The organism is Streptomyces sp. GLSS-08, assembly GCF_056387915.1.
This window is the reverse complement of sequence record NZ_JBWJAQ010000013.1, coordinates 57,300-233,561: the sequence shown is the minus strand read 5'-3', so window position 1 is coordinate 233,561 and position 176,262 is coordinate 57,300. Positions and strand designations below refer to the sequence as shown.

Here is a 176,262-nt window from a genome sequence, read left to right as displayed (position 1 = left end):
GCGGGTCCCGGCGCGCCGGGCGGCCGGGCCGCCGCGCGGCGCGGCGCCGAGGGCGGCAGCGGCGGGGGCGGGCGCAGCCGCACCGGCTCGCGCGTGCCGGTGATCGTCGCCGTCGGCGTCGGCATCGCCGTCCTCGGCATCGGGGCCGGCGCCCTGCTCAGCACCGGTTCGGGCAGCGACGAGAAGAGCGGAGGCGAGCCCGTCTCGGCGGCGGCGTCCACCGGGACACAGCCGCCGTCCGCCTCCGCCGACCCGGCGAAGGCGCAGGCGGTCGCGCTGGACAAGCTCCTGGCGGACAGCAATGGCAGCCGGGACTCCGTGATCAAGGCCGTCGGCAACGTACGGGCGTGCAACAACCTCGGCCAGGCGGCCACCGACCTGCGTGCCGCGGCCGGTCAGCGCAACAACCTCGTCACCCGGCTCGCCCGCCTCAAGGTCGACAAGCTGCCGAACCACGCGGACCTGACCACCGCGCTCACCAACGCGTGGAAGGCGTCCGCGTCGGCGGACAACCACTACGCGGCGTGGGCCGACCAGGTCGCCGGCAAGCACGGCTGCCACAAGCACCGCGCCCGCACCACCGCACAGTCCCAGGCGGGCGACCGGGCGAGCGGCACCGCAAGCGCGCAGAAGAACAAGGCCGCGGGGCTGTGGAACTCCATCGCGTCCACGTACGGACTGACCCAGCGTCAGTCGACCCAGCTCTGAGGCCCGTTGCCGCCGGGGGAGGCCGGCGGCCGCGCGCTCACAGGGAGTTCGAGGCCGCGCTCTCCAGCGTCTTCGACACGTTGACGAACCCGCGCCTGGCGGAGACCAGCCGGCCCTGGCGTACGACCTGGACGGTCACGTCCGCGTTGATCAGACGCGGGAAGTCGACCGCCGCCAGCAGGTCCCCGAAGCGCCAGCTGAGCGTGGGCGTGAGCCGGCCCGTGGTGACCTTGAGGCCGTCGTCGAGCTTGCGCCGGACGGTGCGGGCGCTCACCTCGCCGTCGCCGAGGGCCTCCAGGGCCCGGTGCAGGACGTTGTAGGCGATCCAGGTGGTCTGCACCCCGGCGTCCGAGGGGTCGATCCGGTTGTCGTCGAAGGCCTGCTCGCGGATCACCGCCTTCATGGCGTTCCAGCGCGCGTCGCTCGACGCCGGGTACCAGCTGGTGACGTAGGCGTTCTCGTACGGGCCCGAGGGCCCGCCGGTGGCGTCGATCACCGTCTGGTCGACGCTGCCCAGCACGGACGCGGTGCGCACCTTCGGGTAGTCGTCCCGGTGGTGGCGGAAGGAGTCCATGAAGGCGGCCGTGCGGTCACCGAGCGCGGACACCACGCAGCCGCGCTTGGCGGGGTCTGAGGTCGCCCGGCCGAGGGCCTGGGAGACCTGCGCCGAGTACTCGGTGGAGTCCTCCGCCGCCCGTATGTCCACGGCCGGCGCGTGCCGCTTCCGCTCCAGGCCCGCGCCGATGAGCACCGGGAGTTCGTCACCGGCGATGGTGTCCGGGCGGACGAGCACGACGGGCCCGCAGGTCTCGCCGAGCTCCTCGCCCAGGCCGGCCAGCAGCGCGGGCTGCCCGCCGTTGACGGGGTAGGAGAGCGGGCTCTTGAACTCGTCGTCGGTGAGGCCGTATCCGCCGATGTACGGGATGCCGGCGCCCTGCAGCGGGGAGAGGAAGGAACTGCCGTGCTGGCTGTAGGAGCCGACGACGGCGACGACGTCCTCCCTGGCCGCGCGCCGGGCGCACTTCGCGGCGTCCACGGAGTCGTTGTGGTCGTTGCAGGTGAGCACTCTGAGCTCGCGGCCGTTGATGCCGCCGCGGGAGTTGACCCAGCGGGCGTACGCCTGCGCCATGGCGGGCATGCCGGGCTTGTTCGTCGCGGCGGTCTCCTCGGGCGCCCAGGTCATGACGGTGATGGAGTCGCCCCCGGAACCCCCTGTGACACCGGGGACGACTCCACAGCCGACGGCGATCGACGCACACACCGCCAGAGCGCCCGCCGCCAGCAGCGTGGCCTTGAGGGGGCGGGACGGTCGGGAGGGGGAGGAACTGCGGGTGCGTCGCCTGCCGGTCATGCCCATGCACGATTCCGTCACATCACCAACCCGGGAGTGACCATTGGTCAACGCAAGGTGACATGCGGGTGAACAACGGGGTGCGGTGAGCGCCCGCGTGAAGGGAACGTACGATCGACGACCGTGCAAGGTTCGGAGAAGTCTTCCCGTCGCGGGTACCGCTCATCCACCATGGGCGGCATGCCACTGAACGACATGCCGTGGTGGCGCTGGCGCAGCAATGTGCGCTCCGCGCTGCACATGCTCTCCGACCCCGGGTTCCAGCGGGACGTCTGGCTCGCGGGCGTCGAGGGGTACGGGGACGTCACCGACGCCGTGTACCGCCTGGTCGAGGACACCTGGCTGGACAGCTGGTCCGCCGAGAAGTACGTCGGCACGATCCTCCGCGACTCGCAGGAGGCGGCCCTCGTCGACACCGCCGTGCTGCGCGTCCTGCGGATCATGCACCAGGTCGGCCCCGACGCGCCGGTCTCCGCCTATCTCGACCACCACGCGTGGCCGGAGGCGGTCCGCGCCGCCCGCGAGGCGCACGTGCGCCTCGCGACGAGCGACGGGGACGACCCCGACGTGCCGCCCCGAACGCTGGAGGTGCTCCGGATCCTGACCCGGTCCGCCTAGCGATACACCCGCCCGGCGCGGCTGCCGGGTATGGGACCCTGGCGTGCATGAGTGAGCAGTCCGTTCCCGCCCCCGCGCCCGCCGAGCAGTACGTCCTCATCCTCTCGTGCCCCGACAAGCAGGGCATCGTGCACGCCGTGTCGAGCTATCTCTTCATGACCGGCTGCAACATCGAGGACAGCCAGCAGTTCGGCGACCACGACACGGGCCTGTTCTTCATGCGGGTCCACTTCTCGGCCGAGGCACCGGTGACGGTGGACAAGCTCCGCGCGAGCTTCTCCGCGATCGGCGACGCCTTCCACATGGACTGGCAGATCCACCGGGCCGAGGACCGCATGCGGGTCGTCCTGATGGTCAGCAAGTTCGGCCACTGCCTGAACGACCTGCTCTTCCGCGCCCGGATCGGCGCGCTGCCCGTCGACGTCGCCGCCGTGGTCTCCAACCACACCGACTTCGCCGAACTCGTGGCGTCGTACGGCGTCCCCTTCCACCACATCGCCGTGACGAGGGACACCAAGGCGGAGGCCGAGGCGCAGCTCCTGGAGCTGGTGCGCGCCGAGGACGTGGAGCTGGTCGTCCTGGCCCGCTACATGCAGGTCCTCTCGGACGACCTGTGCAAGCAGCTGAGCGGGCGCATTATCAACATCCACCACTCCTTCCTGCCGAGCTTCAAGGGCGCCAAGCCGTACCACCAGGCGCACGCCCGCGGTGTGAAGCTCATCGGTGCCACCGCGCACTACGTGACGGCCGATCTCGACGAGGGCCCGATCATCGAGCAGGAGGTCGAGCGTGTCGGCCACGACGTGACCCCGGACCAGCTCGTCGCCATCGGCCGCGACGTGGAGTGCCAGGCCCTGGCCCGCGCGGTGAAGTGGCACGCGGAACGCCGCATCCTGCTCAACGGCCGCCGCACGGTGGTCTTCGCGTAGCAGCGGCCTCCGGGCGGGCACACCCCGGGCGGCACCCCGCCTCCGCCCGTGTCCGCATGTCTGCGCCTGCCTCCGGCTGCATCCGGCTGCGTCCGGCTACATCCGGCTCAAGGACGCCACGGCGCTGAGCACGTCCTTGATCGCCTCCCGGTCCCCGTCCTGCCCGGCGGCGGCCTCCTCGGGCGGCACGTGCCCCGCGGCCAGCCGGCAGAACTCCACCCCGTCCAGCGCGACGTGCGCGACCTCCCGCTCGGCGGAGGCGACCGCGCCGGGCGAGTCGAGCGGGACGAGCCACTCCCCGCCGCCCGCCCCCTCGATCTCCAGCCGCAGGCTGCGGCCGGGCGTGCCGGCGGCGACGAGATGCCGGGCCGGCGGGGACGACAGACCCGCGCGGCGCCGCTCGGCCAGCGACTCGGGCAGCATGCGGGCCGCCAGGTCGATCATCCGGTGCAGATGGCGGGGTGCGGGCGGCTCGTACGGGTAGTCCACCGCTTCGGCTATGTCGCCCGCGTGCACCCAGCACTCGAACGCCCGGTCCAGCATGGAGTCGCGCAGCGGCAGCTCGAAGCCGCCGTACGGCACGGGAAGGAGCCCGGAGCCGCCGCCCGCGAAGGACACCGTCCGGACCAGGTTGTGGCTCTGCTCCCGCCAGGGGCCGCGCAGCGCACGGGTGGGCGGGAAGTGCGACGCGGCCCAGTACGCCTCGGTCCGCCCGGCGGGCGACCCCTCGTCCGCGCGGGTCTCGCCCAGCGGATCGTCCAGACCCAGCGCGACGGCGACCATGCCGTCGACGCTGAGCAGGTGGGCGATCACTCCGGCGACGGTCGTACGGCGGCTCACGGGACCTTCGCCGTCGAACCAGCGCAGCCGCACGGGCGCGTGCCACTCGGCGCCGCCGATGTCCTGCAGCAGCGCGTCGAGCCGTGCGGTCTCCGCGTCGTACGGGGTCGCCCAGTCGGGCACCGGGATGCGCGGCGGACGCCGGCCGAGGCAGCCCTCCAGGACGCTGGTGCGCAGCGTCGGGTCGAGGTCGAGGATCTCGGCCGGGTGCAGCAGTCCGACCGCCTCGCGGAGCCGGCGGGCCTCGTCCGCGCAGGCGCCGCACTCGCCGAGGTGTTCCTCGACGGTCAGCGTCTCCTCCGGGGAGCAGGCGGCGAGCGCCCAGGCGCCGAGGAGCGATTTCAGGACACGGTGCTCCAGGAGCAGCGGCGCGGGGGAGCGGATTGCCGCGGCCGGGTCCAGCTCGGGAAGCGGAAGTCCGGTGTCCTCGACGGAGGCGCGCGGCAGCGGGATGAGCGCCGGCCGGCCGGGACCTTCCCCGGGACCGGTCTCCCCGGGACCGCCGGGCCCCTCCCCGGGACCGCCGGGCCCTTCCCCGGGACCGGCCTCCGCGCCGCCGGGTTCACCATGTCCCCCGTGCGCGCCCTCCGGGCCGGGGCCGTCGAACCGCTCGGCGTCCCCGCTCACCGCGTGCTCCCCGGTTCGGGCGGGGTCCCGGACCGGCCGGCGTCGTGCGCCGTCGACAGCAGCTGGAGTCCGAGGCGCAGCCGGCGGCGGGCCTCGTCCTCGGTGATGCCCAGGTCCGCGGCGGTCTGGCGGTAGTCGCGGCGCTGGAAGTAGGCCCGCTCCAGGGCGGCCCGCAGCGGGGTGGGCATCGAGGTGACGATGTAGTCCGCGCGGGCGGCCACCGAGGCGCGGCGCACCCGGCGTTCCAGCTCCTCCGCGCTGCCCGGGCCGCCGGCGAGCGCGGCGGTCTCGGTGACGCGCAGGCGCTGCACGGCGAGCCGGTGGGTCAGCGTGGCGACCCAGGAACGAAGCGGGCCCTGCTTGGGGTCGTAGGCGTCCGGGTTCTCCCAGACGTGGGTGAAGACCTCGCGGGTGATGCCGTCGGCCGCGTGCTCGTCCCCGAGGACGCGGTGGGCGAGTCCGTGCACGAGCGAGGCGAACCGGTCGTACAGCTCGCCGAGCGCCGCCGCCTCCCCGCGGGCGAGCCGCTGCTGCATCCTGCGGTCCCAGCGGGGCGGTGCGTCCTTCGCCATACGGCCCCTCACCCCTGCTTGTCGTGGTGCCCGTCCTGGGTCCAGCCTGTGCGCATCGCTGTCTTGAATGTAGTCGGCACGTCCGACGACGCACGCCCCTTTACGGCAATGTGCGCCCCTTGACGAGCGGCGTTTGATAGTGGACTCCCGTCGGCGCGGCGCCTACCCGTCCCCGCCCCGATCAGGCCTGACCGGGGCAGATCGACCAGGAACGGATTGGCTCGACCGGGGCGGGTTTTCGATCACCGGCGGGTGTTTCATGGAAAAGGCTGCCGGGCAGCCGCGCAGGAGAAGCGAGGGAGCGCATTCCGCTTCCGGCGAGCGACGAGAGGCGTGGCGGGTGACGCTCAAGGTGACCGACGGGGAGCAAGGCGACTGGGCCGTGCTCCAGGTGACGGGCGAGATGGACCTGGTGACGTCACCGGTGGTCCGCCAGCGGGTGCACGACGTGGTGGCCGACGGCCGCCACAGTCTCGTCCTCGACCTGTCCGAGGTCTTCTTCTGCGACTCCAGCGGGGTGGGCGTGCTCATCGCGACCCGTCGGCTCATCCGTTCCTGCCAGGGGCGGCTGCGGCTGATCCTGCCCGCGCAGGGCGCGGAGGACGGTTCGCACGTCAACCGGGTGCTCGCCGCCCTCGGGGTGCGCCGTCTGTTCGACGTCTTCCCCGACCTCGTCACCGCCCTCGACGAGGAGTCGCGCCCCATGTCCGCGTGAGAACCGGGTCACCTCGCTGTGGCGCGGTGCCACACAGTTGTCCCGGAATTCCCGCGGTCTTGGTACAAGCGCCGGTTTCCCGCTCCCGGGAGGGTGCCGGCGTCGTACGCTCCCTGCCAGATGAACGCGCAGTCCGGCTCAAAGTCCGGCTCTGATGTAAGGCGGTCCGAACACCATGGTCAGCACCGAGTACGAGCGCAGGATCGCCGCCCGGTTCGCCACCTTCGACCAGGACGGCAACGGCTACATCGACCGCGAGGATTTCAACGCGGCGGCCAAGTCCGTCCTCGCCCAGTTCGACACGGCGGCCCGGTCGGACAAGGGCCAGGCCCTGTACAGCGGCGCCGAGGCGTTCTGGCAGGGCATGGCGGGCATCGCGGACCGGGACGGCGACCAGCGGATCACGCGCGCGGAGTTCGTGAACGGCGCGGCGAAGCGGCTGCGCGACAACCCCGACCGCTTCGCCGAGATCGCCCGCCCCTTCCTGCACGCGGCGCTCGCCGTGGCGGACACCGACGGGGACGGCGCCGCCACTCTCGAGGAGACGGCGCGGGTCCTCCAGGCCCTGGGCGCCCCGGAGGACGTCGCCGCCGCCGCGGCCGGCAGCCTCGACACGGACGCCGACGGACGTATCGGTGAGACGGAGGTCGTCACCGCCTTCGCCCGTTACTTCACGGTGCCCGAGTGAGGGCCGCGGCGCGCTCGGCCCTCACGCGGAGAAGCGCTCCCTGAGCCGGTACTTGAGCACCTTGCGCAGGGTCTCGTTGCGCGGAAGGGCGTCCACCACCTCCAGTTGCTCCGGCAGCTTGTGCACGGACAGCCCTTCCCCGCGCAGATACGCCGTCACGGCCGGCAGGGTCAACGCGGGTGCCCCGGGCGGCTGTTCGACCACCGCGCAGACCCGCTCGCCGCGTTCGGCGTCGGGCAGGCCGATCACGGCGGCGTCGCCGACGGCCGGATGCCGGTGCAGCAGGTCCTCGATCTCCCTGGCCGAGATGTTCTCGCCCTTGCGGATGATCACGTCCTTGAGGCGGCCGGTCAGCACCAGATGACCGCTGTCGGTCAGCCGGCCGAGGTCACCGGTGCGCAGGAAGCCCTCCTCGTCGAAGGCCTGCGCCGTCTGCGCCGGGTCCAGGTACCCCTGGCAGACGGCTTCGCCGCGCAGCCGCACCTCCCCGTCCACGATCCGGATCCGCATGCCCTCGGGGGGCCGTCCCTCCGTCGTCGCCAGGTTCTCGGCCGTGTCGTCCGGCGAGCCCATCGTGATCATCGGGGCCTCGGTCATCCCGTATCCGTGGGTGAGCTGGACGCCCATCTCGCGTACCACGCGGTGGTAGAGCCCGGGTGGTTTCGGCGCCCCGCCGCCCGCCAGCAGCCGCAGTGTCGGGATCACCTTCGTGCCGGGCTGCCTGCGCTGCTCGGCGAGGAACATCGAGTAGAACGCGGTGGAGCCGCCGGCCACCGTCACCCCGTGCCGGCGGTACTCGTCCAGGGCGGCGGGCAGCGCGAAGTGCTCGAACAGCACCGCGGGGAAGCCGCACAGCAGCAGCATCACCGTGTAGTCGGGCCCGGCGATGTGCGCGTACGGGAAGGCCATCGAGCCCACGTCGTCGGCCGACAGGCGCAGCGCGTGCGCCAGGCAGGAGCCGCCCGCGATCAGTGAACGGTCGGTGTGCAGCACGCCCTTGGGGTCGGAGGTGGTGCCCGAGGTCCAGTAGACCCAGCGCACGGTGGTGCCGTCGGCGGGCGGGGCGGGCAGCACGGACGGATCGCCGTCCGGCAGGTCGCCGTACGCCTCGAAGACGCCCTTCGCGCCGAGCGCGCCCGCCATCTCCGTGTGGTCGAAGCCGCGCCACACGCCCGGTACGGCGAAGAACTCGGCCCTGGACGCCCGCAGGGCGAAGCCGACCTCGCGGTCCCGGTAGAAGGGGATCACCGGTGACTGCACGGCGCCGAGCCTGGCCAGTGCGAAGGACAGCAGCGCGGTCTCGATCCGGGTGGGCAGCTGCCAGGCGACCACCGTGCCCGGGCGTACGCCCATGCCGTGCAGGCCCGCCGCCACCCGCTCGGCGCGCCCGCGCAGCTCGCCGAAGGTCAGCCGGCGGTCGCCCTGGAGCAGGACGGGCCGGTCGGGGGTCAGCTCGGCGCGACGGCAGACCAGTTCCCAGAGCGTGTGCGACGCGGCGAGTGCGTGTGCGGTGTCGGTCACGGCGATCCCCTCACTGCCGGTGCCCTGCGGCCCGTCACTGCCGGTCCCCTGCGACCATGAACTGACGAGGCGTCAGATAATGGGCAGAGCGTAGGGCGCACCGCCTTGTCGGTCCAGGGGTGCGGGGCTAGCCTCGTTTCTGACGGGTCATCAGATACGTCACCGGACATGCACCCCACGGTGGAGGGGACCCATGACGGAACTGCCGCGGATCGTCAGCGTCGACGACCATGTGATCGAGCCCGCGCACCTCTTCGAGACCTGGCTGCCGCAGAAGTACCGGGACCGCGGCCCCAGACCGCTCACCGCGGGCATCGGCGAACTCGCCTACGTCGCCGGCAAGTACCGGATCACGATGGACCCCGAAGGGCCGCCCACCGACTGGTGGATCTACGAGGACCTCAAGTTCCCGTACAAGCGCAACATCGCCGCCGTCGGCTTCGACCGCGACGAGATGACGCTGGAGGGCATCACCCGCGCGGAGATGCGGCGCGGCTGCTGGGATCCCGCCGAGCGCCTCAAGGACATGGACCTCAACCACGTGGAGGCCAGTCTCTGCTTCCCCACCTTCCCCCGCTTCTGCGGGCAGACCTTCGCCGAGGCGCACGACAAGGAGGTCGCCCTGGCCTGCGTCCGCGCGTACAACGACTGGATGGTCGAGGAGTGGTGCGGCGACAGCGGCGGCCGGCTGATCCCGCTGTGCCTGATCCCGCTGTGGGACATCGGCCTGGCGGTCGCCGAGATCGAGCACAACGCCGCCCGCGGGGTGAAGGCCGTGACCTTCTCGGAGATCCCCACCCACCTCGGGCTGCCCTCGATCCACTCCGGCTACTGGGACCCCTTCTTCGCGGTCTGCCAGGAGACCGGCACCGTCGTGAACATGCACATCGGGTCCAGCTCGCAGATGCCCGCGGCGTCCCCGGACGCACCGCCCGCCGTGCAGGCATCGCTGAGCTTCAACAACGCCATGGCCTCGATGATGGACTTCCTCTTCTCCGGCGTGCTCGTGAAATTCCCCCGCCTCAAACTCGCCTACTCCGAGGGGCAGATGGGATGGATCCCGTACGCCCTGGAGCGCGCCGACGACGTCTGGGAGGAGCACCGCGCCTGGGGCGGGGTCAAGGACCTGATCCCGGAGCCGCCGTCGACGTACTACTACCGGCAGATCTTCTGCTGCTTCTTCCGCGACAAGCACGGCATCGCGTCCCTGGACGTCGTCGGCCGCGACAACGCCACCTTCGAGACGGACTACCCGCACGTCGACTCGACCTTCCCGCACACCAGGGAGGTCGCCCTCGACCACGTGCGGGGCCTCGACGACGAGACCGTCCACAAGCTGATGCGCGGCAACGCGATCCGCATGCTGGACCTGGACCTCGACACGTAATGGACCTCGCGTACACGCAGGAGGAGCAGGACTTCCGCGCCCGGCTGCGCGCCTGGCTCCGCGAGGTGCTTCCCGGGCTGCCCCCCAGACCGTCGCCCGACGACTGGCCCGGACGGCGCGCCTACGACCTCGGCTGGCAGCGGATGCTGTACGAAGCCGGGTACGCGGGGCTGCACTGGCCCGTCGACGCGGGCGGCCGGGGCGCCACCCCGACCCAGCACCTGATCTTCCTGGAGGAGACCGAGAAGGCGGGCGCGCCCTACGTGGGCGCCAACTTCGTCGGGCTGCTGCACGCCGGGCCCACGATCGCCGCCGAGGGGAGCGCCGGGCAGCGGGCGCGCTGGCTGCCGCCCGTGCTGCGCGGCGACGAGGTGTGGTGCCAGGGGTTCTCCGAGCCGGACGCGGGCTCGGACCTCGCGGCGCTGCGCACGCGCGCCCGGCGGGACGGCGACGACTACGTGGTGAGCGGAGCCAAGATCTGGACCTCGCACGCGGAGGTGGCCGACTGGTGCGAGCTGCTGGTGCGCACGGATCCCGGGGCCCCGAAGCACCGCGGGATCTCGTGGCTCGCCCTGCCCATGGACGCGCCGGGCGTCACGGTCCGCCCGCTGCGCACGCTCGCCGGCTCCACCGAGTTCGCCGAGGTGTTCCTCGACGAGGTGCGCGTCCCGGTGGCCAACCGGGTCGGCGCCGAGAACGACGGCTGGCGCGTGACCATGGTGACGCTGTCCTTCGAGCGCGGCACGGCGTTCGTCGGCGAAGTCGTCGCCTGCCGGAGGGTGCTGGGCGAGCTGGCCCGCAAGGCCCGCGGGAACGGCCGCTGGGACGACGCCGTGCTGCGCCGCCGCCTCGGCCGGCTGGACGCCGAGTTCCGCGCGCTGTGGCGGCTGACGCAGTGGAACGTGAGCGAGGCGCAGCGGACCGGCGGGATGCCGGGCGTCGGCGGGTCCGTCTTCAAGCTGCGGTACTCGCACGCCCGGCAGGAGCTGTACGACGCGGCGGCCGAGGTGCTCGGCCCCGGCGCGCTGGACGTACGGCACGCGTGGACCCTCGACCGGCTGTCGTCGCTGTCGTACACCATCGCGGCCGGCACCTCGCAGATCCAGCGGAACATCGTGGCCGAACGCATCCTGGGCCTGCCGAAGGGACGGTGACGGCTCCCCGTGCACTTCCAACTCACCGACGACCACATGGCGTTGCGGGCGGGGGTGCGCGCGCTGCTCGAAGGCCGTTTCGGCGCCGGGGAGCTACGGGCGGCGGTGGCCCGCGGCGGTCTCGACCGCGCGCTGTGGCGCGAGCTAGGCGCGGCGGGCTTCTTCGCGCTGCGCCTGCCGGAGGCGGACGGCGGCGTCGGCCTCGGCCTGCCGGAGGCCGTACTGGCCTTCGAGGAGGCCGGGCGCGTGCTGCTGCCCGGACCGCTGGTGGCCACGCACCTCGCCGCCGGGACGGTACCCGGGGCCGCCACCGGGGAGACGGTGGTGACGGCCGCGTACGGCGGCCTCGTGGAGTGGCTCCAGGAGGCGGACGTCGTACGGGGCCCGGCGCAGGCGGACTCCGCCGGTGCGGTCGCCGGGGGGACCCTGCTCCCGCCGGTACGGGGAGCCGTACCGCTGACGTCCGTGGATCCGCTGACGCCCCTGCACCGGGTGCCCGTCCGCGTACCGCCCGATCCCGTCGTCGTCCTGCTCACCGCCGCCGAACAGCTGGGCGGTGCGGCCCGCACCTGCGAGCTGGCGGTGCAACACGCCCGGGCGCGCGAGCAGTTCGGGCAGCCGATCGGGGCCTTCCAGGCGGTCAAGCATCTGTGCGCCGAGCTGCTGGTCCGGGTGGAGACCGCACGCGCGGCGGTCTACGCGGCCGCCGTGACCGCCGACCCGCTGGACATCGCCGCCGCCCGGCTGCTCGCCGACGAGGCGGCCGTGCGCGGTGCCCGGGACTGCCTCCAGGTGCACGGCGGCATGGGCTTCACCTGGGAGTCCGACGTGCATCTGTACCTGAAGCGGGCCTGGGTCCGCACACAGCGCGCGGGTCCCGTTACGGAGAGTGAGGAGATGTTGGCCGAAAATCTGCTGTCCGAATCCTCCCGATGAGGCTCTGTGCAGGGGAGTGCGTACAGGCCGCCCGGCGGGATGTCGCGGATCGTGGCAGCCCGCAATCACGGAGCGTCGAGACCGGGTTGTGTCCTAGGCGTGACTCGTCACCGCCTGGAGTCGGCGCCGTGCTCCGGTACCTTGTGTGGGATGCGAGTGGTTGTGAGACCGGACCGTACCGGTGCTGCCCCAGAGGCGGCCCCGGATCCGGCGATGTGCGCCGCTCGCAGGGCGGGACGGACCGTCGTCCCCGCCTGTTCGACTCCCCGTCACGAGCGTCGCACAGTATGCCGTACGCGTACTCCTTCGCGCTGGAATATGCCCGAAGCGCTTGTTGGGGTGACTGTACGTCAACCATGCTGTCTCTCAAGGGAATCACGTTCCGTGACCCTGGTTCTGGCCATGCAGGTGAAGGCCACGATCGTGGCCCTGGTGAGGCGCGAGGCGATGTGTCCGCCGGTTCGGATGGTGTGAACGGTGCAGGTGCTTCAAGTGCAGCTGGAGATCAGGCCCGACCCCGCAGAGGTGGGTCGCGCCCGTCGCTGGGCCCGTGCGCGGCTCGCGGTGTCAGGGATAGAGGCCGACGAGCCGCTGGCCGAGACGCTGATCCTGCTCGTCTCGGAGCTGGTCACCAACGCGGTGGTGCACACCGGCTGCCCGGCCGTGCTGCGCCTCCAGCTGGGGGCGCGTGACGAGCCCCCCGGTGTGCCCGCGGGCACCGTCCGCCTGGAGGTGGCCGACGCCAGTGACTGCCCCCCGGCCCCGCGGCACGCGCACGGTGACGACACCAACGGCCGCGGCCTGGAGCTGGTCGACGGTCTCGCCGACCGCTGGGGCTGGAGCCGGGAGGGTGCCGGCAAGCGCATCTGGTGCGAGGTGGACCGCTGCGCCCCGGGTGTCACGCGGGCGGTCGCGTACCCGTCGTACGAGGGATACGCGTACGAGGCCGTGTAGCGCGCCGCCGTCCTGACGGTGCGGCCCGCCGCGCGGGGTGCAGACAGGCATGGCGAGGTGCATCCATGCACGGAATCGGCTTCCGCGGCGGGGTCCGCGGTTGGATGCGCCGGGCTGTGCCTCCGTGCGCGCCACCGCGGAACGGCGCGCGGGTGATGAATCCCCTTGCGGGTGTTGACGTACCGTGTCCGTTTGATCACGCTTGTGGTCAGCGATGCGCCGCGAGGGGACGCCGAGGGTTTCGGTGACGGAAACCCTCGGCGAGTGCGGATCGCGATTCGGCGTCGGTTCCCCGAGGGCCACGGGGGAGCAGGGGAGCGGGGCGGTACGCCGGAGCCGGATGGCGGCGCGCGGTGCCGTGCTCGGGGCGGGCAGCGACGCGCCGCCAGCCGCTGTCCGCCGCCCGGCGCCTGTCCCTCCGGTCGCCTCCCGTCTCTAGAGCACGGCTACCGGTGCGACCGGAGACCCCGTGGCGCCGACGAACGGTTCAGGGGTGGCCGACAGCAGGAAGCTGTAGCGGTTTTCTTGTCCACAGGCTGTGGACAACTCTTCGAGGTTCCAGTTCTGGCCCTGCAGCATCCCCATCTCGACCAGATCGAGCGCGTGTACAGGGAGCCAGAGACCCTCTATTTCCGGAGGAAATATCTCAAAAGTAAGGGTGTCGTTCGCGACCGCGGCGACATCGCGGGCGTGGAACCACTCCGGGGTGCGCACCGACAGCCCCGGCGACGGATAGCCGTACGCCTGCTTGTCGCCCGTCAGGCAGACCTGGATCTGGCCGGTGCGCACGAGGACGATGTCCCCGGAGCGCACCCGCGTGCCCGCCAGCTCCTCGGCGGCGTCGAGATCCTCGGGGGTCACGGCGTGCCCCCCGTCGAGCCGGTCCTCGCCGCGGGCGCGGGCGACATCGAGCAGCACGCCGCGCGAGACGATGTGCCGCGGCTTGTCGATCCCGCCGAACGCGGCGCCGCCGTGCGGGGTGATCGAGTCGGCCGGCCGGCCGTTGTAGAGCCTGCCCGAGTGCGACACGTGGGGGAGCGCGTCCCAGTGGGTGGCGGCCTGGAGCCCCATGGTCACGACGTCGTCGCTGCACGCGACGGTGCCCGGGCCGAACAGCTCCTGGTTGATCTGCACCATCACATGCAGCGGGTTGACCCGCCCCGGGATCATGCCGGTCTGCACCCCGTCCTGCTGGAGCGGCAGCGCGAGCGGGATCCGGCGTCCGGTCCGCACGCACGCCGCGGCCTCCCGCACCACCGCGTCGGTGACGAGGTTCAGCGTCCCGATCTCGTCGTCGGCGCCCCAGCGGCCCCAGTTGTTGACGCGCTCGGCGAGGTCGTGGAACGCCGGATGCGGCGTCGTCAGTGACATGGGTCCTCCGCGGGGCTTGTCTGCGGGTGTCCGGCGGGTCATAGAATCTAACGGACCGTCAGAAACCGCGGGAAGGGGCCGGCGTGGGGAACTTCTTGGCAGGCAAGGTCGTCGCCGTGACGGGGGCCGGCCGCGGGATAGGACGAGCCGTCGCGCTCGCCGCGGCGGCCGAGGGAGCGCGCGTCGTCGTCAACGACTACGGGGTGTCGGTCGAGGGCGGTGAGCCGACGAGCGCGGTGGCCGACACCGTGGCCGGGGAGATCGAGGCGGCGGGCGGGGACGCGGTCGCGGTCGCCGACGACATCTCGACGATGGCGGGCGGACAGCGCGTCGTCGACACGGCCCTGACGTCGTACGGACGCATCGACGGCGTCGTGTGCACGGCGGGGATCCTGCGGGAGCGGATGCTCTTCAACATGACCGAGCAGGAGTGGGACCCCGTCGTCGCCACGCACCTGAAGGGCACGTTCACGGTCTTCCGCGCCGCCTCCGCGGTGATGCGCGGGCAGGGGTACGGCACGCTGATCGGCTTCACCAGCGGCAACCACCAGGGATCCGTCGCCCAGGCCAACTACAGCGCCGCGAAGGGCGGCGTCATCTCCCTCGTCCGCAGCGCGGCGCTCGGCCTGCACAAGTACGGGGTCACGGCGAACGCGGTCGCCCCGGTCGCCCGCACCCGGATGTCGGCGAACGTCCCGATGGAACTGGCCGAGATCGGCGAGCCCGAGGACGTGGCCGCGCTGGTCGTCTACCTCCTCTCCGACCGTGCCCGCGAGGAGCGGATCACCGGCCAGGTCTACACGATCGCCGGCCCCAAGATCGCGGTCTGGGCCCAGCCGCGGGAGCTGCGCGCCGGTTACGCCGAGGGTTCCTGGACCCCCGAGCGGATCGCCGACTTCCTCCCCGGGACGGTGGGGACGGACCCGATGCCGCTGCTGGAGCGGGTCGAGGCGATGGCCCGGGCCGCCGCCGCGAAACAACGCCCGAACGCGCCGCGAACCGTGAGAGCGGCCGACGTGAGGCGGTGACCGTGGACTTCGGATTCGGACCGGAGGACGAGACCTTCCGGGGCGAGGCCCGCGCCTGGCTGGCGGAGCACCTCCCGGGCGAGTACACCCGCGGGGGCTGGGAGCGGGAACTCGGCGCGGCCGGCTGGATCGGGCTCGGCTGGAGCGAGGACGGCTACGGCAACCGGACCGCGTCACTGACCCAGCAGGTCGTCTGGGCGGAGGAGTACGCCCGCGCGAAGGCCCCCGCCCGCACGGGCCACATCGGCGAGAAGCTGCTCGCCCCCACCCTCATCGCCCACGGGACACCGGAGCAGAAGGCCCGCTTCCTGCCACCGGTGGCCCGCGGCGAGGAACTGTGGTGCCAGGGCTACAGCGAGCCGGGCGCGGGCTCCGACCTCGCGGGCGTGCGCACCGCCGCCGTACGGGAGGGGGACTCGTACCGCGTCACGGGACAGAAGATCTGGACCTCCCTCGCCCACGAGGCCGGCTGGTGCTTCGTCCTCGCCCGTACGCGGCCGGGGTCGGCCCGCCACCACGGCCTGTCGTTCCTGCTCGTCCCCATGGACCAGCCCGGCCGCGTCGAGGTCCGGCCGATCCGCCAGCTCACCGGGACGAGCGAGTTCAACGAGGTCTTCTTCGACGGGGCGGTGGCGCGCGCCGAGCACGTCGTGGGCGGCGAGGGCAACGGCTGGCGCGTCGCGATGAGCCTGCTCGGCTTCGAGCGGGGGGTGTCGACCCTGGCCCAGCAGATCGGCTTCGCACGGGAGTTGGGGCAGGTGATCGAGACGGCCGTCGCCACCGGCGCGGCCGACGACCCCGTCGTCCGCGACCGGCTCGTCGAGGCGTGGGCGCGGCTGCGCACCATGCGCTGGAACGCCCTGCGCACGCTGGGCGGCTCGCGGACGGCCGAGCCGGGTGCGCCGAGCGTGGCCAAGCTGCTGTGGGGCCGTTGGCACCAGGAGCTCGGCGAGCTGGCGATGCAGGTGCGCGGGGCCGGGGCGGCCGTCGGGCCCGCGGACTGGTCACCGCGGGAGCCGTACCGGATCGACGCGCTCCAGCACCTGTTCCTCTTCAGCCGGGCCGACACCGTCTACGGCGGCTCGGACGAGATCCAGCGCACGATCATCGCCGAGCGGGTGCTCGGCCTGCCGAAGGAGCCCAGGGGATGACCCCGGGCAGAGGGGAGCCGGTGCGATGCGAGGCGTGATCTTCGACGGCAGGCGGACCGAGGTCGTGGAGGACCTGGAGGTACGCGACCCGGGACCGGGCGAGGTGCGGGTGGCGATCTCGGCGGCCGGCCTGTGCCACAGCGACCTGTCCGTGCTGGACGGCACCATCCCCTTCCCCGTCCCGGTGGTGCTGGGGCACGAGGGTGCGGGGACCGTCGAGACGGTGGGCGCGGGCGTCACCCATGTCCGGGCCGGCGACCACGTGTCGCTGTCCACGCTCGCCAACTGCGGCGCCTGCGCGCAGTGCGACCGGGGGCGGCCGACCATGTGCCGCAAGGCGATCGGGATGCCGCGGCAGCCGTTCACACGGGGTGGCAGGCCGCTCTTCCAGTTCGCCTCCAACTCGGCCTTCGCGCAACGGACCCTCGTCAAGGCGGTGCAGGCGGTCCGGATCCCCGACGACATCCCGATGCCGTCCGCCGCGCTGATCGGGTGCGGGGTGCTGACCGGCGTCGGAGCCGTGCTGAACCGGGCGCGGGTGGAACACGGGGACACCGTGCTCGTCATCGGCACGGGCGGCGTCGGGCTCAACGTCATCCAGGGCGCGCGGCTCGCGGGCGCCCGGCGGATCGTGGCGGTGGACACCAGCCCGGCCAAGGAGGCGACGGCCCGCCGCTTCGGCGCCACCGACTTCCTCACCTCGACGCACGGCGTGCGGGACCTCCTGCCCACCGGCGCCGACCACGCCTTCGAGTGCGTCGGCCGGACCGAACTCGTCCGCGAGGCCGTCGACCTGCTCGACCGGCACGGCCAGGCCGTCCTCCTCGGAGTCCCGCCGGCGACCGCCGAGGCGTCCTTCCTCGTCTCCTCGATGTACCTGGACAAGTCGATCCTCGGCTGCCGCTACGGCTCCTCGCGCCCGCAGCGCGACATCGCCCGGTACGCCGGGCTCTACCAACGGGGACAACTGCTGCTGGACGAGCTGGTGACGAGGACGTACCCCGTCGAGGACTTCGAGAAGGCGGCGGACGACACCCGCCGGGGGAGGGTGGCGCGGGCGGTCCTGACGTTCTAGCGGGCGGTCCTGACGTTCTGGCGGCGGGTCGCTCGCGTTCTGGCGGCCGGTAGCTCGGGTTCTGGCGGCGGGTCGCGCGCGTTCCGGCAACCGGCCGCTCGCGTTCCGGCTGGACGCCGTCGCGCTCCCGCCCTTCCCGGCTCCGGCGGCCCCGGCCGGAGTTGTCCACAGGGCGGGGAAAATCCGGGGCCGGTGTCGGCCAGGTCCCCTAACGTCGTCGCATGAGCTATCGCGACGTCGCCTCCAAGCGGGTCCTGGCCTGGGCGTTCGTGGCCGTCGGGGCCCGGCTGCCGGTGGCCATGGCCCCGCTCGCCCTGGTCTTCCTGGTCCGCGAGCGCCCCGGCGGTTACGCGCTGGGCGCGGTCCTGGCGGCGGCCTACGTGGCCGGCGAGATCGTGGGCGCGACCCTCCTGGGCATGCGGCTGCGCCCGGAGAGAGCCCGTTCCCAACTGGCCGCGGGTCTCGCGGCCGGCACGGCCGGCTTCGCGGGTCTCGGCGTGCTCCCGCAGGCGCCCGCGGCGGTCCTCGCGGCGTGCGCGTTCCTCGCCGGCGCGGCGCCCGGCGCGGTCCCGGGCGGCCTGCGCACCCTGCTCACCGGCATCGTCCCGAAGCGGGCCGCCCCCCAGGCCCTGTCGGCCGAGTCGATGCTGATGTCCGGCATCTGGGCGCTGTCCCCGGCACTGGTCACCGTCCTCGCGCTGGGTGTCTCCCCCACCGTGCCGCTGCTGCTGGCCGCCGCCCTGATGGGGTCCTCCGTCGCGGGCCTGTGGCTGCTGCCCGCCGGCTGGGAGGCCGACCCCGAGGACCGCGACGGCGTCTCCCTGCCCCGCCTGCTGGCCCGCGCCTGGCCGGTGTACGTCACGGGCGCGGCGAGTCTGTCCCTGCTCGCCCTCGCCGAACTCGTCCTGCCCGCCCTCCTGGAGCAGCGCGGCATCGGCGTCGGCTGGTCGGGCCCGCTGCTGACCGGGCTCGCGCTCGGGTCCGGCGTGGGCGCGTTCGTGTACGGGCTGCGGTCCTGGCGGGGGGACCTGCGCACCCGGAGCGTCGTGCTGATGGCCGGTGTCTCCGCGTGCGTGGCGCTGGTCGCGCTGATACCGGCCACCGGCTGGATGGCCGTCGCCCTGGTCGTCGCGGGCGTCCTCCAGGCCGGTGCGATCCTCACCCGCAACCTGTCGCTGCGCGAGGCGCTGCCGCCGAGCGCGCTGGCCGCCGGTTACTCGGTGATGTACGCGGCGGTCGGCGCGGGGTACGCGGCCACCGGCTCCCTCGCCGGCGTCCTGCTGCACTTCGTGTCGCCGTCGACCGCGATCCTGGCCGGCGTCGCGCTGACGGCGGTGCTCACGGCGGTGGGGGCGGTGGGGGAGGGACGCCGGTCCCCGGTCGGCGCGGACCGGTCAACCGGCGTTGCCCGCGGGGCCGGTGCCGACCCCGCCGCCGTCCCGGCCGCCCGCGCCGGCACGGAAGGTGCGGCGGTACGTGGTGGGGGTGACGCCGAGAGCGGCCTGTAGGTGCTGGCGCATCGACTGGGCGGTGCCGAAGCCGGCGTCCCGCGCGACCTGGTCCACCGACAGGTCGCTGGACTCCAGCAGATGGCGGGCCCGCTCCACGCGCTGCCGCGTGAGCCACTGTCCGGGACTGATGCCGGCCTCCTCGCGGAAGCGGCGGGTGAAGGTGCGTACGGACATGGACTCCTGCTCCGCCATGTCGCGCAGCTGGATCGGCTCGTGGAGGCGGCCGAGGGCCCAGGCGCGGGCGGCCGTCGTGGTCGCCACCTGCGGCTCGGGGACCGGCCGGTGGACGTACTGCGCCTGACCGCCGTCGCGGTGCGGCGGTACGACGGTGCGGCGGGCCACGTCGTTGGCGACGGCCGTGCCGTGGTCGCGGCGTACGAGATGGAGGCACAGATCGATCCCGGCGGCGACACCTGCCGAGGTCAGGACGTCGCCGTCGTCGATGAAGAGGACGTCCGCGTCCACCTTGATCTGCGGGAAGAGGCGCTGGAAGTGCTCGGCGGAGGCCCAGTGCGTGGTGGCGGGGCGGCCGTCGAGGTAGCCGGCGGCGGCCAGCACGTACACGCCGGTGCAGATGGAGACGAGCCGGGTGCCGGGCCGGACGTGGGTGAGGGCGGCGGCCAGCTCGGGTGTCAGGACGCCCTCGTCGTAGACCGGGCCCAGCTCGTACGACGTGGGGACGACGAGGGTGTCGGCGGTGGCCAGCGTTTGCGGCCCGTTCTCGACGAGTACGGCGAAGTCGGCGTCCGTGTCGACGGGGCCCGGCGGGCGGACCGAGCAGGTGACGACGTCGTACAGCGGGCGCCCCTCGGCGTCCCTGGCCCGCCCGAAGATCCGCTGCGGAATGCCCAGTTCGAAGGGCATCACCCCGTCCAGGGCGAGGACGGCGACGCGGTGCCGGTGGCCGGGTCCGGGCCGGGCTCCGGGGCCTGCGGCTCCCGCGGCTGCGCTCGGAGCCGCTGCCGTCCTTGGAGCCGCGGCCGTCAGCAGCTCGGCGGGGGGCTTCCGGCGCGGGGCCGGCCCGGGGACCGGGACGGTCGCGGTGGCGTCCGGGGTCGTCGCTGCCGTGGTGGCCGTGGTGGCCGTGGTGGCCTCGGGGGACGCCGTCGTCGGGACCTTGGTGGCGTCGGGCGGGCGACGGATAGGGGCCATGGCCCGATCCTAGCGAATGCTGTCCTTCGGGCCACTCGATCGGGCCGAGCGCAGCCCGGAAGCTCTAGGACGTGACCCAGACATCCGAAGCCACCGCCGCCGGAACGGAATCCGGACCCGCCCTGCCGTCCCGTCCCGGACGCATCCACCGCGCGTGGTTCGTCGCGGCCGTGACCTTCGTGACGATCATCGGCGCGGCGGCCTTCCGCTCGCTGCCGGGCCTGCTCATCGACCCGTTGAACGAGGAGTTCGGCTGGTCGCGGGGCACGATCGGCGCGGCGGTGTCGGTCAACCTCGCCCTGTACGGGCTGACGGCACCCTTCGCCGCCGCGCTGATGGACCGCTTCGGCATCCGCCGGGTGGTCGCGGTCGCGCTGCTGGTGATCGCCCTCGGCTCCGGGGCGACCGTGTGGATGACGGCACCCTGGCAGCTCCTGCTCTGCTGGGGCCTCCTGGTGGGCCTCGGATCGGGCTCGATGGCACTCGCCTTCGCCGCGACGGTCACCAACCGCTGGTTCACGCAGCGCCGGGGCCTGGTGACGGGCATCCTCACCGCGGCCTCGGCGTCGGGCCAGCTGATCTTCCTTCCGCTCCTGTCCTGGATGATCACCTCGCAGCGCGACTGGCGTCCCGCGGCCGTGACGGTGTCCCTGGCCGCCCTCGCCGTGGTCCCCTTCGTCTGGCTGCTGCTGCGCGACCACCCGGCCGACGTGGGCCTGAGACCGTACGGCGCGACGGAGTTCGTGCAGAAGCCCCCGCCGGTGCCGGGGGCGGCGCGGCGGGCGGTGACGGTGCTGTTCTCCGCCGTCCGCACCGGCCCCTTCTGGCTGCTGGCCGGCACCTTCGCGATCTGCGGCGCCTCCACCAACGGCCTGATCCAGACCCACTTCGTGCCGGCGGCCCACGACCACGGCATGCCCATCACGGCGGCCGCCTCGCTCCTCGCGGTCATCGGCGTCTTCGACGTGATCGGCACGGTGGCCTCCGGCTGGTTCACCGACCGTTTCGAGCCGCGCCGGCTGCTCGCGGTGTACTACGCGCTGCGGGGCGTCTCGCTCCTGTTCCTGCCGATGCTGCTGGCGCCCGGCGTGCATCCGCCGATGATCTTCTTCATCGTGTTCTACGGCCTCGACTGGGTCGCCACCGTGCCGCCCACCCTCGCCCTGTGCCGTGAGCAGTACGGCGAGGACAGCGCGATCGTCTTCGGTTGGGTCCTCGCCTCGCACCAGGTGGGCGCCGCGCTGGTCGCCTTCCTCGGCGGGGTCGCGCGGGACGCCTTCGGCTCGTACGACGTCGTCTGGTACGCCTCCGGGGCGCTGTGCGCGGCGGCGGCGCTCATGGCACTGGTGATCCGGCGGCGGCCGGTCCGGCCGGCTCCGGCGGTGGTCGGGGCACCGGCCTGAGCATGGGGTGAGCCGCGGGGGGTGCGGCGGGTGCGGTGAGCGGGCGGCGAGCCCGGCGGAGGGGCGGCGGGCGGCTCAGGCCGGGGGATGGAGGAAGCGTCCCCGGTGGAAGAGGAGCGGCGGCCGGTCCTCGTCGGACGTGCCGAGCGCGGCCACCCGTCCCACCACGACGAGGTGGTCGCCGCCCGTGTGGACCGCGTGGACGGTGCAGTCGATCCACGCGAGGGTGCCCGCGAGGCGCGGGGAGCCGGAGGCGGGCGCCGCGTCGTACGCGACGCCGGCGAACTTGTCCGCGCCGCTCACCGCGAACCCGCGGCACAGCTCGCCCTGGTGCGCGCCCAGCACGTTCACGCAGAAGACGCCCGCGCGGGCGATGCGGGGCCAGGTCGCCGACGTACGCCCCACCATGAAGGCGATCAGCGGCGGGTCGAGCGAGAGGGCGGAGAAGGACTGGCAGGCGAAACCGGCGGGGCCGCCCTCGCCGTCGGCGGCCGGGGCGGTCACCACGGTCACGCCGGTCGCGAAGCTCCCGAGGACCCGGCGGAACTCCGCCTGGTCGACAGGCGCCCGCTCGTCGTCGCCGACCGCGCGCAGCTCGGGGCGCGGCAGCGTCTCGACCGGCGCCCCGGCGGGCTCCGCGACGGTGGGAGCCCCGGCCGACCTGAGGTAACGGACGGCGGCGGCGGCCATCCCTGCGTGTCCCATCACCCCTCCATTGGAACTGACGACGCGTCAGATGGGAAGGGCCGGGCGGCGACCGGCCCGTGTTCCCCGACGCCCTCATGAATCAGGGCGGTTCGGGCGGCGGGGCGCCCCCACGGCGTCCGGTCAGCGGGTGGCGAGGAACTCGAGGGTGTCGATCACGCGGTTCGAGAAACCCCACTCGTTGTCGTACCACGCGACCACCTTGACGTGGCGGCCGTCGACGCGGGTGAGAGCCGAGTCGAAGATCGACGAGGCGGGATTGCCCGTGATGTCGGACGACACGAGCGGGTCGTCCGAGTACTCGAGGATGCCGGCGAGCGGCCCGTTCGCCGCGGTGCGGTATGCCGCCAGCACGTCGTCGCGCGTCACGTCGCGGGCGACGGTCGTGTTGAGTTCGACGATCGAGCCCACCGGCACCGGTACGCGGATCGAGTCGCCCGACAGCTTGCCCGCGAGGTTCGGCAGCACCAGGCCGATCGCCTTGGCGGCGCCGGTCGTGGTCGGCACGATGTTGACACCGGCGGCCCGGGCGCGGCGGGCGTCGCGGTGCGGACCGTCCTGCAGGTTCTGCTCCTGCGTGTAGGCGTGCACCGTCGTCATGAACCCGTGCTCGATACCGGCGAGTTCGTCGAGGACCGCGGCCAGCGGCGCGAGCGCGTTGGTCGTGCAGGAGGCGTTCGAGACGATCGTGTGCAGGGCCGGGTCGTAGGCGTCGTTGTTGACACCGAACGCGAGCGTGACGTCGGCGCCGTCCGACGGCGCGCTGACGAGTACCTTCTTCGCGCCCGCGTCGAGGTGGGCGCGCGCGGCCTTCGCCGAGGTGAAGCGGCCGGTTGCTTCCAGGACGATGTCGACGCCGAGTGCCGCCCACGGCAACTGCGCCGGTTCGCGCTCGGCCAGCACCGTGATCCGGTGGCCGTCGACGACGAGGGCGTCCCCGTCGACGGTCACCGGGCGCCCGAGCCGGCCGGCGGTGCTGTCGTAGGCGAGCAGCCGGGCGAGCGTGGCGGGCTCCGTCAGGTCGTTGACGGCGACGATCTCCAGGGCGCTGTCGCGCTCCAGCAGTGCGCGCAGCACATTGCGTCCGATGCGGCCGAATCCGTTGATGGCGATGCGAATCATGAGTGGGGTCCCTTCCCTTTCACCCCAGGCTCGCCCGCGGCCTTCGCCGCTGACAGTGGCGGGATCGCCATGGTTCAAAAGGATCCCGCCATCCCGCCATCCCGCCATCCCGCCCGGCACCGCCCGCCACCGCCACTCGGTGCCACTCGGTGCCGGGCGGTGCCGGAGCGGATCATTCACCCCGGGTGAAGGTGCGCCGGTACTCGCTCGGTGTGGTGCCGAGGATGCGCTGGAAGTGCAGACGCAGATTCGCGCCGGTGCCGAGCCCGATGTCGGCGGCGATCTGTTCGACGCCGCGCTGCGAGCGCTCGAGCAGCTCGCGGGCCAGGTCGATACGGGCACGCATCACCCACTGCATCGGCGTGTAGCCGGTCTCCTCGACGAAGCGCCGGGAGAAGGTGCGCGGCGAGACCCCCGCCTGCCGCGCCAGTACGTCGAGGGTGAGGGGCTCGCCGAGCCGGTGCAGCGCCCACTCGCGGGTGGCCGCGAACCGCTCGCCGAGCGGCTCGGGGACGCTGCGGGGGACGTACTGGGCCTGGCCGCCGCTGCGGTAGGGGGCGGCGACCAGACGCCGGGCCGCGTGGTTGGACGCGGCCACGCCGAGGTCGCCGCGCAGGATGTGCAGGCACAGGTCGATGCCGGAGGCGGCGCCGGCCGAGGTGAGCACGCTGCCCTCGTCGACGAACAGCACGTTCTCGTCGACCTGGACGAGCGGATGCCTGGCCATGAGTGCCCGCGTGTAGTGCCAGTGCGTCGTGGCGCGTCTGCCGTCGAGCAGGCCCGTGGCGGCGAGCGCGAAGGCACCCGTCGAGATGGCGGCGAGCCGCGCGCCCCGCTCGTGGGCGGCGACCAGCGCGCCGACGACGGCCCGGGGCGGGTCGTCGCGGTCCGGGAAGCGGTAGCCGGGGACGAAGACGATGTCGGCCCACGCCAGCGCGTCGAGGCCGTGGGCGACGTAGTACGCGAGGCCGTCGCCGCCGGTCACGAGACCCGGTGCCGCCCCGCACACCCGCACCTCGTACGGCATGCTCGCGCGGGTCGTGAAGACCTGGGCGGGAATCCCGACGTCGAGCGGCTTCGCCCCCTCGAGCACGAGGACGGCGACGCGATGCGGGCGGGGTGCGGGCACAGGTAGAGGTTACGGCGGGCCGTCGCCGCCGTGGGTTCAGCGGCCCCGGTACCGCGGACTTCGGCGTTCCACGAAGCTCGCGACGCCCTCCCGGGCGTCCGCCGTCGTCATGTTGATCTCCTGCGCCGCCGCCTCCAGCGCGAACGCCGCGGCCCGGTCGCCGTCCAGGGAGGCGTTGACGAGCTGCTTGGTGAGGGCGAGGGCGCGGGTTGGGCCCGCGGCGAGCCGCTCCGCCCAGGCGCGCGCCGTCTGCTCCAGGGCCCCGGCGGGGACGACACGGTTGACGAGGCCGAGCCGTTCCGCGTCCGCGGCGCTGAGCGCGTCCCCGAAGAACATCAGCTCCTTGGCGCGCTGCGGTCCGGTCAGGCGCGCGAGCAGATAGGCGCCGCCGCCGTCCGGGACCAGTCCCCGGCGCGCGAACACCTCGATGAACGTGGCCGGTTCGGCCGCGAGGACCAGGTCGCAGGCGAACGCCAGATGGGCGCCGATACCGGCGGCGGTGCCGTTCACGGCCGCGATCACGGGTTTCTCGCAGTCGAGGACGGCGGAGACGAGCCGCTGCGCGCCGAGCCGGATGGTGCGGGCCACGTCGCCGGGCACGCGGTCACCGCCGGCCGGCGTGCCCCGCAGGTCGGCGCCCGCGCAGAAGCCGCGCCCCGTCGCGGTGACGACGACGGCCCGGACGCCGGGGTCGGCGGACGCCTCCGCGAGCAGCGCGATCACGCGTTCACGCTGGTCCGGTGTGACGGCGTTCATGGCCTCGGGCCGGTTCAGAGTGATCCACGAGACGGCGTTGTCAGTGGCGTGCAGTACCAATGAGTCGGGGGATCTCTCCGGGGCACGGGGGCGGCCTTGGTCGCTGGTGCGCCCGTGACCCGGGGAGCCGTCGGGGGCGGGCGCGTCGGCAGGGGACGCGTCGGAGAGGGACGCGTCGGGGGAGGACGTCATGGGGGAGCTCCGTTTCGTACGGCGGGTCGCGGCGGCGGTGCCGGGGCGGCGGGCCCGGGGTGGGCCGGCGGGCCGGTCGCGCGGCCGGTCAGTGGCAGACCGCCAGCGCGTCGAGGGCCACCGCGCCCTGCCCCCGGGGCAGCACCATCAGCGGGTTGATGTCCAGCTCCGCGATGTCGTCCCCGAGTTCCAGCGCCATCCGCTGCACCCGGAGGATCACCTCGACGAGCGCGTCCACGTCGACGGGAGGGCCCCCGCGTACGCCGTCGAGCAGCGCCCGCCCCCGCAGCTCGGCGAGCATGGTCCGCGCCTGGTCCTCGCCGAACGGCGGCACCCGTACGGCCACGTCCCGCAGCACCTCGACGAGGACGCCGCCGAGTCCGACGGTGACAGTCGGCCCGAAGAGCGGGTCGTGCGTGACGCCCACGACCATCTCCACGCCCCGCTCGACCATCTGGCACACGAGTACGCCGTCCAGCGAAATCCCCTCGTAACGCGCGATGTCGGTCAGCTCGCGGTAGGCGTCCCTGACCTGGCTGGCGGAGGTGAGAGAGACCTTCACCAGGCCCAGTTCGGTCTTGTGGGCGATCTGCGCGCCGGACGCCTTCATGACGACCGGGTAGCCGACCAGGCTCGCCGCGCGGACGGCCGCCGCCGCGCTGGTCACCAGCTGCTCGCGCGGCACCCGGATGCCGTACGTCCGCAGCAGCTGCTTCGCCGCGTGCTCGCTCAGCTGCTGTCCCGGGCGCATCAGCGCCCGCGCCTTGCGGAAGGAGGGCGAGGGCGTGCGGGGTGCCTCGTCGAAGGGCGAGCGGTACGCGGCGGCGAACCGGTGGTGTTCCAGGTGGGCGCGGACGGCGCTGATGCAGTTGGCGAACGTACGGAAGGTGGCGACCCGCGCCGAGCCGAGCAGGGTCTCGCGGTACGCGGACTCCGTGCCGACCGGCGACCCCCACACCACGCACACCAGCTTGTCCGTCTGTTCCGCCGCGTCCACCAGATCCTGGGCGAGCTTGTCGCTCATCGGCGGGAAGGGCCCGGTGACGGGACAGATCAGCACCCCGACGGACGGGTCGGCGAGGATCGCGTCGATGATCTTCCGGCCCCGCCGGTCGCCCACCGGGTGGCCGCCGTTGTCGACGGGATTGGCGACGTTCAGGTACTCCGGTATCCAGGTGTGGAGTTCCGCCTGCTTGGCGGGCGACAGCGTGGGCAGCGACAGCCCGGCCGCCGACGCCAGGTCCGCGAAGTGCGCGCCCGTGCCGCCCGAGATCGAATAGACGACGACGCCGTCCGCCCGCGGGGTGCGCGCGCGGGCCAGCAGGGCGGCGGTGTCCTGGAGTTCGTCGAGTCCGTCCACGCGGATCACGCCGTACTGCCGCATCGCCGCGTCCACCACGGCGTCCGAGCCGGTCAGCTTGCCGGTGTGCGAGGCGGCCGTGCGGGCGCCGGCCTCGGTGCGGCCCACCTTGACCGCGACGACCGGAACTCCGCGGCGCACGGCGCGGTCGGCGGCGAGCAGAAAGGAACGGCCGTCCTTCAGTCCCTCGATGTAGCAGGCGATGGCGCCCACCTCGGGACGCTCGGCGAAGTAGGAGATGAAGTCGGCGCTCTCCAGGTCGGCCTCGTTTCCGGTGGGGGCCCAGTGGGAGAGGCGGATGCCCAGCTCCTGGAGGGCGAAGACCGGGCGGCCCTGGTGTCCGGACTGTGTGATGAGCGCGATCGCCGGCCCTTCGAGGTCGTCGCGGAACCGCTCGAAGGCGTTGAGGTTGGTGTTGGGCCCGAGCAGCCGCAGCCCGGACCGGGCGACGGCGGCGGTGAGGCGCGACTGTTCCGCCGCGCCCTTCGCCCCGGTCTCCGCGAACCCGGACGCGAAGGCGACCGCGAAGCGCACCTTGGCGTCGGCCAGTTCCGCGATCACGGGCACGGGGTCGCCGACCAGGAGCACGGCCAGGTCGACCCGCTCGGGCAGCTCGCCGACGGAGGGGAAGCAGGGGATGCCGAAGACGGAAGGGCGGGTGGGGTGCACGGGGTGGAGGCGGGCGCCGACCCGCTCGGCCCACGCGACCAGTTGCCGGGTGATCCCGGCGTTCGGCCGGCCGTCGGAGTCGGAGGCGCCGACGACGGCCACGGACTCGGGACGGAAGAAGCGGTCCAGATCGGGTACGGCGGCATACAGCGGACGGCCGCTGACGTCCAGGTCGTCGGGTTCGGCGGGCCTGCCGTGGACGACCGGTGAGGGTTGCTCGCCGCAGGCGATGACGCGGGCCCGGCGGGAGTCGGTGGTGAGGGTGCCGTGGGTTGATCCAAGCATCGGTCCGCCCGCTCCTGTGTGAGAGCCATTCAACTGACGTAGTGTCAGATTACGTAACTGACGCTCCGTCAGGAACCGTTGTGCAGGCAAAGGCTGTGGGCGGAGGGAGGGGCGTGGACCGCGGGGACGGCGCGGGTGACGGGGGCGGGGCCGCGGCGGAGGGCTCCCGGGGGCCTGGAGTCTCGGGGCCGGGGAGGTGCGTACCGGGTCGGTACCCGCCGGACGCCGGACCGGAACCCGGCGGAGGCCCGGCGTCCGGAAAGGAGCGCCGGGCGGCCGGAACGGGTGGAGTTCCCCGGTTCCCCGGGGTCGGGGGCACGCGAGGGGCGTGTGCCGGTGCTCCGGGGCGGGTTGCTGTCGCCGCCCCGGTGCTACCGCCGGCCGTCGCTTCGGGCGGCCTTCCGGGCGATCGCCTTCGCTATCTTCTGCGCGTCAAGAGCGAGTTCGCGGAACATGCCGCTGATGGGGTTGGTGAAGCCGGTGAAGTACAGGCCGGGAGCGTCCCGCGGGGTGCGGGCGCCGTGGACGACGGGGCGGCCGCGCGCGTCGAGCACGCCGAGGTGACCGACGAGTCCCTCCAGCGCGCGCCGGTAACCGGTGGCGGCGATGATGACGTCCGGCTCGATGCGGTCGCCGTCCGCGAGGACGGCCTTGCCGTCCTCGAAGCTCTCGACGGCGGCCACGATCTCGACCCGCCCCTGGCGCACGGCGTCGACGAGACCGACGTCCTGGACCGGGATCGCGCCTTCCCGCACCCGGGAGTAGAGCCCGCGGTCCGGCCGGGGCAGCCCCTGCGCCGACAGGTCGGGCACGCTGACCCGGGCCACCGGGACGGCCAGCCGGTCCACCAGCCGGACGGGCAGGCGGCGTACGAGGATGCCGGTGAACTGAGCGGCCCAGCCGGCCGTCGAACGGCGCACGATGTGCGGTGCCGTGCGCACCGCGAGCCGCACCCGCGCGGCGCCGCCCTCGGCGAGGTCCACGGCGATCTCCGCACCGGTGTTGCCGATGCCGACGACGAGGACGTCCCGGCCGGCGTAGGGGGCGGGGTTGCGGTACTCGCCGGCGTGCAGCAGCTCGCCGGTGTACGCGTCGCGGCCGGGCCAGTCGGGCAGCCGGGGGGTGTGGTTGTGGCCGGTGGCGACGACCACGGCGCTGCCGGTCAGCCGTCGGCCGCCGGTGGCGTGCAGCAGCCAGTCGTCCCCCGACCGTTCGATGCGGGACACCTCGACGCCGGTGACGATCTCCAGTTCGTGGTGCTCGGCGTACTTCTCCAGGTAGCGCACCACGTTGTCGCGGGACACCCAGCGCCCGAAGGAGCGCGGCATCGCGAGTCCGGGCAGGGCGGACAGGCGGCGCGTGGTGTGCAGGTGCAGCCGGTCGTAGTGGCGCCGCCAGGAGGCCCCGACGCGGTCCGACCTCTCCAGCACGACGGCTCGTACACCCCGGGCACGCAGTGCGTACGCCGCGGAGAGTCCGCCGGGGCCGCCGCCGATCACGTACACGGGGCGGTCTTCGTGGGACGGCACCGGGCGGGGTGTCGAGGAAACTGTCGAGTCGGCCATGAGCGCGAGCGTAATCACGTCCTGACTTGATGGGTCTCGGTCAAGACCGGAATCGGTTGCGAATTGATCACGGCTGTGGCGGGGGTGGGTGGGGCCGGTGACGCGGGCCGCCGTGCTGTGGCGACGGCGCGTGGCCGACGGTGGGCGCGGAGGGCCTGCCCCCGGGTGGGCCGGAGGTGGAAGCGGGGCGTGTGCCTGAGTGGGCCGTCACGGGGCGGGGGTCGGTGCCGGGCGCGTACGCATCTTGCGCGGGTGCCTTCCGGTGCGCTGAACTGACGTACCGTCAGATGCCGAGTGAAGGCGTGGATGCCGATGGACACGATCTGGCTCACCGGCGCGCAGTGGCTCGCCGTGCTCCGTGTCGGACTCGGGCTGTGGTGGCTGGAGAGCTGGCGGCACAAGGACAAGAGGGGCTGGTTCGAGCGGGGGACCGGGATCGCGTGGGCGGCGGACGTCGCCTCCAAGCACCGCTGGGGCGCCGTCCGCAGCGGCTTCGACAGGGTCGTCGCACCCCGGCCCCGGACGATGGCGTACGTCGTCGTCTACGCCGAACTCGCCCTGGGGCTCGGACTGGTCGCCGGTTTCCTCACCCCGGTCGCCCTGGCCGGCGGCCTGCTGCTGAACCTGCTCTACCTCGTCCTGATGATCCACGACTGGGCCGAGCAGGGGCAGAACGCGATGATGGCGCTCATCTCGGTCGTCGGCCTCTTCGCGATGTCCTGGCAGACCTGGTCGGTGGACGACGCGTTCGGGCTGTTCCTGTGACGGGGGCGGGGGAGGCGGCGGGGACGGCGGCCGGCCCGCCGGGAGCCCTGCGGCCGGACCGGTTCGATCTCCCGGAGGCCGACGCGTTCAGCCGCCCCTACTGGGAGGCGGCGGCCGAGGGACGGCTGCTGCTGCGTTACTGCGCCGCCTGCGGACGCACCCACCACTACCCCCGAGAGTTCTGCCCCCGCTGCTGGAGCGAGGACGTGCACTGGCGGCCCGCGAGCGGCCACGCCACGCTCTACACGTGGTCCGTCGTCCACCGCAACGACCTGCCGCCGTTCCGCGGGCGCACGCCGTACGTCGCCGCCGTCGTCGACCTCGCGGAGGGGCCGCGGATGATGACCGGGATCGTGGAGTGCGAGGAGGCGGCGCTGCGTATCGGGATGGGGCTGGAGGTGACGTTCCGGGCCACGGGGGCGCAGGGACCGGCGGAGTTCTGGGCGCCGGTCTTCCGGCCCCGGGGGTGAGTCCGGCTCCGGGGGTGAGTCTGGAACCGGCGGTGCTCACCGGTGGTGCGGGCGGTCCCGCCGATCCGGGTGGGTGCCGGGCCGGCCGGGCGGGTGCCGGACCGACCCGGGTGGGTGCCGGGCGGCGGGGCGGGATTCAATGGCTGGATGGCTGACGCGCACGAGCAGTACCCCGCCTACCCCTTCCGCGAGCTGACCGGTCACGGTCTTCAGCTGCGCCCCTGGAACGCCGCCTCGGACGCGGAGGTCGGGGCCTGGCTGCGCGGGCTGTCCGACCCGGAGTTCCAGCGGTGGAACACGCCGCTCAAGGCGGTCCGGGACATCGACGCCGCGCGGGAGTCGCTCCGCACGCGGGCCGGGAGCGCCGTGGACGGTACCGCGGCCTCGTTCTGCGTCACGGACGCCGCGAGCGGGGAGATCCTCGGGCACATCGGGGTCAACGAGATCGACCACGTCATGAGCTGCGCCCGCGTCGGTTACTGGGTGCTGCCCGAGGCGCGCGGCCGCGGGGTCGCCACCCGCGCCCTCGCGACGACCGCGCGCTTCGCCTTCTCCGACCTGGGCCTGCACCGGCTGGAGCTGGGGCACGCGCTCGGGCACGACGTCTCCTGCCGGGTCGCGGAGCGGTGCGGGTTCCGGTACGAGGGGACGCTGCGGGGCGCGATGTTCGAGGCGGGGCGGCAGGACGCCTTCCGGGACGTCCACCTGCACGCGCGGCTCGCCACGGACGCGGAGCCGGACCCTGAACCGGAGTCCGAGCCGACGTAACCCCGTCACCCCGAGCGAGGCAACCGGGCAACCGGGCAACCGGGCAACCGGGTGACAGGGTGACCGCCCGTGGCCGGTGCTCACGACCGGTGCATACGGCCGGTGCTCACGGCCAGAGCAGCTCCTTGAGCCAGCCCTCCGCCGTGCGGCGGTAGTTCAGCCGCACGTGCCGCCTGCGGGCGTCCCCCTGGAAGAACTCCACCTCGTCGGGACGGAGCCGGTACAGGGTCCAGGTCGGGGCGGGGGCCTCCGGCTCGCGCTCGGCGTGGGCCCACGCCGCCTCCGAGGCCCGCTCCAACTCCTCCCGCGCGGGCAGGACCTCGCTCTGCCGGCCCACCAGGGCGGCGGCGAGCGCGCCGGTGGAACGGGCGTGCAGATCGGCCTGCCCCTCCTGCGGAGGCGCGACCGTGACGGGGCCGCGGAGGCGGATCTGACGGCCCTGCGCGGGCCAGTAGAAGCCGAGGGCGGCGTACGGGCGGGCGGCCAGCTGGCGGCCCTTGCGGCTGGTCGCGTGCGTGGCGAAGGACCAGCCGTCCGCGTCCGCGCCGTGCAGCATCACCGTGCGGGTGTCCGGCAGCCCGTCCGCGTCCGCCGTGGCGAGGGACATGGTGTGCGGCTCGGTCTGGCCCGCGGCCACCACCTCGGCGAGCCAGCGGCCGAACAGCGTCAGCGGGTCCCCGGGCGCCTCGTCCGGCGTGAAGCCGGGCAGGTCGGTGTCCCACACCCGCAGCGATCGCAGCAGCTCATGAAGATCCGGTTCCATGGAGCGAGTATGGCCCGGGGTCCCGAGGGCGACCGCCCCGGCGCCCCCGTGCGTCAGTCCCGCCCCAGCACCACCGTCCCCGAGGAGCAGAACCAGCCGCCGGTCCCGGACGCCACCGCCAGGCGCGGCAGCCCGCCGTCGGGCCTGCGCACCTGCCGCCCCTCGCCCGCCTCGCCGCGCAGCTGCCGTACCGCCTCGACGAGCAGGAACAGTCCGCGCATGCCCGGGTGCTGGCCCGAGAGGCCGCCCCCGTCGGTGTTGACCGGCAGGTCCCCGCGCAGTGTCAGCCGGCCCTTCTCCACGAACGCGCCCCCCTCGCCCTTCCCGCAGAACCCGAGGTCCTCCAGCGTCAGGAGGGTCATGTAGGTGAAGGCGTCGTAGATCTCCGCGAGGTCCATCTCGTCCGGGCGCAGGCCGGCGCGCCCGAAGGCGAGGCGTCCGCTCACGGCGGCCGGGGACACGGTGAAGTCGGTCCACTCGGACATCGTCGTGTGCGAGACGTGCTCGCCGGCGCCGAGGATCCACACCGGGCCGGTACGGCAGTCGCGTACGTACTCCTCGGCGGCGAGCAGCACGGCCGCGCCGCCGTCGGAGCGGATGCAGCAGTGCAGCTTGGTGAAGGGGTCCGCGATCATCGGGCCGGACTGGACGTCGTCGACCGTGATCGGGTCGCGGAACATCGCCTCCGGGTTGTGCGCGGCGTTCGCCCGTGCCTGGACGGCGACCGAGGCGAGCTGTTCGAGGGTGGTGCCGTACTGGTGCATGTGGCGGCGGGCGGCCATCGCGTACTTGGCGACGAGCGTGTGGCCGTACGGGACCTCGAACTGGAGCGGGCCCCGGGCGCCGAACGAGAGATCTCCGGTGCGGCGGCCCGCCCTGATGTCGGCGCGGGCGGTGGAGCCGTACACCAGCAGGACCGCGTTCGCGTGGCCCGCCGCTATGGCGTCGGCCGCGTGGGCGGCCATCACCTCCCAGGTGGCGCCGCCGACCGAGGTGGAGTCGACCCACGTGGGCCTCAGCCCCAGGTATTCGGCGACTTCCGCGGGGGCGAGGATGCCGAGGCCCGCGGAGGCGAGGCCGTCGACGGCCTCGCGGCCCAGTCCCGAGTCGGCCAGTGCGCGGCGGGCCGCCTGGGCGTGCAGTGCGTACGGGGTCGCCGTGTCCACCCGGCCGCAGTCGGCGAGGGCGGCGCCTACGACGGCGACCCTGCGCCGGCCCGGGGTGCCGGCCGTCCGGGGCGCAACGGTGCTGCGTCGGGTCGCGGCACTGGGTCGGGTCACGGCACTGCGTGGGGTGGCGGGCACGAATCTGACGGTACATCAGACACGGCGGAATGCGGGAGGGTGTGGTGACCGCGCGACGCGAGAGGGTGCCGTGCCGCTGCGACTCGGGAGGGTGCCGTGCCCCTGGGCTTCTGTCCGGCCCGGGCCTAACATGACGGCCCGTCAGATACGGCGGCGGGGGATCGGGCCCGGGGGAGGAGCCCCCGGGCCGGGGGCCGCCCCGGGGGAGGAGCCCGCCCATGGACGCCCGCTTCACCGCCGAGCAGGACGAGATCCGCCGTACGGTGCGGGAGTTGCTGAACAGCCGCTGTGGTCCCGAGGAGCTTCGGGCCGCCGTGCGGACCCCCGCCGGGCATGACGCGGCACTGTGGGAGACGCTCGCGCACCAGCTCGGACTGCCCGGCCTCGCCCTCCCCGAGGCGTACGGCGGCGTCGGCTGCTCGATGACCGAACTCGCCCTCGCCTGCGAGGAGTCGGGACGTTTCCTCGCCCCTACGCCGCTGCTGGCCACGGCCGTGCTCGCCGCTCCGCTGATCCTGGCCCTCGGCACCGGTGCCCAGCGCGCGGGCCTGCTGCCCCGGATCGCCGCCGGGGAACTGACGGCCGCCCTCGCCGTGCCCGGTCCCGGTCTCGCCGCCGCCCTCGGTCTGGCCGGCGGCCACCGGGGGGACTGGGCCGGCGGCGGCCGGGCGGGCGGCGTGCAGGCGAGGCGCACGGGCGGCGGGTGGCGTCTCTACGGTCAGGCGGCCCAGGTGCTCGACGGACACAGCGCGCGGCTTCTGGTGGTGGCCGCGCACACCGGGGGGTTCGCGCGGTCGCGGACCCTGCTGTTCCTGGTCCGGCCCGCTCCGGAGAGGCACACGGGCGAGGGGGCCGCGCCCGAGCCGGGCGGGGGGCTCGTGCGGGTGAGGCAGACCGCGCTGGACGGGACGCGGCCCCAGGCGCGGATCGAACTGCGTGACGTGGAAGCCGAGTTGCTCGGGGACGAGGACGCCGACGTGCTCGGCCCGCTGGCCGCCGCCGGGGACGCGGCGGCGGCCGTACTCGCCACGGAGGCGGTCGGAGCCGCGGACCGTGCTCTGGAGCGGACCGTGGAGTACGTGCGGCAGCGGCAGCAGTTCGGGCGGCCGATCGGGTCCTTCCAGGCGGTCAAGCACCGGCTCGCGGATGTCTACGTGCAGGTCCAGGCGGCGCGGTCGGCGGCGTACTACGCGGCCTGGGCGTGCGGCGCGGGCGGTGAGCGGGCGGGCGGGCTGGCGCTCGCGCAGGCGCTCGAGGCGTTGCGGACCGCCGCGTCCGAAGGCATCCAGCTGCACGGAGGCATCGGGTTCACCTGGGAGCACGAGGCGCACCTGTACTTCAAGCGGGCAGCGGGCGACGAGCTGCTGTTCGGGCCGGTGCACCGCCTGCGGGCGCACGCGGCCGCCGCGGCACGGCTCTTCGAAGCGGAAGAGGCGGCGGTCCGATGGCCCGGCGACGGGGGAGCGGCGGCGTGCTGATGGCCTCGGGGCGCGTGAGCGGTGACGGCGGCGGATGGCCCGGCGACGCGGGAGAGGCGGCGTTCTGATGGCTTGGCGACGGGAGAGAGGTGGCGGTCCGATGGCCTGGCGACGGGGAAGATGCGGCGGTCTGATGGCCCGGCGGCAGGGGAGAGGCGGCGCTCCGATGGCCTCGGGACGCGGGAAGCGTGGCGGTCCGATGGCGCCGCGGGGCCGGAGTGGTGGTGATCCGGTCGCCCCGGGCCTCCGGCTGGTGCGGAGGGTGTCCTCGACCAGGGCCTTCGCCCGGATCGCGCCGCACGTGATCCCCGCCCTCGACCGCGCCGTGCACCGGCTGACGCGCGGCAGGGTGCTGCTCAGCGCGCGGCTGCTGCCGGGCGTGATCCTGACGGCGCGCGGCGCCCGGAGCGGCCTGCCGCGGCGTACGCCCCTGGCCTGCATGCCGGAGGGCCGGTCCGGCGGCGCGCTGCCCGGCAGCTGGGTCCTCGTCGGCTCCAACTTCGGCCGGGCGGGACACCCCGCGTGGACCGCCAACCTGCTGGCCCACCCGGACGCCGAGGTCAGCTGGAAGGGCCGGGACGTGCCCGTCACCGCCCGCCTCCTCCAGGGGGACGAGCGGGCGGCGGCATGGCAGGCGGCGCTGGCGTTCTGGCCGCCGTACGCCACGTACCAGCGGCGGGTCAGCCGGGAGATCCGCCTGTTCCGGATCGTGCCGCGTTAGGTCCGTCCGCCGGCGCGGTGGCCGGACCGCCCCCGGCGACCCTGCGACACGGCGCGGGACGGCCCCGCACAGCGCAGCGGGCGGCAGTCCACACCGGTGGACTGCCGCCCGCTTGACAGGAATTGTGCCGGGGTAAAGGAAGGGCGCTACTTCGTCGGCTTCTTGCCCGTGACGCCGAGGTGCACCAACATCGCCAGGTTCGGCTTGAGTTCAGCCTGCTTGACGCCCCACGTCTGGAAGCCTCTCTGGTGCGAGGCGACCGCCGCGAGCATGGCGACGAGCGAACCGGCCATCGCCGCCGGATTCACGTCCTTGTCGACCTTGCCCTTGGACTGCAGCTCGGCGACCGTGTCCGTGAGGGAGTTGTTCACCGAGTTCAGGATCTTCATCCGGATCTTGTAGAACCGCTTGTCGCCCTCGGCCGCGCCCAGGTCGACGACGCGCAGGATCGCGTCGTTCCTGCGCCAGAACTCCAGGAATCCGTCCACGAGTTCCTGCGCGGTCTGCCACCCGGCCTTGCCGACCCAGGAGCGGCCTTCGAGCAGTTGGGTCAGCCCGGCGCCCTCCGCGGCCATGTGCTCGGCGATCTCCAGGACGGCGCCCTCGACGTCCGGAAAGTACTGGTAGAAAGTCGCCGGAGACGTGCCCGCCTTCCGGGCGACATCAATGACTTTGACGTCCCGGTAGGGCGAGGAGCTGAGCATTTCGCTGAGGCAGTCGAGCAGTTTCTGCCTGGTCGCCTGCCCACGCCGTCCGGCCACACGGCCGTCGACGGTACGCACTTGTCCTGTCATGCCGTCAGCTTACCGAGGGGTGATCGGAGCGCGATTCGGCCGACTGCAAATGGGGAGTACGGCCATTTCAGGGGCCCCGGGACAGGGGTGCGCCCACCGTGCGCGGTGCGTGCGGGGCCGTTAGCTTGGCGGCATGGCCGAATCCACGGCATCTGCCGCATCCGCCGCGTTCGCGGAGGGCGTCCCCTGCTGGACGGACGCCCAGCTCTCCGACGTCGAGGCGGGCAAGCGCTTCTACGGCGAACTCTTCGGATGGACCTTCGAGGAGGCGTACGGCACCCCGCGCACCCCTCGTACCGCCTCCTCCGCGCGGCGCGGCACCTCCGTGTGGGCCCACCGGGACGGGCATCCCGTCGCGGGCCTCACGCCCAAGCGGGACGGCCGGATGCCCACCGTGTGGACGGTGTACTTCGCCACCCGCGACGCGGCGGCCCTCGCCCGGCGGACCGGGGCGGCCGGCGGGCAGGTGATCACGGGCCCGCTGCCCGTGGACTCCCTCGGCACGACCGTGCTGGCCGCCGACCCCGAGGGCGCCGTCTTCGGCCTCTGGCAGGCCGAGGGACACCCCGGCTTCGGCCGCCGCCACCAGCAGGGCTCCTTCTGCTGGGCCGAGCTGTACGCCAGGGATCCGTCCGGCTCCTTCTACGAGGACCTCTTCGGCATCCCCGCCCAGCCCGACGTCGGCCGGGCCGCCGTGTCCGACGTCTTCCCGGCCGAGATGCCCCCGCACTTCCTCGTCCACTTCGGCGTCCGGGACTGCGAGGACGCGCTGGAGACGGTCCGGCGGCTCGGCGGCCGGGTACAGGCACCCCCGTTCGACACCTCGTACGGACGGGTGGCGGTGGTCACGGACAATCAGGGGGCGTCGTTCGCGGTGATACAGCGCTGACCGGGCCGCTGCCCGCGTTCCACCATCCGGCCGCCGCTTTGCAGAAGCCGCCCGACATGGTTTTGTCCTGAGACACCCCGATCCGCACCCGGGTTCGCAACCGGTGGCCAGGGCAGGAAGAATCGGGGTGCGTGCCGCCGTGGCGGTTCGGTGGTGAGACGCTGCACGGGGCCGTGTTCATACGTGGATGACGCGGCCCGTACGGGGAGGTGGCAGGCAAGTGGTGGATCAGCTGACGCAGCACGATCCGCGGCGGATCGGGCCGTTCGAGGTGCTGGGACGGCTGGGTGCGGGCGGCATGGGGCTGGTCTATCTCGCGCGCTCGGCGTCCGGCCGGCGCGTGGCGATCAAGACGGTCAGGACGGAACTCGCGGAGGACCAGCTCTTCCGGGTCCGCTTCACCCGCGAGGTGGAGGCCGCGCGGGCCGTCTCCGGCTTCTACACGGCGGCCGTCGTCGACGCCGACCCGCGCGCGGCGGTGCCGTGGCTCGCCACCGCGTACGTCCCCGCGCCCTCGCTCGAGGAAATAGTGAACGAGTGCGGGCCGCTCCCGGCCCAGGCGGTGCGCTGGCTCGCGGCCGGTGTCGCCGAGGCCCTGCAGTCCATCCACGGCGCCGGGCTGGTCCACCGCGACCTGAAGCCCTCCAACGTCCTCGTCGTCGAGGACGGCCCCCGGGTGATCGACTTCGGCATCGCGTCCGGGGTCTCCAACACCCGGCTGACCATGACGAACGTCGCGGTCGGCACCCCCGCCTACATGTCCCCCGAGCAGGCCAAGGACTCGCGCAGCGTGACCGGCGCCAGCGACGTCTTCTCGCTCGGCTCGATGCTCGTCTTCGCCGCCACCGGCCACGCGCCCTTCCACGGCGCGAACCCGGTCGAGACCGTCTTCATGCTGCTCCGGGAGGGGCCGGACCTGGCAGGCCTCCCGGACGAGCTGCGGCCCCTCATCGAGTCCTGCATGCAGATGGACGCGACGGCCCGGCCCAACCCGGCCGACCTCCAGGCGCAGCTGGCACCGCACCTCTTCGGCTCCGGCTCCGACGACAGCGGTACGGCGTCGGCGTGGCTGCCCGAGCGGGCGGTGGGCCTGATCGAGACGCGCCGCGGCGGCCGTCCCCCGGTGCAGCCGGCGCCCGCGTCGGGCCGCGGCGGCGGAGCCCGGGGCGCGCTGCCACCCGTCCCGCAGCACGCCCCGGCCCCGTCGGCCGTCGGCGCGCCCGACAACGGTCCCGTGCGGCTGGCCGGCGCCCGGGTGCCGATCGGGCCGGGACCGCGCGTCGCCGACGCCCGCGCCGCCGCGGTGAAGGCGCCCCCTCCCGAGGCGGGCCTCGCCGCGTCCTGGTCCCGGCCGCGCCCCGGCGTGAACGGAGCCGACCCGGCACCCGCCGTCGCGCCGCCCGCCCGGGCCCCGGAGTCCCCGTCCGGCTGGCGCCCCTGGCGTTTCCGCATGTCGAACGACGTGTGGGGCACGCCCGCCGTCGCCGACGACCTCGTCTACGTCACCTCCTTCGAGGTCCACGCGCTGGACGTGGCCACCGGCCGGCGCCGCTTCAAGACCCGCGACGTCGCCTGGTCGATGGCGGTCGCGGACGGCCGTATCCACGCCTCCGACGGCCCCACGCTGTTCGCCCTGGACTCCCGCGAGGGGGCGGACCTGTGGCGCCTGTCCACCGACGCCTGGGTCTACTCCCTCAAGGCCGACCGCGGCACCGTCGTCACCGGCACCCGCGGCGGCGGCGTCCAGGCCTGGGAGGCCGCGAACGGCCGCAAGCTCTGGGAGATCACCGGCGCGCAGACGGACTTCGAGACCCCCGAGGCCGGACCCGCGGTCCACGACGGCACGGTCTACGTGTGGAAGGACGCGCGGCTGCGCGCCCTGGACTCCCGGACCGGCGAGGAGCGCTGGTCGTACCCGATCGGCGACGCGGCCTCCTGCGGCGGTGTCCCGGTCCGGCTGACCCCGGCACCCGACGGATATGTGTACGTCTCCGCCGGTACCCGGGTCCTCGCCGTCGACGTGACGAGCGGCCACGTGCGCTGGCACTTCGAGGCACCCGCGGTCTTCCTCTGCCCGCCCACGTTCGCCCCCGGCCCCGCCGTGACGGGCGGCGGCGTCTACCTCGCCGACTACCTCGGCACGGTGTACGCGCTCGACGCCACCGACGGCCGCGACCGCTGGCGCATCGCGACGGAGTCCCGCGCCTCCGCCGAGCCGGTCCTGGTCGCCGCCGGCCACGTCCACGTCGGCAGCGGCAAGGGCCTCTACACGCTCGACGCCGTCACCGGCACCCCGAAGTGGCGCTTCCAGGCGGGCGGCGACATCGTCGGCGCCCCCGCCGTCGCCGAGGGCCGCATCCACTTCGGCTCCACCGACCATCTCCTCTACACCCTGAAGGCCGACGACGGCCGCCTCCGCTGGAAACTCGCCACCGGCGGCGAGATCACCGGCGCCCCCGTCGTCAAGGACGGCGTCGTCTACGCCTGCAGCAAGGACAGATGCGTCTACGCCCTGGACGCGGAGAAGGGCACGGGCACAGCGAGAACGACGTGAGGGGAGGGCAGGTCAGCCCGACCCGCGGGACGGCAACCGACGTCGGCGGGGCGCCCCGTCAGTACTGATCCGGCGGACGCCGCCACGTGGCCGTCGGCGCGTCCTCCGCCGCGCCTGTGCCGCCGGGCTCCCGCGGCGGCGGCCGGTCCGGCGTCGGATCCGTCGGCCCGGACTGCCAGGACCGGGGCTCCCCGTGGGGTGAGGACTGCGAGGACCGGGGCTCCCCAGCCGCCCCGGACTGCCACGACCCGGATTCCTCCCGGGGCGCGGACCGCCTTGACGCGGGCTCCTCCTGGGGAGGGGACTGCCAGGACCGGGGCTCCTCCGACGGCGCGGACCGCGGCAGCGTCGCCATGCGCTCGCGCCGCCCGTCCCGCCCCCGCATCACGGCCGCGCCGAGCAGCAGCAGCGCCCCACCGGCGAGGGCGGCCGCGACACCGGTGCCGAGGCCGTTCCCGTCGCTGTCGACGGTCAGGCCGGACTCGGCCTGACCCACGCGCACCATCCACAGCACGGCGAAGCCGAGCACGACGACGCCCGCGAGGGCGACCAGCAGCCGCGACCGCAGCAGCACCCCGATGACCGCCAGGACCGCCGCTGCGAGGAGAGGGAGGAAGAGCGAGGCGAACAACCCGGCCCGGGCGTCGCCGACGCCGGCTCCGGAGAACAGGTCACCCACGCGGTAGTACCGGCCGTGACGGCCGTCGTACCAGGCACGGAAAGGGCTCCACACGGCGGCCGCCGCTCCGAGGAGGGCGAGTACCGACCCGAGAACGTTGCGGACCATCGCGGGCCTCCTCACTGCTCTCGCAACCGACGCTACGCCGCGAAGTGCGCACCCGCATGCGGTGTGGAGAATGCGCGGCCATCTCCGTCATGGCGGGTGACCGGGAGCGAGCGGTGAGTAGTCTGATCACATGCATACACGGGGGCGCAGTCTCAGATTCGCGGCGGTTCTGGCCATGGTGGTGCTGGCGTTGACCGGCTTCTCGTCGGGGCGCGGTCGCGGCGGCGGCAGCCACAGTGGTGGCGGGGGCGGCGGTTGCAGCAGCTCCAGCCAGAACCACGACAGTTCGTCGTCGACGTCGGGCGGAGGGTCGTACAGCTCCGGCTCGACGAGTTCCGGCTCGACGAGCTCCGGTGACGACTACGACGATGACGACACGTACGGAAGCAGCAGCACCAGCGGGAGCAGCGGCGGCTACAACCGGCGTCCGAACCACCGCTCCACCTCCTCCTCGGGCAGCGGCTCGAAGTCGCTGGAGGACGCGAAGGCGCGGCTGGTGAGCTGCGCGACGGAGAAGACTCCGTACGCGACCGTCGAGGTGTCCAACCCGAACGCCCGCAAGGGCACGTTCACGGTGACGGTCGACTTCCTCGACGAGAACGACATCTCCGTCACCTCCGGCTACGGGCGCGTCACGATCCCCGCGAGCGGCAAGGAGACCGTCCGCGTGAAGGTCGGCGGTTCGGGCCTCGTCGACTCGGTGGACCACTGCGAGGTCGACCCGGCGGCCCGGCCGAGAAGCTGACGTCGGGCCGACCGAACAGCCGGGCCGGTCCGACCCGGCAGCCGGGCCGGACCGACCGAGAAGGGTGGGGCCGGACCGGCCGTAGGGATGAGACCGGCCGTAGGGACGAGTCGGGCCCGGCCGCAGAGCTGGGGCGGGCTCACCGCATCCGGTACCCGTCCGGCCGTCGTGCGGCGAACAGTTCGGCCTGCCGCGGCGGCGGCAGATTGCCCAGCGCGATGAGGTGCGGCGCCTGCGCGAACGCGTGGGCGTGCGCCGCCTCCCGTGCCGCCCACAGGGCGCGGACGGTGCCCTGTACGGCCGCGGCCGGGTAGGAGGCCATGACGGCGGCACACCGCACGGCGGCCTCCAACGCCTCGCCGGGGGCTGTGAGTTCGGACACCAGGCCGATCTCGTACGCCCGGCGGGCAGAGAGCCGCTCGGCGGTTCCCATGAGCGCCGTCCGCGCGGCCTCCCCGTACGGCATCCGGTGCGCCATGTGGACGGCCTCGTACGCGCTGACCATGCCGTACGTCGTGTGCGGGTCGAAGAAGGCCGCCGTCTCGCCCGCGACGACGAACTCCGCCTCGCCCAGCAGGTAGAACGCGCCGCCGCAGGCCATCCCCTCGACCGCGGCGACCACCGGCTTCCACAGGTCGTTCGCCTTCGGGCCGACCGTCAGCAGCGGATCGTCCGTCATGTAGGGCGAGCCGGGCTGCGGTACGTCCACGCTCCGGTCGATCCCCGTGCAGAAGGCGCGGCCGCCCGCTCCGGTGAGGACGACGGCCCGTACGGAGTCGTCGAGCCGCAGTTCCCGCCAGGCGCGGGCCAGTTCGGCGGCGAGTGCGAGGTCGATCGCGTTGAGCTTCTCGGGCCGGTCGAGGGTGAGGACGGCGACGCCGGTGTCCTGGTCGGTGCTCGTGCGCAGGCCGCCGCTCACGGCCGCTCCAGTACCCAGCGGGGCACGGTCATGCCGGTCCCGGCCGGGTCGCCGGGCCCGGCGCCGGTGAAGACCACCTGCACCCGCGCCCCGATCCGGATGCGGCCGGGGTCCACGGAGTCGAGCCGTGCGTCCGGCGCGCTGACCAGGTTCCCGACGAGCCGGATCCGCGGCGCCTCCGCCAGCTCCACGATGATCGCGTTGTACGGGGCCTGCTCCGCGTAGGCCGGGAGCAGCGGTGGATGCGGGACGACGTAGGACCAGATCCGTCCGCGCCCGCTCGTCCTGCGCCACTCGGCGGCGAAGGAGTGGCAGTGCGGGCAGCAGGGGCGCGGCGGGAAGCGCGGCTGGCCGCAGCCGGGTCCGGCGCAGGTCTGGACGCGCAGTTCGCCTCGGGCGGCGTACCGCCAGAAGGGGGCGCCGTCGTCGTCGGGGACGGGGGGCAGCAGGGGCATGGCGGCTCCTCAGGTCCTGAGCAGGAGGGCGGAGGTCGGGACGCCTTCCCCGGCCGTGACGAGGCAGGTGGCGGCGCCGGGGACCTGGGCGGTGCTGGTGCCCCGCAGCTGCTTGACGCCCTCGTTGATGAGGTTGAAGCCGTGCACGTACGCCTCGGAGAGGCCGCCGCCGCCGGTGTTGAGGGGGAGCCGGCCGCCGATCTCCAGCGCGCCGCCCTCGGTGAAGGCGCCGCCCTCGCCCCGTCCGCAGAAGCCGTAGCCCTCGAGCGAGAGCGGTACGAGGGGGGTGAAGGCGTCGTAGATCTGGGCGACGTCGACGTCCTCGGGGGTGAGGTCGGCGTGCTTCCACAGATGCCGGGCGGCGGTCCAGGCGGGGCCGGTGAGGGGGTCGTCGTTCCAGTAGTTGACCATGCCGTGGTGCTGGGCGGGCAGGCCCTGGGCGGCGGAGTGGACGTAGACGGGCCGGTGGCGGCAGTCGCGCGCCCGCTCGGACGGGACGACCACGCAGGCGAGCGCGCCGTCCGTCTCCAGGCAGTTGTCGAACAGGCAGAGGGGCTCGCTGATCCAGCGGGAGGTCATGTACATCTCGCGGGTCAGCGGGCGCTCGTACATCATGGCGGCCGGGTTCTGGTTGGCGCGGTTGCGGCAGGCGAGGGCGACGTTGAACAGGTGGTCGCGGGTGGCGCCGTACTCGTGCATGTAGCGGCGGGCCAGCATGGCGATCTCGTCGGCCGGTCTGAGCAGCCCGAAGGGCCGGGTCCACTGGGCGGGGGTGGGGAGCTGGACGGTGGTGTTCCGCCACGGGCGGGGCCCGCTGCCCCGCTTGCGCGAGCGCCAGGCGACGCCGACGGTGGCCTGTCCGGTGGCGACGGCGGCGGCGAGATGGGCGACGGTGGCGCACGAACCGCCGCCCCCGTAGCCCACTTTGCTGAAGTGGGTGAGGTCGCCGAAGCCGACCGCCTTGGCGACCTCGACCTCGTCCGTCTCCTCCATGGTGTAGGAGGCGAGCCCGTCGACCTCGGCGGGTGCGATTCCGGCGTCGTCCAGGGCGGCGAGGATCGCCCGGCAGGCCAGTGTCTTCTCGGATTCGTCCAGTTGCCTGGCGAAGGCCGTCTGTCCGATGCCGACGACGGCGGTGGCGTCCTTGATCCCTGCCGTGCTTCCCGTCCCCTTGCCCGCCATGGGCACACCTCCGCGCGCGGTCACGGCTGCTGACAGGGCGTCAGGCTACAGCTAATCTGACGGACAGTCAGCTAGTGGTACGTCCGGTCGTCCGGTCATGGGGAGGCGTGCGATGCGCGGGGACCTGGAGTGGGGCAGCATCCCGGGGCTGGTGCGGGCCGCGGCCGAGCGGTACGGCGACTCCGAGGCGGTCGTCGAGGGCCGTACGCGCGTCTCGTACGCGGAGCTGGGCGCGCGCGTGGAGCGGGCGGCGGCGGCCTGTCTGGCGAACGGGGTGCGGGCCGGTGACCGGGTGGCGGTCTGGGCGCCCAACACCCTGGACTGGATCGTCTCGGCCCTCGGCGCCGTGTGCGCCGGTGCGGTGCTGGTCCCGCTGAACACCCGGTTCAAGGGCGCGGAGGCGGCGTACGTGCTGTCCCGGAGCCGGGCCAGGCTGCTGTTCGTGACGGGCACGTTCCTCGGGACGTCGTACGTGGCGTCCCTGCGGCGGGCCGCGGGGGAGGGCGCGGGGCGGGGCCCGCTGCCGGGGCTGCCGCACCTGGAGCAGGTCGTGGTGCTCGCGGACGACGCCCCCGCCGACTTCCGTACGTTGGAGGACTTCCTGGCGAGCGGGCGGCAGGTCCGGGCGGCGGACGTCCGGGCGCGCGGGGACGCCCTCGACGGGTCCTCGCCCTCGGACATCGTCTACACGTCCGGGACGACGGGCCGGCCCAGGGGCGTGGTGATCAACCATGCCCAGACGCTGCGCGCCTACGCCGTGTGGTGCGAACTGTCCGGGCTGCGGGAGGGCGACCGCTATCTGATCGTGAACCCGTTCTTCCACACCTTCGGCTACAAGGCGGGCATCGTGGCATGCCTCATGCGGGGCGCGACGATGATCCCGCAGCCCGTCTTCGACGTGGACACGGTGCTGGCGAACGTCGCCGCGGAACGCGTCTCGGTCCTGCCCGGCCCGCCCACCCTCCACCAGGCCCTCCTGGACCACCCGTCCCGGGACGCCCACGACCTCTCGGCGCTGCGGCTCGTGGTGACGGGAGCGGCGGTGGTCCCGCTGCGTCTGGTGGAGCGGCTGAAGGCGGAGCTGAAGATCGACACGGTGCTGACGGCGTACGGGCTCTCGGAGGCGAGCGGGATCGTCACCATGTGCCGGCGTGGCGACGCGGCGGCGGTGATCGCCTCGACGTCGGGGCGGGCCATCCCCGGCACGGAGGTTCGGGTGGTGGACGCGTCCGGTGCCGGGGCGGCGGCTGGTTCCCCCGGCGAGGTCCTGGTCCGCGGCTTCAACGTCATGCGGGGCTATTTCGAGGACGCGCCCGCCACGGAGGCCGTGCTCACCCCGGACGGCTGGCTGCGCACCGGTGACGTCGGCGTCCTGGACCCCGACGGCAACCTCCGCATCACGGACCGCATCAAGGACATGTTCATCGTCGGCGGCTTCAACGCGTACCCGGCGGAGATCGAGCAACTGCTGGGCCTGCACCCCGACGTGGCCGACGTCGCCGTCGTCGGCGTCCCGGACGCCCGCCTCGGCGAGGTCGGCAAGGCCTACGTCGTACGCCGCCCGCACGCCACCCTGACCGCCGACGACCTGATCTCCTGGTCCCGCCGCGAGATGGCCAACTACAAGGTCCCGCGCACGGTCGAGTTCGTCCCGGACCTCCCTCGCAACGCGAGCGGGAAGGTGGTGAAGGGGGAGTTGCGGGGGCGGGGAGAGGACACCCGCCTGCCGGCCTCCGTCCCCGCCGTCAGCAACGCCGACTGGCCCGGCTACAAAAGCTGATCAGGCCCCCTCACCCCGGACACGCCTCGGCCGCGGTGGCGCCCCCTCCGCGCCACCGCGGCCGATCCCCTCGACGGGCGGCTTCGTCAGGCCTGCACGTCGGTGATGTGCGTGTCGAGCGGCTTCACCGTGCCGGCGTCGGCGTCGGTGATGTGCGTGTCGAGCGGCTTCACCGTGCCGGCGTCGGCGTCGGTGATGTGCGTGTCGAGCGGCTTCACCGTGCCCGCGTCGGCGTCGGTGATGTGCGTGTCGAGCGGCTTGACGGTGCCGTCGGTCTTCTTCTGGGCCATCGTGTTCAACTCCCCGTTATGTGTGGTGAGACAGCCCGCCCGGCGACTCCCCCGAGGGCCGCCGGGCGGGCTGACAAGGCCGTTCACCATATGTGATGGGCCTCGCGGCGATTCGTCTGCCCCCCGACGCGACGGATCGACGAACTCAGAGTGGCGCAGCGCGATAAACGAACGATGAACGTCCGCGCGGCGGGGACCTACGCGGCCGCCAGCGGTGACAGCAGGCTCCGTACCTCCGCGGACTCGGGCGAGCCCAGGTCCTCGTAGATGGTAAGGGCCTCGCGCCAGCAGGCCTGGCCGCGGTCGGTCTGGCCGATCGCGCTGAGCGCCCGCCCGAGGACGGTCAGCACGTTCCCGCGTCGCCAGTCGCCGCCGATGCCCCGCAGCACGGCGAGCGACTGCTCGGCCAGCGCGGCGGCCAGCGCGGGCTTGCCCTGGGTCAGGCGGACCTCGGCCACGCGGAAGATGGACATGCCCTCCCACAGCCGCTGCCGGCTGTCCCGGAAGACTTCGAGCGCCTCGGTCAGCTGGGCGACGGCCTTGCCGAGGTCGCCGGCCTGGGCGAGTGCGAGCCCGAGGGCGTAGCGTCCGTTGGCGCCGCGCAGGGTGTGCCCGAGTCGGTCGTAGACGCCGATGCCCTGCTCCGCGAGCGCGATCGCGCTGGCCGTCTGCCCCATCGCGAGGTGGGCGCGCGACAGGTTGCACAGGGCGCTGGCCTCACCCGCGAGGTTGCCGTCGGCGCGGAAGCAGGTGATCGCCTGCTGGAGGTACGCGGCGCCCGCCCCGTGCTGCCCGCGGTAGACCGCGGTGACGCCGAGGTGGTTGGGCACCCAGCAGTTGAGGGCGGGGTCGTCGATCCGGCGGACGAGTGCCTCGGCGTGCTCCGCCTCCTCCGCCGCCCGGTCGAAGCGGCCGCCGGCCAGGTGCGCCTCGGTGAGGGCCGTGCGGGCCCGGGCCTCGGCGCGCGGATCGCCCGCGCGCTCGGCGGCGTCGCGCGCGAGGACGGCGTTGGTGCCGTAGTCACGGGCGTTCGCGCCGGACTCCGCGAGGTCCTTCGCCGCCCAGAGGAGATCGACGGCTCTGCTCAGCCTGTCGTCTCCGAGGGACTGGTGGACGCAGGCCAGCAGGCAGTTTGCCTCGGCGTACAGCCAGTCCAGGGCGGCGTGGCGGTCGGCGAACCGCACCCCCGGGTACTTGGTCGCCTCCAGGTGATCCACCAGCCGGTCCCCCGGCCGCTCGATCGCGTAGACGCCCGCCGCCGTCGCCAGGTAGAAGTCCAGGAGCCGCGACATCGCCGCGTCCCGCTCGGTCGGTGGGTGTTCGTCGCGTTCGGCGCAGGCACGCGCGTAGAGGCGGACCAGGTCGTGGTAGCGGTAGCGGCCGGGGGCGGCGGACTCCAGGAGGGACGTGTCGACGAGGGACTCCAGGAGGTCCTCGGTGTCCTCGGCCGGGAGGTCCAGCGCCGCGGCGGCGGCCGCGAGCGAGATGTCGGGGCCGTCGGCGAGGCCCAGCAGCCGGAAGGCACGGGCCTGGGCCGGCTCCAGCTGGCCGTAGCCGAGCTCGAAGGTGGCCTTCACGGCGAGGTCACCGGCCTGGAGCTCGTCCAGGCGGCGGCGTTCGTCGGCGAGCTTCGCGGCCAGTACCGAGACGGTCCAGGTGCGGCGCGCGGCCAGCCGGGAGGCGGCGATCCGGATGGCGAGCGGGAGGAACCCGCAGGCGGCGACCACGTCCAGAGCCGCCTCCCGCTCCGACGTCACCCGCTCCGCGCCGACGATCTTCGTGAAGAGCTGGAGGGCCTCCTCGGGGGACATGACGTCCAGGTCCACCAGGTGCGCCCCGGCCAGGTCCACCATGCGCACCCGGGAGGTGACCAGCGCCGCGCACCCCTCCGTCCCGGGCAGCAGCGGACGTACCTGCGCGGCGTCGCGCGCGTTGTCCAGCAGCACCAGGACGCGGCGGCCGTCCAGCGCCGACCGGTACAGCGCGGCGCGCTCCTCCAGGGAGTCGGGGATGGCGGAGTCCGGGGTGCCGAGGGCCCGCAGGAACGCGCCGAGGACGGTTTCGGGCTCGGCCGCGCGCGCTCCGGCGCCCTGGAGGTCCACGTACAGCTGCCCGTCCGGGAAGGCGCCGCGTGTCCGGTGCGCGACGTGCACGGCCAGGGTCGTCTTGCCGACGCCGCCGATGCCCGCGAGCGCCGAGACCGCCATCACCCGGCCCTCGGCCGTCGACGCGGCGGCCAGCACGTCGCCCAGTTCCTGGACGAAGGACGCGCGGCCGGTGAAGTCGGTGACGGTGGCGGGCAGTTGGGCGGGGCGGACGGGCGCCGGGGGAGGCTCCGCCGGCGAGGCGGAGGGTTCCGTGAGCCCGGGGTCGGCGCGCAGGATGCGCTGCTGGAGCTCCTGGAGGTCCGCCCGGGGGTCGACGCCCAGCTCGTCGGCGAGCAGGCGCCGCGTGTCGGCGAACACCGCGAGGGCCTCGGCCTGCCTGCCGGAGCGGTACAGCGCCAGCATGAGCAGTTCCCGCAGGCGTTCGCGCAGCGGGTGGGCGGCGGTCAGCGCGGTCAGCTCGGACACCGCCTCCGCGTGGCAGCCCTGCTCCAGGTCCATGTCGAGGCGGGTTTCCAGGAGTTGGAGCCGCCACTCCTCCAGCCGGGTCCGCTGGGTGTCGGCGTAGGGGCCGGGGACGCTCGCCAGCGGCTCCCCGTCCCACAGGCCGAGCGCCTCGTTGAGCAGGGCTCGGGCCCGGCACAGGTCCCCGGTGTGCTTGGCCTTGTCGGCGTCGGCGGCCAGCTGCTGGGCCCGGGCGAGGTCGAGTGCGCCGGGGTCCGGGAGGCGGACGGCGTAGCCGCCGGACTCGCTGACGAGCACCCCGGGGTTGAGGACCTTCCTGAGCCGGGAGGCGTAGGTGCGGACGGCGGCCAGGGCCTGGGGCGGGGACTCCTCGCCCCACAGCGCGTCGATGAGTTCGGGGGCCGTCGCCGTCCGTCCCTCACGCAGCAGCAGCGCGACGAGCAGAGCGCGTTGCTGCGGTGACCCCATGGGCAGGGGTTCCGTCCCGCGCCAGGCGCGCACCGGTCCGAGCACGCCGAAGCGCAGCGCCGCCGAATCCTCGGGGCTCCGCTGCTCCGGCACTCGCGGTACACCGTCCATCGCTGTCCCCCTGCCGACCGTCATGACAACGAGGCCAGTTTGCCTTGTTCATGGCGGATGCGTCAGCCGTGGGAGACAGCGATCACAGGGGGGCGCACGGTACGGCACAAGGTCCTCACACGCTCTCCTCACGGATCGGTGCGGAGCCGGCCGCATCGAGTGGTGGTACGGCAAGCCCGGCCAGGAGCTGACGGGCCGTCAGATCAGCGCTACGGTGATTCGTATGGAGACCAAGCGAAGCGCGGACAGTCCCTCGCCCCCCTTCCCCAGGATCATCTCGGTGGACGACCACACCGTGGAGCCGCCGGGCGTCTGGCAGGACCGGCTCCCGGCGCGGTACCGGGACCGCGGCCCGCGCGTCGTCCGGGCGCCGCTGAAGGAGATGACGTTCCTCGGCGGCAGGTTCGCGCCCGTCATGGGCGATCCGGGCGACGACGGGCCCGTCGGCGACTGGTGGGTGTACGAGGACCTGCGCCGCCCGCTCACCCGCCTCGACACCGCCGTCGGCTACGCGCGCGACGAGATCAAGCTGGAGATCATCACGTACGAGCAGATGCGGCCCGGGTCGTACGACGTGCCGCAGCGGCTGGCCGACATGGACGTCAACCACGTGCAGTCGGCGCTCTGCTTCCCCACCTTCCCGCGCTTTTGCGGTCAGACGTTCACCGAGGCCGAGGACCGCGAGCTGGGCCTGCTCGGGGTCAGGGCCTACAACGACTGGATGGTGGAGGAGTGGTGCGGTCCGGCCGCGGCGGGACGGCTGATACCGCTGACGCTCATCCCGCTCTGGGACGCGGAACTCGCCGCCCGGGAGGTGCGCCGCAACGCCGCCCGCGGAGTCCGCGCCGTGGCCTTCTCCGAGATCCCGCCCCACCTCGGGCTCCCCTCCGTCCACACCGACGACTGGGACCCCTTCCTCGCCGCCTGCGACGAGACCGGCACGGTCATCGCCATGCACATCGGCTCCAGCAGCCGCATGCCCTCGACCTCCGCCGACGCCCCGCCCGCGGTCGGCTCCACCATCACCTTCGCCAACTGCTGCTTCTCGATGGTCGACTGGCTGATGAGCGGCAAGTTCGAGCGTTTCCCGAACCTCCGGGTGATGTACGCCGAGGGCCAGATCGGCTGGATCCCCTACATCCTCGAACGCGCCGACGTCGTGTGGGAGGAGAACCGTGCCTGGGGCGGCGTCGCCGACAAGGTCCACCGGCCGCCGTCCGAACTCTTCGCCGAACACGTCCACGGCTGCTTCTTCGACGACGCCTTCGGCCTGCGGAACCTGGACGCGATCGGCGTCGGCAACGTCCTGTACGAGACCGACTACCCGCACTCCGACTCCACCTGGCCCAGGTCCCGTGAGGTCGGCGAGGCCCAGATGGGCCACCTCGACCCGGACGTGGTCGACCGGATCGTACGGCGCAACGCGATCGAGCTGCTGGGACTGACCAAGGACGGGCTCTGGGCGGCGTGAAAGCCCGCCCGCCCGGCGTCCGGTGAACCGCCGGACTCCACCACGAGCGCCCACATGACGGCACGTCAGGAAGGTCGCGTGTCATGGAGATTTCGCCATACGGGCGACCGGCGTACGGGATGCAGCTTCCCGTCCAGTCGCAGAGCACCCTCTACGCCGAGCCCTGGGAGGCGGACGCGGGCCCCGGCGACCTCGTCGAGATCGCCCGCACCGCCGACCGCTCGGGCTTCGCCTACCTCGCGAGCTGCGACCACGTGGCCATCCCGCGCCGTCTCGCGGGCGCCATGAGCACCGTCTGGTACGACCCCGTCGCCACGCTGGCCTTCCTGGCGGGCGTGACCGAGCGCGTCCGGCTGCTCAGCCACGTCGCGGTGGTCGGGCTGCGCCATCCCCTCGTCACCGCGAAGCAGTACGCGACCCTCGACCATCTGTCGGGCGGCCGGCTGATCCTCGGCGTCGGCGCCGGTCACGTACGGGAGGAATTCGAGGCGCTGGGCGTGGACTTCGAGCGGCGGGGCCCGGTGCTCGACGAGTGCGTCGACGCCCTGCGCGCCGCGCTCGGGCCCGACGAGTACCCCGCGCACCACGGCGAGGCGTACGACTTCGAGGGCCTCGGGCAGCGCCCCCGGCCCGCGCAGGACCGGGTCCCCGTCTGGATCGGCGGCTCCTCGCCCGCCGCGGTGCGCCGGGCGGCGCTCCGGGGTGACGGCTGGCTACCGCAGGGTGATCCGCGCGACCGGCTCCCGGAGCAGATCGCGAGAGTGCACCGGCTCCGGGCGGACGCGGGCGTCACCGGGCCCTTCGTCGTCGGGGCCATCACCGAGCCGCTGTACGTGGGCGAGCCCGCGTGGGACGTCGGGCGGCGGACGCTGCGCGGGACGCCGGAGGCGCTCGCCGAGTCGCTGCGGGCCTACCGCGCGATGGGGGTGCACCAGATCCAGGTGCGGTTCCGCTCCCGCGGCCGCGAGGAACTCCTCGACCAGATGGCCGCTTTCGGCGCGGAGGTCGCGCCCCACCTCGACCAGGGAGAGCCATGGGCAAGCTGGACGGACGCGTCGTCCTGATCACCGGCGCGGCGCGCGGGCAGGGCGAGCAGGAGGCGCGGCTCTTCGCCGGGGAGGGCGCCGAGGTGGTCCTCGCGGACGTGCTCGACGACCGGGGCGAGGCGCTCGCCGAGGAGATCGGGGCGCGCTACGTCCACCTCGACGTGAGCCGGGAGGACGACTGGCGGGCCGCCGTGGAGGCCGCGAGGAACGCGTACGGGCGGATCGACGGGCTGGTCAACAACGCCGGCATCCTGCGCTTCAACGAGCTGGTCAGCACCCCGCTGGAGGAGTTCCAGCAGGTGGTGCAGGTCAACCAGGTCGGTGTCTTCCTCGGGATCAGGACCCTCGCGCCGGAACTGGCCGCGGCGGGCGGCGGGACGATCGTGAACACGGCCTCGTACGCGGGACTGACCGGGATGGCGTACGTCGGGGCCTACGCGGCGACCAAGCACGCCATCGTCGGGCTGACCCGGGTGGCCGCCCTCGAACTGGCCGCCAGGAAGATCCGCGTGAACGCCGTCTGCCCGGGCGCCATCGACACGGCGATGAGCAACCCGTCCCAGCTGGACCCGGCCGCGGACAACGAGGTGAGTGCCGAGGCGCTGGAGGAGCTGTACGGCAGGCTCGTGCCGCTCGGCCGGATCGGCAGGCCGGAGGAGGTGGCGCGGCTGGCCCTCTTCCTGACCTGCGAGGACTCCTCGTACATCACCGGGCAGCCGTTCGTGATCGACGGGGGCTGGCTGGCGGGCGTGAGTGTCGTCTGAGGTCCCGGGCCGCGGGCCGTGGCTGACGCTTCGTCAGCTCTTGACGGTCCAGGTGTCCGGTGGAACAGTCGCACCCAACATATCTGACGGTGCGTCAGAAACACCGTCGTCAGTGACAGGGACGGTGAACCGCCTTGGAATTCGGGCTCTTTGTACAGGGATACGTGGGCAAGCGCGCCGAGACCGACCCCCTCGCGGAGCACAAGGCGCTGATGGAGGAGACCGAGTACGTCATCCAGGCGGACAAGTCCGGCTTCAAGTACGCCTGGGCGTCCGAGCACCACTTCCTGGAGGAGTACTCGCACCTCTCAGCCAACGACGTCTTCCTCGGCTACCTGGCCCACGCCACCGAGCGCATCCACCTCGGCTCCGGGATCTTCAACCCGCTCGCCCAGGTCAACCACCCGGTGAAGGTCGCCGAGAAGGTCGCCATGCTCGACCACCTCTCCGAGGGGCGCTTCGAGTTCGGGTCCGGCCGCGGCGCCGGCTCGCACGAGATCCTCGGCTTCATCCCGGGCGTCACCGACATGAACCACACCAAGGAGATCTGGGAGGAGACCATCGCGGAGTTCCCCAAGATGTGGCTCCAGGACGAGTACGCCGGGTTCCGGGGCAAGCACTGGCAGCTCCCGCCGCGCAAGATCCTGCCGAAGCCGTACGGGAAGTCGCACCCCGCCATGTGGTACGCCGCCGGGTCGCCGCCCTCGTACGCCATGGCCGCCCGCAAGGGCCTCGGCGTGCTCGGCTTCAGCGTGCAGAAGGTCTCCGACATGGAGTGGGTGCTGGAGCAGTACAAGACCGCGATCGTCGACGCGCGGCCCATCGGGGACTTCGTCAACGACAACGTGATGGTGACATCGACGGCCGTCTGCGCGCCCACGCACCAGGAGGCCGTGCGCATCGCCGCCGGTGGCGGGCTGCACTACCTCCAGTCCCTCGTCTTCCGCTACCACGACACCTTCCCGCGGCCCGAGGGCTTCCCCGTCTGGCCCGAGACGCTGCCCGAGTTCAACGAGGAGATCATCGAACTCCTCATCGCCGAGGAGCTGTTGATCTGCGGCGACCCCGACGAGGTGCTGACCCAGTGCAAGCGCTGGGAGCAGGCGGGTGCCGACCAGCTCTCCTTCGGACTGCCCATCGGCATCTCCTTTGAGGAGACGCTCCAGACGATCAGGCTGGTCGGCGAGCACGTCATTCCGAGGATCGACACGGATCCGGTGCACCGCACGACCCGGTTCCGCCGGTCCGCGTGAGACGGCACGGACGCGAGGAAGGGGCGTGGCCATGCTCGACCACCTGATCAGGGGCGCGACCGTCGTGGACGGGACGGGCGCACCCGCGTACACCGCCGACGTCGGCGTCCGCGACGGCCGGATCGCCGCCGTCGGACGGATCACCGAGGAGGCGAGGACCGCCGAGGACGCGCACGGCCTCGTCCTCGCCCCCGGCTTCGTCGACCCGCACACCCACTACGACGCCCAGCTGTTCTGGGACCCCTACGCGACCCCGTCCCTGAACCACGGAGTGACGACCGTCGCGGGCGGCAACTGCGGCTTCACGCTCGCCCCGCTCCACCCGGGCCGCCCCGAGGACGCCGACTACACCCGGCGCATGATGTCCAAGGTCGAGGGCATGTCCCTGGTCGCCCTGGAGGAGGGCGCACCCTGGAACTGGCACTCCTTCGGCGAGTACCTGGACGCTCTGGAAGGGCGGATCGCGGTCAACGCGGGCTTCATGGTCGGACACTGCGCGCTGCGCCGGTACGTCATGGGCCCGGCCGCGGTGGGCGGGCAGCCGACCCCGGAGCAGCTGGCCCGGATGCTCACCCTCTTCCACGAGGCGATGGAGGCGGGGGCCTGGGGCCTGTCGACCACCCAGTCGTCCACGCACTCGGACGGCGACGGGAAGCCGGTCGCCTCGCGCCACGCCCGGCCCGCCGAACTCCTCGCGCTGGCCCGGGCGGTGGCGGACCACGAGGGCACCCAGATCGAGGCGATCGTGGCCGGCTGCCTCGACCAGTTCGGCGACGACGAGATCGACCTGCTCGTGGGGATGAGCGCGGCGGCGGGACGGCCCCTGAACTGGAACGTCCTGACGATCGACGCCGCCGTGCCCGAACGCGTCCCCCGCCAGCTGGAGGCGAGCGAACGCGCGCGCCGGGCCGGCGGCCGGATCGTCGCGCTGACCATGCCGATCCTCACCCCCATGAACATGTCGCTCGGCACCTTCTGCGCCCTGAACCTGATCCCCGGCTGGGGCGAGGTCCTCGGCCTGCCCGTGCCGGAGCGCATCGCACGGCTGCGCGACCCGGGGGTCCGGGCGGAGCTGCTGCGACGGGCGGACAGCAGGGAGGCCGGCGTCTTCCGCAGGCTCGCCCACTTCGGGCGGTACGTCATCGGGGACACCTACAGCCCGGCGAACGAGGGCCTCACCGGCCGGGTCGTGCGGGACATAGCGGCCGAACGCGGCCAGGAACCCTTCGAGTGCCTCGTCGAGATCTGCGCACACGACGACCTGCGCACGGTGCTGTGGCCGATGCCGAGCGACAACGACCCGGACTCCTGGGCGCTGCGGGCGAAGACCTGGCAGCACCCGGACGTCCTGCTCGGCGGCTCCGACGCGGGCGCCCATCTGGACCGCATGTGCGGAGCGCCGTACACCACCCGCTTCCTCGGGGACTGTCTGCGCGGACGCAGGCTGGTGCCGCTGGAGCAGGCGGTGCGGATGCTCACGGACGACCCGGCGCGGCTCTTCGGACTGCGCGGGCGCGGCCGGATCGAGGAGGGCTTCCACGCCGACCTGGTGCTCTTCGACCCGGCGCGGATCGACGCGGGCAAGGCCACGCTGGTGCACGACCTCCCGGGAGACAGCCCCCGGCTCGACTCGAAGGCGATCGGGATCACGGCCGTGTGGGTCAACGGAGTCGAGTCGATCCGCGAGGACGTGGTGACCGGTGCCGTACCGGGCAGGGTGCTGCGCTCCGGGCGCGACACCCGGACGGTGAGCACCCGGTGAGCGCCGGCGGGCCACGGCCCCGGCCCGGGGGGGCCGGGTGAGCGAGGGGCAGCGGCTGTTCGTCGGGGGCTCGTGGGTCCCTCCCGACGACGGCTTCTACGAGGTGACCGACCCGGCGACCGAGGGCGTCGTCGGGCTGGCCCCGGAGGCGTCGCGGGAGCAGGTGTACGCGGCGACGGCCGCCGCCCGGGACGCCTTCGGCGCCTGGTCCCGCACGCCCGCAGAGGAGCGGGCCGCCGTCCTCGCCCGGGCCGCAGGACTGGTCCGGCGCGGTCTCGTCCCCTACGCCGACCTCGCCCGGGCGGAGAGCGGCGCCACGACAAGCACGGCGCGCGCCATGCAGGTGGGGGTCGCCGCGGCCCGTTTCCAGCGGTACGCGCGCGTGGAGCCGGTGGAGCAGCCGCTGCTGCCGCAGGTCAACGAGGCCGGGCCGTTCGGGCCGGCGGCGGTGATGGGGGCGCTGGCCGTGCGCCGGCCGGTCGGCGTGGTCAGCTGCGTCACCTCGTACAACAACCCCTGGGCGAACGCCGCGGGCAAGGTCGCCCCCGCCCTGGCCATGGGCAACACGGTGGTCGTGAAGCCGGCTCCGCAGGACCCGCTGTCCGTGTACCGGATGGCCGAGGCGCTGGAGGCGGCGGGCGTACCGCCGGGCGTGGTGAACGTGGTCGGCGGCTCGCGGGCGGAGGTCGGGCAGGCGGCCGTGGACTCACCCGATGTGGACATGGTGAGCTTCACCGGCTCCACCGCCGTCGGGCAGCGCATCGCCGAGGTGTGCGGGCGCGGGATGAAACGGCAGCTGATGGAGCTGGGCGGCAAAGGGGCGGCGGTCGTCTTCGACGACGCGGACCTGGAGTCGGCGGTGGCCGGGATCGGCACGACGTTCTCGTTCTACAGCGGGCAGATCTGCACGGCGCCGACCCGGGTGCTGGTGCAGCGGTCCGTGCACGACCGGCTGGTCGAGCGACTGGCCGCGTACGCCGAGCAGTTGAGGATCGGCGATCCGCGCGAGTCCGGCACGGTGGTCGGGCCGGTGATCTCGGCGGCCCACCGGGACCGGGTCGAGTCGTACGTGGAACTGGGGCGCGAGGCGGGGGCGCGGGTCGTCACCGGGGGCCGCCGGCCGCCGCACGCACGCGGGTTCTACGTCGCCCCGACCCTGCTCGCCGACTGCACCCCCGGCATGCGGGTGGTCCGTGAGGAGATCTTCGGGCCGGTGGTCGTGGTGGTGCCCTTCGACGACGAGGACGAGGGGGTCGGGCTGGCGAACGACAGCGACTACGGCCTGATCGACTACGTCTGGTCGGGCGACGTGGCCCGGGCCTTCCGGGTGGCCCGCAGGCTGCGGGCGGGCGGCGTCGGCGTCAACACCGTGGGCCGCAACATGGAGGCGCCGTTCGGCGGCTTCAAGAAGAGCGGGGTGGGACGGGACGTGGGGTCGTACGCGCTGCACGCGTACAGCGAGATGCAGTCGATCGTCTGGGCGGGGTGAGGGGCCGGGGCCCCGGGAGCGCGCCGGGACCGGGCTCAGTCGGTCAGGTCCACGCGTACCGTCAGCAGATGCGTGCCGAGGGCGCGGACCGCGGTGCTGTTCAGGCGCGGCAGGGTCCTCAGCCGCGCCCGGGCGTCGTCCTCCGGCATCACATTGGCGACGCCGTGGTGCCAACGGCCGTGGACCCGGACCCTGACCCGCGGGTCCGCCCGGATGTTCCGTACGTACTGCGACTTCTCCCCGTACTCGGAGACGAGCCAGAACGTCCGCCCGGTCCCGCGCCCGCCGACCGGTGTCCGGCGCGGCAGGCCCGAGGTCCGTCCGGTGGTCTCCAGCAGCGTCTGGAACGGCAGCCGCCGCAGCAGCGGGTTGGCGACCCGCCGCTGGAACGCCGTGACCACCCGGAATTTGACCTCGTCGTACCGCGACATCCCGCGCCTCTCCCGTCCCCGGCTCCCTGCCGCTGAAGGTACTCCCCGCGCCGCCCGTAGCATCGCTACGAATGAGATAGCGATGTTACGTACTCAGTGTTAGCGTTGCTTATGTCGGGGTGCGAGCACCGCTGCCCCACCGAGACGAGGAGCGCGCCATGAGCGAGCAGCCCACCACCGCCACGGCCACCGGCACCCGCGTCGCGATCGTCACCGGCGGCTCGCGCGGGATCGGCCGGGAGACCGCCGAGCGCCTGGCCGCCGACGGACACGCCGTCGTCGTGAACTACGCGGGCAACCAGGCCGAGGCCGACAAGGCCGTCGCCGCCATCACCGGCAAGGGCGGCCGGGCCGTCGCCTTCCGCGCCGACGTGGCCGAGGAGACCGAGGTGGCGGCCCTCTTCGACGCCGCCGAAACCGCCTTCGGCGGCGTCGACGTGGTCGTCCACGCGGCGGGCGTCATGACGCTCGCCCCGCTCGTCGACACCGACCTCGACGCCCTGGACCGGATGCACCGCACCAACATCCGCGGCACGTTCGTCGTCGACCAGCAGGCCGCGCGACGGCTGCGCGCGGGCGGCGCCCTCATCAACTTCTCCAGCTCGGTGGTGGGCCTCGCCCTCCCCGGCTACGCCGCGTACGCCGCCACCAAGGGCGCCGTCGAGGCCATGACCCTGATCCTGGCCCGGGAGCTGCGCGGGCGGGACATCACCGTCAACGCGGTGGCCCCCGGACCCACCGCCACCGCGCTGTTCCTGGACGGCAAGGACGAGGAGACCGTCGCGCGGTTGGCAGCCCAGGCACCGCTGGAGCGCCTCGGCACCCCGCGGGACATCGCCGAGGCCGTCGCCTTCCTCGCGGGCCCCGGACGCTGGGTCAACGGCCAGGTGCTGCGCGCCAACGGCGGCATCGTCTGAGCGCGCCGGGCCCTGCCACGGGGACGGGTAGCGTCGCTCCCGTGAGTACCAGAGCGCGCATTCTCGAAATGGCGGCCGCCCTCGTCGCCGAGTCCCCGGACGGGGACGTCTCCACCCGGGCCGTGTGCGAGGCGGCCGGCGTCGGGGCGCCCGCGCTCTACCGGCACTTCGGGGACAAGGAGGGACTGCTCTCCGCCGTCGTCGACCACGGCTTCGGCCGGTACCTGGCGACCAAACGCGAGCGCACCCCCGGCACGGACCCCGTCGAGGACCTGCGCGACGGCTGGGACACCCACACCGACTTCGCGCTGCGCAACCCCAGCCTCTACCGGCTGATGAACTCCCCGGCGATGCGCACGCCCCCGGCCGCCGCCCTGGAGTCCCACCGGATCCTCACCTCGGACCTGCGCCGGGCCGCCGAACAGGGCAAGCTGCGGCTCTCCCCGGAACTGGCCGCCCAGATGATCATGTCCGCCAACGTCGGGGTCTCCCTGATGCTGGTGTCCCGGCCGGCGACCTTCGACGACCCGGGCATCTCCCGGCGCGTCCGGGACGCCGTGCACGCGGCCGTCTTCACGCCGGAGGCCATGGCCGGCGCCCCCGCGGACGACCCCGGCGCGGACAGCGCCGGAGTCCCGTCCTCGGCGGCCCGGCTGGCCGCCGTCCTGCGCCGCTCCCCTAACCCGTCCCTGACCCAGGCCGAGGGCGCCCTCCTCACCGAATGGCTGACCCGCCTGGCCGACGACCCGCAGTCCTGAACCCCCCTGCCCGCGCCCGCCGGGGACCCCCGCCGCCGGCCCGCCCCTCACCGCCGCCCCAGGAACACCGGATTGGTGAACGCGGCCAGGGCTCCCGGCAGGCCCGGTGCCGTCGGGGCGTGCCGGACCTCGGCCCGTACGTAGGCCGCGTAGGCCGCCGTCGTGCGCCACTCGGTGGTGCCGGAACCGGAGTCCGGCACGGCCGAGGCGAGCAGCACGCCCTGGTCGGTGACGAGGCGGACCGTGCAGCCCGCGGCGCCCGTCACCTCCAGCCGGACGGTCACCGGGGCGTCCCGGTCCACCCGCAGCCGCTCGCCGATCCCGGCGTGCTCGCCCCTCGGGCCGGTCGCCGTGAACGCGAGCGACACCGACCGGGACTCGGCGACGTAGCAGCGGCCGGCGCGGATGCCGTCCTGGATCGCCTCGCGGGTCAGGTCGTCGGCGAGGACGACGGTCTGGGGCAGGCCGACCCGGTCGGGGTCGCGGTGGGCGTCGCTGTTGCCCATCGCGGGGATCCAGGCGCCGCCCGCCCGCACGGAGGCGACCAGCATCGCGTCCCAGTCGGCCAGCGCGATCTCGTCGTCCGGCGTGTAGGGGCCGTTCCACACCTCGATCGCGTCCGCCTCGCCGAAGCCGAACCTCCAGCCGCAGCCGATGCATGTCGCGTGCGGGTGGGCGGGCACCACCAGGCCGCCGGCCCGCCGGATCCGCCGGGCGTACCTGCCGAAGCGGTTGTCGCGTGCCCGGTAGCGCCAGTCGACGAAGGTGCCCGGGTCGGTGCCGAGGGCCAGCACGTGGCCGTTGCGGGTCGTCACCTCCTCACCGAGCATGATCAGCAGGTCGTCGCCCGCCAGATCCGCCCAATGGGGGTGTGCGGCATGGGTGTTGTGGTCGGAGGAGTTGATGAAGTCCAGGCCCGCGGCACGCGCGAGCGCGGCGATCTCCGCCGGGGTGCGGCGGCCGTCCGAGTACCAGGAGTGCAGGTGGCAGTCGCCGCGGTACCAGGCCCTGCCGCGCCCCCTGGCACGGGCGGGCGGGTACACCGGTTTCACCGCGGCGCCCGGCTCGCCGTAAACGAGCGTGACGGTGACCTCGTAGCGCAGGCCCTGCGGCGCCACCGTGTACGGGCCGAGGGCGATGTGCCAGGTGCCCGCCCGGACCGGCCCCGGGAGGTAGCCCGGTGTCGCGTCGTCCGCCCGGACGAAGAACTCCGAGCGGGCGCCGCCCGACCAGCCGCGGAAGCCCTCGCCGCCCAGCTCGGTGCCGCGCTCGTCGAACAGCCCGATGTCCAGGGCGCTGCCCGGAGTGCCGGCCGGCACCGAGGGCTTCTCGTAGGAGTACGCGACCCTGAACTCCCGTACACCCGAGGGGACATCGACGGGCAGATACACGAAGTCGGGTGAGCCGGGGGGCAGGGTGCCCCGCACGGTCCTGGTCTCCTGACCGTCCGCCGCGTGGGCGCCGTCCGGGAACTCCACACTTCCCAGCGTGAGCGCGGCGGCGGCTCCCGTCACGAACAGCGCGCGTCTGCCGATGGCGTGGTCGTCGTCGCACATGCTGCTGCTCCCGGGGTGTGATGGGGACGGGGGTGGCGCGAACCACCCTGCTATTCACCCGTACTCCGGTTCAAGGGAAGGGAAACTGCCGCCCGAGTACCGCCGCACCCTCGCCCCCTTCGCGTTCGCGCAGGCGGCGGCAGTGACCCGGGACCTCCCTCCCGGCACCGGCATCGTGCTCGTCGCCCGGCACGACCCCATCGGCCTCGCAAGCGGATCGCGACGCTCGACGACCTCGGGCAGCCGGCGACGGGAGTCCGGTGACCGACTCCGGACCGGCGGCAGCCTGCGACGGGCGTACGGCAGCCTGGCGACGGGCGTACCGCAGCCGGCTGCGGACGTACGGCAGCCGGTGGCGGGCGTCCGGTGACCCGCTCCGGAGCTGCGGCGCCCGGTGACGCGCGTACGGCGCCCCCGTCCCGGCCCGGCGGCATCCGGTGGAACCCGGCCCGGCGGCACGAATCGGACAGTACCGGTTTCCGCTGATCACGCCGATCGTATGCTCGACGGATGACGACTTCCGCGACTTCCGAGCCATCCGGAACCGGGCCGACCGCGAACTCCATGCGGCGCGCGCTCAAACGCGCGCGTGACGGCGTCGCGCTCGACGTCACCGAGGCGGCCGTCCTGCTCCGGGCCCGCGGCGCGGACCTGGACAACCTGGCCGCGTCCGCCGCCCGTGTGCGGGACGCCGGGCTCGCCGCGGCGGGCCGCCCGGGCGTCATCACGTACTCCAAGAGCGTCTTCGTCCCGCTGACCCGGCTGTGCCGCGACAAGTGCCACTACTGCACGTTCGTCACCGTGCCGGGCAGGCTCCGCCGGGCCGGGCACGGCATGTTCATGTCCCCGGACGAGGTGCTGGACATCGCCCGCCGCGGCGCCGAACTCGGCTGCAAGGAAGCCCTGATCACCCTCGGCGACAAGCCCGAGGACCGCTGGCCCGAGGCCCGCGAGTGGCTGGACGCGCACGGCTACGACGACACGATCGCCTACGTACGGGCCGTCTCCGTCCGCATCCTGGAGGAGACGGGCCTGCTGCCGCACCTCAACCCGGGCGTGCTGTCGTGGACCGACTTCCAGCGGCTGAAGCCGGTCGCCCCGTCCATGGGGATGATGCTGGAGACCACCGCCACCAGGCTGTGGAGCGAGCCCGGCGGCCCCCACCACGGGTCGCCCGACAAGGAACCCGCCGTCCGGCTGCGGGTCCTGGAGGACGCGGGCCGCTCCTCGGTCCCCTTCACCAGCGGGCTGCTCATCGGGATCGGCGAGACGTACGAGGAGCGGGCCGACTCGCTGTTCGCGCTGCGCCGCGTCTCCCGCGCCTACCACGGCATCCAGGAGCTGATCATCCAGAACTTCCGCGCCAAGCCGGACACCGCGATGCGCGGGATGCCGGACGCGGAGCTGGACGAGCTGATCGCCACGGTCGCGGTCGCCCGGCACATCATGGGACCGTCCGCCTGCCTCCAGGCGCCGCCCAACCTGGTGGACGCCGAGTACGGGCGGCTGATCGGCGCCGGCATCGACGACTGGGGCGGGGTCTCACCCCTCACGATCGACCACGTCAACCCCGAGCGGCCGTGGCCGCAGATCGACGCGCTCGCCGAGCAGTCCGCGGCGGCGGGCTTCGAGCTCCGCGAACGACTGTGCGTGTACCCGGAGTTCGTGCGGCGCGGCGAACCGTGGCTGGACCCGCGGCTGCTGCCGCACGTACGGGCGCTGGCGGACCCGGAGACCGGCCTCGCCCGCGAGGACGCGGTCGTCGAGGGGCACCCGTGGCAGGAGCCCGACGAGGCGTTCACCGCGTCCGGCCGCACCGACCTGCACCACACCATCGACACCGAGGGGCGCACCGGCGACCGGCGCGAGGACTTCGACCTCGTGTACGGCGACTGGGCGGAACTGCGGGAGGCTGCGGCGCCCGGGATGGTGCCCTCGCGTATCGACACCGACGTGCGCCAGGCCCTCGCGACGGCCGCCGACGACCCGACGAAACTCACCGACGACGAGGCCCTCGCCCTGCTGCACGCGGACGGCCCCGCGCTGGACGCGCTCTGCCGGATCGCGGACGACGTCCGCAGGTCGGCGGTAGGTGACGACGTCACGTACATCGTCACGCGGAACATCAACTTCACCAACGTCTGCTACACAGGCTGCCGCTTCTGCGCCTTCGCCCAGCGCCGCACGGACGCCGACGCCTACACGCTCTCGCTCGACCAGGTCGCCGACCGTGCCCAGCAGGCCTGGGAGGTGGGCGCCGTGGAGGTCTGCATGCAGGGCGGCATCCATCCCGACCTGCCCGGCACGGCCTACTTCGACATCGCCAGGGCGGTGAAGGACCGCGTCCCGGGCATGCACGTCCACGCCTTCTCCCCGATGGAGGTGGTGAACGGCGCCACCCGCACCGGCCTGTCCGTCCGCGAGTGGCTGACGGCGGCCAGGGAGGCGGGGCTCGACTCCATCCCGGGCACCGCCGCGGAGATCCTCGACGACGAGGTCCGCTGGATCCTGACCAAGGGCAAGCTGCCCACGGCGACCTGGATCGACGTCGTCACCACCGCCCACGAGCTCGGCATCCGCTCGTCCTCGACGATGATGTACGGCCATGTGGACCAGCCCCGGCACTGGCTCGGCCACTTCCGCACGCTGTCCCGCATCCAGCAACAAACGGGCGGGTTCACGGAGTTCGTGACGCTCCCGTTCATCCACACCAACGCGCCGGTGTACCTGGCGGGCATCGCCCGGCCCGGCCCCACCGTCCGCGACAACCGCGCGGTGACCGCGATGGCGCGCCTGCTCCTGCACCCCCACATCCCCAACATCCAGACCAGCTGGGTGAAGCTGGGCACGGAAGGCGCCGCCGAGATGCTCCGCTCGGGCGCCAACGACGTCGGCGGCACCCTGATGGAGGAGACCATTTCCCGGATGGCCGGATCGAGTTACGGCTCCTACAAGTCCGTCAAGGACCTGATCGCGGTGGCCGAGGCGGCGGGCCGCCCGGCGAAGCCGCGCACGACGCTGTACGGCGAGGTCCCGCAGGAGCGGCAGCGGGCCGCCGCGGCCTCCGACGGCCACCTGCCCGAGCTGCTGCCCGTCCTGGAGTGAGAGCCGCGGGGCCGCCTCCCGCCGGAGGCGGCCCCGCGGTGTGCTAAGCCCCGCCGTCCGCCGACGAGGACGCCCGTCCGCCGAACGGCAGGTGCACGACCAGCAACACGACCCCGCTCAGCGTGAAGACGCGGGTCGCGGCGTCGAGCCCGTTCCAGGTGTCCGACTGCCACATCGCGAACCACTCGCCGCCGACCCCGATGAAACCGGCGCCGAACAGCAGCATCACCATCACCAGCCCGTACGTCGAGGTCGTGTCCCAGATGTCGGCCGCGGACGGCGGGGAGGGCGGGGGCCACCGCCTTGCCGTGGTCTACGACGACGCGGCGGACACGGTCAGGCTGTTCGTGAACGGCTTGACCAACGAGCGGGCCACCGGACACCTGCCGAGCGGCTGGCACAGCTCCGGGGCGCTGCAGATCGGCCGGGCCAAGTCCGGTGACGGCTGGGGAGAGTACCTGCACGGCGACGTGGACGAGGTACAGGCGTACTCCGGCGCGATGAAGGACGACCGGATCGCCTTCCTCGGCAGGGGAGTGGACATCTCCCTCGACTGACCGTCCGACGCGCCGGGATCGCACCCGGTATCCGGCGCGTCGGGCCACACTGGAGCCGGACTCGACCACGGGAGGGAACGGCACATGGCGGGGGCACGGTCGTCGACGCAGCAGGTGATCAGCGAGCGCAGGCGGCGCGCCTTCGTCGGACGGGATGCCGAACGGGCGCTGTTCCGGGCGAACTTCGCACGGCCGCCGCAGGACGAGCGGCACACGTTCCTGTTCCACGTGCACGGCAACGCGGGTGTCGGCAAGACCTGCCTGGTGCGGGAGTGGGAGCAGATCGCGCGGGAGTGCGGGGCGCTGACCGTGTACGCCGACGAGGCCGTGGGCAGTGTGCCGGAGGCGATGGCGGCGATCAGCGTCCGGTTCGCCGGCCAGGGGTACCGGACGAAGGACCTCGACCGGCTGCTGACCGCCCACCGCGAGCGGCGCCACGAGGCGGAGACGGCGGTCGCCGCGGCCCTCGGACCGCAGGGACCCGACACATCGCGGGGACCGTACCCGCCGCGGCCGGACGCCCCGCCCCCGCCGTCGCAGGTGACGCTCGCGGCGGCCCGCGCCTCCCTCGTCGGCCTCGGACTGGTGCCGGGCGTCGGCGCCCTCGCCGGAGCCGTCGACCCGGCGCAGCTCGCCCAGGGCGCCGACCGGTTGCGTGCCTCGGTCGGTACCCGCATGCGCAACCAGGAGGACCTGCGGCTGGTCCTCGCCCCCGAGGAGGTCCTCACCCCGGTGCTGCTGGACGAGCTGGCCGGGATCGCCGCCAAGGTCCCCTGGATCGTCCTGTTCTTCGACACCTACGAGCGCACCGGGCCCTTCCTCGACGGCTGGCTGCACGACGTGCTGGGCACGGACCGCCACGGCGGGGCCCTCCCGGACAACGTCGTGGTCGTCACCGCCGGCCAGCGTCCCCTGGACACCGCACGCTGGACCGGGTTCGCGGACTCCGTCACGGACGTGCCGCTCGGGCCCTTCACCGAGACCGAGGCGCGCCTGCTGCTCGCCCGCCGGGACGTCGTCGCCGAACCGGTCGTGCGGCAGGTGCTGCGGCTGACGGGCGGGCTGCCGGTGCTCGTCTCCACCCTGGCCGCGCACCGGCCCGCCGCACCGGACGAGGTGGGCGACCCCAGCGGCACCGCCGTGGACCGCTTCCTGAAGTGGGAGCAGGACCCCGTACGCCGGGCCGTGGTGCTGGCCTGCGCGCTGCCCCGGCGGCTGGACGCGGACGTGTTCCAGGTGGCCGCACAGTGTGCGGACGAGGAGGCCGACGCGCTGTTCGCCTGGCTGCGGGAGCTGCCCTTCGTCGGTGACCGCGGAGACCGCGTGCAGTACCACGACGTCGTACGGGCACCGATGCTGCGCCTCCAGCGGCACCGTTCGCCGCGCGGCTGGACCGAGCGGCACACCCGCCTGGCGCGGACGTTCGCACAGTGGCGCGGCGAGACGGAGGCGGGCCCGGACGCCGAACGGCCGTGGGCCGACGCGCAGTGGCGGGAGCTGCGCCTCGCGGAGTCCTACCACCTGCTGTGCGCCCGCCCGCGGGTCGCGCTGCCCGAGGTGCTGGCGGACGCGGTCCTCGCGTGCGACCTGGGCGGGGCCGTGGCCGGGCGGTGGGCGCGGGTCCTGGTCGACGCGGGCGAGGACGCGGACGCCGTGGACGTGGCGCGCTGGGGACGCGAACTGTCCGAGGCGCTCGCCGGTACCGGTGCGCCCGCCGGTCTCGGGGCGCCCGCCCGTACCGGCGCGCCCGCCGGGAGCGGGGCGGACGCGGGGGCGGACACCGGCGTCGTCGCCGCGCTGGGCCTGCTGCTGAACCGGGCCGTGCTCGACCCGCCCCGGCAGGCCCTCGCCCGGTCCGCCCGCGGTGCCGCCCTGCGACGTGCGGGCGCCCACGCCAGGGCGCTGGCGGAGTACGACCGGGCACTCGCCCTCGATCCGGAACTGGCCCGCGCCTACCGGGGCAGGGCGATGAGCCGGGGCGAACTTCTCGACTACGAGGGCGCCCTCGCCGACCTGGACCGCGCCGTAGCGCTGGCCCCCGACGACGGCCGGGCCTTCTCCGTGCGCGGGGAGTACCGGCGGATCCTGCGCGACTACGACGCCGCGATCCGGGACCTGGACCGGGGGATCGCCCTCGAACCGGCGCGGGCCTTCGCCTGGGCGTCCCGGGGGGCCACGCGGCTCAGCCGCGGCGAGCTGGAGGCGGCCCTCGCGGACCTCGACCGGGCGCTGGAACTCAACCCGGAGTACGGGTGGGCGCTGGCCCGCCGGGCCCGCGTGTGGCGCGCCCGCGGCGAGCACGCCCGGCAGCTCGCCGACCTCGACCGGGCGGTGCGGTTCCAGCCGGACTGGGCGTGGGGCGCCTGCGAGCGCGGCGACGCCCTGCGCGTCGCCGGCCGGTACGAGGACGCTCTCGCCGACTACGACAGGGCCCTGGCGCTGGACGGCGCGTACGCGTCGGCGTACGCGAGCCGCGGCGCCTGCCTGAGCGCCCTCGGCCGCCATGCGGACGCCCTCGCGGACCTGAACCGCGCCCTGGAGCTCAGGCCGGGCTACGCGTGGGCACTGGAGCAGCGGGCGGCCGTCCACGACCGGTCGGCCGAAGGCGGGGAGTGACCCGGCTCAGTGGGCGAGTCCCGTCCCGAAGAACGCCTCCTTCTCCGGGGCGCCGAGCGCACCCGGGCCGAAGGACGCGATGCGGGTCGTCGTCAGCCCCGTCTTCGAGCCGCGCAGCACCCAGGCCGCGCCGGAGTCCTTGTAGGTGCCGTCCTCGAAGGGGGCGGCGGCGACGAGGTCGGCCCGGTCGTTGGCGTTGACGTCCACCAGCAGGACCGTACGGCCGAAGCCGTCGCTCGTCTCGGACGCGCCGGGGACGCCGGCCGTCGACTGGTGGAACGCCTGGGCGCCGGACCCGGTGAGACCGCGCGCGCCGCCCTTCAGCAGGACCACCGCGCCCGCCTCGCGGACGGAGCCCACGTCCTCGCCGGGAACGCCGACCGCGATGTCCGGGTAGCCGTCGCCGGTCACGTCACCCGCGGCGAGCGCGTAGCCGAACTGGTCACCGAAGTCACGGCGGTCGTCGCCCGCCTCGTCCCTGCCGGGCACGCCCGCCGTGTTCTGGGTGATCTTCGCGGTACGGGTGGAGGGACCGTTCGCCGAGCCGTAGACGACGCGGACCGCGCCCGCGTCGAACTCGCTCATCTCCGACACCTGGTCGACCTGGCGGGCCACGAGGTCGCCGTAGCCGTCCTGGTCCACGTCGGCGACGATGCCGCCCACCGTGTAGTAGCCGGTGCTCCTGTAGGTCGTGCTGAGGCCGGTCGACGTGCCCTTGTAGAAGCGGGACCGGTACTGCATCTCCTCGAACCCGTGGGTGGTGACGACGTCGTCCTTGCCGTCGCCGTCCATGTCCCCGACGGCCATCCGCTGCGGGCCGGACTCGCCCGCGATGACGAGCGTGTCGGTCCGGGCGGGGACACCCGCCCGGGTGAACGGCCCGAAGCGGACCTCCAGATTGCCGTTGCCGTTCGCGACGAGGTCGGCGTGGCCGTCACCGTCGATGTCGCCGGCCGCCACACGGTGGGCGGCGTCGGCGAGCGGTGCGCCGACGCTCAGGCCGTGGGCGGAGCCCCACAGCACCGCGGGGGCGTAGTAGCTGCCGACGGCCAGGTCGGTGTAGCCGTCCCCGTCGAAGTCGCGGGCCGCCGTGTCGATGCCGAAGGTGCCGTACGCCATGAGATCGCCGGGCACACCGTCGGTGGCCTGTGTGATCAGCTGGGGGTGCGCGCTGTCGGCGCCCGCGGCGGAGCCGTACACCACGGAGACCGAACCGGCCTGGTGGACGCCGGACACGGTGGCGTAGGGGGCGCTGACGGCGAGGTCGGCGAAGCCGTCGCCGTCGAAGTCCACGACGGGGGTCTTCGGGGCGGCCGCGGCGGCCGGTCCCGCGGTCAGGACGAGGGGGGCGGCCAGCAGGGCGGCCAGCGCCGCGCACCGAGCGGCGCCGCGACGGCTCTTGGAATGAGGCACGGAGGTCTCCGAAAGTTGGGGCCGGGTACGTCGGTCGTTCAGCTGGACCCGCGGGGGGCGGAAACGGTTGTGGCGCAGACGACCGATCGTGGCCCTGAACCGACCGTTCCCGTTCGATTACAGTGCTGAGCGACGCGGACCGGAGGAGGGCGTGGTGGGTGCGACATCCGGTGCCGTCTGGGGCCGCAGGGAGCAGCAGGACTTCCGCAGCCGGGTGCGCGGGACGCTGCTGGGCGCCGCCGCGGGCGACGCCCTGGGCGTCCCGCTGGACGGGCTCACCCTGGCGGAGATCCGGGAGGCGCACGGCGCGGCCGGTCTCACCGACCTCACCACCGGGTCCTGCGGACGCGGCACCGTCTCCCACCTGACCCAGCTGACGCTCTTCACCTTCGACGGGCTGATCCGCGCCCAGGTGCGCCGGGACACCGGCGCCTGGCACCCGCCCACCGACCTCCACCGGGCCTACCGCCGCTGGGCCGCGACCCAGAGCGACTGGGGGCCCGACGAGCGCCGCAAGGACGACGGCTGGCTGGCCCGCGAGGAGTGGCTGTACGCCCGGCGCGCTCCGGCCCGCGCCTGTCTGCTCGGCCTCGGCGACGGGACCATGGGCACGCTGGACGCACCCAAGAACCCGGGTGAGCTGGGCGCCGAGGCCGCCGCGCGGTCGGCGCCCTTCGGGCTTCTGGTCGGCTGGGAGCCGCAGTTGGTGATGCAGCTCGCGGTGGAGTGCGCGGTGCAGACGCACGGGCACCCGCTGGCCTACCTGTCGGCGGGGGCGTACGCGGTGGTGGTGCACGCGCTGGCGCGCGGGGAGGGCCTGGACGGTGCCGTGCAGCGGGCATTGGCGCTGCTGGCCGCGCGCCCGGGGCAGCAGCCCGTCACGGACGCGCTCCAGCACGCCCTGGGCGCCGTGCGGCAGGGGATGCCGACGCCCGCCCGGGTCGAGGAGCTGGCCGGGGAGGGCACGGCCGAGGGGCTGCTGGCGGCGGCCGTGTACTGCGCGCTGGTCGGCGAGGACGTACGGCACGGCCTGTCCCTCGCGGTGAACCACGGCGGGCCCTCGGGTGCGGCGGGTGCTCTCACCGGGGGACTGCTCGGCGCCCTGCACGGCGAGACGGCCCTCCCGCCGGCCTGGCTGGCCGAGCTGGAGGGCCGTCCCACGATGCTCGTCCTCGCGGACGACTTCGCCATGGAGATGACCCAGGGGCCCGCACTGCACGGGCCCGCCGGATCCTCGCCGGGCTGGCTCGCCCGGTACCCGCGCGCCTGACCGGTCGGGGGCGGCCGGCCGGGCGCCGGTCAGTCCTTGACGGGCGTGCCCACCACCCCGTCCGCCGGCCGGGCCGGGCCGGGGAGCGTGGCTGCCGCCGGTCCGGAGCCGTCGTCGTCCGTGTTGATGATCTCGATGATCGCGTCGCGTTCCGGGGTGTCCTCGGGCTTCAGGAAGCCGATGAGGATGTACAGGAAGAGGGAGATCGCCATCGGCACGGAGACCTGGTACTCCAGCTTCACGTCCGTGCGCTGCGCGAAGTCCAGGTGGTAGTTCATCAGGAAGAACGCCACCAGACCGCAGGCCCAGCTGGTGAGCGCCGCCGTCGGACCGGACTTACGGAACGGCCGGAGCAGGCCGAGGATGAACGGGATCGCGATCGGTCCCATGAGCCCCGCCACCCACTTGATGACGACGGTGATGATGTCCTTGAAGGTGGGGGAGTTGACCTGCGTGGCCACCGCCATGGAGAGGCCGAGGAAGGCGACGGTGGTGACGCGTCCGGCGATCAGCCCGGCCCGGGTGTCCCAGGCCCGCGCGGCCTTCGAGAGCACGGGCATGATGTCGCGGGTGAACACGGCGGCGATGGCGTTCGCGTCCGAGGAGCACATGGCCATCGTGTGGGAGAAGAACCCGACGACCACCAGGCCGAGCAGGCCGTGCGGCAGCAGCTGCTCGGTCATCAGCCCGTACGCGTCGGAGCCGTCGGGCTTCTTCGCCGTCACCAGGAGCGGGGACAGCCACATCGGGATGAAGAGGATGAGCGGCCACACGAACCACAGCGTGGCGGACAGGAACGCGGACCGTGTGGCCTCCTTGGCGCTGCCCGTCGCCATGTAGCGCTGGGCCTGGTTCCACATGCCGCCGTTGTACTCGAACAGCTTGATGAAGAGGTACGCGATGAAGAACACCGTGAGGTAGGGGCCGGCGAAGCCGTCCGCGTGACCGTCCAGCTTCGGCGAGTCGAGCGCCTTGGACAGACCGCCCTGCTCGGAGATCTTGTTCAGCGCGATGACCAGCATCGCGACGCCGGCCAGCAACTGGATGACGAACTGGCCGAGTTCGGTCAGCGCGTCGGCCCACAGCCCGCCGATCGTGCAGTACAAGGCCGTGATGCCGCCGGTGATGAGGATGCCCTGGGTGAGCGAGACCCCGGTGAAGACGCTGAGCAGGGTGGCGATGGCGGCCCATTTGGCGCCGACGTCCACGATCTTCAGCAGGATGCCGGACCAGGCGAGCGCCTGCTGGGTCGGCAGGTTGTAGCGGTCCTTCAGGTATTCCAGCGGCGAGGCGACGTGCAGTCGCGAGCGCAGCCGGTTGAGCCGGGGCGCGAAGGCCTTGGCGCCGATCGCGATGCCGATGGCGATGGGCAGCGCCCAGGTGACGTACGAGGTGATGCCGTAGGTGTACGCGATGCCGGCGTAGCCGGTGAACATCACCGCGCTGTAGCCCGACATGTGGTGCGAGATGCCGGACAGCCACCACGGCATCTTGCCGCCCGCGGTGAAGAAGTCGCTGACGTCGTCCACGCGCTTGTGGGACCAGATGCCGATCGCGGTCATCACGCCGAAGTACGCGACCAGGACGGCCCAGTCGAGACCGTTCATGTGCCCCCTCCAGGGGTCCGCCTTGTGAATCTGCAGGTACCGGACGGCACTTCGCCAGTACGCCTGGGGTTCCCCCCTGCTCGGGCGGAGCCGAGAGCCCGGGGGAGGGCGGAGCCCCCGTGCGGGTGCGGGGACTTCCGGGATTGAACCGCCGGTTCGACCGGCCGGTCAAGACCCACACGATCACGGATATGAACACAGATCAGAAAGCAGAACGATTTTGCCTTCTCTTGACCTGTCGGGATGTTGTCGTGCTCGCGGCGTGAACCAGACGATGAGCGGGCACTTCGCCAGACGGACCAGCGACAAGGAGACAGGCGTACGGGATGCGGGTCCCGTGCGGCCGGGAAGGGAGGCGCCCGCCGTGACTAGCGCATGAGTTCGCCGGCGTTCACGAGCAGGGACTGCCCGGTGATCGCCCGCGCCCGGTCGGACGCCAGGAACACCACGGCGTCCGCCACATCCCCGTCCGTGGCCGGCTCGGGCAGCGCCATCCGTTCGATGAGCCGCTCGCGCACGACCGCCTCCGGCACGCCCTCGGTGTGCGCCGTGAACCGGACGTACGCCTCGACGGGCGGGCCCCACATCCAGCCTGGCAGCACGGTGTTGACCCGGATCCGGTACGGGCCGAGTTCCCGGGCCAGTGAGTACATCGCGCTGGTCAGCGCGCCCTTCGACGCCGCGTACGCCGCCTGCCGCACCTGCGAGGGGGCGGCCACCGACGACTGGGTGCCGATGACGACGACCGAGCCGCCGCCCTCCTTGAGGGCGGGCAGGCAGGCGCGGGTCATCCGCAGCGTGCCGAGCAGGTTCACGTCGATGACCGACTGCCAGGTGGTGAAGTCGGCGTCCTCCAGGCCGCCGAAGTAGCTGTCCCGGGCGGCGACATGGACGACGGCGTCGATCCCGCCGAACCGCTCCCGGGCGAGCCCCGCCAGCGCCTCGCACTGCCGCTCGTCGGTGATGTCCGTCGCCCGGTACGCCGAGTGGGCGCCGCCCGGGTCGACTTCGGCGGCCGACTTCGCGAGATTCGCCTCCGTACGCGCGCCGAGCACCGCGTTGCCGCCGTCGCGCACGACGGCCGCCGCGACCCGCTGGCCGAGCCCGGGGCCGACCCCCGACACGACGACGGTCTTCCCCGCGAGCGGCGACATCGGGGACCTCCCGGCTCTGGCGCATTGTCTGACGGAGCGTCAGAGTATGGGCTGCCGCCGGAGGAGGGAAGCCCCGCGCGGAACCCGCACCGGAAGGGGGAGCGACATGAGCGAGGACACCCGCAGCGAGGTGTACGCGGAACTGGCCGCCCTCGGCCCGTACGGAGTGCATCCGGGCCACGCCCTGATCACCATGGTCGAGCCGCACCCGGGCCACGAGCACGCGTACAACCGCTGGTACGAGGACGACCACTACTACGCGGGCGCGATGGCGATGCCGTGGATGTTCGCCGGCCGCCGCTGGGTGGCCACCCGCGATCTCCAACTCCTGCGCTACCCATCAGAGTCCGCCCTCGCCCGGCCCGTCACCGCGGGCTGCTACCTCTCCACGTACTGGGTCACCGAGGGCCGCTACGACGACCACATGCGGTGGACCGTCGGCATCAACAGGCGCCTGAACCGCGACCACCGCGTCCACCAGGAGCGCACGCACGTCTTCACCGCGTTCCAGGACCACGAGGCCACCGTGTACCGCGACGGCACGGCCGGCCCCCGCGACTTCCACGCCCTGGACCACCCGTACGCGGGCCTGGTCCTGGAGGTCGTCGACGCCGACTCCACCGAGCGGCGCGCCGGGTTGCTGGAGTGGCTGCGCTCCCGTCATCTCCCCGGCCGGCTGACCGGCTCGCCGTCCGCGCTGGTCACCGTCTTCTCGCCGACCCCCCTGCCCGGCGACCGGATGACCTACGTCAAGCAGGTCGAGGGCGTCGGCACCCGGCTGACCCTGCTGTGGTTCCTGGAGGCGGACCCGCGGGAGTGCTGGCGGGCATGGTTCACGGGCCTGGACGAGGCGGTGGCGGCCTCGGGTCTCGGCCGCGTGGAACTGGTCGCCCCCTTCGTCCCGACGGTGCCCGGCACCGACACCTACGTGGACCGGCTCAGGTGACCGGGCGGCCGACTGCCGAGGGAGGAAGGGCCGAGGCGGGGGCCGAGGGAAGGGCCGAGCCCCCTCGGCCAGGACGGCGGGCCGGACGAGAGGGCTCTGTCTGTGGTGCGTATGCGGTTGGTCGGTGCGGTTGTGGGTGGATCGGTGGATCGGTGGTGCATCAGGTCAGGTGAGGTCCAAGGCTCCCCGGCCGACCTCGGCCACGAAGGTGTTCCACGAGCGTGCGGGGAACGCCAGCGTGGGACCCTCGGGGACCTTGGAGTCCCGGACGGCCATCGCCGCGAGAAGCGGGGACTTGACCTCGACGCACGCGCCGTTGCCGGTGGAGTACGAGGACTTCGTCCAGGTGTCCGTGGCGCCTTGCTGGATTGCCATTTTTGCTCCGGTAGCCAGTCGTTGAGTTGCTGTCACCGCGCAGCGGGTTCCTTCCGGAGCCCGCGGTTCGGATTGCGCCACCGTTCTTGCTCGATGGCGTGATCGACGCTACTCGCCCGCACCGGTGGGCGAAGCGACTATTCACTCGACTGGATGGCATATTCCAGGGGGGTCTTCCCTCCCGGTCCAGCGAAGGTGTAGTGTCCGCGCCTTCGCCTCGGGAGGCCCGTTCCGGAGCGCCCGCGCATCCGTCCGGGACCCCGGCGCGCGGTTCAGCGCGCGTACTCCTTCGCGATGTCCGCGATGAACTGACGGGACTGCTCCACGTTCAGTGCCTGCGCCCGCAGATGCTCGTACATCACGCTGTACTTCTGGACGTCGTTCGCCTTCTCCAGGTACAGATCGCTCGTGACGCCCTCGATGTAGACGACGCTGGAGTCCGCCGCGTCGGGGAACTCCAGGATCGCGTACTGCCCGTTGAGCCCGGGATGCGCGCCCATGTCGAAGGGGATCACCTGCACGGTGACGTGCGGCAGCTGGGACTGCTCGACCAGGTGCTCCAACTGGTCCCGCATCAGGGAGCGGTTGCCGACGGTGCGGCGCAACGCCGCCTCGTCGAGCACCGTCCACAGGCGCAGCGGGTTTTCCGGGGCGGAGATTCGTTCCTGCCTGCGCAGGCGCACCTGCACGCGCTTGTCGATGTCGCCCGGGGCCGTCTCCGGCAGGGCGCCGGCGATCAGGGCCTCCGCGTACGGCCGGGTCTGGAGCAGGCCGGGGACGACCTGCGGATCGTAGACCCGCAGCGAGGCGGCGTCGGTCTCCAGACCGATGTAGACGCTGTACGGGATGTCACCGAACGAGTGCCACCAGCCCTGCTGGCGCGAGTCCTTGGCCATCTGCATCAGCGAGTCGACGATCCGGTGGTCCTCGACCTCGTAGACCCCGCACAGGTCGCGGACGTCACGCTGGCTGATACTGCGCCGCCCGTTCTCCAGCCGGCTGATCTTCGACTGCGAGACCAGCAGCCGCTCGGCGACCTCTTCCGCGGTCATGCCCTTGAGCTCACGGAGCCGCCGCAGTTCCTGGCCCAGTCGGCGGCGCCGGACGGTGGGATTGACATTGGACGCCACGGGACGTGCACCTCCGGCTGCGTGCCTCTACTTTGCGTATCTGCTGCTGAGCAGACTGCCACCAAGGTGCTTGATACCGCTGGGAAACGGCGGATATGCGCTGCGTACACGACAGTTCGCGATTCGACCGTACATGCGGCCGCGCGGGGCGGTGGGGCCGTGCCGCCGTCCGGACGGACGTCGTACGGTCCCACCGCCCCGCGCGGACCAGCGGCTCCCGAACCGGGTCGTGGGGACTGCGGTGCGGCGCTGACGTGCTGGTGATGCGGTGGTGGTGCGGGTCGTGCCGGTGCCGGGGTGCCGTGGATCAGTGGACCACGGCGCGCGCCATGGAACCGTGGCGCGGTTGCATCGGGAGGCCGCCTGCGGCCTCCGGTGCGGACCTGACGCCGGCGGTGGCCGGACGGCCTGCCGGTGCCGGGCTGCGGCGCGGCTGAGCGGCCACGCCGTTCTGGACGTCCATGACCGCGTGCGCCACGAGGCCGCCCATGGGGTCGTGCCTGATCAGGTCCCGGAGCCTGGAGCGGGACGAACGTCCCTCATTCCCCGGGTAGAGGTGCTTGCCGAGACCGACCGCGTGGGCCAGCGCGGCGAGCGCCGCGGTCCGCGGGTCCGGCGGTACGCCGGTGCGGATCGCACTGTCCAGCCGGGCTCTGATCTCCCGGCTGATCTCCGTGTCCGTCGCCTGGTAGCGAGTCGTCGGAAGCACCCCGCACATCTGGCCGGCCACGGCATGGACCATGCCGCACCTCTCCAGATGCGAGAGGTAGGTCTGGCGCAGCCCCAGGCGGGGTCCGCCAATCCAGTTGACCGCGCGTACGGGTGCTCCGCGTCGGCGAAGCAGTTCCAACGCACAGTCCAGTGTCGGATCTCCTGTCGGCCGTGGTACCACCACGGCGATACGATCCCCGTCTGGGGCTATCCGTCCGGCCAGCGCCAGCTCCACTAGCTGTGCTCCGGCCAGACCGAGGTCGAGCGACTGCGGCTGTGCGGTGGTACCCGTGGTCGGGTCCAGCGCCAGCAACAGAAGCTCCTCCGGAATTGTTCTGCGGCTCCTGCCCATCCATGCCTCCCCGCGTGGATGAATGACAGGGTGACCCCTCTCACATTGGTCTGTCGAGAGCACGTGACCAGTTCGTAGTGGAACCGGTAGGTATGTCGTTCTCGTCTACCGCGGAGGGCAGGCCCGCACACAGGACACTGGTACATGGTTCGGACAGCGGTGTCCGGGCGGCGGTTTCGAGGGTTCACGGTTCGGTTGGGCGCCGCTGGGCGGCGCATGGAGGAGGCATCGGTGGCGGGCGAGTCCCCCGACAGGTCGAAGCAGCACGAGTCGTCGGCGTCGGCAGAAGCGACGTCGGGGACCCCGGCCGCGGTTCCGGGGCCGACGCGGGGGTCGGCGTCGACCCCGGCCGACCCCCGGATGGCGGTGGCCCGGGAACGGGCCGCCACGGTACGGGTCGACCAGGCGACGGCGGTCTTCTCGACCCGGGCGCTGAAGGAGGCCGAGGGCTCACCGGCGGCTGCCGAGGAGCCGGAGGGCGCGGCTCCGTCGGAGAGCGCCGGGAAGGGCGCCGCGGGCGACGCGCGGCTGCGGGCCGCGGTCGCCGCGTGGGTGGCGACCGCGGACGACCCCGAGGACGCGGCACCGGACGCCGGCGCCTCATCCCCCGACGAGGACAGCTCCGTCGAGGACACCCCGGGCAGGGGCGCCTCCGGCGAGGGCACCGCCGACACCTCCGTCAAGGACACCCCGGGTACGGGCGCCCCCTCCCGCGGGAGCGCCCCGGGTACGGCCGTCTCCGACGAGGACAGCTCCGTCGAGGACACTCCGGGTACGGGCGCCTCGGGCGGGTCCGCCCCCGGCGAGGGCACCACCGTTGAGGACGGCTCCGAAGCGAGCACCCCGGCTGCGGGTGCCCCCGGCAAGGGCAGCTCCGTAGTGGGCGCTTTCAGCGAGTCCGCCTCGGGCGGGAGCACCCCGGCGAGGGGCGGCTCCGGTACCGGCGCGTCCCGCAAGGGCGCCGTGGGTACGGCTGCCTCCGGTGAGACCGCCGCGCCCGCCCCCGGTGAGGGGGCTTCCACTGAGCGCGGCTCCGACGCGAGCGCCCCGGCTGCGGGTGCCCCCGGCAAGGGAACCCCGCGTACGGCCGCCCCCGGCAGGAGCAACTCACGCGGGGCCACCTCGGGCGCGAGCACCTCCGTCTCCCCGGAGGAGACCGCCGCCGCGGGCGCGAAGACCCCCGAGGACGCCGAGCCTTCGGCAGCGGCCAGGACCGCCGCCCCCGAGGACGCCAAGCCCGCTCAGGCCGTCAAGGCCCCCGTGGACGCGAAGGCCCCCGAGGACGCGAAGCCGTCGGCAGATGCCGCCCCCGGGGACGCCAAGCCCGCTCAGGCCGTCAAGGCCCCCGTGGACGCGAAGGCCCCCGAGGACGCGAAGCCGTCGGCAGACCCCGCCCCCGGGGACGCCAAGCCCGCCCCGGCTGCCAAGCCCTCCGTAGGCGCGAAGGCCCCGCACGACGCCAAGCCGTCCGCAGACGCCGAGGCCCCCGTGGGTGCGAAGGGCCCCGAGGACGCCGAGGGGGCCGCGAAGCCCGACGGCGCCGGGCGTCCCGTGGACCAGCCCACCGCCGCCTTCAAGGCCGTACGGTCCGCCGCCCCGCCGGTGGACCAGCCCACGACCATGCTCAAGCTGGGTGACGCCGGCAAGACCCCGGCCGACAAGACCCACGCCAGGCCGACTGCCACTCCCGCCAAGCCGGCCGTCGCACCCGGCGTCGAGCCGGGGAACGACACCCCCCGCGCCCAGCAGGCGCCGCAGGCCGGAGCCAAGCCGGCCGCCGCCCCCGGAGCCGAGCAGGACGCCGCCCCCGGCGCCAAACCGGAGCCGAACCGTGCCGGGGACGGCGACGAATCCCCGGCGGAGCGGACCAGCAAGTTCGTCGCGCTGAAGCCGCTGGACGAGCCCCCGGCGAAACCGCGCGCGACCACGCCGGCGACGGCGAAACCCCCGGTCCCGCCGGCCGAGGCCACCGCCGCCGTCCCGCAGGTCGGCCCCGAGCGGACCACCCAGCAGCCGCTGCCCCCGAAGCCCCCGCTGGACCTGCTGGCCGAGCTGACGAACACCCCGCCGCCCCCGGAGACCCCGGTCCGCACGCTCGTGCGGCGCTTCAAGATCTGGACCCCGCTGGTCCTGCTGCTCGCCGTCGTCTTTGCGGTGGCACAGGCCGTGCGACCGCTCCCGGAGCCGGGCCTCGCGCTCACCGCCGGCGAGACGTACACCTTCGACGGCGGCGACCTCGACCTGCCGTGGCCGGGCCAGGGCCAGTCGGCCATCGAGGTCGAGGGCGTCGGCAGCCTCGGCACCGACGGCAAGCAGAAGCCCGCCCCCATCGCGAGCGTCGCCAAGATCATGACGGCGTACGTCATCCTCGAGGAGCACCCCCTCAAGGGGAACGAGGGCGGCGAGAAGATCACCGTCGACCAGCAGGCCGAGGACGAGTCGAAGAACGAGGACGAGTCGACGGCCGCGCTCTCCAAGGGCCAGAAGTTCACCGAGCGCCAGATGCTCCAGATGCTGATGATCCCGTCCGGGAACAACGCGGCACGACTGCTGGCCCGCTGGGACTCCGACAGTGAGACCTTCGTCGGCAAGATGAACGCCGCCGCGAAGAAGCTCGGCATGTCGAAGACGACGTACACGGACCCGAGCGGTCTCGAGAAGACGACCGTGAGCACTGCCACCGACCAGCTCGAGCTGGCCAGGGCGGTCATGCAGAAGGACGTCTTCCGGTCCATCGTGGGCATGGCGAGGGCCGACGTCCCCGGTCTGGACAAGCCGATCTACAACAACAACGACCTGCTGGTGAAGCAGGTCGGCGTGATCGGCCTGAAGACCGGTTCGTCGACCCCCGCGGGCGGCAACCTGGTGTGGGCGGCCACCAAGACGGTCGCCGGCAAGACGCAGACGGTGTACGGCGCGGTCCTGGGCCAGAACGCCGGCACGGGCCGGGTCTGGGACAGCCTGCAACTGGCCCTCACCAACAGCCAGAAGCTGATCGACAAGGTCCAGCAGGGCCTGACCACCGCCACGGTGGTGAAGAAGGGCGACGTCGTCGGGTACGTGGACGACCGGCTCGGCGGCAGGACCCCCGTGGTCGCCACCGAGAACCTGAAGGCGGTCGGCTGGCCGGGGCTGCGGACGAAGCTGTCGATCGGCCCCGGCGACAAGACCGTCCCGCACTCCGCCAAGGCCGGCACGGTCGTCGGCGAGCTGACGGTGGGCGACGGTTCCGACCACGCCGTGGACATCCCGGTGGCGCTCCAGTCGGACCTCGGCGAGCCGGGCTTCGGCGCGAAGCTGACGCGCGTGAGCTGAAGCAGCACGGGTGCTGCTGCTGCACGTGCGCTGCTGTAGGTGGATCGACCGCGAGCCGACCCGGTCGGCCGGCGCGGGGAGCGGGCCCGGGCGTTCACCCGTCCGGGCCCGCCCGGCGTACGCGCCCCGACGCGGGCGGGCGTACGCCGGGCTGAGGTGACCGGATGTCGCGAGCGCGCCGTGCACCCCGTCGCCGGCGCCCCGCCCGGGCGCTCCCCGGCGGGGTGCGTGCTAGCGTCGCGAAACGGGGCGGGTCGTGGGCCGTGGGGCCCGGCGAGAACGCGAAACGGGACACGGGGAGTACCGACAGGTGGCCACAGCGGAGCCGACACACGCCGACGACGCCATGCCGGATCCGGACTCCGGCCCGCGAATACGGCTGCCCGCCGACGCCCCGGCCCAGGCCGCGGCCAAGGCGGAATCCGACCCGGACACCGCTCCCGTCACCCCCGGGGCCACGACCGAGCCCGCACCCGCCACCCCGGAAGCCACGACCGAGCCCGCGCCCGCCGCCGCCACCGGCGGCCGTCTCGACCCGCTGCTGCGTCATCCGGTCCTGCTCCTCACCCTGCTCTCCGGAGTCCTCCACCTCGTCTGGTTCTTCACGTTCGCGAACAGTGGCGGGGACCTGGCGGCCCAGGACGCGTGGGCGGAGTTCGTGGGGCGGCACCCCGACTCGGCGTACAACCTGGCGTGGTACGGCGGGATGCACCCGGTGTCGTACAGCGTGGTGTCGCCGTATCTGATGTCCGTGCTCGGCGTGCGGACGACGATGATGATCGCGGGGACGGTCTCGGCCGGGCTGCTGACGATGATCCTCATCCGCAGCCGGGTCGTACGGAATCCGCTGTGGCCCGCACTGGCGGGCGTGTTCGGGCTGCTGTGCAACGCGGCGTCGGGCCGGGTGACCTACGGCCTCGGCATGGTGTTCGGGCTGGGAGCCACCGCCGTGGTCTTCTGCTGGCCCCACCGCTGGCGCTACAAGCGCTGGGCGAAGGCCCTCTGCGCCGCCCCGCTCGCCGCCCTCGCGACCGCCGCCTCACCCGTCGCCGGGCTCTTCGTCGGGCTGGTCGCCGTCGCCCTCTTCCTCCAGAAACGGCGTCCGGGCGCGTGGGCGCTGGGCATCGCCCCGGCCCTCGTCGTCGCGGCTTCCGCCTGGCTGTTCCCGTTCTCGGGGACCCAGCCGATGGGCTTCGGCTCGGTCGTGCTGCCGTTCCTGTCCGCCGTCGCCGTCTTCCTGCTGGTGCCCGTGGAGTGGAAGACGGTACGGATCACGTCGGCGGTGTACGGGCTCTCCGTGCTCCTGGTGTGGCTGATCAATTCCCAGATCGGTTCCAACATCACCCGGCTGGCGATGCTCTTCACCGGCGTCGTGCTGATGGCGGCGCTGCCTTTCGCGGCGCCGCGCAGCCGCACGTGGTACGCGACCGTCCTCTCCGTCGCGGTGTTCGTCGGCTGGATCGGGTTCAAGTCGGTCGACGACGTCGTGCACACCACCCCGACGGCGTCCTGGGCCCGCGAGCTGGCGCCCCTGGTGAACGAGCTCCAGGTGGTCGGCGCCGAGCGGGGCCGCGTCGAGGTGGTCCCGGCGCGCTCGCACCGTGAGGCCTCGGCGCTCGCCCCGTACGTGAACCTCGCCCGCGGCTGGAACCGGCAGGCGGACATGGAGCGCAACCCGCTCTTCTACGACGACACGCTCAACTCGGCGAACTACCACGAGTGGCTCCAGCGCTGGGCCGTGCACTACGTGGTGCTGCCCAAGGACGAGCCGGACGGCGACGGCGGGGAGCGGGAGCGCCAGCTCGTCCAGCGGGGCATGCCCTACCTGAAGCAGATCTGGGGCGACGCGAACTGGCAGCTGTTCGAGGTGACCGACCCGACGCCGCTGGCCGACCCGCCGGCCGTCGTGGACCGGGCCGAACAGGGTGAGCTGACGATCGAGGTGAAGAAGGCGGGGCGGGTACTCATCCGGATCCCGTACTCGCCCTGGCTGGGACTCGTCGACGCGGAGGGCAAGAGCGTCAAGGCCCCCCAGGAGACGGAGGAGTCCGAGCACCGCGAGGACGGTACGCCCAAGTCCTTCGACAACGTCAACGGCTGCCTCATGGAGGCCGAGGAAGACGCCTCCGGCGACAAGTGGACCGAACTCCTCGCCCCCGCCCCCGGCACCTACCGCCTGGCAGCCCCCTACCAACTCCCCCGAGGCACCCCGTGCCCGGACGAACTCCGGTAACCCGGAAGCCCACCCGAAATCCAGCCCCTCCGGGCCTCGCACCAATCCAGCAGCCCCTCCGGCGTTTGAGGAGCGGGGTCCGGGGCGGAGCCCCGGGACGGGACGGGCAGGGGCGGAGGGGGCGAAACACCTCCAGCCCCCACCCACGCGGGTTCACCCTCCCCGCGGGCTCACGGGGGATTCGGCGAGATACACCCCCCGGCAGGGACCGCGGGGCCCCTGCGGACCGAAGGACCACGGGGTCGCAGCGGACCTAGGGGCTACGGGGCCTCGGCGGACCGGGGGCTTACGGCAGGGCCTTCTCCACGGCCGCGACCAGCTCCGGCGCCTCCGGCTCGGTCTGCGGCGAGAAGCGCGCGAGCACGTCACCGCCGGGCCCGATCAGGAACTTCTCGAAGTTCCAGCGGATGTCCCCGATGTGGCCCTCGGCGTCCGCGGTGTCCACCAGGCGCGTGTACAGCGGGTGCCGGCCGTCGCCGTTCACCTCGGCCTTCTCGGTCATCGGGAAGGTCACGCCGTACGTGGCGGAGCAGAACTCGGCGATCTCCTCGGAGGTCCCCGGCTCCTGCCCGAGGAACTGGTTGCAGGGCACGCCGAGCACGGTGAAGCCCCGGTCCGCGTACTGCTCGTGGAGCCGCTCCAGGCCCGCGTACTGCGGGGTGAGCCCGCACTTGGAGGCCACGTTCACGATCAGGACGGCCTTGCCCCGGTACTGCCCGAGGTCTGCGGAACCGCCCTGCAGCGCACCGATCTCTATATCGAACACGGAACCGGAAGTCTCAGAAGTAGTCATCCCCGGATGCTAGCCCTGCCGGACGCCCCCTCGGCGTCCCGCCCGCACCCGCGCCGGAGTCACCCGTCCCGCTGCGCCCGGACGAGGACCTCGCCGGCGGGCGTCCGGTAGTACAGCACCGAACGCCCGGCCCGGCGCCGCTCCACCAGCCGGGCGTCCAGCAGCACCCGGAGATGGCGCCCCACCGAGCCGAGCCCCTGCCCGGTCACCGCGACCAGCTGGCTCGTGCTCATCGGGGAGCCGAGCAGGACGAGGACGCCCGCCCGGGAAGGCCCGAGCAGCGCGCCCAGGCTCTCCGGCACGGACTTTGGCCCGGTCCGCACGAGCGCCCCCGAGCACGGGTACACGACGGCGTACCGGTGCGGCTCCTCCCACGACACCCAGCCGTGCCGCTGGGACGTGATGGGCACGAAGAGCAGCTCGGCGCCGGAGATCTCCCGCGGCGGATACTCGTGAAGGTTGACCTGGAGCCGGTTCTCGCCGAGCCAGCGCGTCCCGGGCCGCAGGGTGTCCAGCGCCGCGGCCCAGCCGCCCTGGCCGAGCTGCGCGGTACGGGAGACCACGTCGGCTTCGAGGATGCGCCGACGCCGGGTCCAGTACGGGCGTACGGCCTCGGTCCACACGAAGGTGAGCAGGTCGGCGGCGCGCTGGGGGAGGTCGTCCCGCTCCAGGGCGGCGGGGAGCGGACCGCGCAGCGAGACCCGGAGATGGGCACGGGCCGCCTCGGAGGACGCCTCCCGCACCCGCGCGACCTCGTCCTCGAAATCCTCGTAGTCACCGGACCCTCCGGACCCCCCGGACCTTTCCGGGGCCCGCCCGCGAGGGGTCGGCGTCAGGAAGTCGGCGATCCACTCCCGGCCGAGGCCGGAGCGGATGAGCAGCGCGGTGACCTGGTCCCCGGCCAGCCGCCGCCGGTACGCCGGCAGATGTGCGTCCAGCCAGGCCCGCTCGCCGGGGTGCGCGCCCGTCCCCGCCTGGAGGATCTTCAGGGCCCCGAACGTCTCCGCGAGCGGCGACAGCACGAACCGGCTTCCCGCCAGGGTGTCCGCGTTGACCTGCCACCAGCCCATACGCCCCGCCCTGCCCCGTCGGTTTCGCCCGTCCCGTGGGTTTCGCCCAGGCGCGAAACAATAACGGCCGTCCCGGGGCCCGCCGGAGACTCCGCCCATGCGCACCTACTCCGACCTCTTCCGCACCCCGGAGTTCACTCCGCTCTTCCTGGCCTCCGCACTCAGGTCGGCGGCCCAGACGATGAGCGGCCTGGCCCTCGGCACGCTGGTGTACGAGGCCACCGACTCGCCGCTGCTCTCCGCCCTGAGCATGTTCGGTCCGTCCCTCGCCCAGGTGCTGGGCGCGACCACTCTGCTCTCGGCGGCGGACCGGCTGCGGCCCCGCGCCACCCTGACCGGTGTCGCCCTCGCCTTCGCGGCCGGTACGGCGTTCCTCGCGATTCCCGGGGTCCCGGTGTGGGGCGTCCTCGTGCTGGTCTTCGGCCTCGGTCTGGTCGCCTCGCTGGGCGGCGGTGTCACCTGGGGCCTGCTGAACGAGCTTCTGACCAGAGACGGCTATCTGTTGGGCCGGTCGGTCTTCAACATGATGCACGGCATTACGCAGATCCTGGGCTTCGCGACCGGCGGCGTCCTGGTGGCCGCGCTGTCACCGCGGCTCGGCCTCGTCGTCGCCGCCGCGCTGTACCTGGTCACGGCGGTGGTCTCCCGCTTCGGTCTGAGCCGCCGCGAGCCCAGGGCGGCGGGCCGGCCGTCCGTGGCGGAGACCTGGCGCACCAACGCCCTGTTGTGGTCGTCCGGTCCCCGCCGCCGCGTCTATCTGCTCCTGTGGATCCCCAACGGCCTGGTCGTCGGCTGCGAATCCCTCTTCGTCCCGTACGCCCCGGCCCACGCGGGCCTGCTGTTCGCCTTCGGGGCGTTCGGCATGTTCGTCGGGGACGTGACGGTCGGCCGCTTCCTGCCGCCGCGGGTACGCGCGCGGCTCGGCGTCCCGTTCCTGCTGCTCCTCGCCGCCCCGTACCTGTTCTTCGTCCTGCACCCGGGGACGGCCGTGGCGGCGGCCTGCGTGGCGGTGGCGTCCGTGGGCTTCGGCGCGAGCCTGATCCAGCAGGAACGGCTCATGGAACTCACGCCGGACGAACTGAGCGGCCACGCCCTCGGGCTGCACTCCTCGGGCATGGTCACGCTTCAGGGAGTGAGCGCGACGCTGGCCGGAACGGTGGCCCAACTGACTTCACCGGCCACGGGGATGACGGTGATGGCCGCCGCGTCGGTCGCCGTGACGCTCGCGCTGTCAGCGACGGGCAAGCGTGAGGAACGCGGTCCAGGCGACGGGCGCGACACGGAAGACGGGGCCGTCGGGGGCCTTCGAGTCGCGGACGTGGACGGCTGAGGGAAGGGTGGCGACCTCTAGGCAGGCGCCGCCCTGTTCACTGCTGTAGCTGGACTTGAACCACTGCAGATCGATGCTCATTGCTCTCCTAGCAACCGGCTCAACAGGCTCTTGGTCTCCTGGGCGTTGAGCGCCTGTGTCCGCAGCATCGCATATTTGCGCTCCAGGGCGGACACCTCATCCGGCTCGGCGTTCAGCCAACCTCTGCGCTGGCCTTCGATGTAGGCGACGCGCTGATGCTCGGGTGTCTCAAGGAGAATGAACGGCCCGGAAAGTCCTGCGTTGAACTCCCGCCCTACCGGCATGACCTGCAAGGTCACACCAGGCAGATCCGCGTGCTCAGCCAGGCGGCGAAGTTGCTCGAAGTAGATCTCGTCACCGCCGAGTCGGTCCATCAGGATGACCTCCGAGACGATGAAGCTGGCCGTCGGCGGCTCCCTGCGCCGGAGAATCCCCTGGCGTGCCACGCGAGCTGTGACACGCTGCGCCGCCTCGTCCTCGGTGAGCGACGGAACCTCGTTCTGAAACACCGCGTGGGCATACGCCTCGGTCTGAAGCAGCCCCGGGAGTACCTGGTTCTCGTACCAGGACAGGGCGATGGCCTCCCGCTCCAAGTCCATGTACTCCTCGGCCCAGCGGGGGAACAGATCCACCTCGGGCATGTGCTCCAGGGCCGCCGACAACACGCCCCTGGAGTCGAGGACTTGGTCCAGCAACGCGGCGAAGTCCTCCTTCAGCGGGCGTCTGCCCTGCTCGATGGAGGCGATGGTCTCCTCGTCCACGAGGGCCCGCTCGGCGAGCGAGCGCTGGGTGAACCCGGCGGCCCGCCGCAGGACGCCCAGCTGCGCGCCGACCATCTTCATCGCTGACGCGTTCTTGCGCGAACGCTTCCTGGAGGTCATACGGTCCAACTCCCCCTCACGGCCGGTACGTCCACCGCGGGGGACCCGTACAAGAAATCTGTACGGGTCCACTCACTGCTCCATCATGACCACAGAGCGTGACTCTCGTCACGTGAACAACGAAACCGCTCACAGCCCTCGCGAGCGCTTCTACCGGCGCGAACGCCAGTCCGTCCCGGCCGCACGGGACTTCACGAGGGCCGCCCTGTCGGACTGGGGAGTGCCGCCGGGCGCGTACGACGACATCCTGCTGTGTGCCGGCGAGCTGACGACGAACGCCCTGCTGCACGGCGTACCGCCGGGCCGGGGACTGCGGCTGCGCCTCATCCCGTGCGGCGACGTGCTGCGCGTCGAGGTGCACGACAGCGGCGGGGGCGAACCGAGGGTCACCGCGCCGGCGGGGGAGTCGGGGCGGGGACTGTTCCTGGTGGCGGAGCTGGCCGACAAGTGGGGGGTGGCGCACCGGGACCCGGGCAAGATCGTGTGGTGCGAGTTCGGACTCACCCGGTGGTCAAGCGGCAGTGGATCACAGCAGGACGCACGGCCGGGGGACAGGGGGACAAGCGACCCGGAGAGCCGTACGTGAGCGTCTCAGAGGGCGTCGATCCGCCAGGCGATCACACCCGCCGCCCCAACGGCCCCTTCGGTATCGATCCGTAGCGGCCCGCGCCCAGTGAGCCTTCGCTGGACGACGGACTGATCACACGGCACCGTGCCCCCCGAGGCGGCGCTCTCCGGAGTGAACGTCAGCTGCGAACCACCGGTCCCGAGGCACACCAGACTCAGCCGGTAGGTCTTGCCGTCCTTCAACCCGGGCTCGGTGTGGATGCCGTCGGCCACGCGCTCCGAGCCGCCTTCGGCCAACGTCCCACTGGCCACGGCGGCGAGCACGTCCCGCGCCCGGTCACCGAGTTCCTTCTCGGACGCCCCGGCCGCGGTCCGTGAGACGTGCGGAGCGGAGGACGAGACGGAAGTACCGGCCCCCTCCCCACCACCGCCGGTCGAGCACGAGGCGAGCAGCAGCCCCACCACGCCCACCGCGCCTCCGACAAGCCGGACCCGTACGCGCATGGATGTCGCCCCGTTGATGTGTCGGGGCGCCCTGCCGTCGGCGCAGACCCGGTACGCAGAGATTATTGACCAGGTCTCCCCCGGCCGGTGACCAGCCAAGTGCCGGCGCAGGAAGCCGACTTGCGCACCACGTCGGCGAGGCCGCCTTCGCCGCACGGCACCCACGCTGCAAGACCGCGGCGGATGCCGTGTCCGCGCTGGACGCGCTCGCGGCGGGCGACCACAGCCCGTGGCTGTACCCGCACAACTTCAAGAACTGCCTGCCGCTGACGACGTGACCGAGGCCTCCGGGGTCAGGGGCGGTCCAGCCCCCACGTCTGCAGGGCGAAGGGGCGCCCCTTCTCCTCGCCGGTGATCAGCGGGACGTCGAGGAGACGGAAACCGGCCTTGGTGGCCACGGCGACGCTGGCGGCGTTCTCGGCCTCGAGCTCCAGGATCACCTGCTCGGCGCCGAGTTGTTCGAAGGCGTAGGCGGCCATCACCCGCACCGCGCGCACGGCCAGCCCCTGACCGCGGTGCGCCGGCCCGACGGCGTAACCGAGTTCCGTGCCTTCGGGTGCACGCCGCAGCATCACCTCACCGAGGGGCGGACCACCGTCGACGGTGATGGCGAGCAGGATGGCCGTACCCTCCGCACGCAACTGCCGGTCCTTCTCCAGCCGCGCGCGGGCGGCGGCCTCGTCGAAGGGCGAGACGATCGGCGTCCAGTAGGCGATATCGGGATGATCGAACAGCCCCGGCATGGCCGCCAGGTCCCCCTCAGCCCAGTCACGAAGAACAAGCCCTTTCCCGGAGAGCTCGATCCGCGCGGGAAAGGACGACATGGCACTGCTCATGATGAGGACCTCTCTGACCGGACCAGGACGAGGCAGGATAACGGGCACCACGGTGCCGACGGTCGCCCAGGTCGGTGTCAGGCATGGGACGCCGAAGGGCCCCGCGACCGGGGGGGCACGAGCCTCAGCCCACACCACAGAGGGGCTACGACCCGAAGGGCGGGCGGCCGCCCGAGCAGGGCGGCGAGTTCGTCTTTGGCCAGCCGGACACCTGGGGCGAGCCCGACATCCGGACGGTCCCGGAGACGGACTGCGGACTCACCGCCCATCCGGCGCGTCCGGCGTCACCGGGGACGTACGCGGCCCCCACCGTCCGGATAAACGGATGGTGGGGGCGAGCGGGACGCGGCAGGATGCCCGGCATGACGTTGCCCACCCCCGAGCTGCACACCGCCCGCCTGCGACTGCGGCCGTTCACCGACGCCGACGCGGAGCCGCTCTACGCGCTGCACAGCAGCGCCGACGTGCTGCGCTACTGGGACTCCCCGCCGTGGACCGAACCGGCCCGCGCCCAGCGCTTCATCGCGACCTGCCGGACGATCGAGGAGGAAGGCACAGGAGCGCGGGTGGCCGTCGACCGCGTCCGCGACGGCGCGTTCATCGGCTGGTGCGGCCTGACCCGCTGGAACCCGGACTTCCGCAGCGCGTCCCTGGGCTACGTCTTCGACGCCGCCGCGTGGGGCCACGGCTACGCCACGGAGACCGCGCACGCCGTCCTGCGGTGGGCGTTCGACACCCTGGACCTGAACCGCGTCCAGGCCGAGACCGACACCCGCAACGTGGCGTCCGCCCGGGTCCTGGAGAAGCTCGGCTTCGTCCGCGAAGGCACCCTCCGCGAGGACTGCGTCGTCAACGGCGACGTCTCCGACTCCTGGGTCTTCGGCCTCCTCCGCCGCGAGTGGCACCCGATGGCCGGCCGTTAGGACCGAGGCCTGCCCGCCTCCACGAGATCGACCGGGCCAGTGCTGAAAACCTGCTGCTGGCCCTCACGGACGACTGCTGCACCCTGTCCAACCCGAGGCGCTTCACGCAGAGCGAGGAGGAACTGCGGACGATGGCACGCACGATCCTCGCGCGGTACGGCGACAAGGCCACGTATCGCACCAATGTCAAAATGCCCGGCCATGTGCTCGGCACGCTCGACTTCACGTCGTCGAGCTGGGCGTACGGCCCGCTGAGCGACGTCCACTCGGAGGACTACGGCCTCGTCGTCGTCTCCGACACGGAGGTGGGCATGTTGTGGACTTCTCCGACTACTGACCCGTCTGACCGCACCCCTGACCCGGTAGCAACGGCAACGCGTTCGGTGGTCAAGTCACCGCGGTCATCGTCGCGTAGACCACGACATTGCCCCGGTAGCCGGTCTTTTCGGCGTACTCACCCCCACAGGTGATCACGCGTAGTTCGGGCCGGAGGGAACTGCCGTAGACCTTCTCGTCCGGAAACGCCTCCTTGCCGTAGAGCTCCACGGCGTCGACCGTGAAGACGGCCGTTCGCCGGTCTGCCCGGGTGATCTCGATGGTGTCGCCCTTGGCCAGTGCCCCGAGCCGGTAGAAGACCCCGGGGCCGGCCCGCGTGTCGACGTGTCCCGCCGTGACGGCTGTCCCCGCCGAGCCGGGAGCCGTGCCGCCGCCGTACCACCCGGCGAAGGTCGGCATGTCTTCCGACGGTGGGCGCAGTGCCCCTGTCTCGTCGAGGGTCAGTTCCGTCATCGGGGCATTCACGCCGATGGCGGGGACCCGCACCCGGACCGGATCAGACGGAGGCAGCGCCGGCACGGAGGGGTGGTGGGCCGAGGCGGTGCTGCGGGGACCGGGCCGCAGGGAGGGGGACAGGGACTGCGCGGTCGAAGGTCGCGGAGGCTGTTCGCCGCGGAGCGCCGTGGTCACCAGCAGCAGGCCCGCCAGCAGGGCGTAGGCGAGAAACTTGGTGGAGGGGGTGAACAGGGGAGAAGGATCGACGGACTCGTCGCCGGCCATCGCTCTGGCGCCTCCGCTTCGCGGCCGAAAGGAGTGAAGACGGGGTGCGGCTCGAGCCCCCGGACCCGCGCACAGGCCCGGGGGCTGGGCCGCTGGAGCAGAACGTCAGGTGCGGGCACCGGCCGGGCGGCGGCGCAGCTTGATCGCGCATCCGGCGGCGGCTCCGGCGAGCAGCACCGCCCCCAGGGCGAGCTGTGTGCCCTTGTCGTTGGCCGTCCCGAAACCGGCATCGACGGCTCCGTTGGGGTGGCCGGCGCCGACCACGAAGGTGCCCGTGAGTTTGACGCGGGGCGGGCACTTCAGAGTGACGGTGTAGGCACCGGGCTCGGTTCCCCACGGCACCTCGAATTCGCCGGCCAGTTCGCCCTTGCGGTCGCTCGGGAGGAGGTGGAACTTGCCTCCTGCCTCGGACTCGCCCTTCCCATAGGTCTCCGAGCCACAGGCTGTGGTGCTGACGCGGACGGTGGAGCCCGGGGCGGCGTTTCTGGTGCTGAAGTGGATGCCTGGATCACTGCTGGGACCGCTCGCGGCTGCTGCGGCCGGGCTCGACAGGGCGACGGCACCGAGAACCAGACCGATGCCGGCGCCTGCACACTTGATACGCATGAAGTTCCTCCGAGAAAGCAGTGGCCGGCCGGAACGCGCGGCACCGTTGTTGTGCTCTTCTCATGAGAAGACCGACAGACCGTCAGGGCTGCAACACGACATACAGGCGGATGGGCCACCCGGCCACACCCAACGACCCCGCTCCTTTGATCATTTCCGCAGGTGAGCGGCCCGGAGGACGAGATTGAAAGATCGCACCGCACAGGTGACGAGGGATCAGCGTCCGCCCCTCGGATGATCTTGAACGGGCGGCGGGACGACCGGTCGCAATCTGCTCAAGCAACCGACGGACGCCGAACGACCCGCGTCCGGCGACATCGATGCCCTATGAGCCCAAGCCCCGCCGAGAAAGGCCGGCACCACATGTCCGTCGACCAGGCCTCCTGGGAAGCCGCGGTACGTCACCTGTTCGAGGACGCGTACCCGTACGACGCCACGGGCCCGCGGCGCCACGAGGACTGGGTCCTCGACGTCCTCGCGCTGATGGCCCGGGCCGTCCCGGATCCCCGGGGCTGGACTGTTCTCGACGATCCGGCACAGACCCGGGATAACGACGGGTCCCCCACGTACCCGTTCGCCTTCCACCCTCCGGAGTACATCGCGCGGCGTCTCCACGAGATCGACCGGGCCAGTGCTGAAAACCTGCTGCTGGCCCTCACGGACGACTGCTGCACCCTGTCCAACCTGAGGCGCTTCACGCAGAGCGAGGAGAAACTGCGGACGATGGCACGCACGATCCTCGCGCGGTACGGCGACAAGGCCACGTATCACACCAACGTCAAAATGCCTGGCCATGTGCTCGGCACGCTCGACTTCACGTCGTCGAGCTGGGCGTACGGCCCGCTGAGCGACGTCTACTCGGAGGACTACGGTTTGGTCGTCGTCTCCGACACGGAGGTGGGCATGTTCTGGAACTTCTCCGACTACTGACCCGTCGGAGCGCACCTCCTGACCAGGTCATCCTCCACGGTTCTCACGTGTTCACGGTGCTTCCCGTTCCCGTGTACGCGAGGGTCCCATGCCTCCAAGGTCGTGAGCGCCGAGGTGACGATCGGGATGTCGAGCCGCGGGGCGTCTTAGTCAGCGCAGTCATCTCCCGATCGCCCTGGACCGCCTTGGAGAAAGCCCCGGTCGAACACGAAAACGCGCTGTCGCGGTGGGCGCAGCTTCGCTCGGGTGGTGCGGCTCACGCGGCCTCGTCGGAGTGTGATCCATGCTCTCGGGTGTTTCGAGGTTTGCGGGGGTAAGCCGGGCGTCGGTGCCGCGGGCACGTTGCCCGCATTTCCCCGTGGCTCCCGCAGGTTCCGGCACGGCTGTGGGACGGGCTTCAGTTGCCCTGGAACCACAGGTAGTTGGCTGTGGTGCCGACGCACCGTGTCAGGAGCACCGAAAGGCCATTCAGCGCAGCGACCTGACGCTCGTCAGTGCACTGATTCATCGCTGATCGGCTCGGGGTCATAATCCGCGAGAGCCAGGAATGATGTGATGTGGCATCCGCGTGGCATCAGTGGCACGCGTCTGGCACGGCCTCAAACACGGCGAAGGGCCAGCCTGTGAGGAAGCCCTTCCCACGCTGGCCACTTCCGTGCCCCTGGCAGGATCCGAACCTGCGACACCCGCTTCAGGAGTGGAGTCGGTTCCTTGCCGCGGGGTGCCTGGCGCCGCTGCGTTGCGCTGTTTCCACTGGTCGGAACCGCGCAGCGAACCACTTGATCCGGCCTATGCCGCCCTGTATCGGGCTGTCCGCTCCCGCATCGCTCACGCGCTGTCGGCTGCTGGGCATCGTGTGGGTCAGATGTGGCCGAGGTCGATCTTCACCGGGAAGGGGGCCGCTGCCTTGAGGACGCCGGTGAACACCTCCCCGTCCCGGTAGGTCTTCGTCGCGGGGTCCAGGACGTAGGTGTACACGAGAGGAACGCCCGTCGCGGCCTGCTCGATCCGCCAGTAGAAGCCGATGCCTGCCTTGGCGTACTGGTCGACCTTCACGATCCGGTCGGTGGTCTCCGAGCCCGGTGACACTACCTGCGCGACCAGCAACACGTGCTCCGGGCGGGTGGGGTGATGTCAATCGTGTCTGCGCGGTACACGACGACGTCCGGGCGGCGATTGGTGAGCGGGACGTCCTGAAGCCGGACGTCGAAGTCCGTGTCGGCGTTCCAATCCGGGCCCGCGGCGGCATCCAGGGCATTCGTCAGAATCCGGGCCAGCCGGTTGTGCCGCTTGGACGCACTCGGACTCACGACGACCATCCCGTCCACGATCTCGATACCGGAGCACTGCTCCTCGGACCAGGACTCGTACTCCTCCGCCGTGATCTGCTCATGCATCCACGCCGGGGCCATCATTCAGCACCTCCCGGACACTGTGCTGCGGGCCCGATCCCGCTGGATTCAGCGTACTGTCTGCCGTCCGCCCGGCACGCTGATCTCGCTCAGGCCCCTCCTCGTCGGCCGGCATCCGACCAGCGAGCCCACGACACATGAGGAACCGGCGCGGTGGACTCGTCACCGGGGGATCGGAACAGACGAGCCGCACCACTGAGGCGGATGCTCGACGGTCCCGGCAGGTCGCCGTACTCGCAGCCCTCGTGGCGAACGACACGGCATAGTCGTCGTAGCTGCCGATGGAAGCGGGATGTGGGCGGCACGGCCTCTCGCGCGGACCTGGCACCGCTGGGCTCGCGCACGAGCCTGCCCCCTAAAGCGGACCTGGCGATCGCCGAGGCCGCAGCCGAACTCGTCCCGCGCGCCCGCGCCCACGTCCGAAATCACCACCCCGAAGCGGAAGCCGAGCCCGATGACGCGGAGCATCCCGGCCCGGAGTCCGTGCCGGATGATGCTGATCCGTCGGGAGAACCGCGAAAATCCATTCTCCGTCCGCTCACGCAAACGGCCACGGACGAGAAGTCCGAGGCCGAGTAGGGCCCTCCCTGGGGGATGAACCACAGGTCAGGCCGGTAACGCGTCGTGCCCCCGGCAGGATTCGAACCTGCGACACCCGCTTTAGGAGAGCGGTGCTCTATCCCCTGAGCTACGAAGGCGTGCGGATCTCGGTGGAGACCCGGCGACTAGCGTAGCGGATGGTGGCTCGGGGTGAAGTGGCCAGGTGGCGGTGGTGGTGGCGGTGCGCAAGCCGTCGTGATGGTGGGGGAAGGCTCGGGCCCGGTCGGGGCTCGGCGGTGGGGCTGCGTCGAAGAGGCCCCGTTCGCCCGCGTGTTGATTTTACGGGCGCCGTCACGAGGGGTCTGGTCGTGAGGGCCTGGAGGTCCTCCGGGTGCGCCCCTCAATGGCGATCACGTGTGTCGGTTCCTTGGCTTCTTCTGTGTTCCGGGGGCTCCTCCCTGGCCTTTTCTGCGGGGGTCCAGTGGAGGCCTACTGACCTTCGAGTGGAGATTGAGCCTCCACTACCTAAACCGCATGGACGGTTTGTTACCCTCTTCGGAGTCTCCAGTGAGAATGGGAGCCCCCGATGGCCAAGCAGGAGCGCGCGGTCCGTACCCGCAACGCGTTGATCGAGTCCGCCGCCCAGCTCTTCGACCAAGAGGGCTTCGAGGTGGTCACCCTGGCTGCCATCAGCGCTCGGGCCGGAGTCAGCAATGGGGCGTTGCACTTTCATTTCGCCAGCAAGGCGGCCCTCGCCGACGCGGTGGGCCGAGCAGCCGCCGAGCGGCTCGAACGGATCACCGGAGTGGGTGAGGGCTCGGGCGGCGGAGGATCCCCCTCGGCGGTGGGGCCGCCCCGGGACGGAGCGGTGTCGTCGGCGGGCGGTTCCCTTCAGGTCCTCGTCGACGCCTCCCACGCCCTCCTTCACGGGTTGAGCCACGACGTCGTTCTCCGGGCTGGTTTCGCACTGACCGGAGGGGCTGATTCCGGCAGTGTCGGTGATCAGTTGCATCGCCGGTGGCACGAGTACGTCATCGACGTCCTGGGCCGGGCCGACCGCGAGGGCGTACTCGCGAAGGGGGTGTCCGCGCGCGACGCGGCCTCCACCGTCGTGGCGGCCGTCGTCGGCTTCGAGACGCTCGGGGCGCGGGACGAGCGGTGGCTCTCGCGGTCCACCCTCACCCGGTTCTGGGCGCTGCTCCTGCCGCGGCTCGCCGCCGCGGACGCCGTCGGCGAGCTGGTCCCCGCAGGGCGGCACCCCGTAGGCACGCCCGGGGCATCCGGCGCGTCGGGTGCACCCGCCACGTCCGGTCCACCCGGAGTGTCCGGCATCCCGGGCGATCCAGCCGGCCGCTCCTACCGCGCGCCCGGCAGCGGACCCAGGCAGCGGAGCAACGGAACGGCGGACCAGCGGAACGGCGGACCACCGGAACGGTAGAGGTAGAGGTAGAGGGGGACGCACCCCGAGTAGTCCGCCAACGGTTCAGCGGCGTGGGGGCCGGGGCCCAGGCTGCCCCCACGCCCCGGCTCCCACGCCCCGGCCTCCACGCCCCACGCTCTCCGCCCCTCACCCCCCGGGCACCCGCCGGAACCTCCCCGCCACCCGCAGATCCGTCTCGATCCGCGTCGCCGCCGCGTGCAGTTCGGGCAGGACCTCCGTCACGCACTGCTCCGCCGTACGGCGGCTGCTGTGCATGGCGACGTTCACCGCCGCCACGACCCGGCCGTCGCCGTCCCGCACCGGTACGGCGATGGAGCGCAGGCCCTCTTCCAGTTCCTCGTCGACCAGGGCGTACCCCTCCGCCCGTACTTGGTCCAGGGCCGCTCGCAGCTCCCCGGGGTCCGTGATCGTACGAGGGGTCAGCGGTGCCGGATCCGGCAGCCGCGGGTCCGGGAGGTCCGCCAGCATCACCCGGCCAAGCGAGGTCGCGTACGCCGGCAGCCGGGTACCGACCGTGACGTTGACGCTCATCACGCGGCGTGTGGCGACCCGTGCCGTGTACTGGATGTCGTCGCCCGCCAGGACCGCCAGCGACGCCGAGTCCTGGAGCTGCTGGGAGAGCGTGGTGAGGTACGGGGCGGCGATCTGGGGGAGCGTCAGCCGGGACAGCGGCGGGAAGCCGAGGCCCAGGACGCGGGGGGTCAGTCCGAAGACGCGGTCGCGGGCGCTGACGTAGCCGAGGTGCTCCAAGGTGATCAGGGCACGGCGGGCCGTGGCCCGGGGGAGCCCCGTGGCCTGCGCGATTTCGGACAGGGTCAGTTCGGCGCGGCCCTCGTCGAACGCCGTGAACACCGTCAGACCGCGGGCCAGCGACTCGATGAACTCGCGGCCCAGTTCCTGCTTGGACGCGCCCGTCCACCCGGCGAGCCCCGAGCGGGCGGCCGGCTCGGCGGGCGGTGTCCGCCGCAGCTCCTCCTCCATCCCCGCCACCGCCGCCCGCAGCCGGGGCAGCAGTGTGTCCCGCAGGTCCGTGGCGGTGTGCCGACTGGTGTGGCTGACCACGCTGACGACGCAGGCGATCCGGCCGGAACCCGGGTCGCGAACCGGTACCGAGAGGGCGACCAGCCCCTGCTCGATGAGCTGGTCGTCGAGCGCCCAGCCCGTCTCCCGGGCCTCGGCCGTACGCCGCTCGAAGTCGTCCCCGAGGGCGGGGCGGCCCCGGGGCGCGTCGGCGGCACCGTCCACCGACGCGGCACCGTCCACCGGCGCGGCTCGGTCCACCGACGCGGCACCGTCCACTGGCGCGGCACGGTCCACCGGCGCGGCACCGTACGACCGGCCCTCCCGCTGCCCCGCCGGATCACCGTCCTGCTGCCCCGCCGCGCCGCCGTCCGGCCGGTCCGCCCCGCGGCCGTAGGGCTGGTCCGCCCCCTCACCGTCCCGCTCGCCCCTCGACTCGTCGCTCTCCCCGGCATCGTCGAACTCGGCACAGTCGATCGGGCGGCTCCTGGCCGGTACCGCCGGGAAGCCCCGGTCCTCCGGGTCGGCTTCGCGGCGGGCGTGCCAGTGCGCCCACTCCGCGGGCCCCCACTCGGTGGCGAACAGCGGCCCCGGCGCGGTGCGCTCCGCCGGGAGCAGGTCGCCGATGCGGAAGCTGAGGGACATCGCGCGCCGCCGGGTGGCCTGGTGGATGAACCGGATGCCGTCGAGGTCGCCGACGGCCAGTGACACCGACTCGTCCAGTTCGTCGGCGAGCGCGTCGGCGTGCGCGTCGAGGAGCCGGGGCAGGCGCAGCGCGGCGAGGTAGGCGTTGCCGAGTTCCGTGAGGCGGGGCGCGAGGACGGCATCACGGCCGTCCAGGCGTACGTACCCCATGCGCGCGAGTGTGGCGGTGATCCGGTCGACGGTGGACCGTGCGAGCCCGGTGGCCCGTTCCAGGCCGCTGAGGCTGGACACCCCGTCGGCGTCCGTCAGCCGCCGCAGTACGGCGATGCCGCGCATCAGGGGGGCGACGGCCTCGGCGGGTACGGGGGTGTCGAGTGCCGGCGAGACGTTCGATGGCATGGGGCTCTCCGGCATGGGGCTCTCCGTAACGGATCTCGGATGAGACACCGTAATGCGTGACCGCCCCCCCAGCAGATCCGGACACCCGACCGGCCCAGCAGGTCCAGGACACCCGACCGGCCCTCTCGCCCTCACCTGCGGCCCTCACCCCGCCACCTGCGGCCCTCACCCCGCCACCTGCGACGCTCTCGCCGCCCACGCGCGCCGGCACTCCCTCGATGCCGTCACCGGCGGGTCACATACACCCGGTAGTTCCCCGCCAGGTCCGCCCCGGCGACCGTGACGCGGACGCCCGTCTTCGGGTCCTGGAAGGACTCGCCGGGCGTGAAGGGCGCGTCGGAGAGTTCGGCGTGGACATTGGGACTGCGGGTGCAGCCGCCGCTGTCGCGCTGGGAGTCCAGCACGTTGACGGGTCCGTTGCCGGTGTCCACGTCGGCGTCGACCTTGTAGATGAGGATGCCGGGGCGGCAGACGGTGTCGTCGTTGCCCGCGCGGGTGCGCAGTTCCAGCGCGTACCCGGTCTTCGTGCCGAGGGGGACGAAGACGAGCTTGGTGCCGTCGGGCTTGGCGAGCGGCGTCAGCAGGTACTCGCTGGTGCCGGGCGTGGCGGCGCAGCGGACCTGGGACTCGTCGAGCCAGCCGAGCTTCCACTTGTGCCAGCCGAGCAGGTCGTTGTCGGCGCCCCAGTCCTCGCTCATGATGTCCCAGTGGCCGACCGCGCCGCCGCCGTCCTGGGTGTAGAGGTCGGGCAGGCCGAAGGTGTGGCCGTTCTCGTGCGGCAGGACGCGGTAGCCGGTGTCGCCGTAGGAGCCGGAGCCGTCGTCCTGGCGGCTGTAGACGAAGGACGCGTTGGCGACCGGGACGCCGTCGGCGACGGGTGCCTCCGCGTTGCCCGCGAAGGTCACCGACAGGACGGTGTCCAGGGCGGAGGGGCCCGCGTTCGGGGTGACCAGCACGTTCAGGATGTCGTACGAGCGGAAGTCCACCTTGGGGTCGGCGGCGGCCACGATGTCCTGGACCAGGCCGCGGTAGCCGGGCTCGAAGGGGGCGCCGCGTTCTATGCCGTACTCCTTGAAGGATCTCGGCATCCGCAGCCAGTCCCGGAGGGGGGCCTCCGGGCGGTAGTCGAGGCGGCCGTACGAACTCGTGCGGAACCAGTCGCGGGTCTTCGGGAAGAACTCCGCCAGGCGGTCGAGCGCGTTGCCATGGCCGGGCGCGTCGGAGAAGTCGACCATCAGGTTGAGGGCCCGCACGGTGCCGGTGGAGCGGGCGTAGCCGGGCGGGGTGGGTATGCCTTCCGACATCTGGACGCCGACGGCGCCGCTGATCATGCAGGGGCCGAGGGCCGTGGAGCGGGCCAGCGCGATGGAGCCCGATGCCGTCGGTCCCGCCGTGAGGTGCCCGGTGCCGGCGGAGGTGCTGACCGCCAGCGTGAGGACGGTCACCGACGCGAAGGCGGCCGCACGGCGCGGGCGTATCCGACGGCTGGTCGGCTGCATGCATCGGCCCTTCGCTCTCCCCGGCAGCCGCCGGTCTCCGGCTGCACCCTTGCCCTCACCCTCGGACGGGGGTTGCGGGGGCGCTCGCTGGAAGAGACCGAACGTGGGTTTCCCGCCTCAGCGTGATGTGACGCAGGTCACATGCGGTCGGGGAAATAACCGGGGATCCTTTCCCCGTTTAGCCCTGTGTCCGACCGAAACGGGGAAACGGTCCCCGGATCGACATCGGACCGGCCCGGCCACGACGGAACCCGCCGCGACGGACCGCCCGGACCGCGACGGAACCCCGCCGCACCGGACCGCACGACCGCACGACCGCACGACCGCAGAACCACCGGACCGCGACGGAACCCCGCCGCCCCGGGTACCCGCACCGTGACGGCGCCCCGTCGCGACGGACCGCACGACCTCCGGAGCTTTTGCGGAGCGCACGCCCCGAAGTTGCTCCGGACCGCACGACTCCCGGAACCGGCTTCGGACCGCACGGCCTCCGGAACCCGTCCGGAGCATCCGACCCCACCGAAGGAGTACGCCGTGGAGACCGCCACCCCCACGCAGCGCCGAGCGTCCAGGCCGCGCGCCGATGCCCTGCGCAACAGGGAGCGGATCGTCGGCGCGGCCCGCGAGATGTTCGTCGAGTTCGGCCCGGACGTGCCGTTCGACGAGATCGCCCGCCGGGCCGGCGTCGGCAACGCCACGGTGTACCGCAACTTTCCCGACCGCGACGCACTGGTGCGGGAGGTCGTCTGCTCGGTCATGGACCGCACGTCGGAACAGATCGAGAGGGCCCTCGCCGAGGGCGGTGACGCGTTCGAGGCACTGAGCCGCTTCGTGCACGCCGCCGCCGACGAGCGCATCGGCGCCCTGTGCCCGATGCTCTCCGCGGGCTTCGACCAGGACCACCCGGACCTCCTCGCCGCCCGGGACCGCTTCACGGAACTGGTCGAGCTGCTCATGGAGCGCGCCCGCGCTGCCGGCCGGCTGCGCCCGGACGTCGAGTTCGGCGACCTGATGATCGCCCTGACCCAGCTCACCCGGCCGTTGCCCGGCACCGCGTGCCAGGGGATCGACCGGTTCGTGCACCGCCATCTGCAGCTGTTCCTGGACGGTATGCGGGCCCCGGCCCGTTCCGAACTGCCCGGGGAGGCCGCGACCGTGGAGGACCTGCGACGAGCCTGACCGATGAGTCCGGCGCCCGGCGCCGGTCCCTACCCCTACCACTCTTCCGGCCGGTCACCGACGACGAGCCGACTCTCCTGATCACGCCCAGGCCGTCACCGTCGACGACCTGTCTCCTCTCCTCCGACTTCTGACCCTTTTTCCACTGCGAAGTACCGAAATGGGTACCCCCATGTCTGAAACAGTCCGGGCCACCGCCAAAGCGGATCTGGCCGACGCTCATTCCAACCGCTGGAAGGCGCTCAGCTTCATCGCGCTCGCCCAGCTGATGGTCGTCCTCGACGCGACCATCGTGAACATCGCGCTGCCCTCCGCCCAGCAGGACCTGGGGATATCGGACGGCAACCGGCAGTGGGTCATCACGGCCTACGCGCTGGCCTTCGGCGGTCTGCTGCTCTTCGGCGGCCGCATCGCCGACCTGTGGGGGCGCAAGCGCACCTTCGTGGCCGGCCTGATCGGCTTCGCCGGCGCGTCCGCCCTCGGCGGCGCCGCCACGAACGAGGCGATGATGCTCGGCGCCCGCGCCCTGCAGGGTGCGTTCGGCGCACTGCTCGCGCCCGCCGCGCTCTCCCTGCTCGCGGTGATGTTCACCGAGCCCAAGGAGCGCGCCAAGGCGTTCGGCATCTACGGTGCGATCGCCGGCGGCGGCGGCGCCGTGGGCTTCATCCTCGGCGGTGTCCTCACCGAGTACCTGGACTGGCGCTGGACGTTCTTCGTGAACATCCCGTTCGCGATCATCGCCGCCGCGGGCGCGTACTACGTCATCCGTGAGCCGGCCGGCGGCCGCAACCGCTCGCCGCTCGACATCCCGGGCGTCATCCTCTCCGTCCTCGGTCTGGTCACGCTCGTCTACGCCTTCACCCGCGCCGAGTCCGACGGCTGGGGCGACTCCGTGACCGTCGGCCTGTTCGTGGCCTCGGTGGTGCTGCTCGCCGCGTTCGTCGTCACCGAGTCCAGGGTCAAGGCCCCGCTGCTGCCGCTGCGCGTCATCACCGAGCGCAACCGCGGAGGCGTCTACCTCTCGCTCGGTCTCGCGATCATCGCGATGTTCGGCCTGTTCCTCTTCCTGACCTACTACCTGCAGATCGTGAAGGGCTACTCGCCGGTCAGGACCGGCTTCGCCTTCCTGCCGATGATCGGCGGCATGATGGTGGGCTCGACGCAGATCGGCACCCGCCTGATGACCCGGGTCGCGCCGCGCCTGCTGATGGGACCCGGCTTCCTGGTCGCCGCGCTCGGCATGCTGCTGCTGACCCGGCTCGAGATCGGCTCCTCCTACGCCAGCACGATCCTGCCGGCGATGGTGCTGCTCGGTCTCGGCATGGGTACGGCGTTCATGCCCGCCATGTCGCTGTCCACGCACGGTGTCGAGCCGCGTGACGCCGGTGTCGCCTCCGCGATGGTCAACACCTCGCAGCAGGTGGGCGGCGCGATCGGTACGGCCCTGCTGAACACGATCGCCGCCTCGGCGACGACCTCGTACATCAAGGACCACATCGCCGGTGCCACCACGCAGTCCCAGCAGCAGCTGGTCCAGCTCCAGGGCCAGGTGCACGGCTACACCAACGCGATCTGGTTCGCCGTCGGCATCCTCGTGGTCGCCGCGACGGTGGCCGTCACCTTCATCACCACCGGCCGCCCCGACACCTCGGCGCTGTCCGGCGACGGAACGGGCGAGGGCGTCGAGGACGAACTCAAGGTCCCGGTCATCGCCCACTGACACCCCGTACCCCCGGGTGCCCGCGCGCCCGGGGGACCGACGGTGCCTCGCGTGCGGGCGTGGGGTGGGGACGCCTCGCCCGTACGAGTCCCAGGGTCCGCCCCGGTTCCGAGCTCAGCGGAACCGGGGCGGACCCGCGTCCGCAACCGTGCCCCGGGGGAGCGGACGCGGAACGGTGCCCTACCGCAGCCAGGGCAGGTCCGCGCCCGCGTCCTGCGGCTGGAGCCCCTCGGCGAGGATCCGCATGATGTCACCGAGGGACTTCTGCTGCTCCGGGCTGAGCCGGTCGAAGAGGGCCTGGCGGACGGCGGCGACATGGCCGGGGGCCGTGCGCCGCAGCACCTCGCGGCCCTCGTCCGTCAGCACCGCGAACTGCCCCCGCTTGTCGGAGGGACAGTCCTCGCGCCGCACCCAGCCGCTCTTCTCCAGCCGCGCGACGGCGTGCGAGAGGCGGGAGCGGGTGATCTTCGCGTTCCTGGCCACCTCGGTCATCCGCAGCTGTCCGCGCGGGGCCTCCGCGAGCTGCACGAGCAGGCCGTAGTAGATGTGGGGCATGCCCGCGTCACGCTGCAACTGACGGTCGAGATGGTCCTCGAGCAGGGTCGTGGCGTGCATGTAGGCGCGCCAGATGCGCTGTTCCTCGTCGCTGAGCCAGCGCGGCTCTTCCGCGGGTGCCGTGTTCATGCACTCCACTGTACGGAGACCTCTTTTTGAACCTTGAACAAGTGGGGAGTACGCTCCGAGTAGAGCTTTAGAGTTCAAGTATCCAGGATGCAGGCAGCCTCGTGCCCGGGTCATCGGTATCCGAGTTCAGGGGTCGTCAGTGAGGGAGCCGCCGTCATGTCCGCCACCGCCGAGGAGCGCGTCACACGCGAGCGCATGCCCGCCCTCTACCTGAGCCACGGCGCGCCGCCGCTCGCCGACGACCCCGTCTGGCCCGGCCAGCTCGCCGCCTGGTCCGCAGGACTGCCGCGTCCGAAGGCGATCCTGATGGTCTCCGCCCACTGGGAGGAGGCCCCGCTCGCCCTCGGTGCGGTGGAGACCGTGCCGCTGGTCCACGACTTCTGGGGCTTCCCCGAGCACTACTACCGGGTGCGGTACGCGGCCCCGGGCGCCCCCGGGCTCGCCGAGTCGGTGCGCAAGCTGCTGCGCGCCCCCGGCACGCCGGTCCAGGACATCCCCGACCGCGGCCTGGACCACGGCGCGTACGTGCCGCTGGTGGAGATGTTCCCCGGCGCCGACATCCCGGTGCTCCAGATCTCCATGCCGACGCTCGACCCGGTCGCGCTGCTGGAGATCGGCCGCAGGCTGGCGCCGCTGCGCGACGAGGGCGTGCTGATCGTGGGCTCCGGGTTCTTCACCCACAACCTGCGGGCGCTCAGTCCCGAGGGCCGCGTGTCCTCGGTGATGGCCGAGTTCGACGACTGGGGACGGCGTGCCCTGGACGCCCAGGACCTGGACGCCCTGCTCGACTTCGAGAACAAGGCCCCGGCGGGCCGGCTGGCGCACCCCCGCACCGAGCACTTCGCGCCCCTGTTCGTCACCCTGGGCGCGGCCCACGAGGAGCTGGACTCGCAGCGCACGGTGATCGACGGCTTCTGGCTGGGACTCGCCAAGAGGTCGGTGCAGATCGGCTGACCGGCGCGCAGATCGGCCGGGGCGGGGCGGGGCGGGGGCGCCGGGACGGCCGGTCGGTCCGACTCGGAGTCAGAGTTCCTTCTCGTACCAGGCCACGTCCCAGTAGCGGCCGAACTTGCGGCCCACCTCCCGGTACGTGCCGACGTGCCGGAACCCGAAGCGTTCGTGCAGCCGCACGGACGCTTCGTTGGGCTGGGCGACGCCCGCGAACGCGCGGTGTACATCCTCGCCGGCGAGGGACTCGAACAGCGTCTTGTAGAGCAGGGTGCCGATGCCGCGGCCGCCGGCGCCGGGGGCGACGTAGACGGTCACCTCCACCGACGTGGCGTACGCCGGCTTGGGGCGCAAGGGGCTGGACGTGGCGTATCCCAGAATCCGCTGTGAGTCGGCGGCCGTGGCAACCATCAGGCGGTGCGGGCCGTCTACCGGGTGGGAGAGCAGCCACGGGCGGCGCTCCTCCGCGGTGAAGGGGACGGTGTCGAAGGTGATCGGGGTTTCGCGTACGTAGTGGTTGTAGAGGTCGGTGAGGGCTTCGAGGTCCCGCTCGACTCCTGGCCTGACCTGCACCTCTGCGCGTTCCGACCCCATCCGGCCTCCCTTTGTGGCGGCACAGGGTACTGCATGATCACAAAAATCGAGGGGCCGCTTGGGAATTCTGTCCGGATTCCAGTCGTTGTTTCCATCGGATGCAGGGCACCCGGGAGGGTGAACCGAGTGTCCAGGACGACCGCCAGCCCACCACCGCAAGGGAGCACGCATGGCAACCCGTGCCGTCGCCCGTCGTAAGTCCGCCGCCGGCGAGACCGACGCGGCAAGCAGTGTGCGCGCCGTAGGCGGCGAGATCGCCGATCGCGACCTGGTCGGCATGTATCTCGACGAGATCGCGCGCACGCCTCTGCTCGACGCCGCCAAGGAAGTCGAGTTGTCCCAGGTCATCGAGGCGGGCGTGTTCGCACAGCAGATCCTCCAGGGAGAGGTCGACGACGCCGGTGCGGACGCGACCCGTGAGGAGTTGGAGGCACTGGTCGCCGACGCCGAGCGGGCCAAGGACGTCTTCATCCGTTCGAATCTGCGGCTGGTCGTCGCCGTGGCCCGGCGCTATCCGCGCAGCGGCCTCCCCCTGCTCGACCTCATCCAGGAGGGCAACGCGGGCCTGGTCCGCGCCGTCGAGAAGTTCGACTACCGCAAGGGCTTCAAGTTCTCGACGTATGCCACCTGGTGGATCCGCCAGGCGATCACGCGGTCGATCGCGGACCAGTCGCGCACGATCCGGCTGCCCGTCCACCTGGTCGAGGAGCTGGGCCGCATCCGCCGCGTGCAGCGCGAGTTCAACCGCGAGCACGGCCGAGACCCGGAGCCCACCGAGATCGCCGCCGAGCTCGGTTCGAACCCGGAGCGCGTCATCGACGTCCTCGACTGGGCCCGCGACCCGGTCTCGCTGAACATGGCGGTGGACGACGCGGGGGAGACCCAGTTCGGCGACCTGCTCGAGGACACCTCGGCGGTCTCGCCGGAGCAGTCCGTCCTCACCCTGCTGCGCAGCGAGGAGCTGGACGACCTGATCGGCCGCCTCGACCAGCGCACGGCCTCCATCATCAAGATGCGCTACGGCATCGAGGACGGCCGGGAGCGCACGCTCACCGAGGTCGGCAAGCAGCACGGCCTGACCCGCGAGCGGATCAGGCAGATCGAGAAGCACGCCCTGATGGAGCTGAAGAAGCTGGCGCGTGACACCGGTTTCGACGCGGCCGCGTGACGCCGCACACCCGTCCGGCGTACATGGCCTGGTAAGGCCGCTTCAAAAGGCCGAAGGCGGGGCACAAGACCTCAGGGCCCGGACATCGGGCCCGGGTCTCGCGGCCCGGGTCCCCCGGGGGCCCGAGCCGCGGAGCGTCTCGCCCGGCGGTTCGTCCACCACCCACAAGCCGAGTCCCGACGCACTCCCCCCCGGCGCCGGGACTCGCCCGGGCCGAGCTCCGGCGCCTCCCCCCCCTGGCGCCGGGGCTCGGCTCTCTTGTGCGGTCAGGATGCGGTGAGGGTGACCGCCCCGGCCACGGGGTCAGGATGCGGTGAGGGTGTCGCCCTGGGCGCCGCCCGCCGCGCGCGTCAGGCGTCCGCCCAGGTCCCGCAGGTATCCGACCAGCTCCGCCGGTTCCCGCACCGTGAACTCGCAGTCGACCATCGCGAGCCGCACCGCCAGCCACTCCACGGAGTCGCCGGCGCGGGCGCGCAGCCGGCAGCTGCGGTCGTCGACCGGCTCGGGCGCGCCCAGCCAGGCCGGTAGCCGCGCGGCGACGAACTCGGCGGGCGCCGCGAAGGTCACCTCGAACGCGTACGTCGCCTGCCGCCGGAACATGGACTGCCGCAGGTACTCCGCCGCGCTCCCCGTCGGCAGCTCGCGCGGGGTGAACCGCGCCCCCGTCGCGAGAGGCTCGGCGACCCGGTCGACGCGGAAGGTGCGCCAGTCCTCGCGGTCGAGGTCGTACGCGACGAGATACCAGCGGCGCCCGGTCGAGACGAGCCGGTACGGCTCGGTCAGGCGCCGTGAGGGAGTCCCGTCCCCGGAGCGGTACGCGAACCGCAGCCGCTCGCGGCCCGCCACCGTCGAGGCCATCACGGTCAGCGTCTCGGGCGCGATGGTGGCGCCGTCCCCGCTGGTCAGCGGCATGGTGGCCGTCTGGAGGACGGACACGCGGTGCCGCAGCCGCGACGGCAGCACCTGCTCCAGCTTGGCCAGGGCACGTACGGAGGCCTCCTCCACGCCCTCGACGGCGTGCCCGGCGCCGGCCCGCAGGCCCACCGCGATGGCGACGGCCTCCTCGTCGTCGAGCACGAGGGGCGGCATCGCCTTCCCCGCGACCAGCCGGTACCCGCCGTCGGCTCCCTTGCTCGCCTGCACGGGATAGCCCAGCTCGCGGAGCCGGTCGATGTCGCGGCGGACGGTACGACGGGACACTCCGAGCCGGTCGGACAGTTCGCCGCCCGGCCACTCGCGAGGCGTCTGGAGCAGCGAGAGGAGCTGGAGGAGCCGCGCCGGGGTGTCGGTCGTCATGGTGTCTCCTCGGTCCGGGTCGTCATGTTCTCCAGACTGCCGCAGATCTAGGACACGATCTGACCTAATGGGGTCATAGCTTTGTCGCATGACCTCCACCGAGACCCCTCTCAGCAGTCCGGCTCCCGGAGCCGACCGGCGGCGCTGGTTCGCCCTCGCGATCGTGATGACCGCGGCCTTCATGGACCTGGTCGACGTGACGATCGTCAACATCGCGATCCCGTCCATCCAGCGGGACGAGGGCGCGACGTTCAGCCAGATCCAGTGGATCACCGCGGGCTACGCGCTGGCCTTCGCCGCGGGGCTCATCACCGGGGGGCGGCTCGGTGACATCCACGGGCGCAAGCGGATCTTCCTCCTCGGCATCGGCGGCTTCACGCTGGCATCCGCGCTGTGCGGCTTCGCCGCGAACCCGGGGATGCTCGTCGCCTCGCGGATCCTGCAGGGCGCGATGGCCGCGCTGATGGTGCCGCAGGTGCTGTCGATCGTCCACGCGACCTTCCCGGCACACGAGCGGGGCAAGGTGTTCGGGCTCTTCGGCGCGGTCGTGGGCCTGGGTGCGGTGTCCGGTCCGATTCTCGGCGCGCTGCTCACCGAGTGGAACCTGTTCGGTCTGGAGTGGCGGCCGATCTTCCTCATCAACCTGCCGGTCGGCGTGGCCGGGTTGATCCTGGGCCGCAGGTTCATCACCGAGTCCAAGGCCCCGCGGGCGCTGCGGCTCGACCTGGTCGGCGTCGCCCTGGTCACGCTGGGCCTGCTGATGCTCCTCTACCCGCTCACCCGGGGCCGCGAGTTGGGCTGGCCGCTGTGGGGCTACGTCTCGATGGCGGGCGCGCTCGGTGTCTTCGCGGCGCTGGTGGCGTACGAGAGGCGCAAGGCGCAGCGGGACGGTTCGCCGCTGGTCGAGCTGTCGCTGTTCAAGGTGAAGAGCTTCGCCGCGGGCATCGCCGTGCAGATCGTCTTCGGGGTGGCCCTCGGCATCTTCTTCCTGGTGTGGACGCTGTACATGCAGGTCGGGCTGGGCTGGAGCGCGCTGCGGGCCGGTCTGACCGGGGTGCCGTTCTCCATCGCGGTGTCGGCGGCGGCCGGGATGTCGGTGCAGCTGCTGGTCCCGCGCTTCGGACGCAAGGTGCTCCAGGGTGGCGCGCTGATCATGGGGCTCGGCGTGCTGCTCTACATCTGGGAGTCCGAGCGGTACGGCGCCTCCATCGCCTCCTGGCAGATGGCGCTGCCGCTGGTGGTGATGGGTGCGGGGATGGGCTTCATCGTGGCCCCGCTGACGGACGCGGTGCTGTCGGAGGTCCCGCGCGAGCACGCCGGTTCGGCGTCCGGGCTCATCAACACCGTGCAGCAGATGGGCAACGCGCTCGGTCTCGGGCTGGTGTCCGTGGTCTTCTTCGGCACGATGAGCGACCGGCTGGCTCCGGCGGAGGTGGGGCCGGCGTTCGTGAACGGCTTCCAGCACGCGCTGGTCTGGGTGGCCGCGGTGATGGGCGCCATCTTCCTGCTGATGTTCGCGCTGCCCAAGCGGCCCGCGCAGCATGTGGAGGGGGCTGCCGGGACGACCGGCGCGGCCGGGACGGAGCAGGAGCCGGTGCTCGTTCCGTGAGCCACGGATGAACCGTCCGATAAGGGCCCGGCACATCAGGTGCCGGGCCCTTCTCGTGCCCCGGACCCGTGTCGGCCCACATCACCGTGAGTCCGTTCATGCCCGAATGAAGCCCGAACCTGTTTACATTCTCGGAAACCAGTCGTAGCCTCCCCTCAAGAACAACAAGTTCGGGCATCAGGCGGAGGCGAACGGACATGTACGCACCGGAGCGGCAGCAGGAGATCCTCCGGCTCGCCCGTGACGGCGGCCGGGTCGACGTCCCGTCGCTGGCCGAGGAGTTCCAGGTCACCGCGGAAACCATCCGCCGGGACCTCAAGGCCCTCGACCGCGCGGGACTGCTGCGCCGGGTGCACGGCGGCGCGATCCCGGCGGGCCGCCTCGACTTCGAGCCCGACCTCGCCGAACGCGAGTCCACCGCCGCCGACGAGAAGGACCGCATCGCCCGCGCGGCGCTGGCCGAACTGCCGGGCGAGGGCACGATGATCCTCGACGCGGGCAGCACGGTCGCCCGGCTCGCCGGCAGCCTCCCGCTGGAGTCGACGCTTACCGCCGTCACGCACAGCCTGCCGATCGCGGCCCGCCTCGCGGACCACCCCGGCATCCAGCTCCACCTCGTCGGAGGCCGCGTGCGGCACCGGACCCGCGCCGCCGTCGACGCCTGGGCGCTGCGGGCGTACGGCGAGATCCGCGCCGACGTCGTGTTCATCGCGGCCAACGGCTTCTCGCCCCAGCACGGACTCACCACTCCCGACCTCGCCGAGGCCGCCGTCAAGCGCGCGGCCGTCCGCGCCGCGCGCCGGGTGGTGCTGCTCGCCGACTCCTCCAAGCACGGCCAGGAGCACTTCGCACGCTTCGGTGACCTCGGCGACGTGGACCTGCTGATCACCGACAGCGGGCTGAGCCCGGAAGACGTCGTCGCCGTCGAGCGCGGCGGCACCGAAGTGCAGTGTGTCTGAGAGACGAGCGCGCATGATCCTCACCGTCACCCCCAACCCCTCCCTCGACCGTACGTACGAGGTCCCGTCCCTGGACCGCGGTGAGGTCATCCGGGCCACCGGCGAGCGGATGGACCCGGGCGGCAAGGGGGTCAACGTGTCGCGGGCGGTCGCCGCGGCCGGGCAGCGCACCGTGGCCGTGCTGCCCCTCGGCGGAGCACCCGGCGCCCTCGTCGCCCACCTGCTCGACGCCCAGGGCATCGACGTCGCGACCGTCCCGGTGGCCGGCGCGACCCGCTCCAACATCTCGGTCGCCGAACCCGACGGCACCCTCACGAAGATCAACGCACCCGGCCCCGAACTCTCGCCCGCCGAGGCCGAGTCGCTCCTGGACACCGTCCGCGAGCAGTACCGCCCCGGCGAGACGGACTGGATCACCTGCTGCGGCAGCCTGCCGCGCGGACTGGGCCCGTCCTGGTACGCCGACCTCGTCGCCCGCGCCCACGCGGCGGGCGCCCGCATCGCGCTGGACACCTCGGGACCGGCACTGCTCGCGGCGTTGCGCGAGCGGCCCGACGTCGTCAAACCGAACGCCGAGGAGCTAGCGGAGGCCGTCGGGCGCCCGCTGGCCACCGTCGGCGACGCGGTCAAGGCCGCCGAGGAACTGCGCGAGCTGGGCGCCGGTGCCGTCCTGGCCAGCCTCGGCGCGGACGGGCAACTGCTCGTGGACGCGTCGGGTGCCTGGTTCGCCAGCGCGCACGTCGACGCCGTACGCAGCAACGTGGGCGCCGGTGACTCCTCGCTGGCCGGTTTCCTGATCGCCGGCGGCAGCGGACCCGACGCCCTCGCCTCCGCCGTCGCCCACGGCGCCGCCGCCGTGCGGCTGCCCGGCAGCGTCATGCCGGGCCCGGCCGACCTCGACCCCTCCGCCGTGACCGTCACGACGGAGGTCCCCGTGGACCGCGTACTGACGGAGCCGGTGTCATGACGCCCGCTCCCGCAACCGCCCCCTCGGAACGGGCACTGACGCGGCGGGACCTCCCCTTCCCCGCCGCAGCCGCCCCCGCCTGCCCCGCCCTCCTCCCCGAGGGCGGCACCCCCGTCCCCACCCCCGCCCGGCGTTCCCCACGGGCGATACGCGTGCGAAGGAGCCCGCGATGAGCGAGACGATCACCGCGGACCTGGTCGACCTCGACCTGTCCGCCGATACCAAAGAGGCGGCGGCACGCGCCCTCGCCGAGCACATGGTGGCCCTGGGCCGGGTCACCGACCTCGACGGTTTCCTCGCCGACGTGGCGGCCCGTGAGGCGCAGATGCCGACCGGCCTCGACGGCGGCATCGGCATCCCGCACTGCCGGAGCGTGCACGTCACCGAGCCGACGCTGGCCTTCGGGCGCAGCACCGCAGGGATCGACTTCGGCGCCCCAGACGGGCCCGCCGACCTGATCTTCCTGATCGCCGCCCCGGCGGGCGCGGACGACGCCCACCTCACGATCCTGTCCTCGCTGGCCCGTCGGCTGATGGACGGGGAGTTCACGTCCGCGCTGCGCGCCGCGACCGATGCCGGGGCCGCGGCCGCGCTCGTCGGCGGGGACGAGACCCCGGCCGCCACCCCGGCCGCGCTCGTCGGCGGGGACGAGGCCCCGGCCGCCACCCCGGCCACCTCCGTCCCCCACGACTCCGCGGCGGCGTCGAACGCGGCGGCCTCCGCCGACGCCGCCGCGGGCGGTCCGGCCGCGGCGCCGGGTGCGACCGTCCAGGACGGACCCGCCCCGGCACCGGGCGCCCCCCGCGGCGAGGGCCCCGGACGGACCGAGGAGGCGCGGCCGTTCCGGATCGTCGCCGTCACCTCCTGCCCCACGGGCATCGCGCACACCTACATGGCGGCCGAGTCGCTGGAGAACGCGGGACGCGCGGCGGGTGACGTCGAGATCACCGTCGAGACCCAGGGCTCGGCCGGGTTCACCCGGCTCGACCCGGCGGTCGTCGCGGCGGCGGACGGCGTGATCTTCGCGCACGACGTGCCCGTACGCGACAAGGACCGGTTCGCCGGGAAACCGACCGTCGACGTCGGCGTGAAGGCGGGCATCAACCGGCCCGCCGAGCTGATCTCCGAGGTCCGCGGAAAGGCCGAGCGCGGGGAGGTCACCGCGGGCTCCGCGCCCGGTACGCCGGTGGACCGCGCCGGCGATTCCGGCGAGGGCTACGGCACCAGGCTGCGCAAGTGGCTGATGAGCGGCGTGAGTTACATGGTGCCGTTCGTCGCCGCGGGCGGTCTGCTGATCGCCCTCGGGTTCGCGATCGGCGGCTACAAGGTCAACAAGGCGCCCTCCGTCATGGACCACTTCATGTGGATGCAGGCGGACAGCTGGGGCGCGCTGTTCTTCCAGATCGGCGCCGTGGCCTTCGGCTTCCTCGTCCCGGTGCTGGCCGGCTACATCGCGTACGGCATGGCGGACCGGCCCGGACTCGTCCCCGGCTTCGTCGGCGGCGCGATCTCACTCACCATCAACGCGGGCTTCCTCGGCGGCCTGGCCGCCGGCCTCATCGCCGGTGGCGTGGTGATCGGCATCCAGCGAGTGCGGATCCCCGCGGCGCTGCGCGGCATCATGCCGGTGGTGGTGATCCCGCTGATCTCCTCGGCGATCGTCGGGTTCCTGATGTTCGTGGTGATCGGCAAACCCATCGCCTCGGCCCAGAAGGGCATGACCGACTGGCTGAACGGGCTCACCGGCACCAACGCCGTCCTGCTCGGCGCACTCCTCGGCCTGATGATGTGCTTCGACCTCGGCGGCCCCGTCAACAAGGTCGCGTACACCTTCGCCACCGCCGGTATCGCGGTCGCGAGCCCCAGCGACTCCGCCATGAAGATCATGGCCGCGGTGATGGCGGCCGGCATGGTCCCGCCGCTTGCGATGGCACTGGCGACGACCGTGCGCGGCAAGCTGTTCACGCCGACCGAGCGGGAGAACGGCAAGGCGGCCTGGGTGCTCGGTGCCTCCTTCATCTCCGAGGGCGCCATCCCCTTCGCCGCGGCGGACCCGCTGCGCGTCATCCCGGCCTCGATGGCGGGAGGTGCGGTCACCGGTGCCCTGTCGATGGCCTTCGGCGCCACCCTGCGCGCCCCGCACGGCGGCATCTTCGTCGTCCCGCTGATCGGCAACCCGTTCCTCTACCTCGTCGCCATCGCCGCGGGCGTGTGCGTCACCACCGCCGTCGTGGTCGTCCTCAAGGGCCTGCGCAGGCAGAAGCCCGAGGGCAGGGGAGCGGAGGCGACCGACGCTGCCGCCCCGGCCGGGGCCGGCACCAAGGAGCCGGTCGCGGCCTGAGCCGCCGGACCGGGTCGAACCGTAGCCGCGCACTTGCCCCTTTAGGGCGACTGTGAGCCGTTCACCGCATCTGCGAGATGCGTCACGGTCCGGGACCAAAGTCCCGGACCGTGGTGTCTACTGGAACGCATGCCTGAGCATGTGTCGATCCTTCAGCTGACCGGCGCGAGCGTCCTCGCCCTGGCGACCGTCATCTGGGTCGTCGGCCTCGTGCGCCTGCTGCGCCGGAGCCGTCCCGGGACGGCGGCGGGGCATCCGGGCAGCACACTCGGTGCGGTGCCCTGCCAGCGGCAGTCCGGCCCGGGCGGGGACTCCGTGGAACTGACCCCGCAGGAGCGCGCCGCGTTCGCGTGCCTGGCACGGCAGTTCAGCGACAGCCGCCCGTGACGGTGCGCTTCGGCGGGGCGGGTCGGTAGTGGGGTGCGCGCCGATGAGGCGGGTCGCCCGTGACGGTGCGCGTCGGCGGGTCGGCTGGTCGGGACGGTGTCCGTCGGGCGGGCGGGCCGGTCGTGACCGTGCCCGTCGGTGAGGCGGGCCGGTCGGGCGGTGCCCGTCGGTGAGGCGGGCCGTCGTGCTGGTGCGCGTCGGCGGGGTGAAGCGCTGTGGTCGGCGTCAGCCGAGACGGGCCGCGCGACGCTCCATCGCCTCGCGGGCCGCGGCCTCCGTCGCGTACACCTCGCACATGTGCCGCCGGTCCGGCGTCGCCGTGTGCTCGACCTCCCAGAGGGAGATCTCGCGCCCGTCGCGCAACAGGAACGCGTGCTCGTAGAGCGAGAAGCACAGCCCAGGCGTCCGGCCCGCGCGGCCGGGGCGCCCAAAGGCCTGGATGATCTGGTGCGCGCAGGCCTCGCGCAGCAGCAGCCCGGTCAGGTCGGCGTCCGGCCCGTCCGCGTTCTCCGCGCGCCGCAGGAGCCGGCGCGCGTGATCCGCCGAGTCGTCGGGGACGTACGCGTGGCCCGGATCGAGAACCGGCGACAGCTGCACCAGCACGGGCAGTTCAAAGTCCGGCGCGTCCGCCGGCAGCGGTAACCGGGACGTCGCCGCCCGCAGCTCCTCCTCGTCCGCGTACACCTCGTGCTGGGCCTCACTGCCCGGGGTGGGGTTGTGGACCAGCTCCCACAGGGTGACCGCCGAGCCGTCGGCGAGCAGCCACGTGTGCCGGTACGTCTCCCGGTGCAGCCCCGCGCTGTGATGCGCGGAGTGCAGCGAGCTGTCGTGCGCCAGGGCGCAGTCGAGCTGCCGTATCACCTCGTCCGGCAACTCGAAGGAGTTGAGGGTACGGCCGAGCAGTCGCGCGAGATGCTCCTCCGGAGACTCGGGCGACTCGGCTGGCTCGTACGCTGCTGTCTCGTACGGAACGCTCAAGGCTTCTCCCGGCGTTGCTGCATGTCACCTTGTGGGTGCATACCGTAGCCCCTCGGTCGGACATCATGTCCGCGAACCGAGAAAACCTGCGGACAGAAAACGCGCGGGCCGCGCGGGGTGTTCCCGCGCGGCCCTCACAAGGGTCAAAACCCCCTCGTCAGACGGCACTTCCGGCGGTCCAGGCGCTCCACGCCATGTTCCAGCCGTTGAGTCCGTTGTCCGGCGCGACCGCCTTGTCGGGGGAGTTCACGACCTTCACGACGTCCCCGACGAGCGAGTTGTCGAAGAACCACTTGGCGACCGTTTCACCCTGCGCCCCCCGCTCGTCCGCGAGACCCACACAACCGTGACTCGTGCCCTGCCGGCCGAAGGGCGGATTGCCGCGGTTGTACCAGTAGTTGCCGTGGATGAACGTCCCCGACGTCGTCAGCCGCATCGCGTTCGGCACGTCCGAGATGTCGTACTCCCCGCCGTGGCCGACCGTCGCCCCGTTCATCCGCGTCTGCCGGAACTTCTCGGAGATCACCATCTGGCCGTTGTACGTGGTGTTCTGCGGGCTGCCCGACGAGATCGGGATCGTCTTGAGGGTCCTACCGTCGCGCACCACCGTCATCCTCTGCGTCGCGACGTCCACCGTGGAGACCTGCGAGCGGCCGACCGTGAAGGTGACGGTCTTGTCCTGCACGCCGTAGACGCCGTTCGCGCCCTCCACGCCGTCCAGGTCGATCTTCATGGTGACCTTGGAGCCGGCCTTCCAGTACTCCTCCGGCCGGAAGTCCAGCCGCTGCGCCCCGAACCAGTGCCCCACGACCCGCTGCCCGCTTGTGGACCGCACCGTGATGTGCGACTGCACGGCCTTCTTGTCGCTGATCGCCTTGTCGAAGGTGAAGGAGACCGGCATGCCGGCCCCGACCGTGGCACCGCCGTCGGGCGTGTACGTGCCGATGAAACTGTTGTCCGTGGAGACGGTGGTGAAGCTGGCATTGGCCGCCGCCGTACGGCCGTTGTTGTCCTTCGCCTTCGCGGAGATCCGGTACTTCGTCCCGCGCTCCAGCTGTTCCTCCGGCTTCCACGCCTTGCCGCTGCCGGAGAGCGAGCCGGGCACCGCGGTGCCGGTTGTGGCCACCGTCATCTTCACGTCGGTCAGCCTGCCGTCGCTGACCTTGACCCCGGTCGAGTTGATCGACGCGCTCGTCGAACCGTCCTTGGCCGAGATGACGATCTTCGCCGTGGACGACTTCGCCGAACTCCCGCCGTTCTTGCCGTCCTTGTTGTCCGCGTTGGCGTTTCCGCCACAGGCGGTGAGGGTGAGGGCGCCGACCATCAGGGCGGCACAGGCCCCCGCTGCGCGCCGCGTCGATATGTCGGGCGTTGTCACGGGCTGCTCCAGGTTCGTGGGATGTGGGTGGTCCGCTCCGTTGCGTGGAGAAAGAGCGCCGCAGGCCGTGAAGGGTTCCCGCCGACCGCGCTCGGGGCCATCACGTGACAGAACCAAGACAATCACCGCCACCTGCACCCCGCGGCCGCCCCCGGACACCCACCCCCGCCGGTCAACCCCGTCGCCCACCCGGTCCGCTCACCACCCCGACGCCCGACGCCCGCCTCCGTCGCTCACCCCGCCGACTGCTCGCGTCGGCCACCGCACCGCCCGCCCGCGTCGGCCGCCCGCCGGTCACCCCCGTTGGCGCCCCGCCACCCGCCACCTCCCCCCAGCTTCCGCTACCGGTCCCCGTAGAGCTCCCCGTACGACGGCCACGTCCCGCCCGGCCCGTCCACCGGCCCGGCCGCACGCACCGCACGGACGATCGCCCGCGTCACCACGTCCGCCCCCGCCGCCAGCACCTCGTTCAGCGCGAGGGGCTGCCCGGCGGTGAGCGGCCTCTCTCCCGTGGCCAGCGCGAAGACCGTGTCCCCGTCGTTGAGCAGATGCACCGGCCGCACGGCGCGCGCGATGCCGTCATGCGCGGTGCCCGCCAGCTTCTGGGCCTGCGCGCGCGTGAGTTCGGCGTCGGTGGCCACGACGGCCAGGGTCGTGTTCAGCGGGGGAGGGGCGTTCCTCGCGGCGGCCTCGGCCAGACGCAGCGAGGCCGCCGCGTGCACCTCGGCCGGCGGGTACGCCGCACGTCCGGTCAGCAACTCCCCGTACAGCGCCCCCGTCTCCGGCTCCACGGCCGAACCCGCCGCGTTGGCCACGACCAGCGCGGCCACCGTGATGCCCGAGGCGAGCACGGTGCTCGCCGTGCCGACGCCGCCCTTGACCGGACCGACCGCCGCCCCCGTCCCGGCGCCCACGCAGCCCTCCCGCACCGGGGCCCCCGGCCCGCTCGCCGCGGCGGCCTCCACCGCGGCCCGCCCGGTGGCCGCGTCCGGCCGCACCCCGAAGTCGCCACCACGGCCCAGGTCGAAGACGCAGGCGGCGGGCACGACCGGAACCACGTGCGCCGGGTCGGGACCGACACGCACCCCGCGCCCCTGCTCCTCCAGCCAGGCCATCACACCCGACGCCGAGTCCAGTCCGTACGCGCTGCCGCCGGTCAGCACGATCGCCTCGACCTTCTGCACCAGGTTGCGCGGGTCCAGGGCGTCGGTCTCCTTGGTGCCGGGTCCGCCGCCGCGCACGTCCACGGCCGCGACCGCACCCCCCGGCGGAGCAAGTACCACCGTGGTGCCGGTGAGTCTTCCTTCGCCGGTGAGCGTCGCGTGGCCCACCCGCAGACCCGCGACATCCGTCAGAGCGTCAAGTGTCATGCCCCCAGTCTTCCTTCAGTGCCCTTCGACGTACCTCCGGTGCCCTTCGCCGTCCCTTCGGTGCCTTTCGGTGTTCCGTCGGTGTCCCGCGACGTGTCTGCTCCCCGCTGCTCCGCTTCGGCCGTCGCTCCTTCCCGGCCCGCCGTCCGGGCCGTCAGCGCCACCCCGACCGCCACCGTCAGCGCCGTCACGATGCCCGTCGCGAGCACCGCCCAGTGACCGAGGAACGTGCACATGATGACGAGCAGAGCGGAGACGGGCAGGACGAGCTGCTGGGCGATGCCCACCTTGAAGTAGCGGGCGTGCAGCGCCCACACCGTCAGGAGGAACAGCGCCGTGGGCAGCGTCACCGCCGCGGACGCGGCCAGCGTCGAGATGTGCGCCTCGCCGACCGCCTGCTCGACGGCGACCTCCAGACCCGCGCCGATCGCGGCGGCGGACGCGAAGATGAGGTAGTGGCCGTATCCCCACACGAACGCCTGGGCGCTGGTCCGCAGATGGCCGTGGATCGGCACCACGAAGTAGACCCACCACGCGGCGAACACCACCAGCAGTCCGCCCACCGCGATCGGCAGCAGCTCGCCCAGGGCCTCGTGTTCGTCGACGGCCGACTTGACGGCGATCGTGGCCGCGGCGATCGTCTCGCCGAGCACGATGATGGTGAACAGGCCGTACCGCTCGGAGATGTGGCGCGGATGCCAGGACGTGCTGACTTCCCTCTCCGCGTACAGCGGGACGCACAGTTCGGCGATCGCCATCACCAGGAACACCCAGGGCCGGGCCGGCTCCGGCAGGACCAGCAGCCCCAGCCAGCCGACCATGCACAGCAGCACACCGACCGCGTACCGCAGTGCCATGGTTCTCTCGGGGCCCCGGGCCGAGCGGGCCGCGCGCAGCCACTGCGTGGTCATCGCGACCCGCATTATCGCGTAGCCCAGCCAGACGAGCAGGAAGTCGTGGTCGTCGAACGCCTTGGACACCCCGGCCGCGAGCACCAGGACACCGGCGATCTGGACCAGCGTGACGACCCGGAAGAGCACGTCGTCGTTGTCGTACGCCGAGGCGAACCAGGAGAAGTTCATCCAGGCCCACCAGATCGCAAAGAAGATCATCGCGTAGTTCAGGAGACCTTCGCCCGCGTGCCCCTCGGCCACCGCGTGAACCAACTGGCTGCCGGCCTGGGCGATGGCCACCACGAAGCACAGGTCGAAGAAGAGCTCCAGGGGCGACGCGACCCGGTGCGACTCGTCGCGGCCCCGGGCGGTCATTCTGCGCAGCGGCTGGTGGACGGCCGGTCGTGCCGCCCGGCCGGATGCGGAAGGGGTACTGGTGTTCATGAGGCCAAGCACAGCAGAAACACGCCGGAAATTCTTGTGAAAGTGTTCACGAGCGCTTTGGCCCGCCGCCGTCCTGAGCCGTGCGACCCAGGGCTCCGCGTGCCCGGGGCACGTACTCTGGAGGCATGAGTACCCGCCCCGCCCCCGAGCCGCGCGACCCCAAGGCCGCGCTGGTCTTCGACGATCCCCTGGACCGGCAGTCCTCGGACGACACGGACGCCGGGTGGGGCGAACGGCCCAGTGGCGGCGGCGACAGCGCGGCCGACCTGAAGCGCTTCCTCGACGAGAAGCCGCCGCACCACATCTGAGCCGCTGCCCCGTGGCCAGGCCTGCCTCCGGTCCCGGTCCCGGTCCCGAAACCGGTTCCGGAGCCGGGACCGGAACCGGAGCCGGTTCCGGTCCCAGGCCTCGTCCTGGTGCCCCCGGCTCTGCCCCTGCCCCCGGTCCTAGTTCTGGTCGTGGCCCGAGCCGCGCTGTGCCACCAGGGCGTCGCGGATCTCCTTGAGTACCTCCAGCTCGGTCACCTCCATGACCTCGTGCGTGTCCTCCCTCGCCTTCCGGCGGGCCTCCTGCCGGGCCAGGTACTTGGACATGGGCAGGACCATCAGGAAGTACACGACGGCTCCGGTGATCACGAAGCTGAGCGTCGCGCTGAGCACGGTGCCCCACAGGATGGGGATGCCGCTCGTGACCGTGCCGTCCTTGGCCGTCGCGCAGGGCGACTTCAGGCACGAGTGGTACCTGTCGAGGTCCTTCGTACCGAAGGCGCCAACCAGTGGGTTGATGACTCCCTTCACCACGGAATTGACGACGTTGGTGAAGGCTGCGCCGATGACCACCGCGACGGCCAGGTCGATGACGTTCCCCCGCATCAGAAAAGCCTTGAAGCCCTCCAGAACGCCAGGCTTCTTCTTCTCGCTCACCGAGAGGCCCCTCTGCACATGGTGTGGAACAAACAGCTCCGCAACCTACGTCAGGGTGCGCCCGGCCTGTCCAGTGCGGTAGCTCGAACGTGGGACCTGGAGCGGTGGCGCAGGTCGGAACCCCTGCTCCGGGGAACGCCTTCGCGCCGGTCAGCACAGCGTCACCGCCAGCCGTGCGGTCGTGCCGGCACCGGCCAGCCGGGTGGCCGTGGCCCGCGGGACCGACAGGACGACCAGTGCCCCGGCCTCGGTGGCATCGGCGTCCGGCACCTCGGTGACCCGTGCCCCGGCCGCCACGACCCGCGCCCGGCCGCCGCTGTCCGCCGCGACCACGTCGACGCGGTCGCCCGGGCGCAGCAGCCGCACCGTGGCCTCGTCGGCGATCCGCACCGGCGCCGTGACCTTCGCGGTCACGGGCCGCACGCGTAAGGGAGCGGACGCCGGCGCAGGTGGGGAGGCCGCCGTCGGATGCCCCCGGGGGTGCTCCGCGTCGTGGGGGCCGGTCGTCACGAGCGCGACGGCCGTGACCGCGAGGCCCGCGGCCACGGCCCGCTTCCGGTGCCGAAACAGACGCCGTACCCGCGAGCGGACGCCGCGGACACGCACGGGAGCGAAGAGCGGCACCTCGCACCGGGGAGGCGTGTCCGTGCCCGACGGGCGGGAGAGAGGGGAGAGCTGTGCCATGGGTGCCACCACCTGCCACGAGGGATCGGCTTGCGATCCCCACGATGAGGCCTCATGGCGAAGCCCGCCGGAGCCCGTGGACTACCGACGGGTTGTGGACAACTCCCCCACCCGAACGAGCAGTTCCGCAGGCGTCCCCCGCAGGGCGACAGGGCGGCCGAGCAAGGGCGGGAGTGGCCCGCCCCGCACCCGCTCAGGGCAGCTCGAACCCCGGGTCCATCCCGCCCAGGGCCGTCGTGCACAGGCAGCCCCGCGTCTCGTTCGCCGGCAGTGCCGCGACCGCGTCGAAGAGCACACCGCGCAGCCGGTCCACGTTCGCCGCGAAGACCTTCAGCACGTCCTCGTGCGAGACGCCCTCCCCGGTCTCGGCGCCCGCGTCCAGGTCCGTGACCAGGGTCAACGACGTGTAGCAGAGTTCCAGTTCACGGGCGAGCGCGGCCTCGGGGTGGCCCGTCATGCCCACCACCGACCAGCCCTGCGCCTGGTGCCAGAGGGACTCGGCCCGGGTCGAGAACCGCGGCCCCTCGACGACCACGAGCGTGCCCCCGTCCACCGCTTCCCAGTCCCGCCCGCGTGCGGCGGCCAGCGCGGCCTCGCGTCCTACGGGGCAGTACGGGTCGGCCAGCGACACGTGCACGACGTTCGGCACGTCGCCCCCGGGCAGCGGCAGCCCGTCGAAGTACGTCTGCGCCCGGGTCTTCGTGCGGTCGGCCATCTGATCGGGCACGAGCAGGGTCCCCGGCCCGTACTCGGGGCGCAGTCCGCCGACCGCGCAGGGGCCGAGCACCTGGCGCACCCCGACGGAGCGCAGGGCCCAGAGGTTGGCGCGGTAGTTGATGCGGTGCGGCGGCAGATGATGGCCGCGCCCGTGGCGCGGGAGGAACGCGACCCGCCGGCCGGCCACCTCGCCGAGGAAGAGCGAGTCACTGGGCGGCCCGTACGGAGTGTCGACCTGTATCTCGGTCACGTCGTCGAGGAACGAGTAGAGACCCGAGCCGCCGATGACGCCGATCTCGGCCGTGCGGGGCGGCCGTGTCCGTGCCGGACGCTGCGCCGCCGCCGGGTTCTGTGCGTTCTCCGTGTTCGCCATGACGGCACCCTAACCGGGCCCGGACAGGCCGAGGACCCTGCCGTCGACGACGACAGGGTCCTGCGGGAAAGGCCTCAGGCCGCGGTGCCTGCGGCCGACGAGGAACCGCTCGACGAGGAGCTCGACGCGGAGCCGGACGACGAGGAGCTCGACGACGACTTCGAGTCCGACGAGGACGTCGACTTCGCGTCGGACGACGAGCTCGACGTCTTCGCAGGCGCCGGGCTGCTGCTCGACGAGGAACCGCGGCTGTCATTGCGGTAGAACCCGGAGCCCTTGAAGACGATACCGACCGCGGAGAACACCTTCTTCAGGCGTCCATCGCAGTTGGGGCAGACGGTCAGGGCATCGTCGGTGAACTTCTGCACCGCCTCGAGGCCCTCGCCGCACTCGGTGCACTGGTACTGGTAGGTCGGCACTTGTCTTCCTCCTGGCACTCTCACTCAGTGAGTGCTAACGACGGTCCATAGTGACGCATTCCCCGGGTTCAGTCCACCGTCACCGGCGTGCGGTGACCGACGCCACGTGCGACCGTGCGGCTGCGGGGCCGCTGGGACAGGCGTGAACGCAGTGCCAGCAGAGTCACCAGAGCCAGTACCGTTCCGGCCATCGGCACCAGGAAACCGGCGCCGTCCCAGAGGCGGTCCTCCAACTGCCCGGCGACCGTGACGGCCGCGGCCTGACCGAGCGCGACCGCGCCGGTGAGCCAGGTGAACGCCTCGGTGCGGGCCCCCGCCGGCACCAGTCCCTCGACCAGCGTGTAGCCGGTGATCAGGGCGGGCGCGATGCACATGCCGACCAGCAGGCCGAGTCCGGCGAGGACGACCACCGACTGGGCGGCCCACAGGCCGGAGGCGGTCAGCGCGAGGGCCGCGTAGCCGAGGAGGAGACGCCGTTGCGGGGTGACCTTCCAGGCGACGGCGCCGCACACGACACCGGAGAGCATGTTGCCCGCGGCGAAGACCCCGTACAGGACGCCGTTCAGGCCGGGCTCGCCGATCGACTCGCTGAACGCGGCGAGCGAGACCTGCATGCCGCCGAAGACGGAGCCGATGCCGAGGAAGGCCACGATCAGGACGCGCACTCCGGGGATGCTCAGCGCGGAGACGTGCTGCACGCGCGGGTGCCCCTCACCGCGGGCGGCGACGGCGGGCTGGGTGCTCTTCTGCGCCGCGAACAGCAGTCCGCCGATCAGGGTGAGGGCGGCCTCGGTCAGCAGGCCCGCGGCGGGGTTCACGGCGGTGCACAGGGCGGTCGCGAGCAGCGGGCCGAGGACGAAGGTCAGCTCGTCCGTGACGGACTCGAAGGCCGCCGCGGTCGTCATCAGGGGGGAGTCCTGGAGCTTCACGCCCCAGCGGGCCCGCACCATGGGACCGACCTGGGGCACCGAGGCGCCGGTCGGCAGGGCCGCCACGAACAGCGCCCACAGGGGGGCGTCCGTCAGGGCGAGCGCCGTGAGGGACAGGCCCGACAGTGTGTGCACGAGGACGCCGGGCAGCAGCACGGCGCGCTGGCCGTAGCGGTCGGCGAGGCGGCCGCTGTAGGGCGCGAACAGCGCCATGGAGACGCCGGTGGCCGCCGCGACGGCGCCCGCCGCCCCGTACGAGCCGGTGGTGTGCTGGACGAGCAGCACGATGGAGAGGGTGAGCATCGCGAACGGCTGGCGCGCGGCGAAGCCGGGGAGCAGGAACGTCCAGGCGCCGCGAGTGCGCAGCAGCTGTCCGTATCCGGGGCGGGAGGTGACCGTGGATGCCACGGCCCGTGCCTTTCTGCCGCCTGGTAGCGCGCCCGTGCGGGGGCGCCGAGAGCTGTCCTCTTGCGCGGAACTGCGGTAGATACCGGCGTCCCCGGCTGAAGGACGTCACGGCCGCCATACGGTCGCGCCAGCTCTGCGTCAGGCAGAGTTGGTTCGATCAAGGTGTGCCTTCATCGTACAGGGGTGCAGGCGTGTGGCGCCTGTGAAAACGAGCACCGTCCCGGCGCCGGCCTGGGAATGCGAGACGTCCCCTTTGTGGCGCACTGCCCGTTCCTGCCGTGCGGGAGCGGGCGTCCTCAGTGTCCCGTGCGGTGTTCCGTTCCCTCGGCGGCCGTGCCGAGCCACCCCGCCAGCTTGCCGCCCTGGGCCACCGCGCGCAGCCGCCGCTCGGCCGCGTCGCGGACCGGGTCCGTGGCCACCACGAGCAGCTCGTCGCCGTACCGCAGGGTGGTCGTGGGCAGGGGCACGAAGGAGGTGCCCTCGCGCACCACGAGGGTGACCGCGGCCCCCGGCGGCAGCCTCAGCTCGTTGATCTCCACACCGTGCATCCGGGACCGCGGGGGGATCGCCACGGACAGCAGATGCCCGCGCAGCCGCTCCAGGGGGGCCGACTCGATCCCGAGGTCGGCGGCCTCGGTGGAGGCGCCCAGGCGCAGCTTCCGGGCGAGCCACGGCAGCGTGGGGCCCTGGATGAGGGTGTAGACGACGACCAGGACGAAGACGATGTTGAAGATCCGGCGGCTCTCCTCGATGCCGCTCACCATCGGGATCGTCGCCAGGATGATCGGCACGGCGCCGCGCAGCCCGGCCCAGGCGATCAGCGTCTGCTCCTGCCACGGCATGCGGAACGGCAGCAGGCTGGCGAAGACGCTGAGCGGGCGGGCCACCGCGGTGAGCACCAGGCCTATGACGAGCGCCGGCCAGATGTCGTCGCCCATCTCGTGCGGGGTGACCAGCAGACCGAGCAGGACGAACATGCCGATCTGGGCGATCCAGCCGAGCCCCTCGGCGAAGCCGCGGGTGGCGGGCCAGTGCGGCAGCTTGGCGTTGCCGAGCAGCACGGACGCGAGGTACACGGCGAGGAAGCCGCTGCCGTGGGCGAGCGCGCCGGCCGCGTACGCCGTGACCGCGATCGCCATGACGGCGATCGGGTACAGGCCGGAGGCCGGCAGGGCCACGTGCCGCAGGCCCCAGGCGCCCAGCCAGCCGACCGCGAGACCGACGGCGGCGCCGATGGTCAGTTCGAGGGCTATCTCGCCGAGGAGCGCGTACCAGTGCTCCACCGGGCCGGCCGTGGAGAAGGCGACGACCAGGATGACCACCGGGGCGTCGTTGAACCCCGACTCCGCTTCCAGGACACCCGTCACGCGCGCGGGGAGCGGGATTTTGCGCAGGACCGAGAAGACCGCCGCCGCGTCCGTCGAGGACACCACCGCCCCGACGATGAGCGCCTGCCGCCACTCCAGGTCGATCAGGTAGTGGGCGGCCGCGGCCGTGACTCCCACACTGACCGCGACGCCGCCCAGGGCCAGCGAGGAGGCGGCCGGGAGAACCGGTCCGACCTCCTTCCACTTCGTGCCGAGGCCGCCCTCGGCCAGGATCACGACGAGCGCCGCGTACCCGATGACCTGGGTCAGTTCGGCGTTGTTGAAGTGGATGCCGCCGATGCCGTCCTGGCCCATGGCGACGCCGATGCCGAGGTAGACGAGCAGGCTGGGGAGCCCGCTGCGCGACGAGATGCGAACCGCTGCCACCGCGATGAGCAGGACGAGCGAGCAGACGAGCAGGAGCTGGTTGAGGTGGTGGACAGTCAGCGGCCGTTCCCTTCTTTGGCCCGCGCGCTCGGGCGCGGGCTCACGTACTACGGACCCAAGTACTTCATTACGTTACCTAAGTCTTGACTTTTTCTTGACACTTCCAGGGGCAAGATCGAACGCCCGTGCTCTCGGGTTCCCGACTCCGCGTCAAGGCGCGGTGGGCCCTGCGCCTATGGTTGCTCCTGCGCTCAGTCAAAAGCACAGCCCGCCCTGCCGCTCGCGTTAGGACAGCAAGGACAGCGATGCCCCCCAACACCACCGCCTCTTCCGGCCAAAAGCCCGGCAAGTCCGGCAGGAAGAAGGGGCGCAGAGCCCGTCTGATGCTCATCGTTCTGGTTCTGGCCCTTGTCGGAGGCGTCGCCTACGGCGCGTACTGGAGCATCAGCACCGTCCGGGCCTCCTTCCCGCAGACCAAGGGATCGATCCACCTCGACGGACTGTCGGGTCCCGTGGACGTCAAGCGGGACGGCTACGGCATCCCGCAGGTCTACGCCTCCTCGGACGAGGACCTGTTCATGGCGCAGGGCTACGTCCAAGCGCAGGACCGGTTCTACGAGATGGACGTGCGCCGTCACATGACCTCGGGGCGCCTGTCCGAGATGTTCGGCAGGGGCCAGGTCGAGAACGACGAGTTCCTGCGCACCCTCGGCTGGGACCGGGTGGCGAAGAAGGAGTACGACACCAAGCTGTCGGCCGCCACGAAGAAGTACCTCCGTGCCTACGCCAAGGGGGTCAACGCCTACCTGAAGGGCAAGGACGGCGCGGACCTCTCCCTGGAGTACGCGGCCCTGGGATTCGAGAACGACTACAAGCCGCAGGAGTGGACGCCGGTCGACTCCGTGGCCTGGCTCAAGGCGATGGCCTGGGACCTGCGCGGCAACATGCAGGACGAGATCGACCGCTCCCTGATGACCAGCCGGCTCGGTCCGAAGCAGATCGCCGACCTGTACCCGGACTACCCGTACAGCCGGAACAAGGCGATCGTCCAGGAGGGCCAGTACGACGCGATCACCAAGACGTACGGCCAGGGCGGTGCGGGCACCGGCACCGGCACCGGTACCGGCACGGCGGGCTCCGGGCTGGCCGGGGACACCACGGCGCCCGACGGCCTGCAGAGCCAGCTGTCGGGTCTCTACGACGTGCTGGAGGACGTCCCCACGGCCGTCGGTGTGAACGGCAACGGCATCGGCTCCAACTCGTGGGTCGTCGCCGGGGACCACACCATCACCGGCAAGCCCCTGCTCGCCAACGACCCGCATCTGTCGGCCTCGCTGCCGTCGGTCTGGTACCAGATGGGCCTGCACTGCCGCAGCGTCGGCGAGAAGTGCCAGTACGACGTCTCCGGCTACACGTTCGCGGGGATGCCCGGTGTCGTCATCGGCCACAACCGGGACATCGCCTGGGGCATGACCAACTCCGGTGTGGACGTCACCGACCTCTACCTGGAGAAGCTCACCGGGGACGGCTACCAGTACGACGGCAAGGTGGTGCCCTTCGCCACCCGCAAGGAGCGGATCGCAGTGGCGGGCGGCGCGGACAAGACGATCGTCGTCCGGTCGACCAACAACGGCCCGCTGCTGTCCGACCGCAACGACGAACTCGTCAAGGTCGGCAGGAAGGCCACCGTCGACAGCGCGGCGCCCGACCGCGGTGACGGCTACGGCGTCTCGCTGCGCTGGACCGCGCTGCAGCCGGGCAACTCCATGGACGCCGTCTTCGAGATGGACAAGGCCGCCGACTGGAGCAGCTTCCGCAAGGCGTCGCAGTCCTTCGACGTGCCCTCGCAGAACCTGGTCTACGCCGACACCGAGGGCAACATCGGCTACCAGCTGCCCGGCAGGATCCCCACGCGCGGTGCGGGCGACGGCTCGCTCCCCGCGCCGGGCTGGGAGGCCAAGTACCGCTGGACGGGCTTCATCAAGCAGTCCGAGCTGCCCTTCGAGTACAACCCGAAGCGCGGCTACATCGTGACGGCGAACCAGGCCGTCGTCGACGAGGACAAGTACCCCTACACGCTCACCACGGACTGGGGCTACGGCTCGCGCAGCCAGCGCATCACCGACCTGATCGAGTCGAAGATCAAGGGCGGCGGCAAGATCTCGACCGACGACATGCGCCAGATGCAGCTCGACAACAGCAGTGAGATCGCCAAGCTGCTGGTGCCCAGGCTGCTCAAGATCGACGTCGCGGACAAGGACGTGCGCGAGGCCCAGAAGCTCCTGGAGGGCTGGGACTACACCCAGGACGCCGACTCGGCGGCCGCCGCCTACTTCAACGCGACCTGGCGCAACATCCTCAAGCTCGCCTTCGGCAACAAGCTGCCCAAGGAACTGCGGGTCAAGGGCCAGTGCCTGTACGTCGACCGGGTCGACACGACCGGCCCCGCGGACGGGGACCAGACGGTGCGCGAGTGCGGGCAGCGCGACGCGGACCAGGCGCAGCCGGACGGCGGCGACCGCTGGTTCGAGGTGATCCGCAAGATCGTCGACGACGAGGACAACGACTGGTGGTCGGCGCCCAGGACGCGCCTGGACAAGGGCACCGACACCCGTGACGAACTGTTCGCGCGGGCCCTTCAGGACGCCCGCTGGGAGCTGACCGCCAAGCTCGGCAAGGACATCGACACCTGGAGCTGGGGCCGGCTGCACCGCCTGTTCCTGAAAAACCAGACCCTCGGCACCGAAGGCCCCCGCGTCGTGCAGTACGTGCTCAACCGGGGCCCGTGGAAGCTCAGCGGCGGCGAGGCGACGGTGAACGCCACCGGCTGGAACGCGGCCGGCGGCTACGGAGTCGTCTGGGTCCCGTCGATGCGGATGGTGGTGAATCTCGGGGACCTCGACAAGTCCAAGTGGATCAACCTGTCCGGTGCCTCGGGGCACGCCTACAGCGCGCACTACACCGACCAGACGGGCAAGTGGGCCAAGGGCGAGCTGCTGCCCTGGTCCTTCTCGGACAAGGCGGTCGGCAGGAGCACGAGCGACACGCTGCTGCTCAAGCCCTGACACCGTCGCAGCTCCCGGAACGGCCCTCCACGCGTGCGTGGAGGGCCGTTCCGTCTTCCCGGGCGGCAGCGGGCCGTCGCAGGCGTCAGCGGAAGCGCCGCACCGACGACGGGGTCACCACCGCGTGCACCGGCCGGTCGTGGGGCTCCTCGGGCACCCGCTCGACGACCTCCGTGTCGTACAGGAGCACCACCAGCGCGGGATCAACCCCCGCACGCTCCAGGCGGGCCAGCACGCGGTCGTACGAGCCGCCGCCGCGCCCCAGGCGCATCCCGCGCCCGTCGACCGCCAGGCCGGGCAGCAGGACGGCTCCCGCCTCGCTGACGGCGTCCGGGCCGAGCCGCTCGCCCGCCGGTTCCAGGAGGGCCATCCGTCCGCCGTGCCGGACGCGGACGAGCGCGTCCTCTCCGGTGTACTCCCCCCAGTCGAGGTCGTTGTCGGGCAGCAGGACCGGCAGGAGCACGCGCGCTCCGCGCGCGCGGAGCGCGTCGAGGAGTGCGGGAGTGCCCGGCTCGCTCCCCACGGAGACGTACGCCGCCACCGTGCCGGCGCGCGCCAGTTCCGGCAGTTCCAGCGCCCGCGCCGCGAGAGCCGCGGCTGTCTCCCGCACGTCATCCGCCGTCAACCCGCTTCTCACCGAGAGGAGCTCTTGCCGCAACATTCGCTTGGCAGGCTCGGCTTCGCGTCCCAGGTGACTCACAGGTGGCTCCCGTACCCTTCGTAATGTGCTCATATGAGAACGAATTAACCGGAGCCACAGATTGCTCACATAGCCACCGGATATGGTTGCGGGCATGACTGAGTCGCACCGCAGGATCACCAAGGCTGTCATCCCCGCAGCAGGCCTCGGCACCCGGTTCCTGCCGGCCACCAAGGCCACTCCCAAGGAGATGCTGCCGGTCGTCGACAAGCCCGCGATCCAGTACGTGGTCGAGGAGGCCGTGTCGGCGGGGCTGGACGACGTCCTCATGATCACGGGCCGCAACAAGCGCCCCCTCGAGGACCACTTCGACCGCAACTACGAACTGGAGTCGGCCCTCCAGAAGAAGGGCGACGCCGGACGGCTCGCCAAGGTCCAGGAGTCCAGCGACCTCGCGACGATGCACTACGTGCGCCAGGGCGACCCCAAGGGACTCGGCCACGCCGTCCTGTGCGCGGCCCCGCACGTCGGCCACGAGCCCTTCGCCGTCCTGCTCGGCGACGACCTGATCGACCCGCGCGACCCGCTCCTCGCGCGCATGGTCGAGGTCCAGGAGCAGCACGGCGGCAGCGTCATCGCGCTCATGGAGGTCGCGCCCGAGCAGATCCACCTCTACGGCTGCGCCGCCGTCGAGCCCACCGGCGAGAGCGACCTGGTCGAGGTGACCGGCCTGGTCGAGAAGCCAGACCGGGCGGACGCCCCCAGCAACTACGCGGTCATCGGCCGCTACGTCCTCGACCCGCACATCTTCGGCATACTGCGCAAGACCGAGCCCGGCCGCGGCGGCGAGATCCAGCTCACCGACGCCCTCCAGCAGCTGGCCACGGACGAGAAGGTCGGCGGCCCGGTGCACGGCGTGGTCTTCAAGGGCCGCCGCTATGACACCGGGGACCGCGGCGACTACCTGCGTGCCATTGTCAGACTCGCATGCGAACGTGAGGATCTGGGACCGGACTTCCGGGCCTGGCTTCGCAGTTATGTAGCCGAGGAGATGTGACGACGTGAGCAGCGCCGCGACCCGTGCCACCGGCCAGGACCACCTCTGGTCGGTGACGGAGCACCTGGAGGACATCCTCGCGACCGTCCGCCCGCTGGAGCCCATCGAGCTGCAACTCCTCGACGCGCAGGGCTGCGTCCTGGTCGAGGACGTCACGGTGCCCGTCTCGCTGCCGCCCTTCGACAACAGCTCGATGGACGGATACGCGGTCCGGGTCGCCGATGTCGCGGGCGCGAGCGAGGAGTTCCCGGCCGCGCTGACGGTCGTCGGTGACGTGGCCGCCGGCCAGGCCCGGCAGCTGTACGTGGGTCCCGGTGAGGCCGCCCGCATCATGACCGGCGCCCCGCTGCCGCCCGGTGCCGAGACGGTGGTCCCGGTGGAGTGGACCGACGGCGGTCTCGGCGAGGGCGCCGTCCTGGGGATGCGCGCCCACAGTTCGGCACCCGAGGGCGCAGGCGGCCAGGTGCACGTCCACCGCCCGGCCCCGGCCCGCGCGCACGTGCGCGCCCAGGGCAGTGACGTACGGGCGGGCGACCGGGCCCTGGAGGCGGGCACGATCCTGGGCCCGCCGCAGATCGCCCTGCTCGCCGCGATCGGCCGGGGCACGGTGCGTGTGCGCCCGCGTCCCCGCGTGGTCGTCCTGTCCACCGGAAGCGAACTGGTCCAGCCCGGCGAGGAACTGGGCAGCGGTCAGATCTACGACTCCAACAGCTTCGCCCTGTGCGCCGCGGCCCGGGACGCCGGAGCGATCGCCTACCGCGTGGGCGCGGTCGCCGACGACGCCGAGACGCTCCGCACCACCATCGAGGACCAGCTCATCCGGGCGGACCTGGTGGTCACGACGGGCGGCGTCAGCGTCGGCGCGTACGACGTCGTCAAGGAAGCCCTGTCCTCCGTCGGCGACGAGGACGAGGACGGCGGCGGGATCGACTTCCGCAAGCTCGCCATGCAGCCGGGCAAACCGCAGGGCTTCGGTTCCATCGGCCCCGAGCACACCCCGCTGCTCGCGCTGCCGGGCAACCCCGTGTCGTCGTACGTCTCCTTCGAGGTGTTCGCCCGCCCCGCGATCCGCACCCTGATGGGCCTGAAGGACATCCACCGCCCGACCGCCAGGGCCGTCCTCGCCACGGACAAGGCGCTCACCTCCCCGAAGGGCCGCCGCCAGTTCCTGCGCGGGACGTACGCGGAGGGGAAGGTGAAGCCCGTCGGCGGTGCCGGATCCCACCTGGTCGCGGCCCTCGCGCACGCGGACGCGCTGATCGTGGTCCCCGAGGACACCACCTCGGTCGAGCCCGGCGCCGACGTCGAGGTCGTCCTGCTGGGCTGAGTGCCGGACCCGGCGGGGGACCCGCCCGCGCGGGCGACCGGCCCCCCGGGGGGACCCGCCCGCACCGGCCGCCGGGCCGGCGGGGGTCCTGCGCGCACGGGCGGCGGGGCCGGGGAGGGCCCCGCGCGCACGGGCGGCCCGGCCCCGGGAGGGTCCGCTTCCGCCCGGCACCCCGAGTTGGCGGTACCGTGTCGCGCACAGCAGGCCACGCGCCGCACCGCGAAGGGCCCTGACCGGGAGCGCCACAGCAGATGAGTACGCAGGACCGACTGACGCACATCGACGAGGCGGGCGCCGCCCGCATGGTCGACGTATCCGGGAAGGACGTGACCGCGCGCACCGCCCGCGCCAGCGGCCGCGTCCTGGTCTCGCCCCGGGTGGTCGAGCTGCTGCGCGGCGAGGGGGTCCCCAAGGGCGACGCCCTCGCGACCGCGCGCATCGCCGGCATCATGGGCGCCAAACGCACCCCGGACCTGATCCCGCTCTGCCACCCGCTGGCCGTGTCGGGGGTCCAGCTCGACCTGTCCGTCGCGGACGACGCCGTGGAGATCCTCGCCACGGTCAGGACCACGGACCGTACGGGAGTCGAGATGGAAGCGCTGACCGCGGTCAGCGTGGCGGCGCTCACCGTGGTCGACATGGTCAAGGCGGTCGACAAGGGAGCGGTCATCACGGACGTCCGCGTCGAGGTGAAGACGGGCGGCAAGTCGGGCGACTGGAGCCGGGCATGACCCCTCAGCCGTACCGCGCGCTCGTCGTCACCGCCTCCAACCGGGCAGCCGCCGGGGTCTACGAGGACCGGGGCGGCCCGCTGATCGCCGAGGCGCTCGCCTCGTTCGGTTTCCGGGCGGACGGTCCGCGGGTCGTCCCGGACGGGGACCCCGTCGAGGCCGCCCTGCGCAGCGCCGTCGAGGCTGGGTACGACCTCGTCGTCACCACCGGCGGCACGGGCATCTCGCCCACCGACCGGACCCCCGAGGCCACCCGGCGCGTCCTCGACCACGAGATCCCGGGCATTGCGGAGGCCATCAGAGCGTTCGGAAGACAGAAGGTGCCGACGGCGGCGCTGTCCCGGGGGCTCGCGGGAGTCGCGGGACGGACGCTGATCGTCAACCTGCCGGGCTCCACCGGCGGGGTCCGGGACGGCCTGGCCGTACTGGAGCCCCTTCTGGCCCACGCCGTCGACCAGATCCGCGGCGGCGACCACCCGGGACCCAGCGGCAGTGGGGGTGCGAGCTGAACAGCCCATCCTGGCCCGTCGAGCTGCGGGACGGCGATGTCGTCCTGCGGCCGATAAAGCTGCGCGACCAGCGGGCCTGGCGCGAGGTCAACCGGCGCAACCGCGACTGGCTGCGGCCCTGGGAGGCGACGATCCCGCCGCCCACGCCGAGCGGTCCGACGGCGCTCCGGCCCACGTACCGGCAGATGGTCCGGCACCTGCGGGCCGAGGCCAACGCGGGCCGGATGCTGCCCTTCGTGATCGAGTACCAGGGACGGCTCGTCGGGCAGTTGACGGTCGCCGGGATCACCTGGGGCTCCATGTGTTCCGGGCACGTGGGGTACTGGGTGGACGAGGCGGTCGCGGGACGCGGAGTGATGCCGACGGCCGTCGCACTGGCGTCCGACCACTGCTTCCGAACGGTCGGACTGCACCGCATCGAAGTCTGTATTCGCCCCGAGAACGGGCCGAGCCGCAGGGTCGTCGAGAAACTCGGATTCCGTGCGGAAGGCCTACGGCCGCGTTATCTCCACATCGACGGCGCCTGGCGTGACCACCTCGTCTTCGCCCTCACCGCCGAGGAGGCGTCCGAGGGGCTGCTCGCCCGCTGGCAGCGCAGACGCGCGCACCAGCCACGTCGGAACACCCCGGAGGACCAGTCCCCGCGCCCGCCGCGGAACACGGCGTGACGCTGTGAAAGCGGGCCTGGCCGGTTCACAGCCCGGCGCCCGCCAGAAAATGAAATAGGTGTTCGAAATTGATCGGCCCGCGATCACCTGAGAGCGTTAATTCGGCGCTGTCGGCGGGCTGCTGATCGGATCGGTCACAAAAAAAGCTCGAAATATCAGCCAGATCGTGCGACACACCGGCGCAATTGGCAGATGGCCTCACGGAAACCCCTCTACCGTGTGAGGCGTGAGCAGCAGCGGCCTCATCTACGCAGTCATTGTCGGGGCCTGGGCCGCCTACTTGGTGCCGATGTGGCTCCGTAGGCAGGACGAGCTGAACGAGGCCCGTCCGACGGAACGCTTCAGCACCGCCATCCGGCTGCTGTCCGGACGGGCGGCGATGGAGCGCCGGTACGCCAAGGACCTGCAGGCGCGCTCCGCCGACGAGGAGGAGCCCAGCGCCGGACCGGACGGTGCCACCGAATCGGTGGACGTCCGGGCCTTCGCCGTGCCGCCGACCGAGCCGCAGGCTCCGGCGCAGCCGCGGTCCCGGGCGCAGGAGCAGCAGCGTCCCCAGGCACAGGCGCAGGCCCAGGTCCCGGTGGAGTCCCCGGACCGGCACGAGACGGCGGCGCCCTCCGCCGACAGATCCCCGGGCCGCGCGGCCGAAAGACCCGCGTCCCGTCCCGCCGACAGACCCCTGCCCCGGCAGTCCGCCAGGTCCGGTCACTCCGGCCGGCCCGCCCGCGCCTCCTCCGGCGCGTCCGCTTCGGCGGAACCGGCGGAGCAGTCCGGGACGGCCGCGCGGCGGGCCTCCTCGGCGGAGGCCGCAGCGCGCGCCCGGCGCACGAAGGTGCTCGCGCGCCGGCGGCGTACGACCGTCATGCTCTTCCTCGCCTTCACCCTCGGCGCGATCGTGGCGGCGGTCGGCGGGCTGGCCTTCCTGTGGGCGCCCGGAGTGCCCGCGGTCCTGCTGAGCGGATACATCGCCTACCTGCGGGCCCAGGAGCGGCGTCGGTTCACGTACACGATGGACCGGCAGCTGGCCGAGGCGGCGGCGCGGCGGCTGCGCGAGCGGCAGCCGCGGGGGCGGGCTCCCGTGGACCCCGGCGCCGACGAGCCGGACGACTCACCCGAACCGGAGGCCGACCCCGGCCTGTCCGCCCTCGCGGCCGACCGCCGCGCCCTGGTGGAGCAGACCGACCACGCGGAGTGGGTCGACCAGCAGCGCGAGCGGCAGCGGCGGCCCGGACACGGCGACAGCTGGGATCCGGTGCCGGTCCCGCTCCCGACGTACGTCACCGCGCCGGTCGCCCCGCGGGCCACGCCCAGTGTCGACCTCGGCGCTCCGGACGCGTGGAGCTCGGCGCGGTCCAGCGCCGCGGAGCCGAGCGCGCCGGAGGCGGAGCCCGCCGCCGAGGAGCGGCCCGACGCGGCCGACGACGACGGCCGCTGCGACGCCCGCCGGGCCGCGTCCGCCCGCCGTGCCCGCGAGCGGGGGCGCACCCCGCTCTTCGACCAGTACGAGGACGGCGACCGGCCGCGGGCGGCCAACGAGTGACGAGCACCGGCCGTCAGGGGCCCTGGTGACCAGCCAGGAACGGATTTCCAAGCACCCGGACGGGGATGCTAGAGTTTCACTCGTTGCAAGGGCCTGTGGCGCAGTCCGGTAGCGCACCTCGTTCGCATCGAGGGGGCCAGGGGTTCAAATCCCCTCAGGTCCACTGCAATTGAGAACCCCGTCGGATTCGTCCGGCGGGGTTCTCGCGCGTTCCGCGGTCCTACAGCGGCTTGGCGAAGCAGCGGCTCAGGGGTTCGTGGCGGTACAGGCCGAACTTGGCGCAGGGCTCGTAGCCGCTGGAGGTGTAGAGGGCGATGGCCTCCGGCTGCTTGGTGCCGGTCTCCAGGACCATGCGGGTGCGCCCCGCCGCGCGGGCGTCGTCCTCCAGGGCCGACAGGATGCGCCGGGCGAGGCCGAGGCCGCGGGCCTCCGAGACCACGTACATCCGCTTCAGCTCGGCGTCGCCGTCCGAGTAGCCCTCGTCGTTCTCGTCCTGGGTGCGCCAGCCGCCCGTGGCCACCGGCCGGTCCCGCTCGTCGTACGCGACCAGGTACAGGCCGGACGGCGGCTGGAACATCGAAGGGTCGAGCGGGGTGACGTCGCCCCCGTCGCCGTAGCGCTCGGCGTATTCGAGCTGCACCTGGTCGTTGAGCTTGACGGCGTCGGGGTGGTCGTACGGGACCGGGCGGATATGCATGCGAAGTATCGTACATTCATGCGTCGGGACGGGGTGACGGATTAAGTATCGTGCCCGGGTGCTGACTGTTACATCTGTGAACGTGAACGGGCTCCGCGCCGCCGCCAGGAAGGGCTTCGTGGAGTGGCTCGCCGGGACCTTGGCCGACGTCGTGTGCCTCCAGGAGGTGCGGGCCGAGCCGGCGCAGCTCCCCGACGCCGTACGGGCGCCCGAGGGGTGGCACGTCGTGCACGCGCCCGCCGCCGCCAAGGGGCGGGCCGGGGTCTCCCTCTACACGCGGCGTGAGCCCGACCGGGTCAGGACCGGGTTCGGGTCGGCGGAGTTCGACTCCAGCGGGCGCTACGTCGAGGCCGACCTGCCCGGTGTCACCGTGGCCAGCCTCTATCTGCCCTCCGGCGAGGTCGGGACCGAGCGGCAGGACGAGAAGACGCGGTTCATGGAGGAGTTCCTCGGCCACCTGTCCGGGCTGCGCGAGCGGGCCGCCGCCGACGGGCGCGAGGTCGTCGTCTGCGGCGACTGGAACATCGCCCACCGGGAGGCCGACCTGAAGAACTGGCGGGGCAACCGCAAGAACTCCGGGTTCCTGCCCGAGGAGCGGGAGTGGCTCGGCCGGGTCCTCGGTCAGGGTGCGGGGTACGTCGACGTGGTGCGCGCGCTGCACCCCGGCGTGGAGGGGCCCTACACGTGGTGGTCGTACCGGGGGCGCGCCTTCGACAACGACTCGGGGTGGAGGATCGATCTCCAGGTCGCGACGCCGGGGCTCGCCGGCAAGGCCGTCAAGGGCTTCGTGGAGCGGGCGGCGACCCACGAGGAGCGCTGGTCGGACCACGCTCCCGTGACGGTGGTCTACGACCTGTAGGCGTGCCCGGGGCGGGTCAGGGCGCGTCGCCCGGGTGTCGCAGGCGGCGGTCCAGGGCCATGGACAGTTCCGCCTCCACCACGCTCTTCGCCAGGGGGCGCAGCCGCTGGAGGTCCTCCGGTGTGCGGTCCTCGGTCAGGACGAGCTCGGTGAACAGGCGCGCCAGCGCCTCGGTGTGCTCCCGTACGCGGCGGCCGGCGGCCAGCACGTCCGCGAGCGGGACGCCCTCGCGGACCAGGGCCGCGGACACGTCGAGGAGCCGCCGGCTGATGTGCACGATGTCCGTGCCGTCGGTGCCGAGGTAGCCGAGGTCCAGGGCGGCGGCCAGGTTCTCCGGGGTGGCCTGGCCGGCGAAGACGTCGGCCAGCTCCTCGGGGGAGAGGCGGACCGGGGTCTCCTCGCTGGGTTCGCCGAGGCCCAGCAGCTCGCCGACGTCCCGGCCGTTGTCGAAGGCCTCGGCCAGCTCGGCGATGCCGTTCAGGGTGTGACCGCGCTCCAGCAGCGCCGAGATCGTGCGCAGCCGGGCCAGGTGGGACTCGTCGTACCAGGCGATGCGGCCCTCGCGGCGCGGTGGCGGGATCAGCTTGCGCTCGCGGTAGAAACGCAGGGTGCGCACGGTGATGCCGGCCCGCTCCGCCAGCTCCTCCATGCGGTACTCGCGCCGGCCCGGTTCGGGTGCGCCGGCCTGTGCCGGTGTCCCGAGGTCCCGTTTCCCTGATCCGTCAGCCACGACGGCACCCTATGTCGTACCCGCGGTAACTTTCCCGGCCCGGACCCCTACCCATGAGTACGAAGCTCCTCTAGTCTCCCCATTGCGCCAGTGTTCACTGGCATGGTCGCGCGGAGCAGGGAGGCGTCGGGATGACCGAGCACGAGCATGTACGGGTGGCGGTGGTCGGCTCCGGGTTCGGAGGCCTCGGAGCCGCCGTGCGGCTGCGCCGTGAGGGCGTGACCGACTTCGTCGTACTGGAGCGGGCCGGCAGCGTCGGCGGCACCTGGCGGGACAACAGCTACCCCGGGTGCGCGTGCGACGTACCGTCCCACCTCTACTCGTTCTCCTTCGCGCCCAACCCCGAGTGGCCGCGCACCTTCTCCGGCCAGGACCACATCCGCGCCTACCTGGAGCACGTCACCGACCTCTTCGGCCTGCGCCCGCACCTGCGCTTCGACTCCGAGGTGAAGGTGATGCGCTGGGACGCCGAGCAGCTGCACTGGGAGATCGAGACGGCGAGCGGGACCCTCACCGCCGACCTCGTGGTCTCCGCCACCGGGCCGCTGTCCGACCCCAGGATCCCGGACGTGCCCGGCATCGACACCTTCCCCGGCAAGGTCTTCCACTCCGCCCGCTGGGACCACGACTACGACCTGCGCGGCAAGCGCGTCGCCATGATCGGCACGGGCGCCTCCGCCATCCAGATCGTGCCGTCCATCCAGCCCGAGGTGGAGCGGCTGACCCTCTTCCAGCGCACCCCGCCGTGGGTGATGCCGCGGATGGACCGGGCGATCAGCGGGGCCGAGCGCTGGCTGCACCGGCAGCTGCCGTTCACCACGAAGGCCCGGCGCGGACTGCTGTGGGGCATCCGGGAGTTGCAGGTCCAGGCCTTCACCAAGCGGCCCGAGGAACTGGGCCTGGTCGAGCGGCTGGCCAAGCGGAACATCGCCCGCGCCGTCAAGGACCCGGAGCTGCGGGCCAGACTGACCCCCGACTACCGCATCGGCTGCAAGCGCATCCTGCTCTCCAGCACCTACTACCCGGCGCTCGCCCGGCCCAATGTGGACGTGGTCGCCTCCGGTCTGGCCCGCGTCGACGGCTCCACCCTGGTGGCCGCCGACGGCACCACCGCCGAGGCGGACGCGATCGTCTTCGGGACCGGGTTCCACGTCACGGACATGCCGATCGCCGAGCGGGTCGTCGGCGCGGACGGCCGCACGCTCGCCGAGACCTGGAAGGGCGGCATGCAGTCGCTGCGCGGCGCCACCGCGGCCGGCTTCCCCAACTGGATGACGATCATCGGCCCCAACACCGGCCTCGGTAACTCGAGCATGATCCTGATGATCGAGTCCCAGCTGAACTACCTGGCCGACTTCGTACGGCAGTTGGACGTCCTCGGCGGCCGGGTGGCGCTCGACGCCCGCCCCGGCGCGGTCGACGCCTGGAACCAGCGGGTCCAGGAACGCATGCGGCGCACCGTCTGGAACACCGGCGGCTGCAACAGCTGGTACCTCGACGCGAACGGCCGCAACACCACCATCTGGCCCGGTACGACGACCGAGTTCCGCGGCGCGACGCGGCGCGTCGACCTCGCCGAGTACGAGGTGCTGCGGGCCCCGGCCCCCGGCACGTCCCCCGCACACGAGAAGACCGAGGTACAGGCGTGAGCCGACCGATGCACGTGGCCAGTGGGCCCTACGCGCCGCCCGTGCCCGCGCGGGTGCTGACCGTGGACTCCGCCGACGGCGCCCGGCTGCACGTCGAGGTGCACGGACCCGAGGGTGCGCCCGCCGTCGTCCTGGTGCACGGCTGGACCTGCTCGACCGCCTTCTGGGCCGCGCAGATACGCGACCTCGCGGTCGGCCACCGGGTCATCGCCTACGACCAGCGCGGCCACGGGCGCAGCCCCGCGAGCCCCGTGTGCAGCGTCGACGGGCTCGCCGACGACCTGGAGGCGGTGATCGCGGCGACGCTCGCACCCGGCGAGAAGGCCGTGTTCGCGGGTCACTCCATGGGCGGGATGACGCTGATGGCGGCGTCCGGGCGCGCCGCCTTCCGGGCACACGCGGCGGCCGCCCTGCTGTGCAGCACGGGCAGTTCGCGGCTGGTCGCGGAGTCGCTGCTGATCCCGATGCGCGCCGGACGGCTGCGGACCCGGCTCACCAGGTCGGTGCTCGGCTCGCGGGCACCGCTCGGCCCGGTCTCGCCGCTCGCGAGGCGGATCCTCAAGTACGCGACCATGGGCCCCGGTTCGTCGCCGCTGATGGTCGAGGCGTGCGCGCGGATCGTGCACGCGTGTCCGCGCCGCGTGCGGTACTCCTGGTCGCAGGTGCTCGGCCTGCTCGATCTCGACCACGGCGTACGGGAGTTGCGGGTACCCACCGCGGTCCTGGTCGGCACCGCGGACCGGCTGACGCCCGCCGTGCACGCGCGTGCCCTGGTGGCCGCGTTGCCCGAGTGCGTCGGCGTCACGGAGCTCCCCGGGCTCGGGCACATGACCCCCATCGAGGCCCCGGATCTGGTGACCGCGCGGATCCGGGAGCTGGTCACCACGTACGGGCAGCCCGAGAAGCGGGAACAGGTGCCCGTACACGACGAGTTGAAGGAGGCGGGCGCATGAGCAGGACGAGCCTGGAAGGACAGGTCGCGGTCGTCACGGGAGCCGCGCGGGGCGTCGGGGAACTCCTCGCCCGCAAACTCTCCGCACGCGGCGCGAAGATCGCACTCGTCGGCCTGGAGGCGGACGCGCTCAAGCAGGTCTCGGAGCGGCTGCACGGCGACAGCGACCACTGGTACGCGGACGTCACCGACCACGAGGCGATGGCGCGGGTCGCCCAAGAGGTCAAGCAGCGCTTCGGGAAGGTCGACATCGTCGTAGCAAACGCAGGTGTCGCGACCGGCGGCCCCTTCGTGGACTCCGACCCCGTCGCCTGGCGGCGCGTCATCGAGGTCAACCTGATCGGCTCGGCGGTGACGGCGCGGGCCTTCCTGCCGGTGCTGACGCAGAGCCGCGGCTATCTGCTCCAGATAGCGTCCCTGGCCGCCATCACCCCCGCGCCCATGATGTCCGCGTACTGCGCGTCCAAGTCGGGCGTGGAGGCGTACGCGCACTGCCTGCGCGCCGAGGTCGGCCACAAGGGCGTCCGCGTCGGGGTGGGCTACCTCTCGTGGACCGACACGGACATGGTGCGGGGCGCCGACCAGGACGACGTGATGCGCGAGCTGCGCCAGCGGCTGCCGTGGCCCTCCAACAAGACGTATCCGCTGGGCCCCGCGGTGGACCGGCTCGTCTCCGGTATCGAGCGGCGGTCCAGCCATGTGTACGCGCAGTGGTGGCTGCGGGGCATGCAGGGCATCCGCGGGTATCTCCCGGCCGTCATCGGGACCGTGGGGCAGCGGGAGATGCGGCGCTTCGAACCGCGGCTGACCAGCGTCTCCAAGGGCCTCGTGGGTGCGGGCGGCGCGGCGGACGAGGACGAACGCCGGACCACCTCACTGTGAGTAACTGATCGAAATGCGCGCTGTGTTCCGACATGCAACTCTGGTCGTGCCCCGATCCCCTCACCCACTACGGGAGTGAATTCCATGGGCATGAAGGACCAGTTCCAGGACAAGTCCGAGCAGCTGCAGCAGCAGGCGAAGAAGAAGTTCGGCGAGCGGCGCGACGAGGCGGGCGAGCGTTCGCCGCAGGAGCGCGACCGGGCCCCGCAGGAGCGCGACCGGGTTCCGCAGGAGCGCGACCGGGTCCCGCGGGGTCCCGAGCGTGAGCGCACTCCGCAGGACGCGCGGGAGCGCCTCGACGAGGACTACGACATCTGACGCTGCGCCCGGCCTTGGCCGGAATGGGGTGCCCTCCCTACAGGGGGGCACCCTTTCGGCGTGTGCATCACAGGTTGAACGGCCGCGGACCGCGGCTGGGTGTGAGCCACCGTCGGCCCCTGCCGGCCCCTCATCCCGTGCTGCGCGGGGGCAGTGGGGGCCGTGCGCGGTCCGGGACGTCCGAGAGGTCGGGCGGGGACGCGGCCGGGCGGCCGGCCAGCAGCTCCAGGGCCAGCCGCACCGCGTCGTCCAGCTGGGCGTGGCGGCCCTCGGCCCAGTCCAGTGGCGTCCGCAGGATCTCCAGGTCGGGACGGACGCCGTGGTTCTCGACCGACCAGCCGTAGGCGTCGAACCAGGCGGCGTTCATCGGGACCGTGATGACCGTGCCGTCGCCGAGACGGTGCCGGCCGGTCATGCCGACGACTCCGCCCCAGGTGCGCTGGCCTACGACCGGGCCCAGCTTCAGCAGCCTGAAGGCCGCCGTGATCATGTCGCCGTCCGAGGAGGTGGCCTCGTCTGCGAGGGCGACCACCGGACCCCGCGGCGCGTTCGACGCGTACGAGACCGGCCGGGCGTCGCGGGTGAGGTCCCAGCCGAGGATCCTGCGGGTCAGCGTCTCGACGACCAGTTCACTGATGTGGCCGCCCGCGTTGCCGCGCACGTCGACGATGAGCGCGGGGCGCGACACCTCCATGCGCAGGTCGCGGTTGAACTGGGCCCAGCCCGAGCCGCCCATGTCCGGGATGTGCAGATAGCCGCAACGGCCGCCGCCGGCCTCCCGCACCACCTCGCGCCGTTTGGCCACCCAGTCCTGGTAGCGCAGCGGCCGTTCGTCGGTGAGCGGGACCACCGCCACCCGGCGCGGACGCCCGCCGCCCTCCGCCGGGGTGAACGTCAGCTCCACCGTCGTACCGCCCGCTCCCGCCAGCAGCGGATACGGGCCCGCCACCGGGTCCACCGGGCGGCCGTCCACGTGGGTGAGCACCGCGCCCTCCCGGATGCCCGAACCGGCCAGCGGTGAGCGGGCCTTGGAGTCGGAGGAGTCCCCGGGCAGGATGCGCTTGAGGATCCACCGGCCCTCCCGGCGGACGAAGTTGGCGCCCAGCAGGCCCTGCCGGCGCTGGTAGTGCGCCGGGCCCTCGTTGCGGCGGGCGGCGGTGACGTAGGCGTGCGAGGTGGCCAGCTCGCCGAGCACCTCGCGCAGCAGGTCGGCGAACTCGTCGGGGGAGGCGACCCGTTCGACCAGGGGCCGGTACTGCGCGAGGACCGCGTCCCAGTCGATGCCGCACATGCCGGGGTCCCAGAAGTAGGCGCGGATGATGCGTCCCGCCTCCGCGTACGCCTGGCGCCATTCGGCGGGCGGGTCCACCTCGTGCAGGATCCGGCGCAGGTCGATCCAGACCGTGGAGTCGGCGTCGCCCGACTCGGTGGCGGGGACGGCCCGCAGGTCGTCCTCGTCGGCCACGACGAGGCGGCTGCCGTCGCCACTGACCGCGAAGAAGTCCAGGTGGCCGACGAGTTCGGACTTCTTCGCCTTGGCGATGCTGAAGTACTCCAGGGTGGGCCGGCCGGTGGTGTCGTCCGGGTTGGCGAAGGTCTCGCCGAGCGCCCCGGAGATCGGCCAGCGCAGCCAGACCAGGCCGCCGCCCGCGACCGGGTGCAGCGCCGAGTACTTGGAGGCGGTGACGGGGAAGGGGGTGACCCGGCTCTCCAGCCCCTCGATCTCCACGGCCGCCGTGCCGCCGTCGTCGGGACCGTCCCCGACCGGGTCGAGACCGCCGGCGACCGGGCGCCCGTCCGGGTTCAGGGCGAAGGGGGAGGGGGTCGCGGAGGAGAGGGGCACGAGGTAGGGGCGGCAGCCCAGCGGGAAGGACAGGTCGCCGGTGTGCACGTCGTAGACCGGGTCGAAGCCGCGCCAGGACAGGAACGCCAGATAGCGGCCGTCCCGGGTGAACACCGGGTTCTCGTCCTCGAAGCGGCCGTTGGTCACGTCGACGACCAGGCCGTCCTTGATCCGCGCCAGCTTGATCTGCCGCAGCGACCGGCCGATCCCCGGGTGCGACCAGGTCAGCCAGCACCCGTCCGGCGAGAACGCCAGGTCCCGCACGGGTCCGTTGTCGGACCTGATCAGCTCGACGACCCCGCCCGCCCCGGCCGCGGCGGTGTCCCCGGGCTCCTCCGTCGCGTCGATCAGCAGCACCCGCCCGTCGTGCGAGGCGACGGCGAGGCGCTCGCCCCGCGGGTCCGACACCAGTTCCAGCACCCGGCCCAGGTCGCCGGTGGCGGGCCGGCGCGGTACCCGGTCGCCGGTGGCGCGCGGCAGGTGGGCGATCTCGACGGCGTCCTCGCCGTCCGCGTCGGTGACGTAGGCGACCTGGCCGCCGGAGCCGAGCATCTCGGGGAGCCGGACGCGTACCCCCGGGACGTCCGCGATGGTGCGCGCGGGGCCGTCCCGGTGGGTGAGCCAGTACAGGCTGCCGCGTACGACGACGGCGCTGGCGCGGCCCGTCTCGTCCACGGAGATGCCGTCGACGTGCTGGGCCGCGGGCACCTGATACCTGCGCCGGCCCGCGCGCGGCCCGCCGAGGCGGACGTCGAGCCGGCGCGGCACCGAGCCGGCGGCGAGGTCGTCGACGAGCCACAGATCGCCCGCGCACTGGTAGACGACCCGGGTGCCGTCGCTCGCTGCGTGCCGGGCGTAGAACGTGTCGTGGTCGGTGTGCCGTCGCAGGCCGGAGCCGTCGTACGTGCAGGAGTAGAGGTTGCCGATGCCCTCGTGGTCGGAGAGGAAGGCGATGCGTCCGCCGACGAACATCGGGGAGTGCAGGTGCCCCTCCAGGCCGGCGAGGATCCGCTGCCCGTGCAGCCACAGCCGCCCGGTCGCGCCGCCCCGGTAGCGCTTCCACGCGGCCGGTTCGTGCGGCGGGGTGCCGGTGAGCAGCAGGGTCCTGCGCTCGCCGTCGAGGTCGGCGACCTGGATGTCGGAGACCGGGCCCCAGGGCAGCCGCCCGCCCGGGTCGCCGTCGGTGGGGACGCTGTGGGCCCAGGTGAAGTACGAGAAGGGCTGGCCGTGCGAGGCGACGGCGAGGATGTGGCAGTTGCCGTCCTTGTCGGGCGGTGCCCAGCCGCAGACCCGGGTGTCCGCGCTGCCCCAGTAGGTGAGCCGCCGGCCGGGGCCGCCGCCGACCGGCGCGAGATGGATCTCGGGGACGAGACTGCGCCAGCTGGTGTAGGCGATGTGGCGGCCGTCGGGGGAGAAGCGCGGGTGGCCGACCTTGGTGCGGTCGACGGTGAGCCGCCAGGCGCGTGCGGACCCTTCGAGGGGGGCCACCCACAGGTCGTCCTCGGCGGCGAAGCACAGCAGGTCACCGCTGAGGTGCGGGAAACGCAGGTAGCCGGGGGCGGTCTCGTCGGCGGTCGCCTTCTCGTACGCGTCGCTCACCTCCCCATGTTTTGCCGCCCCCGGGGCACCGGCAAGTCGGGTGCGCGTCCGGAACGGTGACCGATGACACGTACGAAACGGTTTCGTTTCGATCGGTCCCGGGGTATCTTCGGAGGCGTACGAACCGATGTCGTCCGCAGCGGGTGTCCGACAGCGCAGCAGGAGAAGGTGAGCGGGATGGCCGAAGCCGCAACGGCGCGTCGCAGCCGGATCACGCCCGAGCGCGAGGCGGAGCTGTACACGGCCGTGCTCGATCTGCTCCGGGAGGTCGGTTACGACGCCCTGACGATGGACGCCGTAGCCGCCCGCACCCGGTCCAGCAAGGCCACCCTCTACCGTCAGTGGGGCGGCAAGGCCGAGCTGGTCGTGAAGGCGATGCGGCACCAGAAACCGCCGCTCGCGCCCGCCGGCCTGGACACCGGCTCCCTGCGCGGTGACTTCCACGCGCTCGCCGCCCGGCAGGACGACTGCCGGATGGAGCAGGACTCCGCGCTCATGCGGGGCCTGGCCATGGCGGCGCACGGGAACCCGGAACTCCTCAAGGCGTTCCGCGAGTATCTCGTCGAACCCGAGATGGAAGACATGCGCAGGGTGCTGCGGCGCGCCGTCGACCGCGGGGAGGTCCGCCCGGACAACCCCGCGATGGACTACGTGATGCACATGCTGATCGGCGCCTTCGCGGCGCGCACCATGATCGACGAGCTGCCGCCCACGCAGGCCTTCATCACCTCGTACATCGACGCCGTGGTCCTCCCCGCTCTCGGCGCCTGACCCCTCGACCCCCACTCGAGTCCCCGCTGTTCCCCGACACCTGTCCCACCCGTCCCACCTGACGCGACCGCTCACGTCGTCGGGCTGATCCGCCCCGCCGTTCCCCGTGCCCCACCGGGCGAGCGCACCAGCCCTCTGTCGTCCACGACCTGACCGGGAGTACGCCTTCGTGGCCACGTTCCTCTACAAACTCGGCCGTCTCGCCTTCCGGCGACGGCACTTCGTCGCCCTGATCTGGGTGGCCCTGCTCACGCTCGCCGGTGTCGGCGCCGCCTCGGCGCCCACGGCGGGCTCCAGTTCCTTCTCCATCCCGGGCACGGAGGCGCAGAAGGCCTTCGACCTGCTGGAGGATCGTTTCCCCGGGATGAGTGCCGACGGGGCGACCGCACGCGTCGTCTTCAAGGCACCCGACGGCGAGAAGATGGCGGACCCGGCGAACAAGGCCGCCGTCAAGGAGGCCGTCCGGGAACTCGGCGAGGGCTCCGAGGTCACCTCCGTCACCGACCCCTTCAAGGCCAAGGCCGTCAGCGAGGACGGCACCGTCGCGTACACGCAGGTGTCGTACGAGGTCTCCGGCATGGAACTGAAGGACGTCTCCAAGGACGCCCTGAAGGACGCCGCGAAGGACGCGCGGGCGTCCGGGCTCACCGTCGAGGTCGGCGGTGACGCCCTCCAGGCCGTGCCCGAGACCGGATCCACCGAGATCATCGGCATCGCGATCGCCGCGGTCGTCCTGGTGATCACCTTCGGATCGCTGATCGCGGCCGGTCTGCCGCTGCTCACCGCCCTGATCGGCGTCGGCATCGGCGTCTCCACCATCGCCGCGCTCGCCAAGGCTCTCGACCTCGGCTCCACCACCTCCACGCTCGCGATGATGATCGGCCTCGCCGTCGGCATCGACTACGCCCTCTTCATCGTCTCCCGCTACCGCGCCGAACTCGCCGAGGGCCGGGAACGCGAGGAGGCCGCCGGGCGGGCCGTCGGCACCGCGGGCTCGGCCGTCGTCTTCGCCGGCCTGACCGTCGTCATCGCCCTCGTGGGCCTCGCCGTCGTCAACATCCCGATGCTCACCAAGATGGGCGTCGCGGCGGCCGGCACGGTCGCCGTCGCCGTCCTCATCGCCCTCACCATGATCCCGGCGCTGCTCGGCTACGCGGGCCGCAAGGTGCAGCCCGCCGGACAGAAGAGCAGGCTGCTGGGCGGCGGCCGGCAGAAGGCCCGGGACGCCGCGGCCGGCGAGCGGCCCAACATGGGCACCCGCTGGGCACGCTTCGTCGTACGCCGCCCGCTCACCGTCCTGCTCCTCGGCGTCGTCGGCCTCGGTGCCGCCGCCGTCCCCGCGGCCTCGCTGGAACTGGGCCTGCCGGACGACGGCTCGCAGCCGACGTCCACCACGCAGCGCCGCGCCTACGACCTGCTGTCCGAGGGCTTCGGCCCCGGCTTCAACGGCCCGCTGATGGTCGTGGTCGACGCCAGGTCGAGCGACGACCCGAAGGGCGCCGTCAGCACGGTGTCCGGCACGGTGAAGAAGCTCGACGACGTCGTCTCCGTCACCCCGGCGACCTTCAACAAGGCCGGCGACACGGCCATGATCAGCGTCATCCCGGACTCCAAGCCGTCCTCCGTGCGCACCGAGGAGCTGGTCCACGAGATCCGCGACGCGGGCGGTTCCATCAAGGCCGACTCCGGCGCGACCGTCCTGGTCACCGGCTCCACGGCCATGAACATCGACTTCTCGCAGAAGCTCAACGACGCGCTGGTCCCGTACCTGGCCCTGGTGGTCGGCCTGGCCTTCCTGCTGCTGATCGTGGTGTTCCGCTCGATCCTGGTCCCGCTGAAGGCCGCCCTCGGCTTCCTGCTCTCGGTGATGGCCGCGCTCGGCGCCGTCGTCGCGGTCTTCCAGTGGGGCTGGCTGGCCGGTCTGATCGGCGTCGAGGAGACGGGCCCGATCATGTCGATGATGCCGATCTTCATGGTCGGCGTGGTCTTCGGCCTCGCGATGGACTACGAGGTCTTCCTCGTGACCCGGATGCGTGAGGCGTACGTCCACGGGGAGCGGCCCGGCCAGGCGATCGTGACCGGGTTCCGGCACGGCGCCCGGGTGGTCACCGCCGCCGCCGTCATCATGATCGCCGTCTTCTCCGGCTTCATCGGCTCCAGCGAGGCGATGATCAAGATGATCGGCTTCGGTCTCGCCATCGCGGTCTTCTTCGACGCGTTCGTGGTCCGCATGGCGATCGTCCCGGCCGTGCTCGCCCTGCTCGGCAAGCGCGCCTGGTGGCTGCCGACCTGGCTGGACCGGGCGCTCCCGAACGTCGACGTCGAGGGCGAGGGGCTGCGCGCCCACGACGCCGGCCGCCCGAAGGACGGCGACGAGGACAGGGAGCTCGTACGGGTCTGAACCGGCCCCGCGAGTCCGGCCGGCCGCCGGTGAGGACCCCTCCGGGGGTGCCCTCACCGGCGGCCGTCGCCGTGACCGGGGAGCACGTCCGCCCCGGCGAGCGGGGTCTCCGCCAGACGGTCTTGCGCGGGGGGGGGCCGGGGGTGACGCTCCAGCGGTCGGCGAGCGCGTCCACGAGGAGCAGGCCGCGGCCCGACTCGGCGTCCGCGGGGGCCTCTTGGGGGAGCACGGGGAGACGGTCACCGCGCGTGTCCGTCACCTCGATACGGAGCATGCCGCCCACCACGAGGAGGGTCAGCCGGAAGTCACGGCCCGGGACTCGGCCGTGGCGCACGGCGTTGGCCGCAAGCTCGGCGACGATGTGGCCCGCCGCCTGCAACGGCACCCCCCCAGGTACGCAGTTGCTCCACAGCGAGCAGCCGGGCCAGGCGGGCGCCGCGGGGTGTGGGGGACAGCAGCACGCTGAAGGTGCGGAAATGGCGGGCAAGTTGCGGCCGGGGCCCGCTGGTCTCTTGATTCACGTCACTCAGCGTGGCGGACGCTGGCTACGCTGAGCGGTGATCGTACCCGTACGTACGGTGACTGTCCGGCCGCTGTCCCGGTCTGTCCCGGCTGTCCCGGGGATGTACGGGTACGGCTGCGCGTGGAAGGCGGTGGTCATGAGCGGCGAGGGTGTGGACGAACCCGGGTGGGATGTCGGTCCGGAGGACGAGATCGCCCCGGTGGTGGAGGCGACGGGGCGCCAGATCAGACTCTGGCGCGAGGCGGCGGGCCTGCGGGCGGCCGAGTTGGGAGAGGCCGTCGGATACGGCGAGGACCTGGTCCGCAAGGTGGAACGCGGGGCGTGCATTCCCCGCCCGGAGTTCCTGGACCGCGCCGACGAGGTCCTGAACGCGGGCGGCCGCATCAGGGCGTTCCGCGAGGACATGGAGAAGGCGCGGTACCCGAAGAAGGTACGGGAACTGAAGATGCTGGAGGAGCGGGCGGTCGAGCTCGTGGCCTACGGGGACCACAACCTCGACGGCCTGCTGCAGACGCAGGACTATGCTCGCGCCCTCTTCGAGATGCGGCAGCCCGCTTACTCGCGAGCTGCGTCATGGCATGATCCGGGCGCAAGCTCTCACTCCCCCGGAGTCGGCGGTCCTCATCGAGCAAGTACTGGGAGAGACATGACCCTTGAGCTCACTGCCGGGGACGATCCCGAGCTGACGTGGAGCAAGAGCAGTCACAGCGACAGCAGCAACAGTAGCGAGTGCGTCGAGATAGCCGCGACCCCGGGGACGATCCACATCCGCGACTCGAAGAGCCCCCCGGGGCCCCGCGTCACCGTGGACCCGGCGGCCTGGGCGGAGTTCGTCGGATACGTGGTCGGCAAATGAGTTGGGTGACCGGACCCGCCTTCCCGTAAGGATCACCACGACGTGTCAATGCGTGCACCTCGGAATTGCGGTTCCTGGTTCTGGGATCTCGACGGGATCGCCGCACCCGGTCTGGAGTCGGCGCTGGCGACGGCCGCGCGCATGAGCGAAGTGCTCGACCGCCTGGAGCTGCTCGCCCCGACCAGCCTCGAATACCGGTGGTACGTCATGGACGTCGGCGCCATCGGAGTCAAGAGCACTCTGGAACTCCCGACGCCCCTGAGCGATCCGACGCTTGCGGAGCGGCTTCGCGGAAGTCGCCCGGTCAACTCTCCCGAAGCAGAGATCGACACCGTCCATGTCGTCGGCTCGGGCATCTGGATCGATGCGACAGGGAAGAGACGTGAGGAACCCAGGCTGATCGATCTGTCCGTCTCTCCTGCTCCCACGGGTCTCTCGGCCGAGCTGGCCGTCCATCACGACATCTGGGCCTGGTACGACTTCTCCGGCCGTCCGCATCCCTACGTCCATCAACGCAACGCACCGCGCCTTGCGACCGCCCTGAAGGAACTCACTGCAGTACTCGGTGTGTCTCCGGAACTGGGGGACCCGACGTATTTCGGCGTGGCCACGCCCGACGGCCTCGCCACTCCGGACGCCTACGAAGACGGTCTGGGCCCGGACCTGACCGGCAGGCTCTGAGCGGTGCCCAGACCGTGAGTGAGCATCGATCGGACTTCGGAGCCATGGGCGCTTCCCACCCCCAGGACCAGTGATCCAGCCGCGACTCGGTGACCGGTTCTACCGCAGCCGTTTGCGTCGCAGCGAGTCAGCCGGACAACCTGGGCCAGTTGTCCAAGTCGGCGGCGGATCACAAGGTCATGCTCGTCGACGGCCAGGGGAGAGTCGCCGAATGAGAGGCGCGCGGCATTCCTGTTCGTGCTCCGGCTCGACGACGGAACGATCGTCATTCCCCCGGGCTCCAAGGTCGACCCACGAGGTGTTCTGTGATGACGACGGTCCCGGTCGGCAGCTGGTCGTGGGAGGCCAAGACGCAGACCGCAGGAGACGACCTCGTGGCGCGGGCCGCCCGTCAGGTGCTCGAGGCGTGGTCCGCACTCGGCGCGCTGGGACTTGTCGAGGGTGCGGTGCGCGCCGGTCTCACGGTCGAGGGCAAGGGCGGCGGCGCTCTGCTCACTCGGCGGGGTGTGCGGGTGGATCCGCAGGCTGTCCACTCCGGGGAAGGCCTCTTCGCCGGCCTGCCGCCGCTCGACGGGGACCGGGTGGGACTCGTGACGATCGATCTCTCGGCACCGGGGGCGTGCCTCCGGGCCGGCCGGCCCCGCCCTGTCGAGAAGCTCTTTGTGATTTCCGCCGACGCATGGGCGAGCGGTGCCGGAACGCTGACTCTCCACACCTATTCCGACGCATGGATGTCCCACGACCTGCGGGGCCACAGGCAGCCGCGGGTGCAGCAGGAGAACGCTCCCCGCCTAAGTTCCGCTCTCGCCGCGCTGACGCGGCTGACCGGGGCCGAGGTAGTACCGGCGGATCCCACCGCGTACGGCGTTCCCACCCAGGACGGTTTCGAGGATCTCCCCGACGAGGACCCGGATCTGCTCGATTCCTGGTACACGTTCGAGGCTCCGCGCCGGAAGGAGCGGCTGCAGGCGGAAATGCCCCTCGACGCGGCACCGTTCGCGACCGAGACGGATTCCCCCGTCGAGTGCCTCGAAGTGACCCTCGACGGTCGCGTGGTGGGCTACCTGTGGGCGGCCGACAGCGACGAAGCGGCGGGGTACGAGCCGCGTGCCGCCGCCGGTGACGTGGCCCTCGACGTCGCCGCGTCGTGGCTGACGCAGCTGAGTGCGGCGAAGAAGCGAGGGTTGTCCCCCTCCCGGGCTTTGCGCGAGTTGTCCGTGGGGGCGAGAGATTCCGATGCCGGGGCGATCGTTTCGGGATCTCGTCGAGTCATCGCGTCCCTGGAGGAGCTGCAGGACCTCTCCGGTCGGGAGTGATCAGCGACCGGACGTCGGAGTCGTGAGCGCTTTCCACCCCCAGGACCAGTGATCCAGTGACGCACGACGTCATCGCTCTCACGCCAAGGATTGGCGATCCGCGCACGTCGCTGGCCGGGTCCGTCGCTGGGCGCGCCGACTGAGCGGCGGCTCGGGCGCGTGTCGGGTGGGTGCCGGGGCGATCCGACGTCAGTGCGCCACCGGCGTGGCCGTCACCGCATACGTGCGGCGGAGGAATCGTGTGAGGGTCTTCGTGTCGAACTGGACGACCGCGGTGCCCCGCGCGGAGTGGAACTCCATGATCGCCTGGACCCGGCCGCAGGGCCAGACCTCCACGTCGCCGCTGCGGACCGGCGTGCGCAGGCCGCGTTCCAGCAGGTCGCGGGAGAACTGCCACTCGTGGGGGCCGGGGAGGCCGATTTGGACGACGCGGGGGTCGGTCTCGGGGTCGTAGCGCAGGACGACCGGGACGGCGTTCTCGCCCTCCTGGGACTCCGTGACGATGTGGACTCGCGCGTACTGTTCGACAACGGACATCGGACGGCTCCTCACGCTGCGTGACCCGAGCAGGGGATGGCATACCCGCGTCGTGGATCCGCTTCCTCTCCAATGTCGCACACATCCCGGAACCCGGCCTGGGAGCGGTCTCCCGCCGCCGGACTATTCATGACGCACTCTCTCTTGCAAGCGGTTCGCAACAAGGCGCTATCCTCGAACGGTGCATGTGCCAGACGGATTCATCAACGCCCCGGTCTCCGCGGTCACCGGCGTCATCGCCGCCGGTGCCATCGCCGTGAGTCTCAAGGGGGCCCGCCGCGAGCTGGACGAGAAGACGGCGCCGCTCGCCGGCCTCGTCGCCGCGTTCATCTTCGCCGTACAGATGCTGAACTTCCCGGTCGCCGCCGGAACCAGCGGACATCTGCTCGGTGGCGCACTCGCGGCGATACTCGTCGGCCCCTTCACCGGGGTCCTCTGTGTCTCCGTCGTGCTGCTCATGCAGGGCATCCTCTTCGCGGACGGCGGCCTGACCGCGCTCGGCGTGAACATCACCGACATGGCCATCGTCACCACGGTGGTGGCGTACGCCGTCTTCCGGGGGCTGGTGAAGGTGCTCCCGCGCAGGCGGCGCTCCATCACCGTCTCCGCCTTCGTCGCCGCGCTGCTGTCCGTCCCCGCCGCCGCCGTCGCCTTCACCTTCGTCTACGCCCTCGGCGGCACCACCGACGTCTCGATCACCAAGGTCGCCACCGCCATGGTCGGCGTCCACCTCCTCATCGGCATCGGCGAGGCGGCGATCACCGCGCTCACCGTCGGCGCCGTCATCGCCGTACGGCCCGACCTCGTGTACGGGGCGCGCGGCCTCCAGCAGCGCCTCAAGCTGCGCGTGAACGGCGAGCTGGTCGACGCCCCCGGCACCGCCCCCGTCCCGGTGGCCGCCCGGACCTCCCGGCGTGCGGTGTGGGCCGCCGGCCTGACCGCCTCCGTCGTGCTCGCCGGGTTCGTCAGCTTCTACGCCTCCGCCAGCCCCGACGGCCTGGAGAAGATCGCCCACGACCAGGGCATCGACAAGAAGGCCGAGGAGCACGCCGCGTCCGACTCGCCGCTGGCCGACTACGGTGTCAAGGACGTCTCCGACGCCCGCGTCTCCGGCGGCCTCGCGGGCGTGATCGGCGTCGGCGTCACCGTCGTCGCGGGCACGGGTGTCTTCTGGGCGGTCCGCAGGCGCCGTACGGACGACACCTCGCCCGTCTCACTACCCGAAGGCGTCTGACGTGGGTGCGGGTCACGCGCACAAGCTGTATCTGCACGGGCACTCGCCCGTGCACGCCCTGCCGCCGCACACCAAGCTCGCGGCGGCCTTCGGCTTCGTGGTCGTGGTGGTCTCCACCCCGCGCGAGGCGATGTGGGCGTTCGCGCTGTACGCGGTGCTCCTCGCGGGCGTCGCGTACCAGGCGCGCGTGCCCGCCCCCTTCCTGCTGAAGCGGCTGCTGATCGAGGTCCCGTTCGTCGCCTTCGCGGTGCTCATGCCGTTCGTGGCGGAGGGTGAACGCGTGGACGTGCTCGGCGTGTCCCTGAGCGTGAACGGCCTCTGGGGCGCCTGGAACGTGCTCGCCAAGGGCACCCTGGGCGTCGGCGCCTCCGTACTTCTCGCCTCCACCACCGAGCTGCGCGAGCTGCTCCTCGGACTCCAGCGCCTGAGACTTCCGCCGCTCCTCGTGCAGATCGCGTCCTTCATGATCCGCTACGGCGACGTCATCACCGACGAGATGCGGCGGATGCGCATAGCGCGCGAGTCGCGCGGCTTCGACGCCCGCGGTGTCCGGCAGTGGGGCGTCCTCGCCAAGTCGGCGGGCGCGCTCTTCATCCGCTCCTACGAGCGCGGGGAGCGCGTCCACCTCGCCATGGTCAGCCGGGGATACGCCGGCTCGATGCCGGTGATCGACGAGGTGACCGCGTCCCGGACGCAGTGGACGTACGCCCTCACCCTCCCGCTCGCCGCCCTCGTCGTCTGTCTGCTGGGATGGACCCTGTGACCCTGTCTGGATGGACCCTGTGACCCCCTCCGCCGTGCCGCCCTCCCTGGACGTGGCCGGGCTGGCCTTCGCCTACCCCGACGGCCACCAGGCCCTCTTCGGCGTCGACTTCACCATCGGGCGCGGTGAGCGCGTGGCGCTGCTCGGGCCGAACGGCGCCGGCAAGACCACTCTCGTGCTGCACCTCAACGGCATCCTGTCCGGCGGCGCCGGGACCGTCACGGTCGCCGGACTCCCGGTCGGCAGGAAGCACATGGCGGAGATCCGGCGCAAGGTCGGCATCGTCTTCCAGGACCCCGACGACCAGCTGTTCATGCCGACCGTGCGCGAGGACGTGGCCTTCGGACCCGCCGCGGCCGGGCTCAAGGGGGACGCCCTCGAGGCGCGGGTGCGGACGGCCCTGGAACGGGTCGGCATGGAGTCCTTCGCCGACCGCCCGCCGCACCACCTCTCCTTCGGCCAGCGCCGCCGGGTGGCCGTGGCGACGGTCCTCGCGATGGAGCCGGAGATCCTCGTCCTGGACGAGCCCTCGTCCAACCTGGACCCCGCCTCCCGGCGCGAACTCGCTGACATCCTGCGGTCGTTGGACGTGACCGTCTTCATGGTCACGCACGACCTGCCCTACGCCCTGGAGCTGTGCCCCCGGGCCCTGATCCTCAGCGACGGTGTCATCGCGGCCGACGGGAAGACCGGCGAGCTGCTCTCCGACGACGAACTGATGCGCGGCCACCGGCTGGAGCTTCCCTTCGGCTTCGATCCCCGCTCCGTGACAATGGGCGCGTGACGAACGACGAGACGGGCCTCCCTGACGCTCCGCTCACCCCGGACGCGCCGGACGTCCCGCGCACCCCGGACACGCGGACGGGTTCGCTGCTGAGCGCGTTCCAGCCGGCGTGCGTCACGGCGGCGAGCAGGACGGCCGCGGCGACCAGCGGCGTCACAGAGCCCGCTCGCCCACCGCGGGGGCGCCCCCGTCCACGCCTCGCCCGCCCACGCCCGCCGCAGGGGCGTCCTGTTCACGTGCGTCCGGCTCCTGGGTGTCCGGCTCCCGCACGTCCACCAGTCTGGCGCCCGCGTGGGCGACGAGGTCCTCGGGGGACATCGGGAAGACGGCGTACGGCGTGCCGGCCGCGGCCCACACCGTGTCGTGGCCGAGCAAGGAACGGTCCGCCAGCACACGGGTCTTCGTACGGTGGCCGAAGGGCGGGACCCCGCCGATCGCGTACCCCGTCGTCTCCCGCACCGCGTCCGCCCGCGCCCGGGTGACCTTCCGCGCGCCCAGTTCCCGCCGTACGAGCTCCAGGTCCACCCGGGACGCGCCGTCCATCAGCACCAGGACCGGGATCCCGTCCGCCGCGAAGATCAGCGACTTGCAGATCTGGCTCAGCCCGCAGCCGATCGCGGCGGCGGCCTCGGCCGCGGTGCGGGTCGCGTCCGGGAACCGGCGGACCCGCGGCAGCAGGTCCCCGAGGCCCGTCTCCCGCAGGGCCTCGGCGAACCGGGGGTGGGCGGCGTGCTCTTCGGCGGCAGTCATGGACGGCACCGTAGTGGTCGGTGTACGGGACACGCGACCCGTTTCCGGGGAGCGGACGTCAGCTTCCGGTGCGCAGCAGGGCCGCCACGACCGGCCCCGCGGAGTCGCCGCCGTGACCGCCCGCCCGCACCACACCGGCGGCCGCCAGGTCGCCCTTCCAGGCAGTGAACCAGCCGTTGGGCTTCTTCTGGCCGTCGACCTCCGCGGAGCCGGTCTTGGCGCCGAAGTCGGGGCCGAGCCCGGACATGGCCTCGGCGGCGGTGCCGGCGGCGGCCGTGTAGCGCAGCAGCTCGCGCAGCTGGGCCCGGGTGCGGGGGGACAGCGAGCGGGAGGCCTTCGCCAGGGTGCGGCCGTCCACCGAGGGGGACACCAGGTACGGCTGGTGGAAGGTGCCCGTCCTGGCGGTGGCGACCACGGACGCCATGTTGAGGGGATTCATGCGCACCCCGCCCTGGCCGATCAGCGAGGCCGCCTTGGAGGCGGCGCTCTGCACCGGCACCGAGCCGTCGAAGGACGGCACGCCGATGGACCAGTTGTCCATGCCGAGCCCGAAGACCTGCTGGGCCTGCCGGGTCAGGTCGTCGTCGTCCAGCTTCTTCGCCTGCGAGATGAAGGCGGTGTTGCAGGACCGCGCGAAGCTCGCCTTGAACGTGCCGTTCTTGATCTGGAACCTGTCGTCGTTCTGGAACTTCCAGCCGCCGTACGTCACGTACTTGGGGCACGGGTGCTGCTTCTCGGCCGACGCCAGGCCCTTGTCGATCAGCAGCGACGACGTGACGATCTTCATCGTGGAGCCGGGGGCCAGCGAACCCTGGAAGGCCGTGTTGAAGCCGTGGCCCGAGTTCGCGACGGCCAGGATCTCACCCGTCGAGGGGCGCACCACCACCGCCGACGCCCGGGACCTCCTGGCCACCTGCTGCTCGGCGGCGGCCTGGAGGGCCGGGCTGAGCGTCGTGCGCACCGTCCCCGGCGTGCCCTCGCTCAGCGCCACGAGCGTCTTGTCGGGGTCCTTGTCGGCGCCCTTCCTCGCTGCCTTGCGGACCACCCTCAGCTCGACGCCCGCCCTGCCGCCGGCCTTCTTGCCGTACTTCTCGCGCAGTCCGTCCAGCACCGGGTCGAGCGACGGGTACTTCGCGGCGGTCAGCTCGCCGCCGTCCGCGTCGAGCGCCCTGACCGGGGGCGTGCCGGACTCGCCGGTGACCAGCCGGTCGCCGTCCCGCAGATCCGGGTGCACGACGGAGGGCCGCCAGCCGACGAGCGGGACACCGTCCTCGGCCCGCCGGACGACGGTCAGCTTCGAGTCGTACGCGAGCGGCTTGCTCTTCCCCTTGTAGGTCACGGTGGCCCGGACGGAGAACGGGACGGTGGTGCCCGTCCGCCTGCCGGGCGTCAGCGTCACGCCGGTGATCCGGGCGTCCTCGCGGTAACCGGTGAGGGCGGCCTTCGCGGTGGCGGTGTCGTCGGTGACGGCGGCGGCCCGCGCGGGCCGGCCCTGCTGCCAGGCGGTGAGGAACCGCGTGGCAGCCGTGCGCACTTCGGCCGCCGACAGGGGACCCGTCTTCACGGGTTTCGGGTCTGCGGTCGTGGACCCGCCGTCCCCGTCCGCGCCGAAGAGGCTGTAGGCGCCGAACCCCCCGCCCGCGACGACCACGGCGATCACCCCGCCGATCACGGCGGGCCTCGTCCTGCCGCGCTCGGCGGCGCGCCCTCTCTTGCCCACAGCTGCAGATCCTTTGCTGGTTCCCCTGGCCCCGGTGCCTCGCGTGCCCGACGAAAGGCACCACCCCGGGCTCCCGGTGCGGCCGGGGTGACTTCAGCCGCTCGTTCTTAGCACATCCGCGACGATCGGACCGGCCGCGTCCCCTCCGTGGCCGCCGCCCTCGGTCATCGCGGCGGCCGCCATGTCGCCCCGGAATCCGGTGAACCAGCTGTTGGCCTTCGACTGGCCGTCGACCTCGGCGGAACCGGTCTTGGCCCCGATGTCCCCGCCGAGGTTCGCCATCGCGCGGGCGCCCGTGCCCTGGGTCGCGGTGAGCCGCATCATCTGCTTCAGCTGCGCCACGGTCCCGCTCCGCAGGCCGCGGGCGGTGGCGATCGGGCGGTCGTCGAGCTTCGGCGACACCAGGTAGGGCTGGCGGAAGGTGCCCGTGACGGCGGTCGCGGTGACCGACGCCATGCCCAGCGGGCTCATCTGGACGTCGCCCTGGCCGATCGCGTTGGCCGCGCGGTCCGGGCCGCCGGACGCGGGGATCCTGCCGTCGAAGGAGGTGATCCCCGTCTTCCAGTCGTCCCGGCCGAGCCCGAACCGTTCCTCGGCCTCGGCGGTCAGGGACGCGTCGGTGAGCGGCTTCTCGTCGACGAGCTTCACGAAGGCGGTGTTGCACGACCGCATGAAGCTGTTGGCGAGCGTGGCCTTCTCGTTGGGCGCCATGCCGGTGAGGTTGTGGAAGGTCTGGCTCTGCCAGACCGCGGTGTCCGTGCACGGCGCCGGGCCGTCCATCGAGGTGACGCCGTTGTCGATGAGCATCGCAGCGGTGACGATCTTCATGGTGGAGCCGGGGGCGAGCCGACCCTCGAACGCCGCGTTGAAGGCGTCCTTGCGGTGGTTCGCGACCGCCAGCACCTCACCCGTGCTGGGCTTCACCGCGACCACGGACGACTCGGGGTACCGCTGGACGGCCCGCTCGGCCGCCGCCTGCGCGCTCGCGCTGAGCGTGGTGCGCAGCCTGCCCGCCTTGCCCTTGGCGAGCGTCACCAGCGTCCTGGCGCCCGCGTTCCCGTCCGCGTGGCGGACCGACAGCTCGATGCCGGGCGTGCCGCCCGCCTTGTCGCCGTACCTGCCGCGCAGGGCGTCCAGGATCGGGCCGAGGGAGGGGTACCGGGCCTTGGTCAGGACGACGTTGTTGCGGTCCACGGCCTCGATCGGCGGGCTCGCCGTCTCTCCCGTCACCAGCGTGTCGCCCTCCACCAGGCCGGGGTGGACGACGGACGGCTTCCAGCCGACGAGTGCCTTGCCGGTCGTCACCCCGCGCACGACGGTCAGCTCCGAGTCGTACGACAGGGGCTTGCTCCTGCCCCGGTACGACACCGTCGCCTCGACCGAGTACGGCACGGTGGTCCCGGACGGCGTGCCCGGCGTGATCCGCACCTTGGTGAGGTGGGCGTCGTCGCGGTAGGCGGCCAACAGCGGCTCGGCCCCGCCGGCGTCGTTCGTGTACCTCGCCGCCTCGGACGCGTCGCCCTTCTCCCAGGCGGCGAAGAACCTCTCCGTGGTCTCCTCGACCTCGTCCCCGCTCGGCTTCCCGGTCTTCACGGGCGCGGGCCCGCCGACACCGCCGACGGCGGTCACCACGTTGTAGGCGCCGTACCCGGCGCCCCCCACCATCACCGCGAACACACCGCCGACGACGGCGGCCTTGACCCCCTTGCGCATGGCGCACCCCTCCCCGTAAGCGTTTGCACTCTAAGCCGGGGGAGTGACGGGTGGGGAGGGTGTTTCCCGTTGTTAGACCCAGGTATCCAGCCACATCCGCGACCGCCAGTCGTCGATCGGGATGGCCGTGCCGGTGTAGATCGGCCAGAAGTAGATGAAGTCCGCGTAATCCAGCCTGACTGGCCCCCGACCAGGGCGTTTGCCTCTGGCCGGGGCCGTATCAGGCGGCTTGGGCCGTCTCTGGGCCGTGATCTTGTGGCGTGGACGCCAGAAAGAGGCTGTCGACGGCCTTTCGGGTCCGTCCCTCGCTGCTGGGCATCAGGTGCGTGTACGTCCGGAGCGTGAACCCCGGATCGCTGTGACCGAGGTACTGACTCAGGGCCCGGATGTTCTCGCCGGCGTCCAGCAGCACGGAGGCGTAGAAGTGCCTCAGCGCGTGCATGCCGTGTTCGGGGGCCGACGCGTATCGCGTGCCTGGCTTCCGGGCCGGGATGATGCCGGCGGCGGCCAGCGAGGCTTTCCAGTGGTGCTCGTTGAAGTTGCTCACGCGGACGTGATCGCCTTCTGGGCCGCTGAACAGCAGCCGCTTCGTCACGGGCGGTCCGTCCGGCGTACGCCACGGGAGTGTCACGTCGACAGGGGTGAACGCCTCCGAATGGTCGCGCAAGGCGTTGGCCACGGCCTTAGGAAGCGGCACGTCCCGCACCTTGCCGCCCTTCGGCAGGGCGAACACGTACTTCCCGCGGATGCGCTTGAGTTGATGGCCCACGGCCAGCCACCCGCCCTCAAAGTCGAGTTCTTCCACGGACAGACCGAAGATCTCACCCTGACGTAGTCCGCACCCCGCCCCGGCGTCCACGGTGGCCTGGTAGCGATAGGGAAGCGCCGCGCGTACGCCGAAGACCTGTGCGGCCGTCCATGGGTGGACACGTGGCTTTCCAGGCTTCGGCAGTTTCACGGTGCGGGCACGACAAGGATTCTTGCTCAACAGTCCGTCCTCGACCGCTGCACTCAGCGCTGCGGAGACTGTGCCGACGATGATCCGGCGGTGAGACTCGGCCGGCACGGTGACCTCCAGGGCGGAGATCCAGGCCCGGATGTGCTCCGGCTTGAACGAGCCGAGCGGACGCGTCCCGATGTGGGGGTAAGCGTGCAGGCGAAGCCGACGCTCGGCGGCTTCGCGGCTGTTGATCTCGCCCGTGTGTGCCTTGACCCAACGGTCCGCGTACTGCCGGAACGTGGTGCGGGCCATGCGTGGGTCGATGTACTGCCCGCGCGCCATGTCCGACTCGGTCTGCGCGAGCCACTGTTCCGCGAGGCGCTTCTGACGGTCGGGGAAACTTTTGCTCTTCTCGGTGCCGTCGGGGCCGATATAGCGGGCTCGGTAGCGGAGACCAGTGCCATAGCGGTCGGACTTGCTGCGGACGGTCTTGCCATTGGCGTCGTTCTCGGTCTTGAACCAGCGGTCCTGGATGTGGCCGGCCATGTGGCTTCTGTGTCTCCTCATGCAGAGGGGAGGACCACCGAGGTGGCCCTCCCGGGGACAGCGAATGAGGGTCTACGCCGCGTCAACCTCGGCGCGTTGCTGCTGAATGACGAATGCCTGGACGTCGGCGGGGTCGTACCGCACGTGCTTGCCGACCCGGAACCCGGCCGGACCAGTGCGCTTCTTACGCCACCGGTAGACGGTTTCGAGGGGGACGCCGAACATCTCGGCGATGTCGTCGGGGGTGAGGTACCGATCGGGTAGGCCGCCGCGCAGGGTGGCGCGGGGGTCGGGTTGAGCGGAACTGAGTCGGCCCATGGGGTTCCTCGGAGGGTGTGTCGTCTTTGGCATCGGGGGTGTCTCGGACTCCGTGTCTGTCCGAGGTTCGGATTTCTGCGTCACCCGCGCCATCAGCGTCATTTGGTGGTCTGACCTGCGGTTTTGGGTGACGCGGCGGATCGTGGCTGCGTCACCGCCGCGTCATCGGTTGCGTCATCGGGTGACGCAGGTGACGCAGGATGACGCAGAGAAACCCGTCTGCGTCACCGCTGTTGTCGCAGTTCAGGAGCCGTTTTCCGGCCGTGGTGACGCGGGTGACGCAGCGTCTTCCTACTTAGGACAAAGAAGAGGCTGCCTGTAGTACGTGGGTGCGCCTCAGAGCGTGAAGAAGGAGCCGCTGCGCGGCGCGACCTTTGGGGCGGCGTTCCGCCGAACAGCAAGAGGAGCACGTGCTCTTCTTGCTGTTCGCTTGTGCCTGCGGGTCGCGGGTCAGAACGCCTGCGTCTGTTCGTCCGGGGTCGGGGCCGGGGGCAGTGTGCGGGTCATTTCGAGGTAGCGGCCCGCCTTGGTGCGGCCCGCGTCGACCACAACGCGGCGAGCCGCCAGGGTGGGCTGGAGGCGCTTGAGCCGGTCCGAGAGGACTTTGCCGGTGGTCGGCCACCCCTTCGGCAGGGGACGGCAGCCCTCGCCGCTGTAGAGGCTGCTGAGGCACGCCAGCCACTCCGTGGACGTCATCCGCTGCGCGGCGCCGGGCTCGATCGTCTCGGCATGCAGAAGGACGGTCTGCGCGAGGAGGTCCCCCTCGATCACGTCGTCGTTCAAGTCGTCCAGACTCGCCCGGTACGCCCGCAGCGCCCCAAGACCGGTTGCCGCATCGAACTGCGCGCACAGGTGGGCGAAGTCCGCCATCCGCAGGTCCGTCGGGGTTTCTGCCTCCACGGCGCGGACCTTGACCGTCAGGTCCAGGAGCGAGCCGAGGACCACGGGCAGCACTTCCGCGTAGTCCGCCCACAGTTCGGCCTCGGTACGCCGGATCTTGGGACGCTCCAATCGCAGGGGCAGGAGCCGGTCCGCGAGGTCGGGCCGGATGACACCCACGTCGATCCCGGTCAGGAGCAGCGGCCGGCGGTAGCCGACGCGGAACACATCCCCATCGGTGAATAGCGCCCGCTTCACGCTCTCGGCTCCGGTCACGATGCAGCACATCGCGTCCGACAGATCCGGTGTCACGTGAGAGAGGTTGTCGAGCGCGGTGACCCATCCCGCCGCGACCGCTGCGATCAGGCTTTCCTCGTCCTTCGGCGCTCGGCGCAGGTCACCGCTCATCCCCTCAATGATCCGGGTGAGCATCCGGCCACCAGTGGACTTACCCGCGCCCTGCGGCCCGGTGAGGAATGGCGCGGGCACGGGCACCGAGGGCCCGAGACAGCCGATCAGCCACACGATGGCGAGGCATTCGGTTTCGGCGTTGGCGAAGTTGCACAGCCGCATCAGCAGGTCGATGCCCTTGCCGTCGGTGTCCTTGACCGGCAGGGGCAGTTCCCCGGTGAGCTGCGTGCGCCGCCAGCAGACTTCCCGGGGGTCGGGGGTGAGGATGTCCCAGCCTGAGGGGTGAATGCGGACGGACTTCCCGTCGTCGCGTCCCAGGTCCAACCACGTTGCTCCGTCGAACCCGGGGGCCACGCGGATGTGGACGGGTTGGACGTCCTCGGTGAGCGCGAGCGCTTCGATCAGGTCCAGCGCCTCTTTGAGCGCGGACCCGTTGAACGCGCCGCGGCCGTCCCGGTACAGGCCGACCATGAGTTCCTGGCGGTGGCTGCCGGTGGTGCCCTGGGAGCGGATCGGGCGGGCCACGGGGTGGCCCTTCTTCTGCGCGTACACGGTCCCGTCGGCAGTGCGGAAGTAGCGGAAGTGCTCTTGCGCGTAGTCCGCGATGACCTCCCGGGCGGGAGTCTTGTCGTCCTCAGCCATGGCTACAGTCCCAACGTGGTCAGGGCGTTGGTCCACGCGTCCGTGCAGTGCCGGGGCGATTCACCTCTGGCCTGAGCGGCGGTGAACAACCGCGCGGTGTGAGCCGCTGTGAGACAGCCGCACCGGCCGTGCGTGGACAGCACGGCGAGGAACGTCCGGTAGACGGTCGCGTGTACGGCCTCCCGGGCCTCGGTGATGCGCTGCTCCGCCATAGCGATCCCACGGTCCAAATAGATGGGCGTGCGATGCGGGCACTCTCCCCGGTGGGTGCTCAGGGGCACTGAGAGCGCCTGTGGCGCCCTACGAGCCGCGGAAGGTTGCTTTACCGCCAAGGCGCGCACAGCGTCGGGCAGAGCGGCCGTGACGCCGACGCCCGCCCCGAGCCAACGGGCGTATTGCATAAGAGACTTGATATCGACGCCGGGCCGTACGGCGTTGGCGGACTGCATGGTGCCTCGGTAGAGCCAGTGCTGGCCCCGGGTCGTCGGCACGGTCCGTGTGGCGGGCAGGCTGACACAGGCCCACGCGATGGCTTCCGCGTTGTCGAGATCCACGACCGTGAGGCCGGCGCCGCCGGGGTGGTAGGCCACGCCCGCGGCCTCCCGCCACGCCCGCCGCCATGACGTCGAGTTAATGACGGTCGGGTCGGTGGTGGCGGCGGCCCATCCGTGGCACGGGGCGGGGCATGTGCAGGGGCCGGGGGGCCTCATGTTCGGTCGGCCACCGCAGGCGTTCTTGGCGCAGGCCGGGCAGTTCCCGAACGGCACCTTCCCCGCTCGTAAGGGCAGCGGAGGCACGCCAGAGGCTGCGAGGGAGAGCGCGGTCGCGAGGTGGTCTCGCCGAATGTCGGTTGGTTGCGTCATGCTGGATGTCTCCAGTTCCGTGAGTGGATTGGGTGGCAAGGGCGGCCCTGTTCATTGGCGTGAGGGGGGCCGTCCTTGCGTTGCTGGGTGTCTGAAAAGTTGCTCCTTGCTTTCGAGCATCTAGACGGCGTGTAGGGGGTCTCGTAGCCTCCGTGCATGGAGTGGGGGACTCTGGCAGTCGCTGCGGTAGGCGCCTCTTTCGGCATAGGGGCGACGGTGATAACCGATGCTCTTCGCTCTCGGCGTGAAAGGCAGCAGCGGTGGGCGGACGCGAAACACGTGACCTATGCCAGGTTTCTGGCGGCGCTGACCCAGGCTCACAGTCGGATGACGGTGGCAGCTACCAGCGGGGAGGCTGGGCTCGCCCGTGAACGGGCAGTTCACGGCGCCTTATTCAGTGATCCGCAAAACTCCGATGCCAAATCCGTGTTGCGGGAGGTGGCTATAACGGCGCCTGATCACGTTTATCGAGCTGCTGACGCGGTCTACCACCAACTGCGGGCCGCGCGCGACCTTCTGAGCTCGGAAACGGTGAATTTTCAGACCCCGGAATACCGAGAGGCTATCTCTTTGTTCTTTACGAACTTAGACGCCCTGCAACGGCTTATGCGCAACGATTTGCAGCCGCCAGCCAGCCGTCGCTCGTAGGCGCCGAAGCAAGGTAGCCGCGTCCCCGCATTAGCTGTGGAAGTGGTTGCGTTTGATGACGGCCTTGCGGATGTTGACCGTTGTTCCGCCCCGGTGACTGCTCATGCTGAAGACCTGCACGGCGATCCAACCGCCGAAGATCACTGCGGCCAGCGTGATCAGTTGCGTAATGAGCGCGGTGAGTGCGGTGATGAACGTCGTCAGGAGCAGCAGGCCGCCGCACACCGCGAGGAAGCCGACACCGCCCAGGGCGACGTTCACGGCCGCGCGGGACACGGGCGGTTTGGCGAGCGGCTCGGGTGGGGCATTGTCGATGGCGTAGCCGGTGACGACGCGGCCGTCCGGCAGGACGATGCTCGCCACACTCGGAACGGCGTTCGCCTGTGCCGCAACGGCGGGCGCCGGCATGGCCACAGCGGGCGGAAGCGGGGTCGGCTGGTGGACTTCCACGGCCCGCTGTGCGGGCACGTGCGGAGAGTGCTCGGGGTACATGCGGAATCCCTTCGGAACGTTGGCCGGGGAGGTAGCGGCACCCCCTTCGGGGTGCCGTGTGGAGGGGCGTTTCGGGGTCTGAGCAGGCAGGCTCCCCGCCTCCCCGAAACGGTGTTTTCGCTGATCAACGCGGGGGAGGTGGCTCGGGGAGGGGGTTGGGGAGTTCTCCCCGCCTCCCCGGACCGGGCGGCTGTTCCTCCCCGCTACTGGGCGGCGGAAGCGGAACCGTCCTCGTCGCGGTTGGCGAGCGCTCGGGCGACATGGTCGCGGTGGACGACCATGACACCGTGGGACTTCTTCGGCTCCTCGCCGTGTTCCTCCAACAGGCTCTTGAGGCGGTCGTTGGTCCACTGGTCGCCGTAGACCTTCGGGGCCAGGGCGTGCAGCCGCTTGAGGATCTCGTTGGTCCGCAGCCGGGGCGCGTCGCCGATGACGGTGGCGACGTCGGCGAGCGCGTCGCGCTCCTCGGCCGGGTCGACCACGCGCAGGGTGGTGACTCCGTCGCGCAGGGCCTTGGCCCGGTCGGCGATGGCCTTGGCGTCCTCATCGCCGATGAAGTGTGTGCGTACGGTGATGGACGACTGGCCCTTGGGGATCTCGATGCCGTCGGAGGCGACGACCAGGGTTCCCTTGTCCAGGCCCTGGCGGAGCAGGTGCGGGGCCGCGCCGCCGTTGACGGCCTTCTCACCGAGGGGCATGACGGCTTGCGCTTCGGTGCCCAGTGCGAGCGAGGCGCGGGTGTGCGCGCCCTCGCGGACCAGCTTGGGAAGGTTCTGGTCGGTGGGGTCCTGCGTCCCCTCGTACATGAGCACGTCGACCACGCGGCCCTGGTTGTGGACCTTGCGGACGGCCATGAAGTAGCGGGAGGTGGCTTTGGATCCGCCGTAGGGGCGCTTCTCGTCGTCCACGGCCGGGCACATGAACGCCACCTGCGCCTCATCCACGATGCCGATCAGCGGATCGAACACCACGGTGGGGTCGGCCTGCCGCTCCGCGATGCGCCGGTTCATCTCCTCGACCAGGCCCTCAACCATCTTCGTCGCCTCGATCACGTGCTCATCGGTCGGCCCCTGGATGAGGACGGCGGCGAGCCCGTCGAACATGGCCCAGTCACCCGCGCCCTTGAGGTCAGCGACCCGGAACTCAACTCGCCGATCCAGCGCCGCCCACAGGGCCAACGACCGGAGCGCGGCCGTCTTGCCCTGATTGGACAAGCCCGTGATCAACAGGTGGCGCTGGTAGAGGCTCAGGGCCGCCGCGTCCCCGCGCAGGTCCTGCCCCCAAGGGGCGCGGCCCTTGATGTAGTCGGCGGTCATCGTCTCGTCGGTGACCAGCGGAGACGGGCCAATCGGCTCGTCCAGCGCCCCCGAGTCGGCGATCCACAGCCGGACCGTCCGCGCGGCCTGCGGGATGACGATGAACACTTCGTGTTCGTGCCGCGTGAGGTTCTCGGCAAGCTTCCTGCGCTTGCTCTGTACCTCGTTCGTCGCCACACCCGAGGGAAGCGTGACGTCCACCTCGACGCCGCATCCGGCGATCCGGATCGGCCCGAGCATTGAGGCGCCGGCGTCGCCCATTTCCTTGATGGCGTTGCGCAGCGCCGGCACTCCGAGGTCGCGCAGAGCCTTGACCACGATGGACGGGGTGATCGGCTCCCCCTCGCTGCTGCGGACGTTGGCGGGCAGGGCCCAGGCGGGGGCGGCGTGCTGTTTGCGGCCGACCGACCACAGCGCCAGCAGAGCCAGGAACGGGCCGATCGTGAGCGCCGGACCCCACACGACCTGCACGATCCGGATCAGCAAGGCGATGAAGTCGATGGTCGCGGACAGCGGGGTGATGACGTCCCCGACCTTGCCCGTGTTGATGGCCATCACGACTTCGAGAGCGACCAGCACACCGACGCTCATCCCGGCGCCGACGGCCACGCCTTTGGCGGCCTCCACGGGTGAGTGGAGCAGGTCCATGCGGCGGTGGTGGCGGGCGGCGCGGAAGCGCTGCAACCGCTCCTTCCACTCTCGGCGTCGCGGACACAACCGCCGATCTCTACCGCCGGGGCATGATGCCGCTGACCGTCTTCACCGGGGCGACCAGCCGCACCACACGGGACCGCATGCCGCGAGGCGAGGCGGAGCACTACCGCGAGCGGGCGATGGAACTGGGGGTGCCTGCTGACGCCATCCTCGTGGAGCCGAGGGCTCGGAACACAGGCGAGAACATCCGCTTCTCGCGCGCACTGCTGGAAGAGCACCAGGTCGCGGTGTCGTCCGTCCTGCTGGTCAGCAAGCCGTACGAGGAACGGCGGGCCTACGCAACCGCACGGAAACTATGGCCCGAAGTTGAGTGGGTCAGCGCGTCCACACCTATGACCCTGGCTGAGTACGTCGACTCGATCGGAGACGCACGCCTGGTCATCGACATGCTAGCCGGCGCGCAGCAGCGGCTCATGCTCTACCCGCGACAGGGATTCATGATTGAGCAGTTTGTGCCTGAGGACGTGGCCTCGGCGTACGAGCGCCTACGCGACGCCGGGTTCACAAGCCGACTCATGGCGGATACCGCAGAGAGGAAGTGACGACATCACGGGAGCTCTGTGAGGTCTGCGGCGCATCGCGCACGCTATCCGGGGTGATTAGCGCAGGTCACGCTAGATGAAGAGCGGAGAACCGGCTGGTTGAAAACTGTCGTGTCCTTAGCTCGGTACAACTTTTCCACTCCGTCAACGCCAGACCACTGCGCCTGCAGGCATGAAGGGGATACATCCTCCGAGATGGGGGTGGTCAGCTCAACGGCTTCAGGCAGCCATTTTGGGGCGAGCCCCGAAGACCATGGCCCCAACGTCGCGCCCTGCCGGGCAGGTCCCTAGGGCTGCCCGACGCGCCCCTAGCCTACGGGCCATAATCACTCGCCCGAAGCAAGTTCCAGCCCAAAGCCGTTCGCCAACCTCACCGTGGCCTACTTCCGCCGCTTTCGCCCCTTTTTGGGCGTGCGAGCCTGTCCACGATTTTTCTTCACATGCGGTGGGACCACTTGTGAGCCGCCCCATCGCACGAGTGCGCCACACAGGATCCCCTCTCGCGCCGCTTCTGCAAAGTTCGTGGCCGGAACATCCCTAGCCTCGTCTCGTTCCAAATGAAGGTCAAATCCGAATCCGTAGATGATCCGGACTTGCCCGCTCACATTCGCTGCACTTATCCAGTCCCGGGATGGCTTCTCCCGCGCGACAGCCCAGAGCCCGCCCTGACCGTCGACTAGCGTGACTTCATCACCGCTAGATTTCAGGAGCCATCCGGGTGAAAAGCGGAACATTTGACTCCGGTGACGAGCGTCGTGGAATCCGGCAGCACAGATAGCAAATACCTGCATCTCAATTTTTTCGCCGGTGTCCCTATGCATGGAACCAAGCATGTAGCGCGGTTCAATGATCGCCACCGGGGCCTCGGATGCCCCGACAAATTCTCTTCCATCCTCCCCCAGAGCTGTAAGTAAACAGTCAAACTCTGCGGCGGAAATAAGTTGGCACCTGGCTCTGGTGTCAGCAGCAGCCCGCATTAACTTTTTCGGGTCGGTTATATGGTTCGAGGGAACTTCTTTCGTCCTTCCCCGGACTCGGGACACTGCCGCACCTGCTGCTAGCACCCAGGCCACGTCGGACGCTTCTCCGGAATCGAAATCCTGTGGATCTAAACCGTCAAATTTTTCCTCGAAGCCTGCTGTTCCATTTTGGATGTACGCAGCCAGGGCCTCCAGGAGGATGAATCTGCTTTTTTCTGATTCTCGAACGATTCCGCTCTTTAGGTGTTCGGAATCAACGACCGACATGACCTTTGACAGTAGTGTCAAGGCATCGGCGGCGCCGAAGATTCCCCAGTGCATCGCACAATGGAGCCCCACATTGTGGACCATAAGGAATACTGAGGTGTGATAAATCGTGTGCTTGTCAAATAGGGGCGCTAGGTCCTGAAACGCTGCTGCTGCTTCATCCCACAGCTGGTCAAGAACCAGAGCTTCAACCAGCAGCCGTCGGAGCTCCACTATCGGGGCCGTGACGGCTCTTTCCCAGCTAGCTAGCTCTTCCTTGGCGAGGGCGATGGCTTCACCAGTTTTTTGCTCGGCTATTAGCTTGCCCACTTCGAAAGCAACCGTAATACTGCGTGAGGCTGGTGTCTCCGGCAGCCTATGCAGGAGATCGGAAAAATCCTCTGCCAGCTCAGAGATAGCTGGCGCTTCGTGCCCAATGAGAATTGCCTGCTGAAGCGTGAACGCGCACTCTGCCGCCAGGAAGGCCGCACTGCCTTGGTCTTCTTGCGCAAGTCGTTGCACGTAATCGAGCACAAGGGTTAGGTGACTAAGCGGAGAGTCCTCCTGGCGTTGCGCCAAATTAGGGTTATTCAGGAGGAGTGTTGCAAGTGAAATCCTGGTTTGAATGCAAAGAAGTTCGTTAGCGTCGGTAATTGTTCCAAGCCAGTCGAGTTCCAGATTGAAGAGCTCGAAGGATAGCCTCTCATTGCCTCGTGAATGATGAAAAGATCCTAGGTTTCCCAGGAGAAGAGCGGTATGGTTTGATCTGACATTTAACGTTCTCGCGTGGTGTGCAAGCTCGCCCGCATGGATTGACAACTCGTGTGCGCGAAGCCCAACCCCATGGTCTAGCGCCTCGCGGAGCCATCTTTCAGTGTGAAATGCCGCCTGCGACAACAAGTCCGGCAAGGGAGAATTTACGCTGAAGATCCTTCTTAGGATCTCTTGGACTACCGAATTGAAAGTGACGGTATCGTCGGCTCTGCGGTTCGATTTTTCGTTCAGACGTTCTAGTGGTGCATCGTAACGGACGAAAGAGACGCGAGTGAGTAGCCTGATGACCTCTCTAACGGGGAGATCCGAACCATACTCATCGACTATCAGGCCGCCGGAATCCTCTTCTACCTCATCCGGGTGAACGAGGGCTGACACGGTCGCAAGATGAATGGGGATTCGATGCGGACTAAAATAGCAGGAAACGCCCACTATCTGGATGAGAGCATGCCGCATTGCTTCATCCTCGTATCGGGCAAGTTCGGCAATGTGATGCATGCTTAGGTGAATGGCTGCCACGAGCGTCCGAGGATAGCCGCGTGGAACTGAAAGCGAATCGCCAAGTGCACGCCTTTTCAGGGAATCAAGATATTCGCCAGCATCATGAAGGGGCATGTTGCAGCTTTCAATGTAGCCGCATGCGAGCTCCAGTGCTAATGGCCAACATTCAAGGCCAAGAGCGAGCGAATGGATCTTCTGGTCTTCGCCGGATTGCACCCCCAGACGGTTGCGTATTAGCGAGGTGGCCTCGTCGATACTCATGGAGCCGACGGATACCTTACTGTAGCTTCGACTCCAGGCAGCGCTATCTGTTGATGTAGCGAGAACATCGCCCCTGCCTAGAGTCGGCAGCCAATCGTAAACCTCCTGAGGCCTTGCGTCATCGAAGACCATCAGCCATCGGCCAGGCAGAGCAGCGAGCAGCGAATGTACCTGCTCCTTAATAAGAGACGCGTCCTCGGTGGCACTGTTGATATCTGATGCTCGCGTTAGATGTGCAGCCACCTTGCGGAACGACATCGCGAGGGACTCTTGAGACCCAGCCTCAATCCAAAGAATCAAATCGTATTTATATGCGTTCTTTGCCAAGTATGCCGACGCCAGGCTCGATTTACCGATGCCTGATAATCCAGTCAGTACGCAAGTGCGCACGGCCCTTCCGTCGGGCAGTTCGGGAAATGCTGATTCTATTCCTTTAAGCAGGGGCGGGCGGTTCACGTCCGGCACTGGAGTTACCGGCCCGTAGATAGCCCCCCAATCTTGCCGGCCCAGCGCTTGGAGTAGCGCCTCATCCTCAATCAGAGATTCTCGCCTGAAATCGGACAGGAGCCATGCGCTTGCATCTGATGCAGCCCTTACATGGATTTCATCCAGGAGATATCCAACCAGAAGCCCTGCTGATCGTTCTCCCATACCGGCCCTGTGGCGGTTTCTGTACGAGCGCACGTAGTGATAGAGGCTAGATCTGATTTCGGCATCAGTGCGAGGATCAAATATGATGCGCGCCCGCTTTAGCCGTAGCATCTCCTCAGGTGACAACTCGTGCAGCAAGGCTAAGCTTTTTTGGGACCTTGAAAGAACTTTTTCTAGTTCTTCCTGCAGATCGGGAATCGAGGCTGAAAGTCGCAGGATATCTATCAAGGTAGAGCACTGGCGATCAGGGATCATGTTCGTGATCAGTTCATAGCGCTGAGATGCGCCGGAACGCACCAACCGAGCCAGTACCGTGAAGGAGGAGTGGGCACTCGTCGTACGTCCGGGGCCACCGCTCTTGACTTGGGCTGCAACTAAACAGTTTCCGGAACTGTCGGTTAGGTCGAAGTCGACAATCTCTTTTTCGTTGGTTGAGGTTGAGTTGAGCTCTGGCCCCTCTATTCGGCAAAGATGGGCCTCATCACTTGCTGTGATCATGGCTTCCAGGGTTCGCATGTACTGAAAACGGAAGCCTCGCGCAGCAGCCCGTCCGCCATCCAATTTCTACCCCTGTCGCATCCGACGCCTTGTCGAAAATGCTACACATGAGCCGGCTCTTCCGGTATCCCAGCGGGCTCACTGCGAACCGATGCTCCATTGCGGGTGTCCAGACCGGGCGTTGCCGTGTGAGCCGTACGAGCCATTGGTTAGGTATGCCGCCGAGGCGAGTCCTAGCCCTCGACCGTCCGGGGTCGGCCTGCGCTGACGGTTGGCGCCCGTCTGACGTTCGTCCAACGCGCCGGGAGCCGCACGGAGTGAGCGTGTAATGGCGTGGCAATGCCGATAGTCCACTCCACAGCCTGGCTCCGGGCCGTCCTGGGGCCGTGCGAAGAGGGCCAACGACGACCATCTGCGGCCAACAACGACCGACGGGGCCCGGCAGCGTGCCGGGCCCCGTCGATACGTCTGTGCAGCTAGACCCAGGTATCCAGCCACATCCGCGACCGCCAGTCGTCGATCGGGATGGCCGTGCCGGTGTAGATCGGCCAGAAGTAGATGAAGTTCCAGGCGATCAGGAGGACCAGGACGCCCGCTGCGGCGGCGCCCGCGACGCGGCGGCGTTCACTGGATCCCGGGGGGCCGAGGAGCGCGCCGATCAGCATGGCGACGGCCAGGCAGAGGAACGGCACGAACACGACGGCGTAGAAGAAGAAGATCGTGCGTTCCTGGTACTTGAACCAGGGGAGATACCCGGCGGCGACGGCGCAGGCGATCGCGCCCGCCCGCCAGTCGCGGCGGAACGCCCAGCGCCACAGCACGTACAGGACCGCGAAGCACGCCGCCCACCACAGCAGCGGGGTGCCCAGCGCGAGGACCTCGCGGGCGCACTTCTCGCCGGCGTCGGCCGGGCAGCCGTCCTTGCCGGGCGCCGGGGACTCGTAGAAGTACGAGACGGGACGGCCGGTGACCAGCCAGCTCCACGGGTTCGACTGGTAGGTGTGCGGCGACGAGAGGCCCACGTGGAACTTGTAGACCTCGTGCTCGTAGTGCCACAGGCTGCGCAGCCAGTCCGGCAGCATCGTCCAGTTGCCGCCCTTGCCGTCGGTCGCGGCCCAGTTGCGGAAGTAGCCGCCGCTGCCGTCGGCGGGGGAGAGGATCCAGCCGGTCCAGGAGGCCAGGTAGACGACGACGGCGACCGGCACCGTGGCCAGGAAGGTGATGCCGGTGTCGTGCTTGAGGACGGCCGAGTACGGATGGCGGGCGCCCGCGACGCGACGCGAGCCGACGTCCCACAGGACGGCCAGCACGCAGAACGCGGCCAGCACGTAGAGGCCGTTCCACTTCGTGCCGATGGCCAGGCCCAGCAGCACGCCGGCCCCCCAGCGCCAGGGACGCCAACCGAGGCGGACGGACTCGGCCGTGTGCTGGTCGGGGCGCACGACACCGTCCTGGTCGGCCGGGAGCGCCGCGGCCAGCCGCGTGCGCGCCTTGTCCCGGTCGACCACCAGACAGCCGAAGGCCGCCAGCACGAAGAACATCAGCACGCCGTCCAGCAGCGACGTACGGCTCATCACGAAGTGCAGCCCGTCCACCGCCAGCAGCGCGCCCGCGAGGCACCCGAGGAACGTGGAGCGGAAGAGCCGGCGGCCGATCCGGCACACCAGCAGCACGGACAGCGTGCCGAGCAGCGCCGTCATGAAGCGCCAGCCGAACGGATCGAAGCCGAACATCATCTCGCCGAGCCCGATGACGTACTTGCCGACCGGCGGGTGCACCACGTACGCGGCGTCCGTGGGGACGGACACGTGGCCGTTGCCCTGGAGGATCAGGTCGTTGGCGTCCTTGGCCCAGTTGACCTCGTAACCGCGGTGGACCAGTGCCCAGGCGTCCTTGGCGTAGTACGTCTCGTCGAATATCACCGCCCTCGGGCCGCCCAGGTTCCAGAACCGCATCAGCCCGGCCAGCAGGGTCACGAGCAGCGGACCGCCCCACCCCGACCAGCGCGTGACGCGTTCGGCGACCTCGTGGCGCAGCCCGAACGCGGCCCAGACGCGCGGGCTGGGCGCCGCGTACGGCGGCACGAGGCGGTCGCGGACATCACTTCCGGGCTTCGCCGAATAGCCGAAGCGCCGCAGCCGCTGCTGCCACGACGGCCGCTGCTCTTCGGTGGCCCGGCCCTGCCGGGTGTCCGTGGAGGACGCGGTACTGGTCACCGCGCCATCGTAGGGAACGTCTCTGTGGGAGTCCCGTCCCCGGGCCCTGCGAGGATGGAAACGTGACAGGAACCCTTGTACTGGCAGGCACCCCCATCGGCGACGTGACCGACGCTCCGCCCCGGCTCGCGAAGGAGCTGGCGACCGCGGACGTCGTGGCCGCCGAGGACACGCGACGGCTGCGCAGGCTCGCGCAGGCCCTGGACGCGCTGCCGACGGGGCGGGTGGTCTCGTACTTCGAGGGGAACGAGGCGGCCCGCACCCCGGAGCTGGTCGAGGCGCTGGTCGGCGGGGCCCGGGTGCTGCTGGTGACCGACGCCGGGATGCCGTCCGTCTCCGACCCGGGCTACCGCCTGGTCGCCGCCGCCGTCGAGAAGGACATCAAGGTCACCGCCGTGCCCGGCCCGTCCGCGGTGCTCACCGCGCTCGCGCTGTCCGGGCTGCCCGTCGACCGGTTCTGCTTCGAGGGCTTCCTGCCGCGGAAGGGGGGCGAACGCCTGTCCCGGCTGCGGGAGGTCGCCGAGGAGCGCCGCACCCTCGTGTACTTCGAGGCGCCGCACCGCCTCGACGACACCCTCGCCGCCATGGCGGAGGTGTTCGGCGAGGGGCGCCGGGCCGCCGTCTGCCGCGAACTGACGAAGACGTACGAGGAGGTCAAGCGCGGCCCGCTGGGCGAGCTGGCCGCCTGGGCCGCCGAGGGGGTGCGCGGCGAGATCACCGTGGTCGTCGAGGGCGCCCCCGAGAAGGGCGCCGGGGACCTGGACGCCGGCGAACTGGTGCGCAGGGTGCGGGTGCGCGAGGAGGCGGGGGAGCGGCGCAAGGAGGCGATCGCCGCCGTGGCCGCCGAGGCGGGGATTCCCAAGCGGGAGGTCTTCGATGCCGTCGTGGCGGCAAAGAACGCGGAGCGCGGCGCCCCATAGGCGGGCAAAGGACGGCCGGGAAAGGCAAAGCCCGGCCGGGCTCCGGGGGGCGCTGCGGCAAGGAAGGGCCAAGACGGATCCAACACTCGGCAGGTCTGCTGCGTCCGCGCCGGGAGAGGCGTCCACTGGTCGCAGGGGCGCACCCGCCCCTCGCCTTCGGGGGCGCAGTGGGGAGTCGGCTCCCCCTCCCGCGACGGAGGCGCTCGTCCGGCGGACAAGAGGAGCTGGAATGAGTGAGATCGCAGGGCGGACCGGCCGGGGCACCCCGGCGGCCGACGTCGTCCACGAGTCGTATTCCTTCGCCTGCATGCGCTGCGGGCACGGCTGGGAGCAGTCGTACGAGATCGAGCACCACCGCGACGCCGAGGGCGCCGCGTTCGTGACCTACCTCGCCGACGGTCTGGTGGTGCCGTCGCCGCTGAGCCGGCCGACCTGCCTGAACTGCGACAACCATCTGGTGCGCATCATGCGCGCCGGACAGGTGTCCTCGGCGCTGAACTCCCTGCGGCGGCAGCCGCCCGCGCTGCCCCGGCAGGCATCGGCGGAACCCGCCGGCCCGGACCACGCGCCCGAGCCCGAGGAGCAGCACCACTGGCACTTCTCGGACCTGCTGCACCCCTTCCACCACCGCAGGGCGATCTGATCCCCTCCCTGACGGGCGGGCGAGCCGGTGCCTCCGTGGCACGCGGGCCGATCCGCCGACCGTGACGACAGGCCGGGCGTGCCCCCTTCGTAGGATCGGGGCATGCCCTCCCATACCGAAGCCCCGCCCCTGCCGGCACCGCTGCGCGTGGCCGTCGCCGACTCGCACACCCACCTCGACATGCAGTCCGGCACGGTCGAGGAAGGCCTCGCCAAGGCCGCGTCGGTCGGTGTGACCACCGTCGTCCAGGTCGGCTGCGACGTGCACGGCTCCCGGTGGGCGGCGCAGACCGCCCTGGAGCACGACGCCGTCCACGCGTCCGTCGCACTCCACCCCAACGAGGCGCCCCGCATCGTGCACGGCGATCCCGGCGGAGGGGGGTCCCGCCAGGGCGCGCGCACCGCGGGCGGTGACGCCGCTCTGGACGAGGCCCTCGCCGAGATCGACCGGCTGGCCGCCCTGCCCCAGGTCAAGGGCGTCGGCGAGACCGGCCTCGACTACTTCCGCACCGGCCCCGAGGGCAAGGCGGCCCAGGAGCGCTCCTTCCGCGCCCACATCGAGATCGCCAAGCGGCACGGCAAGGCCCTGGTCATCCACGACCGCGAGGCCCACGCCGACGTGCTGCGCGTCCTCAAGGAGGAGGGCGCCCCGGAGCGGACGGTCTTCCACTGCTACTCGGGCGACGCGGCGATGGCCGAGGTCTGCGCCCGCGCCGGGTACTTCATGTCCTTCGCCGGCAACATGACCTTCAAGAACGCCCAGCCGCTGCGCGACGCGCTCGCCGCCGCCCCGCTGGAACTGGTCCTGGTGGAGACCGACGCGCCGTTCCTGACCCCGGCGCCGTACCGCGGACGGCCCAACGCCCCGTATCTCGTTCCGGTCACGGTCCGTGCGATGGCGGCGGTGCGGGGCATCGGCGAGGACGCGCTGGCGACAGCGCTGGCAGCGAACACGGCCCGCGCGTTCGATTACTGACCCATAACGCTTCCAGGGGCTTCTCCCGGTCCCACCTCGGGAGAGTGTCGCCACGCTGGGTAGCCGCGTTGCTTGGGAGAGTGACGACCGCTCCGCTAGGTTCTGGTCGCCCGATCCCCCTGGAGCGTCGTCGTGAGCAACTCGCAGTACGAGACGTACGAGACGTACGGCCCGGCCGGCCGGTGCGGCCCGACCGTCGTCGACCCGCCGGCGCCGTACGACGTCCTCGACCCGCACAGTGCGCCGACGCTGCCCCACCACGTCCTGGACCCGCACAGTGCGCCGACGCTGCCCCACCACGTCCTGGACCCGCACAGTGCGCCGACACTGCCCTACGACGTCCGCGCCGCGCCCGGGGTCTTCGAGGACACCTACCGGCCCGCCTGCGAGGAGCCCACGCTGCCGTGGCAGACCGTCCCGGACGGCGGGCTCCCGGGTTACGGCGCCGCTCCCGCGGCCGGCGGTCCGCTCTCCGGCGGGCGCGCCGGAGCCCGCCGCGCCGCCCGCCGCAGACGCACCGCCGTACGGCAGGACCCGCTGCGCCGACTCCTGCCGCAGGCGCTGGTCGTGGCGTTCCTGGCGGGCGGCACCACCGCGTTCGTCGCCGAGGACAAGGCGGTCGAGCTGACCGTCGACGGCAAACCGCGCACGCTGCACACCTTCGCGGACGACGTGACCGAGCTGCTCGCGGACGAGGGCGTTCAGGTCGGCGCCCACGACATCGTGGCGCCCGCCCCCGGCACGCCCCTGGCCAGCGGGGACGAGGTCGCCGTCCGTTACGGGCGCCCCGTGCGCCTCACCCTCGACGGCGAGCGGCGCGAGGTGTGGACGACGGCGCACACCGTGGAGGGGGCGCTCCGGCAGCTCGGGGTGCGGGCGGAGGGCGCGTACGTGTCCGCCTCCCCCTCCCGGCGGATCGGCCGGGAGGGGCTGACGCTCGACGTCCGCACGGAGCGCACCGTCACGGTCATGGCGGACGGGCGGGCGCGGACGATCCGCACGAACGCCGCGAATGTCCTGGAGGCCGTCGGGGAGGCCGGCATCACCCTGCACGGCCAGGACACGACCTCCGTGCCGCCCGGCAGCTTCCCGCGGGACGGGCAGACCGTCACCGTCATACGGATCACCGGGACCAGGGAGGTGCGCGAGGAGCTGATCCCGTTCGCGGAGGAGCGGACGCAGGACGCGACGCTGTTCCGGGGCACGGAGGTGGTCGAGCGGGCCGGGCGGCCCGGCACCCGGCGGGTCACGTACCTGGTGCGCACCGTGAACGGCGTCGGACAAAGACCCCGGCGGGTGAGGACCGAGGTGGTGCGCGAGCCGCAGACGCAGGTGGTGAAGGTCGGCACGAAGACGCCGCCGACGTCGGTCGCCGGGGCCGACCACCTCGACTGGGCCGGGCTCGCCGCGTGCGAGTCGGGCGGCCGGCCGGGGGCGGTGGATCCCTCCGGGACGTACGGCGGGCTCTACCAGTTCGACACGCGCACCTGGCAGAGCCTCGGCGGTTCGGGCCGGCCGCAGGACGCACCGGCGGCGGAGCAGACGTTCCGGGCGAAGAAGCTCTACCTACGGCGGGGCGCGAGCCCCTGGCCCCACTGCGGCACCCGCCTCCACGGCTGACGGCCCCCGGGGGCTCCGCCGCCGGACCCCCGTGACGGCCTGGACGGCAGCGTCCTCGAACGCCGGAGGGGCGGAAAACTCCCCGGCGCCGCAGGGGCGCGAGAAGTGGCCGTCACCCACCCGTACCCTTGGTGCGTGAGCAGCCCCACCCCCGACGCCCTCCTGGGCCCCGCCGACGTCCGCGAACTCGCGGCCGTCCTCGGCGTGCGGCCCACCAAGCAGCGCGGCCAGAACTTTGTGATCGATGCGAACACCGTGCGGCGGATCGTGCGGACCGCCGGTGTGCGCTCCGACGACGTGGTCGTCGAGGTCGGACCCGGCCTCGGGTCGCTGACCCTCGGGCTGCTGGAGGCCGCGGACCGGGTCGTCGCCGTCGAGATCGACCACGTGCTCGCGGGAGCGCTGCCCGCGACCATCGAGGCGCGGATGCCGCAGCGGGCCGGGCGGTTCTCGCTCGTGCACTCCGACGCGATGCACGTGACCGAGCTGCCGGGCCCCGCGCCCACCGCGCTCGTCGCGAACCTGCCGTACAACGTGGCCGTGCCGGTGCTGCTGCACATGCTGGAAGCCTTCCCGACCATCGAGCGGACGCTCGTGATGGTGCAGGCGGAGGTGGCCGACCGGCTCGCGGCGCCGCCCGGCTCGAAGGTGTACGGCGTACCGTCCGTGAAGGCCAACTGGTACGCCGAGGTGAAGCGCGCCGGCGCCATCGGGCGGAACGTGTTCTGGCCAGCGCCCAACGTGGACAGCGGCCTGGTGTCGCTGGTGCGGCGGGCCGAGCCCCTGAAGACCACGGCCTCGCGGCGCGAGGTCTTCGCCGTGGTGGACGCCGCGTTCGCGCAGCGCCGCAAGACCCTGCGGGCGGCGCTCGCCGGGTGGGCAGGGTCCGCCGCGGCCGCCGAGGCCGCGCTCGTCGCCGCGGGTGTCTCGCCGCAGGCCCGCGGGGAGGCCCTGACGGTCGAGGAGTTCGTCCGCATCGCCGAGAACCGCGCCGAACGGCCGGCGGACGCCGGGCACGCCGGACACAAGGGGTCGAGGGCATCGTGAAGGTGACGGTACGCGTCCCGGCCAAGGTCAACGTCCAGCTCGCGGTGGGTGCCGCCCGCCCCGACGGCTTCCACGACCTGGCCAACGTCTTCCTGGCGGTCGGGCTGTACGACGAGGTGACGGCCACCCCGGCGGACGGGCTGCGCATCACCTGCGCGGGCCCGGACGCCGGACAGGTGCCCCTGGACCGCACGAACCTGGCGGCCCGCGCGGCCCTCGCGCTCGCCGGACGCCACGGCCGCACGCCCGACGTCCACCTCCACATCGCCAAGGACATCCCCGTCGCGGGCGGCATGGCCGGCGGCAGCGCGGACGCGGCCGGCGCACTGGTTGCCTGCGACGCGCTGTGGGGCACGAACGCCTCGCGCGAGGAACTCCTCGACATCTGCGC

The 176,262-nt window shown here is 72.0% G+C and carries 148 protein-coding genes, 2 tRNA genes and 7 pseudogenes (1 of these 157 cut by a window edge); 84 read left to right on the top strand and 73 right to left on the bottom strand.

Translation table 11 applies throughout. The annotated features are described in order from the left end of the window. Nucleotides 1–708: pseudogene (locus tag AC0ZLC_RS23915) on the top strand (hypothetical protein); the annotation flags it as partial. Nucleotides 709–745: 37 nt separating this feature from the next. Here AC0ZLC_RS23915 and AC0ZLC_RS23910 read toward each other — a convergent pair. Then, nucleotides 746–2,059 carry an ABC transporter substrate-binding protein gene (locus AC0ZLC_RS23910; protein WP_476753990.1) on the bottom strand — a complete coding sequence of 438 codons (1,314 nt, stop codon included), beginning with the start codon at nucleotides 2,057–2,059 and terminating at the stop codon, nucleotides 746–748. A 171-nt stretch (nucleotides 2,060–2,230) separates the two neighbouring features. Here AC0ZLC_RS23910 and AC0ZLC_RS23905 point away from each other — a divergent pair, with 171 nt between their 5' ends. Beyond that, complete coding sequence (locus tag AC0ZLC_RS23905) at nucleotides 2,231–2,677, top strand: SCO4402 family protein (RefSeq protein WP_476753989.1); 447 nt, start codon at nucleotides 2,231–2,233, stop codon at nucleotides 2,675–2,677. Nucleotides 2,678–2,724: 47 nt separating this feature from the next. Then, nucleotides 2,725–3,606, top strand: a complete 882-nt coding sequence (gene purU / locus AC0ZLC_RS23900; protein ID WP_476753988.1) for a formyltetrahydrofolate deformylase — start codon at nucleotides 2,725–2,727, stop codon at nucleotides 3,604–3,606. 96 nt (nucleotides 3,607–3,702) lie between these two features. Here purU and AC0ZLC_RS23895 read toward each other — a convergent pair whose 3' ends face one another. Both AC0ZLC_RS23895 and AC0ZLC_RS23890 read right to left on the bottom strand, forming a co-directional pair. Next, nucleotides 3,703–5,073: a maleylpyruvate isomerase N-terminal domain-containing protein gene (locus AC0ZLC_RS23895; RefSeq protein ID WP_476753987.1), complete on the bottom strand. Its 1,371-nt coding sequence runs from the start codon at nucleotides 5,071–5,073 to the stop codon at nucleotides 3,703–3,705. After that, the gene (locus AC0ZLC_RS23890; RefSeq protein WP_476753986.1) at nucleotides 5,070–5,645 is read right to left on the bottom strand and encodes a sigma-70 family RNA polymerase sigma factor; all 576 of its coding nucleotides are present in this window, start codon (nucleotides 5,643–5,645) and stop codon (nucleotides 5,070–5,072) included. Before AC0ZLC_RS23890 ends, AC0ZLC_RS23895 begins: the two co-directional genes overlap by 4 nt. Before the next feature lie 340 nt (nucleotides 5,646–5,985). Here AC0ZLC_RS23890 and AC0ZLC_RS23885 point away from each other — a divergent pair, with 340 nt between their 5' ends. After that, nucleotides 5,986–6,360 carry an STAS domain-containing protein gene (locus AC0ZLC_RS23885; RefSeq protein WP_476753985.1) on the top strand — a complete coding sequence of 125 codons (375 nt, stop codon included), beginning with the start codon at nucleotides 5,986–5,988 and terminating at the stop codon, nucleotides 6,358–6,360. A gap of 175 nt (nucleotides 6,361–6,535) precedes the next feature. Beyond that, entirely contained in the window at nucleotides 6,536–7,048 is a 513-nt protein-coding gene (locus AC0ZLC_RS23880; protein ID WP_476753984.1) for an EF-hand domain-containing protein, read from the top strand. Nucleotides 7,049–7,069: 21 nt separating this feature from the next. Here AC0ZLC_RS23880 and AC0ZLC_RS23875 read toward each other — a convergent pair whose 3' ends face one another. After that, nucleotides 7,070–8,569 (bottom strand): class I adenylate-forming enzyme family protein, encoded by a 1,500-nt coding sequence (locus AC0ZLC_RS23875; RefSeq protein ID WP_476753983.1) that lies wholly within the window; start codon nucleotides 8,567–8,569, stop codon nucleotides 7,070–7,072. A 193-nt stretch (nucleotides 8,570–8,762) separates the two neighbouring features. On the opposite strand from AC0ZLC_RS23875, the gene AC0ZLC_RS23870 reads away from it, so the two are divergent. The 4 genes from AC0ZLC_RS23870 to AC0ZLC_RS23855 all read left to right on the top strand — a co-directional run bounded on the left by AC0ZLC_RS23870 (nucleotide 8,763) and on the right by AC0ZLC_RS23855 (nucleotide 13,000). Continuing rightward, nucleotides 8,763–9,956 (top strand): amidohydrolase family protein, encoded by a 1,194-nt coding sequence (locus tag AC0ZLC_RS23870; RefSeq protein ID WP_476753982.1) that lies wholly within the window; start codon nucleotides 8,763–8,765, stop codon nucleotides 9,954–9,956. Continuing rightward, nucleotides 9,956–11,110: an acyl-CoA dehydrogenase gene (locus AC0ZLC_RS23865; RefSeq protein ID WP_476753981.1), complete on the top strand. Its 1,155-nt coding sequence runs from the start codon at nucleotides 9,956–9,958 to the stop codon at nucleotides 11,108–11,110. The genes AC0ZLC_RS23870 and AC0ZLC_RS23865 overlap by 1 nt, the downstream gene beginning before the upstream one ends. Before the next feature lie 9 nt (nucleotides 11,111–11,119). Beyond that, nucleotides 11,120–12,046 (top strand): acyl-CoA dehydrogenase family protein, encoded by a 927-nt coding sequence (locus tag AC0ZLC_RS23860; RefSeq protein WP_476753980.1) that lies wholly within the window; start codon nucleotides 11,120–11,122, stop codon nucleotides 12,044–12,046. Between the two features lie 477 nt (nucleotides 12,047–12,523). After that, nucleotides 12,524–13,000 carry an ATP-binding protein gene (locus AC0ZLC_RS23855; RefSeq protein WP_476753979.1) on the top strand — a complete coding sequence of 159 codons (477 nt, stop codon included), beginning with the start codon at nucleotides 12,524–12,526 and terminating at the stop codon, nucleotides 12,998–13,000. A 435-nt stretch (nucleotides 13,001–13,435) separates the two neighbouring features. Here the strand turns inward: AC0ZLC_RS23855 and AC0ZLC_RS23850 are convergent, their stop codons facing one another. Further along, complete coding sequence (locus AC0ZLC_RS23850; RefSeq protein ID WP_476753978.1) at nucleotides 13,436–14,371, bottom strand: cyclase family protein; 936 nt, start codon at nucleotides 14,369–14,371, stop codon at nucleotides 13,436–13,438. 83 nt (nucleotides 14,372–14,454) lie between these two features. Here AC0ZLC_RS23850 and AC0ZLC_RS23845 point away from each other — a divergent pair, with 83 nt between their 5' ends. The 4 genes from AC0ZLC_RS23845 to AC0ZLC_RS23830 all read left to right on the top strand — a co-directional run bounded on the left by AC0ZLC_RS23845 (nucleotide 14,455) and on the right by AC0ZLC_RS23830 (nucleotide 19,133). Continuing rightward, a complete protein-coding gene (locus AC0ZLC_RS23845; protein ID WP_476753977.1) occupies nucleotides 14,455–15,399 on the top strand; it encodes an SDR family NAD(P)-dependent oxidoreductase in 945 nt (314 codons plus the stop codon). A gap of 2 nt (nucleotides 15,400–15,401) precedes the next feature. After that, on the top strand, nucleotides 15,402–16,550 hold the full coding sequence (locus AC0ZLC_RS23840; RefSeq protein WP_476753976.1) for an acyl-CoA dehydrogenase family protein: 1,149 nt from the start codon (nucleotides 15,402–15,404) through the stop codon (nucleotides 16,548–16,550). Nucleotides 16,551–16,575: 25 nt separating this feature from the next. Further along, nucleotides 16,576–17,625, top strand: coding sequence for a Zn-dependent alcohol dehydrogenase (locus AC0ZLC_RS23835; RefSeq protein WP_476753975.1), 1,050 nt, complete (start codon nucleotides 16,576–16,578; stop codon nucleotides 17,623–17,625). A gap of 221 nt (nucleotides 17,626–17,846) precedes the next feature. Continuing rightward, nucleotides 17,847–19,133 carry an MFS transporter gene (locus AC0ZLC_RS23830; protein WP_476753974.1) on the top strand — a complete coding sequence of 429 codons (1,287 nt, stop codon included), beginning with the start codon at nucleotides 17,847–17,849 and terminating at the stop codon, nucleotides 19,131–19,133. Here AC0ZLC_RS23830 and AC0ZLC_RS23825 read toward each other — a convergent pair. Further along, nucleotides 19,020–20,000, bottom strand: a complete 981-nt coding sequence (locus AC0ZLC_RS23825) for a GlxA family transcriptional regulator (protein WP_476754004.1) — start codon at nucleotides 19,998–20,000, stop codon at nucleotides 19,020–19,022. The two genes, AC0ZLC_RS23830 and AC0ZLC_RS23825, sit on opposite strands and share 114 nt — an antisense overlap. A 359-nt stretch (nucleotides 20,001–20,359) precedes the next feature. Between AC0ZLC_RS23825 and AC0ZLC_RS23820 the strand changes: the two genes are divergently transcribed. Then, complete coding sequence (locus AC0ZLC_RS23820) at nucleotides 20,360–21,691, top strand: MFS transporter (protein ID WP_476753973.1); 1,332 nt, start codon at nucleotides 20,360–20,362, stop codon at nucleotides 21,689–21,691. A 75-nt stretch (nucleotides 21,692–21,766) separates the two neighbouring features. Here AC0ZLC_RS23820 and AC0ZLC_RS23815 read toward each other — a convergent pair whose 3' ends face one another. The 6 genes from AC0ZLC_RS23815 to AC0ZLC_RS23790 form a co-directional block, all read right to left on the bottom strand. Beyond that, nucleotides 21,767–22,396: a flavin reductase family protein gene (locus AC0ZLC_RS23815; protein WP_476753972.1), complete on the bottom strand. Its 630-nt coding sequence runs from the start codon at nucleotides 22,394–22,396 to the stop codon at nucleotides 21,767–21,769. A gap of 123 nt (nucleotides 22,397–22,519) precedes the next feature. Further along, nucleotides 22,520–23,518 carry a type I glyceraldehyde-3-phosphate dehydrogenase gene (gene gap / locus AC0ZLC_RS23810; RefSeq protein ID WP_476753971.1) on the bottom strand — a complete coding sequence of 333 codons (999 nt, stop codon included), beginning with the start codon at nucleotides 23,516–23,518 and terminating at the stop codon, nucleotides 22,520–22,522. 172 nt (nucleotides 23,519–23,690) lie between these two features. Continuing rightward, nucleotides 23,691–24,647 carry a GlxA family transcriptional regulator gene (locus tag AC0ZLC_RS23805; protein WP_476753970.1) on the bottom strand — a complete coding sequence of 319 codons (957 nt, stop codon included), beginning with the start codon at nucleotides 24,645–24,647 and terminating at the stop codon, nucleotides 23,691–23,693. A gap of 36 nt (nucleotides 24,648–24,683) precedes the next feature. Further along, nucleotides 24,684–25,595, bottom strand: coding sequence for an enoyl-CoA hydratase/isomerase family protein (locus AC0ZLC_RS23800; RefSeq protein WP_476753969.1), 912 nt, complete (start codon nucleotides 25,593–25,595; stop codon nucleotides 24,684–24,686). Nucleotides 25,596–25,683: 88 nt separating this feature from the next. Beyond that, nucleotides 25,684–27,909, bottom strand: coding sequence for an acetate--CoA ligase family protein (locus AC0ZLC_RS23795; protein ID WP_476753968.1), 2,226 nt, complete (start codon nucleotides 27,907–27,909; stop codon nucleotides 25,684–25,686). 371 nt (nucleotides 27,910–28,280) lie between these two features. Further along, nucleotides 28,281–29,474 carry a flavin-containing monooxygenase gene (locus AC0ZLC_RS23790; RefSeq protein WP_476753967.1) on the bottom strand — a complete coding sequence of 398 codons (1,194 nt, stop codon included), beginning with the start codon at nucleotides 29,472–29,474 and terminating at the stop codon, nucleotides 28,281–28,283. 312 nt (nucleotides 29,475–29,786) lie between these two features. Between AC0ZLC_RS23790 and AC0ZLC_RS23785 the strand changes: the two genes are divergently transcribed. From AC0ZLC_RS23785 to AC0ZLC_RS23775, 3 genes are all read left to right on the top strand, one after another. Next, entirely contained in the window at nucleotides 29,787–30,239 is a 453-nt protein-coding gene (locus AC0ZLC_RS23785; RefSeq protein ID WP_476753966.1) for a DoxX family protein, read from the top strand. Between the two features lie 47 nt (nucleotides 30,240–30,286). Next, nucleotides 30,287–30,709, top strand: coding sequence for a Zn-ribbon domain-containing OB-fold protein (locus tag AC0ZLC_RS23780; protein WP_476754003.1), 423 nt, complete (start codon nucleotides 30,287–30,289; stop codon nucleotides 30,707–30,709). 147 nt (nucleotides 30,710–30,856) lie between these two features. Then, nucleotides 30,857–31,477 carry a GNAT family N-acetyltransferase gene (locus tag AC0ZLC_RS23775; protein WP_476753965.1) on the top strand — a complete coding sequence of 207 codons (621 nt, stop codon included), beginning with the start codon at nucleotides 30,857–30,859 and terminating at the stop codon, nucleotides 31,475–31,477. Nucleotides 31,478–31,583: 106 nt separating this feature from the next. On the opposite strand, the gene AC0ZLC_RS23770 is transcribed toward AC0ZLC_RS23775, so the two are convergent. Then, complete coding sequence (locus tag AC0ZLC_RS23770; protein ID WP_476753964.1) at nucleotides 31,584–32,240, bottom strand: pyridoxine/pyridoxamine 5'-phosphate oxidase; 657 nt, start codon at nucleotides 32,238–32,240, stop codon at nucleotides 31,584–31,586. A gap of 53 nt (nucleotides 32,241–32,293) precedes the next feature. After that, complete coding sequence (locus AC0ZLC_RS23765; protein ID WP_476754002.1) at nucleotides 32,294–33,406, bottom strand: thiolase C-terminal domain-containing protein; 1,113 nt, start codon at nucleotides 33,404–33,406, stop codon at nucleotides 32,294–32,296. A gap of 356 nt (nucleotides 33,407–33,762) precedes the next feature. Here AC0ZLC_RS23765 and AC0ZLC_RS23760 point away from each other — a divergent pair, with 356 nt between their 5' ends. Together AC0ZLC_RS23760 and AC0ZLC_RS23755 are read left to right on the top strand one after the other, a co-directional pair. Beyond that, the gene (locus AC0ZLC_RS23760) at nucleotides 33,763–35,022 is read left to right on the top strand and encodes an acyl-CoA dehydrogenase family protein (RefSeq protein WP_476753963.1); all 1,260 of its coding nucleotides are present in this window, start codon (nucleotides 33,763–33,765) and stop codon (nucleotides 35,020–35,022) included. A 199-nt stretch (nucleotides 35,023–35,221) separates the two neighbouring features. Then, the gene (locus tag AC0ZLC_RS23755; protein ID WP_476753962.1) at nucleotides 35,222–35,743 is read left to right on the top strand and encodes a nitroreductase family deazaflavin-dependent oxidoreductase; all 522 of its coding nucleotides are present in this window, start codon (nucleotides 35,222–35,224) and stop codon (nucleotides 35,741–35,743) included. 146 nt (nucleotides 35,744–35,889) lie between these two features. Here AC0ZLC_RS23755 and AC0ZLC_RS23750 read toward each other — a convergent pair whose 3' ends face one another. Beyond that, nucleotides 35,890–36,525 carry a TetR family transcriptional regulator gene (locus AC0ZLC_RS23750; protein ID WP_476754001.1) on the bottom strand — a complete coding sequence of 212 codons (636 nt, stop codon included), beginning with the start codon at nucleotides 36,523–36,525 and terminating at the stop codon, nucleotides 35,890–35,892. 145 nt (nucleotides 36,526–36,670) lie between these two features. Between AC0ZLC_RS23750 and kbpA the strand changes: the two genes are divergently transcribed. Next, a complete protein-coding gene (gene kbpA, locus AC0ZLC_RS23745) occupies nucleotides 36,671–37,426 on the top strand; it encodes an AfsK-binding protein KbpA (protein ID WP_476753961.1) in 756 nt (251 codons plus the stop codon). A 220-nt stretch (nucleotides 37,427–37,646) separates the two neighbouring features. After that, nucleotides 37,647–39,980, top strand: a complete 2,334-nt coding sequence (locus tag AC0ZLC_RS23740; RefSeq protein WP_476753960.1) for an outer membrane protein assembly factor BamB family protein — start codon at nucleotides 37,647–37,649, stop codon at nucleotides 39,978–39,980. Nucleotides 39,981–40,038: 58 nt separating this feature from the next. On the opposite strand, the gene AC0ZLC_RS23735 is transcribed toward AC0ZLC_RS23740, so the two are convergent. Further along, nucleotides 40,039–40,767 (bottom strand): hypothetical protein, encoded by a 729-nt coding sequence (locus tag AC0ZLC_RS23735; protein WP_476753959.1) that lies wholly within the window; start codon nucleotides 40,765–40,767, stop codon nucleotides 40,039–40,041. Between the two features lie 130 nt (nucleotides 40,768–40,897). On the opposite strand from AC0ZLC_RS23735, the gene AC0ZLC_RS23730 reads away from it, so the two are divergent. After that, nucleotides 40,898–41,512 (top strand): hypothetical protein, encoded by a 615-nt coding sequence (locus tag AC0ZLC_RS23730; protein ID WP_476753958.1) that lies wholly within the window; start codon nucleotides 40,898–40,900, stop codon nucleotides 41,510–41,512. 139 nt (nucleotides 41,513–41,651) lie between these two features. Here AC0ZLC_RS23730 and AC0ZLC_RS23725 read toward each other — a convergent pair whose 3' ends face one another. Genes AC0ZLC_RS23725 through AC0ZLC_RS23715 form a run of 3 tightly spaced genes read right to left on the bottom strand, consistent with a single transcriptional unit; the run spans nucleotide 41,652 to nucleotide 44,068 of the window. Then, a complete protein-coding gene (locus AC0ZLC_RS23725; RefSeq protein WP_476753957.1) occupies nucleotides 41,652–42,431 on the bottom strand; it encodes an enoyl-CoA hydratase/isomerase family protein in 780 nt (259 codons plus the stop codon). Further along, nucleotides 42,428–42,886, bottom strand: a complete 459-nt coding sequence (locus AC0ZLC_RS23720) for a Zn-ribbon domain-containing OB-fold protein (protein ID WP_476753956.1) — start codon at nucleotides 42,884–42,886, stop codon at nucleotides 42,428–42,430. Before AC0ZLC_RS23720 ends, AC0ZLC_RS23725 begins: the two co-directional genes overlap by 4 nt. Before the next feature lie 9 nt (nucleotides 42,887–42,895). Further along, on the bottom strand, nucleotides 42,896–44,068 hold the full coding sequence (locus tag AC0ZLC_RS23715; RefSeq protein WP_476753955.1) for a lipid-transfer protein: 1,173 nt from the start codon (nucleotides 44,066–44,068) through the stop codon (nucleotides 42,896–42,898). A gap of 112 nt (nucleotides 44,069–44,180) precedes the next feature. Between AC0ZLC_RS23715 and AC0ZLC_RS23710 the strand changes: the two genes are divergently transcribed. Continuing rightward, entirely contained in the window at nucleotides 44,181–45,848 is a 1,668-nt protein-coding gene (locus AC0ZLC_RS23710) for a FadD3 family acyl-CoA ligase (protein ID WP_476753954.1), read from the top strand. A gap of 86 nt (nucleotides 45,849–45,934) precedes the next feature. Here the strand turns inward: AC0ZLC_RS23710 and AC0ZLC_RS23705 are convergent, their stop codons facing one another. Then, complete coding sequence (locus AC0ZLC_RS23705; RefSeq protein WP_476753953.1) at nucleotides 45,935–46,138, bottom strand: hypothetical protein; 204 nt, start codon at nucleotides 46,136–46,138, stop codon at nucleotides 45,935–45,937. A gap of 197 nt (nucleotides 46,139–46,335) precedes the next feature. Next, nucleotides 46,336–49,287 carry an SARP-family global regulator AfsR gene (gene afsR, locus AC0ZLC_RS23700; RefSeq protein ID WP_476753952.1) on the bottom strand — a complete coding sequence of 984 codons (2,952 nt, stop codon included), beginning with the start codon at nucleotides 49,285–49,287 and terminating at the stop codon, nucleotides 46,336–46,338. A gap of 223 nt (nucleotides 49,288–49,510) precedes the next feature. On the opposite strand from afsR, the gene AC0ZLC_RS23695 reads away from it, so the two are divergent. The 6 genes from AC0ZLC_RS23695 to AC0ZLC_RS23670 all read left to right on the top strand — a co-directional run bounded on the left by AC0ZLC_RS23695 (nucleotide 49,511) and on the right by AC0ZLC_RS23670 (nucleotide 57,072). Further along, on the top strand, nucleotides 49,511–50,758 hold the full coding sequence (locus AC0ZLC_RS23695; RefSeq protein ID WP_476753951.1) for an amidohydrolase family protein: 1,248 nt from the start codon (nucleotides 49,511–49,513) through the stop codon (nucleotides 50,756–50,758). An 83-nt stretch (nucleotides 50,759–50,841) separates the two neighbouring features. Next, on the top strand, nucleotides 50,842–51,822 hold the full coding sequence (locus AC0ZLC_RS23690; RefSeq protein ID WP_476753950.1) for an LLM class F420-dependent oxidoreductase: 981 nt from the start codon (nucleotides 50,842–50,844) through the stop codon (nucleotides 51,820–51,822). Further along, nucleotides 51,792–52,568 (top strand): SDR family NAD(P)-dependent oxidoreductase, encoded by a 777-nt coding sequence (locus AC0ZLC_RS23685; protein ID WP_476753949.1) that lies wholly within the window; start codon nucleotides 51,792–51,794, stop codon nucleotides 52,566–52,568. The genes AC0ZLC_RS23690 and AC0ZLC_RS23685 overlap by 31 nt, the downstream gene beginning before the upstream one ends. A gap of 134 nt (nucleotides 52,569–52,702) precedes the next feature. Continuing rightward, a complete protein-coding gene (locus tag AC0ZLC_RS23680; protein ID WP_476753948.1) occupies nucleotides 52,703–53,821 on the top strand; it encodes an LLM class flavin-dependent oxidoreductase in 1,119 nt (372 codons plus the stop codon). A gap of 31 nt (nucleotides 53,822–53,852) precedes the next feature. Then, complete coding sequence (locus AC0ZLC_RS23675; RefSeq protein ID WP_476754000.1) at nucleotides 53,853–55,583, top strand: N-acyl-D-amino-acid deacylase family protein; 1,731 nt, start codon at nucleotides 53,853–53,855, stop codon at nucleotides 55,581–55,583. Nucleotides 55,584–55,620: 37 nt separating this feature from the next. Continuing rightward, nucleotides 55,621–57,072 carry an aldehyde dehydrogenase family protein gene (locus AC0ZLC_RS23670; RefSeq protein WP_476753947.1) on the top strand — a complete coding sequence of 484 codons (1,452 nt, stop codon included), beginning with the start codon at nucleotides 55,621–55,623 and terminating at the stop codon, nucleotides 57,070–57,072. A gap of 35 nt (nucleotides 57,073–57,107) precedes the next feature. On the opposite strand, the gene AC0ZLC_RS23665 is transcribed toward AC0ZLC_RS23670, so the two are convergent. Further along, nucleotides 57,108–57,503 carry a nitroreductase/quinone reductase family protein gene (locus AC0ZLC_RS23665; RefSeq protein WP_476753946.1) on the bottom strand — a complete coding sequence of 132 codons (396 nt, stop codon included), beginning with the start codon at nucleotides 57,501–57,503 and terminating at the stop codon, nucleotides 57,108–57,110. Nucleotides 57,504–57,661: 158 nt separating this feature from the next. Here AC0ZLC_RS23665 and AC0ZLC_RS23660 point away from each other — a divergent pair, with 158 nt between their 5' ends. Both AC0ZLC_RS23660 and AC0ZLC_RS23655 read left to right on the top strand, forming a co-directional pair. After that, a complete protein-coding gene (locus AC0ZLC_RS23660) occupies nucleotides 57,662–58,420 on the top strand; it encodes an SDR family oxidoreductase (RefSeq protein ID WP_476753945.1) in 759 nt (252 codons plus the stop codon). 68 nt (nucleotides 58,421–58,488) lie between these two features. Beyond that, nucleotides 58,489–59,178 (top strand): TetR/AcrR family transcriptional regulator, encoded by a 690-nt coding sequence (locus AC0ZLC_RS23655; RefSeq protein WP_476753999.1) that lies wholly within the window; start codon nucleotides 58,489–58,491, stop codon nucleotides 59,176–59,178. Between the two features lie 47 nt (nucleotides 59,179–59,225). On the opposite strand, the gene AC0ZLC_RS23650 is transcribed toward AC0ZLC_RS23655, so the two are convergent. Further along, nucleotides 59,226–60,734 carry a CehA/McbA family metallohydrolase gene (locus tag AC0ZLC_RS23650; protein ID WP_476753944.1) on the bottom strand — a complete coding sequence of 503 codons (1,509 nt, stop codon included), beginning with the start codon at nucleotides 60,732–60,734 and terminating at the stop codon, nucleotides 59,226–59,228. A gap of 510 nt (nucleotides 60,735–61,244) precedes the next feature. On the opposite strand from AC0ZLC_RS23650, the gene AC0ZLC_RS23645 reads away from it, so the two are divergent. Next, complete coding sequence (locus tag AC0ZLC_RS23645) at nucleotides 61,245–63,839, top strand: bifunctional FO biosynthesis protein CofGH (RefSeq protein WP_476753943.1); 2,595 nt, start codon at nucleotides 61,245–61,247, stop codon at nucleotides 63,837–63,839. 43 nt (nucleotides 63,840–63,882) lie between these two features. Here the strand turns inward: AC0ZLC_RS23645 and AC0ZLC_RS23640 are convergent. Then, a pseudogene (locus AC0ZLC_RS23640) lies at nucleotides 63,883–64,089 on the bottom strand (DUF2165 family protein); the annotation flags it as partial. 13 nt (nucleotides 64,090–64,102) lie between these two features. Between AC0ZLC_RS23640 and AC0ZLC_RS23635 the strand changes: the two are divergent. Then, nucleotides 64,103–64,396, top strand: coding sequence for a LamG-like jellyroll fold domain-containing protein (locus AC0ZLC_RS23635; RefSeq protein WP_476753998.1), 294 nt, complete (start codon nucleotides 64,103–64,105; stop codon nucleotides 64,394–64,396). 84 nt (nucleotides 64,397–64,480) lie between these two features. Beyond that, nucleotides 64,481–67,012, top strand: coding sequence for a tetratricopeptide repeat protein (locus tag AC0ZLC_RS23630; RefSeq protein ID WP_476753942.1), 2,532 nt, complete (start codon nucleotides 64,481–64,483; stop codon nucleotides 67,010–67,012). Between the two features lie 6 nt (nucleotides 67,013–67,018). Here the strand turns inward: AC0ZLC_RS23630 and AC0ZLC_RS23625 are convergent, their stop codons facing one another. Continuing rightward, nucleotides 67,019–68,425 (bottom strand): FG-GAP-like repeat-containing protein, encoded by a 1,407-nt coding sequence (locus AC0ZLC_RS23625; protein WP_476753941.1) that lies wholly within the window; start codon nucleotides 68,423–68,425, stop codon nucleotides 67,019–67,021. A 154-nt stretch (nucleotides 68,426–68,579) separates the two neighbouring features. Between AC0ZLC_RS23625 and AC0ZLC_RS23620 the strand changes: the two genes are divergently transcribed. After that, nucleotides 68,580–69,695, top strand: coding sequence for an ADP-ribosylglycohydrolase family protein (locus tag AC0ZLC_RS23620; protein WP_476753940.1), 1,116 nt, complete (start codon nucleotides 68,580–68,582; stop codon nucleotides 69,693–69,695). A 29-nt stretch (nucleotides 69,696–69,724) separates the two neighbouring features. On the opposite strand, the gene AC0ZLC_RS23615 is transcribed toward AC0ZLC_RS23620, so the two are convergent. After that, on the bottom strand, nucleotides 69,725–71,302 hold the full coding sequence (locus AC0ZLC_RS23615) for a sodium:solute symporter family protein (RefSeq protein WP_476753939.1): 1,578 nt from the start codon (nucleotides 71,300–71,302) through the stop codon (nucleotides 69,725–69,727). A gap of 368 nt (nucleotides 71,303–71,670) precedes the next feature. Beyond that, nucleotides 71,671–72,456 carry an SDR family oxidoreductase gene (locus AC0ZLC_RS23610; RefSeq protein ID WP_476753938.1) on the bottom strand — a complete coding sequence of 262 codons (786 nt, stop codon included), beginning with the start codon at nucleotides 72,454–72,456 and terminating at the stop codon, nucleotides 71,671–71,673. Between the two features lie 106 nt (nucleotides 72,457–72,562). Here AC0ZLC_RS23610 and AC0ZLC_RS23605 point away from each other — a divergent pair, with 106 nt between their 5' ends. Further along, nucleotides 72,563–73,402 carry a hypothetical protein gene (locus tag AC0ZLC_RS23605; protein WP_476753937.1) on the top strand — a complete coding sequence of 280 codons (840 nt, stop codon included), beginning with the start codon at nucleotides 72,563–72,565 and terminating at the stop codon, nucleotides 73,400–73,402. A gap of 165 nt (nucleotides 73,403–73,567) precedes the next feature. Here the strand turns inward: AC0ZLC_RS23605 and AC0ZLC_RS23600 are convergent, their stop codons facing one another. The 3 genes from AC0ZLC_RS23600 to AC0ZLC_RS23590 all read right to left on the bottom strand — a co-directional run bounded on the left by AC0ZLC_RS23600 (nucleotide 73,568) and on the right by AC0ZLC_RS23590 (nucleotide 75,970). Further along, complete coding sequence (locus AC0ZLC_RS23600; RefSeq protein ID WP_476753936.1) at nucleotides 73,568–73,777, bottom strand: DUF397 domain-containing protein; 210 nt, start codon at nucleotides 73,775–73,777, stop codon at nucleotides 73,568–73,570. Between the two features lie 272 nt (nucleotides 73,778–74,049). After that, nucleotides 74,050–74,907, bottom strand: coding sequence for a helix-turn-helix domain-containing protein (locus AC0ZLC_RS23595; protein WP_476753935.1), 858 nt, complete (start codon nucleotides 74,905–74,907; stop codon nucleotides 74,050–74,052). Nucleotides 74,908–75,214: 307 nt separating this feature from the next. After that, nucleotides 75,215–75,970, bottom strand: coding sequence for a GOLPH3/VPS74 family protein (locus tag AC0ZLC_RS23590; RefSeq protein ID WP_476753934.1), 756 nt, complete (start codon nucleotides 75,968–75,970; stop codon nucleotides 75,215–75,217). A gap of 231 nt (nucleotides 75,971–76,201) precedes the next feature. Between AC0ZLC_RS23590 and AC0ZLC_RS23585 the strand changes: the two genes are divergently transcribed. Together AC0ZLC_RS23585 and AC0ZLC_RS23580 are read left to right on the top strand one after the other, a co-directional pair. Next, nucleotides 76,202–79,285 (top strand): D-alanyl-D-alanine carboxypeptidase, encoded by a 3,084-nt coding sequence (locus AC0ZLC_RS23585; RefSeq protein WP_476753933.1) that lies wholly within the window; start codon nucleotides 76,202–76,204, stop codon nucleotides 79,283–79,285. A 310-nt stretch (nucleotides 79,286–79,595) separates the two neighbouring features. After that, a complete protein-coding gene (locus tag AC0ZLC_RS23580; RefSeq protein ID WP_476753932.1) occupies nucleotides 79,596–81,518 on the top strand; it encodes an MFS transporter in 1,923 nt (640 codons plus the stop codon). 286 nt (nucleotides 81,519–81,804) lie between these two features. On the opposite strand, the gene AC0ZLC_RS23575 is transcribed toward AC0ZLC_RS23580, so the two are convergent. Further along, nucleotides 81,805–82,311 carry a glutathione peroxidase gene (locus AC0ZLC_RS23575; RefSeq protein WP_476753931.1) on the bottom strand — a complete coding sequence of 169 codons (507 nt, stop codon included), beginning with the start codon at nucleotides 82,309–82,311 and terminating at the stop codon, nucleotides 81,805–81,807. Between the two features lie 59 nt (nucleotides 82,312–82,370). Next, complete coding sequence (locus AC0ZLC_RS23570; protein WP_476753930.1) at nucleotides 82,371–83,381, bottom strand: ArsR/SmtB family transcription factor; 1,011 nt, start codon at nucleotides 83,379–83,381, stop codon at nucleotides 82,371–82,373. Nucleotides 83,382–83,478: 97 nt separating this feature from the next. Here AC0ZLC_RS23570 and AC0ZLC_RS23565 point away from each other — a divergent pair, with 97 nt between their 5' ends. Then, nucleotides 83,479–84,711 (top strand): MFS transporter, encoded by a 1,233-nt coding sequence (locus tag AC0ZLC_RS23565; RefSeq protein WP_476753929.1) that lies wholly within the window; start codon nucleotides 83,479–83,481, stop codon nucleotides 84,709–84,711. Here AC0ZLC_RS23565 and AC0ZLC_RS23560 read toward each other — a convergent pair. Both AC0ZLC_RS23560 and AC0ZLC_RS23555 read right to left on the bottom strand, forming a co-directional pair. Then, nucleotides 84,682–84,792, bottom strand: a pseudogene (locus AC0ZLC_RS23560) (DUF397 domain-containing protein); the annotation flags it as partial. The gene AC0ZLC_RS23565 and the pseudogene AC0ZLC_RS23560 sit on opposite strands and share 30 nt — an antisense overlap. Beyond that, nucleotides 84,789–85,613 carry a helix-turn-helix domain-containing protein gene (locus AC0ZLC_RS23555; RefSeq protein ID WP_476753928.1) on the bottom strand — a complete coding sequence of 275 codons (825 nt, stop codon included), beginning with the start codon at nucleotides 85,611–85,613 and terminating at the stop codon, nucleotides 84,789–84,791. The gene AC0ZLC_RS23555 and the pseudogene AC0ZLC_RS23560, both read right to left, overlap by 4 nt. A gap of 85 nt (nucleotides 85,614–85,698) precedes the next feature. On the opposite strand from AC0ZLC_RS23555, the gene AC0ZLC_RS23550 reads away from it, so the two are divergent. After that, complete coding sequence (locus AC0ZLC_RS23550; RefSeq protein WP_476753927.1) at nucleotides 85,699–86,199, top strand: ATP-binding protein; 501 nt, start codon at nucleotides 85,699–85,701, stop codon at nucleotides 86,197–86,199. Between the two features lie 5 nt (nucleotides 86,200–86,204). On the opposite strand, the gene AC0ZLC_RS23545 is transcribed toward AC0ZLC_RS23550, so the two are convergent. Then, a complete protein-coding gene (locus tag AC0ZLC_RS23545; RefSeq protein WP_476753926.1) occupies nucleotides 86,205–86,684 on the bottom strand; it encodes a hypothetical protein in 480 nt (159 codons plus the stop codon). Nucleotides 86,685–86,749: 65 nt separating this feature from the next. On the opposite strand from AC0ZLC_RS23545, the gene AC0ZLC_RS23540 reads away from it, so the two are divergent. Continuing rightward, nucleotides 86,750–86,962, top strand: a complete 213-nt coding sequence (locus tag AC0ZLC_RS23540; RefSeq protein WP_476753925.1) for a hypothetical protein — start codon at nucleotides 86,750–86,752, stop codon at nucleotides 86,960–86,962. A gap of 15 nt (nucleotides 86,963–86,977) precedes the next feature. Here the strand turns inward: AC0ZLC_RS23540 and AC0ZLC_RS23535 are convergent, their stop codons facing one another. Further along, entirely contained in the window at nucleotides 86,978–87,520 is a 543-nt protein-coding gene (locus tag AC0ZLC_RS23535; protein WP_476753924.1) for a GNAT family N-acetyltransferase, read from the bottom strand. Between the two features lie 362 nt (nucleotides 87,521–87,882). Here AC0ZLC_RS23535 and AC0ZLC_RS23530 point away from each other — a divergent pair, with 362 nt between their 5' ends. After that, on the top strand, nucleotides 87,883–88,443 hold the full coding sequence (locus AC0ZLC_RS23530; protein WP_476753923.1) for a GNAT family N-acetyltransferase: 561 nt from the start codon (nucleotides 87,883–87,885) through the stop codon (nucleotides 88,441–88,443). A gap of 387 nt (nucleotides 88,444–88,830) precedes the next feature. On the opposite strand, the gene AC0ZLC_RS23525 is transcribed toward AC0ZLC_RS23530, so the two are convergent. Together AC0ZLC_RS23525 and AC0ZLC_RS23520 are read right to left on the bottom strand one after the other, a co-directional pair. Beyond that, nucleotides 88,831–89,499, bottom strand: a complete 669-nt coding sequence (locus tag AC0ZLC_RS23525; RefSeq protein ID WP_476753922.1) for a class F sortase — start codon at nucleotides 89,497–89,499, stop codon at nucleotides 88,831–88,833. Nucleotides 89,500–89,604: 105 nt separating this feature from the next. Continuing rightward, on the bottom strand, nucleotides 89,605–90,105 hold the full coding sequence (locus AC0ZLC_RS23520) for a sortase (protein ID WP_476753921.1): 501 nt from the start codon (nucleotides 90,103–90,105) through the stop codon (nucleotides 89,605–89,607). A 327-nt stretch (nucleotides 90,106–90,432) separates the two neighbouring features. Here AC0ZLC_RS23520 and AC0ZLC_RS23515 point away from each other — a divergent pair, with 327 nt between their 5' ends. Next, complete coding sequence (locus AC0ZLC_RS23515; protein ID WP_476753920.1) at nucleotides 90,433–91,035, top strand: hypothetical protein; 603 nt, start codon at nucleotides 90,433–90,435, stop codon at nucleotides 91,033–91,035. A gap of 861 nt (nucleotides 91,036–91,896) precedes the next feature. Here AC0ZLC_RS23515 and AC0ZLC_RS23510 read toward each other — a convergent pair. Further along, nucleotides 91,897–92,450, bottom strand: a pseudogene (locus AC0ZLC_RS23510) (Uma2 family endonuclease). A 291-nt stretch (nucleotides 92,451–92,741) separates the two neighbouring features. Between AC0ZLC_RS23510 and AC0ZLC_RS23505 the strand changes: the two are divergent. Continuing rightward, nucleotides 92,742–93,026, top strand: a complete 285-nt coding sequence (locus AC0ZLC_RS23505; RefSeq protein WP_476753919.1) for a hypothetical protein — start codon at nucleotides 92,742–92,744, stop codon at nucleotides 93,024–93,026. 46 nt (nucleotides 93,027–93,072) lie between these two features. Here AC0ZLC_RS23505 and AC0ZLC_RS23500 read toward each other — a convergent pair. Next, a tRNA-Arg gene (locus AC0ZLC_RS23500) sits at nucleotides 93,073–93,145 on the bottom strand. A 428-nt stretch (nucleotides 93,146–93,573) separates the two neighbouring features. Here AC0ZLC_RS23500 and AC0ZLC_RS23495 point away from each other — a divergent pair. Then, entirely contained in the window at nucleotides 93,574–94,425 is an 852-nt protein-coding gene (locus AC0ZLC_RS23495; RefSeq protein ID WP_476753918.1) for a TetR family transcriptional regulator, read from the top strand. 129 nt (nucleotides 94,426–94,554) lie between these two features. On the opposite strand, the gene AC0ZLC_RS23490 is transcribed toward AC0ZLC_RS23495, so the two are convergent. Together AC0ZLC_RS23490 and AC0ZLC_RS23485 are read right to left on the bottom strand one after the other, a co-directional pair. Continuing rightward, a complete protein-coding gene (locus AC0ZLC_RS23490) occupies nucleotides 94,555–96,492 on the bottom strand; it encodes an IclR family transcriptional regulator domain-containing protein (protein ID WP_476753917.1) in 1,938 nt (645 codons plus the stop codon). A 224-nt stretch (nucleotides 96,493–96,716) separates the two neighbouring features. After that, complete coding sequence (locus AC0ZLC_RS23485; RefSeq protein WP_476753916.1) at nucleotides 96,717–97,991, bottom strand: M6 family metalloprotease domain-containing protein; 1,275 nt, start codon at nucleotides 97,989–97,991, stop codon at nucleotides 96,717–96,719. 534 nt (nucleotides 97,992–98,525) lie between these two features. Here AC0ZLC_RS23485 and AC0ZLC_RS23480 point away from each other — a divergent pair. Both AC0ZLC_RS23480 and AC0ZLC_RS23475 read left to right on the top strand, forming a co-directional pair. Next, entirely contained in the window at nucleotides 98,526–99,170 is a 645-nt protein-coding gene (locus tag AC0ZLC_RS23480) for a TetR/AcrR family transcriptional regulator (RefSeq protein ID WP_476753915.1), read from the top strand. A gap of 172 nt (nucleotides 99,171–99,342) precedes the next feature. Then, nucleotides 99,343–100,890: an MFS transporter gene (locus AC0ZLC_RS23475; protein ID WP_476753914.1), complete on the top strand. Its 1,548-nt coding sequence runs from the start codon at nucleotides 99,343–99,345 to the stop codon at nucleotides 100,888–100,890. Nucleotides 100,891–101,070: 180 nt separating this feature from the next. Here AC0ZLC_RS23475 and AC0ZLC_RS23470 read toward each other — a convergent pair whose 3' ends face one another. Continuing rightward, complete coding sequence (locus tag AC0ZLC_RS23470) at nucleotides 101,071–101,574, bottom strand: MarR family winged helix-turn-helix transcriptional regulator (protein WP_476753913.1); 504 nt, start codon at nucleotides 101,572–101,574, stop codon at nucleotides 101,071–101,073. Between the two features lie 156 nt (nucleotides 101,575–101,730). On the opposite strand from AC0ZLC_RS23470, the gene AC0ZLC_RS23465 reads away from it, so the two are divergent. Next, nucleotides 101,731–102,528: a dioxygenase family protein gene (locus AC0ZLC_RS23465; protein WP_476753912.1), complete on the top strand. Its 798-nt coding sequence runs from the start codon at nucleotides 101,731–101,733 to the stop codon at nucleotides 102,526–102,528. Nucleotides 102,529–102,597: 69 nt separating this feature from the next. On the opposite strand, the gene AC0ZLC_RS23460 is transcribed toward AC0ZLC_RS23465, so the two are convergent. Continuing rightward, nucleotides 102,598–103,116, bottom strand: coding sequence for an N-acetyltransferase family protein (locus tag AC0ZLC_RS23460; RefSeq protein ID WP_476753911.1), 519 nt, complete (start codon nucleotides 103,114–103,116; stop codon nucleotides 102,598–102,600). A 169-nt stretch (nucleotides 103,117–103,285) separates the two neighbouring features. Here AC0ZLC_RS23460 and AC0ZLC_RS23455 point away from each other — a divergent pair, with 169 nt between their 5' ends. Beyond that, nucleotides 103,286–104,284 carry a sigma-70 family RNA polymerase sigma factor gene (locus AC0ZLC_RS23455; RefSeq protein ID WP_476753910.1) on the top strand — a complete coding sequence of 333 codons (999 nt, stop codon included), beginning with the start codon at nucleotides 103,286–103,288 and terminating at the stop codon, nucleotides 104,282–104,284. 303 nt (nucleotides 104,285–104,587) lie between these two features. Here the strand turns inward: AC0ZLC_RS23455 and AC0ZLC_RS23450 are convergent, their stop codons facing one another. Continuing rightward, nucleotides 104,588–105,580, bottom strand: a complete 993-nt coding sequence (locus AC0ZLC_RS23450) for a helix-turn-helix transcriptional regulator (protein WP_476753909.1) — start codon at nucleotides 105,578–105,580, stop codon at nucleotides 104,588–104,590. 88 nt (nucleotides 105,581–105,668) lie between these two features. On the opposite strand from AC0ZLC_RS23450, the gene AC0ZLC_RS23445 reads away from it, so the two are divergent. The 5 genes from AC0ZLC_RS23445 to AC0ZLC_RS23425 all read left to right on the top strand — a co-directional run bounded on the left by AC0ZLC_RS23445 (nucleotide 105,669) and on the right by AC0ZLC_RS23425 (nucleotide 111,843). Beyond that, nucleotides 105,669–107,189, top strand: a complete 1,521-nt coding sequence (locus tag AC0ZLC_RS23445) for an MFS transporter (protein ID WP_476753908.1) — start codon at nucleotides 105,669–105,671, stop codon at nucleotides 107,187–107,189. A 197-nt stretch (nucleotides 107,190–107,386) separates the two neighbouring features. Next, nucleotides 107,387–108,148, top strand: a complete 762-nt coding sequence (locus tag AC0ZLC_RS23440) for a DeoR/GlpR family DNA-binding transcription regulator (protein ID WP_476753907.1) — start codon at nucleotides 107,387–107,389, stop codon at nucleotides 108,146–108,148. A 13-nt stretch (nucleotides 108,149–108,161) separates the two neighbouring features. Then, entirely contained in the window at nucleotides 108,162–109,115 is a 954-nt protein-coding gene (gene pfkB / locus AC0ZLC_RS23435; protein ID WP_476753906.1) for a 1-phosphofructokinase, read from the top strand. Between the two features lie 169 nt (nucleotides 109,116–109,284). After that, a complete protein-coding gene (locus AC0ZLC_RS23430) occupies nucleotides 109,285–111,456 on the top strand; it encodes a PTS fructose transporter subunit IIABC (protein WP_476753905.1) in 2,172 nt (723 codons plus the stop codon). Between the two features lie 129 nt (nucleotides 111,457–111,585). Next, on the top strand, nucleotides 111,586–111,843 hold the full coding sequence (locus AC0ZLC_RS23425; RefSeq protein WP_476753904.1) for a hypothetical protein: 258 nt from the start codon (nucleotides 111,586–111,588) through the stop codon (nucleotides 111,841–111,843). A gap of 225 nt (nucleotides 111,844–112,068) precedes the next feature. Here AC0ZLC_RS23425 and AC0ZLC_RS23420 read toward each other — a convergent pair whose 3' ends face one another. The 4 genes from AC0ZLC_RS23420 to AC0ZLC_RS23405 form a co-directional block, all read right to left on the bottom strand. Next, nucleotides 112,069–112,821 carry a DUF6227 family protein gene (locus AC0ZLC_RS23420; RefSeq protein ID WP_476753903.1) on the bottom strand — a complete coding sequence of 251 codons (753 nt, stop codon included), beginning with the start codon at nucleotides 112,819–112,821 and terminating at the stop codon, nucleotides 112,069–112,071. Between the two features lie 157 nt (nucleotides 112,822–112,978). Beyond that, a complete protein-coding gene (locus tag AC0ZLC_RS23415) occupies nucleotides 112,979–114,199 on the bottom strand; it encodes a L,D-transpeptidase (protein ID WP_476753902.1) in 1,221 nt (406 codons plus the stop codon). A 341-nt stretch (nucleotides 114,200–114,540) separates the two neighbouring features. Continuing rightward, complete coding sequence (locus AC0ZLC_RS23410) at nucleotides 114,541–115,569, bottom strand: P1 family peptidase (protein ID WP_476753901.1); 1,029 nt, start codon at nucleotides 115,567–115,569, stop codon at nucleotides 114,541–114,543. Next, nucleotides 115,566–116,906, bottom strand: coding sequence for a low temperature requirement protein A (locus AC0ZLC_RS23405; RefSeq protein WP_476753900.1), 1,341 nt, complete (start codon nucleotides 116,904–116,906; stop codon nucleotides 115,566–115,568). Before AC0ZLC_RS23405 ends, AC0ZLC_RS23410 begins: the two co-directional genes overlap by 4 nt. A gap of 125 nt (nucleotides 116,907–117,031) precedes the next feature. Between AC0ZLC_RS23405 and AC0ZLC_RS23400 the strand changes: the two genes are divergently transcribed. Next, nucleotides 117,032–117,214, top strand: coding sequence for a hypothetical protein (locus tag AC0ZLC_RS23400; RefSeq protein WP_476753899.1), 183 nt, complete (start codon nucleotides 117,032–117,034; stop codon nucleotides 117,212–117,214). Nucleotides 117,215–117,352: 138 nt separating this feature from the next. On the opposite strand, the gene AC0ZLC_RS23395 is transcribed toward AC0ZLC_RS23400, so the two are convergent. The 6 genes from AC0ZLC_RS23395 to AC0ZLC_RS23370 form a co-directional block, all read right to left on the bottom strand. Then, nucleotides 117,353–117,829 (bottom strand): large conductance mechanosensitive channel protein MscL, encoded by a 477-nt coding sequence (locus AC0ZLC_RS23395; protein ID WP_476753898.1) that lies wholly within the window; start codon nucleotides 117,827–117,829, stop codon nucleotides 117,353–117,355. A 150-nt stretch (nucleotides 117,830–117,979) separates the two neighbouring features. Then, complete coding sequence (locus AC0ZLC_RS23390; protein WP_476753897.1) at nucleotides 117,980–118,513, bottom strand: hypothetical protein; 534 nt, start codon at nucleotides 118,511–118,513, stop codon at nucleotides 117,980–117,982. 193 nt (nucleotides 118,514–118,706) lie between these two features. Then, nucleotides 118,707–119,603, bottom strand: coding sequence for an S-methyl-5'-thioadenosine phosphorylase (locus AC0ZLC_RS23385; RefSeq protein WP_476753896.1), 897 nt, complete (start codon nucleotides 119,601–119,603; stop codon nucleotides 118,707–118,709). A gap of 74 nt (nucleotides 119,604–119,677) precedes the next feature. Continuing rightward, complete coding sequence (locus AC0ZLC_RS23380) at nucleotides 119,678–120,022, bottom strand: FmdB family zinc ribbon protein (RefSeq protein ID WP_476753895.1); 345 nt, start codon at nucleotides 120,020–120,022, stop codon at nucleotides 119,678–119,680. A 68-nt stretch (nucleotides 120,023–120,090) separates the two neighbouring features. Next, the gene (locus AC0ZLC_RS23375) at nucleotides 120,091–121,359 is read right to left on the bottom strand and encodes an MFS transporter (protein WP_476753894.1); all 1,269 of its coding nucleotides are present in this window, start codon (nucleotides 121,357–121,359) and stop codon (nucleotides 120,091–120,093) included. A gap of 296 nt (nucleotides 121,360–121,655) precedes the next feature. Beyond that, nucleotides 121,656–123,173, bottom strand: coding sequence for a potassium/proton antiporter (locus AC0ZLC_RS23370; protein WP_476753997.1), 1,518 nt, complete (start codon nucleotides 123,171–123,173; stop codon nucleotides 121,656–121,658). Nucleotides 123,174–123,418: 245 nt separating this feature from the next. On the opposite strand from AC0ZLC_RS23370, the gene AC0ZLC_RS23365 reads away from it, so the two are divergent. Then, nucleotides 123,419–126,178, top strand: coding sequence for a penicillin acylase family protein (locus AC0ZLC_RS23365; RefSeq protein WP_476753893.1), 2,760 nt, complete (start codon nucleotides 123,419–123,421; stop codon nucleotides 126,176–126,178). Nucleotides 126,179–126,263: 85 nt separating this feature from the next. Here the strand turns inward: AC0ZLC_RS23365 and AC0ZLC_RS23360 are convergent, their stop codons facing one another. Beyond that, entirely contained in the window at nucleotides 126,264–126,839 is a 576-nt protein-coding gene (locus AC0ZLC_RS23360) for a 5-formyltetrahydrofolate cyclo-ligase (protein WP_476753892.1), read from the bottom strand. A 133-nt stretch (nucleotides 126,840–126,972) separates the two neighbouring features. On the opposite strand from AC0ZLC_RS23360, the gene galU reads away from it, so the two are divergent. From galU to AC0ZLC_RS23335, 5 genes are all read left to right on the top strand, one after another. After that, entirely contained in the window at nucleotides 126,973–127,875 is a 903-nt protein-coding gene (gene galU / locus AC0ZLC_RS23355; RefSeq protein ID WP_476753891.1) for a UTP--glucose-1-phosphate uridylyltransferase GalU, read from the top strand. 4 nt (nucleotides 127,876–127,879) lie between these two features. Next, the gene (glp, locus tag AC0ZLC_RS23350) at nucleotides 127,880–129,202 is read left to right on the top strand and encodes a molybdotransferase-like divisome protein Glp (protein ID WP_476753890.1); all 1,323 of its coding nucleotides are present in this window, start codon (nucleotides 127,880–127,882) and stop codon (nucleotides 129,200–129,202) included. Between the two features lie 251 nt (nucleotides 129,203–129,453). Next, nucleotides 129,454–129,933 (top strand): cyclic pyranopterin monophosphate synthase MoaC, encoded by a 480-nt coding sequence (gene moaC, locus AC0ZLC_RS23345; protein WP_476753889.1) that lies wholly within the window; start codon nucleotides 129,454–129,456, stop codon nucleotides 129,931–129,933. Then, entirely contained in the window at nucleotides 129,930–130,442 is a 513-nt protein-coding gene (locus AC0ZLC_RS23340; protein ID WP_476753888.1) for a MogA/MoaB family molybdenum cofactor biosynthesis protein, read from the top strand. Before moaC ends, AC0ZLC_RS23340 begins: the two co-directional genes overlap by 4 nt. Continuing rightward, nucleotides 130,439–131,110: a GNAT family N-acetyltransferase gene (locus AC0ZLC_RS23335; protein WP_476753996.1), complete on the top strand. Its 672-nt coding sequence runs from the start codon at nucleotides 130,439–130,441 to the stop codon at nucleotides 131,108–131,110. Before AC0ZLC_RS23340 ends, AC0ZLC_RS23335 begins: the two co-directional genes overlap by 4 nt. Nucleotides 131,111–131,135: 25 nt before the next feature. Here the strand turns inward: AC0ZLC_RS23335 and AC0ZLC_RS23330 are convergent, their stop codons facing one another. Then, nucleotides 131,136–131,285, bottom strand: coding sequence for a hypothetical protein (locus AC0ZLC_RS23330; RefSeq protein WP_476753887.1), 150 nt, complete (start codon nucleotides 131,283–131,285; stop codon nucleotides 131,136–131,138). A gap of 51 nt (nucleotides 131,286–131,336) precedes the next feature. On the opposite strand from AC0ZLC_RS23330, the gene sepX reads away from it, so the two are divergent. Together sepX and AC0ZLC_RS23320 are read left to right on the top strand one after the other, a co-directional pair. Next, nucleotides 131,337–132,650: a divisome protein SepX/GlpR gene (gene sepX / locus AC0ZLC_RS23325; protein WP_476753886.1), complete on the top strand. Its 1,314-nt coding sequence runs from the start codon at nucleotides 131,337–131,339 to the stop codon at nucleotides 132,648–132,650. An 89-nt stretch (nucleotides 132,651–132,739) separates the two neighbouring features. Then, nucleotides 132,740–132,813 (top strand) — tRNA-Ala (locus AC0ZLC_RS23320). Nucleotides 132,814–132,870: 57 nt separating this feature from the next. On the opposite strand, the gene AC0ZLC_RS23315 is transcribed toward AC0ZLC_RS23320, so the two are convergent. Continuing rightward, nucleotides 132,871–133,347, bottom strand: coding sequence for a GNAT family N-acetyltransferase (locus AC0ZLC_RS23315; protein WP_476753885.1), 477 nt, complete (start codon nucleotides 133,345–133,347; stop codon nucleotides 132,871–132,873). Between the two features lie 58 nt (nucleotides 133,348–133,405). Between AC0ZLC_RS23315 and AC0ZLC_RS23310 the strand changes: the two genes are divergently transcribed. After that, a complete protein-coding gene (locus tag AC0ZLC_RS23310; protein WP_476753884.1) occupies nucleotides 133,406–134,206 on the top strand; it encodes an exodeoxyribonuclease III in 801 nt (266 codons plus the stop codon). Nucleotides 134,207–134,222: 16 nt separating this feature from the next. Here the strand turns inward: AC0ZLC_RS23310 and AC0ZLC_RS23305 are convergent, their stop codons facing one another. Continuing rightward, nucleotides 134,223–134,855 (bottom strand): MerR family transcriptional regulator, encoded by a 633-nt coding sequence (locus tag AC0ZLC_RS23305; RefSeq protein WP_476753995.1) that lies wholly within the window; start codon nucleotides 134,853–134,855, stop codon nucleotides 134,223–134,225. 212 nt (nucleotides 134,856–135,067) lie between these two features. Between AC0ZLC_RS23305 and AC0ZLC_RS23300 the strand changes: the two genes are divergently transcribed. The 4 genes from AC0ZLC_RS23300 (at nucleotide 135,068) to AC0ZLC_RS23285 (ending at nucleotide 138,737) form a co-directional block, all read left to right on the top strand. Then, nucleotides 135,068–136,585 (top strand): flavin-containing monooxygenase, encoded by a 1,518-nt coding sequence (locus AC0ZLC_RS23300; RefSeq protein WP_476753883.1) that lies wholly within the window; start codon nucleotides 135,068–135,070, stop codon nucleotides 136,583–136,585. Further along, nucleotides 136,582–137,538 (top strand): alpha/beta fold hydrolase, encoded by a 957-nt coding sequence (locus AC0ZLC_RS23295; protein WP_476753882.1) that lies wholly within the window; start codon nucleotides 136,582–136,584, stop codon nucleotides 137,536–137,538. The genes AC0ZLC_RS23300 and AC0ZLC_RS23295 overlap by 4 nt, the downstream gene beginning before the upstream one ends. Next, nucleotides 137,535–138,419 (top strand): SDR family oxidoreductase, encoded by an 885-nt coding sequence (locus tag AC0ZLC_RS23290; RefSeq protein ID WP_476753881.1) that lies wholly within the window; start codon nucleotides 137,535–137,537, stop codon nucleotides 138,417–138,419. The genes AC0ZLC_RS23295 and AC0ZLC_RS23290 overlap by 4 nt, the downstream gene beginning before the upstream one ends. Nucleotides 138,420–138,503: 84 nt before the next feature. Continuing rightward, nucleotides 138,504–138,737 carry a hypothetical protein gene (locus tag AC0ZLC_RS23285; protein WP_476753880.1) on the top strand — a complete coding sequence of 78 codons (234 nt, stop codon included), beginning with the start codon at nucleotides 138,504–138,506 and terminating at the stop codon, nucleotides 138,735–138,737. A 130-nt stretch (nucleotides 138,738–138,867) separates the two neighbouring features. Here the strand turns inward: AC0ZLC_RS23285 and AC0ZLC_RS23280 are convergent, their stop codons facing one another. Beyond that, a complete protein-coding gene (locus tag AC0ZLC_RS23280; protein ID WP_476753879.1) occupies nucleotides 138,868–142,179 on the bottom strand; it encodes a S41 family peptidase in 3,312 nt (1,103 codons plus the stop codon). A 177-nt stretch (nucleotides 142,180–142,356) separates the two neighbouring features. Here AC0ZLC_RS23280 and AC0ZLC_RS23275 point away from each other — a divergent pair, with 177 nt between their 5' ends. Beyond that, complete coding sequence (locus tag AC0ZLC_RS23275) at nucleotides 142,357–142,950, top strand: TetR/AcrR family transcriptional regulator (protein WP_476753878.1); 594 nt, start codon at nucleotides 142,357–142,359, stop codon at nucleotides 142,948–142,950. 169 nt (nucleotides 142,951–143,119) lie between these two features. Beyond that, complete coding sequence (locus AC0ZLC_RS23270) at nucleotides 143,120–145,351, top strand: MMPL family transporter (RefSeq protein ID WP_476753877.1); 2,232 nt, start codon at nucleotides 143,120–143,122, stop codon at nucleotides 145,349–145,351. A gap of 112 nt (nucleotides 145,352–145,463) precedes the next feature. Here AC0ZLC_RS23270 and AC0ZLC_RS23265 read toward each other — a convergent pair. Next, nucleotides 145,464–145,872 (bottom strand): annotated as a pseudogene (locus tag AC0ZLC_RS23265) (ATP-binding protein); the annotation flags it as partial. Between the two features lie 138 nt (nucleotides 145,873–146,010). On the opposite strand from AC0ZLC_RS23265, the gene AC0ZLC_RS23260 reads away from it, so the two are divergent. The 3 genes from AC0ZLC_RS23260 to AC0ZLC_RS23250 all read left to right on the top strand — a co-directional run bounded on the left by AC0ZLC_RS23260 (nucleotide 146,011) and on the right by AC0ZLC_RS23250 (nucleotide 148,727). Beyond that, nucleotides 146,011–146,730 (top strand): Scr1 family TA system antitoxin-like transcriptional regulator, encoded by a 720-nt coding sequence (locus AC0ZLC_RS23260; RefSeq protein WP_476753876.1) that lies wholly within the window; start codon nucleotides 146,011–146,013, stop codon nucleotides 146,728–146,730. Between the two features lie 48 nt (nucleotides 146,731–146,778). After that, a complete protein-coding gene (locus AC0ZLC_RS23255) occupies nucleotides 146,779–147,411 on the top strand; it encodes a hypothetical protein (RefSeq protein WP_476753994.1) in 633 nt (210 codons plus the stop codon). 374 nt (nucleotides 147,412–147,785) lie between these two features. Then, complete coding sequence (locus AC0ZLC_RS23250) at nucleotides 147,786–148,727, top strand: C15 family peptidase (protein ID WP_476753875.1); 942 nt, start codon at nucleotides 147,786–147,788, stop codon at nucleotides 148,725–148,727. A gap of 189 nt (nucleotides 148,728–148,916) precedes the next feature. Here AC0ZLC_RS23250 and AC0ZLC_RS23245 read toward each other — a convergent pair whose 3' ends face one another. Beyond that, a complete protein-coding gene (locus AC0ZLC_RS23245; protein WP_476753874.1) occupies nucleotides 148,917–149,264 on the bottom strand; it encodes an SsgA family sporulation/cell division regulator in 348 nt (115 codons plus the stop codon). 181 nt (nucleotides 149,265–149,445) lie between these two features. Between AC0ZLC_RS23245 and AC0ZLC_RS23240 the strand changes: the two genes are divergently transcribed. The 3 genes from AC0ZLC_RS23240 to AC0ZLC_RS23230 are packed head-to-tail and all read left to right on the top strand — an operon-like array spanning nucleotide 149,446 to nucleotide 152,045. After that, nucleotides 149,446–150,498, top strand: a complete 1,053-nt coding sequence (locus AC0ZLC_RS23240; RefSeq protein ID WP_476753873.1) for an energy-coupling factor ABC transporter permease — start codon at nucleotides 149,446–149,448, stop codon at nucleotides 150,496–150,498. A 1-nt stretch (nucleotide 150,499) separates the two neighbouring features. After that, on the top strand, nucleotides 150,500–151,261 hold the full coding sequence (cbiQ, locus tag AC0ZLC_RS23235; protein ID WP_476753872.1) for a cobalt ECF transporter T component CbiQ: 762 nt from the start codon (nucleotides 150,500–150,502) through the stop codon (nucleotides 151,259–151,261). Nucleotides 151,262–151,271: 10 nt separating this feature from the next. Further along, on the top strand, nucleotides 151,272–152,045 hold the full coding sequence (locus tag AC0ZLC_RS23230; protein ID WP_358850055.1) for an energy-coupling factor ABC transporter ATP-binding protein: 774 nt from the start codon (nucleotides 151,272–151,274) through the stop codon (nucleotides 152,043–152,045). A gap of 261 nt (nucleotides 152,046–152,306) precedes the next feature. On the opposite strand, the pseudogene AC0ZLC_RS23225 reads toward AC0ZLC_RS23230, so the two are convergent. The 7 genes and pseudogenes from AC0ZLC_RS23225 to AC0ZLC_RS23195 all read right to left on the bottom strand — a co-directional run. Then, nucleotides 152,307–152,795: pseudogene (locus AC0ZLC_RS23225) on the bottom strand (YbaK/EbsC family protein); the annotation flags it as partial. Between the two features lie 58 nt (nucleotides 152,796–152,853). Beyond that, the gene (locus AC0ZLC_RS23220) at nucleotides 152,854–154,515 is read right to left on the bottom strand and encodes a penicillin-binding transpeptidase domain-containing protein (protein ID WP_476753871.1); all 1,662 of its coding nucleotides are present in this window, start codon (nucleotides 154,513–154,515) and stop codon (nucleotides 152,854–152,856) included. 93 nt (nucleotides 154,516–154,608) lie between these two features. Then, on the bottom strand, nucleotides 154,609–156,228 hold the full coding sequence (locus AC0ZLC_RS23215) for a penicillin-binding transpeptidase domain-containing protein (protein ID WP_476753870.1): 1,620 nt from the start codon (nucleotides 156,226–156,228) through the stop codon (nucleotides 154,609–154,611). A gap of 220 nt (nucleotides 156,229–156,448) precedes the next feature. Beyond that, complete coding sequence (locus tag AC0ZLC_RS23210) at nucleotides 156,449–157,714, bottom strand: tyrosine-type recombinase/integrase (protein ID WP_476753869.1); 1,266 nt, start codon at nucleotides 157,712–157,714, stop codon at nucleotides 156,449–156,451. Nucleotides 157,715–157,786: 72 nt separating this feature from the next. Next, nucleotides 157,787–158,032 carry a helix-turn-helix domain-containing protein gene (locus AC0ZLC_RS23205; RefSeq protein ID WP_476753868.1) on the bottom strand — a complete coding sequence of 82 codons (246 nt, stop codon included), beginning with the start codon at nucleotides 158,030–158,032 and terminating at the stop codon, nucleotides 157,787–157,789. Nucleotides 158,033–158,482: 450 nt separating this feature from the next. Further along, entirely contained in the window at nucleotides 158,483–159,964 is a 1,482-nt protein-coding gene (locus AC0ZLC_RS23200; RefSeq protein ID WP_476753867.1) for an ATP-binding protein, read from the bottom strand. A 2-nt stretch (nucleotides 159,965–159,966) separates the two neighbouring features. After that, nucleotides 159,967–160,827, bottom strand: a complete 861-nt coding sequence (locus AC0ZLC_RS23195; RefSeq protein ID WP_476753866.1) for a bifunctional DNA primase/polymerase — start codon at nucleotides 160,825–160,827, stop codon at nucleotides 159,967–159,969. Between the two features lie 279 nt (nucleotides 160,828–161,106). Between AC0ZLC_RS23195 and AC0ZLC_RS23190 the strand changes: the two genes are divergently transcribed. After that, nucleotides 161,107–161,475 (top strand): hypothetical protein, encoded by a 369-nt coding sequence (locus AC0ZLC_RS23190; protein WP_476753865.1) that lies wholly within the window; start codon nucleotides 161,107–161,109, stop codon nucleotides 161,473–161,475. Nucleotides 161,476–161,505: 30 nt separating this feature from the next. Here AC0ZLC_RS23190 and AC0ZLC_RS23185 read toward each other — a convergent pair whose 3' ends face one another. Both AC0ZLC_RS23185 and AC0ZLC_RS23180 read right to left on the bottom strand, forming a co-directional pair. Continuing rightward, nucleotides 161,506–161,967 carry a hypothetical protein gene (locus AC0ZLC_RS23185; RefSeq protein WP_476753864.1) on the bottom strand — a complete coding sequence of 154 codons (462 nt, stop codon included), beginning with the start codon at nucleotides 161,965–161,967 and terminating at the stop codon, nucleotides 161,506–161,508. Between the two features lie 203 nt (nucleotides 161,968–162,170). After that, on the bottom strand, nucleotides 162,171–163,931 hold the full coding sequence (locus AC0ZLC_RS23180; RefSeq protein WP_476753863.1) for an ATP-binding protein: 1,761 nt from the start codon (nucleotides 163,929–163,931) through the stop codon (nucleotides 162,171–162,173). A 50-nt stretch (nucleotides 163,932–163,981) separates the two neighbouring features. Between AC0ZLC_RS23180 and AC0ZLC_RS23175 the strand changes: the two are divergent. Then, nucleotides 163,982–164,539, top strand: a pseudogene (locus tag AC0ZLC_RS23175) (YdcF family protein); the annotation flags it as partial. 380 nt (nucleotides 164,540–164,919) lie between these two features. On the opposite strand, the gene AC0ZLC_RS23170 reads toward AC0ZLC_RS23175, so the two are convergent. Both AC0ZLC_RS23170 and AC0ZLC_RS23165 read right to left on the bottom strand, forming a co-directional pair. Continuing rightward, entirely contained in the window at nucleotides 164,920–168,450 is a 3,531-nt protein-coding gene (locus AC0ZLC_RS23170) for an NB-ARC domain-containing protein (protein ID WP_476753862.1), read from the bottom strand. A 476-nt stretch (nucleotides 168,451–168,926) separates the two neighbouring features. After that, nucleotides 168,927–170,666 (bottom strand): dolichyl-phosphate-mannose--protein mannosyltransferase, encoded by a 1,740-nt coding sequence (locus AC0ZLC_RS23165; protein ID WP_476753861.1) that lies wholly within the window; start codon nucleotides 170,664–170,666, stop codon nucleotides 168,927–168,929. Nucleotides 170,667–170,728: 62 nt separating this feature from the next. Between AC0ZLC_RS23165 and rsmI the strand changes: the two genes are divergently transcribed. The 6 genes from rsmI to AC0ZLC_RS23135 form a co-directional block, all read left to right on the top strand. Beyond that, nucleotides 170,729–171,586: a 16S rRNA (cytidine(1402)-2'-O)-methyltransferase gene (gene rsmI / locus AC0ZLC_RS23160; RefSeq protein ID WP_476753860.1), complete on the top strand. Its 858-nt coding sequence runs from the start codon at nucleotides 170,729–170,731 to the stop codon at nucleotides 171,584–171,586. A gap of 229 nt (nucleotides 171,587–171,815) precedes the next feature. Further along, on the top strand, nucleotides 171,816–172,229 hold the full coding sequence (locus tag AC0ZLC_RS23155) for a hypothetical protein (RefSeq protein ID WP_476753859.1): 414 nt from the start codon (nucleotides 171,816–171,818) through the stop codon (nucleotides 172,227–172,229). 102 nt (nucleotides 172,230–172,331) lie between these two features. After that, nucleotides 172,332–173,204: a TatD family hydrolase gene (locus AC0ZLC_RS23150; RefSeq protein WP_476753858.1), complete on the top strand. Its 873-nt coding sequence runs from the start codon at nucleotides 172,332–172,334 to the stop codon at nucleotides 173,202–173,204. Nucleotides 173,205–173,336: 132 nt separating this feature from the next. Next, nucleotides 173,337–174,824 (top strand): ubiquitin-like domain-containing protein, encoded by a 1,488-nt coding sequence (locus AC0ZLC_RS23145; protein ID WP_476753857.1) that lies wholly within the window; start codon nucleotides 173,337–173,339, stop codon nucleotides 174,822–174,824. 135 nt (nucleotides 174,825–174,959) lie between these two features. Further along, entirely contained in the window at nucleotides 174,960–175,871 is a 912-nt protein-coding gene (rsmA, locus tag AC0ZLC_RS23140) for a 16S rRNA (adenine(1518)-N(6)/adenine(1519)-N(6))-dimethyltransferase RsmA (RefSeq protein ID WP_476753856.1), read from the top strand. Next, nucleotides 175,868–176,262, top strand: partial view of a 4-(cytidine 5'-diphospho)-2-C-methyl-D-erythritol kinase gene (locus tag AC0ZLC_RS23135; RefSeq protein WP_476753855.1) — the start only. Its footprint extends 499 nt past the window's final position; only the first 395 of its 894 coding nucleotides appear in the window; its start codon is at nucleotides 175,868–175,870; its stop codon lies off the right edge, out of view. The genes rsmA and AC0ZLC_RS23135 overlap by 4 nt, the downstream gene beginning before the upstream one ends.

Excerpts from the sequence above, each read along its gene's own strand:
- AC0ZLC_RS23910 (WP_476753990.1), bottom strand. The coding sequence starts at position 2,059 with ATGACCGGCAGGCGACGCACCCGCAGTTCCTCCCCCTCCCGACCGTCC.
- AC0ZLC_RS23905 (WP_476753989.1), top strand. The coding sequence starts at position 2,231 with ATGGGCGGCATGCCACTGAACGACATGCCGTGGTGGCGCTGGCGCAGC.
- purU (WP_476753988.1), top strand. The coding sequence starts at position 2,725 with ATGAGTGAGCAGTCCGTTCCCGCCCCCGCGCCCGCCGAGCAGTACGTC.
- AC0ZLC_RS23890 (WP_476753986.1), bottom strand. The coding sequence starts at position 5,645 with ATGGCGAAGGACGCACCGCCCCGCTGGGACCGCAGGATGCAGCAGCGG.
- AC0ZLC_RS23880 (WP_476753984.1), top strand. The coding sequence starts at position 6,536 with ATGGTCAGCACCGAGTACGAGCGCAGGATCGCCGCCCGGTTCGCCACC.
- AC0ZLC_RS23870 (WP_476753982.1), top strand. The coding sequence starts at position 8,763 with ATGACGGAACTGCCGCGGATCGTCAGCGTCGACGACCATGTGATCGAG.
- AC0ZLC_RS23865 (WP_476753981.1), top strand. The coding sequence starts at position 9,956 with ATGGACCTCGCGTACACGCAGGAGGAGCAGGACTTCCGCGCCCGGCTG.
- AC0ZLC_RS23850 (WP_476753978.1), bottom strand. The coding sequence starts at position 14,371 with ATGTCACTGACGACGCCGCATCCGGCGTTCCACGACCTCGCCGAGCGC.
- AC0ZLC_RS23835 (WP_476753975.1), top strand. The coding sequence starts at position 16,576 with ATGCGAGGCGTGATCTTCGACGGCAGGCGGACCGAGGTCGTGGAGGAC.
- AC0ZLC_RS23830 (WP_476753974.1), top strand. The coding sequence starts at position 17,847 with ATGAGCTATCGCGACGTCGCCTCCAAGCGGGTCCTGGCCTGGGCGTTC.
- AC0ZLC_RS23825 (WP_476754004.1), bottom strand. The coding sequence starts at position 20,000 with ATGCCCTTCGAACTGGGCATTCCGCAGCGGATCTTCGGGCGGGCCAGG.
- AC0ZLC_RS23815 (WP_476753972.1), bottom strand. The coding sequence starts at position 22,396 with ATGGGACACGCAGGGATGGCCGCCGCCGCCGTCCGTTACCTCAGGTCG.
- gap (WP_476753971.1), bottom strand. The coding sequence starts at position 23,518 with ATGATTCGCATCGCCATCAACGGATTCGGCCGCATCGGACGCAATGTG.
- AC0ZLC_RS23800 (WP_476753969.1), bottom strand. The coding sequence starts at position 25,595 with ATGACGTCCTCCCCCGACGCGTCCCTCTCCGACGCGTCCCCTGCCGAC.
- AC0ZLC_RS23795 (WP_476753968.1), bottom strand. The coding sequence starts at position 27,909 with ATGCTTGGATCAACCCACGGCACCCTCACCACCGACTCCCGCCGGGCC.
- AC0ZLC_RS23790 (WP_476753967.1), bottom strand. The coding sequence starts at position 29,474 with ATGGCCGACTCGACAGTTTCCTCGACACCCCGCCCGGTGCCGTCCCAC.
- AC0ZLC_RS23785 (WP_476753966.1), top strand. The coding sequence starts at position 29,787 with ATGGACACGATCTGGCTCACCGGCGCGCAGTGGCTCGCCGTGCTCCGT.
- AC0ZLC_RS23775 (WP_476753965.1), top strand. The coding sequence starts at position 30,857 with ATGGCTGACGCGCACGAGCAGTACCCCGCCTACCCCTTCCGCGAGCTG.
- AC0ZLC_RS23770 (WP_476753964.1), bottom strand. The coding sequence starts at position 32,240 with ATGGAACCGGATCTTCATGAGCTGCTGCGATCGCTGCGGGTGTGGGAC.
- AC0ZLC_RS23760 (WP_476753963.1), top strand. The coding sequence starts at position 33,763 with ATGGACGCCCGCTTCACCGCCGAGCAGGACGAGATCCGCCGTACGGTG.
- AC0ZLC_RS23755 (WP_476753962.1), top strand. The coding sequence starts at position 35,222 with ATGGCGCCGCGGGGCCGGAGTGGTGGTGATCCGGTCGCCCCGGGCCTC.
- kbpA (WP_476753961.1), top strand. The coding sequence starts at position 36,671 with ATGGCCGAATCCACGGCATCTGCCGCATCCGCCGCGTTCGCGGAGGGC.
- AC0ZLC_RS23735 (WP_476753959.1), bottom strand. The coding sequence starts at position 40,767 with ATGGTCCGCAACGTTCTCGGGTCGGTACTCGCCCTCCTCGGAGCGGCG.
- AC0ZLC_RS23730 (WP_476753958.1), top strand. The coding sequence starts at position 40,898 with ATGCATACACGGGGGCGCAGTCTCAGATTCGCGGCGGTTCTGGCCATG.
- AC0ZLC_RS23720 (WP_476753956.1), bottom strand. The coding sequence starts at position 42,886 with ATGCCCCTGCTGCCCCCCGTCCCCGACGACGACGGCGCCCCCTTCTGG.
- AC0ZLC_RS23715 (WP_476753955.1), bottom strand. The coding sequence starts at position 44,068 with ATGGCGGGCAAGGGGACGGGAAGCACGGCAGGGATCAAGGACGCCACC.
- AC0ZLC_RS23710 (WP_476753954.1), top strand. The coding sequence starts at position 44,181 with ATGCGCGGGGACCTGGAGTGGGGCAGCATCCCGGGGCTGGTGCGGGCC.
- AC0ZLC_RS23705 (WP_476753953.1), bottom strand. The coding sequence starts at position 46,138 with ATGGCCCAGAAGAAGACCGACGGCACCGTCAAGCCGCTCGACACGCAC.
- afsR (WP_476753952.1), bottom strand. The coding sequence starts at position 49,287 with ATGGACGGTGTACCGCGAGTGCCGGAGCAGCGGAGCCCCGAGGATTCG.
- AC0ZLC_RS23695 (WP_476753951.1), top strand. The coding sequence starts at position 49,511 with ATGGAGACCAAGCGAAGCGCGGACAGTCCCTCGCCCCCCTTCCCCAGG.
- AC0ZLC_RS23690 (WP_476753950.1), top strand. The coding sequence starts at position 50,842 with ATGGAGATTTCGCCATACGGGCGACCGGCGTACGGGATGCAGCTTCCC.
- AC0ZLC_RS23685 (WP_476753949.1), top strand. The coding sequence starts at position 51,792 with ATGGGCAAGCTGGACGGACGCGTCGTCCTGATCACCGGCGCGGCGCGC.
- AC0ZLC_RS23675 (WP_476754000.1), top strand. The coding sequence starts at position 53,853 with ATGCTCGACCACCTGATCAGGGGCGCGACCGTCGTGGACGGGACGGGC.
- AC0ZLC_RS23665 (WP_476753946.1), bottom strand. The coding sequence starts at position 57,503 with ATGTCGCGGTACGACGAGGTCAAATTCCGGGTGGTCACGGCGTTCCAG.
- AC0ZLC_RS23660 (WP_476753945.1), top strand. The coding sequence starts at position 57,662 with ATGAGCGAGCAGCCCACCACCGCCACGGCCACCGGCACCCGCGTCGCG.
- AC0ZLC_RS23655 (WP_476753999.1), top strand. The coding sequence starts at position 58,489 with ATGGCGGCCGCCCTCGTCGCCGAGTCCCCGGACGGGGACGTCTCCACC.
- AC0ZLC_RS23650 (WP_476753944.1), bottom strand. The coding sequence starts at position 60,734 with ATGTGCGACGACGACCACGCCATCGGCAGACGCGCGCTGTTCGTGACG.
- AC0ZLC_RS23645 (WP_476753943.1), top strand. The coding sequence starts at position 61,245 with ATGACGACTTCCGCGACTTCCGAGCCATCCGGAACCGGGCCGACCGCG.
- AC0ZLC_RS23635 (WP_476753998.1), top strand. The coding sequence starts at position 64,103 with ATGTCGGCCGCGGACGGCGGGGAGGGCGGGGGCCACCGCCTTGCCGTG.
- AC0ZLC_RS23630 (WP_476753942.1), top strand. The coding sequence starts at position 64,481 with ATGGCGGGGGCACGGTCGTCGACGCAGCAGGTGATCAGCGAGCGCAGG.
- AC0ZLC_RS23615 (WP_476753939.1), bottom strand. The coding sequence starts at position 71,302 with ATGAACGGTCTCGACTGGGCCGTCCTGGTCGCGTACTTCGGCGTGATG.
- AC0ZLC_RS23610 (WP_476753938.1), bottom strand. The coding sequence starts at position 72,456 with ATGTCGCCGCTCGCGGGGAAGACCGTCGTCGTGTCGGGGGTCGGCCCC.
- AC0ZLC_RS23605 (WP_476753937.1), top strand. The coding sequence starts at position 72,563 with ATGAGCGAGGACACCCGCAGCGAGGTGTACGCGGAACTGGCCGCCCTC.
- AC0ZLC_RS23600 (WP_476753936.1), bottom strand. The coding sequence starts at position 73,777 with ATGGCAATCCAGCAAGGCGCCACGGACACCTGGACGAAGTCCTCGTAC.
- AC0ZLC_RS23590 (WP_476753934.1), bottom strand. The coding sequence starts at position 75,970 with ATGGGCAGGAGCCGCAGAACAATTCCGGAGGAGCTTCTGTTGCTGGCG.
- AC0ZLC_RS23575 (WP_476753931.1), bottom strand. The coding sequence starts at position 82,311 with ATGACTACTTCTGAGACTTCCGGTTCCGTGTTCGATATAGAGATCGGT.
- AC0ZLC_RS23570 (WP_476753930.1), bottom strand. The coding sequence starts at position 83,381 with ATGGGCTGGTGGCAGGTCAACGCGGACACCCTGGCGGGAAGCCGGTTC.
- AC0ZLC_RS23565 (WP_476753929.1), top strand. The coding sequence starts at position 83,479 with ATGCGCACCTACTCCGACCTCTTCCGCACCCCGGAGTTCACTCCGCTC.
- AC0ZLC_RS23555 (WP_476753928.1), bottom strand. The coding sequence starts at position 85,613 with ATGACCTCCAGGAAGCGTTCGCGCAAGAACGCGTCAGCGATGAAGATG.
- AC0ZLC_RS23550 (WP_476753927.1), top strand. The coding sequence starts at position 85,699 with ATGACCACAGAGCGTGACTCTCGTCACGTGAACAACGAAACCGCTCAC.
- AC0ZLC_RS23545 (WP_476753926.1), bottom strand. The coding sequence starts at position 86,684 with ATGCGCGTACGGGTCCGGCTTGTCGGAGGCGCGGTGGGCGTGGTGGGG.
- AC0ZLC_RS23535 (WP_476753924.1), bottom strand. The coding sequence starts at position 87,520 with ATGAGCAGTGCCATGTCGTCCTTTCCCGCGCGGATCGAGCTCTCCGGG.
- AC0ZLC_RS23530 (WP_476753923.1), top strand. The coding sequence starts at position 87,883 with ATGACGTTGCCCACCCCCGAGCTGCACACCGCCCGCCTGCGACTGCGG.
- AC0ZLC_RS23525 (WP_476753922.1), bottom strand. The coding sequence starts at position 89,499 with ATGGCCGGCGACGAGTCCGTCGATCCTTCTCCCCTGTTCACCCCCTCC.
- AC0ZLC_RS23520 (WP_476753921.1), bottom strand. The coding sequence starts at position 90,105 with ATGCGTATCAAGTGTGCAGGCGCCGGCATCGGTCTGGTTCTCGGTGCC.
- AC0ZLC_RS23515 (WP_476753920.1), top strand. The coding sequence starts at position 90,433 with ATGAGCCCAAGCCCCGCCGAGAAAGGCCGGCACCACATGTCCGTCGAC.
- AC0ZLC_RS23495 (WP_476753918.1), top strand. The coding sequence starts at position 93,574 with ATGGCCAAGCAGGAGCGCGCGGTCCGTACCCGCAACGCGTTGATCGAG.
- AC0ZLC_RS23490 (WP_476753917.1), bottom strand. The coding sequence starts at position 96,492 with ATGCCATCGAACGTCTCGCCGGCACTCGACACCCCCGTACCCGCCGAG.
- AC0ZLC_RS23485 (WP_476753916.1), bottom strand. The coding sequence starts at position 97,991 with ATGCAGCCGACCAGCCGTCGGATACGCCCGCGCCGTGCGGCCGCCTTC.
- AC0ZLC_RS23475 (WP_476753914.1), top strand. The coding sequence starts at position 99,343 with ATGTCTGAAACAGTCCGGGCCACCGCCAAAGCGGATCTGGCCGACGCT.
- AC0ZLC_RS23470 (WP_476753913.1), bottom strand. The coding sequence starts at position 101,574 with ATGAACACGGCACCCGCGGAAGAGCCGCGCTGGCTCAGCGACGAGGAA.
- AC0ZLC_RS23465 (WP_476753912.1), top strand. The coding sequence starts at position 101,731 with ATGTCCGCCACCGCCGAGGAGCGCGTCACACGCGAGCGCATGCCCGCC.
- AC0ZLC_RS23460 (WP_476753911.1), bottom strand. The coding sequence starts at position 103,116 with ATGGGGTCGGAACGCGCAGAGGTGCAGGTCAGGCCAGGAGTCGAGCGG.
- AC0ZLC_RS23455 (WP_476753910.1), top strand. The coding sequence starts at position 103,286 with ATGGCAACCCGTGCCGTCGCCCGTCGTAAGTCCGCCGCCGGCGAGACC.
- AC0ZLC_RS23450 (WP_476753909.1), bottom strand. The coding sequence starts at position 105,580 with ATGACGACCGACACCCCGGCGCGGCTCCTCCAGCTCCTCTCGCTGCTC.
- AC0ZLC_RS23445 (WP_476753908.1), top strand. The coding sequence starts at position 105,669 with ATGACCTCCACCGAGACCCCTCTCAGCAGTCCGGCTCCCGGAGCCGAC.
- AC0ZLC_RS23440 (WP_476753907.1), top strand. The coding sequence starts at position 107,387 with ATGTACGCACCGGAGCGGCAGCAGGAGATCCTCCGGCTCGCCCGTGAC.
- pfkB (WP_476753906.1), top strand. The coding sequence starts at position 108,162 with ATGATCCTCACCGTCACCCCCAACCCCTCCCTCGACCGTACGTACGAG.
- AC0ZLC_RS23430 (WP_476753905.1), top strand. The coding sequence starts at position 109,285 with ATGAGCGAGACGATCACCGCGGACCTGGTCGACCTCGACCTGTCCGCC.
- AC0ZLC_RS23425 (WP_476753904.1), top strand. The coding sequence starts at position 111,586 with ATGCCTGAGCATGTGTCGATCCTTCAGCTGACCGGCGCGAGCGTCCTC.
- AC0ZLC_RS23410 (WP_476753901.1), bottom strand. The coding sequence starts at position 115,569 with ATGACACTTGACGCTCTGACGGATGTCGCGGGTCTGCGGGTGGGCCAC.
- AC0ZLC_RS23405 (WP_476753900.1), bottom strand. The coding sequence starts at position 116,906 with ATGAACACCAGTACCCCTTCCGCATCCGGCCGGGCGGCACGACCGGCC.
- AC0ZLC_RS23400 (WP_476753899.1), top strand. The coding sequence starts at position 117,032 with ATGAGTACCCGCCCCGCCCCCGAGCCGCGCGACCCCAAGGCCGCGCTG.
- AC0ZLC_RS23390 (WP_476753897.1), bottom strand. The coding sequence starts at position 118,513 with ATGGCACAGCTCTCCCCTCTCTCCCGCCCGTCGGGCACGGACACGCCT.
- AC0ZLC_RS23385 (WP_476753896.1), bottom strand. The coding sequence starts at position 119,603 with ATGGCGAACACGGAGAACGCACAGAACCCGGCGGCGGCGCAGCGTCCG.
- AC0ZLC_RS23365 (WP_476753893.1), top strand. The coding sequence starts at position 123,419 with ATGCCCCCCAACACCACCGCCTCTTCCGGCCAAAAGCCCGGCAAGTCC.
- AC0ZLC_RS23360 (WP_476753892.1), bottom strand. The coding sequence starts at position 126,839 with ATGTTGCGGCAAGAGCTCCTCTCGGTGAGAAGCGGGTTGACGGCGGAT.
- galU (WP_476753891.1), top strand. The coding sequence starts at position 126,973 with ATGACTGAGTCGCACCGCAGGATCACCAAGGCTGTCATCCCCGCAGCA.
- moaC (WP_476753889.1), top strand. The coding sequence starts at position 129,454 with ATGAGTACGCAGGACCGACTGACGCACATCGACGAGGCGGGCGCCGCC.
- AC0ZLC_RS23340 (WP_476753888.1), top strand. The coding sequence starts at position 129,930 with ATGACCCCTCAGCCGTACCGCGCGCTCGTCGTCACCGCCTCCAACCGG.
- AC0ZLC_RS23315 (WP_476753885.1), bottom strand. The coding sequence starts at position 133,347 with ATGCATATCCGCCCGGTCCCGTACGACCACCCCGACGCCGTCAAGCTC.
- AC0ZLC_RS23305 (WP_476753995.1), bottom strand. The coding sequence starts at position 134,855 with ATGGAGGAGCTGGCGGAGCGGGCCGGCATCACCGTGCGCACCCTGCGT.
- AC0ZLC_RS23300 (WP_476753883.1), top strand. The coding sequence starts at position 135,068 with ATGACCGAGCACGAGCATGTACGGGTGGCGGTGGTCGGCTCCGGGTTC.
- AC0ZLC_RS23290 (WP_476753881.1), top strand. The coding sequence starts at position 137,535 with ATGAGCAGGACGAGCCTGGAAGGACAGGTCGCGGTCGTCACGGGAGCC.
- AC0ZLC_RS23285 (WP_476753880.1), top strand. The coding sequence starts at position 138,504 with ATGGGCATGAAGGACCAGTTCCAGGACAAGTCCGAGCAGCTGCAGCAG.
- AC0ZLC_RS23275 (WP_476753878.1), top strand. The coding sequence starts at position 142,357 with ATGGCCGAAGCCGCAACGGCGCGTCGCAGCCGGATCACGCCCGAGCGC.
- AC0ZLC_RS23260 (WP_476753876.1), top strand. The coding sequence starts at position 146,011 with ATGAGCGGCGAGGGTGTGGACGAACCCGGGTGGGATGTCGGTCCGGAG.
- AC0ZLC_RS23255 (WP_476753994.1), top strand. The coding sequence starts at position 146,779 with ATGCGTGCACCTCGGAATTGCGGTTCCTGGTTCTGGGATCTCGACGGG.
- AC0ZLC_RS23245 (WP_476753874.1), bottom strand. The coding sequence starts at position 149,264 with ATGTCCGTTGTCGAACAGTACGCGCGAGTCCACATCGTCACGGAGTCC.
- AC0ZLC_RS23230 (WP_358850055.1), top strand. The coding sequence starts at position 151,272 with ATGGACCCTGTGACCCCCTCCGCCGTGCCGCCCTCCCTGGACGTGGCC.
- AC0ZLC_RS23215 (WP_476753870.1), bottom strand. The coding sequence starts at position 156,228 with ATGCGCAAGGGGGTCAAGGCCGCCGTCGTCGGCGGTGTGTTCGCGGTG.
- AC0ZLC_RS23210 (WP_476753869.1), bottom strand. The coding sequence starts at position 157,714 with ATGGCCGGCCACATCCAGGACCGCTGGTTCAAGACCGAGAACGACGCC.
- AC0ZLC_RS23205 (WP_476753868.1), bottom strand. The coding sequence starts at position 158,032 with ATGGGCCGACTCAGTTCCGCTCAACCCGACCCCCGCGCCACCCTGCGC.
- AC0ZLC_RS23200 (WP_476753867.1), bottom strand. The coding sequence starts at position 159,964 with ATGGCTGAGGACGACAAGACTCCCGCCCGGGAGGTCATCGCGGACTAC.
- AC0ZLC_RS23195 (WP_476753866.1), bottom strand. The coding sequence starts at position 160,827 with ATGACGCAACCAACCGACATTCGGCGAGACCACCTCGCGACCGCGCTC.
- AC0ZLC_RS23185 (WP_476753864.1), bottom strand. The coding sequence starts at position 161,967 with ATGTACCCCGAGCACTCTCCGCACGTGCCCGCACAGCGGGCCGTGGAA.
- AC0ZLC_RS23180 (WP_476753863.1), bottom strand. The coding sequence starts at position 163,931 with ATGGACCTGCTCCACTCACCCGTGGAGGCCGCCAAAGGCGTGGCCGTC.
- AC0ZLC_RS23170 (WP_476753862.1), bottom strand. The coding sequence starts at position 168,450 with ATGATCACAGCAAGTGATGAGGCCCATCTTTGCCGAATAGAGGGGCCA.
- AC0ZLC_RS23155 (WP_476753859.1), top strand. The coding sequence starts at position 171,816 with ATGAGTGAGATCGCAGGGCGGACCGGCCGGGGCACCCCGGCGGCCGAC.
- AC0ZLC_RS23150 (WP_476753858.1), top strand. The coding sequence starts at position 172,332 with ATGCCCTCCCATACCGAAGCCCCGCCCCTGCCGGCACCGCTGCGCGTG.